A 229870-nucleotide genomic window follows, 5' to 3' on the forward strand; every position below is an offset into this window, starting at 1 on the left:
CCTCGGCCGCGCCGTCTCGGAGAAGACCGCGGGCCAGCTCACGGACATGATGAAGAGCGTCGTCGAGTCCGGGTCGGGTACGAGCGCCCAGATCCCCGGCGTCACCGTCGCCGGCAAGACCGGCACCGCCCAGCACGGCGACAACTCCCAGCCGCCGCACGTGTGGTTCACCGGCTTCGCGCCGGCGGAGGACCCGCAGGTCGCGGTCGCCGTCGTCGTCAAGAACGGCGGCGACCTCGGCGGCCAGGCCACCGGCGGCTCGGTCTCCGCGCCGATCGCCAAGGCCGTCATGGAAGCGGTGCTGAACGGATGAGGCCGGCCACGGGGCTCGCGCTCGGCGAGCGGTACCGCCTCACGCGCCGTATCGCCATCGGCGGCATGGGCGAGGTCTGGGTTGCCGACGACGGCTACCTGGGCCGCGAGGTCGCGGTGAAGGTGCTCCGCGAGGAGTACACCGGCAACGAGGACTTCCTGCGCCGCCTGCGCACGGAGGCGCGCAACAGCGCCGCCCTGTCGCACCCGAACATCGCGCAGATGTACGACTACGGCGAGCAGGACGGCGCCGGCTTCCTCGTCATGGAGCTGGTGCTGGGCGAGCCGCTGGCCGACCTGCTCGAGCGCGAGCCCGTCGTCGCGCCCCGCAAGCTGCTGCCGATCCTCGCCGCCACGGCGCGGGGGCTGCACCACGCGCACCTGGCCAAGGTCGTGCACCGCGACGTCAAGCCCGGCAACATCCTGCTGGAGCACGGCGGCAGCGTGAAGATCACCGACTTCGGCGTCTCGCTCGCCGCCAACCAGGCCCCCATGACGGCGACCGGCATGGTCATGGGCACGGCGCAGTACCTGTCGCCCGAGCAGGCGGTGGGGCAGCCCGCGACGGCGGCGTCCGACGTCTACGCGCTCGGGGTCGTCGCGTACGAGGCGACGGCGGGCAAGCGCCCGTTCACGGGCTCGACGCCGGTCGACATCGCCGTCGCGCACGTCAACGCGCCGGTCCCGCCGCTGCCCACGCACGTGCACCCTGGGCTCGCGGACGTCATCGGGCGCATGCTCGAGAAGGACCCGTCGCGTCGGCCCGAATCGGCCGCCGCCCTCGCGGGGGAGCTCGACTCGCTCGCCCGCGAGATCGCGGAGGACCCGCTCGGCGCCCGGTCCCGGTCCGCGCGGCGTGCCGCGGCGGCGCGCCAGGGCGCCCGCCCGGCGCGTGCCGTCCCCGCGCACGCCGCGCCCACGGCGCCACGACCCGCCGGACCTGCCGCTCCTGCCGGCCCTGGGAGCCCTTCCACCCCGCCGTCGGCCGCGATGCCGGTCGCGTGGACTGCGGTGACGCCGTCCGAGGACGAGCGTGCGACGCCCGCCGAGCCCGCGGCGGTCGTCCCCGGCGACGAGCCCACCCCGCAGACCCCGGTCGACGGCCTCGCCGCCGGACGTGCGTACCCGCGGCGCCGCGAGGTGCGCGCCGGCACCCACGACGCCCGCCGTCCCCCGGTGCGCAAGGCCCCGTCGACCGGCACCCGGAGCCGTTCGACGTCGCGCTCCGCGCCCGAGGCCAAGCCGGCGCGCCGCACGTCGACCTCGACGGGCCAGCGCTTCGGCCCGCTCGGACGCCTCTCCTGGCCGTTGATCGCGCTGCTCGGCCTCCTCGTCGTCCTGCTGCTCGCCACCCTCGTGCAGGCCATGGCGGCCGACGCCGAGGGCCACGCGGCGGCCCTCCTGGTGGGACCGGCCCTCGCGGTCTCCCGCCCCTCCCGCACGGGTGCGCGTCCCTCCTCTGGGATGATGCTCCGAGACACGCCGCGCGCCCCGCGCGCGGCCATGACCGAGAAGGACTTCTGAGTGGTGGACAACACGCCCCGGGTACTCGCCGGCCGCTACGAGGTCGGTGAGCTCATCGGCCGCGGCGGCATGGCCGAGGTGCACATCGGGCACGACACGCGCCTGGGTCGCACCGTCGCGATCAAGGTGCTGCGGTCCGACCTCGCCCGCGACCCGTCCTTCCTGGCGCGGTTCCGTCGCGAGGCCCAGTCTGCCGCCGCGCTGAACCACCCCGCCATCGTCGCCGTCTACGACACCGGCGAGGACACGCACACGGACACGCAGGGCGCGTCCGTGCACGTCCCGTTCATCGTCATGGAGTACGTCGAGGGGCACACGGTCCGCGACATCCTGCAGGACGGCGCGGCCGTGCCGATCGAGGAGGCCGTCGAGATCACGGCGGGCATCCTCAGCGCGCTGGAGTACTCGCACCAGGCCGGCATCGTGCACCGCGACATCAAGCCCGCGAACGTGATGATCACGCCCACGGGTGCGGTCAAGGTGATGGACTTCGGCATCGCCCGCGCGATGGCTGACTCCGCCGCGACGATGACGCAGACGCACGCCGTCATCGGCACGGCCCAGTACCTGTCGCCCGAGCAGGCCCGCGGCGAGACCGTGGACGCCCGCAGCGACCTGTACTCCACGGGCTGCGTGCTGTTCGAGCTGCTCACCGGGCGCCCGCCGTTCATGGGCGACTCCCCGGTCGCCGTGGCGTACCAGCACGTCGGGCAGGCGCCGCAGCGCCCCAGCGAGCTCGCCTCGGACGTGCCCGAGGTGCTCGACCGCATCGTGCTCAAGGCCCTCACGAAGGACCGGGACGCCCGCTACTCGACGGCGGCGGAGTTCCGCGCGGACCTCGAGACGGCGCTGCGCGGCGGCGACGTCACCGCGCCGCTCCTCGGTGCGGCCGCCGCCGGCGCCGCGGCGACGCAGGTCATGGGCCAGCCCCAGGGCACCCAGGTGATGGACCCCGCGAGCACGTCGCAGTGGGGCACCACCGGGGTGCAGGGCGCGAACGGCGAACCTGACGACGAGAAGAAGAGCCGCAAGGGGCTCATGTGGACGCTCATCGCGATCGGCGCCGTCGCGCTGGCCGCGATCATCACGTTCCTCGTCATGAACGGCGCCGAGGCCAAGACGACCGTGCCCGAGCTCCAGTCCAACGTCACCCCCGCCGAGGCGGAGCGCGCGATCACGGCCGCGGGGCTCGAGTACGAGCAGGCGACCGACACGGAGTCCACGGAGCCCGAGAACACGTTCCTCGACCAGAACCCGACCGGCGGCACGGAGGTGGACCGCGGCACCACCGTGACTGTGACGTTCTCCGCCGGCCCGGACACCGTCGCGGTGCCCGACCTCTCGGGCATGACGGAGGACGAGGCCTCCGACGAGCTCGAGAAGGCGAAGCTGACCCTCGGCGACGTCTCGCAGGAGAACAGCAAGAGCGTCGAGAAGGACCACGTCATCAAGTCCGACCCGGCCGAGGGCCAGGCGGTCAGCGAAGGATCGGCCGTCGACATCGTGGTCTCCACCGGTCAGGTCGACCTGCCGAACCTGCTGGGCATGACGGAGGACAAGGCCAAGGAGACCATCACCAACCTCGGGCTCAACTCCGAGACCAGCACGGAGGAGAGCGACGAGAAACCGGGCACGGTGATCCGCCAGAGCCCGCAGGCCGGCTCGGTGCCGCAGGGGAGCGGCGTCTCGATCGTCATCGCCAAGAAGAAGGCCCCGGAGATGACGACGGTGCCGAACGTGGTCGGGCAGACTGCTGCCGACGCCCAGGCCGCTATCAGCGGCGCGAGCCTGAACCCGCAGATCACCTTCGAGCCCTCGGACGACGTGCCGAACGGCACCGTGATCTCCCAGGACCCGGAGGGTGGCGAGGCCGAGGTCGGCTCGAACGTCGCCGTCGTGGTGTCCAGCGGGCCGGAGGCGGAGGAGACGCCCACGGGCGATCCGTCCGGCGACCCCACGGACGGCGCGACCGACGACGCGGGCGACCCGCTCGGCATCCTGGACGACTGAGCGAGACGCACGACGGAGCCCGCCGGAACCGTGGTCCCGGCGGGCTCCGTCGTGCGTGGTGGCGTCAGCCCTGGTGCACCAGCGGCGCCATGCCGGCGGACCGCTCCACCGCGCCGTCGTCTCCGCACACGGCGAGCCAGTTGGCGAGGAGCCGGTGCCCGCCCTCGGTGAGCACCGACTCGGGGTGGAACTGCACCCCGTGCAGCGGCAGCTCGCGGTGCTGCAGCCCCATGACGACGCCGCTCGCCGTCGCGCCCGTCACCTCGAGCTCGGCGGGCACGCTCTCCGGGAGCACCGCGAGCGAGTGATAGCGCGTCGCTGTGAACGGCGACGCCAGACCGTCGAGCACGCCCTCGCCGCCGTGCTCCACCAGGCTGGTCTTGCCGTGCATGAGCTCTGGCGCGTGCGCCACCGTGGCGCCGTACACCTCCGCGAGGGCCTGGTGGCCCAGGCAGACGCCGAGCATCGGCGTGCGGGAGCGCGCACACGCACGGATGACGTCCTCCGACGAGCCGGCCTCCTTCGGTGTGCCGGGGCCGGGGGAGACGAGGACGCCGTCGAAGGGCGCGCCGTCCGCGTCGTGGAAGACGCCGTCCGCGTCGGGCTCGGGCACCGCGTCGTTGCGCACGACGACGGTGCGCGCCCCGAGCTGGTCCAGGTAGCCGACGATCGTGTAGACGAACGAGTCGTAGTTGTCGACCACGAGGATGCGCGGGCCGGCTGTCGTGGGGGTGGGGCTGGTCATGGCTGTCTCGCTTCGGGGAAGTGGTCAGGCGGGCTGCGGGGCGGGACGGCGGCCACGCCATCGCCGGCCCGGCAGCGCGGAGCTCACGACGGTCGCGGCGCTCACGAGAACACGTCCGTGCCGGCGGGGACGGTCGCGTACTTCATCTCGGAGCTGCCGGTGTAGGCGGGGAGCTCGAGGGTGCCCGCGTCCTTGACCGACCACCCGAGGGCGACCCAGTCGACGTACTGCTGGTAGATCGCGACGCCCGGGTCCGCGTCCAGCGACGCCCGGAGCTGCTGGGGGTCGCCCACGGCCTCGATCACGTACGGCGGGGAGAAGACCTTGCCGTGCAGCAGCAGGATGTTGCCGGAGCAGCGGAACGCCGACGTCGCGGTGACGCGCTCGCCCTGCAGCGTCATCGCCTCGGCCCCGCCCGCCCACAGCGCGTTGATGACGTGCTGCACGTCCTGCTGGTGCACGACCAGGTCGTCCGGCCGCGCCCCGCTGATCGACTGGCTGGACGCGGGCGCGTCGTCGAGCGCCACCCGCAGCCCGGGCCCCGAGACCGGCGCGGCACCCGTGACGACCGACTCGTCGGCCACGAGGTCGGCGCTCCGCGTGGGCAGGTCCGTGCCGGCCTGCTTGCCGAGGTCGTCGATCTCGGCCTCGAGCTCGTTCATCCGGTCGGTGAGCCCCGCGACGCGGTCGGACTCCGTGGTGACGAGCTCGGCGAGGTCCTGCGGGTCGCGACCGTCCTTGGTGTCCGCGAGCTGCGCGCTGGCGGTGAAGAGGAGCCCGGACGCGGCGAGGACGCACGCGACGGTCGCGCTCTGGCGCAGTCGGCGGTTCATCGGCCCTCCGGTCGGTCGCGGCTGTCCTTCTCGAGCCTGCTGACGACTACGCTAGTCGACAGAATCGCCGACGGTGGCGGGCATCCGGCCCGCGGCCGCCGCCCACCCGTCCGGACAGGAGACCTCCCCGTGCCCGAGTCGAAGTCCCGCAAGAAGAAGAGCACGCCCGCCGAGCAGCCGGCGACGCCGAAGGCGAAGCCGCAGGGCAACCCGCGCTGGCTGGTGCCGACGATGCTCACGCTCATGCTGCTGGGCCTCGCATGGATCGTCCTGTACTACCTCACGGCGCAGGGGCTGGGCCTGCCGATCCCGGCGCTCGGCGCCTGGAACCTCGCCGTCGGGTTCGTGCTGATCATCGCGGGCTTCGGGCTCACCACCCGCTGGCGCTGACGCCGGGTCTTCCACCCGTGTAGTTCGTTCCACACCTGTGGACAACCCTGTGGGCGGCGCTCAGAGCATCCCCACCGAGGCGTACTTCCACAGGGTCGCGGCGACGAGGACGACGGCCACGCCCGCCGGGACCAGCCACCCCACGAGCGCCTGCCGCTCGCGGGGCGCGAAGGCGAACCCGGCACCCATCGCCAGACCGACCGCCAGGCCGCCCAGGTGCGCCTGCCACGCGATCCCGCCGACGAAGAACGGGATCGCCATGTTGATGGCGATGAGCACGACGATCTGCGCGGCGCTGCGCCCGGTGCGGCGCAGGACCGGGATGATCGCGCCGAACAGCCCGAAGACGGCCCCGGAGGCACCCACGACGGCGGTGATCCAGGAGTAGCTCGTCGGGTCGGCGAGCAGCAGGTAGCCCACGGACCCCGCGATCGCGGACAGCACGTAGAGCGCGATGAAGCGGCCGCGTCCGAACGCCTGCTCGAGGAACGGGCCGGTGAGCCACAGCGCGTACATGTTGAACAGGATGTGCAGCGGGCTGGTGGAGTGCAGGAACGCGGCGGTGAGGAACCGCCACGGCTCGTCGAGCCCCACCGAGGGGGCGAAGGCCCACCGCTGCGTCCACTCGCCGCCCGTGACGAGCTGCAGCACCCAGCTCACCACGCACAGGCCGACGATCGTCAGCGTGACGACCGGCCGCCCGCCACGGACCGTGCCGCCGAACATCGTCCGGGCGCTCGGCACCGCGCGCGACGCCTCCTTGACGCAGTCGACGCACTGGATCCCGACGGCGGCAGGTCGTTGGCACTCGGGGCACGTCGGCCGCCCGCAGCGCTGGCAGCGCACGTAGGACACACGGTCGGGGTGCCGCGGGCACACGGGAGGAGCCGTCGGCTGCGGACCGGGAGTTGGGGTCGAGATGGGTCAGCCCTCCGTGAGGCGAGAGAGAGGTCGGGGTCGAGAATCTCGTCGCAGTACGCTCTTTCCCGACGTGGCGCGCCCCCTGGGGCGCGTGAACGGGACTGCGTCGAGATTCTCGACCCCGACCGTGGCCTGGACCGGAGCTCAGTCCTCGATGGTCACGCTGTTGATGACGATGTCCTGGACGGGACGGTCGCCGGGGCGGGTCGGCGTGGTGCCGATCGCGTCGACGACGGCGCGCGACTCGTCGTCGGCCACCTTGCCGAAGATGCTGTGCTTGCCGTTCAGCCACGGCGTGGCGCCGGTGGTGATGAAGAACTGCGAGCCGTTGGTGCCCTCGACGGCGCCCGTGACGGGGTTGCGGCGCTTGCCGGCGTTCGCCATCGCGAGGATGTACTTGTCGTCGAACTGGAGCTCGGGGTGGATCTCGTCGTCGAAGGTGTAGCCGGGGCCACCGGTGCCGGTGCCCAGCGGGTCCCCGCCCTGGATCATGAAGTTGTCGATGACGCGGTGGAAGATCACGCCGTCGTACAGAGGGTCGTTGCGCTCGGCGCCCGTGGCCGGGTCCGTCCACGTCGTGGTGCCCTTGGCCAGCCCGACGAAGTTCGCGACGGTCTTGGGCGCGTGGTTCGGCAGCAGCTCGATGCGGATGTCACCGGCGGTGGTGTGGAGGGTTGCGAACATGCCCTCATCCTCTCACTCTCCCTTCCCTGGACTCTCACGACGCGGCCCGCGCGTAGCGCTGCAGGCCAGGGCACCTGGTGGCACAGTGGGTCCATGGTGCGAAAGAACGTGGGCGACAGCGTCAAGGATGCTGCCAAGGACCAGGCCGAGAAGCTCTCCTCGAAGGTCTCCGACAAGGTGAGCTCGACGATCAACGACATCGACACCGAGAAGCTCAAGGGCTCCGCGACCGAGGCGGCCGCCGTCCTGGTCGACGTCGGCGCCCGTGCCGCCGGTGGGGCGAAGGACGCCGCGAACCAGGCCAAGGACTGGGCCGAGCCGCGCGTCGACTCCTTCCTCGAGTGGCTCGTGCCACGCGCCGAGAAGGCGTGGCGCGAGAGCGTGCTCGCGGCGGCGCCGCGGGTCGAGAAGGCCGCCGACAAGGCGGGCCCGCTCGTGGACACCGCGCACGACAAGATCGTGGACGACTACCTGCCGCGGGTCGTCTCCGCGTTCAACGAGGCCGCGACGCGCGCCGGGGCGGCCGCGGGTGCGGCCGGTGTCCTGGCGGCGGACGCCGCGCGCGACGCCGCGGAGAAGGCCGGTCGTGCGGGCAAGAAGGCCGCGAAGAAGGCGGCCAAGGAGGCCGCCAAGGCCCAGGCCGCCGCCGAGAAGGCGGCGGAGAAGGCCGCCAAGGAGGCCGAGAAGTCCGGCAAGGGCAAGGGGCTGTTCTGGTTCCTCGCACTCGCCGGGGCGGCCGTGGCCGGCTACGCCTTCTGGCGCCGGGCCCAGCCGCAGAACGACCCGTGGGCCGAGCCGTGGGAGCAGCAGTCCGGACCCGACTACGACGGCGCGGCGCGAGACGCGCGGCACGCCGTCGCCGACGCGGCGGAGGCCGTCGGCGAGGCCGCGGGGCACGCCGTCGCGAAGGGTCGCGAGGCCGCCGAGCGCGCCTCCGAGAAGGCCGCCGAGCTCGGCGAGGAGGTCACCGAGGCCGTGGACAAGGCCAAGGACAAGGCGACCGACGCCGCCAAGAAGGCCACGAACCGTACGCGCTCCGCCGCCCGCAAGACGGAGGACGCCGCCGGGGACGTCGCCGACGCCGCGAAGGATGCGGGGGAGGGCGACAAGGCCTGACCAGCTCGCCGTCCCCGGGACGGCACCGCACCGATCACCGCAGGGCCTCGTCCACAGGGACGGGGCCCTGCGGCGTCCCCGGGCTCAGACCTGCGGCACGTCCTGGAAGGCGCGGACCTCGACCCGGCCGCCGAGCGCCTCGGCAGCCAGCGTGCCCCACGCGATGGCCGCTGCGTCGTCCGCCGCCTCGATCACCCAGAGGCCGCCGAGGTACTCCGGGGCCTCCACGAACGGACCGGGGGAGACGGTCGCCACCTCACCGGAACCGTCGATCGTCGTGGCCGTGCTCGGCGGGTGCAGCCCGCCGGCGAACCGGAGCGCGTCCGCGGCCTCCAGCGACTCGTTGAAGGCGCCCACCGCCGCGAGCGTCGCCTCCAGCTCCGCCGGGTCCATCGTCGCCATCGTGGGTTCGCTCTCGGAGTCGTGCGGCACGGACAGCAGGTAGAGCGTCATCGTGACCCTCTCGTCGTGACGGCCGGCCGATCGGCGGCCCACCATCCACCATGCGGGACCGGGCGCCTGAGCTCAACACCTCCGGGCGCGCTCGTCGCCGAACGACGAGACCCCGCACGCCGACGGGCGTACGGGGTCTTCGGTGGTGGAGCCAAGGGGACTCGAACCCCTAACCCCCTGCTTGCAAAGCAGGTGCGCTACCAATTGCGCCATGGCCCCTGGCGGCCTCGTCAGACGGGCCGGGCGTTCTCAGTCGATGGTGTCGGTGACCTCGGACCACAGGTCCCGGTCGGCCGAGTCCTCGTTGAGACGGCGCCAGACCAGGTATCCCGCGCCCAGCGCGAGCAGGAGGACGAACAGCTTCTTCATCTTCTGCCTCCTCGTCACGACCGTCGTCGTGCGTCTCGGGCCCGGGCCTGAGGTGGCCTGGAGTGGGGCTAGGAGGACTTGAACCTCCGACCTCTTCCTTATCAGGGAAGCGCTCTAACCGTCTGAGCTATAGCCCCGAGCGCGCCCCCACGAGGGAGCGCGTGCAGCACGGAACATTACCGTACGCGCGGGTCCGTTCCCAAACCGGGAGAGCCGTCACGCGGTGTGACGTCGGTCCCGGTCGGGACGGGGTTCATTCGTCCGTCAGCGTGAGGTGCACGCCGCCGACGAGTGCGGCCGTGATGTTGTACAGGATGGCCATGATCGTGGCGAGCGCGGTCAGCAGCACCACGTTGACGATGGCGATCAGCACCGACAACGAGACGACGCGGTCGAACTCGATGAACTGCATGAGGTTCACGGCCTGCGGGCCGATCGTCTCGCTCAGGAAGCCCTGGATCTTCGCGAACGTGCCCATGTCGTTGAGCACGTACCAGACCACCATCGTCGCGACGACGGTGATGAAGCCGATCGCGACGGACAGCAGGAACGCGAGCTTCATGATCGACCACGGGTCGACCCGGGAGACCGACAGCCGCACGCGGCGCGCGCCGGCACCGGGCTGGACGGCCCCGACCATCGGGCTCCCCACGGGAGCCGCGGCGGCGGGGGCTGCCGTCCCGTGCACGCCGCCGGCCGAGTAGTGCATCTCCGGGCGCGGCTCGGCGGGCTTCGCGGCGCTCTTGGTCGTGCCCGTGCCGCTCGTGCTGCCCGCGCCGTCCTGCCCCTTGCCCTGGGCGTCCGGCATGACCGACTGGACCTTCTTCGCCGCGCTCCGTGCGGCGGCGAGCGCGGCGGCGGCCGCCTTCACCGCGCCCTCCTTGACGGGCGACGCGCCCTGGACGGCGGTGCCGTCCGGGGCGACCGAGGGAGCGGGCGCCGGGGCGGCGACCGGTGGGGCAGGCGGGGCCGGCACCTCGCCGACGCGGACGACGCCGATCGGCGCCGCGCCCGCTGCCGGGCTGCGGCGGTGGGTCGACTCGTCGATCTCCGCCTCCCGCGTGGGAGGCGCCGACGCCCGGGTCGACGCGCTGTTCTCCGTCATCAGTCCTCGTCCCCGCTCGTGGTCTGCTCGTCGGCGGCATGCTCGTCCACGCTAACCGACTCGTCGCCGCTTGCCTCGTCGACGTCCCGACGTTCGACGTTGCGGGCGACGGCGATGATGCGGTCCCCGCGGTCGGGCTTGGCGAACGTCACGCCCTGCGTGGTGCGGCCGGTGAGGTTCACCTCCGCGACCGCCGAGCGCACGATCTTGCCACGCTCCATGATGACCAGCACCTCGTCGTCCGCCTCCGTGACCAAGGCCCCCACGAGGTCTCCACGAGCCTCGACCAGGTTGGCGACCTTGATGCCGTAGCCGGCGCGACCCTGGACGCGGTACTCCGTGATCGCGGTGCGCTTCGCGAAGCCGCCCTCGGTCACGACGAACAGGTCCGTCCCCGGCGTGACGACGTCCGCGTTGAGCAGCTCGTCCTCCTCGCGGAACTTCATGCCGGTGACGCCGGACGTCGCGCGGCCCATCGGGCGCAGCGTGTCGTCGTCGGCGGGGAAGCGGATCGACTGGCCCTTACGCGACACGAGGATGAGGTGGTCGTCCGCGTTCACGAGGCGCGCCGCGACGAGCTCGTCGGGATGCCCCTCGTCGTCCTCGCGCAGGTTGATCGCGATGAGGCCGCCCGAGCGCGGCGAGTTGTACTCGCCGAGGCGGGTCTTCTTCACGAGCCCGCGGCGCGTGGCGAGCACCAGGTAGTCCGCGGCCTCGTAGTCCGGCAGGTCGAGCACCTGCGCGATGTGCTCGCCGGGCTGGAACGCCAGCATGTTCGCCACGTGCTGGCCCTTGGCGTCGCGACCGCCCTCGGGCAGCTCGTAGCCCTTGGCGCGGTACACGCGGCCCAGGTTCGTGAAGAACAGCAGCCAGTGGTGCGTCGTCGTGACGAAGAAGTGCTCGACGATGTCGTCCTCGCGCAGCGCGGCGCCGCGCACGCCCTTGCCGCCGCGCCGCTGCGCCCGGTAGCTGTCCGAGCGCGTGCGCTTGGCGTACCCGCCGCGCGTGATCGTGACGACGACCTCCTCCTCGGGGATGAGGTCCTCGACCGACATGTCGCCGTCGAACGGCAGCACCGTGGTGCGCCGCTCGTCGCCGTAGCGGGCGACGATGTCGTCGAGCTCGTCCTGGACGATGGTCCGCTGGCGCTCCGGCTTCGCGAGGATGTCCTTGTAGTCCTCGATCTCGCGCTGCAGGCCGTCGTGCTCGTCGATGATCTTCTGCCGCTCGAGGGCCGCGAGTCGACGCAGCTGCAGGGCCAGGATCGCGTTGGCCTGCTGCTCGTCGACGTCGAGCAGCTCCATGAGGCCGGTGCGGGCCTCCTCGACGTCGGGGGAGCGGCGGATGAGTGCGATGACCTCGTCCAGCGCGTCGAGGGCCTTGAGGTAGCCGCGCAGGATGTGGATCTGACGCTCGGCCTCGGCCAGCAGGTACTCGGTGCGACGACGCACGACCTCGATCTGGTGCGTGGTCCAGTGCCGCACGAAGGCGTCGAGGCTGAGCGTGCGCGGCACGTCGTCGACGAGCGCCACCATGTTCGCGCCGAAGCTGAACTGCAGCGGCGTGTGCTTGTACAGGTTGTTCAGCACGACCTTGGCGATCGCGTCGCGCTTGAGCACGATGACGAGGCGCTGGCCGGTGCGGCCCGACGTCTCGTCGCGGATGTCCGCGATGCCGGCGAGCTTCCCGTCGTTGACGAGGTCCGCGATCTTGCTGGCAAGGTTGTCCGGGTTGACCTGGTAGGGCAGCTCGGTGATGACGAGGCAGATCCGGTTCTGGATCTCCTCGACGTTCACGACGGCACGCATCGTGATGGAACCGCGGCCGGTGCGGTACGCCTCCTCGATGCCCTTGGTGCCGAGGATCGTGGCGCCGGTCGGGAAGTCCGGTCCCTTGATCCGGAGCATCAGTGCGGCGAGGAGCTCCTCGCGCGACGCGTCCGGGTTGGCGAGGTGCCAGCGCACGCCCTCGGCGACCTCGCGCAGGTTGTGCGGCGGGATGTTGGTCGCCATGCCCACCGCGATGCCGGCGGAGCCGTTGACCAGGAGGTTCGGGAAGCGGGCGGGCAGGACGACGGGCTCCTGCGTGCGGCCGTCGTAGTTGTCCTGGAAGTCGACCGTGTTCTTCTCGATGTCCCGGACCATCTCCATGGCCAGCGGGGCCATGCGGCACTCGGTGTACCGGGGAGCGGCGGCCGGGTCGTTGCCGGGCGAGCCGAAGTTCCCCTGCCCGGCGACGAGCGGGTACCGCAGCACCCAGTCCTGCACCAGGCGCACGAGGGTGTCGTAGATCGCCGTGTCACCGTGCGGGTGGAACTTGCCCATGACGTCGCCCACGACGCGCGAGCACTTCGAGTACGCGCGGTCGGGGCGGTAGCCGCCGTCGTACATCGCGTAGAGCACGCGGCGGTGCACCGGCTTGAGGCCGTCCCGCACGTCGGGGAGCGCGCGACCGACGATGACGCTCATCGCGTAGTCGAGGTAGCTGCGCTGCATCTCCAGCTGCAGGTCCACCTGGTCGATGCGGCCGTGCTGCACCGTCACCGCACCGTCGGTCGTGTCGATCGCCTCGCCGTCCGGGGCGCCGTCCGTCATGTCGGGACCGGGGGTCTCGTCCGTCACCGTCTACCTTCTTCCTGTCCTGCGCCGCCGGGGCGCGGGTTCCGTCGTCCTCGAGATCATGCTCGGCTGGTGTACAACGACGTGCGTACGGGTTGTACGACGTCGTCGTCCGCCGCTAGATGTCGAGGAAACGGACGTCCTTGGCGTTGCGCTGGATGAAGCTGCGGCGGGACTCGACGTCCTCGCCCATGAGCACCGAGAAGATCTCGTCGGCCGCGGCCGCGTCGTCCATGGTCACCTGCAGCAACGTGCGGTGCTCCGGGTCCATGGTGGTGTCCCAGAGCTCGGTGTAGTCCATCTCGCCCAGGCCCTTGTAGCGCTGGATGCCGTTCTCCTTGGGGATCCGCTTGCCGGCCGCCAGGCCCTCCTTGAGGAACGCGTCCCGCTCACGGTCGGAGTACACGTAGTCGTGCGGCGCGTTCGACCACTTGAGCCGGTACAGGGGCGGCTGCGCCAGGTACACGTGGCCGTGCTCGATGAGCGGGCGCATGTAGCGGAACAGCAGGGTGAGCAGCAGCGTGCAGATGTGCTGGCCGTCGACGTCGGCATCGGCCATCAGCACGATCTTGTGGTACCGGAGCTTCGAGATGTCGAAGTCCTCCCCGATGCCCGTGCCGAACGCCGTGATGAGGGACTGGATCTCCTGGTTGGAGAGAGCCTTGTCCAGCCGGGCCCGCTCGACGTTGAGGATCTTGCCGCGCAGCGGCAGGATCGCCTGGTTGTGCGGGTTGCGACCACGGACGGCGGAGCCGCCGGCCGAGTCGCCCTCGACGATGTAGACCTCGCAGTCCTCGGCGCGGTTCGACTGGCAGTCCTTGAGCTTGCCGGGCATCCCGCCCGAGCTGAGGATCCCCTTGCGTCGCGTGGCCTCGCGCGCCTTGCGGGCCGCGATGCGGGCCTGCGACGCCTGGATGGCCTTGCGGATGATGTCGCGCGCCTCGGTCGGGTGGGCGTCGAACCAGTCCACGAGCTTCTCGCGCACCACGCGCTGCACGAACGTCTTCGCCTCGGTGTTGCCGAGCTTCGTCTTGGTCTGGCCCTCGAACTGGGGCTCGCCGAGCTTGACGGAGATGACGGCGGTGAGGCCCTCGCGGATGTCGTCGCCCGTGAGGTTGTCGTCCTTCTCCTTGATGATCTGCTTGTCGCGGGCGTAGCTGTTCACCAGGGTGGTGAGCGCCGCACGGAAGCCCTCCTCGTGCGTGCCGCCCTCGGTGGTCGAGATCGTGTTCGCGAACGTGTGCACCGACTCGCTGTACGCGCTGGTCCACTGCATCGCGATCTCGACCGAGATCTTCCGCTCCGTGTCCTCCGACTCCACGTCGATGATCTCGGGGTGGATGAGCTCGGACTTCTTGGCCGCGTTGATGTGCGCCACGTAGTCCGTGAGGCCGTTGTCGTAGCGGTACGTCACCGTACGGACGGGGTTCGCGTCCTCGACGTCGGCGCCACCGTCGGCGGCCGTGACGTCGGTGTCCGCGCCGTCCGGGGCCCGGCCCGCGACCTCGTCGTCCGCGACGGCGTGACCGGCGCGCTCGTCGCGCAGCGTGATCTTCAGGCCCTTGTTGAGGAAGGCGTACTGCTGGAAGCGCGAGCGCAGCGTCTCGAAGTCGTACTCCGTGGTCTCGAAGATCGAGTCGTCGGCCCAGAACGTCTGCGTGGTCCCGGTGGCCTCGCCCTCGGCCAGCGGCTCGAGCTTCTGCACCTCGGTGACGGGCTCGCCGCCGTCGCGGTACTCCTGCTGCCAGTGGAAGCCGTCGCGCTTCACCTGGGACACGAAGCGGGTGGACAGCGCGTTCACGACCGACATGCCCACGCCGTGCAGCCCGCCGGAGACGGCGTAGCCGCCGCCACCGAACTTGCCGCCCGCGTGCAGGATCGTCATGACGACCTCGAGCGTGGGCTTGCCCTCGGTGGGGTGCATCGCGACGGGGATGCCTCGGCCGTTGTCGCGGACCCGGACACCGCCGTCGGCGAGGAGGGTCACCTCGACGCTGTCGGCGTGACCCGCGAGGGCCTCGTCCACAGAGTTGTCCACAATCTCGTAGACCAGGTGGTGCAGGCCCCGCTCGCCCGTGGAGCCGATGTACATGCCCGGGCGCTTGCGGACGGCCTCGAGGCCCTCCAGGACGGTGATGTTGCCGGCGTCGTACCCGTTCCCCGGTCCGGCTGCTTCGTTGGCTCCGTTGGCGACAGTGTCGGGACGGGGGGTGTCGGTTCGGTCTGCCACAGGCGGAGCTGCTCCTCGGTCGTCGTGCACGCGCCGACGCTTCGTGCGGTGTGCAGGCGGCGCGGCTCTCAGGTTCCGGGCTGCGCTCGACCGAGCCGTGCGAGAGGTCGCAGCACGACCCGGAATGACCGTCCCAGTCTACCTGCCGGAGGCAAGGAAACGGCGGATTGACGCCGCTGGAGGGAAGTTCCGCACACGTTGTCCACAGGTCGTGGAAAGCGCGCTCTCCACAGCCTTGTCCACAGGTTTGTCCCCAAGGTTGTCCACAGTTGGGGGGTGATCGGAGCGGCTCTTCCGGAACGTCGGTTTTTTGTGCTCTGACCGTTATCAACGGCTCTCCCGATTTACTCCAAAAACTGGTGTACTACCCCACGACTCCCCGTTTCGCACGTCGACTGGCGCGCGCCCGTGCACCGGTCACCACCGAAGGGACAACCCCACAGTGAAGAGGACTCTGGCCGGCGTCGCCGCGACGACGCTCGCCGTCGGAGGGATGCTCGTCGCCACCGCGGCGCCGGCCTCCGCCCACACCCCCGGAGCGTCGGCCACTTGCGACACGCTCACCGTGAACCTGGCGGCATACGCCAACGGCCACGACGGCCGGACCAACACCGTGAAGGTGAAGGTCGACGACAAGACCGTGGTCGAGGAGTCCTTCGGGACCGGGTACCACAACGACAAGATCGACATCTCCGGCAGTTCCCGGTGGACCGTCGAGGTCGATGCATGGGACGGCCACAACGGCACCCAGTACGACTGGTCCTACGGCGAGAGCACCAAGGCGTGCCCGGCTCCGGAGGTCACCGACGTCCAGGTCGGCATCTACCTGTACCCGAAGCTCGACAAGGACAAGCCTGCCGCGTGGGAGAACTCCGGCGAGCAGCAGCTCCTCGGCACGACGCCGCTCACCGTTCCCGAGGACGAGCTCAAGAACGACCAGCACTGGTACACCGAGCTCCCGGAGACGGACGCGCTCGACGACATCGACCTGTGCACCGGGTGGGGCATCCAGCAGGACCTGGTGCGCGGCGGCGTGGACGAGTACACGATGCCGGAGACGATCACCTACCCCGACGGCTCGTCCATGGACGGGCACCTGGTCGACTGGCAGCACCAGGAGCTCAGCGACTTCGGCATCGAGCTGCCGTCCGCCGAGGACTGCGCCACCCCGACCGAGCCGGAGGTCCCGGTCGTCGAGGAGCCTCAGACCGTCGTTCCGCAGGCCCCGGACGCCCTCGACGTCTGCGGCGCGGTCGCGTCGGACGTCATCCTCCCCGCGGACACCGCGGACGTCACCTACCTGACCACCGAGCAGGGCGTGCTCGCGGTGCCGACCGAGGGACGCACGTTCGGCGACGACCTGGGCGGCTACACCCGCACCGAGGGTGGCGACGTGATCTTCCCGATCGAGCAGCTCGTCCCGTCGGAGGAGTCGTGCGCGCTGATCCCGGGTGACATCGGTGCCGTGTGCGTGGGCGACACGCCCTACCTCGACTACGGCGTCTCGCTGCCCGAGGGCATCGAGGTCGACGACGAGACCCCGCTGACCATCACGTTCATCCACCCGGAGGGTGGCGAGAACTACGTCGCCACCGACCAGCCGCTGGAGGGCCAGCTGCTGTGGCCGGGTGCCTCGGACACGGCGCCGAAGCAGTGGCCGGGCTGGGAGCAGCAGGACGACGGCTCCTACGCCGAGACGGACGGCAACTACGCCTGGACCCGTGAGGGCGTCGAGGTGCTCTTCGAGGTCAACCCCGAGTACTCGCAGCTCGTGAGCTACCCGGAGGCGAGCACCGAGTGCGCCAACCCGGTCGGCGCCGGCGGCGCGGACGTGGACGTCGTCGCGGACGACGCCGAGGTCCCGCCGGCCGCGGCGGAGACGGCCGACGAGCTCCCGCAGACGGGTGCGACGGTCGGCGTCTTCGCCGGGATCGCCGCGCTGCTGATCGTCGGCGGCGGCGTGCTGTTCTGGCTGCGTCGCCGCATCCAGCACTGACGTCCCGCGAGCACGACGACGGGGCCCGGCCGCACCAGCGGCCGGGCCCCGTCGTCATGTCCGCGCGGTCCCGAACCCTCAGCCGTACGTGTCGCGCGGTCCCGGGCCGCGCACCGTGCGTCGTCCGCGGCGGAAGCCCGGCCCGGCGGGCCCGAGCACGGTGACCTGCTCGACGACGCCCTCGCCGACCTCTTCCTCGAGCCGGCGGAGCAGGGTCGGCACCAGCAGCCTCACCTGCGTGGCCCAGGCGGTCGAGTCGGCCCGCACCACGAGCACCTTCTGCTCGAAGGTCTCCGGCTGACAGTGGTCGGCGACCTGGTCGCCCACCACCTCGCGCCAGCGCCCGATCACGCCGCCGACGGACACGTCCGCCGTCCACCCCTTGTCCCGCATGAGGCGCCCCAGCACCTCCGACAGGAGCTGCGGGTCGCGGGCGCCGGGTCCCTGCCCGGACAGACGTGGCTCTGCGAGGGGGGAGCGGCGCGCCGGCGAGCCGGGCCGGAGTCCCTTGGCCCGCGCCGCCGCCTTCGCGCGGTTGAGGGCCTCTCGCGCGACCGCCGACGGCGGCGTCAGCTCGGTGCGGTCCGTGACCGGGCGCGGGTCCTCGGCGCGGGACGACGGGCCGCCCGTGCTCCCGTCGTCCTCGGGGAGGTCGCCCTCGACGGTCGCGCCGTCGTCACGTCGCACGACGCACCTGGCCGGGGGTGACCTCGTACCGCGCACCGAGCAGCCCCGGCGGGACGTCGTCGGGCACGGCGGCCGTGACGAGCACCTGGCGAGCCGGCGCGACGAGCTCCGCCAGCCGCTCGCGACGTCGCACGTCGAGCTCGGCGAACACGTCGTCCAGGATCAGCACGGGGTCGGCGTCCGTGTCGAGGTCGGGGTCCCAGAACGCGGCGTCCGGCACGTGCTCCGGGTCGTCGCCGCCGCCGAGCAGCCGGTACGACGCGAGCCGCAGCGCCAGTGCGAACGACCACGACTCCCCGTGGCTCGCGTACCCCTTGGCCGGCAGCCCACCGAGGGTGAGGACCAGGTCGTCGCGGTGCGGCCCGACGAGGCTGACGCCGCGTTCCAGCTCCTGGGCACGCGCCTCCGCCATCGCCGCGAGGATCGCCTTCTCCAGGTCCTCCGCGGCGGGCGTCGCGCCGTCCGTGGCGCCGGGGACGCTCGAGCGGTACGCGAGCTGCGCGTCGCCGTCGGCGTCGCTGACCTGCTCGTACGCGGCCGCGACGTGCGGTCGCAGGGCCTCCACCAGCGCGAGGCGCATCGCAAGGATCTGCCCGCCGAGCTGCGCCGCCCGGGCGTCCCAGACCTCGAGGGTGCTGGTGTCCACAGCGCCTGCGCCGGACCGGCGCGCCCCGCGGAGCGACTTGAGCAGCGCCGACCGCTGCCGCACCACGCGCTCGTAGTCGCCCAGCAGGCCGGCAGCGCGGGGGAGGAGCTGCACGACCAGCTGGTCGAGGAAGCGGCGCCGGCCGTCGGGGTCGCCCTTGACGAGCGCGAGGTCCTCGGGCGCGAAGAGCACCGTCCGCAGGATGCCGAGCACGTCACGCGCCCGTCCGAGCTGCCCACGGTTCACGCGGGCCCGGTTCGCCTTGCCGGCGGTGATCTCCAGCTCGACGGTCGACGCCCGGTCCCCGCGCACGATCCGCGTCCGGACCACCGCCCGCTCCGCGCCCGCCTTGATGAGGGGGGTGTCGTTCGCGACCCGGTGGCTGCCGAGGGTCGCCACGTAGCCGATCGCCTCGACGAGGTTGGTCTTGCCCTGGCCGTTGCGCCCGACGAACGCGTTCGGGCCAGGCTCGAGCTCGACGTCGGCCGCGGCGTACGAGCGGAAGTCGAGGAGGGAGAGGTGGGAGACGTACATCTACCCTGCTCGGCGGCCTGCCACCGCCGGCCTCACTGCGCGGGCTTGACCGCGTGCCCGCCGAACTGCTGGCGCAGCGCGGCCACGGCCTTCATCGCCGGGGACTCGTCCTGCCGGGACGCGAAGCGCGCGAACAGCGCCGCGGAGATCACGGGCAGCGGCACCGCGTTGTCGATGGCCTCGTCGACCGTCCAGCGGCCCTCGCCCGAGTCGTCCACCCAGTCGTCGATCGCCGCCAGCGCCGGGTCCTCCTCGAGCGCCTTCACCATGAGGTCGAGCAGCCACGACCGCACGACCGTGCCGCGCATCCACGCCTTCATCGTGCCGTGCACGTCCGTGACGATGTCCTTGGCGGCGAGCAGCTCGTAGCCCTCCGCGTAGCTCTGCATGAGGCCGTACTCGATGCCGTTGTGGACCATCTTCGCGAAGTGCCCCGCGCCCACCTCGCCGGCGTGCACGAAACCCTCCTCGCGGGGGCCCTCGGGCCGCAGCGCGTCGAAGACGGGCATGAGCGTCTCGACGTGCGCGCGGTCGCCGCCGCACATCAGGCCGTACCCGTTCTCCAGACCCCACACGCCGCCGGAGACGCCCACGTCGACGTAGCCGATCCCGTGCTCGGCCAGCTCTGCCGCGCGCGCCTGGTCCTCGGGGTAGTGCGAGTTCCCGCCCTCGACGACGACGTCACCCTCGCCCAGCAGCGTGCCCAGCTCCTGCACCACGCCGCGCGTCGGGTCGCCGGCCGGCACCATCACCCACACGACGCGACGGTCCGCGGGCAGCGCGGCCACGAGATCCGCGAGCGACGCGACGTCCGACACCTCGGGCCGCGGGTCGTACCCGGTGACCTCGATGCCGCCGCGGCGCAGCCGCTCGCGCATGTTGTTGCCCATCTTGCCCAGACCGACGAGTCCGATGTGGCTGACCATGGGTTCCTCCGGGTGCGGTACGGGCGAGCGGGCAGGACGAGCTCAGCCGGCGAAGCGGATCGGCACGAGCAGGTAGCGGTACTCCGACGAGTCCTCGCCGTCGAGCGACTCCTGGCCGGTGAACTCCACAGGCTTGTTCGGGTGCGTGAACGACAGCCGGACGAAGTCGGTACCGAGCGCCCCGAGCCCGTCCAGCAGGAACTGCGGGTTGAACGCGACCTGGATGTCCTCGCCCACCAGCACCGCCTCGAGGGCCTCGGACGCCTGCGCGTCGTCGCCCTGCCCTGCGTCGAGCACGACCTGACCGTCCGTGAACGACAGCCGGATCGGCGTGTTGCGCTCCGCCACGAGGGACACGCGCTTGGAGGCCTCGATGAGCGGCGCGGTGGCCACGACGGCGTGGATCGGCGTCGCGTCCGGGAAGAGACGCCGCACGGGCGGGTAGTCGCCGTCGACGAGCTGCGACGTCGTGTGGCGGCCGCCGGCCTCGAAGCCGATGAGGTCGACGCCCTGGCCCGTGGACAGGCCCACGTTGACGAGGCCCCCGCCCCCACCGAGCGACTTCGCGACGTCGGTCAGGGTGCGGGCCCGCACGAGCGCGACGGCCGAGTAGCCCGGCGTGGCCGGCGTCCAGGTGAGCTCACGCAGTGCCAGGCGGTACCGGTCGGTGGCGATGAGGGTGATGCGCTCGCCCTCGATCTCCATCCTCACGCCGGTGAGCAGGGGGAGCGTGTCGTCGCGGCTCGCGGCCACGCTGACCTGGGCGACGGCGTGCGTGAGCGCGTCGCCGGTCACCGTGCCGCTCAGCTCGGGCATCTGCGGCAGCGTCGGGTAGTCCTCCACCGGCATGGTCAGCAGGGTGAAGCGCGAGGCGCCGCACGTCAGGACCACCTTCGTGCCCTCGAGGGTGACGTCCACAGGCTTGTGGGGCAGGGCCCGGGAGATCTCGGCCAGCAGCCGTCCTGAGACGAGCACCGTCCCCGGCTCGGAGACCTCGGCGGGGATCTCCGCCCGCGCGGACACCTCGTAGTCGAAGCTGGACAGCCAGATCGTGCCGGCCGTGTCGACCTCGATGCGTACGCCCGCGAGCACCGGTGCCGGAGGGCGCGTGGGGAGCGTGCGCGCCGTCCAGGTCACGGCCTCGGCCAGGACGTCACGCTCAACCCGGAACTTCATCCCACTCCTCGCGTTGTCGACCCTTGTCGATCGAAGCGGACGTGCGGGCGTGGGGCCGGTGGCCCGGGACCGGCCCGGACCGTCGTCATGACCCGACCTGCCTCGTCGTCCGAGCCAAACCCTACGCGAGACAGGGGCTCTTCGGCACGTGATCCTCAGGCTGAGGGGCGGGACCGCCCTGGATCGCCTCGCCGCCCTGATGAAGGTGTGGGGAATTTCTTGATGATCAAACGTTCGTCATCGTCATCGGGGTTGTGGAATCTGGGGATGACGGACGTTTGTGCAGGTCAGAGGGCTGTTCAGGGTGTGGAGGCCGTGGGGGCGCCGCTGTGGACAACACCTTGTGCCTGTGGGCGACGGAATCTGTACCCACAGCCGTCCACCGATCGGGGCGTCGTCGTCCACGGATCTGCCGCGGTGGTCCACACGCATCCACAGAGTTATCCACAGGTGTGAATCTCTCCCGTGTCCGTGCAGCGCCGCTTGTCCACGGTATTGCTCCACAGGCCTGGGGACAGATGCAGCGCAACCGGCCGTTTCCGGGCATCTCCCTGTGGGCAGGCATGTGGAGAGACGCCGACGGGCCCGGATCCACAGCCCTGTGGAGAGCGTGGTCGGGCCCGTGAGGCGGTTCGTCGTGCGGAAAGAGGTCAGCCGCGGTGCTGCTGCTTGATGCGGCTCGTGAGCTCGGTCACCTGGTTGTAGGTGGAACGACGCTCGGCCATCTGGCCCGCGATCTTCTTGTTCGCGTGCATCACGGTGGTGTGGTCACGGCCGCCGAACTGCTGGCCGATCTTCGGCAACGACAGGTCGGTGAGCTCCCGGCACAGGTACATGGCGATCTGACGGGCGGTGACGAGCACGCGCGAGCGGGAGGAACCGCACAGGTCGTCGATCGTGAGCCCGAAGTAGGCGGCCGTCTGGGCGATCACCATCGACGGGGTGATCTCCTGCGTGTCGTCGTCGGTGATGAGGTCCTTGAGGACGATCTCCGCGAGGGCCAGGTCCACGGCCTGGCGGTTGAGGTTCGCGAAGGCCGTGACGCGGATGAGCGCCCCCTCGAGCTCGCGGATGTTCGTGGAGATGCGCGAGCCGATGTAGCTGAGCACCTCGGCGGGGACGTCGAGCCGCTCGCTCGCGGCCTTCTTGCGCAGGATCGCGATGCGGGTCTCGAGGTCCGGCGGCTGGACGTCCGTGATGAGGCCCCACTCGAAGCGCGAGCGCAGCCGGTCCTCGAAGCCGTTCAGCTGCTTGGGCGGGACGTCGGAGGTGATCACCACCTGCTTGTCCGCGTTGTGGAGGGCGTTGAAGGTGTGGAAGAACTCCTCCATCGTCTGTTCCTTGCCCTCGAGGAACTGGATGTCGTCGATGAGGAGGACGTCGACGTCGCGGTAGCGGCGCTGGAAGGCCCCGGCGCGCCCCTCGCCGATGCTGTTGATGAAGTCGTTGGTGAACTCCTCCGAGTTCACGTACCGCACGCGCACATGGGGATAGAGGTTGTGGGCGTAGTGGCCGATGGCGTGGAGCAGGTGCGTCTTGCCGAGCCCGGAGTCGCCGTAGATGAACAGCGGGTTGTACGCCTTGGCCGGGGCCTCGGCGACGGCGACGGCGGCGGCGTGGGCGAACCGGTTGGACGATCCGATGACGAAGGTCTCGAAGATGTACTTCGGGTTGAGACGGGTCGGCTCGGCCGACTGCTTGGGGCTCGGCGGCAGCGGGGGCGCCTCCGGCTCGTCGGGGATGCCGGGCTCCGGGGGAGCCGTGTAGTCCTGCGACGGTCCGGTGAGGGTGTCGCTGCTCAGCTCCGGGTCCACGGTGATGCCGAAGCGGATGTCGCGCCCGAGCGTGGAGGCCATCGCGGACACGAGCTGGTCGCGCACGCTGGTCTCGAGGTAGGCGCGTGTCTGCTCGTGCGGCACCGCGATGAACACGGTGTCCTCGAGGATGGCCATCGGCTTCGCGAGCTTGATGAACGCGAGCTGCCGGGCGCTCATGTCCGGCCGTGCCTCGAGAGTGGCGAGCGTGTGTGCCCAGACGTCGGTGATGTTCTCGTCCGGCTGGGCCACGGGCGTCGTCCTTCGGGTCGTTCGGGATGGTCAGCGAGGTCGCGAGTCTGCCACGCCAGATCTCCGTCCACAGCGTTGTCCACATGCTGTGGAACCTGTGGACAATGCTGTGGGCGATGACCGGACCGGGCGAACGGCGCGCCATCGCGCCGAGGTGCGTGAGGTCCTCCACATCGTAGCCACCAGCCGGTCCGGGTCGCCCCCGGGCGGGTTTGACCTGAGGGGCCTCCACGGCGTAACGTCGGACAGCCGTTCCAGGTCCTTTCGCGCGCCCTTAACAGGGCTGCCGGTCCTCGGGTCGGCCCGGTCGGTGCTTCCACGTCTCGTACGCGAGCCCGACCTGCGACAAGACCTGCATCGTCGAGGAACTGACGGTGTGCCTCCCCGACGTTTCTTGGAGTACCTCGTGAGCAAGCGGACTTTCCAGCCGAACAACCGCCGTCGTGCCAAGACCCACGGCTTCCGGCTGCGCATGCGCACCCGCGCCGGCCGCGCCATCCTGGCGAACCGTCGGCGCAAGGGTCGCGCCGAGCTCTCTGCCTGACGGATGTTGCCCGCGGCGCACCGACTGCGCCGTTCCGTCGACTTCGAACGGACGGTGCGCCGTGGCACGCGTGCAGGTCGATCGACCGTGGTGGTGCATCTCCTCGTCGACCCCGACGCCGGCCTTGAGGCCGGCGTCGGTGCTGTCGCGGGCGATGCCCCGCCACAGGTCGGTCTTGTCGTATCCAAGGCCGTGGGGAACGCCGTGCACCGGAACCAGGTGAAGCGCCGCCTGCGGCACATCGCCGCGGCGCACCTTCCCGCCATCCCCCCTGGGTCCCGGATGGTCGTTCGCGCTCTGCCCGCCTCGAGCGGCGCCACCTATGCGGAGCTCGGCAAGGACCTCACGAGCAGCCTCGAGCGCGCCCTCGCGCGCGCCCGGAGGACGACGTGACCGCCTCGACGTTCGACCGCGGGCGCGACGCGCTGCGGAACCTCCCGGCGACCGTCCTCATCGGCGTCCTGCGCGTCTACCAGTCGGTGATCTCCCCGCTGACGGGGCCCACCTGCAAGTACTACCCGTCGTGCTCCCAGTACGCGATCATCGCGATCCGTACGCACGGGACGCTACGGGGAACCGGCCTCGCTCTGTGGCGGATCCTGCGGTGCAACCCGTGGAGCCTCGGCGGAGTCGACGACGTCCCACCCGCTCGTTCTCGCCATGTCGATGTCGACGCGGCAGGTCACGAGCACCGCGGCGCAGCACACCACTGACCCTCCCGGACCGCGCCGCCGGGGACGCAGACTTTCCGACAGAGGAGACAATTCGGGATGTTCGACACCATCCTCTACCCCATCGAGTGGGTCGTGGCCTGGATCATGTACGGGGCGCACGCCCTGTTCACGACCCTCGGGATGCAGGACGGCCCTGGCTGGGCATGGGTGTTCTCGATCGTCGCCCTGACGGTCGTCATCCGTATCGCACTGATCCCGCTCTTCTTCAAGCAGATCAAGGCCTCGCGCGGGATGCAGATGATGCAGCCCGAGCTGCAGGCGGTGCAGAAGAAGTACAAGGGCAAGACCGATCCCGCGTCCCGCGAGGCCATGGGCCGCGAGACCATGGAGCTCTACCGCAAGCACGGCACGAACCCCATGGCGTCGTGCCTGCCGATCCTTCTGCAGTCCCCGATCTTCTTCGCGCTGTTCCGGGTCCTCAACAACCTGCAGGGCATCGCAGAGGGTACGCACAAGGCCATCGGTCCGATCGACCAGCGGATCGCCGGCGACATCGAGTCGTCGAGCCTCTTCGGAGCGCAGCTCTCCGACGTCTTCCGGACGACCGACTCGATGACGTCGCGCGTCGTCGTCATCTGCCTCATCGTCCTGATGAGCGCCACGATGTTCTTCACCCAGCGTCAGCTCACGATGAAGAACATGCCCAAGGCTGCCCTCGAGGGGCCGATGGCGAGCACGCAGAAGATGATGCTCTACATCCTTCCGGTGATCTTCCTGATCTCGGGCATCAACTTCCCTGTCGGCGTGCTGATCTACTGGGTCATCTCGAACCTCTGGTCGATGGGCCAGCAGTTCTACACGATCAAGAAGATGCCGGCTCCCGGCTCGGAGGCGGAGCGTCTCCTGAAGGAGAAGCAGGCGCGGAAGGCAGCGGCCAAGGGCGCCATCGAGGCGGCCCCGGAGCCCGAGCCCGAGAAGCCCCGTGGGCAGCGTGAGCAGCCCAAGCGCAAGAACCGCCAGAAGCGCCGTTGAGCAGCGAGAGGAATCGAACACCGATGACGACGGACACTCCGGTGGAGCACGGTCCCGACCGTACGAAGCGCCTCGAGGAGGAGGGCGAGATCGCGGCGGACTACCTCGAAGAGCTGCTCGACATCGCCGACCTCGATGGGGACATCGACCTCGACATCCAGCACGACCGCGCCGCGGTCGAGGTCGTGGCGGACGAGGACGAGGACCTTTCTGCTCTGGTCGGGCGTGACGGTGAGGTGCTGGAGGCGCTGCAGGAGCTCACCCGCCTGGCCGTTCAGGCGCGGACGGGGGAGCGGAGCCGGCTGATGCTCGACATCGCCGGGTTCCGTGCGGCTCGGCGGCAGGAGCTCACGGCGCTGGCGGAGGACGCGATTCGCACCGTGCGCGAGTCCGGTCGCGAGGTCGAGCTCGACCCGCTCAACGCCTTCGAGCGCAAGGTCGTGCACGACGCCGTCGCGGCGGCGGGCCTGATCAGCGACTCGCGTGGCGTGGAGCCGGCACGGTACGTGGTGGTGCAGCCGGCCGCGGAGCAGGACGGCGCGTCGGAGTCCTGAAGGACGTCTCGAGAGCCCGTTGTTTCACGTGAAACGACGGGCTCTCGGCATGTGGTGGGAATGCAAGGGAGAGATCGTGAGCGACGAGACACAGGTCCCCACGGGCGATGACGAGGACGCGGAGCTCGGTCAGAGCGACGCCGTCCGCGAGTACTTCGGTGACCGCTACGAGCTGGTGGCTCGGTATGCCGCGAGCCTGAGGGACGAGGGCGAGCTGCGTGGCCTCATCGGACCGCGCGAGGTCGCGCGCCTGTGGGAACGCCACATCCTCAACTCGGCCGCCGTGACGCCCTACCTGGGCGACGTGCGTTCCGTGGCAGACATCGGCTCGGGTGCCGGTCTCCCCGGCCTCGTGCTGGCGATCCAGCGACCGGAGGTCGAGGTCCACCTCATCGAGCCGATGGAACGTCGGACGGCGTGGCTGCAGGAGTGCGTCGAGAACCTGGGCCTGGAGAACGTGCTGGTGAAGCGCGGGCGCGCGGAGGAGTACCACGGCGCCTTCGAGGTGGACGCCGTGACCTCGCGTGCGGTGGCGGCGTTGAGCAAGCTCGCGCGGATGAGCCTCCCGCTCGTACGCAAGGGCGGCGCGATGGTCGTGCTGAAGGGTCGCAACGTCGAGCGGGAGATCGAGCCGGCTCGCAAGGTGCTGCGGTCCTTCAAGACCGCTGAGCCGGAGATCCTTGAGGGACGCACGGTCGACAACGTCGAACCCACTACGATCCTCCGCGTGCGGCGTGCCTGACTGTCGCTAGCGCTCCGGCCCGTGGACGTTCTGCCTGTCCACGGGCCGGAGTTTTGACCCGTCACGACGCCGGTGAGGCCGTAGAGTGAGCGCGGAGCACCGGGCCGTGGCGTCGTACGTGCGGCGACTCGGGTGCACAGTCCCTGTGACGAACCGGAGGAGTGGCACGTGAGCACGAGTACGGAGCACGTCGACGACGTCCCGCAGAACGATGGGACCGCGACGGGTGATCCGCACGTTTCACGTGAAACCGCGCCAGCTTTGTCCTGGGCGCAGGGTGGGCTTCCTCCTGCCATCGACGGACACAGGGCTGCGCTCGTCGCGTCTGTCCCCGAGGCCGACGAGTCCACGCCTCTCGCCGCGCAGCTCGCGATCGACGCGCGGCGTCGGATCGAGCTGCAGGGACGGCAGTTCCCCCGCCCTGCCCGCACCCGCATCATCACGGTGGCGAACCAGAAGGGCGGCGTCGGGAAGACGACGACCACAGTGAACATCGCCGCCGGGCTGGCCCAGTCGGGCCTGAAGGTGCTGGTCATCGACAACGACCCGCAGGGGAACGCGTCCACGGCGCTCGGCTTGGAGCATCGTGCCGGGACGCCTTCGATCTACGAGGTCCTGGTCGAGGACGAGCCGCTCGCCAACACGGTCCAGGAGTGCCCGACCGTTCCAGGACTCTACGGTGTGCCCGCGACGATCGATCTCTCCGGTGCGGAGATCGAGCTCGTCTCGCTCGTTTCACGTGAAACACGTCTTCGGCGTGCGCTCGACGCCTATCTGGCCGAGAGAGAGGAGCGGGGAGAGGACCAGATCGACTACGTGCTTGTCGACTGTCCCCCCAGCCTCGGCCTGCTGACCGTGAACGCGTTCGTGGTGGGCCGCGAGGTGTTGATCCCGATCCAGTGCGAGTACTACGCGCTCGAGGGTCTCAGCCAGCTGCTCAAGTCGATCGAGCTGATCAAGGCGCACCTGAATCCTGTGCTTCGCGTCTCGACGATCCTCCTCACGATGTATGACGGCCGGACGAATCTCGCGCAGCAGGTCGCGGCGGAGGTGCGGGAGCACTTCCCAGATCAGACGCTCCGTACCACTGTCCCGCGCTCGGTCCGCATCTCCGAGGCTCCGAGCCACGCGCAGACCGTCCTGACCTACGACCCGAGCTCGACGGGATCTCTGGCCTACCTCGAGGCCGCCCGGGAGCTCGCCGAGCGCGCGCCGCAGCGCGCTGACCTGCGATGACGGTCGGGGGCGGCGTGCCGACAGGGCGATTGCGCGCGGCGGCGACGTGGAGCGCCCGGCACTGCGGCGGGGATGTGGAAGGTTCTCCGTCTGTATGGGGGCGGGGCGGTAACTTCAGCACGAACAGGGAAGCGCGGAGCCAGATGGTTCAGGAGGCTGGGGCATGAGTCAGAAGAAGCGTGGTCTGGGTCGCGGGCTCGGCGCGCTGATCCCTTCCGGGCCGGAAGGTGATCGTCCGGTCGACGTCTTCTTCCCTGCGGGTGAGGGTCGTGACACGACCGAGAGCGGCAGTGCTGCCGCTCTCGGCTATGCCGAGCGTTCGGCAGCTGAGAATGGAGAGGACGGCGGGCGCGCTTCGCGACGGTCTGCGTCGTGGGACTCGGCGATCGCGGGTGGTCGCCTGAGTATCCGGACGGGCGGCGAGCCGCAGGTGAGGGCGCCCGGACCCGCAGGGTCTGCCGCTTCGGCCTCGGTCCTCACCGACGAGCCCGATGCTCCGACCGACGCCGGTGGCCCAGGTGCGGAGCGTGTCGCGGAGGAGTCCCTCGGCGCCGACGGTCTCTCGCTAGGCCTGATCACCAGCATCGAGTTCCCGGATGTCGACGAACCCGCTGAATCAACGTCCGCACACGGAGAGTCGGAAGCCTCAGCGCCCGCTGTGGAGTCGGCCGCGTCGGAGGCTGCGACGTCCCTGGATGTCGGGTCTGCAGACGATGTTTCACGTGAAACGGAGCTCAAGCCGGTGCCTGGGGCCCGGTTCGCTGAGCTCCCTGTGGAGTCGATCCGTCCCAACACCTGGCAGCCGCGGACCGTCTTCGACGACGGCGATCTCGACGAGCTGGTGGCGTCGATCTCGGAGATCGGTGTGCTCCAGCCGATCGTGGTTCGACCCGACGCCTCCGATCCCGAGCACTACGAGCTCATCATGGGGGAGCGGCGGTGGCGCGCCAGCCAGACTGCAGGACTCGAGACGATCCCTGCGATCGTCCGCGAGACCGACGACAGCGACATGTTGCGGGACGCGCTCCTGGAGAACCTTCACCGTGCGGCGCTGAATCCCTTGGAGGAGGCCGCCGCCTACCGGCAGCTGCTGGACGATTTCGGGTGCACTCATGAGGAGCTTGCATCGCGGATCGCCCGGTCGCGCCCGCAGATCTCGAACACGCTGCGTCTCCTGAAGCTGCCCCCGTTGGTGCAGCGACGGGTCGCCGCAGGTGTGCTTTCGGCCGGTCATGCGCGAGCTCTCCTCTCGCTCAGTGACGGCGCGGAGATCGAGCGACTGGCGCAGCGGATCGTGTCCGAGGGTCTCTCTGTGCGGGCCACGGAGGAGATCGTCACGCTGCTGACCAGCGGCGACACCGATTCACCGACGCGCCGCGCGCCGCGCGCGGGTCAGCGCAGCGAGGCGATGGACGAGCTCGCGACTCGGCTTGCTGACCGGTTCGAGACCCGCGTGAAGGTGAGCATCGGGAAGACGAAGGGGCGGCTCACTGTGGAGTTCGCCTCGGTCGAGGACCTGAACAGGATTCTGGGCGTGATGGCACCCGAGGACCCTGGGCTCCTGCGTTCGGGACCCGCCTGACACCTGGCCGCCATGGACGGGCATTGCTCCTCGGAGGAGCGATGCCCGTTCTGCGTGCCAGCGACGACCCAGAACCGCCAGCGGCGGCGACATATCGCTCGGATGAGTACCCTGCGGGTCGTCTCGTCCCGCGCACGGCGCATCGTGAGGTTCGGCGGCCTGTCGTGGCTCGTCGTCGGAGCCCGCCGGGATTCATGTTTCACGTGAAACGTGTGGGCGTCCCGGAGTCGGACGAGACCGAGGGTGTGGTCGAGGCAGGGAGCCCCGCGAGGAGCCAAGGGTGTGGCCGCGCGACGACAAGGCCCGGGAGGCTCCCGGCGGGCGGGGCGCTCGAGGGAGCAGAGACGCAGCCGCGCACGTGAGGGCGAGGCGAGCGGTGTCGGGCCAAGAGCGGGGGGCGCTGGCGGGGTGGTGGAGGTACGGAAGTTCGGTCGCCGGACCTGCCTTGCCCACGGCAAGGGCACCGTGTGCTGTCTGGCGAAAGACAGGGCCAGAGTCAAGCGCACGTCTCCTACCTGTCGGAATCGGGTGGGCGGCACGCCGGTTGTCGACTCATCTGGCTGGGCGCCGGAGCGGGTCACTGAGCGGCGACACACGCGCTGTGCACGACGTGAGCGGGTGACGCCATTTCTGCCGGTCCCCGGCGCGCATGAGGCCGTCAATGGTCGGCGCGAAGGGAGATGCCGGTCGGTGTCGGCACCTTCGATCGACAGCGCAGCTCGATCTCGACGGCGGGGTCGAGCGTCAGGGTGAGGCGCGCGCGAGGTTCGCCAGGGGCGTTCCAGCGCGCGGAGCGTGAAGCGGCGGATGCACCGGGGTGCCTTGGCGGCGAGCCCATGGCACTTCGGTTCACGATCCGTTCCACGTGAAACATCGATCGGCACCGTACCCAGTGACCCCCGAGGCGACTCGACGCCCGTCACGCGAGAGCGGGCCGTCCCGTTTCACGTGAAACGGCGCGTGGTGTCGACGAGGCCACTTGCGGACGGCGTGTCCCAGATCCACATGGCGAGGGCGCGCCCGCCATCCACGACGGGGAGCGACCCAACGAGAGCGCAGGAGGACGACGCCCCGCGGCGCGCAACGGTCGCTGGCGCGGCCGGTACTGGATCGGGAGGCGAGGATGCGTCGTCCAGGGTAGCCAGGAGCCGCCATAGACCACGGCCACGGGGGCGGGGGAGGGGGGCGCCCGCCACCGAGCGCTGCCTGGTCCACACCAGAGACGGACGTGGCACCACCTCGATGGGGTGGCACCCTTGCTCGGGGTGGAGGGCAAGCCCGCCGCAGCATTGTGCCGAGGTGCCGAGGTAGCAGGGTCAGCGCTGAGGCACGCACTCTCGTCCCGTTGTCCCGGTGTCCCGGTGTCCCGGTGTCCCGGTGTCCCGGTGTCCGGTTCGCCGACTTTGGTGATCCCAGGGTCGCTGAGGACCGGACTGGTCGAACTCAATGTGGTCTCGGTGCGAGGGTGCGGCGACGTCGACGACGCGGGTATCGCGCTTCCGATGACGGCCAGGCCGAGGCCGGCATTGGTGCTGGGGGCACATCGCGGACTAGCTCGCCATCAGCCAGGCGCCTTGGATCGTGGCAGGTCACAGGCCTGTTGGCGCACTGAAGAGCGGACATACACGGTGATCGGCGGCCCGACGTTCGGGCGCCGGGGTCCGAGGAGCGGGGCGGCGCGGGGCCATCGGAGAAGAGCGGGGAAGGCTCGTTCGCCTTGACCGGTCGAGGCGTCGAACGGTCGGAGAATCTCGAGGTCCGGGGCCCCGGGTCGGGACGGCGACATTCCACGGCCACACCGCGTGGAGGGGAGCGTGGACGAGCCAGCCCACGTGAAGTCCGGGCTTCGGCACGTCGCGCACGGTCCGAGGGGTAGCGACACTGGATCGGCCGGCCTCGCTGGGTCGCCCTTGAAATCATGTGTGGTGGGCGGATCGAGAAGTCGTCGGGCGGGCGCGGACGCCCCGAGCGGCTCATCCCGACACGCTGCCGGGACGCGGGCCGGAGTCGATCGTCGCGCGACGTGCCGCCATCGCCCGCCACCGCCCCCGCGAGGGCGATGGCCGGGGCGTACCGCGCCATCCGCCACTCTCAGGAGAATCGGAGCGACACGGTCACATCCGGCAAACCAGAACGCGCTCGCTCGGTCGGGCGCAGTCGAGGACTGTCGAGAGTAGACCTGTGCGCTGAGTGGCACGTCAGGTCGCACCCGGATGAGGTGCCGTCATGGGCCCGGGGGCGAGTGACGGGGCCCTTGCCGCGGGTCGACCTCACGCTCGACCACGGTGCACGGCGCCGCGGGCCAACGGCACCGGTGACGAACGGGATGCTCACCGTGCCGAAGAGCGCAGTGCGACGGACTTCCGTGGCGTGACCCACGGGGCGACCTTGTCGTTCGGCACGGCGGAGGTGCGGAGGACCGAAGCCGGACCGGCGAGCCCTCCTGCGCGGTACCCGCGGGCTCTGTCAGCCGGGCATGACGAAGGCCGCTGGTGTTTCACGTGAAACACCAGCGGCCTTCGCGGAGGAGATCAGGCGCTCGGCGCGAGCACCGCTTCGATCTCCTCCTGCAGGGCGCGCTTCGGCCGGGCGCCGATCACGGACTTCACGAGCTCGCCGCCGGAGTAGACGTTGAGCGTCGGGATCGAGGTGATGCCGTAGGCCATCGTGGTGGCCTGGTTGGCGTCGGTGTCCAGCTTCACGATCTTGATCTTGCCCTCGTACTCGTCCGAGAGCTCCTCGAGGATCGGGGCCACCATGCGGCAGGGGCCGCACCAGGTCGCCCAGAAGTCGACGAGAACAGGGACGTCGGACTCGAGAACCTCGGCCTTGAACGTGTCGTCGGTGACGGCGACGGTAGCCATGTGTCGCTCCTTAGGGATCGGTGGAGAAAAGGTCAGCCGGCGAGCGCGGCGGGGAGCCCGTCCGGGTTGGGCGCGGCCGGGGTGCCGGCGAGGGACTGCTCGCCCTCGGCGTCGGCCACCTCGGTGAGGTACGACTGCGCGTCGAGCGCGGCGGCGCAGCCGGACCCGGCGGCGGTGATCGCCTGCCGGTAGGTGTGGTCCACCGCGTCGCCGCAGGCGAAGACGCCCGGCAGGTTGGTGCGGGTGGAACGGCCCTCGACGAGGATGTAGCCCTCGTCGTCCAGGTCGATCTGCCCCTTGACCAGGTCGGTACGGGGGTCGTGACCGATCGCGACGAACAGGCCGGTGGTGTCGAGCTCGCGCTCCTCACCGGTGACGGTGTCGCGCAGCGTCAGCCCGGTGACCTTGTCCTCACCGGAGATGCCGGCGACCTCGCTGTTCCAGGCGAATTCGATCTTCGGGTCGGCCTGGGCGCGGTCGGCCATGATCTTCGAGGCGCGGAGCGAGTCGCGGCGGTGCACGATCGTCACCTTGGACGCGAAGCGCGTGAGGAAGGTCGCCTCCTCCATCGCGGAGTCGCCACCGCCGACGACGGCGATGTGCTGGTCGCGGAAGAAGAACCCGTCGCAGGTGGCGCACCACGAGACGCCGCGGCCGGAGAGCTGCTTCTCCTCGGGCAGGCCGAGCTCGCGGTACGCGGAGCCGGTCGCGAGGATCACGGCACGGGCCTTGAAGGTCTCGCCGCCGCCGGTGACGACCGTCTTGATGTCGCCGGCGAGCTCGACCTGCTCGGCGTCGTCCCAGAGCACGCGCGCGCCGAACTTCTCGGCCTGCTCGCGCATCGCCTCCATGAGGTCAGGACCCTGGATGCCGGTGGGGAAGCCGGGGAAGTTCTCCACCTCGGTGGTGTTCATGAGCGCGCCACCCGCGGTGACGGAGCCCGCGATGACCACGGGCGCCAGACCAGCCCGCGCGGCGTAGACGGCCGCGGTGTAGCCCGCCGGGCCCGAACCCACGATGACGATGTCGTGCACGGTGGCCTCACCGGTGGTGTTGGTCGGCTGATCGGTCACGTTCTCTCCTGCTCGTCTGGTGGTCTTTCGCGTCCTGAGGCGCCATCGCCCTCAACATCCCGAGGGGGTGTGGTGTTCCCGGGCGACGGGTCGTCGCCCGGGAACGGTCACGAGAGGACGATCTCGTTGAGCTCCAGGTAGTACTTGTCCCGGGTCTGCGGGAGTTCGGTGACCCAGATGACGAAGGAGTCGGCGACGGTCTCCTCCTTGAGGTCGAGCGTCGTCTCCGAGCTGAACGACCCCTCGGCGAGCACCGGGCCGTCGGTCGGCTTGTCCCGCGAGGTCGCGCGGACCTCGACGTGGCCACCCTCGGAGTTGGTGTTCAGCGTGATCGACGTGACCGGTGCCGGCTCCTCGAGCTCGATGACGTAGCCGAGGCCGCTGCGCAGCCCGGCGAAGTCCGGACCGTTGAACCACTGGGTGTACCAGAACGTCGACGGGTCGCCGTCGTAGGCGAGGTCCACCGCCTCGGGGTGCTGGCCGTCGCCCTCGGGGTCGAGCTGGTCGCCCGACGAGATGACGGGCCGGACCTCGGGGGTCTCCGACGGTTCACTGGACTCGTCGTCCGTGGGCTCCTCGGCCGCGGCGCCGCCGCCCGCGTCCTCGCTGGCGACCGGGCTCTCCGCCACGGGCGGCGGCGACGGCGACATCACCTTGGAGACGGCCCACAGGGCGCCCGCGAGCACGAGCACGACGACGAGCCCGAGCACGATCGGCGTCGGGTTCACGCCGCGACGCTTGGGCGCCGGCGACGACGCGAAGCCGCCGGTGTCCGTACGGGGCTCGCCGCCCCCTGGCGGCGGAGGCACGGGGGCGTGCGCGGTCTGCTGCTGGACCGGGGCGCCCTGTGCGGTGGGGTAGGCCTGGCTGCCGTAGGCGGCCGCGGGGGCGGCGCCGTACGCCGCTGCGGGCTGCTGCGCGGGGGCGGGCTGCTGCTGGACGGGGGCCATCGCAGCCGTCGCCTGCACGGGCGGCACGGGCGCCTGAGCCGCGGTGGCCGCGGCCGGCGGGATCGCCTGCGTGGACTGCGGTGCCGCGACGCCGGCCGCCGCACCGGCGGCACCGCCGACGGCGGCGGAGCGGGCGATGCGACCGCTGGCCGGCCGGCGGACGGGCGGGGCGGGCGGCGGCGTCCCCGGCAGGGCGGCACCCGTCCCGACCGCGCCCATGACGGAGGAGCGCACCGGCGGCTCGGTCGACGGCTGCACGAACTGCGGGAGCGCCGCGACGACGGAGACCTCGCCCCACGGCGCCAGTGCGGCGACGACGTCGCCGGGCGTGGTGGGTGCGTCGGGGGAGTCGGAGCCGAAGGTCCGCCGCACCAGGGAGTCGAGCTCGGCGTCGACGTGCGGCACCAGCGTGGACACCGGGACGACGCCGCGCTCGTCGCGCTGCGCGGGCAGCGGGCGCACGGCGTCAGGGGCGATCCACGGCTCGTCGAGCGAGTCGCCCGGCCAGCGGGCGGTGAGCGCGTAATAGGCGAGGGCGACGAGGTCGCGGGCGTCCGCGGCGGCCGCGCCGGCGCCCGTGATGTGATCCCGCCCGCCGTCGACCCCGGCGAGCGCGGCGTCGATGCCGAGCCCGGTGACGACGACGCGGTGGCCGTCGATCCGTACGGCCTCGGGGCGCAGCGCCAGGTGGTGCACGCCTCGCTGCCCGGCGGCCTCGAGCGCCGCGGCGGCCTCGCCGACGACGGCACGCGCCTGCTGGGCGTCGACCAGGCCGCCGGAGACGACCTCCGTGAGGGACGACCCCCGGTACGGCTCGGAGATGATGTAGCTGCGCTGGCCCGTGCCGAGGTCGGTGCTGCCGACGTCGAGCACGCGGGAGAGCCGCGGGTCGGCGACGAGCGCGGCCCGGCGCGCGGCGTCGAGCGCTGCGGACGCGTACGGGCCGTCGACGAACGTCACCCGGACGGGACGGTCCAGGATCTGGTCGTGCGCTTCCCACGACTCGGCTGCGGCGAGGTCGGTGGCCGCGAGCTGCACGAGCCGATAGCGATCGACCATGACGGTCCCGGGATGGGCGGTGCTCACCTGTGCTCCTCGGTGGGGGTGCGGGGGGAGAGGGTCCTCCGGTCCATCGGACCATGGTACGGGCGGGCCGGTGCCCGCGAGGTCGCGCCTGGCGGGCGTGCCCGCAGGGCCCTCACGGAACCCCCGCGAGCCGGGCACGCGACCGTCGTCATCGCTTGAGCCGCCGAAGGACGGGGGCCAGCGCGTCGTCGAGCTCGCGCACGTGCAGGACCTTCAGCGCGAGCACGTAGCCGACCACCATCACGATGCCTGCGACGGCCGTGACCAGCACGGAGTGGCCCCACGACGTGACGTCATAGCCGTCGAGGAGGCGGACGGTCAGCCACCCCAGGAGGGCGGCGATCAGTGCGCCGACCAGGGCGCGGACATAGAGCTGGAGGACGCGCCGGCCGTCCATGCCCTGGAGCTTGCGGCGCATGCCGCGCACGCGCAGCAGCAGCGAGATCCACGTCGACAGCGCGTACGCCCCGCCGGCGGCGACGGCCCACCACTGGGGCGGCAGCAAGCGGGTCGCGCCCCACAGGACGACGACCATCGAGACGGTCGCGATGACCTGGATGCCGAAGATGCTGCGGCCGTCCTCGAACGCGAAGTACATGCGGCGGACCAGCACCGTCGCCCCGAGGGCGACGATGCCGATCGACATCGCCTGGATGATCGGCGCGACCGCGGCGATGGAGGCCTGGCCGAGCGACGGCAGCAGCGCGCCGGTCAGCGGCACTGCCAGGACGACGAGCACTGCGGTGGAGAACACCGAGAAAACCCCGGCCGAGCGCATGCCCAGCGACATGTCGCGCCGCACGCCGGGGATGTCGCCGGCCTGGACGGCCGCCGTCATGCGCGGGAAGAGCACCGTGACGATGGAGACGACGACGAGCGAGTGGGGCAGCAGGTAGATCGTCATCGCGTTGGTGTACGCGGCGTTACCGGCGATCACCACGTCGGGATCGATCGCGGAGCGGCCGGCTGCCCACAGGACGTTGGTGAGGAAGAGGACGCCCAGCTGCTCAAGGGCCACGGCCCCGATCGTCCAACCGACCACGGAGCCTGCCGCGCGGAGGCCGATGCCGCGCAGGCCGAACCGGAACCGCCACCGGAATCCGGAGCGGCGCAGAGCGCCGACGAGCACCAGGGCCTGGGCCGCGATGCCCAGGGTTGCCGTGCCGGCGAGCACCGCCGTCTGCGCCGTCGACCACTGGGACAGGTCGGAGATGCCCTGGTCCGGCGCCGCTCCCCACACCAGGAGGAATGCGCCGAACCCGAGCAGCGAGACGACGTTGTTCGCCACGGGGGCGACGCCGTAGGCGCCGAACTTCCCCTGAGCGTTGAGCACCTGGCCCAGCAGCATGTAGAGGCCGTAGAAGAAGACCTGGGGGATGCACCAGTAGGCGAACACGATCGCGAGGTGCCGTGCGTCGGGGTCGAGCGGTGCCGAGATCGTGGACAGCCAGACGATGAGGGGGGCCGCGACGACGAGGACGGCTGTCAGGAGCAGCAGGCCGAGCCCCGAGAGGCTGAGGAGCTTGTCGAGCCGCTCGCGGGCGTTGTGGGCGTTCATCGCCCGCAGGATCTGCGGGATGAGCACGGCCTGGAGCACGCCGGCCGAGATGAGCGCGAACAGCATGTTGGGCAGCTTGTTCGCGATGTCGAACGCGTCGGCGACGGTACCGGCCGTCCCGACGCACGCGACCAGCAGCATGGCGCGGATCAGCCCGGAGGCACGGGACGCGACGGTCCCCAGCGTCATCACGACCGAGCCGCGGCCGAGGCTGGTGCGCCGCACGCCACCGGCGGCGCCTTCGTCGGCGCTGCCGGCGCTGCCAGTGCCGTCGTCCTGACCGGCGCGGGCACCGCCGGGGTCGCCGACCGGGTGCCAGCTCGCCCCGGGTGCGCCGGTCGGGCTTGCGGGGTCGGTCGCGTCGCCCTCGCCGGGCAGGTCGGGCCGGCCGTCGTCAGGGAAGGCGGACGTCGAAGTCATGAGGGGTCGGTCTCCGTGGCCTGGGCGGGCGGCGTGCGGGCGGCAGGGATGCCGCCGCCGCCCGGGTCGGTCGGGTCGTCGTCGTGCGGGTCGCGTGGCGGACTGTCGTCGGGTGCGGCGGCGTCGGGGCCCTGGGGGTCGGCGGCGGCGTCCGCGACGCCCTCGTCGGTGGTCCGCGCCGAGGACCGCCCCCGACGCACCGTACGCCAGATGCCCCCGATGAAGAGGAGGGCGACCAGGGCGGCGACGACGGCGGTGCCCGCGGTCTCCCAGCCGGCGCGGACGCGGAGGGAGAAGCTCGTGGGCCCCGCGACGACCGTGCCGCTCGGTGCGAGCACCTCGACCTGCACGGTGACGTCGCCGGAGCCGATGGCGCGCACGGGGACGTGCACGTTGGACGACGTGCCGGCGGGCACGACGACGGTCGGCCGAGACTCGACGACCAGCCGGGACGCGTCGGGCCGGAGCACCACCGTGACCGTGGCGTCCACGGGCAGGTCGTTGGAGACGGTGACGGGCAGCCTGCCGGTGTCGCTGACGAGCGTGACGTTGGACCGGTCGGCGACGCCGATGCCCCGCTGGAGGGCGTCGGACTGCTCCACGGCGAGGTCGACGGCGTTGTCGCGGGCGTCGGGTTCGGTGCGGGCGGCGACGGCGAGGGGGGCGACGAGCGCCTGGTCGGTGTCGCCGCTCAGCTCGACGGGGTCGCTGGCCACGGTGGAGAACGCGGCGAGGTCGCGGTGGGAGTCGAGGAGCCGGCGGACGGAGGAGGGCGCCAGCTCGCCCTTGGACCGACCGGCCCGCTCGCCTCGTGCGGGGTCGGCGCGCGGCGCGCGGGAGGCGGGGGCGGCGACGGTCTCGGACAGCGGCACGACGTCGGCCCACGACGCGTCGTGGAGGTCGCCGAGCACCGTGCCCACCAGGGCCGGGTCGGGCGACCAGCTCCGCGGGAGCGCGGCGAGCAGGTGCAGGTCCTGCTGCCCGGAGTCCTGCTGCTGGAGCGCGACGAGCGCGGCGTCGGCGAGCACGCGGGCGGACGCCTCGGCGGCCGACGGGGCGTCGTCACCGTCGGTGAGGGCGGCGAACGCCGACGACAGTCCCTCGTCGGCGACCAGCGCGGACACCTTGCCCGACGGCGTCTCGACGGCGGTGCGGGCTGAGGCGGCGGCCCCGTCGGCGGGCGCGAGCCCGTCGGCCACCACCACCTGGTCGACGGGCGCTTCGCGTCCGGCGGCGAGGGTGGCGGCGTCGGGCCGACCCTCCGGCCAGGCGACGGTGAGGTCCCAGCCCTCGGGCCGCTGCCAGGCCGCCCCGAGCGCGGCCTCCCCGCCGGTCGCGGCCGCGACGTCCGCCCGGGACGGGTCGGCGTGCGCGACCGCCGCGAGGTCGGGGTCGTAGCCGGGCAGGACGGCGACGTCGGCGGGCTCGCCGGTCGCCGCGGCGCCGGCGGTGCCTGCGGTGCCTGCGGTGCCTGCGGTGCTCGCCAGGCTCGCCGAGGTGCCCGCGTCGGTGGTGTCGGTGGCGTCGGCGTCGCCCGTGACCGGCGCACCCGTGAGCCGGGTCGCCCACGCCTGGGCGTCGTCGTCGTCCGCCCCGGCCGCGGCCGACACGAGGGCCGGGTCGACGGCGAGCGACATGCCGGGAGACGTGCCGGTGACCGACGCGGCGTCGAGCAGGCGGTTCAGCCGACCACCGGTCGCGGTCGCCGTGCCGAGCTCCAGGTCGTAGCCGTCCGGGTCCAGCGGGTCGACGGCCGGGCCTGTGACAGGGGCGGCGACGCTCACCGAGACCGGGTCCGGCGCGTCGCCCTCCGGCGCGAACAGGAGGAAGGTGTGGACGACGTCGAGCGTGGACCCGCCGCGGGTGAGCGCGACGGACATCTCCCGCGGCCCCCAGGGGTTCTCCGCGCTGAGGCCGAGGGTGTCGACGTCGAGCTCCATCGTGACCTGCGCGCTGTCCCCGGGCCCGAGGCGGTCGACGGGCTCGGCATCCTGGCGCAGCCCTGCGGTGCTGGTGCCGTCGTCGTCGGCCCAGGCAGCCAGGTCCTCGCGCGAGGTGACCGGGCGCCACGAGACGCCGAGGTCGAGCTGGGTGCCGTCGAGCGCCGCGTCGGTGCCGTTGGTGACCCGGAGGACGAGCGTCACGGTGGAGCCCGGGGAGGCGAGCGTGGGCGCGGAGCTCACGAGCTCGACCGTCGCCTTCCCGTCGCGGGCGGCGGGCAGGAGGGACGGCGAGGTGACGGCCGACGCCGACGCGCCGGGCAGCGCGACGAGCGCACCTGTCAGGAGCAGCCCGGCGAGCAGCGTCAGCGCCGTGACGAGGCGGGCCGCCCGGGCGGGCGGGGGCGCGGGTGCGGCTCCGGCACCCGAGGGTCGGGACGTGGTCACGCGGCGGGCCTCACTCGACCGCTCCGAGACCGGGGTGCCCGAGCACCTCGGGCGTGCGGCGCAGCACCTGCTGCGCGACGACGGCGAGCCGCTGCTCGTTGGGGTAGGAGAGCCGCTCCGTCAGCTGCTCGACCGGGACCCAGAGGGCGTCCTCCGCCTCGCCGTCGGGGTCGCCCTCCGCGGTGATGGTGCCGCCCTCCGCGCGCAGGAGGAAGTGGTGCACCACCTTGTGGACGCGGTGGTCCTCTCCGCTGAACCAGTAGTCGATGACGCCCAGGCGGGTGCGGATCGTGCCGAGGATGCCCGTCTCCTCGTGGATCTCGCGGACGGCCGCCTGCTCCGGCGTCTCCTCGCCCTCGAGGTGCCCCTTGGGCAGGCACCACTCGAGGCGCCCGCCGCGGTTGCGCCGCACGATGACGGCGGCCTCGGGACCGGCGGCGGCGACCTGGACGACGAGCCCGCCCGCCGACGTCTCCTCGTTGACCGGCAGGTGCGTCGTCGTGCCCGACGGGGCGACGCCCACGACGGCGGGCGTCGCGGTGCCGCGCGGCCCGGCGAGGCGCGCGGGGTCGACCTTGAGGGGGTGTCCTCCCGGTGGCACGGGGACCGGCGCGGCCGGGCGCCGGCGCCGCGGGCCGGGAACCGGGGCCGGGGATGACATGCGCCCACCCTACCGAGTGGAGACACCCCGCCGGCCCAGCCGCCGGGGCGCCGACGCGCGGGATCTGGGAGGATGGGACGCCGTGTCGACCCCTGAACCCCAGGCCCCTGCCGCGCTGCTGCGCCGCGCCCTCGCCGTGCTGACCGAGATGGCCCCCGCGGCCGTCGAGCTGGGCGAGGTGTTCCGCGCCGCCGGGCACGAGCTCGCGCTGGTCGGCGGGCCCGTCCGGGACGCCTTCCTCGGCCGCGCCAGCAACGACCTGGACTTCGCGACGTCGGCCTCGCCCGACGAGACGCAGGCCCTGCTGGCCCGTTGGGGCGACGCCCACTGGGACATCGGCAAGGAGTTCGGCACGATCGGCGCGCGGCGGTTCGCGCGCACCGGGGGCGGGTCGGGCCCCGGGACCGCGGCCGCGACGGGCGACGTCGTCGTCGAGGTCACCACGTACCGCAGCGACGAGTACGACCCCGCCTCGCGCAAGCCCGTCGTCGCCTTCGGGGACACGCTCGACGGCGACCTGTCGCGGCGCGACTTCACGGTGAACGCGATGGCGGTGCGGCTGCCGGACCTCACGTTCGTCGACCCGTTCGACGGGCTGTCCGACCTGGCCCGCGGCGTGCTGCGCACCCCCATCGCGCCGGAGCGGTCGTTCGACGACGACCCGCTGCGCATGATGCGCGCGGCGCGGTTCGCCGGCCAGCTCGGCTTCGACGTCGAGCCCGCGACCCGGCAGGCGATCGTCGACATGGCGGGCCGGATCGACATCGTCTCCGCCGAGCGGGTGCAGGCGGAGATCTCCAAGTTGCTGCTGAGCGACCGGCCCCGCGCCGGCCTCGAGGTGCTGGTCGACACCGGCCTGGCCGACCACGTGCTGCCCGAGCTGCCCGCGCTGCGGCTGGAGATCGACGAGCACCACCGCCACAAGGACGTCTACCAGCACTCGCTCACGGTGCTGGAGCAGGCGATCGCGCAGGAGACCGGGCCGGACGGCCCCGTGCCCGCGCCCGACCTGGTGCTGCGGCTCGCCTCGCTGCTCCACGACGTCGGCAAGCCGGCCACGCGACGCTTCGAGCCGGGCGGGGGCGTGAGCTTCCACCACCACGAGGTCGTCGGCGCCAAGCTGGTGGCCAAGCGGCTGCGCGCCCTGAAGTACGAGAAGCAGGTGGTCAAGGACGTCGCCCGCCTGGTGGAGCTGCACCTGCGCTTCCACGGCTACGGCGAGGGGCAGTGGACGGACTCGGCGGTGCGTCGCTACGTCACCGACGCCGGCCCGCTGCTGGAGCGGCTGCACCGGCTCACGCGCGCCGACTCCACCACGAGGAACAAGCGCAAGGCGCAGCGACTCGCCGACTCGTACACCGACCTCGAGCACCGCATCGCCGCCCTGCGCGAGCAGGAGGAGATCGACGCGATCCGCCCGGACCTGGACGGCTCGCAGATCATGGCGATCCTCGGCATCGCGCCCGGGCCCGCCGTCGGGCAGGCGTACAAGCACCTGCTCGCGCTGCGGATGGAGCACGGCCCGCTCGGCGCGGAGCGCGCGGAGCAGGAGCTGCGCGCCTGGTGGGCGGCCCGCGAGGCCTGACCGATCCTCCCTCGGGGGACGGCCGCGGGTCTATCCTCACGCTTGCGCGCGGGCCCGACGGCGAGCCCCGGAGCGCGACGAGCGGAGGCTGGGCATGAGCGGTTCCGGTATGACGGCGGGTGGTGCGCCGGGCGGGACGGCCGGTGGCGTGAGCGGAGCGGGCGGCGACGCGGGGGCGCGCGACCGGCGGGCGCGCCTCGTGGTGACGGCGTTCTACCTGGTGCAGGGCATGTGCTTCGCCGGACTGCTCGCGCAGGTGCCGACGCTGCAGCACGACCTGGGCATCTCGGACGGCACGCTGACGCTGATCCTGCTGCTGGTGCCGGTCGTGGCCGGCGTCGGCAGCGTGCTCGCCGGTGCGCTCGCCCCGCGGGTCGGCAGCGCCCGCCTGCTGCACGTGTGCGGGCCGCTCGTGGCGCTCGCCGTCCTGGGTGCGGGCCTGGCGCCGACCGTCACGATCCTCTACCCCGTGGTCGCGGCGGTGGGGCTGCTGCTCGGCCTGGTCGACGCGAGCATGAACATGCAGGGCGTGGAGGTGGAGCAGCGGTACGGCCGCAGCCTGCTCAACTCCTTCCACGGCGCGTGGAGCGTGGGCGGCATCCTCGGGTCCCTGGCCGCCGTGCTGGCGCACTCGCTGGGCTGGTCGCTCGCCGCCGGGCTGGGGCTCGTCGCCGCCGTGGGCGTCGCCGTCGACCTCGTGGCGACGGCCGCGGCGTCCGAGGACGGCGCGCCGCGCCCGGACGCGCGGGAGGCGGTACCAGGCGTGGTGACGGCGGAACCCCCGCTGCGCACGGTGACCGGCGTGCCCGAGCCGGCGGGGCCGGCGGGCCGGGAGCGGGCCGACGCCGGCGCGTCGCGCGCCGCCCGCCCGCCGTGGGGCCCGCTGGTCCTCGTCGGGCTCGCCGTGACGATCGTGTACGTCGCGGACTCGGCGACGTCGAACTGGTCCACCAAGTACATCCAGGACGCGCTGGGCGCGGCGGCGAACGTCGCGCCGCTGGGGCTTGCCGCCTACCTCGGGTGCCAGCTCCTGGGGCGGCTCGCGGCGGACCGGCAGGTCAACCGGTACGGGCCGGTGGCGCCCGTGGCCGTCGGCGGGATCGTGGGGGCGGCCGGCCTCGCCGCCGTGACGCTCGCCCCCGGGCCGTGGGTCGCCGTCGTCGGCTTCGGGCTCACCGGGCTCGGGCTGAGCGTCGTGGTGCCGCTGGCGTTCTCGGTGGCGGGCCGGCTCGACCCCGAGGGGACGGGTGTCGCGGTCGCGCGAGTGAACCTCTTCAACTACGTGGGGTTCGTCGTGGGGGCGGGCCTGATCGGTGGCGTCGCCGAGCTGCTGAGCCTGCGGCTCGCCTTCGCGGTCCCCGCGCTGCTGGCACTCGGCGTGATCGCACTGGCGCCCGCCTTCAAGGTCGCGGCCCGCGACGGCGTCGCCTCTCCTGCCGTCGCGCCCTGACGTCGGGGATGACGACGGGCGGTCACCGTCGTGCGACGGTGACCGCCCGTGGCGGCGCCCCCGGCCCGTGACGGGGCCGACCGGTCAGTGCGCCGCCGGCACGCCCTCGCCCTCGGGGGAGGCGGGCACGCGCCGCAGCAGGAGCGACAGCCCCACCGCGACGAGCATGATCGCCGCGCCCCAGACGAACGCGTCGCCGACGCCCTCCGCCAGCGCGACCTGCGCCGTCGCGCCGTCCTCCAGGAGGGCGACGGACCGCGTCGTCATCACCGCGACGAACATCGCGGTGCCGGCCGCGCCGGCGAGCTGCTGCACCGTGCCGATCGCGGCCGACCCGTGCGAGTACAGGGGCGGGGTGAGCGACGACAGCGCCGAGGTGAACAGCGGCGTGAACATGAACGCGAGGCCGAGGCTGAGCGTCACGTGCAGCGCCAGGATGTACCAGGGCGACGAGTCCGCGTGCACCTGCGTGAACAGGGCCAGCGCGATCGTCACGACGACCAGGCCCGGCGTGACCAGCGGGCGCGGGCCCACCCGGTCGTACAGGCGGCCGACCGTCGGGCCGAGCAGGCCCATGAGCAGGCCGCCCGGGAGCACGATGAGGCCGGTGGCCAGCGGCTCGAGGCCCATCGCGTCCTGCAGGAACAGCGGCAGCAGGATCAGCGAGCCGAACATCGCGAGCATGCCGACCGCCATGATGGCGAGGCCGACCGAGAACCCGCGGAACCGGAACACGCTCAGGTCGAGCAGCGCGCGGTCGTCGCGGGCCAGGAGGAGCTGGCGCCACGCGAAGAGGCCGAGCACCGCGACACCGACGACGATCGGGATCCACGGCGCGACGGGCGGGGCGTGCCGCGCGGCCTCGCCGATGCTGGACAGGCCGTACACGAGTCCGCCGAACGCCACGGCCGCGAGGAACAGCGACAGCGGGTCGAGGCGCGAGTGTGTACGGTCGGCGACGTCCCGGACGTACAAGAAACCCATGACCAGTGCGAGCAGGGCGATGGGGAGCACGATGCCGAAGACCCAGCGCCAGCTCAGCGCGTCGAGGATGATGCCCGAGATGGCCGGGCCGAGCGCCGGAGCGGCGGCCATGACGATGGAGATGTTGCCCATCACCTTGCCGCGGATCGCCGGCGGCACGACCGTCATGATCGTGGTCATGAGCAGCGGCATCATGATCGCGGTGCCCGACGCCTGCACGATGCGGCCGCCCAGCAGCCACCCGAAGCCGGGGGAGAGCGCCGCGAGGAGAGTGCCCGCGCTGAACAGCGACATCGCGAGCAGGTAGGCGCCGCGGGTGCCGAGCCGCTGCAGCAGGAACCCGGTGGCCGGGATGATGACCGACATCGTGAGCATGAACGCGGTGGTCAGCCACTGGCCGGTGCTCGCCGTGATGCCGAGGTCGGTCATGAGCGGGGCCAGGGCCACGCTCATCGTCGTCTCGTTGAGGATGACGACGAACGCGGAGCCCAGCAGCAGCGCGATGACGGTGAACTGCTGGCGCGTGAGGCGCTGGGGCACCGCCTCGTCGATGACGATGCCGCGGGCGGGCAGCGTCGTGTCGGCCGTGCCGGGAGATGCGGTGGCGGGAGTCGTCAGGGTGGCCTCCGGGGTCTGCGCGTCGGGTGTGACGGTGGTGTCTGTCGGTCGGGGGGCTGGCACTCTGTGCTCCGCTCGCGTCGTGCCGGGGAACCCGGCGGAGGGCAGGGGAGGGCCGACGCCGGTGGGCGCGGCACGTCGTCGTGGTCGGTCGTGGTCCCGGAGGTCACCCCGGTGCGATCATCGTGCGGTCACCGGACGGGCGAGACCGTACTGTGTACGACCACGAACCATCCTGCGATATTCCCGCTTCCCGTGACGACCTGATTTTCGGTCGGAACTCGTCGGTCGTCGCGAGAGCGGGTCAGGACGAGCGCGGGACCTCAGCCTGCGGCTCGGGCAGGGGCCGGAACAACGACCGGTCCGGGAACGGTCGTGAACCGTCGGTTCACGATCCGCGCGGGCGTCAGGCGCGCGCGGCGGCGTCCCCGGTGCCCCCGGCCCGGCGGACGCGGGCCGGCACGTCGACGGGCGTGCGAGCCCCCCGCGTCGCCATCAGCAGCGCGGCGAGCACGTAGGCGACGGCGAGGCCGACGAAGACGCCGCGGGACCAGCCGGTGTCCGGCAGGGTGAAGGCGGCGAGGGCGGCGGCGCCGACGAACGCGGCGTTGTAGAGCACGTCGTAGAAGGCGAAGGCGCGGCCGCGAAACTCGTCCTCGGCGTCGCGCTGCACGATCGTGTCCACGGCGATCTTGGTGCCCTGCGCGGCCAGGCCGAGGAGCGCGGCCCCGGTGTAGACGACGGCGCGTTCCGGCGTCGTGACGAGGAGCAGCTGGCTCGCGGCCGCGAGCAGCAGCATGGCGGCGATCCAGCCCTGCGGGCCGGTGCGACGCGAGAGCGTCGGCGTCAGCACCATGGCGAGCGCGCCGCCGGCGCCGGTCAGGCCGATGACGACGGCGAAGGTCGCCATCCCGGCGCTCTGGCTGCCGGGGTCGAGCAGGTTCCGCGAGATGAGGATCGACGCGATGAACACCACGCCGTAGAGGAAGCGGTGCACGGCCATCGCGAGCAGCGCCTGGCCCGGCGTGCGCCGCGCGACGAGGTAGCGGGCGCCGTCGGCCAGCCCGCGGGCGACCTTGGCGATCTCCCCGCGCAGGTCGGCCTCCGCCGGCTGCTCGGGGCCGAGCTGGGTGCGCCGCAGGCGCGTGGCGAGCAGCGACGCGACGCCGAAGACGAGCGCGGCGCACACGAGCGCGGACGAGTCCTTGACCCGGCCGGGCTCGAACGCCAGGCCGAGGACGAAGCCGATGCCGCCGCCCACGAACGCGGCGCCCGCGCCGAGCGTGGGGGACAGCGAGTTGGCGGTGAGCAGCAGCGGCCCGTCGACGACACGCGGCAGGCCGGCGGACAGCCCGGCGAGAAGGAAGCGGTTGACGGACAGGGCCGCGAGGCCGATGGCGTAGATGGCCCAGCCGACGCCGCCGGCGAGCATGACGCCAGCCATCGCGAGCGTGAGCACCAGGCGTACGGCGTTGCCCCACACCAGCACCTGGCGGCGCTGCCACCGGTCGAGCAGCACGCCCGCGAAGGGGCCGACGATCGTGAACGGCGCGAGCATGACGGCGAAAGCGCCGGCGATCGCGGCCGCGGTGCCCTGCGACTCGGGGGAGAAGAACAGCAGGGAGGCCAGGCCCACCTGGAACATGCCGTCGCCGGCCTGCGAGACCAGCCGGACGGTGAAGAGCTTGCGGAAGCCCTCCAGCCGCAGCAGCGCGCGCAGCTCGTGCCAGGTCTCGCCGAAGGCTCCCACGTGCCCTACCTTCCCATGCCCGGTTCGTCCCAGGCAGAGAGGCCTTCCCCCGCCGTGACGGGGGGAAGGCCTCTCTGTCGCCGTGTCGGTGGTGGCGTCGTCAGCGCTCGACGTCGCCGCGGATGAACGCCTCGAGCTGGGCGCGGCCCGCGGTGTCCTCCATCTGCACGGGCGGGGACTTCATGAAGTACGTCGACGCCGAGAGGATCGGGCCGCCGATGCCGCGGTCCAGCGCGATCTTCGCGGCGCGGACGGCGTCGATGATGATGCCGGCGGAGTTGGGGGAGTCCCACACCTCGAGCTTGTACTCCAGGTTCAGGGGCACCTCGCCGAACGCGCGGCCCTCGAGGCGGACGTACGCCCACTTGCGGTCGTCGAGCCACGCGACGTAGTCCGACGGGCCGATGTGGACGTTGCGGTCCTCCTTCTTGCCGCCGAGCGGGCCCGCGAGGTTCGAGGTCACCGCCTGCGTCTTGGAGACCTTCTTCGACTCGAGCCGGTCGCGCTGCAGCATGTTCTTGAAGTCCATGTTGCCGCCGACGTTGAGCTGGTACGTGCGGTCGAGCACGACGCCGCGGTCCTCGAACAGCTTGGCGAGCACGCGGTGCGTGATCGTGGCGCCGACCTGCGACTTGATGTCGTCGCCGACGATCGGCACGCCGGCGTCCTCGAACTTCTTCGCCCACTCGGGGTCGGAGGCGATGAAGACGGGCAGCGCGTTGACGAAGGCGACCTTCGCGTCGATCGCGGCCTGCGCGTAGAACTTGTCCGCCGCCTCGGAACCGACGGGCAGGTAGGAGACGAGGACGTCGACCTTCGCGTCCTTCAGCGCCTGCACGACGTCGACCGGCGCGGCGTCCGACTCGTCGATCGTGGCGGAGTAGTAGTCGCCGAGACCGTCGAGGGTGTGGCCGCGCTGGACGGTGACGCCGGTGGGCGGCACGTCGGCGAACTTGATCGTGTTGTTCTCGGAGGCGTGGATCGCCTCGGCGAGGTCGAAGCCGACCTTCTTCGCGTCGACGTCGAACGCCGCGACGAACTCCAGGTCACTCACGTGGTAGTCGCCGAGCTGCACGTGCATGAGGCCGGGGACGGTGTCGGTCGGGGCGGCGTCGCGGTAGTAGTGCACGCCCTGGATCAGGGACGATGCACAGTTTCCGACACCGACGATGGCAACGCGGACGGAGGTCATCCTCGCTCCTTGTTTCTCTGGGCCGGGGCGTCCTGCACCCCGGCGCTGTGGTCGCGGGCGCGGCCGAGAGCACGGTCGCGTTCCGTGGTGATGAGTCCGTCGAGCCAGCGCACCTCGCGCTCGACCTGTTCGAGCCCGTGGCGCTGCAGCTCGAGGGTGTACTCGTCGAGCCGCTCGCGGGTGCGTGCGGCAGACTCTCGGACCGCCTCCAGCCGCTCGGTGAGCCGGGTTCGCCGGCCTTCGAGGATACGGATGCGGGTCTCGGCGTCCGTCTGCGCGAAGAACGCGAAGCGGACGTCGAAGTTCTCGTCCTCCCAGGCGGCCGGGCCGGACGACGCGAGGACGGTCTGGAGGTGCTCCTTCCCGTCCGCGGTCAGCCGATACACGATCCGCCCGCGCCGGCCCGACAGCGGTGCCTTGCCCGAGGACCTGGCCCCGGCCTGCCGGGATCCCGACGCCCGCGTCGCGGGGGCCGGAGCCTCGCGCTCCGTGGTCTCGATGAGACCGCGCGCCACGAGGGACTTGAGTGCCGGGTAGAGGGTGCCGTAGGAGAACGCGCGGAACGAGCCGAGCAGCAGGTTGAGCCGCTTGCGCAGCTCGTACCCGTGCAGCGGGGCGGAGTTGAGCAGGCCGAGGATGGCCGTCTCGAGCACCACAGACCTGCTGCGCACGAGGGTTCCCCTTCCCGTCCTGTCCCGATGTCGCTGCCGACCCGTCGTCACGACGTATCGAGTCGATACATCGTGAGAATAGGACTCGCCGACATGGTCGTGCAACGGGAAGCGCCCGGCGCGGGCGTCCGGGGAGTTGTGAAGGTTCCGCGGAGCGCAGGCCAGAGGGCTGCGGACGCCTGGGGGCGAACCGTCGCCCGGGGCGCCCGAGGCTCCCGTCGGCCCTGCGGCATCGCCTAGTGTTCCCTGTGGTCCGCAGGCCGGCGCACTCTACGAGCACGACGCCGGTCCCGCACGACGAAAGGCTTGACGTGGCGAGGAGACGTCGCTTCTGGAACTACCCGCGCCCGCACAAGGGCCCGGTGCAGCGCTGGCTGCCGTCCTGGCGCATCGTCGTCGGCACCCTGCTCACCGGGACGGCGCTGGGCGCCGGTCTGTTCGTGGCCGCGTGGAGCACGACGACGATCCCCAAGAACCTCGACGAGGTGAACAACCAGGCCACGACCGTCTACTGGTCGAGCGGCAAGCCGATCGGTCAGTTCGCCGAGCAGAAGCGGGAGCTCGTCAAGCTCGACGACCTGCCGGCGTACGTCGGGAACGCGGTCGTCGCCTCCGAGGACGACACGTTCTGGACCAACAACGGCATCGACCTCAAGGGCATCGCGCGCGCGGCCTACAACAACGTCAAGGGCGGCGGCCGGCAGGGAGCGTCCACGCTGACGCAGCAGTACGTCGAGCGGTACTACCTCAACACCGAGGACTCGTACGCGGGCAAGGCCCGCGAGGCGATCATCGCGCTCAAGGTGGCGCAGACCCAGCCCAAGGAGCAGGTGCTCGAGAGCTATCTCAACACCATCTACTGGGGCCGCAACACCTACGGCATCCAGGCCGCGTCGCAGGAGTTCTTCGGCAAGGACGCCAAGGACCTCACGCCGTCCGAGGCCGCGATGCTGTCGGGGATCATCCCGTCGCCCAACAACTGGGACCCGTCGGTCGACCCGGACCAGGCCAAGGAGCGCTGGAAGCGCAGCATCAACCGGATGTACGAGCAGGGGTACATCACCAAGGACGAGCGGGCGAAGGCGGAGTTCCCGAAGTTCAAGAAGAAGAAGGAAGCCACCAACACCTGGGGCGGCCAGAAGGGCTACCTCATGGCCCAGGTGCGCAAGGAGCTCGTCAGGTCGGACAGCAACCCGGACGGCCCGCTCGAGTCCGAGCAGGAGCTGGAGACGCGCGGCCTCAAGATCACCACGACGATCGACCAGAAGCTGCAGAAGGCGGCCGTCGAGGTCGAGAAGACGCTGCACGAGGACGGCCAGTACGGCAAGGCGAACAAGAACGTCCGCATGTCGCTGGTGTCGATGGACCCGAAGACCGGCGCGGTGAAGGCGCTCTACGGCGGGCCCGACTACGTGAAGCAGTCGCTCAACACCGCCACGCAGGACGTGGTCCAGGCCGGCTCGACGTTCAAGCCGTTCACGCTCATGGCAGCCCTCGAGAACGACCACACGCTCGAGGAGAAGCTCGACGGGAACTCCGGAAAGGTGTTCCCCGACGCGAACAACGGCGAGGACTGGAGGGTCCCCAACTTCGGCGGTGCCAACTACGGCGGCAGCATCGACCTCACCACGGCGACCGCGCACTCGGTCAACACCGCGTACGTGCAGCTCAACGAGGAGGTCGGGCCCGAGAAGACCCGCGAGGTGGCCGAGCGCGCGGGTATCCGCAAGGACGAGAACTACCCGCTGACGGCAGGACTGTCGAACGTGCTCGGCGTCGACTCCGTGCGACCGGTCGACCTCGCGCGGGCCTATTCCACGATCGCGGCGGGCGGCTACCGCACGACGCCGCACATCGTGTCGAAGGTCGAGACGCTCGACGGCACGGTGCTCTACGAGGCCCCGCAGGAGCAGGAGAAGGAGTTCGACGCGGACGTCACCACGGCGGCCACCTATGCGATGACGAAGGTCGTCGAGGACCCGACCGGCTCCGGCCGGGTCGCGCAGGAGCTGGGCCGCCCCGTGGCCGGCAAGACCGGTACCTCGAACGACAACAAGTCGGCGTGGTTCGCGGGCTTCGTGCCGCAGCTCACGACCGTCGTCGGCCTGCGCCAGTACAAGACGCTCGACCTCGAGGCGGGCAAGATCGCCGGGCAGGACGACATCGACGGCTTCGGCGAGTGGCCGGAGATCACCGGCGGTACGTGGCCGGTGCGCGCGTGGACCGACTTCATGCAGGTCGCGACCGAGGGCATGGACGTCGAGGAGTTCCCCGAGTACGTGCCGGCCCAGCCGACCTTCACCCCGTCGCCGACGCCGAGCGAGACCGAGGAGGAGAAGGTCACCGTGCCGGACCTCGCCGGCCAGGACGTGGCGAAGGCGACCCAGGAGCTGCAGGGGCTGCAGCTCGTGGTGCGGACGCAGGCGCGGGACAGCGACGAGCGCAAGGGCCAGGTGCTGGAGATGTCCGGCGTGGGCCAGGAGGTGCCCGTGGGCACCACCGTGACCCTCGTCGTCTCGACCGGGCAGCCGGACAAGCCGGAGCAGGTGGCTGTGCCGAACGTCGCCGGGCTGAGCCTCGAGGACGCACGGAACCAGCTGTACGGCGACACGCTGAACCCGTCTCCCCAGGCGAAGGAGGAGTTCAGCGACTCGGTCCCGGAGGGCACGGTCATCGGGACCGACCCCGGCGCCGGCCAGCCCGTCGACCCCGGGTCGAACGTGACGATCATCGTGTCCAAGGGCCCCAAGAACCAGGAGCCCGACCCGACCGACTCCCCGACCGACGACGGCGGCAACGGGAACGGCAACGGCAACGGCAATGACGACGACCCGCTCGGCATCATGGGCACCGACAACTGACCGATTTCCGGGACGGCCGCAACGGCGGGTATCCTGGTCGACTGGCTGTGCCCACCACCCCGGACCGTTCCGGGGTGGCGCGCGGCCGACGCACGCAAGAACCCTCCTGTCACGGAACGACCGTGACCGCTGAGACCAGAGGAGGTGGGTTGAACACATGCGTCAGTACGAGCTGATGGTGATCCTGGACCCGGAGGTCGAGGAGCGCACCGTGGCCCCGTCGCTGGACAAGTACCTGACGGTCATCTCGACCGAGGGTGGGTCCGTCGACAAGGTCGACATCTGGGGTCGTCGCCGCATGGCGTACGACATCAACAAGCGTTCCGAGGGCATCTACGCCGTCGTCGACTTCACCTCGACGCCGGCCACCGCGAAGGAGCTGGACCGCCAGCTCGGCCTGAACGAGGCCGTGCTGCGCACCAAGATCCTGCGCACCGACGCCCGCTGAGACCTGAACCGAAACTCTGCCCCCGTCGCGGGCGGCGTCCCGGGCCAGCCTGTGGACGCAGACATCGTGAATGTCACAGCCCCGTGATGGGATCCCCTCACGACTCTCGGACGAACGAAGGAGCATGGCATGGCTGGTGAGACCGTCATCACGGTCGTCGGAAACCTGGTCGCGGACCCGGAGCTGCGCTTCACCCCGTCAGGGGCTGCCGTCGCCAACTTCCGCATCGCGTCCACGCCGCGCACGTTCGACCGCCAGACCAACGAGTGGAAGGACGGCGAGGCGCTGTTCCTCGCCTGCTCGGTCTGGCGCGAGGCCGCGGAGAACGTGGCCGAGTCGCTGACGAAGGGCATGCGCGTCGTCGTGCAGGGCCGTCTGACTCAGCGCTCCTACGAGACCCGCGAGGGGGAGAAGCGCACCGTCGTGGAGCTGCAGGTCGACGAGGTCGGCCCGTCGCTGAGGTACGCCTCGGCGAAGGTCACCCGCGCCCAGCGCTCCGGTGGTGGCGGCGGCTTCGGCGGTGGCGGCGGCAACCAGGGGGGCGGCTACGGCGGCCCCCAGGGTGGCGGCGGCCAGCCCGGCGGAGGCTTCGGTTCTTCCGGCGGCGGTCAGAGCAACGACCCGTGGGCCACGGCCGGTCCCGCCTCCTCCGGTGGCGGGTTCTCGGACGAGCCCCCGTTCTGATCGGCGCCAGTCCCCAGATCACCCGTCCTCCGACGCCGGCCCCGGCCGGTGCCTCGTGAGGACAGCACCTGTGAAGGAGCAACACCATGGCGAAGCCTGTGGTGCGCAAGCCCAAGAAGAAGGCCAACCCGCTCAAGACGGCCAAGATCGAGTCCGTCGACTACAAGGACACCGCGCTGCTGCGCAAGTTCATCTCCGACCGCGGCAAGATCCGCGCGCGTCGCGTGACCGGCGTCTCCGTCCAGGAGCAGCGCCAGATCGCCCGTGCGGTGAAGAACGCCCGTGAGATGGCGCTGCTGCCGTACTCGTCCTCGGCCCGCTGACCGGAAGGATCACTGAATCATGTCGAAGCTGATCCTGACCCACGAGGTCACCGGTCTCGGTGAGCCTGGCGACGTCGTCGAGGTGAAGGACGGGTACGCCCGGAACTTCCTCATCCCGCGCCGTCTGGCCACCCCCTGGACCAAGGGCGCCGAGTCCCAGGTCTCCGCGATCCGCAAGGCCCGCAAGGCCCGCGAGATCGCCACGCTGGACGAGGCCAAGGCGGTGGCCGACTCGCTCGCCGCCAAGACGGTCGTCGTCACGGCGAACGCCGGCGAGTCCGGCCGCCTGTTCGGTGCCGTCACCACCGGTGACATCGCCGACGCGGTCGTGGCCGCCGAGGGCCCGCAGGTCGACAAGCGCAAGATCGAGATCGGCCAGCCGATCAAGACGACCGGTGAGTACACCGTGTCGGTGCGCCTGCACCCCGAGGTCTCCGCGAAGATCGCCGTCAAGGTCGTCGCCGGCTGAACGCCTGACGCCTGACGGTCGAAGGCCCCGGCCCCCGCGAGGGGGTCGGGGCCTTCGTCGTTCGTCCTGTCAGGCGATCAGGGCAGCGGCTTCAGGTCGACGTCGTAGACCGAGGTCTGCCCGGCGACGATCTGGGCGGTGCGGACGGCCGGGACGAACCCGTTCGCCGCGACGACCAGCTGGAGCGGCCCGTTGGCCTTGGGCATCCAGTACCCGTACGTGCCGTCGGCCCCCGTGACGAGGGTCTTGTCGGACGCCTTGCCGTCCAGGTGCACGACGGCGCCGTCGAGCGGCCCGCCGTCACCGGTCACCGTGCCGGTGACCTTGCCCCACCCGGTGGGTGCCTTCACCGTCATCAGTGCTGCGACGGTGGGCGCCTCGTACGGGGTGTCCCCGGCCGCGGTGATCGTGGCCGAGTACGCCCCGGGCTGCTCGACCGCGGCGGTGAGGGTCACCGCGGCCTGCACGGACGCCCCCGGCGCGAGGGAGAGCTCCGGCGGCTGGACGTCCAGCCACTCCAGGCCGCCCCCGCCTGCCGCCTCGCCCGAGACGTTCATGACGATGTGCATCCCGGCGTACCCGATGTCCGCCGTGTCGGTGGGCTCCGGGAGGTCGCAGGCCTCCGACCGCAGGTACGACGGCGCCGTCTGGCCGGCGTCGTTGGACCCGATGAAGAACCAGCCGCCGGCCGGCACGTCGATCTCGACGACCAGGGTGCCGTCGTTCGGCACCTCGCCCTCGACAGGCACCGAGACGACCGTGCCGCCGGCGCTGGTGCCGACCGTCGCCTCCGCGCTGCCGATCTTCGTCATGTTGGCGTAGGTCAGCGCCCCGTCCAACGTGTACAGGTTCACGGTCAGCGGCTGCGCGACCTGGGCGGCCTCCACGGCGAACGACACGCTCTTCACGTCGAACGTGCCGTCGATGCCGAAGTCGCTCAGCGTGAACGTGCGCAGGTAGCCGTTGTCCTGGGTGGTCACCTGGTTGGTGCACGCCACCGAGTTGTTGGCCACGACGTCCTGCGACGCCGAGTGGGTCAGGGTCGTCTCGTCGAGGGGGACGGCCGACAGGTCGGGGGAGACGGTGCCCGCCTTCGCCCCGGACGTCGCCAGGCCGCCCTGCTTGCCGTCTGACGTGCCCAGCCCGGGGCCGGCGGGTGTCGTCGACCTCGGCACGGTGGCGTCGTCCGTGACGTGGTTGATCACGGCGCCCTCGGTCCCCTTGACCCCGAGCATCTCGAAGCCGCCGCCGCCCGTGTTCAGCGAGACGTCCACCGGCTCGGTGCCGGTGTTGGTCACCCGGAACGCGCGGCTGGCGGTGGCGCCCATCCCGATCGAGGCGGAGACGCTCTCCTTGTTGACCACGAGCCGGCCGGCGCCGAGCGCGACGTTCCGCGTCACGACCTGGCCGTCCTCCGTGAGCGCCGCGTTGCGGGTGGCGCTCGCGTACGCGTCCTTCGCGTAGGTGAGGCCGTACCGCTCCAGGGGGAGCCGGGCGGCGTAGGTGCCGTCCGCGCCGGTGGTCACGACCGCCTCGTCGCCGTCGTCCTTCGACGTGATGGTGACGGTGGCGCCCTCCAGCGGCTCGTTCGTGTTGCCGTCGCGTACCGTGCCGGCCACGGACCCCATGCCGGCCAGGTCGTAGGTGACGGACAGGCCCTCGGCCACGGCCGGGGTGTTGTACGAGAACTGCGACGCGACCGCGCCCGCCGCGTCCTCGATGCCGATCGTGGCGGAGTCGCCGCGCGCGGTGGTGGTGTCGGTGACGGGGCCGTAGCCGAGGGTGACCCGGCCGTCGGCGAGGAGGGTGGCGGAGAAGTTGACCCGGTCGGTCTCGGGCCGGTACTTGCGCACGTTGCGCCACTCGACGACGAACGCGTCGACGCCGTCCACCGTCGTCGTGCCGGTGTAGACGGCGGACTCCGCGTCCACGTTGAGGTCGTCCCAGAAGGGGTAGACCGCGGCGTTGGGCGCGGCCGCGCTCGGGAGCGCGCCGTTCGTCAGGCTCGTCGACGAGGCGAGGAAGTTCAGGAACCCGTTGGTCGACACGTACGCGGTGTCGTACGTCTCGCCGTAGAACGGGAAGCCGAACGGCAGGTCGACCGACGCCGCCTTGTCGTCGCCGGTGAGGGCCAGCAGCGTGTCGCCGGTCGCGACGCCGGCGGTCCCGGTGGAGCAGTAGTACCCGTAGGCGTCGATCAGCCGCTTGAGGGCGGCGTCGACGGACTCGTCGCCGTCCACCACGACCTCCGTGCTGAACGGCTCCGCGCACGTGCCCGCCGAGACGGTCAGGGTGTACGTGCCGTCGGGCACGCCGGGGATGGCGTAGGTGCCGTCCGTGCCGGTCGTGACCGGGTCCAGCGGGCCGGAGAGGGCGACGACGGCGCCCGGGGTGGGCGACCCGTCCTTCTCCGTGACCGTGCCGGAGACGGTGCGCGTGGGAGCCCGCTCCAGCGTGATCGGCAGGGTGACGGTCTCGTCCACGATGACGGCGACGTCGGCCGGCGCGGAGGCGAGGAAGCCGAAGGCCTGGGCGCTCACCGCGTAGTCGCCGACGGCGAGCTCGGCCGTGAAGGCGCCGTCGTCGCCCGCGGTGACGGTGCGGTCGCGGTCGCCGTCGAACGTCATCTGGGCGCCGGCGACGGGGGTGCCGTCGGTGGCCGTCACGGTGCCGGTGACGATCCCGGTGTCGCCCACGGGTGCGGCGTCGAGCAGGGCCATGACGTCGAGCTTGCCCTCGCCCCACACGTTGTTGTCGTCCGCGGTGCCGCCGCACGTCGTGTCGTCGACGTCGACCGCGGCGCCGTCGAGCAGCGCCTGCGTCTCCTCGATCTGGCCGACGAGGCTCGGCGCCGCGCTCCACAGCAGCGCGATCGCGCCCGCGAGGTGCGGGGCGGCCATCGACGTGCCGTTGTAGGACGCGTAGCCGTCGCCCGGGACGGACGAGCGCACGTTGACGCCGGGGGCGGAGATGTTCGGCTTGGTCCCGCCGTTCTCCCCGGTGCCGCGCGACGAGAACGACGCGATCGCGCCGGAGGAGTCGAACGCGCCGACCGCGTAGGTGGCCTCGTTCGCGCCGGGCGACGACGTGGACCGGCAGCCCGGCCCCTCGTTGCCCGCCGACCAGGTGCCGAAGATGCCGGCGGCCTCCCACGCCGCGATCTCCTCGGCCATGAAGTCGTCGATGGCGCCCGACGCGTTCAGTCCCCAGGAGTTGTTCACCACCTGGGGACGCTTGCTCGGGTCGGGGTCGCTGCCGTCGGTCCGGGTGGGCGCGAGGACCCACTGCCCGGACTCGAGCAGGTCCGCGTCGGAGCAGGTGGAGCAGCCGTTGGCCGCGATCCAGTCCGCGCCCGGCGCGACACCGATCTGGTTGCCGGCGCCGTCGTCGCCCACCATGGTGCCCATCGTGTGGCTGCCGTGGCCGTCGGTGTCACAGGGGGAGCCACCGGCGCAGGCGTTCGACGAGTCGAACCAGTTGTAGTCGTTCACCACGCTGCCGTCGGCCTGCAGGCCGCGGTAGTGCGGCGCGAGCGCGGGGTGGTCGCCCTGCACGCCCGAGTCGATGTTGGCGACGGTCACGCCCTCGCCCGTGTACCCGAGGGCCCACGCCTCGTCGGCGTTGATGGCCTGGAGCCCCCACTCGACGGACTGCGTGCCGCGGCCGGGGGACTTGGTGCGCTCGACCGGCTCGACCAGGTCGAACGTCTGCGGCGCGGAGATCGCCTCGACCTCGGGGGACGCCGCGAGCGAGGTCGCGAGGGCGGCGTCGCCGTCGCGCACCAGGATGCGGTTGGAGATCCAGAAGGACTCGTGGGCGACGCCGGCGGCGTCGAGCTCCTTCAGGAGGTCGGCCTGCGCGTCGTCGGCGACGGCGGTGAGGGTGTCGTAGACGTACCGCCCGCGGTCGTCCCAGTCGGCGATGTCCTTCGCCGCGCGCAGGTCGGCCGTGTCGGCGAGGTCGAGCCAGAAGTCGGCGGGGCCGGCGTCGAGGTCCTTCTCGACGGCGGCCCCGATCTTGTCCGCGGGGTCGGGCACGTCGGCGGACGGGGCGAGCGGCGGGCCGTCGTCGGCGAACGCCGGCGCGACCCCGACCGCGGACGTGGCGAGGAGGGCGACGGCCGCGCTCGTCGCGACCCACCCCCTCCTGGTACCGGTCGATGTCCCGTTCGACTTGGTTCGCATCGATCTCGTGCGGATCGGTGAGTGCACGCTTCCTCCAGGTGAGGGAGCCCCCGGGTCCGGGGGCGTCGTGACGGGCGCCCGGTCGGGGCCCACCCTCCAGCCCATCCGGCGTTCCTCCGGCGGACAAGGACGGTCGGCGGCCAGTTTCCGGTCAACCCGGGGGCAGGCCCGGGTCGGTTCCGGGCGTCGTCGGCGGGCGGTTCCGCCTGAACTCTGATAGGCACCTGGGTAAACGATGTCCGCTCAACGATGTCCGCGAACCTGCCCGGAGCGCGTCGGACGGAGGACGGCTATGCCCCCCAAGAACGTGGTCGAGCCGGTCGGCGGTTACGTGCTCTGCATCGGGCTGCCGCTGCAACGGGTGGGCGAGGTGGCCCGCCTGCTGCGCGGCCGGGCGGCCGTGATCGCGACCGCCGACACCGACGGCGCGCGCACGCTCCTCGGCCCGCCCCCGCCCGCGGTGCTGCCCGACGACGAGGGACCGCACACGCTCGAGGTGCACGCCCGCGCCCCCGCCCCGCTGTCCGGCGAGGTCCCGGTCGTCGCCGTCGCGCCGGACCGCGACCCGGCGCGGCGGATCGTGCTCGGCGCGCTCGAGGTCGACCTCGCGGCGCGGGAGGTCATCGCGGGTGGCGTGCCCGTGCACCTGTCGATCCGGGAGTTCGACCTGCTGGTCGTGCTCGCGTCCGCGCCGGACCGCGTGTGGTCGTTCGCGGAGCTCACCAGCACCGTGTGGCGGACCGGCTACCTGGGTGACCCGGACCCGGTGGTGTCCGCCGTGAAGCGGCTGCGCAAGCGGCTGCGCGTGCTGCCCGAGCTGCGCGTCTCGTCCGTGCGCGGCATCGGCTACCGGCTCGTGGTGCCCTCGTGACGGCGTCGCGTCACACGGCGTTCACCGGACGGGCCGGCGGCGTCACGCGCCCGTGACCATCCAGCGGTCGCCGCGGGCGCGCAGGCCGGTCGTGAGGGCGCGGGCGAGCATGAACACGCCCGCGAACGCGCCCCACAGCCACGCCAGCCCGAGCGCGCCGTCGGGCGCCCAGGCCCGGACCGCGAGGGCGAACGGGACGTAGACCACGAGGGTCAGCATCCCGGCCCAGGCGAGGAAGCGGCCGTCGCCGGCGCCGATGAGGACGCCGTCGAGCACGAACACCCAGCCCGCCATCGGCATGAGCACGCCCGTGACGACGAGGCCGGCGGTGATCGCGAGGCGCACGTCGTGGTCGGACGTGAACAGCGGGGCGATCCACCAGCCGGAGACGGCGAACACGACGCCGATGACGACGCCGGCGCCGACGCCCCACTGCAGCGAGCGGCGCAGGACGGCGCGTACCCGCCCCACGTCGCCGGCCCCGAGACCGTGGCCCACCAGCGCCTGGCCGGCGATGGCGAGCGCGTCGAGGGCGAACGCGGCGAGTCCCCACAGGCTGTTGACGACCTGGTAGCCGGCCAGCGCCGTCGCGCCCAGGCTGGTCGCGACCGCGACGGTGAGCAGGATGGCGAGGCGCAGCGACGCCGTCCGGACGAACAGCGGCGCGCCCGCCCGGGCGTTGGCCCAGATACCCGCGTGGTGCGGCCGCAGCGACGCGTGGTGGCGGCGGGCGCCGCGGACCACGACGACGGTGAGGACCGCACCCATGCCGAGCTGGGTGGCCGCGGTGCCGATGGCGGAGCCCGCGATCCCCAGGCCCGCGCCGTACACCAGGACGACCGACAGGATCGCGTTGACCACGGCGCCCGTCGACGCCACCCACAGGGGCGTGCGCGTGTCCTGCAGGCCGCGCAGCACGCCGGTGGACGCCAGGACGACGAGCATCCCGGGCAGGCCGATCACCGACCAGCGCAGGTAGGTGGCGGCGTAGCCCGCGACGTCCGCGTCGGCGCCCATCGCCCCGACCGCCCAGTGCGCCCCGACGGCGAGCACCGCGGCCAGCACGACGCCCAGGCCGAGGGCGAGCCACATGCCGTCGATGCCGGACTGCAGTGCGTCGCGGGTGCGGCCGGCGCCGACGAGGCGCGCGACGGCGGCCGTGGTGGCGTAGGCGAGGAACACGCACAGGCCGACGAGCGTGACGAGCAGCGTGGACGCGACGGACAGGCCGGCGAGCTGCGCGGTGCCGAGGTGGCCGACGACGGCGCTGTCGACGAGCACGAACAGCGGCTCGGCGACGAGGGCGCCCAGCGCGGGCAGCGCGAGGGCGAGGATGTCGCGGTCGATGCGGCGTCGGTCACCCCTGTGGTCGCCCCTGTGGACAACCTTGTGGGCGGAGTCGGCGGGCGGGTGACCCTCCGGCGGCGTCGGTGAAGGAGGGGTGGCGCCGGGGTGTCCGGCGTCTGGATCCGGGGTGCGGTGCACCTCACCCAACTTTCTTCTCCTCCACAGCCTGAGGGTAACGTCGTCGCAGGTCAGGGACCTGCCGAAAGTTGTACACAGCCGATATCCCCAGTTGTGCACATGCCTGTCCACCGCCCGTGCACAGCCTGAGGCGCATATCCACAGGCCCGTCCACACCTGTGTCCACACCGTCGATTGCGCACGGTCGCGGGCGCGCCTAGCGTCGTCCGCGGTGTCAGAGGGCCACGGTAGAACGTGGACCTGACAGCGGGAGTCGATGTCCGGTGACGGACCGGACGCCGGCGACGGCGGGGGAGCGGGGTGAGCATGTCGATCGAGGAGCTCGAGGCGGGCTATCAGGGGGCGCCCGGCGCCACCTTCGACCGCACACCTCCTCAGGACGTCGCCGCCGAGATGAGCGTGCTCGGCGGCATGCTGCTCTCCAAGGACGCCATCGCCGACGTCGTCGAGCAGATCCGCGGCAACGACTTCTACCGCCCCGCGCACGAGGCGGTCTACGACGCCATCATCGACCTGTACGGCCGCGGCGAGCCGGCCGACGCCATCACCGTCGTCGCCGAGCTCACCAAGCGCGGCGAGCTCGCCCGCGTCGGCGGCGCCCCGTACATCCACGACCTCATGGCCGGCGTCCCCACCGCCGCCAACGCCGGCTACTACGCCCGCATCGTCCAGGAGCGGGCCGTGCTGCGCCGCCTCGTCGAGGCCGGCACCAAGATCGTGCAGCTCGGCTACGCCACCGACGGCGGCGACGTCGAGGGCATCGTCAACACCGCGCAGGCCGAGATCTACGCCGTCACCGAGCGCAAGACCTCCGAGGACTACCTGCCGCTCGCCGAGATCATCGGCGGGACGATGGACGAGATCGAGGCCGCCGGCAACCGCGGCGAGGGCATGGTCGGCGTCCCCACCGGCTTCGCCGACCTCGACCGGCTGACCAACGGCCTGCACCCCGGGCAGATGATCGTCATCGCCGCGCGACCGGCCATGGGTAAGGCGCTCGCGCTCGACACCCCGCTGCCCACGCCCTCGGGCTGGACGACGATGGGGGACGTCGCGGTGGGCGACGAGCTGATCGCCGCCGACGGCACGCCCACGCGTGTCGTCCGGGCGACCGAGGTGATGACCGGGCGGCCGTGCTACGAGGTCGTCTTCGACGACGGCACCACGATCGTCGCCGACGCGCAGCACGAGTGGTCGACGAGCACCCGCGCCCAGCGGCGGAAGGTGCACCACGGGCAGGCGCCTGAGTCCGAGATCCGGACGACGGAGGAGATCGCCGGATCATTGCTCTGCGCGACGGCGGATCGTCGGGCGAACCACTCGATCGCGACGGCAAAGGCTCTCGATCTTCCCGACGCTGACCTTCCGCTCCACCCGTACGTGCTCGGTGTGTGGCTCGGTGACGGACACTCGTCGTCCGCACGATTCACGTCAGCAGACCCCGAGATCCCGATGCGGATCGAAGGACTCGGCTACGTCGTCGGCGAGCGCACCTCAGTTCCAGGTGCGGCCAAGCTGTACCAGCTGCAGCTGCCCGGTGACGGCCCGGTCTCCACACGACGCTGCGTCGTCTGTGGCACCGAGTTCGTGCCCAAGCTCGCCCATGTCAAGACGTGCGGACGTTCCTGCGGAGGCAAGTCGTCTGCAGTGTCGCCTCGATCTGCTGCGCCGACCTGCTCGGACTGTGGTGGGCCGAGCTCGGGTCATCGCCGGTGCATGGAATGCCACGAGCATCACGGCAGCGTCTCTGCGATCCTGCGGACCCTCGGAGTGCTGGGCGACAAGCACATCCCCGACGCGTACCTCCGAGCCAGCGAGTCGCAGCGGCGCGAGCTGCTGGCCGGGCTGCTCGACACTGACGGCACCGTGAACCGAACCGGGAGCCCGCAGTTCACCGTGACCAGCCGGAGGCTCGCCGAAGGGTTCCGCGAGCTGGTCCACAGCCTGGGCTACCGCACCGGCTGGTGGGAGAAGACGGTTCGCGGCAGGAGCGCCGGGTCGTCGGTCGCCTACACGATCACCTTCACCACCGACGACGAGGTCTTCGGACTCGAGCGCAAGCGCCTCGTGCACAAGGAGCGCCGTAGGCCTTCGACGGCGAAGCTCACGTCGCGGTTCGTCGTCGAGGTGAGGCGTATCGACTCGGTGCCTGTGCGCTGCGTGGAGATCGAGCACTCCTCGCACCTGTACCTCGCGAGCCGGTCGATGGTCCCGACGCACAACTCGACGCTGGCCATCGACATCGCGCGGGCCGCGTCGATCAAGCACGGGCAATCGTCAGTCGTCTTCTCGCTGGAGATGAGCCGCAACGAGATCACGATGCGTCTGCTGTCCGCGGAGGCGCGCGTCCACCTGCAGAAGCTGCGCAACGGCTCCATGGGCGAGGACGACTGGCAGAAGGTCGCCAAGGTGATGGGCCGGGTCTCCGAGGCGCCGATGTTCATCGACGACTCACCGAACATGTCGCTCACCGAGATCCGCGCCAAGTGCCGGCGGCTCAAGCAGAAGCACGACCTCAAGCTCGTCGTCATCGACTACCTGCAGCTCATGACCTCCGGCAAGAAGGTCGAGTCGCGACAGCAGGAGGTCTCCGAGTTCTCCCGTGCGCTCAAGCTTCTGGCGAAGGAGATCGGCGTCCCCGTCATCGCGCTGTCGCAGCTGAACCGAGGTCCCGAGCAGCGGCAGGACAAGAAGCCTGCGATGTCGGACCTTCGTGAGTCGGGATCGATCGAGCAGGACGCCGACATGGTGATCCTGCTGCACCGCGAGGACGCGTACGAGAAGGAATCGCCCCGTGCTGGCGAGGCCGACCTGATCGTCGCCAAGCACCGTAACGGCCCCACCGACACCATCACCGTCGCGTTCCAGGGCCACTACTCGCGGTTCGTCGATATGCAGTCCTGACGGGCTGTCGGTGTCGAGATGCAACCTAGATTGAGCGATCCTCCGGCTAGTTAAACTGACCGGTTCTTGACTTCGACCGACCCAAGCCTTGCTCGCGGGCAGGGTGGCGGCTTAGGGGCATCGCTCGAGGGAATGCGGCGTGCTCGGCGTCTCCCGCCGCATGCACAAGAACGTCGTGAGACGTACCCAGTCTCCGTGTTCCGCGCCAAGTCGTGGAGCCCCGCGGGACGGGTGAACGCAAGCTCGAGGTGCGTCCCGTGCGGGAACGTCTCGAGCCCGCGCCCACCAGGTGCTGAGTCCCGCTGTCAACTAACGCTGTTCTTCAGCGGCCAGACGTCGACCTGGCTGAATGTGGTCTCCCCGCCGCCGGAGTGCAGGAGGATTCCTGTGCTCAGGGCGGTTTCTCCGTCCTTGCGGGTAGGGTAGATGCGGTTGGAGAACGCCGCGGCGTCGTTGATGAAGACGTCGATGACCGAGTGGTCGACGAACACGTGGAACGTCGAGGGCTTGCCGAAGGCGGCCTCGTCGTAAGGGGCGCGCAGGAGCACGGCCTCCTCGTTGTCGAAGCCGGTGCTCGAGCTGGTCTTGTCGATGACCAGGTCGCCGTCGTCGTAGTAGATCCGGGTGATCTCCTGGTTGTCGGGTGATGCTCCGACGCCGATGCCGTAGGTCGTGCCGGTGCTGGCCGGGTCGACCTGGGCGAGGATCTCGACCTGATTGCCCTTCGCGGCCAGCCGGTGGTCACCGCTGACGACGATGTCGTTGTCGGTCGTGACGGTGCCGCGCAGGCTCTGTAGGTCCGGCAGGGCGCGCTGGCCGAGGGTCTTTCCGTCGGCGAGCAAGCGCCATTCGCGCGGCAGGCTGTAGGTGTGCGCCCAGCCGAGGTCGAGCTGCATCCTCGAGCTGGACCGTTCGTCGACGATGCCGATCCCGACGAGGTTGCCGTCCGCGTCGCGCGCGACAGCGGGTGACAGGTGCCCATGGATCACGTCCAGGGGCTTGGGCTTGGCCTCGAAGGGGGTGAACTGCATCCCGTCCCAGGTGCCGGTCCAGTAGACGCCGCGGGTGTACGGCTCGGTCAGCTTGGACACCGAGCCGCCGATGGGGTTGGCCAGGAGGATGTAGACGTCGCTGCCGTCGTGGGTGCCGAGCTTCTCGAAGACTGGCATCTCCCAGATGACCGAGCCGATGTCCATCGATCCGAACCCCACGGTGGAGAACGACGTCTGCGACCGGGTCCACTGCCCGCCGACACTCGAGGCGGTGTAGTGCGCGAGGCCTCCGCCGGTGTCCACGGCGGCACCGATGATCATGTGCCAGGTGTCGCCGTCCTGGAACAGGTACGGGTCCCGCATGTCGTTGACGCCGGTCCTGTCGAACAACCCCGCGGAGTCCTTCTTCCACGTGGCCAGGTCCGGATCGCTGCTGGTGGCCCGGGTGACTCCCGGGTCGAACGGGCCGCCGTAGTTCACCGTGGTGAAGAACGCGTACGCGGTCCCGTCGACGGACACGACGTCGCCCGACCAGATGCCCTTGGACCCCTGGCCGGTGAGGCCAGCGCCGGCGACCGCCCCGAGTTGCGCTTCACGGTCGTTGAGCTCCGGTAGGAGGGCGTCGTGCTGGTTCTTCCACGTCACTAGGTCCGCGCTGGACATGTGGCCCCAGTGCATCTGCGACTTGAACGGGCCGTTCGGGGTGCGCTGGTAGAACAGGTGGTACTTGCCGCCGTGCTCGACCAGCCCGTGGGGTTCGTTGGTCCAGTTCGCCGGCGGCATCCCGTGGAAGCGGGGCCGCAGGATGTCGTCGGCGAACCGCAGCGCCGTGACCTGCAGGGCCTCGTCCGCGGTCCCGGCGCCCTCGATGGCGGTCGCGTACTCAGCGGCAATGGTGGCCTTGTCCCGCGCGACGGTGTAGATCTTCGTGTCGTCGTACGCCGCGTCCAGGGCGTTGACGAGGAAGATGTCCATCATCTCGTCCTTGGCGGCCTTCCCGATGACCAGCGGCGTCCCGGTGGCCTGGTCGAAGGTCGACCCGACCGGGATCTCCAGGCGCGCCTCACGCGTGCCGGCGCTGCTGTCCATCTGCAGCCGCAGCTCGCCCGCCTCACCATCGACGACCGCTGCGACGTGCACCCACTCGTACAACGGAAACAACCAGGGCGCCTTGAGCGTGCGCGCCTGCCCGTCGATCGTGGCGGTGAACCACCACTCGCCGTAAGTGTTGATCCCGATGTCGAAGCCGGCGCTGTCGGTCTTCTGGTGGATGATCGAGGAGGAAGACAGCTCCTCGTAGGGCTTCTCGGTGCCGGAGGGGTAGCTCTCCAGGGCGATCCAGGTCTGCACCGTCAGCTGGGAGGTGATCGGCGCGGCGAACTCACCCGTGACCCACGTCGAGAACCCGTCGGTGCGGAAGGCGTTCCCCTGCACGCCCGGCACGCGCTCGGCCGGGTTCTTGGCCACGTGGGCGCTGAACGTCCGCTGGCCCGCGGCGTCGAGGAACTCGGTGGCACCGTTCGCCTCGTCATAGGTCAGGTGCAGCACGGGATCCGCGGCGCTGACTGCGCCGGCCGCGATCGGTCGCGGCACCCCCACGGCCGCCACCGCTGCCGCCAGCGTCGCACCGCGCAGAAATGTCCTGCGCCCCAGCACGGGCCCCGTGTCCCGGTTTGTCGGTCGCTGTTCCGTCATCGCAACAAGCTCCTTCTCATGTCGGGCTCTACTACTCGGTCATTTCAGAGCTCCGCCAGGTGTGGCGGGTTCGCCCCCGCGCGGCTCACCGTGACGGCGGCCACTCGGGACGCGAAGTCAAGGACGGCCTCGAGGGCCGTGGCGTCGGCGCGGCGCAGCGCGTCGCGTTGGTCGGACCCGGTCAGGCCGTGGCCCCGCAGCGCGGCGAGCAGACCGCTCATGAACGCGTCGCCCGCGCCCACGGTGTCGACGACGGCCACCGGCCGCGCCGGTACCTCGAGGTCCCGGCCGAGGGGGCGGACGGCGGTGGACCCGCGCCCGCCGTGGGTCACAACGACGAGGGCGCACCCCAGGTCGTTCGCCCATGCGGAGGCGACGTCGAGCGGCTCGGCCTCCGGGTGCAGCCAGCCGAGGTCCTCCTCGCTCACCTTCACGACGTCGGCGGCGGCGACGAGCGTCTCGACACGCACTCGGACGGCATCGACGTCGCCCATGATCGACGGGCGCAGGTTGGGGTCGTACGTGATCGTCGCGAACCGCCGTACATCGTGGATCATCTGCACGAGGGTGTCTGCCGACACAGTGTCGGCCACCGCGGCGATCGAGCCGGTGTGTAGGACGCTCATGTTTCTCGCCGGCGCGGTCGTCGCGAGATGCCACTCCAGGTCGAACTCGTAGGTCGCGCCACCGTCGGCGTCGAGGCACGCGACGGCGGTCGAGGTGCGCGACGCCCCCAGCGACGCGGGCAGTATGGCGACTCCGGAGGCCTCGAGGCGGTCGACCACACCCGCGCCGGCCTGGTCACGCGCGAGCCAGGTCAGCAGCTCGACCGACCCGCCCAGCCGGGCCAGGCCGAGCGCGACGTTGGCCGGGCTTCCGCCAGGGTGGTGCGTCCGTGCGCCGCTGCCGTCCTCGACGATGTCGACGAGAGCCTCGCCCACGACCATGAACTCGCTCACGCTGTGGCGATCTCGCGCACCGTCACCTGCGTGAGCGGCGCGCTCGGGAACACCAGCTGGGTGAGCGTGGCGAGCCCGTCGCAGGCGTAGACCTCGAGAACGCACCCGTCGACGACGACAGTTAGGTCAACGGTCGCTCCCACGTCGCGCAGCGGCGCCGTGTCGACGGAGGGGAACGCCGGATGGAAGTCCGTGTCTCCGCTGCGGCGGCGGTCGCTCATAAGGGTCCGGTCAGAGGCGTCCACGGTAAGGAGGACGGTGTCGGGCCCGTCGCCGTGCAGCAGGATCTCGTGCCGCCGCCCGCTATCGGCCGGGATCTCGAGCTGGTGCACCACGAGTCCGTCGCGAGGTTCCGTCGGCAGTACGGGCCGTTGGGCGACACGGTCCCGCCCGTCCGCGGTCCGCACGAGCTCCATCTCGCGGGCCAGCGACATCGTCGACCGCCACGGGGAGGTGGGGGTGTCGTTCGCGTAGTCCCAGTTGCTCGCCCACCCGACGGTGACACGCCTGCCGTCCGTGACGCCGTTGAACGAGACGGGGGCGTAGTAGTCGCGCCCGTGGTCGAGCCAGTCGGCGTCCGACGGCCCGTCGCCCGGTCGGTCGGGGGTGAAGACGGCACCGTCGAACTCGCCGACGAAGTACTGGACGCCGGAGCCGCCGGCGACGCCGCCCGGGTTGAGGCTGACGATCATGACCCAGCGTGTGCGGTCGGTCCCGCGGACGGTCAGGGGGAACAGGTCGGGGCACTCCCAGACGCCACCGGTGGCGCGCGCGGGTCCGAACGTGGACAGGTGGTGCCACCGCTTGAGGTCGTCGGACCGGTACAGCACGACCTGGCGGTCGACGGCCTCGACGGCGATCATCACCCAGTAGCCGTCGCCGTCTGCGCCGTCGTACCAGAACACCTTGGGGTCGCGAAAGTCGGCGCTTGCCCGGTCGAGCACGGGGTTGCCCTCGTAGCGGGTCCAGGTGTGCCCATCGTCGAGGCTGTAGGCGAGGGACTGCGCCTGCCGGCCGGCGAGAGCCGGGTGCGCAGGTCGATACGCGCTCGTGTAGACCGCCACCAGCGCGGTCTGTCCGGGTCCGGCGAAGCCCGCGGTGTTCTTCTCGTCGACGACGGCGCTCCCGGAGAAGATCTCCTCGGTGTCGGTGTGCCGGATCGCGACGGGCTGCTCGGTCCAGGTCACGAGGTCGCCGGACGTCGCGTGGCCCCAGGACATGTTGCCGTGCGTGTCACCGTGCGGGTTGTTCTGGAAGAACAGGTGCCAGGTGCCGTCGTGGAACACCAGGCCGTTGGGGTCGTTCAGCCAGGTGTCGCGGGCGGTGAAGTGCGCGACCGGGCGCAGGTGCGTGGTGGCGCGATCCTGCGCCCGGTCGACGGTGGTGTCTGTCACTGATCGGTCTCCATGAAGCGGTCGTAGGCCTGCTGGTAGGTCGCGGTGACCTCGTCCACCCCGAGGCTCTGGAGCTGGGAGACGTACCCCTCCCATTCGCCGTCGATCGTGCCGTCGACGATCCAGGCGGCGAACTTCTCCTTGACGAGGGTCTTGATGTCGGTCTCTGGGTAGGAGACCTGGTCCAGCTCGTCGTTCGAGAGCAGGACCGGCGGGTACTTCTCGTTTGCCGCGAACGGCTCGTAGTACTCCTTGACGAGCTTCTGGCGGTCAGCGGCGCGGGGCTCCGGGGCGACGACGGTCTCGAAGTCCTCAGCAGTGGTGATCCGCGGTCCCATCGGCGCGACCTGCTGACGACGCTCTCCCTCTGAGGTCCCCTCCGGGGCGGGAATCTGTACCAGGAGACCGGACTCCGGGTCCTTCTCGAGGGTCACGCCGATCGGCCCCCACGCGGTTTCGGCCGACATGACGGGGTCGTAGAGCCGGTCCGCCCACCGCATCGTGGCCACCGGATACTTGTTGGCTCGCGTGATGGCCATGGCCCCGCGGCTGATCTCCTGGTTGTTGGTCACCGACGCGCGCTGCTGGCCGTCGACGCCTTGGAGGACACCCACGATCGCGTAGTCGTCCAGGCGGTCGGTACCGACCATCTCCTCGAGCTCCCACCAGAAGAACGAGCCGAGGACCGGGGTGTCGGCCTTGCCCTTGGCCAAGTAGGCGACGTCGTCCTGGGAGAAGGACTCGGGGTCGATGAGCCCGTCGGCGTACCACTCACCGAGGCCCTTGACCCCGGCGCGGTACTCGTCGGTGTTCGCGGTAAATTCGACCTTCCCGCCACGCACGATCCGGTGGTCGTTGTTCTCGGGCTGCCCGCCGAGCGCAGTGATGAGGTCCCAGGGATTGGCGGCGAACGAGTCGGGGCGGAAGCTCAGGGGGATCTCGTCCGCCTTGCCGTTGCCGTTGGGGTCCTGGGTGGCGAATGCCTCGAGCGCCTGGTGGTACTCCTCGATCGTGCGCGGCATCTCCAACCCGAGCTTGTCCAGCCAGGTCTTGTTGATGAACAGGAAGTTCGGGTACGGCAGGATGCCCAGCTCCTCCACCGACGGCAGTGTGTAGATGTGCCCGTCGGAGGCGGTGATCGCCGCCCTGATGTCGGGGCGCTCGTCGAGGATCTTCTTGAGAGTCGGGGCGTGCTCGTCGATGAGGTCTTCCAACGGCAGGAGCGTGCCGTTGGTGCCGTTGTCCACGACCTCGGCGTCGGTCAGACCCGAGTTGAACAGCACGTCCGGCAGGTCACCGGAGGCCAGCATGAGGTTCTTCTTCTCCTGGTAGACCTGGTCGGGCAGGTTCTCCCACGTGATCGCGATGTTCGTGTCCTCCTCCCACTGCTGGACGAGCTCCATCTCGGAGTAGTCCGGAGCAAGGGCGGACTTCGACCCGCCAAAGCTCAGGGTGAGGGTCTTGTCGACGATCGGGAGCCCTTCGGCGTTGAGCCCGTAGTCGGCGGACGCGTCCTCGATCTCGGTGGCCTGCTCCGAACCGCCGCTGCAGGCGGCCAGGGCCAGCAGGGTGACGGTCGTGACGGCAGGGATGACAAAACGGCGGTGTCTCATCGGTTCGCTCCTCGCGATTGCCATGGTGAATAAACGGAATGTCAGCTCTTGACGGCGCCGAGCAGGGCGCCCTTGGTGAAGTGTTTCTGCATGAAGGGCAGCGCGACGAGCAACGGAATCGTGGAGATGACGATCATTCCGTACTTCATCAGCTCGCCCATGCGCTGTGCTGCCGCATAGGAATCGACGGCTCCCGCCCCTCCGGAAGCGGAGACCTCCGACTGGATCAAGATGTTCCGCAGCACGAGCTGCAGCGGGTACTTGTTCTCGTCGTCGAGGAAGATCAGCGCGTCGAAGAACGCGTTCCAGTTCGCCACGAGGTGGATCATGACCATCAGGGCGATCAACGGCTTCGACAGCGGCAGGACGATCCGCCAGAAGAAACGGAAGTCGTTCGCGCCGTCGAGCTGGGCGGCGTCACGTAGTTCGTCGGGGACGTTGCTCTCGAAGAATGTGCGGGCGATGATCAGGTTCCACACGCCTACCGCGCCCGGTAGGACGACGGCCCACATGGTGTTGAGCATCCCCAGTTCCTGCACCACTAGGTACCGGGCGATGAGGCCTCCGTCGATGAACATCGTGATGACGAACAGCAGCATGAAGAACGTGCGGCCGAAAAGGTCGCGGCGGGAGAGCGCGTAGGCGCCGCAGAGGATCGTGGCGACGCTGATCGCCGTCCCGACCACCGTGTAGAGCACGGAGTTGGCGAAGCCGCGCAGGATGCCCGGGTCGGACAGAATCCGGGCGTAGCCCTCGAAGGTGAGCCCTCGGGGCCACAGCCACACGTCGCCGTTGAGGATCGCGGACGGCTCGCTGACCGACGCGACGACGACGAAGTACAGCGGGTAGAGGATCACGAGGATCGCGCACAGCAGCGTGACGGTCACGACGATCGTGAAGGCTCGGTCGGCACCGGACTCGCGTTGCCGGCGGTGCCGGGTGCGCGGTGTGCTCGCGGCCGCGGCCGGCTCCGTCTCCTCGATGGGGGGATGGATGGTTGTCATGGCGTCATCACCACAGGCTCGTCTTGTTGGCCCGCCGCGCGACCCAGTTGAAGGTCAGCAGGAGGGCGAGGTTGATGAGGGAGTTGAAGAGCCCGATCGCGGCGGAGTAGCTGAACTGGGCGCCCTGCAGACCGGTCTTGTACACGTAGGTCTGGATGACTTCGGATGTCGGGAGGTTGAGGTCGGTCTGCATCAGCAGGACCTTTTCGAATCCGAGGTTGAAGAGATTTCCGATGGCCAAGATGAACAGGATCGTAATCACGGGCAGGATGCCGGGGATGTCGATGTGCCACATCCGCTGCCATTTGTTCGCCCCGTCGACCCGCGCGGCCTCGTGCAGCGCCGGGTCGATCGCCGTCAGTGCAGCCAGGTAGACGATCATCGAGAACCCGGCGTTCTGCCAGATGTCCGACCCGATGTAGAGAGGGCGGAACCATTCGGGTGATCCCATGAAGAAGACCGGGTCGCCGCCGAACGCGGTGATCGCGTTGTTGACGATCCCTGACCGCGGTGAGAAGAGCAGGTAGATCATGCCCACGACCACGACGACGGAGATGAACGACGGCGCGTAGAGCACGGTCTGCGTGAACTTCTTGAACCGATCGCTCGCCAGCTGGTTCACGATCAGCGCGAGGATGATCGGCACGGGAAAGGCGATGAGCAGGCCGAGTGCGTTCACGGTCAGGGTGTTCACCATGAGGCGCTCGAACTGGAACGACTCGATGAAGCGGGTGAAGTGTTCCAGCCCGACCCACGGGCTGCCCGTGAATCCGTCCACCGGGTTGTAGTCCCGGAAGGCGATCTGTGCGCCGAACATCGGCCAGTACTTGAAGACCAGGACGTAGGCGACGGCGGGGGCAAGTAGTACGTATAACTGCCAGGACCTCAGCGCGCGCCGCCACCAGGCCGTGCGGCGCGCGACGGGCCTCGCCGAGGCCTCTGCTTGAGCTGTCATTCGTGCACCTTCGCACTCGCCACCGATCCCCGAGGGACCAGTGAGCACTCGATGGGATGGTTGTTCGTCTTCCCGGAGGGCGCTCCGAGAAGGGTTTCCAGGGCGCTGCGCGCCATCTGCTCGAACGGCAGCGCGACGGTCGTCAGCCCCGGGTCCAGGTAGGGCGCGAGCGTCTCCTGGTCGTCGAAGCCGACGATCGAGCAGTCGTCGGGAACTTGTAGCCCGAGGGCCTCGAGGGCGCGGTAGGCCCCCCAGGCGGTCCGGTCGTTGCCGCAGAAGATCGCGGTCGGCACGACGGGACCCTCCATGAGATCGCGAGTGAGGGCGAGGCCGTCCTCGACTACGCCGCCCCCGTACCGGACGAACCGTTCGTCGAACTCCACGCCGGCCTCGTCCAGCGCCCTGCGGTACCCGGCCATTCGGCCGATACCGGCGGGCAGGTCGCTTTCGGGGGGCTGGATGTTGATCATCGCGATCCGGGTGTGACCGGCGTCGAGCAGGTGCTGCGTGGCGGTGTAGCCGCCGCGCTCCTCGTCAGGGAAGAAGCTCGGCACCGCGCCGTCCGACTCCCTCGCGTTGAGGACGACCGCCGGGATGTCCTGCAGGGCGGCGGGAAGCTGCACCACCCGGTGGTACATCGATCCGTACACGACGCCACGCACGCGGTAGGAGCGCATCATGTCGATCGCCGCCTTCTCGAGCGCGTCGTCGCCGAAGGAGTCGACGCTCAAGATCACGTGCCCGGTCTCCCAGGCCAGTTCCTGAGCCCCCTTCAGAAGGCGGCCCGCGAACGGCGCGCTGGCGACCTCGTCCGAGATGAAGCCGATCAGGCCGGACTCCCCGCTACGCAGCGACTTGGCGAACGCGTTGGTGCGGTAGTCCAGGTCGCGCACCGCGTCCATGATCCGTTTCCGAGTAGCGTCTGATACTCGCCCTCGCCCGCCGCCGTTGAGGACCAGGGACACGGACGCCTGCGAGACGCCGGCACGGCTGGCGACGTCCCACATGGTCGGCTGCTTGGAAGAACCGTTCACGCTGCGCGGCATCGCCATCACCTCCTCGTGTGCGGGCACCGATCCCGGGGGTCATGCGTATAACCTTCGGCGCTGCCCGGAACAGTAGGAGCGTGGCACGGGTCGTGTCAACACCCGTTCTCTGCATCCCGCCCATCGCGCGCGTGTTCGGCGCCCCACAGGGGAAGGCACGAGGCCCTGGTCTCCACCGCGCACGCGGAGCCAACGGCTTGACGGCACTCGAAGATCGATGGCATCTTGTGCCAAAACGTTCTGCCAGAACGTTTTGGCACCTGCTTCGTCTGCACACCTCGGAGGAGAACGGCGATGACGCCCATCAACCACAGGCGGAGGAGAGCCCTGCGCGTGGCGCCGACGGCCGCGGCCGCGGTGCTTGCGCTCGGTCTGGGCGGGTGCGGCGCCGGAAGCGTGGCGAGCTCCTCCGGCGACACGCTGACGGTTCTGGTCGAGGGCGGCGGCAAGGCCGTCCTCATGCCCATCGCGAAGGAGTTCGAGGCAGAGACCGGTACGTCCGTCACCTTCGTGGAACTGCCCTACGACTCGCTCTACGAGCGCCTCAACACCGAGCTCTCCGCCGACCAGGTCAGCTTCGACGTGGCCGCTCTCGACGCTCCCTGGCTCAGTTACTTCAGCCCGGGGTTGCTTCCGCTCGACGACATGTTCACCGACGACGTCAAGGGCGACCTCTTCCCGTCCCTCGTCCAGGAGGCCCAGGTGGGCGGGCACTTCGTCGGGATGCCGGCCTGGACCAATGCCGAGATCCTCTACTACCGCACGGACCTCTTCTCGGATCCGCAGCAGCGGAGGGCGTTCAAGGCCGAGTACGGGCGCGAGCTTGCTCCCCCCACCACGTGGGACGAGTACCGCGAGGTCGCCGAGTTCTTCACGCAGGACACCGACGGGGATGGCGCCGTCGACCTTCACGGTACGGACGTCAAGGGAGCGGTCGAGACCGAGTGGCTGTCCCTCGTCCTGCAGGCGGGTGCGAAGAACGTGGTCCTCGACGACGACGGCCGCATCGTCATCGACGACGCATTTCACAAGGCCGCGCTCGACGCCTACGTCGCCCCCATCGAGGACGGGTCCGCGCCGGCCGGGGCCTCGCAGTTCGACTGGGCGACGTCGCAGAACCTCTTCAACCAGGGGCAGCTCGCCATGTCCCGGTTCTGGGCGCACGCTTACACGCAGGTCCCCGAGGACTCACCGGTGCACGGCCACGTCGGCGTCACGACCATGCCCGCCGGCCCGGGAGGGGCGGCTGCGTTCCCCGGGGCCTGGTACCTGTCCGTGCCCCGGGCGGCGGCGCACCAGGAGGCCGCCCAAGAGTTCGTGCAGTTCGCGTTCGACCACAACGAGCTCGGACTGGATTCCGACCTCGGCCTCGCGGCCACGATCCCGGCACTCGAGGCGGGCGCGGCGGAGGGCCGCGAGAACCTCAGTGCCCTGACCAGCGCACTGGACGAACCTGGCAGCGCCCCGCGCCCGGCTACCGACCACTGGCAGGAGATCGTCGACTCCGTCCTGATCCCGATGCTGCAGGAAGCAACGACCCAGGCGAAGTCCGGGACCGTCAACACCCAGGCGCTGCTCGACCGCGCCGCGAAGCAGATCGAGACGATCGTCGGCTGACGCCGGCCGTACTCACCGAAAGGTTTCGCTGTGCGACTGACAGACCGCCGCTACGCCCTGCTGCTCGCGGCGCCCGCTGCTCTCTTCCTCCTCGCTTTCGTCGCCTGGCCGCTCGTGCGGCTGGTGTACGACAGCCTCTTCGACATCCAGCCGATCGCCGGGGCCCGCGAGTTCATCGGCCTCGACAACTACGCGCGGATCTTCGTCAGCCCGGACTTCCTCGGCGCTGCCGGACGAACCGCCGCCTACACCGTCATCGTGGTCGTCTTCGAGTTCGTGTTGGGCTTCGCGGTCGCCCTGCTCTTCACCGCGCTCGGGAAGCGCTCGGCCCTCTTCCGCACGATCTTCCTCTACCCGCTGATGATCGCTCCGGTGGTCGCGGGTCTGCTCTGGCGGTTCCTGCTGATGGACAACATCGGCATCGTCAACGACCTGCTGTACCGCGTCGGGCTGCTCTCCTCGCCGGGAGACATCGGGTGGCTGTCGGATCCGGACATCGTCCTGTGGTCAGTCGCCATCCCGGACATCTGGCTGACCACGTCCTTCATGACCCTCGTCCTGTTCGCCGGGCTGCAGAACGTCCCGGGCGATGTCCTGGAGGCCGCCCGCCTCGACGGCGCCAGGTTCCCCACCCTGCTCGCGCGGATCATCATCCCCCTGCTCCGCCCGGTCATCGCCGTCGCTCTGATCGTGCGGGGCATCGACGCCGCGAAGGCGTTCGACATCATCCTCATCCAGACCGGAGGCGGACCGCAGAACGCCTCCCAGACCCTGTCCCTGCTGATCCACCAGACGATGGTCCGCTACGGGGACCCCGGCCAGGCGTCCGCGATGGGCACCGTGTATCTCCTCGCGATGATGCTCGTCGCCGGCCTCGCCGTCTGGTTCATCTGGCGACCTGGAGCTCAGTCATGACCGGCCTCACCGCCCGCCGCCCCGCCACCCGGGCCCTGCTGTGGATCCTGCTGGCCGTCACGGTGGTGCTCTACGCGTTCCCGTTCCTCTACCTGCTGCTGACCAGCTTCAAGAATCCGTTCGAGACGCTGGCCGTCCCGCCGCGGATCCTGCCGTCCGACTGGACCGTCGACAACTACGTCACGGCCCTGGAGCGCACCGGTGTCGTCGCGTCGTTCGTCAACAGCACGACGACGGCGGTGGTGTCGACGGCGCTGTGCCTGCTGCTCGCGGTCCCCGCGGCGTACGCCATCACTCGGTTCCGGACCCGCAGCGGGCAGCTCCTGTCGATGACGTCGCTGGTGACCCGCATGGTGCCGCCGGTCGCGGTCGGCGTGCCCCTGACGTCGATGATCGCGGCGATGCACCTAACGGACACGCCGACCGGGCTGGCGATCGCCCACACGACCGTGTCCCTCCCGCTGTCCATCCTGCTGATGGCGAGCTTCTTCGAGGCCGTGCCCGTGGAGATCGAGGAGGCGGCGAAGGTCGACGGCTGCGGTCGCCTGCGCGTCCTGTGGTCCGTTGTACTGCCCGTGGTCTCCGGAGGCGTGGCCGTCGCGGCGATCTTCGCGTTCCTCGCGTCGTGGAATGAGTTTCTCTTTGCGACGCTGCTCACCTCGGTCCGGGCGCAGACGACGCCGATCATGATCGCCAACTTCCAGACCCAGTTCGGGCTCGACTGGGGTCCGATGACGGCGCTGGCGACGCTCTACTCGGTCCCGGTGATCATCCTGACCATCTTCCTGCAGCGACGTATCGTCGCAGGCCTGACCCTCGGTGCCGTCAAGGGCTGAGCAGGGCCGCACCGGACGCGCACGAGAGAGACGACACATGAACAGCACCAACCGCTACGACGTCACGACGTGGCCCGTCGGGAACCCGTACGAGGACCTCGGCGAGGTCATCAACAGCATCATCGGCGACGTCAAGAGCCGGCAGACCGCGACGGACGTGCGCGACGGCGGGAAGCCGGGAGCCGTGATCTCCATCCCTCCCGGCGACTACCGCCTGCGCACGCAGGTGGTCATTGACCTCAGCTACCTGAGGATCGAGGGCTCCGGGCACGGCTTCACGTCGTCGAGCATCCGCTTCAACGTGCCGGAGGACGAATGGTCCGGCCTGCACGAGCTGTGGCCCGGGGGCAGCCGCGTCCTCGTCGACATCCCGCTCGACGAGGAGGCCACCGAGGCCGACGGCGCCGCCTTCTACGTGGAGCGGGCGGGAGACCCCCGGATCAGCTCGGTTGAGTTCGCCAACTTCTGCATCGACGGTCTGCACTTCGAGCCGGACGGCTCCGGGATGCACCCCGAGAACACGTACCGGAACGGCAAGACCGGCATCTACGTGGCGAGCGCGAACGACTCCTTCCGCGTCACCGGCATGGGGCTCGTCTACCTCGAGCACGGACTGACCATCTGTCACGCCGACGCGCTCTCCGTCCACGACAACTTCGTCGCGGAGTGCGGCAGCTGCATCGAGCTGCGGGGATGGGGCCAGGCCTCCAAGGTCACCGACAACCTGGTCGGCGCAGGCGCCAAGGGACGTTCGATCTTCGCCGAGAACCACGGCGGCCTCCTGGTCACCGCGAACAACGTCTTCCCTCGAGGTGCGAGCAGCGTCGAGCTCCACGGGGTCACGCGGTCGAGCGTCACCAACAACCGGCTGCACTCGTTCTACCCGGGAATGGTGGTCCTCGACGCCGGCTGCTCGGAGAACCTCGTGGCCTCGAACCACGTCCTGCGCGACCACGAGCCCTGGGCTCCGTTCCTCGGCGTCGACAACGGCCTGGACGACACCTACGGCCTCGTCCGCATCGATGGCGAGGACAACTCCGTTATCGGCAACCACTTCTCGGAGATCGTCGACTCCCGGAAGATCGTGCCATCGGGCGCGACACCCGTCGTCGTCCGTCTCGTGTCGGGCGGCGGCAACCACGTCGCCAACAACCACGTCGTGGCCAAGGACGTCCGTGCCGCGACGGGTGACTCGGCGTTCTCCGCACAGGTGGACGCGCTGCTGACGATCGAGGCGGCACGGCGGCTCCCGGTCACGACCGTCCAGGTCGACAGTGGGTCCGTCCGCAACACGGTCCTCGACTCCGGGGACGAGGCGCAGGTCGTGATGGACCGGTCGGTCAACGCCTTCCGGCCCACGCCGACGGTCGCCGGCTAGCTCCCCGTCCAGCCACGAGAGGAGGCGAAGAGATGAAGCAGCGCCGAGTGACGATCAAGCAGGTCGCGGCAGAAGCCGGCGTGTCCATCACGACCGTCTCGCACATCCTCAACGACGTGCCGGGCGTGCGGGCCAAGGAGGCGACCCGTCAGCGGGTCCAGGAGACCGCCGCGCGGCTGGGGTACGTGCCCAACCGGCTCGCGCAGTCCCTGCGCACCCAGCGGTCCAACACCATCGGCCTGATCGGGGACGAGATCGCGACCACGCCGTTCGCCGGCAAGCTGATCCTCGGCGCGCAGGATGTCGCCCTCTCGCGGGAGGCCGTCGTGCTCGTGGTGTCCACCGGGTACCAGCGTGACGTGGAGAACCGGGAGATCGAGGAGCTGCTCCGCCGTCAGGTGGACGGGATCCTCTACGCCTCGATGTTCCACCGCCGGGTCGAGCTGCCCCCGCAGCTCGCCTCCGTCCCCACGGTGTTCGTGAACGCCGAGTGCACCACCCCCGGCGTGCCGTGGGTCGTGCCCGACGAGGTGGCCGGCGGCCGGGACGCCGCCGAGGTGCTCCTCGACGCCGGTCACCGGCGGCTGGCCTTCATCAACAACATCGACGACATCCCTGCGTCGGCCGGGCGTCTCGACGGGTTCCGGGCGCGCCTCGCGGACGGGGGAGTACCCGACGACGACGTGGCGGTCGTGGCCGCGGAGTCCGACGCGACCGGCGGGTACGAGGCCGCCAGCGCCCTCCTGGCCCGCGAGCGGCGGCCCACGGCGATCTTCTGCTTCAACGACCGCGTCGCGATGGGCGCGTACCGGGCGGCCGCCGAGCGGGGGCTCCGCATCCCCGAGGACGTGTCGGTCGTCGGGTTCGACAACCAGGAGTACGTCGCCGACGGCATCCACCCGGGACTCACGACCGTCGAGCTGCCGCACTTCGACATGGGCGTCTGGGCCGCCGAGCGCCTGTTCGACCGGATCGACGGCGCGAGCGGGGACGCTCCGTCCGCACAGCTGCGCGGGCCCGTCGTCCGCCGCGGATCGGTCGCCCCACCCTCCGACTGACGCTCACATCCGTGACGCGCCGACCCTGAAAGGCTTCACATCGATGTCGCACGCCCTGTCCGATGCCTGGACCTGGGACATGTGGTTCGCCGACGACGGTGACTGTTACCACGCCTTCTACCTCAAGGCCTCCCGCGCGCTCGGCGACCCTGATCGGCGTCACTTCTATGTCACCGTGGGCCATGCCGTCTCGTCCGACCTCCACACCTGGCACGAGGTAGCCGACGCGCTGATCGCCTCGGACCAGCCGGCCTTCGACGACTTCACCACCTGGACGGGATCCGTCGTCAAGGATCCGGATGGCGTCTGGCGGATGTTCTACACCGGCACGACCCGGTCCGAGAACGCGACCGTCCAGCGCATCGGCGTCGCGACCTCGAGCGACCTCTACACCTGGACCAAGGCGGGCGCCGACGCGCTGTGCGAGGCTGACCCGCGGTGGTATGAGAAGTATGACGGCGTGAGCTGGCCCGACGAGGCATGGCGTGACCCGTGGGTGTTCTCCGACGGGGACGAGTGGCACATGCTGATCACGGCGCGCGCGAGGGAGGGCGACACGGACGACCGAGGGGTCATTGGGCACGCGACTTCCCCCGATCTCACGACATGGACGGTGCAGGCGCCGCTCTCGAAGCCTGGAGCCGGGTTCGGACACCTCGAGGTGCCGCAGCTCGCGACCGTCGACGGACGTCAGGTGCTCGTCTTCTCCTCGCTGCACGGGGAGCTGACGCGCGCGAGGCGAGACGCAGGAGAGCGTGGTGGTGTGTGGTCCGTCCCTGTCGACAGCGCGACCGGCCCCTACGACATCGCCGCCGCGACCCGCCTGACCGACGAGTCGCTATATGCCGGCCGACTGCTGCAGGACCGCGACGGTGCCTGGTGGCTCTTCGCGTTCCACCACGTCGACGCCGATGGGGCGTTCGTCGGGTCGTTGTCCGATCCCATGCCCGTGGGGTGGGCGGCGAATGGAGGGCTCCATGTGACCGACGGGCGCTTCGATCATCTCGCATGACATGTCTCTGGCGTGTCAGCCCGGTGATTTCTTTGGACCGCTTGTCGCACACTGGCACGTCATCGCACGTTGCGTATCCTCCGCCACCTCCGCTCAGGCCGGTCAAAGGACCGCGCCCATGCGCGCGCCACTTGCCCCAGGCAATGACGCGCTGAGCTTCGGGGTACGTCGTCCCGTCGTCCGCCGTGCACCGGCAGGGTCCGGGGGTATGCCAGTGCGATGATGGCGAAGAAGTCCTCCAGATTCATGTGGGTGTCGACGGTGCTGGAGACGCCGATGGGACTGCTGCACGGATAGGTGACACCTGACCTGTGGTGCCTGCGGGTGCTGCTGGAAGGATGTGTCCCGTGCCCAGACCCCATCCCAAGGAGTTCCGCGACGACGTCGTGGCGATCGCCCGCCAGGGAGAGACCCCGATCAAGCAGGTCGCGAAGGACTTCGGAATCAGCGAGTCGTGCCTGCGCAACTGGCTGCACCGCGCTGATGTCGAAGGCGGCGCCAAGCCCGGTGTGACCGCGTCGGAGTCGGCCGAGCTGCGCGAGGCGCGTAAGCGGGTGCGCCTGCTGGAGCAGGAGAACGAGGTGCTGCGCCGTGCGGCGGCATACTTCGCGCAGGCACACCTGCCGGGAAAATGACCTATCCGCTCGTGAGTGAGCTCGCCGCAGCTCTCGCCGGCGCCCAGGACGAGCAGGGCTCTTGACGGCCAGACGTTATCCACGATTTGGTCAGCACACTGCTGACCAAATCCGAGGCCTGGAGCGAAGGACCCAGCTTCGCAGGGATCCAGTGACATTGGTGTCCACCACTCTATGTGCACCGAGCTCGTGTAGTTGACCGGTACCCTCCCAAGCGTAGGCGCGATCCGGACTTCGGGAGGTATGAGTTGGCATCATCGGCAGATGACTCCGCCGCAGAAGGTCGGGAGTCCTCCCGTCTGAGGCGGCGGCAGTCGCGCAAGCTCCAGGATCTGGAGACCGGCATCTCAGACGAGGTCGCAAGAGCTTACGAACTTGTACCGGCGATCGGCAAAGGGCGCCGGTGGTACGACATTCCGTACCGCGCTCTCTCCTGGCTTTCTAGTGGGTGGCGACGGCGCATACTCCCGCGGCGAGCACTGCTCGCATTAAACTATGGGATCAACTATCTTATACCCTATAACGAACATGACCGGGATTTCGTGCGGTCGCGCGATAGCTGGATGCACAATGTATTCGTTCCCGAGGATTACCACGTAACGTCTGCCGGTATCTGGGTAATCGAACTCTTTCCTCCCTCGCAGCTGCCGGCGTTCGAGGCAGCTTTGGTTAAGAATGGATGGAAACGTCCGAAGCGGTGGGCTCCGGCTAAAGAAGACAACCCTTCGATGTTGCAGAGGGCTCGCTCTGGCCGCGGCGCTATTTGGTGGCCCGTGGTTGACGTCGTAAGGAAAGGCTCGAAATGGTGGGTGCCGGACGGAATACGGGCGGACTTGCCTCCTCACTACGAATGGATAGGCCTACGCGCGATGCAGGTGGGCGCTGGCCTGACCGCGGTAATCGCCCGCTTCACCCTTACTGAACTCGCGGCATCGTCGCTTGATAGCGAGTGGCATCGAGATCACGAGCCCATCCTGATCCGAGGGTCCCGCGGTGAACGCCCTCGAAATCTTGATCGACACTGGGCAACTTTTCAAAACACTCAGAGCGCCCGCAAAAGTCTCCATGACTCCGCCCGAGAGTGGATGAAGGAGCAAGTGCCAGGGTTCTTCGCTGCGAGTAACACTCCACAGTTGCTCCTAGATCTTCTGCTCCTCGAGGGCCATGACCCAACCTTGGAGCCTTATGTGGAGACGGCCCGCGAGGATGAGATCAAGCGAAGTGACGCCCTAAGGGCGCTTGGGCTACCCGATCGCGAGTCTCATCATATTGTCTCGACGTCGTTGAAGAAACTTGTCCTTTCGCCGCCAGACCCCGTGATGCACCCTGGCCTGGGGGACGGGCCGACGTGGACCCTCTGGGGGAACCGCGACGCGATCATCGAGGCATGGGGAAACGACGCTTTCGCTGGCTTCAGTGACAGCACTAATCGCGGGATCGCCTATCGCGTCGAGTCGACATATCCTCTCCTTACCATGCTTGCCGTCTCAAACTTTCTAGAGATCGGCGCTCAGCGATACGCGGAAATTCGCGACAGGGCAACGACACGGCACGGCAAGTTTCGGCCCGGCGCCTTGCGAGAGCTTCGCCAGTTCTTCCTGACGCTTAGCCTGGATCTGACTACTGTGCGACGCGAGGCGGCGTCGTTCTGGGAAAATGATCGATACTGGCGGTGGGAAGCGGGTGATGATTTCGTATTTCAACCCACGCCGAGCACATTAGCGCGATATGGGCAGGGTGAACGTTACGAGAAGGAGTCGCGCAATTTCAATATGTCCGTGCGTAAGCGTCAGGATGAGCAGTTTGAATTGCTAATTGCCGCTGATCGGGACTATCGCGATATTCTGTCGACGGTGGCATCAATCGGGGCATCCGTCGACGCGTTCAAGATCGGCAGATGGGCGTTGTGGGTCGCCCTCGCCTCCTTGGCAGTTGCAGTCGCCACGATCATCCTGGCCGACGTGGGATGCGACAGCGTCATTCATCAGTTCGTCGGGTGGCCTTCGAGCGAGACTTGCGAGCAGTGAACGGTCTTGGATCTCGGAGCGTCGATGGCCCCGCCGGCGCAAATTCAGAGTTAGGGACACATCAGGGTCATGTCTGGTGATCTCCTCGTCGGAGGTTCCACAGTTCCCAGGCGTTACTTAGGAGGTCCAGCGGAATCTGCCAGACTCGTACGACCTGGTTCGCGGGGAGGTCGTCCTCGAGCCCTGTGTCCCAGGACCAGCTCCTGGCGTGTGCATTCCCTGAACTGACATTCCAGAGCTCACCGATCCTGGTCTGCGGGTCGTTGAGGCTGTCTTCGAGGTGCGCCGCTGCTGCCGTCAGAAGTTCGATCTCGGAGATCTTGCTGTCTGACTTGCGCCCCAGCCGTACCAGCTCCTCTTGGGTCTTGGCGGTCAACGAATCTGCTTCCTGGCGCAGCGCTGACGTCAGGGTTTCGACCATCGGAGGTGTTGCGTCCTCCCAGTTCTTCACCAGTCGGTGAACGTCTTGGGCTTCCGTGCGGAGCAGGAGGAACGCTCGTATGATGCGGGTTTCCGCATCGTCTGGTTCTAGCAAGTACAGGGCCTTTGCGGCACCAAGCATCGTGGTTCTCGCCACCGTCAGAGACGCCTTAGTGCGTACCCCCCATTCGCTGCCCGCCCTCATGAAGTAACCAGAAGCGGAATGCTCGCCTTCGGTCGCCATCGCGCGCCAGACGATCTGAGCAAGTGTCCGTCCACCGGGTAGCTGTTGGTCTTGGTGGAGCAGGAGGTCGCAGCCCGGTCGCATCCAGATGGACGCGGGGTCTTGCACTCGAGCGTCCCAGGCGACGGCCGCCTCGTCGATGTGCCATGCCAGCTCATTTGGCTGCATGGAGAGACCCTAGCGACGCCCCCCGGACTGTTGCGGCCACGCTGCCGCCGTACTGCACGCGGTGATGCCGCAGCGCCCTGACCGGGGACGAAGCAACCCATATTGCGCGGCACCCGCGACACGCCCGAGATCGTGCAAGGTAGGGCGGCGTGTTCGTGCAATCTGCGTTGCATGTCGACATGTCGGTCTGCGGGTAGGCAAGGCGTGGCGCGAGCGAGGACGGCCATGCCCGTGGTTCCGGGGAGCGTGATGCGGCTCGGGCCGCAGGCTCGACAGGTCGCGGGCGAAACCGATCACGACGGACTTTCGACGCTCCTCCTCCCGGCGCCCGGGGCATGATGCCCCCGTGGACTTCTCGCAGCCGCCGGTGGTCCGGGTCGTGCCGGACGCCGAGCACCCGCTGCCCGCGGGCGTGTGGCCGCGGACCGTCCCCGCCGTCGAGCAGCTGCTGCGCGACGGGCTGGAGCTCGCGCCGGGCGTGACGTTCCTGGTGGGGGAGAACGGCAGCGGCAAGTCCACGCTCGTGGAGGCGGTGGCGGTGGCCTACGGGCTGTCCCCCGAGGGCGGGACGGCGCACGGTCGGCACTCGACCCGCGAGACGGAGTCGCCGCTGCACCGCGCCGTCCGGCTGCAGCGGGGCGTCGGGTCGGGGCGGTGGGGCTTCTTCCTGCGCGCGGAGACGATGCACGGCTGGTACACGTTCCTCGAGGAGCATCCGGGGCCGAGGGACCCGGTGTTCCACGAGATGAGCCACGGCGAGTCGTTCCTCGCGGTCCTCGAGTCCCGCTTCGACGGGCCGGGCCTGTACTGCCTCGACGAGCCGGAGGCGGCGCTGAGCTTCTCCTCCACTCTTAGCCTCATGAGCGTGCTCGAGGACCTCGCCGGACGCGGCGGCCAGATCCTCTGCGCCACGCACTCGCCCGTGCTGGCGGCGCTGCCTGGCGCGACGATCCTGGAGGTCGGGCCGTGGGGCCTGCGCCCGACGACGTGGGACGACCTCGAGCTGGTGCAGCACTGGCGTGCCTTCCTCGACGCGCCGGGCCGCTACCTGCGCCACCTGCTCGGCTGAGCGTGGGGACGCCGCCCGGGGCCCCGGGCGGCGTCCGGGCGGGCGTCCGTCAGACGCGCGGGGCGTCGGACAGCGGCACGGGCGCGGGTCGCTCGCAGGTGCTGGCGACGGAGAGGGACGTCCCCTTCTCGGCGGCGGTGAGCAGCGACGTCATGACGTCGAGCACGTGGTACGCCAGGTCGCCGTTCGCCCGGGCGGTGGCGCCGGGCGGGGTGGCGGCCAGGTCCGCGAGGCCGTAGCCGCGGCCGGCGTCGCGGTACCCGGAGCTCACGGGGAGCTCCTCCCACCCGCCGCCGAGCCGGTGCAGCTCGACGGTGCCGTCGAAGCCGTTGGGGTCCGGCACGACGAGCGAGCCCCGGTCCCCGTGCACCTCGATGCACGACGCGTGCGTCGCGACGGCGTCGAAGCTCATGACGAGCGTCGACAGGGCGCCGGACTCGTGCCGCAGCACGCCCGTGACGTGGGTGTCGACGTCGACCGGCACCTGCTCGCCCGCGCGGGGCCCGGAGCCGATGGTGCGGGTGGCGCGCGCACGGCTGGCGCTGCCGACCACGGACTCCACCGGGCCGAGCAGCGTGACCAGCGCGGTCACGTAGTACGGGCCCATGTCCAGCAGCGGTCCGCCGCCGGGCTGGTAGTAGAAGTCCGGGTTCGGGTGCCAGCGCTCGTGGCCGGGGGTCACCATCGTCGCCGTCGCGGCGACGGGCGTGCCGACCAGGCCGTCGTCGACCGCCTTTCGCGCCGTCTGCACCCCCGTGCCCAGCACGGTGTCCGGCGCGCAGCCCACGCGCACGCCCGCGGCGCGGCCGGCCTCGACGATCGCGCGCGCGTCGTCGGTCGTGGCGGCGAGCGGCTTCTCGCCGTACACGTCCTTGCCCGCCGCGATCGCCTTGAGGGCGACGTCGGCGTGCGCGGCGGGGATCGTCAGGTTGAGCACGGCGTCGACCTCGGCGTCGGTGACGAGCTCGTCGACGGTGAGGGCGCGGACGCCCTGCTCGGCGGCGACGGCGGCCGCGCGCTCGGCGTCGAGGTCCGCGACGGCGACGAGCCGCACCGCACCGCTCCCCAGTGTCCCGAGCCTCTCGAACGTGCTCAGGTACTGGCCGGAGATCGCCCCGACCCCGACGATGCCGATCCTCAGCGGCTGGCCCACAGGATGCCCCTCTCGATGATGGTGCGGACGTTCGGGTCGTTCACGACGTCCAGGTTGTGCCCGGGCGTCGAGACGAAGACGCGGCCGTCGCCCCACTGCCGGGTCCACACGGCCGGGCAGGTCACGGGCCGGTGCCACGGGTGGTAGTCGGGCGCGGCGATCGTGGTGGTCGCCAGGACGTCGTTGTACTCGTCGGTGAGCACCCAGTACTGCTCGGTGGTGAGCTCGAAGTCGGAGATCCCCGCGACGATCGGGTGGTCGGCCTTCTCGGGCACGATGTCCACCGTGTAGCGCACGAAGCAGTCGGTGCCGTCGCCCGGCAGCTCCTCGCGCGGCGCCTTGGCCGGGTGGGTGGCGAACTGCCCGCCGATCAGGTGCAGGTAGTCCGAGCTGCTGCGGTACGAGTCGGCGATCCCGCCGTGCCAGCCCGCGAGGCCGGTGCCCGCCCGGACGGCGGCGGTGAGGCCGCGCAGCTCGTCGTCGGCGATGGTGCTCATCGTGACGGTCTGCACGACGACGTCCACACCGGCCATGTAGTCGGCGTCGGCGTACACGGTGGTCTCGTCCTCGACGTGCACCTCGTACCCGTTCTCGGTGAGGAACGGGACGAACGAGTCGGTGGTCTCCACCGGCTGGTGCCCGTCCCACCCGCCCCTCACGACCAACGCCCGTCGCTGTCTGCGGTCTGTCATCTGCAACTCCCATTGTTGCGCAACTGCATGATGCTTCTCGGATGTGCCCGACAAGTCTTCCACGGGCCAACTTCGGCCTTCAAGGGGCGAGGGGCGATCCGAGGCGGCCAAATAGTTGCGCAACTTTGAGGGGCGTCGCTAGGGTCCGGGTGTGCCCGCCGACCGTCCCACCACGCTCGCCGACGTCGCCGTCGCCGCCGGGACCACCGTCCCCACGGTCTCCAAGGTGCTGCGCGGCCGCTCCGACGTCTCCGCCGCGACGCGCGCCCGCGTGATGGCCGCGGTCGACGACCTCGGCTACCGGGGCCGGGCGGGACGTGGCGTCGCCCCGCGGGGAGAGCGGCCGCCGCTGGTGGACCTCGTGCTCAGCGGCGTCGACGGCACGTGGGCCAACCGCGCCCTGAGCGGCGTGGAGCAGGCGGCCACCGCGGCCGGCCTCGACATCGTCGTCACGGTGGCCCGGCAGCCCGACGACGCGTGGCTCACGCGCCTGCTCGCGCGGCACTCCCGCGGGGCCGTCGTCGCGCTCGTCGACACGACCCGCGAGCAGCTCGCCACGCTCACCGCGGCGCGCGTCCCCGTCGTCCTGCTCGACCCGGTGACCCAGCCGCCGCGGACCGTCGCGAGCGTCGGCGCCACCAACTGGGCCGGGGGCCGGACGGCCGCCGAGCACCTGCTGGGCCTCGGCCACCGGCGGCTCGCGGTCCTGGCGGGCCGGCGCCGGCACCTGTACAGCCAGGCCCGCGTGGACGGCTTCCGCTCCGCGGCCGCCGAGGCGGGAGCCGACCTGCCCGACGACCGCGTCGCGCACGGTGACTGGACGCGGGCCGGCGGCGCCGCGCTCGCCGCCCGGCTGCTCGCCGGCCCGGACCGCCCGAGCGCCGTCTTCGCCTGCTCGGACACGATGGCGCTCGGGGTGTACGACGCCGCGGCCGCCGCCGGGCTCCGGGTGCCGGACGACCTCGCCGTCGTCGGCTTCGACGACCTGCCCGAGGGGGAGTGGGTCCACCCCGGCCTGACGACCGTGCGCCAGCCCATCGCCCAGATGGGCGCCGCCGCGCTCAGGATGCTGCTGCGTCTCGGCGACGATGCCGGGCCGGGGACGCGAGCCGATCCCCGTGCCGAGCTGCGCGCGGAGGCGCCCCGCGAGGAGCTCGCCACCACGCTCGTCGTGCGCGGCTCGACGGCGCCCCCGGGCCCGACCGCGTAGAACAGTTCGGCAGAACGGGTCGCTAGAAGAGGTCGCCGTACCCCATCGCGACGAGGTTGTCGTGGGAGGTGCGCAGGCACTCCAACGCGGTGCGGCCGTAGAACTCGTCCTGCTCCACGAGCAGGTACTCGGCCCCGACGGCCAGGCTGGTCTCGACGATCGACGGGAAGTCGAGGTTCCCCTCGCCCACCTCGGCGAACTGCACCACGTGCGGCCACTCCTCCTGCCACAGACCGTGGTCGCCGGCGTCGAGCGCCTCGATCGCGGCGGGAGAGGGGTGGCCGATCCGGTAGTCCTTGAGGTGCACCATCGCCACGCGCCCGGCGTACCGGCGCAGCGTGCGCACGGGGTCCAGGCCGCCGCGCTGCACCCAGTGCACGTCGATCTCGAAGCCGACGAGCGGCGAGCGCTCGGCGACGACGTCGAGCAGGTGGCGCCCGTCGTACCTCGCGAAGTCGACGTGGCCGTGGGCGGATGTCGAGAACCCGCCCGCGGCTCCGTCCCCGGGGTGAGTGCCGACGGACGGCACCCGACGAGACCGACGGAGACACCATGACGCAGCAGACCAGCCGTACCGTGGCCGCGAACCTCAGCCTCAGCCTCGACGGCCGGTACCACGGCCCCGGGGGGCCGGCCGACTTCGGCGCGTTCCTGCCGTACGTCGCCACCGACACGGCTCGCGACCACCTGGTCCGCCTGTGCGCCGGCGCGACGACGGCCGTGCTCGGCCGGGGCAACGCCGAGGGCTTCCTGGGCTACTGGTCGCCCGTGGCGGGCGACGACGCTGCCGACCCGCGCGACCGCGCGTACGCGCGGTGGCTGGTCGACACCCCGAAGGTGGTCCTCTCGCGCACGCTGGGGACGGCGCCGTGGCCCCGAGCCCGCGTGGTGGACGCGCCCGCGGCCGACGTCGTGCGGGGCCTGCGGGACGCCGGCCAGGGCGACGTCCTGGTCAACAGCAGCCCGAGCGTCATCAAGCCGCTGCTCGCCGCGGACCTGATCGACCGGCTGTACCTCCTGATCGCCCCGGTGATCGTGGGCGGCGGGGAGCGCCTGTTCGACGACGGCCTGCCCGGCACCACCTGGACCCTGTCGTCACAGGTCGTGGGGGCGCAGGGCGAAGTTGCCGCGGTCTACGACCGGGTCCGGTGACCGGCACGGCGCCCCGCGCCTCGAGCTGACGCGCGGACCCGCGCCCGCCGACGGTCCGTCCGCCACTACGCTGCCCCGGTGCTCGAACCCGCCCCGCTGATCGCCGGCCTGCCGTGGACCGGGTGGGCCGTCGTCGTCCTCGTCGCGCTGCTCGTCGGCTTCTCGAAGACGGCGCTGGGCGGCCTCGGCATGATCGCGGCGGCGCTGATGGCGCTCGTCGTCCCGGCCAAGGAGTCCACCGGCGCGGTGCTGCTCCTCCTCATCACGGGCGACCTGGTCGCGATCTGGGCGTACCGCAAGCACGCCGACTTCCGGGTGATCGGACGCCTGCTCGCGCCGGTGCTGGCGGGCGTGGCGCTCGGCGCGGCGTTCCTCACGTGGGTCAGCGACGACGTCATGCGCCGCACGATCGGCGGCATCCTGCTGGCGCTGCTGGTGCTCAACCTGTGGCGCGACCGGCTGCGCGTGGACACGCGCGCCGCGACTCTCGGGTACGGCGGCCTCGCCGGCTTCACGACGATGGTCGCGAACGCCGGCGGCCCGCCGATGAGCCTCTACCTGCTGGCCGCGCGCTACGAGAAGTGGCGCTTCCTCGGCACGACGGCGTGGTTCTTCTTCACGGTGAACATCATCAAGCTGCCGGTGGCCGTCGGCGTCGGGATCGTGGGTGCCGACACGGTGGGGCTGTGGGCCGTCCTGGCGCCCGTCGTGCTGGTCGGGACCTGGATCGGCCGGCGCGTCATCGGGCACGTGGACCAGCAGCTCTTCGAGCGGCTCGTCACCGTGCTCGTGGCGCTCGCAGCCCTCAACCTGCTGCTGCTCTGAGGCTGCACCGCGGCTGCGTCACGTGGCGCGCAGGCCCCACCATGCGGGCGCCATCGTGTAGATCTGCCGGTACAGCGCCGTGCCGACGAGCACGCCGAGCGCGATGGCGACGATGGACCCCGCGATGGTCGGCAGGCTCGTGGAACTGACGGCGTCGCCGCTCGCCGTCTGGGTGAGCCCGATCAGACCGGTGGCGCCGGGTACGAGCAGCCAGAACGCGGGGAGGAAGCAGACGACGGCGGGCGGCGCGCCCCTGACGGTCTGCACGAGGTAGGCGCACAGCGTCAGCGCCGCCGCGCCGAGGAAGCCGCTGTAGACGCCGTTCGTGACGGTCGCGCCGACGACCTGCCCGCCGTACGCCACCAGCAGGACGACGGTGAGGAAGAAGAGCGACCGGGGCGGCCCGCAGTGGTACAGGAAGATGCCGAGCGAGAAGAGCAGCACCCCGATCCACGGCTGGAAGGCGCCGAGCGTCGCGGCGGAGGAGGCGAGCGCGTCCGCGCTGGGCACGTCGGTGATCGCCAGGGCCGCGAGGATCCCGAACGCGAGGAACAGCAGCTGCGCCAGGCCCGACACGAGCCGGCTGGACCCGGCGACCATGTCGCCGGCGGCGAGCTCCTGGACGCCGGTGGTGAGCGCGGCGCCGGGCAGCAGCGTGACCAGGGGAGGCACCAGCACCTGCAGCGGCTCGCTCACGACCGTGGTGTCCGCGAGCCCGAACACGAGCAGCGCCAGCACGAACGCGGTGACGACGGGCAGCAGGGTCGCGGCGTACGTCCCGGGCCGCACGGTGAGCTTGACGGCCCCGACGAGCACGCCGAGCACCAGCGCGTACAGCAGGCTGAGGGGGTTGCCGCCGAGCAGCACCAGCCCGAGACCCGCCGCGGCCAGCCCGTGCCCGGCCGTGCGCACCCAGGCCGGGAACCGGGGGTGCGCATCCCGGACATCTTGCAGCCGCTCGGCCCCCTCCGACGCGTCGATCCGGCCCGCGACGGCGTCGTCCACGACGGCGTAGACCTGCGCGGCACGGTCGAAGCGGACCTCGCCGCCGGCCGACTCCGCGACGTCGAACCGCGTCTCGGTGTCGCCGGGCATCTTGATGAGGATCAGCGTCGGGAAGACGAAGAGGGTGGTCTGCGGCGACCCGAGCGCGACGGCGACGCGCTTGAGCGTGTGCTGGATGTCCGTGGCGGCCGTCCCGACGGTGAGGAGCGCGCCGCCGAGCAGCACCAGGAACTCCTGCAGCCGCTCCGACGCGGCGTCGACCACCGGCTCGGCGTCCAGCGACCGGCGGTGCAGCGTGAACCGCGGCACCCTCAGGCGCAGCAGCCGATGCCGGGCGCTGGTGCTGTCGCTCTCGGTCACCGTCCACCGCCCTCCGCCGCGTGCACGCCGTGGATCGCTCGCCAGGCTAGGGCCGCCTCCCGGCGTCGGCGACCGCTGCGGGCGCCTTGACCCGGAATTTACAGCGCTGTATGTTCGCTGCGGCCCGTCGCGGAGACGGCGCCGATCGTGGTCGAAGGAGACGTCGCGTGAGATCGAAGTCGATGGCCGGCCCGCCGAGCGCGGTGAGCCGACGCTCGTTCCTGGCGGGAGCCGCCGGGGTGCTGGCGGCCGTCCCGCTGGCGGCGTGCGCCGCACCCGGAGGCGGCGGGGGGCGTACCCAGATCACCTTCTACGAGCAGAAGCAGGAGGTCATCGCCTACTTCGACGAGCTCCTGCGGCAGTTCGAGGGCGAGCACCCCGGGATCCGCGTGGTGCACGACTCGACGACGGCCATCGCGCCGCAGTTCGTCCGGGGCGAGCCGGGCGACGTCGGGTGCTTCAACGACAACCTCGAGCTCGCCCGCTACGTCTCCCGCGGGCAGATGAGCGACCTGTCGGGGCTCCCGTCGGCGTCGACCGTCCGCACCGACATCAGCGAGCTCACCGACCAGTACGCCACCTTCGCGGGGCGCACCAGCGTGCTGCCGTACTCGCTGGCCGCCGCGGGGGTGATCTACAACAAGGGGATCTTCGCCGAGCACGACCTGCCGGTGCCGACCACGTGGACCGAGTTCGTCGACGTCTGCACGGAGCTGCAGAAGGCCGGCGTCACGCCGATCTACGCCACCGACCGGGACACCTGGACCCTGTGGCAGGGGCTGTTCGACTACTCCGTCGGCAGCCTGGTGGACCCGGGCGAGTTCTTCGGCCGCATGAAGGAGCTCGGGACCGAGGTCGGGCCCGACTCGGACGTCTCCTTCGCGAAGACCCTCGCCGTCCCGATGGAACGCGCCAAGACCATCTCGTCGTTCTTCAACCCCGACCACGCCGTGCGCGGATACGCCGACGGGAACCTGGCGTTCGGCCAGGGCAGGGCGGCGATGTACCTCCAAGGCCCCTGGGCGCTGAGCCAGATCGCCCTCGTGGACCCGGACCTGGAGGTCGGCACGTTCGCGCTGCCGGTGAGCGACGACCCCGACGAGCGCCAGGCCCGGGTCAACATCGACCTCTGCCTGTACATCCCCGCCGCCACCGCGCACCGCGAGGAGGCCGTGGAGCTCGTCGAGTTCCTCATGCGCCCCGAGATCCTCAACGCGTACAACGCCGACAACCTGGCGTACTCGACGCTCAAGGACGGCCCGCCGCAGCAGGACGAGCGGCTTGCCGGCCTGCAGCGGTACGTCGACTCGGCGGCCTTCTACCAGGGCGCCGGCACCTTCGTCCCGACCTCGATCCCGCTGGGCAACTACCTCCAGGAAGCGATCCGGTCGGGCAACTTCGACGCGATGCTCGACCAGCTCGACGCCGACTGGCGTCGCCTGGCCGGCCGGGAGGCGACGGTATGACCGCCACGACGACCCCCTCGACGGCGACGCGCGTCCCGGCGCCGGCGCCGGACGGCGCGACCGCACGTCGGCGCCGTCACGGCCGCCCGGAACCGATCGCGTACGTGTTCCTGGTCCCGGCCCTGTTGGTGTTCACCGTGTTCGTGGTGATCCCCGCGTTGGTCGGGATCTTCTACAGCTTCACCGACTACGTCGGGTTCGGCGGCTGGAGCTTCCTGGGCCTGCGCAACTACGTCGCGCTCCTCGGCGACCCCGGCATCCGCGAGGCCTACGGGTTCACCCTCGGCTTCGCTGTCGTGACGGTGGTCGTGGCGCAGGTGATCGCGCTGACCCTCGCGATCGGCCTGTCGAAGCGGATCCGCTTCGCGGCGGGGCTGCGGGCGATCTTCGTGATCCCGATGGTGGTCTCCGGGATCGTCGTCGCCTACGTCTTCAACTTCCTCTTCTCCAACACGCTGCCGGCGTTCGCGTCGGCGGTGGGTCTCGACCCGTTGTCCCAGAGCATCCTCGGCAACCCGGACCTGGCGTGGCTCGCCATCGTCGTCGTGTCCGCCTGGCAGACCATCCCGGGCGCCCTGCTCGTCTACACGGCCGGGCTCACGTCGATCCCGGGCGACCTGTACGAGGCGAGCTCGCTGGACGGTGCCGGGCCGTGGCGGCAGTTCCGCTCCATCACCCTGCCGCTCATCGCCGGATTCGTGCTCATCAACACGATCCTGGGGATCAAGGGGTACCTCGGCGTCTACGACGTCATCGTCGGTCTGACCGGCGGAGGGCCAGGCAACGCGACCAGCAGCGTCGCGATGACGATCTTCGGCGGCTTCACGGGTGGCGACTACGCCTACCAGATGGCCAACGCGACGGTCTTCTTCGTGATCACGGTGCTCATCTCGGTGCTCCAGCTCGTCGTCTCCCGTGGAAGGAACATCCGCCTGTGACCGCCACCGCCCCCGCCCTCGCCGGGCGTGCTCCGGGCCGCGAACTCCGCCGGCCGTCCCGCGGCGGCCGCACGAGCTGGCCGCTCACCGTCGCGCTCGCGCTGTGCTCCCTCACGGTGCTCGCCCCCCTGTACGTCACCGTCACGATGGCGTTCAAGACCAGCGAGCAGTCCGTGGACGGCAACGCCTTCGCGCTGCCGGCGCCGTTCAACCCCGCGAGCTTCGCCGAGGCGTGGCAGCTGACCCGCTTCCCGGTGTCGTTCGGCATCTCGGTGGGCGTCGCGGCGCTCACCGTGGCCCTGACGCTGCTGCTGAGCTCGCTCGCGTCGTACGCCATCGTGCGCTACTGGTCGCACCGGTTCTTCCGCTGGTCGTTCGTGTACCTGCTCGCGTCGATGTTCCTGCCGTTCCCGGTGATCGCGCTGACGGAGATCAAGCTCACCGCGCTCACGGGCCTCGACAACCCGCTGGGCGTCGCCATCCTGCACGCCATGTTCCAGCTCGCGTTCAGCGTGCTGCTGTTCTCGGCGTACCTGCGCTCGATCCCCGTCGAGCTCGAGGAGAGTGCCCGCATCGACGGCGCGACGACGTGGCAGGTGTTCTGGCGCATCATCCTGCCGCTGCTGGCCCCGATGATCGCCACGGTCGGCATCTTCGCCTTCCTCGCGTCGTGGAACGACTTCATGCTGCCGTCGATGATCGTGTCCGACCCGACGCTCCAGGTGCTGCCCGTCGTGCAGAACATCTTCCAGAGCCAGTTCGGCACCAACTACAACGTGGCGTTCGCGTCGTACCTCATGGCGATGGCGCCCACCATCGTCGTGTACCTCATCGCTCAGCGGTGGGTCATCAGCGGCATCACCCAGGGCGCCGTCAAGAGCTGAGCCGTCACGCCCCGGCACCACGCACCACACGCACCACGCACCGCACGCACCACCCGAGGAGTCCCCGTGACCGACACCGTCGACACGACGCTGCCCGTCGTCCGCCCGCTGCCCGGCGCGGCGCCGCAGGCCCGCCCCGAGCAGGCGGTGCAGGGCGACGGCTGGCGCGTCACCGTGCTGACCGACTGCCTGTTCCGCGTCGAGTGGTCGCCGGACGGTGGGTTCGAGGACCGGGCGTCCACGTTCGCGGTGCGTCGCGACCTCGGCACGACCGAGTTCGCCGCCCGGTCGGTCGGCGGCGGGATCGAGATCGCGACGTCCCGGGCACGGCTGCGGTACGACGGGCAGGAGCCGTCCGCGCACGGCCTGGTCGTCGAGCTGATCGGCGCCGACCCGGGACGCTGGCGCTACGGGGAGCCCACGCACGACCTCGGCGGCACCGCGCGCACGCTGGACGAGGTCGACGGCCGCGTGGAACTCGAGCCGGGCGTGGTGTCGCCCGACGGGATCGGCGTGGTCGACGACACCGACTCGTTCCTGTTCGCCGACGACGGCTGGATCGGCACGCGCGAGCAGGGCCGGCGCGACCTGTACGTCTTCGCCCACGGGCGGGACTACGCCCGGGCGATCCGGGAGCTGTACGCCGTGTCCGGGGCGCCCACGCGCCTGCCGCGCTGGGCGCTGGGCAACTGGTGGAGCCGGTACCACCCGTACTCCGCCGAGTCGTACCTGGAGCTCATGGACCGGTTCGACGAGGAGGGGCTGCCGTTCTCGGTGGCCGTCATCGACATGGACTGGCACCGCGTCGAGACCGTGCCGGCGCAGTACGGCAACGGCTGGACCGGGTACTCGTGGGAGCGGTCGCTGTTCCCCGACCCCGAGGCGTTCCTCGCCGCGCTGCACGAGCGCGGCATGCGCACCACCCTCAACCTGCACCCGGCCGACGGCGTGCGCGCGTTCGAGGACGCATACCCGCGGGTGGCTGCGGCGATGGGCGTCGACCCGGCGTCCGAGACCCCGGTGTCGTTCGACCTCACCGACCCGGAGTTCGTGCGCGCCTACTTCGAGCTGCTGCACCACCCGCTCGAGGAGCAGGGCGTGGACTTCTGGTGGATCGACTGGCAGCAGGGCGGCACCTCCAACCTGCGCGGCGTCGACCCGCTGTGGCTGCTCAACCACTTCCACCATCTCGACGCCGCCCGCGACGGCGGCCCGGGGATGACGTTCTCGCGGTACGCGGGCCCCGGCAGCCACCGGTACGCCGTCGGCTTCTCCGGCGACTCCGTCGTCTCGTGGGACTCGTTGGCCTTCCAGCCCGAGTTCACCGCCACGGCGTCGAACATCGGCTACTGCTGGTGGAGCCACGATGTCGGCGGGCACACCACCGGCGTGCGCGACGACGAGCTCGCCACCCGGTGGGTCCAGCTCGGCGTCCTGTCCCCGATCAACCGCCTGCACTCGGCGGCGAACCCGTTCATCCGCAAGGAGCCGTGGCTGTTCCCGGCGGAGCACCGGCAGGCGATGGGCGACGCGCTGCGGTTCCGGCACCGCCTGGTGCCGTACCTGCACACGATGAACCACCTCGCCGCCGCCGGCACGCCGCTCGTGCGCCCGATGTACCACCTCGAGCCACGTCGCCGCGAGGCGTACGGCGTGCCGAACCAGTTCGCCTTCGGCACGGAGCTGCTGGTGGCGCCCGTCGTCACCCCCCGCAGCACCACGTCGCTGCACAGCCGCACCCGCGCCTGGCTCCCCGCCGGGCGGTGGACGGACGTGTTCACCGGCGCCGTGTACCGCGGCGACCGGCACGTCGAGCTGCACCGGCCGCTCGAGTCCGTGCCCGTGCTGCTGCGCGACGGCGGGATTCTGCCGCTCGCCGCGGAGTCCGAGCGCGACGCCACGCGCAACCCGGCGGCGTTCGACGTGCTGGTGGCACCGGGGGCGTCGGGCCGGTTCGACCTCGCGGAGGACGCCGAGGACGACCACGAGGCCGAGGCCGGACCCGCCGCGACGACCTCGCTGCGCTGGGACCGCGAGGACCGCGAGCTGCGCGTCGGCGCCGTCGCCGGCCGGGCCGACGTCGTGCCCGCACGGCGCGAGTGGACGGTCACGTTCCTCGCCCAGCTGCCGGGCGGGGAGGTCACCGTGGACGGCGTCCCCACGGCCGTGACCGGCCGCGACGGCCGGTGGAGCGTCACGTTCACGGCCGCGTCCGACGTCGGCGCGACGGTGCGGGTCGAGGGGGCGCCGCTGCGCCTCGGCGGCGACCCGCGGCCGGCCGTGCTGCATCTGCTCGAGCGCGCGCAGATGCGCAACCCCCAGAAGCTCGCCGCCTGGGAGGTCCTGGACAGTGCGCGCGACGCGGTCGAGCGCCTCGCCGGCCTGGACAGCGTCGACCTGCCCGAGGACGTGCGCGGCGCGGTGGTCGAGCTCCTCGCGACCGTCGTCGACGAGCCGGCCTGACGGCCCGGACGCCTCGGCCGCTGGGGCGGTGCGCCTACCCCGCGGCCGAGGGCCGTGCTCACGGCTCGGGGGCGCTCTCGCGGACGAGCACGTCGTGCCCGACCGTCACGTGACGGCCGGGAGCGTCGAGACCGTCGATGCGCTCGAGGAGCAGGTCGAGCGCGCGGGAGGCGAGCTCGACCGTGTCCGGGGCGACGCTGGTGATGCTCGGGACGGTGCTCGCCGTGAGCACCGTGGCGTCCCACCCGACGACGGCGACGTCGCCGGGCACGTGCAGCCCGCGCACGAGCAGCGCGCGCAGCGCCCCGATCGCCGCGAGGTCGTCGCGACACAGCAGGCCGTCGATCTCGAGCCCGTCGTCGAGCGCGGCGCCCAGCGCGGCCTCCGCCCCGAGCGCGTCGCCCTCGGCCCGCGCGACGAGGAGCGACTCGTCGAACCGGTGCCCGGCGCGCTCGAGTCCCGCCCGGTAGCCGTCCAGCCGCAGCGTCGACGTGAACGACCAGGGCCCGGTCTCGTGGCCGAGGAACCCGATGCGACGCCGGCCGAGGCGCACCAGGTGGGTCACGGCCTGCTCCGCTGCGGCGACGTTGTCGATGGCGACCTGGTCGGCACCGGACGGTTGCGGGTCCTCGCCGAGGAAGACGAGCGGGGTGTCCTCGCGGTACGCCTCCAGGTCGGTCGCCCGCAGCGCCTGCGGGTGCAGGACGACGCCGTCGACGATCCCGGCCTCGCGGTCGCGCAGCACGGCACGCTCGCCGTCGGGCGTCCCACCGGTCTCCTCCAGCAGCAGGCGGTAGCCGCGCGCCGCGGAGACCCGGGCGAAGACGTGCGCCAGCTCGGCGAAGTACGGCCGGCGCAGGTCGGGGAACGCCAGGGCCAGCATGTTCGACCGGCCCGTCGCGAGGCTGCGGCCGCGCAGGTTGGGCCGGTAGCCGAGCTCCGCGACGGCGGCCTGCACGCGTTCGCGCATCGCCGGGCTGACGTGCGGGTAGTCCCGGACCACGTTGGACACCGTCTTCATCGACACGCCCGCGTGCGTCGCCACGTCCTGGAGCGTCACTCTCTTCACGGGGATCACCGTAGCGCCCGTAGATCTCGGATTTACAGCGCTGTATAGTCGCGCCGTGACCACGACGACCCGCGCCGCCGCCGAAGCCGGCCCCGCGCTCGACCGCCTCCCGCTCGCCTCCCGCCAGGACGGCACGTACCCACGGCCGCAGCGGCTGCGCGAGCGGTGGGCCTCCCTCGACGGGACGTGGCAGTTCCGGCACGACGACACCGACGCCGGGCTCGCCGCCGGCTGGACGACCGGGCTCGGGGAGAGTCGCCCGATCACCGTGCCGTTCCCTCCGGAGTCCCTGGCGTCCGGGATCGGAGAGCCCGGGTTCCACCCCGTCGTCTGGTACGCGCGCACGATCGGTCCGGCCGACCTCGCGGCCGCCGGCGTGTCCGAGGCCGCGCCCCGGGTGCTGCTGCACTTCGGCGCCGTCGACTACCGCGCCACCGTCTGGGTTGACGGCGTCCTCGCCGGCGAGCACGAGGGCGGCCACACCCCCTTCACGGTCGACGTGACCGCGCACCTGGCCGCGGGCACCACGGGCGAGGACGCCGAGCACCTGCTGGTCGTCCGCGCCGAGGACGACCCCCACGACCTCACCCAGCCGCGCGGCAAGCAGGACTGGCACGAGGACGCGCACGCGATCTGGTACCGCCGGACCACCGGGATCTGGCAGACCGTGTGGCTCGAGGCCGTCCCCGTCACCAGCGTCGACCACCTGCGCTGGCTCCCCGCCGGACCGTCGGCCGTCGAGCTCACCGTGCGGTTCCGCGGCCCGTTGGCGCCCGGGTCCCGGGTGCGGGTCGCCCTGCGCTTCGACGAGCGCGACGAGGACCTCGGCACCGTCGAAGTCACGACCGTCCGCAGCACGCCGGCGGTTGATCTCACCGTGCCGATCGCCCGGCAGCGCAACGGGCAGGCCGAGGACGAGCTCACGTGGTCGCCCGAGAGGCCGCGCCTCGTGGACGCCGTCGTCTCGCTGCACGACGCCGACGGCGCGCTCGTCGACGCCGTCTCCTCCTACCTCGGTGTGCGCAGCCTCGGCGTGGGCGACGGCGCGTTCCTGCTCAACGGGTATCCCTACGACGTGCGGTCCGTGCTCAACCAGGGCTACTGGCCCGACAGCCACCTCACGGCCCCGACGGCCGACGCGCTGCGCCGCGAGGCCGAGCTCGTCAAGGAGCTCGGCTTCAACGCGTGCCGCATCCACCAGAAGATCGAGGACCCGCGCTTCCTGTACTGGGCCGACCGCCTCGGCATCCTCGTGTGGGGCGAGGCCCCGGGCGCCTACGAGTTCTCACCGGTGGCGGTGCAGCGCCTGACGCGCGAGTGGATCGACGCGGTCGACCGCGACGTCTCGCACCCGTCGATCGTCACGTGGGTGCCGTTCAACGAGTCGTGGGGGATCCAGCACGTCGTCGACGACCCGACCCATCAGGCGTACTCGCGCGCGCTCACCGACCTCACGCGCGCGCTCGACCCGTCGCGTCCCGTGATCTCCAACGACGGCTGGGAGCAGCAGAACACCGACATCATCACCGTGCACGACTACGAGGGTGACGGCGCAGTGCTCGCCCGGCGCTACGCCGACGACGCCGCGCGCGAGCGGGTGGTCGGCGGCATCGCGCCGTCCGGGCGCCGGCAGATGGTCGGGGGCTGGGCCGACTCCGGCCAACCGGTGATGCTCACGGAGTTCGGCGGGGTGAACTATCAGCCGGGCGACGAGCGCGCCGACGGCTGGGGCTACACCGCCGCGCAGGACGGCGACGACTGGGTCGCGCGGATCACCGCGCTCTACGACGCCGTCCGCGCGAGCCGCTTCCTCGCCGGATCGTGCTGGACGCAGCTCACCGACACGATGCAGGAGACCAACGGTCTGCTCACCGCCGGCCGTGAGCCGAAGGTCCCGATCGAGCGCATCCGCCGTGCCGTGACGGGGCAGCGTTGACCGTCACCGACCTCGACCGCGAGATCTGCGCCGCGGCGTGGTCCGGGCCGGGGAACGAGACGGGGGCGGTCGCGCCGCCCGTGTTCCAGACGAGCCTCTTCACCAAGCCCACGTTCGCGGAGTTCGCCCGGCAGCAGGCGGCCGAGCACGAGAACTTCGTCTACAGCCGCGGCACGAACCCGACGGTCGCGTTCCTCGAGCGGCAGCTCGCGCTCCTGGAACGCGGCGAGGCCGCCAAGTGCTTCGCCTCAGGGATGGGCGCGATCGCGGCCGTGCTCGGTGGCCTTCTGCGCCGCGGCGACCACGTGCTCTTCGTGAACAACGTGTACGGCCCGACCCTGGAGCTGGCGCGTCACCTGGAGCGCTTCGGCGTGGAGCACACGGTCGTGACCGACCCGGGTGCGGACGTCGAGAGCCACCTGCGGGAGAACACGGCGCTCGTGTACGTGGAGAGCCCCGGCACGATGCTCATGCGCCTCGTGGACCTGCGGGCGCTGACGGCGGCCGCGCGGAGCCGGGGCGTGCTCACCGCGATCGACAACACGTGGGCCACGCCGCTGTTCCAGAAGCCGCTCGAGCTGGGCGTGGACCTCGTGATCCACTCGCTCACCAAGTACGTGGGCGGGCACAGCGACGTGATCGGCGGCGCGGTGATCGGCTCGGCCGAGCTGCTCCGCGAGGTCTTCTACCGCGGGCACCAGCTCTTCGGCGCGGTGATGTCCGCGATGGAGGCGTCGCTGGTCCTGCGCGGGCTGCGCACGCTGCCGGTGCGGATGGAGCAGCACCAGGCGAACGCGCTGCGGGTCGTCGACCATCTGCTGGCCCATCCCGCGGTCGCGGCGGTTCACCACCCGTACGCCGCCTCCGACCGGGACGCGGACCTCGTCCGGTCTCAGCTCAGCGGGTTCTCCGGGCTGCTGAGCCTCGAGCTGCGCGACGGATCCTTCGAGGCCGTGTCCCGGTTCGTCGACGCCCTGCGCGTGTTCCGGATCGGGGTGAGCTGGGGCGGCTACGAGAGTCTCGTGAGCTCCCCGGTCCGGGCGGACAACGCCGACACGCTGAGGGCGGACGGCATCCCGCCGGGCCTCGTCAGGCTGTCCGTCGGCCTCGAGGGTTCCCGTCTCCAGATCGACGACCTCGACCGCGCGCTCACCGGTGTCGGAGGCCGGTCGGCCGGGTGACCCTCACGGGCCGCTGACGGCGGCGCGTCAGCGCCCGAGGAGCGTCAGTGCCCGAGGAAGACGGCGATGGCGTAGGCGACGACGGCCGACGCCGCCGTCAGCAGGGCCAGGCCGGTCCAGCCGACGACGTGTCGTGCGCGCCCGGTGTGCGGTGCCGGCTCGGTCATCCGGTCCGGTCCTCCAGGAAGTCGATCGTGGCGTCGAAGGACCGGGCGGCCTGCGGGCGGTCGAAGTGGAACTGGTACTCGTGGGGGAGGCCTTCGCCGTCGTCCCAGAACAGGGTCTCGGTCGGGACGCCTTGGTCCTGGAGCGCGGCCGCGAGCTCGCGCCCCTGGCTCTCGAACGGGTCCGCGTCGCCGACCGTGAGGTACGTGGGCGGGTAGTCCGCCGTCGCCTGCTTCGTGGTGGAGAGCTGGTCGGCGAACGGGGCGTCCGCCCAGTCGCGGTGCCCCGTGTACGCCCGGAGGAACGTGCGCAACCCCGGGAAGCCCGTGGCGCCCAGGGTGTCCAGGTCGTACGCGCCGCAGTACAGGACGACGGCGCGGAGGCGGTCGCGCGGCGCGCCCGGGGTGAGGTCGAGGTCGGCCGCGAGCCCGGGGTTGGTCTGGACGGCGGCCAGCTGGCTCGCGATCTGCGCGCCCGCGGAGTCGCCGCCCAGGACGACGCGCGCGGGGTCGCCGCCGAAGTCCGCGATCCGCTCCTGGACGACGTCGAGCGCGGCATTGCCCTGCCGCACCGGCACGGGGTACCGGGCCTCCGGCGCCAGGGTGTAGTCCAGGCTGACGACCGTGTAGCCGCGGCTCGCGAGCAGGACGGAGAAGTCCTCGACGGTGGCGGGCGAGCCCGAGACGTAGCCGCCGCCGTGCACCCACACCACCACCGGGTGCGGCCCCTCGGCGCGCGGCGCGTACACGACGGCGCTCGCGTCGGGGGCGTCCGGGGTCGGGATCGGCACGGTGCGCGGGTCCTCGATCTTCGCCCGCGCATCCTCGATGTCCAGGGGCGGCGTGACGCCGGGCCCTGAGTCGAACAGCGTCTGCAGCATCGTCGCTCCCGGCTGCACGGACACCTGGTACCAGCCCAGCGCGAGAAGCACCCCGAGCACGACGGCGATCATCGCCCGGAGCGTGCGCCGCAGCCACGGGCGGCCGGCGCGCGCCGACGTCCCGGGCGCCTCGTCGGTGGCCACGACGGGTCAGCGCCGCGTCAGGCGGAGCACGGGCGGTTCGCGGTCGGTGCGCTCCCCGTACCGCGCGTGCCCCGGGGGTGGGTGAAGGTCATCGGGTCCTCCGCCGTCGTCCACGTCGTCGCTGGTCAGGGTGGTCCGCGATCGACTGTACGCCCGGGTGGGCGACGCGGGCCGAAGCGCTCCGGGTGCGCGCGTCGTCGTCGGGTGGGAGCGTCGCGGGAGTCCCCGACGAGCACCCGGAGGTGTCTCCCGACGGCGTGGACGTGCTCGACGCGGTGCGCCGGCTCGCGGGTCCGGTCAGTAGCCGCCCATCTGCGTGACGCCCGCGGTGTACTCCCAGTGCCACGGCTCGTACTTGGAGCCGCCGGGCCGGGCCCAGTCGGGGTTGTCCCAGCCGTAGGCCGGGGCGTTCGCGGCGAGCCAGTTCCACCGGGAGCCGGAGTACGTCTCGGGGCAGATGTCGACGGCGAGGCCCCAGCCGTGGTTCGACGTGCCCGGCGCGGCCGCGAGATACCCCTTGGCGGCCTTCGTCGCGACCTGCTGCGCGTAGCTGCGGAAGCCGTCCGTGATGCACATCGACTCGCCCCACGCGGCCTTGTACGCCTCGTTCAGCTCGGCGAGCTTCACGGCGGCGTCGGCGCGGACCTGCGTGCGCCCGTCCCACAGCGTGCACAGCTCGCTGGAGGGGATCTGCCCGTTGGTCCCGGTCCCGGCGGCCACGCCCTCGCACCCCGGCAGCACCGGGGGCGGGCCCTCGATCTCGCCGCGGTCGAGCGTCTCGACCGACATCTTCGCCTTGTCCGACACCGTGACGGTCGCGCCGCCCGCGGTCTGCTTCACGGTCGAGGCCTGCGCGACACCCGCGCGGGCGCCGCTGCGCGAGGCGGCGCCGTCACGGTCATCGACGGCGGCGGCCGCCGCGGCGGTGATCGCCTCGAGCGAGCCGGTCGTCGGCTGGTCGTCGGGCTCCGGGGCCGCGGCCTGCGGTGCGATGCCGGTGAGCGTCGCGGTGGTCGCGACGGCGACGGTCAGCCCGACGCCCAGGCCCGCGAGGCGGCCGGGGACGCGCTTGCGCGCCGACTTGCGCACCGGACGGTGCTCGGAGCGGGTCGTCTCGCCGCGGGAGGTCTCGACACGCGGGGTCTCGCGGCCCGCCGCCGGGCGGACGGGGTCGAACACGTGCGCGTGCACGACGGTGGGCGTGGCGGTCGCCGGAGCGTGGACGTGCACGGGCGGCGCGGGCGCGACGGGGGGTGCGGTGCGGACGGGGGCGGCAGGCGCGGCCGGGACAGCGGCTCGGGGCGGGGCGGTCTCGCGGACGGGCTCCGGGACGTGCCGGACGGCGGTGACGGGACGGCTGCGCCCGCCGCGTCCGGGGTCGCGTCGGCTCGGGTAGGTGCGGGTGGCGGGGGCCGGTGCGGGCTGCGTCTGCGTCATCGCGCGGCCTGCGCCGAGGCGTCGGACGGAGCGGGTGCGCCGCGGTGCGCGGTGCTCCTGTGAACGTGGGTTGTCATGCGACCTCTCCTGCTGCCTGAACCACCGGCCCGGAGGAACGTACCGCACCGGCGGGTGGAATGTCACGAAACGATCACGAGCTGGTCGGGGAGCGGTGACCCGGGCCGCCCGGGCCCGGGTCACCGGCGCGTCAGCGGGACGCCAGGAGGTCCCGCATCTGCTGGATCTCGGCCGTCTGGGTGTCGACGACCGACTGCGCCATCTCGACGGCGCCGGCGTGCTCGCCGCCGGACACCTCGGCCTGCGCCATCTCCACCGCGCCCTCGTGGTGGGCGACCATCTGCTCGAGGAACAGGCGCTCGGCGTCGGCCCCCGTCGCGTCCTCGAGGGCCTGCATGTCCTCGGTCGACATCATGCCGGCCATGCCGTGGTCGTCGTGGCCCGTGCCGGCGCCGGCCTCCGGGTCGGCGCCCCAGTCGCGCAGCCAGGCGGTGAGGGTGTCGATCTCGGGACCCTGGGCGGCCTTGATCTGCTCCGCCAGGTCGACGAGCTCGGGGCTGATGCCGTCCTTGGCGAGCAGGGCGTCGGACATCTCGATCGCCTGCTCGTGGTGCGGGAGCATCATCTGGGCGAACATCACGTCCGCGGCGTCGTACGGGGCGTCCGTCGCGGTGTCCGACGGCGCGTCGGGCGACGACGAGGCGCCGCCCGTGTCGGCCATGTCGTGGTCGGCGCCGTCGTCCGCGCCGCACGCGGCGAGCGTCAGGGCGACGGCGAGGGCGAGCGCGGGCACGCGGGCACGCGCCAGGAAGGTGTGCGTCATGAGGGGTGGGCCTTTCTCGGGGTCTCTCGTGGGATCCGCGGTGGGCCTCCGCCCCGGTCCGGGGGGCGGGCCCGGGCGGTCCTACGTCCGAGAGATCCCGAGGGCGTGCAGGCTGGGGCCGGCCGCCGGGCGGGCCTCGACCGGGAGCGGGACCCGTGCCACGAGGCGCGGGCCCTCGGCGCGCAGCAGGGCGCGCGGCACGGGGCCGACGAGCGTGAGCAGCACCGCCAGGATCATGAGGCACATGGCCGTGACCATCTCGTGCCCGCTGCAGCCGCCGGTACCGCAGCCGGAGGGGGCGCCGGCGTCCTGGACGACCGGCGCACCGGCGTGCGCACTGTCTGCGGGGGCGGCCGCCGTCGTGCCCGGCGTCGTGTGCGCCTGAACCACCACGGCGGCAGGGGCGTGGTGGGCGGCGTGCCGGGTCGAAGAGCCGCTCATGGCGTGCATGAGGACGACGCCCACGACGAGGGCGAGCACCAGCAGCACCCCGGCCAGGCGCCCGCGACGGCTCGTCAGCAGGGGGCGCACGGTGCGGATCATGCGTCCTCCTTCGAGCGGGGCGTCGTGGCAGGTACCGGCGGGCGACCCTGGCACTGTAACCAACGCGCGGCCGGCGTCGGGCGGCGCCCCGTGCGGGACGGCCCGGCCCGGCCTAGCGTCGGGGGATGAGCGAGGACAACGACGTGATCCGGACCGAGAAGTCGGGCAGCAAGGCGGCGAAGATCCTGTACCGGCCGGTGGGCATCGTGAGCTCGATCGTCGGCGGCATCGTGGCGGGGCAGGTCTTCAAGCAGGTCTACAAGCGGGTTGCGCCCGGGCACCCCGACGACGCGCCCACGCCGCTGCAGTCCGAGTACCGGATGCGGGAGATCCTGCTCGCGTCGCTGCTGCAGGGCGCGATCTTCTCCGTCGTGAAGGCGGCCATCGACCGCGGCGGCGCCCGCGCGTTCGAGCGTTGGACGGGGGAGTGGCCGGGCGACTGACCGGTGTCAGGCCCGCTCTCACCAGTCCGCGGGCCGCGAGTCCTTGCCGTCGAGCCACAGCCGGTCGCTCGCGTCGCGGTGCGAGCCGGCGGTCCCGACGTGCTTGGTGCCGATCCGGTCGCCCTTGACGATCACGTGCGCCATGGCCTGCGCGTGCCCGTGCCCGATCCCGTACGTCTCCTTGAGCCAGGCGACGACGGCCATGGTCTTGCTCTCGGGGCCGAGGCCCTGCGCGGCGGCGGCGTCCACGATCTGGCGCGGCGTGAGCCCGGTCTTCGTCTCGACGGTGTCGAGGTAGGCCTGGAACGACATCAGCGGTGCTCCTCGCTCTTGTTCTCCTGGATCATGGTGGCGGAGGCGTGGATGCACATCATGCGCAGCACGCCGGTGCCGGTGTTCGTGAAGCCGTGCCAGACGTCGGGCCCGACGACGGCGGTGTCCCCGGCGCGGGCGACGACGGTCTCGGCGCCGATGCGGATGGTCGCCTCGCCCTCCAGCACCGACCACGTCTCCGTGTAGGGGTGGCGGTGCAGGTCCGGGCCCTTGCCGGGGTCGTTCGTGACGAGGAAGAACGACACGCCGGAGCCATGATCGCCTCCCTCGAAGCGCAGCGTGCGCGAGCCCGGGATGCGGATGGTGTCGGCGGGGACGACGGCGGCCATGGTGGCTCTCCCTCGAGGTGCGGTGTGCGCCCCGGGCGGCTGCCCGCGGCGTGTCCCCAGCCTCGGGCTCCCCGCGCCGGGCCACGAGCGTTTCGACCGACGTCGAAAGGAAGACCCGCTAGGTCGAGGGTCAGCGGGCCGCGGCGAGCTGGGCGGCCAGCGTGCGCCCTGCGGAACGCATCGGCTCCGGGTCGCGGGTGGTGCGGGCGAGCAGGAACGCGCCCTCGACCCACGCGGCGAAGACGTCCGCGTCACCGGACGCCACGAGGTCGCGGGCCGCGGAGTCGAACGCGTGCACGACGGCGTCCACCGGGTCGTCGCGCTCCTCGAGGAGGGCGAGCACCAGCGCGGGAGTTTTCGGCATTTCATTGACACGGTGAAGGAATAGGCGTCAGGCTCGGGGCGTGCAGCGCCGCGCAGACGTTCCCCGCCTCGGCTCCCTGGAGCCCTCCGCCCGAGCGGTCGTGCGCGCCCTGCTCCTGGCCGGGCCGCTCTCCCGGGCGGAGCTCGCGCGGCGCCTCGAGCGCTCCCCGGCGAGCATCACCAAGACCACGCAGCCGCTGCTGGCCGCCGGGCTGGTCGCTGAGGATGCGGGCCGGATCGCCGAGGAACCGGCGGTCCCGGGCGAGAGCCGGGGGCGCCCGGGCGTCCCGCTGGTCCTGCTGGCCGGGCGCCACCTGTTCATCGGCGTCAAGGTGACGTCGGACGAGGTGTTCGCGGTCCGCACGGACGCCGCCGGCCTCGTGCAGGCGTCCGGGCACCGCGACCTCGCCGACGTCGAGCAGGAGACCGTCGTCGCGCAGATCCTTGAACTGGTGAACGAACTGCGCGAGCCGGGGGAGATCCAGGCGCTCGGCGTCGGGCTGGCCGGCCGGATGTCCCGGTTCGACGACACCGTGCGCCACAACCCCTTCCTCGGCTGGGACGAGGTGCCCCTCGCGGGCATCCTCGAGCGGGCGACGGGGATCCCCACCGTGCTCAGCGAGGATGCCCGGGCCCTGACGGCCGGGGTCCAGTGGTCCGGCCCCGGCCGCGGCATGAGCGACCTCGCCGTGCTGACCGTCGGCGTCGGCGTCGGGCTGGGCATCGTCATCGAGGACCGGGTGCTCGCCGGTCCGTCGGGCAGGGTCGGCCGGATCGGGCACATGCGGGTCGCGGACTCCGGGCCGGTGTGCGAGCGCGGGCACCGCGGCTGCGCGTCGGCGTTCCTCACCACGGCGGCCATCACCCAGGGCATCGGGGTGCCGCGCGGGCGGGCCGACCTGGACCTGGACGCCGCCCTCGCGCTGGCGGACGACGGCGACGCGGTCGCGCTGCGCGTCTTCGCCGACGCCGGGCGCGCCCTGGGGGTGCTGATCGCCCAGCTCGCGAACACGCTCGGCCTGCCCGCCGTGATCCTCGCCGGCGACGGCCTCGGCATGCTCGCCCACGCCCGTCCGTCCCTCGACGCCGCGCTCGCCGACCACCTCGACCCCCACGCCACCCGCCCCACCGTGGTGACGTTCTCCTCCGGCTTCGACGAGTGGGCCCGCGGCGCGGCGGTCGTCGCGTGCCAGTGGATGCTCGTCGACCCGCCGCCGTACCGCACCGACCTGGCCTGACCCGACACACCAGCAGGAGGCACCGTTGTCCGCACTTCCCCTCGACCCGACCGCCCCGCTCGCAGAGGATGCCGGCTCGATCAGCATCGGCATCGTCGGCGCGGGCCAGTTCTCACGCAGCTTCGCGACGCTCTGGGACCTGCACCCGAACGTCGACCGGCTCACGATCACCGACCTGGTGCCGGAGCGGGCCAAGTCGCTGGCCGACCGCTACGACCGCGCCACCGTCGTCGACAGCTTCGAGGAGATGCTCGACTCGGACGTCGACGCCGTCGCCATCTTCACCCAGCGCTGGACCCACGCGCCGCTGGTGCTGGCGGCGCTGGAGGCCGGCAAGCACGTCTACTCGGCCGTGCCGATGGCCACCGAGATCACCGACATCGAGGCGATCATCGCCGCCGTCGAGCGCACCGGGCTCACCTACATGATGGGCGAGACGAGCTATTACAACCCGGCCACCGTCTTCGTCCGGGAGAAGGTCCGCGAGGGCGCGCTCGGCCAGGTCTTCTACGCCGAGGGCGACTACGTGCACGACATGGACCTCGGCTTCTACGCCGCGTACCAGTACAGCGGCGGCGAGAACTGGAAGGCCACCGCGAGCTACCCGCCCATGCTCTACCCGACGCACGCGATCGGCGGCGTCCTCGGTGCGCTGCCCACCCGCGCGGTGAGCGTGAGCTGCATCGGCGTGGAGGACCGCCGGGGCGACGGCGTCTTCGACCGGGAGGTCAGCCAGTTCGGGAACAGCTTCTCCAACGCCACGGCGCTGTTCGAGCTGGCCGACGGCGGCGCGATGCGCACCAACGAGATGCGCCGGGTGGGCTACCCCTCGCACATCCGCGAGTCGCGGTTCCGCTTCTTCGGCACCGAGGCCAGCTTCGAGCAGCTCGCCCACCAGAGCGTGTGGAACGACAAGGAGACGTCCACGGACGTGTCCGCCGACTTCGTCCCGGTCCGGGGCGGGGGCGACGACGCGGACCTCGCCGACGTCGACCCTGCGCTGCGCGAGGCGTTCACCTCGGGTTCCGCGCCGGTGCACGACCGGACGCGGCTGCCCGCCACCTACGCCGACGCGCCGAACGGGCACGAGGGCTCGCACCACTTCCTCGCCGACGACTTCGTGCGCGCCGTGGTCACGGGCGAGCACGCGCCCGTGGACGCCTGGCTCTCCGCGAAGTTCACGGCCCCCGGCATCGTGGCGCACGCGTCGGCGCTGGCCGGTGGCGAGCGCCTGCCGATCCCGGACTTCGGGAGCCGCCCCGCGCGCGACTGAGCACCACCCGCGGCCCGGCGTCGTCCCCGACGCCGGGCCGCACCGCACTGTCCGAGCACTGCTTGCAACGACGCAAGGAGGAACCTGATGGCTGCACCGACCGCGCCACCCGTACCGACCGTCCGACGGTCGGGCCGCCGGGACGACACCCGGCTCGCCCTGCTCTTCATCCTGCCGGCCAGCATCGGCCTGCTGGTCTTCTACTTCTGGCCGCTGGTCCGCGGCATCTGGCTGAGCTTCACGTCGTGGGACCTGCTCAGCCCGGCCCAGTTCGTGGGCCTCGACAACTACCGCGAGATGGTCGCGGACCCGGTGTTCTGGAACGCCGTCCGCGTGACGCTGCTCTACGTGGTCATCAACATCGGGCTGCAGACGGTCGTGGCCCTGGTGATCGCCGTGCTGATGCAGCGGCTCAGCCGCTCCACGCTGCTGCGCTCGCTGGTGCTCGCCCCGTACCTGGTCTCCAACGTGGTCGCCGCCCTGGTGTTCCTGTGGATCCTCGACTACCAGCTCGGCATCGGGAACCAGCTGCTGGAGTGGGTCGGGCTCGACCGCATCGGGTTCTTCACCGACGAGACCTGGGCCATCCCGACCATCGCCGCGGTGAACGTCTGGCGGCACATGGGCTACACCGCGCTGCTGATCTTCGCCGGCCTGCAGACCATCCCGCCCACCATGTACGAGGCGGCCCGGGTCGACGGCGCGTCCGAGCTGCGGATGTTCTTCCGCATCACGGTGCCGCTGCTGCGTCCGATCCTCGGGCTGGTGCTGATCATCTCCGTGATCGGGTCGTTCCAGGTGTTCGACACCGTGGCGGTCACCACCAACGGCGGTCCGGTGGACGCCAGCCGGGTGCTGCAGCTCTACATCTACGACAAGGCGTTCGCCCAGTTCGACTTCGGGTACGCGTCCGCACTGAGCGTGGCCATGCTGCTGATCCTGGTGGTGGTCACCTTCTTCCAGTACCGCGTGACGCGGGCCGGCCAGACGGACCTGAACTAGGAGGGCGGAGACCATGACCGGGACCACGACGGCGCCAGCCGAACCGACGACCACCGGGGTGTCCGCCCCGCCGCCCCCGGCGGCCGTGCGCCGCCGACGCCGCCCACCCAGCGTCGGCCGGGTGCTGGCCTGGGTGGTGATGATCCTGCTGCTGCTCATCACGCTGTTCCCTTTCTACTGGATCCTGCGCACGGCGCTGTCCAGCAACGGGGCCCTGTACGCCAACTCCACGTCCCTGCTGCCCGCCGACTTCAGCTGGGGCGGGTTCGAGCGGGTCTTCGGCCTCCAGACCACCGAGGAGGCCATCGCGCAGGGCGGCTCCGGCGCGTCCATCGACTTCTGGCTCTACCTGCGCAACTCGGTGATCGTGGCCACGGTGGTCACCGTCTGCCAGGTGTTCTTCTCCGCGATGGCCGCGTACGCGTTCTCCCGGCTGCATTGGCGGGGCCGCAACGTCGTCTTCGGCGTCTTCCTGCTGTCGCTGATGGTGCCGGTGATCTTCACCCTGCTGCCGAACTTCATCCTGATCCGGGACCTGGGCCTGATCGACACACTGCTCGGCATCATGCTCCCCGGGCTGTTCATGACGCCGTTCGCGATCTTCTTCCTGCGGCAGTTCTTCATGAACGTCTCCACCGAGGTGGAGGAGGCCGCGCTCATCGACGGCGCCAGCAAGGTGCGGGTGTTCTTCGCGCTCATCATCCCGATGTCGGTGGGGCCCATCGCGACGATCTCGATCCTGACCTACATCGGGTCGTGGAACGACTACTTCTGGCCGCTGATGGTCTCGTACACCGACGAGTCCCGGGTGCTCACCGTGGCGCTGGGCAACTTCACCGCGCAGACCCCGCAGACGGGGCCGGACTGGGCCGGGCTGATGGCCGCGACCCTGGTGGCGGCGCTGCCGATGATCCTGCTCTTCCTCGCGTTCGCGAAGCGGATCGTCAACTCCATCGGCTTCAGCGGGATCAAGTGAGGGGCAGACCATGAATCACGCACGTCGGACGACGGCCACCCTGACCGCGGCGCTCACCGCCGGCACCCTCGTCCTGGCCGGGTGCGCGAGCCCCGCCGAACCGGGCGCCGCCGAGGGCTCGGTCACCCTGGACTACTGGCTGTGGGACGCGAACCAGCTGCCCGCCTACCAGCGCTGCGCGGACGCCTTCGAGGAGGAGAACCCCGACCTGCAGGTGCGGATCAGCCAGTACGGGTACGACGACTACTGGCGCAAGCTCACCGCGGCGTTCGTGGCCGGGGCGGGTCCGGACGTCTTCACCGACCACCTCACCCAGTACCCGGGCTTCGCCCAGAAGGGCCTGCTCCGCGACCTGAACACCCTGGACGCCACGGCCGACGTCGACTACGGCGAGTTCCAGGAGGGGCTCCCGGACCTGTGGGTGGGGCAGGACGGTGGGCAGTACGGCATGCCGAAGGACTTCGACACCGTCGCGCTGTTCTACGACACGAACGTGATCGAGGAGGCCGGGTTGCGCCCGGAGGACCTGGAGGGCCTCGACTGGGACCCCCAGGACGGCGGCAGCTTCGAGAAGGTGCTCGCCCACCTCACCGTGGACGAGAACGGGGTCCGCGGCGACGAGGAGGGCTTCGACCCCGACAACGTCGCCGTCTACGGTCTGGCCTCGAACGGAGCGGGCGGCACCGCCGGGCAGACCACCTGGTCCTGGCTGGCGGGCGCGACCGGCTGGAAGTTCACCGACAAGGACGTGTGGGGCACGGAGTACCACTTCGACGACCCGCGGGTGCAGGACTCCCTGGAGTGGCTGTTCGGCCTGGTGGAGAAGGGGTACATGGCGCCGTTCGAGGAGGTCGGCACGGAGCCCAACCCGCAGCAGGCGCTCGGCTCGGGCCGGGCGGCGATCTCCGCGAACGGGTCCTGGATGCTCGGCACCTACGCCAACCTGGAGGGCGTGGACCTGGGGATCGCCTCCCTGCCGAGCGGCCCGGTGGGCCACCCGGTGTCGATGTACAACGGGCTCGCCGACTCGATCAGCGCCCAGTCCGAGGACCCCGAGGAGGCCGCCCGGTGGGTGGAGTTCCTCGGGTCCGACGACTGCCAGCGCATCGTGGGGGAGGCGGGCGTGGTCTTCCCGGCGCGGCCCGCCGGCACCGAGGCCGCGGTCGAGGCGTTCGCCGAGCGAGGCCTCGACGTCTCCGTGTTCACGGACCTCGTGGAGGACGGGAACACCCTGTACTTCCCGGTGACGGACTCGTTCGGCTCCATCGAGGCGATCGTCCAGCCGATCATGGACGAGATCTACATCGGCGACCGCGACGTCTCCACGCTCACGGAGGTGAACGACCGGATCAACGGGCTGCTGAGATGAGTCCGCCCGGGTGGTACGACGTCGTCGCGGCAGGGTCGTCGGGCACGACGACGATCAGCTCCGCGTCCGCGTGCAGGATCGCCAGGTACGGCGGGACCCGCTCGAGGAGGCCGCCGTCCCACCACGGTCCGCCGACGCTACGGTGTGGCCGTGGACAGCCGCTCGCGCAGGAACGTCGTGGAGTTCCGCCTCGCGCCCGACGACGTCTCGGCGATCCGGTTCGGCGTCTCGCCCGGCCACGAGCTGGCGCACGCGGTGCGCGTGCTGGCCCAGCCCGCGTACCACCCGCTGCAGTGGGGGTGGCTCCGCACGGCGCGGGGCCGCGCCCCGGCGCGCCCCCTCGCGCTGCTGACCCTGCTGGTCGGCGCCGACGGGTACCTGCCGGACTTCCTCACCTCCACGCCCGGCTGGGACCTCGGCCCCGACGAGGAGCTCGAACGCCTCCGGGAGGCCGACCTCGGCCCGCTGCGGGTCGACCTGCTCAAGCGCGTCGACCGCACCGACGGCGCGGACCGGCGGCTGCTGCAGGCCCTCGCCGACGACCCGGCGCACGCCCGCGGCCTCGCCGTCGACGCCTGGCGGCAGGTGTGGGACGCGGTGCTCGCGCCGTCGTGGCGGCAGCTCGAGCGGATCCTGCGCGCGGACATCGGCGCCCGCTCCCGCCGTGTGACGACGCACGGGCTGGGCACGATGGTCGAGACCCTGCACGAGGCCGTGGCCTGGGCCCCCGACGCGGTGCACGTGCGACTGCGGCTGCACGGCGAGGTGCTCGACTGCGCGGGCAGCGGCCTGGTGCTGGTGCCGTCCGTGATGGCGCCGCGCTGCTCGGTGGTCACCGAGCCGCCCGCGCAGCCGACGCTCTTCTATCCGGCGCTGGGGGTCTCCGAGCGGTGGTCCGACGGCGCCCCGGACCAGTCCGGGGCGCTCGCGGACCTGCTCGGGGCGGGACGGGCGGGCGTGCTGCTCGCGCTGCGCGGCCCGCTGTCCACGAGCGAGGTCGCCGCCGCCGGCGGGCTCGCCGTGTCGACGGCGTCGCACCACCTGGGGCTGCTGCGCGCCGCGCGGCTGGTCGACTCGCGCCGCGACGGCCCGCGGGTCCTGCACGAGCGCACGCCGCTGGGGGAGGCGCTGGTCGGGGGCTGACCGCCCGGCGGCGCGGCGTGGACCGCGCGATAGGTTCGCCCGATGCGTCGTCCCGCCCCTCAGCCCTCGTCGTCCGTCGCGCGCGTGCCGGGGTTCCGGCCGTTGCTCGCGATGTCGGCGCTGGGCTTCTCGGGGTACGCGCTGCTGCTGCCGGCGGCGCCGCTGTGGGCGGTGCACGGCGGCGCGGGCGAGGGCGGCGCCGGGCTCGTCAACGCGGTGCTCATGCTCGCCACCGTGCTCACGCAGACCACGGTGCCGTGGCTGCTGCGCCGGGTGGGCTGGCGGCTCACGATGACGGCGGGCGTGGTGCTGCTCGGCGCGCCGTCGTTGCTGTTCATGGCCACGGACCAGCTCGGGTGGCTGCTCGGGCTCTCGGCGGTGCGCGGCATGGGGTTCGCCGTGCTGACCGTCTGCGGGTCGAGCGCCGTGGCCGCCCTGGTGGACGGGCCGCGGCACGGCCGCGCGATCGGGCTGTACGGGCTGTCGATCGCGTTCCCGCAGCTGGTGCTGGTCCCCAGCGCCGCGTGGATCGCCGAGACGCTCGACTTCCGCGTGGTCTTCGCGCTCGGCGCGCTGCCCGTGCTCGCCGTGCCGTTCGCCGTCCTGCTCGGCCGGTGCCTCGACGGCGACGCCGCGCGCGCCGGGCGGCCCGTCGACGACGGCGGGCCGGGGCGCGGTCGCGTCCTTCTCGCGCTGGTCATGCCGTCGCTCGTGCTGCTCGCGGTGACGACGCCCGGCGGCGCGCTGCTGACGTTCGCGCCGCAGTTCGCCGGGGGAGCGGGCGCGGCGGTGGCGGGGCTGCTCGGCTTCACGGCCGCGACGGCGCTGTCCCGCTGGGGCGTGGGCGGCCTCGCCGACCGGTTCGGCCCGCGCGTCTTCCTCGCGCCGCTGCTCGCGTTCTGCGCCGCCGGGCTGGGGGTGTGCGCGGGGGCGATCGCCGACGGCGGCCCCCGCCCGGTGCTCCTCGTGCTGGGGATGACCATGGTCGGCGTCTCCTACGGCAGCCTGCAGAACCTCACCCTCGTCGCCGCGTTCGCGGCCGTGCCCGCGCGCCGGCACAGCACCGCCAGCGCCGTGTGGAACATCGGGTTCGACGCCGGCACGGGGCTCGGGTCGCTCGTCGTCGGGTTCATCGCGGCGGGCACGTCGTTCTCCGTGGGGCTGCTGACCACGGTCGTCGTGTGCGTCGTGGCCGCCGCCGCCGTCGTGGTCACCCGGCCCGCCCGCTGACCCGGGACGTGCACCTGGTGCACGATGGGTGGGGACACCGACAGCCGACGAGCGGAGGCCGAGATGGGCACGAAGCAGGAGATCCAGCACGGGAAGCCGGGGCGCGGCCGGAAGCGGGGGCCGGGGCTGTTCCAGCTGATCATGGTCGGCCTGGTCGTCGCGGCGGTCACCAAGGAGCTGCAGAAGGACAAGGAGGACCGCACCTGGCACGGCACCGTCGCCGGGTTCGTCCCCTACGAGTTCCGCGTCCCGACGGTCGAGCGTGTCCGCGAGCGCGTCTGGGACCCGCAGGGCGAGCACATCCTCAGCCCGCACGTCTTCGGCGTGGGCTGGACGGTCAACATCGGGCGCATCGTCGAGCTCGTGCGGCGCAAGGTCGACGACGCCCGCGAGGACGCCCCGGCCTGACGGCTCGCGATCCGCGGTCACGGTCGCCGACGTCGCCTGACGGCGTGTCACGCGGCGTGTCGTCGACCGGCGGACGTTGGCGTTTTCCGTGATGTCGGCGGAACGGGATCGACGCCTGCTCGCGTGCACCGGATTCGGCTGGGCGCGACGCGCGTGCTCAGCGGGAACGGCGCCCGCTCAGCGGTCGCGACTCCGGATCGGCTGACAGCGCCCGATGAGACAACCTGGTCGCCGCGACGACACGCCGCGCGGCCGCGGTGTGCCCTAGGTCAGTGCGTCGCCTCCAGCCACGACCGGCCGACCAGCGCGGTGCAGGACCCGGGCAGGCGGACGTCGCGGCCGTCGGCGAGCCGGCGGCACGCCCGCATGGCGTCGTCGAAGTCCCACGCCGTGCCGGTGCCTCCGTCCATGCTGCCGCCGTCGGGGTGCCAGGTCGCCGTCCAGCGGGGCGCCGTCAGCATGGCGAACGGCCCGGCGACCACGCTGAGGATCTGGTCGTCGATGTTCTCGAGCAGGTCGTTCGAGCCGAGGTCGCAGGCGTCGCACCCGCAGTCCGGGTGGCCGTAGTCGAGAAGGTGGGCGGTGTCCTGGACGGCGACGTGGAGCGAGTCCACGCCGTCCCCGTGCTCCGTGGGGCCGGCGTCCTGCTCCAGCAGCACGACCGGCAGCGTGCCCGGCACGGGAGAGGCGATCCGTACGCCGCGCGTGAACGCGCGCCGCTCCGCGGTGACGGGACCGAGGCGCTCGACGACGACGCCCGGCAGCGCGCCGAGCACCTCGGTCCACGCTCCGGCACGGCCGTGCACCACCCGGTACTTGTGCAGGTCGGAGACCCGCGAGTACTCCTCGTCGCGGGGTTCCACACCCTCGGGCCGGGGCGGGGGCCAGGACGGCAGACCGAGACGGTCGTAGGCGGCGGCCACCCGCGCCCGCAGGACGTCGGGGGTCACGGCGCGTCGAAGGCCCGGACCACGAGCCCCTGCGCGAGGGCGCCGAACGCGCCGCGCTCGTCGTGCAGCACGCTGGACGTGAGGCCGGCGCCCGTCGCGCCGAAGACGACGGTCGTGTCGAGGCCCAGCCACCCGCCCTCGGGCGCACGGTGCAGGTGCGCCGAGAGGTCGACGTTGGGGAAGGCGACGCGGCGCGGGTCGGCCCGCACCGTCATCCCGTTCGCGAGGTCGAACAGCCCGACGGTGCGGGCGAGGGCGCTCACGTCCTCGTCCTCGACGAGCGCGTGCCCGGTGCGGACCCAGACGTGCCCGCGGCCCGGCCCGGCCAGGGCGCGGCGCGCCTCGATCGACTCGACGAAGCCGCCCGGCCAGTCCGTCCCCGGGTCCCACGCGGGGGTCGCGTCGGGCCCCGGCAGCGCCGCGGGCGCGCCGCCCTCGAGCGCCGTCGTGTCGCCGACTGCGGTGAGCCAGGCCCGCAGCGTCACGACCGTGCGGCCGGCGCAGGCCACCGACGCCTCGACCAGCTCGACGCCGCGCCCCGGCCGCAGCACGCGTACGTCGGCGGTCATCTCCTCCAGGCGGTACGGGCCCCAGATGTCGAACGTCAGCCGGGTGGCGGCCAGGTCCTCGCGGCCTCGCTTCTCCCGGTCCGCCTCGACCAGGTGGGTGAGCAGCCCGAGCGTGGGGGCCACGTGCTGCTCGTCGGTCTTCCAGGCGCCGCCGACGTGCTCGGTGGGCTGGAACGTCGTCGCGCCGGTGCGGTGGAAGTAGGCCATGGGTGTCCGTCCTTCGTGGGGAGTGCCGGCCATCCTGCCAGGCCAGAACGGCGGGGACCCGCACCCGAGAGATGCCGACGGTGTTGCACCTGGCCAATCAAGGTGGGGTACTGCGCGAGCAAGTGCGCTTCGCGTCGTGGAGGACCCCCGGCACGCGTGACCTGCGCTCACGATCCGGGCCTCAGATGACCCTGCCCGCCGCGACGCCCCGGGCATCCTCGTCGGCCCCCCACGACGCCAGCAGCCGCAGCCGCTCGGCGGACGGCGAGCCGGGCTCCGCGGTGTACACGAGCAGCACCTGGCCGGGCTCGGCGGTGATGGCGAGCTCCTCGAAGGCGAGGGTCAGCTCGCCGACCACGGGGTGGCGGAAGCGCTTGGTGCCGGTGCCGTGGATGCGGACGTCGTGCGCGGCCCAGAGCGTGCGGAACGTCTCGCTGCGGGTGGACAGCTCGCCCACCAGGTCCTGGAAGGCCTTGTCGTGCGGGTTCCGACCCGCCTCCGCGCGCATCACCCCGACGCACATCTGCGCGAACAGGTCCCAGTCGGGGTAGAAGTCGCGGGCCGCGGGGTCCAGGAACTGGAAGCGGGCGAGGTTGGGCGTGCGCCCGCCGTCGCCGATGACGGGGGCGTAGAACGCGCGGCCCAGCGCGTTGGTCGCGAGCAGGTTCTGCCGCGGGTCACGGACGAACGCGACGGCATCGGTGATCGCCTCCAGCGCCCACTGCAGGCTGGGCCGCGGCTCCGCGGGCCGGGTGGTGCGGCCGCGCGGGCGCCCCGACGTCGGGATGCCGTCGGCCGCCCGCGCGAGGTCCAGGAGGTGCGCGCGCTCGGCGTCGTCGAGGTCCAGCGCGCGCGCCACGGCGTCGAGCACCGACGCGCTCGCGCCGGCGATCGCGCCGCGCTCGAGCTTCGCGTAGTACTCGACGCTCACCCCGGCCAGCATCGCGACCTCGCTGCGGCGCAGCCCGGGCACCCTGCGGTTCGAGCCCCCGGGCAGGCCCGCCTCGTCGGGGGTGACCTTGGCGCGGCGCGACATGAGGAACTCGCGCACCTCGGCTCGGTTGTCCATGCCGTCCAGGCTAGGCACGCAGGCGGTGCCGCGGCGGCCGTGAAGGGTGTACTGCCGGTACACGGTTCGTCAGGGACTCCCGCCGCGTCGCCGAGGGACGGACGCTGGGTGCCATGCCCGCTCCCGCCCTGCCTGCCACGGTCGTGCCCGCGCCGCACCGGTTCGCCCGGGTGCTGCCGGCGCTGCTGCTCCTGCTCACCGTCTTCGGCCCGATCTCGATGGACCTGTACCTCCCGGCGCTGCCCGCGCTCACCACGGACCTCGGGGCGGCGACGTCGGTCGCCCAGCTCACGGTGACCGCCTGCCTCGTGGGGCTCGCCCTCGGACAGTTGGTGGCGGGCCCGCTGTCCGACCAGTACGGGCGGCGCGGCGTCCTGCTGGTCGGCGTCGTCGCGTACGTCGCGACGTCGACGCTGTGCGCGGTCAGCCCCACCGTGGAGCTGCTGATCGGCGCGCGCTTCGTGCAGGGCCTCGCGGGCGGCGTCGGCATCGTCATCGCGCAGGCCGCGGGCCGCGACGTGTACGACGGCGGCGCCCTGGTCCGCTTCTACGGCCGCCTCACCGTGGTCGGCGGGCTCGCGGCGATCGTCGGCCCGCTGCTGGGCGGGCAGCTGAACACCGTCACCGACTGGCGCGGCCTCTTCGTGTTCCTCGCGGCCGCGGGCGCCGGCATCCTCGTCGTGGCGCTCGTCGCCTTCCCGGAGACGCTGTCCGCCGACGGCCGCACCGCCGGCGGCTTCGTCCAGATCGGTCGGGACTTCCGCGTGCTGCTGTCCGACCGGGTCTTCGTCGGCGCCGTCCTGCACCAGGGGTTCATGTACGCGGCCCTGTTCGCGTACCTGTCCGGCGCGACGTTCGTGCTGCAGGGCATCTACGGCCTGTCCCCGCAGGGGTACGCGCTCGCGTTCGGCCTCAACTCCGCTGGCTTCATGGCCTGCGGGTTCCTCGCGGGCCGGGCCGCGGAGCGCTGGAGCGTGCCCGGCACCCTCGCCGTCGGCACCGGGCTCGCTGGCCTCGGCGCGCTCGGGCTGCTGGTGTCGGGCCTGACGACGACGCCGCTGTGGGTCATCGTCGTGTCGCTGCTGGCCCTCGCGAGCGGCGTGGCCACGACCTCCCCGCCCGCGACGACGCTCGCTCTCGTCGGCTACCCGCGGCTCGCGGGCACGGCGTCGTCCCTGCTCGGCATGGTCCGCTTCGGCTTCGGCGGCATGGCCGCCCCGCTGGTCGGGCTCGCCGGCGCCGCGACGATCCTGCCCCTGGGCCTCGTCACCGTCGTCGCCGTGGCGCTCGCCGCGGCCGTCGCCACCTCCGCCGCCACCTCCGCCGCCCGCCGGCGTACCCCGATCCGCTACTGAGTCACACCAACGAACGGAGCACCACCATGCGTGGAGTCGTCCTGCACGCCCCCGGCGACGTGCGCGTCATCGAGCGCGAGGACCCTCGGATCATCCAGCCCACCGACGCGATCATCCGCGTCACCGCCACCTGCATCTGCGGGTCCGACCTCTGGCCCTACCGCGGCGTCGAGGACGTCCACGACGCCGTCATGGGCCACGAGTACGTGGGCGTCGTCGAGGAGATCGGCGCCGACGTGCGGACCGTCAAGGTCGGCGACTTCGTCGTCGGCTCCTTCTGGGCGTCGGACAACACCTGCGAGATCTGCGAGTCCGGCTACCAGGCCTACTGCGTGCACCGCGTGCTCATGGGCACCCTCGGCACCCAGTCGGAGCGGGCGCGCATCCCCCTGGCGGACGGCACGCTGGTCGCGACGCCCGGCATGCCCGACGACGATCTCGTGCCGTCGCTGCTCGCCGCCTCCGACGTCCTGGGCACGGGCTGGTTCGCGGCCGTCGCCGCCGAGGCAGGCCCCGGCAAGACGGTCGCCGTCGTGGGCGACGGAGCGGTCGGGCTGCTCGGCGTCCTCGCCGCGAAGCAGCTCGGCGCCGAGCGCATCATCGCGATGTCCCGGCACGCCGACCGGCAGGCGCTGGCCCGCCGCTTCGGCGCCACCGACATCGTGGAGGAGCGCGGCGACGCGGGCGTGGCCCGCATCAAGGAGCTGACCGGCGGGCTGGGCGCGCACTCGGTGATCGAGGCCGTCGGCACGCAGGAGTCGATGATGCAGGCCGTGCGCTCGACCCGCCCCGGCGGCCACATGGGCTTCGTGGGCGTCTCCCACGACGTCGCGCTGCCCGGCGACGACATGTTCATGGCCGGCATCCACCTGCACGGCGGGCCCGCGCCCGTGCGCCGCTTCCTGCCCGAGCTGATCCGCCTGATCTGGGACCGCGAGATCGACCCGGGCCAGGTCTTCGACCTCACGCTGCCCCTCGAGAGGGCGGCGGAGGGCTACGCGGCCATGGACGAGCGCCGCGCCACCAAGGTGCTGCTCACCGTCTGAGCCGGCCGGCGCTCAGGCCTTCGCGGGCGTGAGCACCAGCGTGCCGGCGAGGCCGAGCATCATCCCGCCGCCGGTGGCGCGGACGGCGGACAGCCGGCGCGGCGACCGCGCGAACCACGCGCGCGCCGTGCCGGCCAGCACCGCCCAGGTGCCGTCGAGCACCAGCGCGATGAGCGTGAACACCAGGCCCAGCACGAGCATCTGCAACGGCACGGCGCCGGCGTGGAAGTCGACGAACTGGGGGAGCGCGGCGACGAAGAACACGATCGTCTTGGGGTTGGTCGCGCCGACGACGAAGCCCTGCCGCAGGGTGGTCCACGACGACGCGGGACGCACCCGCGGGTCGACCGCGACGTCGGCGCCCTCGCGGCGGTGCCGGATCGCCTGGACCCCGAGGTACCCCAGGTAGGCGGCGCCGAGCAGCTTGACCACCGTGAACACGGCGACCGACTGCGCCACGACCGAGCCGACGCCGAGCGCCACCAGGGTGATCGGCACCAGCGACCCGAGCTCGTTGCCGACCACGCTCAGCAGCCCGCCCCGTCGACCGAGCGACAGCGACCTGCCGATCACGAACAGCACGCTCGGCCCCGGGATCGCGACGAGCACGACCGAGGCGAGCGCGAAGGCGAGGAGCGACTCGACGGGCGGCACGGGCTCAACCTAGCCCCGCACCGGGCCCGGAGGAACCCGGGCGCCGCGGTGCGGGGCGGGGGGTCGGCAGGGCGGTGGGCTGGATGCCAGGAACGAGGCGGTCCATCATCCGCAGCAGGCTCGGGGCCTGGTAGACCTCCGAGCGCCGGAACCGGCCGCCGGACGGTTCCAGGATCTGGGCGTCGAGCAGGTTGTCGATCACCTTCCGGGCCGTGACCCCGGATGTTCCGAGGGCCCGCTGGAGGTAGCGGGCGGTGACGACCGGTTGTTCGGCAAGGATGCGCAGGGCGTCGTGCACCTTCGAGTCGGAGCGGAATCGGGACACCTGCCCGGCCCAGTCGTGCTGCACCTCGGCAGCCTCGGTCAGGATGCGCTCGGTCTCGTCGCAGGCATCGGCCAGGATGTCGGCGAAGTAGGCGACGAACTGGCTCACCGCCTCGGACCTGTCGGCAGGGTCTCCGTGCCGGAAGTCCGTGAGGCGGCGGACGTACTCGTCGGTGTCCCGGCGCAGCACGACGGACAGAGGGAGCACGCCCCGCTCGAGCACGGCGGCGCGGGCGAGGTAGCCGTGCACGAGCACGCGCCCGGTGCGTCCGTTGCCGTCCTCGTACGGGTGGATCGTCTCGAACTGGGCATGGATCAGCGCTGCCTTGACCAGCGGACTGTCCGGGCTGCGGTTGGCGTAGTCCAGCAGGTCGCCCATGAGCGGCGGCACGCGCTCGGCCGTCGGCGCGACGTAGGAAGCGGTCAGCTTCGACGAACCGCCGATCTGGACGTCGACCTCGCGGTACCCACCCTTGTGCACGTGCGGCGCGATGGCACGGTGGATGTCGTGCACCGACACGTCGTCCCACGGGTCGCGGAGAGATTCCACGCCGTCGCGCACGGAGTTCAGGTTGCCGAGGATGGCGTGGGCGGTGTCGAGCCGGTCGAACTGATGGCCCTCCAGGCCGGGATCCAGGTCCTTGAGCTGGGCGACCATGACGTTCCGAGGAGTCTCGCGCAGCCCTTCCACCCACGAGGAGGAGATGGACTCGGAGCGCACCAGCGTCGCGTAGAGGATCGGCTGAGGTCGAGCGCGGAGCCGCTCGGCGGTGCGGGCGATGCCGGCGGAGACGTCGGTGATGGCCTCCAGAGCGTCGGCGTCCAGCAACGGCGCCATCCGCAGGTCCAACCCGACCGGGAAGTAGCGCCGGTACGCGCCGCCACGCCGGTCGGCCGACCGCATGGCACCGAGGTCAGGTTCCTGAACCTCTCGCACCCACAACGTGCGTTCGTCGGCGGACACGTCAACCCTTCCCTTCACCGAGCCACAGTTAAGCCTAGCGCGCTAGCCTTAACTGTGGCTTGGTGACAGGGTGAAGATCGGGGAACGACCCGTGCCCGAAGAGGATCCGCCGGGCGGCGGCGCGACCGGGCGGGGTGCGCAGCGCGGCGACGCCCGCGGCGGCGACGGCGGGCGTACGCACCAGCGACAGCCCGCGGCGCATCGTGAGCCGCCCGCGGAACCGGGCGCGCAGCGCCGCGCCGTCGTACCGCGAGAGCTCGCGCCGGTCGCCGGTGCGCAGGGCACGGTCGAGGACGTCGGCCGCGTGCGCGGACAGCCGCAGGCACGGGTCGAGGCCGCCCGCCGTGAGGGGCGAGACGGCGCCCGCGGCGTCGCCCACGAGCAGGCCGCGCGGCCCGGCGATCCGGCGCAGCAGCCCGCCCACGGGGATAGGGCCGGCGCGCCGCTCGACGGCGTCGGGCACCGGCGCGCCCGCGAGGCCGGGCGCCGTGGCGGCGAAGCGGCGCAGCGCGTCGCGCAGGCCGTGCGGGTACCGGTCGGGATACCCGGCGACACCCACGTGCGCGTGCTGGCCGTCGTCGAGCACCCACGCGAGGTACCCGGGCGCGAGGCGGGGGTCGAGCACGCAGTGGAAGGCGGGCACGACGCCGGCCCGGTGCGGAACGGAGAAGACCTCCTCCGCCCCGACCAGCAGCTCGCGGTTGCGGTCGAGGCCCAGCTCCCGCGCGACGGCGGACCGGGCGCCGTCGGCCCCGACGACGAACGTCGCGCGCGCCTCGACCGGGCCGCCAGGACCGTGCAGCAGGTGCACGTCGCCGCGCGAGCCGAGGTAGCGGGTGCCGAGCTCGATCCGCACGCCCGCGACGGCGGCCCGCGCGGCCAGCTCCAGGTACAGCGCGGCCATGTCGCCCACGCGGAACTCGTCGTGCCTGCTGTCGAGGGTGACGGGGTCCCGGTGCGACGGCGGGTAGAGCACCATCCGCCGGACCGGCGGCCCGAGGTGCTCGGGCGGCAGGTCGAAGTCCTCCAGCGTGCGGCGCACGAAGATGCCGGTGGTGCGCACGGTGGTGTCGAGGCGGGTACGCCGGTCCGCGAGGACGACGTCGTGCCCGTGCCGCGCGAGCTCCGTCGCCGTCCACAGCCCGGCGAGCCCTGCCCCGACCACGAGCACGTCAGCCCGCATCGTGCGCACCCCCGTCGGGCTCGTCGTCGACCCACTCCAGCAGGTCTCCCGGCTGGCAGCCGAGCACACGGCACATGGCCTCGAGGGTGGCGAAGCGGACGGCCTTGGCCCGCCCGTTCTTGAGGACGGCGACGTTGGCGGGCGTGAGCCCCACGCGTTCGGCGAACTCGCCGACGCTCAGCTTGCGCCGGGCGAGCTCCACGTCGAGGCGGACGACGATCGGCATCAGATCACCCCGTCGAGGTCGGTGCGCAGCTCGGTGGCCTGGCGCAGGAGCGCGCGCAGCACCACCATCAGCAGCCCGACGGCGGCGCCCACGAGCAGCACCCCGAGCAGCAGCGCTGCCAGCCCCGCCAGCCCTTCCGCGGCGACGAGCAGCGCGAAGGCCACCAGCACGAGCAGCCACGCCCCGGCCACGGCGGCCACGATGCCGTTGACCCAGACCATCGCGTGGTCGGAGAAGATCCGGTCGTCGCGCACCATCGTCAGCAGCCGCCACGTGCACACGATGACCGCCTCGACGCAGGCGAGGCCGACGACGGCGAGCACGAGGAGCGGCCAGCGCAGGGGAGCGAGGTCGGGGGACTCGTCGGCCATCCGCGCGAACGCGGCGGGCAGCACGGCGACCTGGGTGGCGACGAGGGCGGCGAAGACGGCGACGAGCAGGCCGCGGAGCGGTCCGACGAGGCGCTGGGTGCGGGACATGGCGACGAGAGTGCCGCCCTACCTATCGAAAGTCAATAGGTATCGATCGCTTCGCAGTGTCTCCGCAGGATCTCCCCGCGGTCAGTCGTCGCCCTCGAACAGCCCGCCGTCGAGCAGCCAGTGGTAGCGCAGGCGCAGCGCGCGCTCGGTGCTCGCCAGGATCGTCGCGACCAGGAGCGCGACGTTGAGGCCCGCGGGCAGCCGGACCGGCGAGGTGAACGCGCCGAACCGCTCGGCGACGGGCGGGACCTGCGAGATCTGCTCGACGATCTGCGGGACGCCGAGCACCAGCGCGACCGCGAGGACGACCCAGGCGACCGCCCCGATGCCGCGGCTCAGGCCGGGGCGGTCGCGCTCCAGGCGGGCGCGGCGCCCCTCGGCGGAGGCGGGGTCGGGCGCGAGCTGGCGCTCGCGGCCGTCGGGGGTCACGTAGTGGCAGCGGCGGAGCCCGTAGCTGCTGGTGGCCACCTGGACGACGCCGCCGGTGACGGGGAGCTCGGCGGGGAGCCGCGACGTGGCGGCGTGCACGCCGTCGCGGTAGAGCCGGGCCCGCACGTCGCCGTCGTCGGAGTCGCCCCAGAGCCGCACGTCGACCGACCACCGCTCGGGCACGCCGCCGTCGCCCACGAGGTCCAGGTGGAAGAGGGCGCGGGACAGCGGCTGCCACCACCGGAAGCGCTGCAGGGCGTGCCCGTCCCCGGGCCTGATCCGGCGCGCGGCGCGCCGACGTCTGCGGTCCGAGAACATCCCCGGCAGCGTAGCCGGGCCCGCGACCCGTGGCCCGTCGGGCACGACGGGTGCACGATGGCTCGCGTGAGCACGCCCGAGACGCCGCCGCGGTCCCGCCTGGTACGCATGGCCGCCCGCGACCCGCACGAGCCGGGCCGCACCGCGAGCCCGCTGGAGCTGTTCTTCGACCTGGTCTTCGTGGTCGCGGTGAGCGTCGCGTCCGTCCAGCTGCACCACGCCCTCACGGAGGGGCACGTCGGGAGCGGGCTGCTGTCGTACGGGATGGTGTTCTTCGCGATCTGGTGGGCGTGGATGAACTTCACCTGGTTCGCCACGTCGTTCGACACCGACGACTGGCTCTACCGCGTGCTGACGATCGTGCAGATGTCGGGCGTGCTCGTGCTCGCCGCGGGGATCGAGAGCGTGTTCGTCGACGGCGACTTCACCGTCGTCGTCGCCGGGTACGTCCTCATGCGCATGGCGATGATCGCGCAGTGGCTGCGCGCGTCCGGCACGGACGGACCCACCCGCGCCGCGACGCGCGCCTATGCCGCGGGCATCGCCGTCGTCCAGCTCTGCTGGCTGGCCTTCCTCGCGCTGCCCCCGGGCTGGCAGGGCGCGGCGTGGGTCGTGCTCGCCGCGGCCGAGCTGGCCGTCCCGGTGGTCGCCGAGCGCCGCGGCCGCACCCCTTGGCACCCGCACCACATCACGGAGCGGTACGGCCTGTTCACCCTGATCCTGCTCGGCGAGAGCCTGCTCGCGTCGTCCAACGCGATCATCGAGGCGCTGCACGACGAGCAGGACCTCGGGTCCCTGATCTCGATCGCCGTGCTGACCGTCGTCGTGACGGCCGCGCTGTGGTGGATCTACTTCTGGCCGCCGCACCACCGCGCGCTGGGGGAGGACGCCCGCCTGTCGCGGTCGCTGCGCTACGGCTACGTGCACTACTTCGTCTTCGCCGCCGCGGGCGCGTTCTCCGCCGGCATCGAGGTGGAGATCGACGCGCTCACCGGGCACACCGCGCTGTCCGACGTCGGGGCGTCGTTCACGGTCACGATCCCCATCGCCGTGTTCGTGCTGGGCGTCTGGTGGCTCGCCATCCGTGACAACGCCGACCGTGTCGTCAACACGGTGGTCCCGGTGGGCGCGCTGCTGGTGCTGTGCGACCCCGTGATCCCTGTGCCCGTCACCCTCACCGCCCTGATCATGGTGGTGATCGTCGTGGTGCTGGTGCTGCACCCGCCGCTCAGCGCGACGCGACCTCCGCGAGCAGGTCGGCGGCAGGGGCCGGGTGCACCAGCCATCCCAGGTGGCTCGAGCTGAGGTCGCGCACGTCGTACGGGTTGTCGGGGGTCAGCGCGTCGCCCTCGCGGATCATCCGGTCCTGCATGGCGAGCGGCATGCTCGCGTCGTGGGTGAGCCGCACGAAGGTGCGCGGCAGGGTGCCCCACGTGGCGGCCTGCGCCCGGTCGTCCGAGGTGCCGACGTCGAGGTTCTCGTCAGGCTGGAAGCTGTTGAGGAAGGTGCGGAACTCGTCGTCGGTGCCGTCGGCGAGGAACGCGGCCTTGAGGCCGGCGAGCACGTCCGGGTCGGCGGTGCGGAAGTTGCAGCGCAGCAGGCCGACGTCGGCGGGGTTCGCCGCCGCGGCGCCGGCGACCGCCGCCGGGTCGAAGGACGCCATCTCCGGCTCGGCGTAGTAGTCGCCCACGTCGAGGTCCACCGGTGCCCACGCCGACACGTACACGAGCCGGTCGACGAGGTCGGGGCGGGCGTTCGCGACCGCGGTCACGGTGACGCCGCCACGGCTGTGCCCGACGAGGACCACCGGCCCGTGCTCGCGCACCCGCTCGAGCACCCCGATCACGTGCGCGGCGTTGTCCGCGAGGGTCACGCCCTTGATCGCGCCGGGCGCCGTCGCGAGCCCCGCGAGGTCCTGCGGCGCCTGGTACTCCACGGGATACGTGGCGGCGAACCCGTGGCCGGGGAGGTCGACGGCGAGGGAGCGGAGGCCCCGCAGGGCGAGCTTCGCCTGCAGCGGCGCGAACGAGAAGGAGTTGGCGAAGGCGCCGTGGACCAGCACGAGAGTCGGATTCACGAAAGAGACGATAGCGACTTCCCGGTCGGCGGCCACCGGTGTCGGGCGGGCCGGGAGCACTGTGTACGATCGTACGCATGACGACCGACCACTTCGCCGGTGACTCGCGCACGAACCACGAGCGCATGATCGCCGGTGACCTGTACATCGCGGACGACCCGGAGATCGAACGACGCGCCCAGCGCGCCGCCCGGCTCCAGGACGAGTACGCCCGGACCGCGCCGGGCGACCCGGCGGCCGCCGGGTCGATCCTCGCCGACCTGCTCGGCACACTGGGGGAGGGGGCGGTGGTCCGGCCGCCGCTGTTCGTGGACTACGGGGAGAACCTCCACGTCGGCGCGCGCACGTTCGTCAACTACCACCTCACCGCGCTGGACGTGGCGCCGATCGTCATCGGCGAGGACTGCCAGATCGGCCCCAACGTGCAGCTCCTGACCCCGACGCACCCCGTCGAGCCCACGCCGCGCCGCGACAAGCTGGAGGCCGCGAAGCCCATCACGCTGGGCGACAACGTGTGGCTCGGTGGTGGTGTCATCGTCTGCCCGGGCGTCACCATCGGCGACAACTCGGTGATCGGAGCGGGCTCCGTCGTCACGCGTGACGTCCCGGCGAACGTGGTCGCGGTGGGCAACCCTGCGCGCGTGGTCCGCAGCATCGAGGAGGACGCCCCGCGTGGCTGAGCGCCGCGCACGCCGGACCGACCCTGGGCGGCGCGACCGGATCATCGACGCCTGCCTCGACGTCGTCGTCGCCGCGGGCGTAAGCGGGACGTCGCACCGCCGGGTCGCCCAGGCGGCGGACGTGCCGCTCGGCTCCATGACCTACCACTTCACCGGCATGGACGAGCTGTTGCGCGAGGCGTTCACCCGGTTCGCGCACGCGGGGAGCGACGAGTTCGAGCGACGACTCGCGGGCGCCACCAGCCCCGACGAGGCGCGGGCGGCGGTGGTCGGCCTCGTCACCGACCTGTCCACCACCCGCCGCGACCTCGTGCTCACCCACGAGCTGTACACGCTCGCGGCGCGCGAGCCGTCGTTCCGCGACATCACGAACGCATGGATGGCGCGGTCGCGCCGTGCGCTCGAACGACACTTCGACCCGACGACGGCCCGCCTGCTCGATGCACTCGTCGAGGGCCTCGTCCTGCACCGCGCCCTCGACCGTCCAGACGAGCGGGGCGACGGGGGGCCGCACGACGCCGGCCTGGTGGCCGACGCCGTCGAGAGGATCACCCGTGCCTGACCCGAACCGCCGCCGCCTGTCGCTGTTCTCGCTGACGCTGCTCGTCGGGCTCGGCATGTCGTCCTGGATCACGCGCACGCCCGACGTCCGGGACGGGCTCGGCGCCTCCACGGCGGGGATGGGGCTGGTCCTCTTCGGGCTGTCCGTCGGCTCGATGACGGGCGTGCTGTCGGCGGGGCCCGTCGTGCGCCGCCGGGGCGCCCGCCCGGTGATCCTCGTCGGCTCCCTGCTGGTGGTGGCCGGCGTCGTGGTCATCGGCCTGGCCGCCGCCGCGGGCCTCGCGGCGGGGGCGTTCGCCGGCCTGCTGCTCGTGGGCCTGGGCGGCGGGCTCGGCGAGATCGGCCTCAACATCGAGGGCGCGGCCCTCGAGGTCGAGTCCGGGCGGCCGGTGCTGCCCGCCCTGCACGGCAGCTTCAGCCTCGGCACCGTGGTCGGCGCCCTCGTGGGCATCGCGCTCACGGCGCTGGACTTCCCCGTGGTGTGGCACCTGCTCGCGATGGCGGCGGTCATGGCCGCGCTCGTGGCCTGGGCGATGCCGGGCATCCCGGCGGGCACGGGGCGCGAGGAGGTCCGGGAGGCGGGGGAGAGCGCCCCACGCGAGCGCCGCCCCAGCGTGTGGCGCGACGGGCGCCTGGTGCTCATCGGCGTCGTCGTGCTCGCGATGGCGTTCGCGGAGGGTGCCGCCAACGACTGGCTGCCCCTGCTCATGGTCGACGGCCACGGGATGTCGGCCACGCACGGGTCGCTGGTCTATGCCGGCTTCGCCGCGGCGATGACGGTGGGCCGGTTCGCGGGCGGGCCGGTGGTCGAGCGGTTCGGCCGCGCCGCGGTGCTGTCCGTGAGCGCCGTGTGCGCGATCGCCGGCATCCTCGCCGTGGTGTTCGCGCCGAGCCCGGTGGTGGCGGGCGTCGCGGTGGCGCTGTGGGGCCTCGGGGCCTCGCTCGGGTTCCCGGTCGCGATCTCCGCGGCGGGCGACGACCCGGAGCGCGGCGCCGAGCGCGTCAGCGCCGTCGCCACCAGCGGCTACCTCGCGTTCCTCGTGGGCCCGCCGCTGCTCGGCTTCCTCGGCGAGCACCTGGGGCTGCGGCTCGCGATGCTCGCCGTCGTCGTGCTGCTCGTCGTGGCGGCCTTCGCCGCCCGCGCCGCCGCGCCGCGCCCCCGGGTCACGCCTCCCGGGCCGCCAGCACCGCGGCCCGCTCGGGCTCGCTGAGCAGGATGCAGAACTCGTTGCCCTCCGGGTCGGCGAGCACCACCCAGCCGCCCTGGCCCTCGGGGCTGCGACGGTCCGCCACCTGCGTGGCGCCGAGGGCGAGCAGGCGCTCCACCTCCTCGGCCTGCGTGCGGTCGGTGGGACGCAGGTCGAGGTGGCCGCGGTTCTTCACCGTCTTGGGCTCCGGCACCTCGATGAACAGCAGGCGCCCGTGGCTCTCGGCGGGCGCGTCGTGGCCGGCGGGCGGCACGATCATGCACTCCTCGTGGCCGGGCAGGTTGGGGTCGCCCGGCACGTCGACGTAGCCGAGCACCTGCTTCCACCACTCGGACTGGGCGTAGGCGTCGCGGCAGTCGAACGTCGTGTGCGAGATGCGTGAGGTCATCCCCGCATCCGACCACGACGCGCCACGCGCACCCAGGCTTTATCGCGGCCGGTCCGCCCTATCCTGCGGACGTGAGTGCCGAGGTCAACGCCACCGTCTGGTCCGTCGTCGTCTCGGCGGTGATCTGCGGCCTGTGGGTCGCCTGGCTGGTGCACTCGCTGCGGGTGGACCGGCGCCGCCTGCGCAACGGGTTCCTCGCCCTCGCCGTCGTCTACACGGGCGTGGGGCTGCTGGGGCAGCTCGTCGCGCTGGTGCCCGGCGGCACCACGGCCATGGGATGGCTCAGCCTCCTCCTGTTCGGCGTCCTCGGCCTGGGGCTGCTGGTGCTGCCCGTCTTCCTGGTGGCCAACGGGCTGACGATGGTGCGCCGCGAGCGCCGCAGCCTCGGCAACCTCCTGTCGCTGCTGGTCGGGGTGGCCATGCTGGCCGCGCCGTTCGTCGCCGCCGCGCCGTTCCTGCTGCGGGTGCCCTGGACCATCGGGCTGGTCGTGGGGCTGGCGATGGGTACGGCGTGGCTCGGGTTCGTGTTCCTGGGGTTCGTGACCCAGACGCTGCTGTACCGCCGGTACGCGGCCCGTGTGCCCGCCCGCGGCGTCATCGTGCTGGGCTCCAAGGTGGTGGGCGGCCGGGTGCCGCCGCTGCTCGCGGCCCGCCTCACGGCCGGTCGGGACGCCGCGGACCGGCTGGGGTCCGACAGCGTCCCGGTGCCGATCGTCCCCTCCGGCGGGCAGGGCGCGGACGAGGACCGGCCGGAGGGCGTCGCGATGGGGGAGTGGCTCGTCGACCGCGGCGTCCCCGCCGACCGCGTGCTCGTCGAGGACCGGGCGCGGACCACCCGCGAGAACCTCACCCTCGGCGTCACCGTCCTGCGCGAGCACGGCACGGAGGGCCCGTACCTCCTCGCGACGAACAACTACCACGCGCCGCGCGCCGCCATGGAGGCGATGGACCTCGGCCTCGACGTGCACGCGGTGGGGGCGCCGACGGCGGGCTACTTCTTCCCCAGCGCCTACCTGCGCGAGTTCGTCGCGGTGCTGCGCCGCCGCCCCGCGGTGCACGTCGTGGCGGCGGCGGGCATCGCCGTCGTGGTGGTCCTGGTGACCGTCGTGGCGGTCGCCGGGGCCTAGGGCCCGTCTCCCCGAGGGGTGGTGCGGCGGGCGTCAGGGGTTCAGGAGCTGCCGGGTGCGGTCGTCGGCAGGCAGGAAGGTCTCAAGGTGGAGACCGTGGAGGGTGACGTCGGAGGCGCCCTCGATCTGGCTGGCCACGCTGAACATCCGGAGCACCTCCCCACCGGCCTCGATCTCCAGCGGGACGACCGGGTCGCCCGACGGTCGGGTGGGGGGCTCGCCGTCGTCGCAGGGGTAGCCGATGACGTCTTCTCGGAGCGCGACCAGGTCGTGGTCGCCGCCGGTGCGGGCGATGCGCTGCTCGAGCTGGTGAAGCAGGTGCTCGCGCCAGGTGGGCAGGTTGCGGATGCGTGGAGCGAGCCCCTGCGGATGCAGGCAGAGTCGGATCACGTTCAGCGGGGGCTCGAGCAGCCTCGGGTCACAGCCGGCGACCAGCGCATCGACGGGTCGATTGGCATCGACCACGTCCCAACGGTCGTCGAGGAGCAACGCCGGGTACGGCGCGTGGGCGTCCAGCAAGGACCGCAACCCGGCCATCACCGGCGCGAGCGCCTCGTCGTCGGTCGCACGGTGCGGGTAACGGGGAGCAAAGCCCCCCGCGAGCAGAAGGCGGTTCTGCTCGCCCATGGGTACCCGCATCACCTCGGCCAGCCGGACGATCATCTCCGGGGTCGGCCGGGATCTTCCGTTCTCGATGAAGCTCACGTGCCGGGTGCTCACCTGCGCCTGGTTGGCGAGCGCGAGCTGGCTCAAGGATCGCAGCTCACGCCAGCGGCGCAGCTCGTTGCCGACCGAGGGAGCCATCACCGTCGAGGTCATGAGAGGAGCGTAGGCAGCACCCGTCGAAGGGCACCATGACCTCAGAGGTCATCGACCGGACGTCCGACGAGCGGCGAACCTTCGGGTGCAACGTCATTCGAGAAGGGAAGACGCCATGAACGAGATCGTGACCCGCTACCTCGACACCTGGAACGCCACCGACACGTCGGCCCGCGCCGAGCTCCTCACCAGCCACTGGGCCGAGGACTGCGCCTACGTCGACCCGCTCGCCGAGGCGCAGGGCCGCGAAGCGGTCGAGACGACCATCCAGGCCGTCCAGGCTCAGTTCCCCGGGTTCGTGTTCACCCCCGTGGGCGACATCGATGCTCACCATCAGCAGGTCCGCTTCCGGTGGGGCCTCGGACCGGCGGGCGAAGAGCCGGTCGTGATCGGCTTCGACGTGCTCGTGGTCGACGCGGACCGGCGCATCCGCGACGTCCGCGGCTTCCTCGACAAGGTTCCCGCCTGACCCCCTCGCCCGACCGATGCCGACAAGGTCCGGTCCCCGGCGCGAGGTCGAGGACCGGACACCTCGGTCGGGTGGCACGGCCGGGGCGTGCGTGGCGCCCTCGCGGCTCAGCCCACCAGGGCGGGCTCGTCGTCGGCGTCGGGGACGGCGGCCAGGTGTCGACCCTCCTCCTGCCCGCTGCGCTGCCGCGGGATGCACAGCACGATCGCCGCGCCGACGGCCGCCGCGACGGCGCCGATGACGAAGCAGAGCTGGAACGCGCCGCCGGTGGGGATGGGTGGCGTGCCCGGCGCCAGCACCGTGGTCCGGCTCGTGAGCACGATCGCCATGACGGCGCCCGCCACGGTGGTGCCGATGGAGCGCATGAGGCTGTTCAGCCCCACGCTCGCGGCCGACTCGGCGGCCGGCACGTTGGTGAGGATGAGCGTGGGCATCGCGGCGTACCCGATCCCGACACCCGCGGACGCCACGCACGAGGCGAGCATGAGCTGCCACGGCGCGTCCATGAGGAAGACGGCGACGACGTAGCCGAGCGCGAGCACGCCCGCGCCGATCGCCATGGTGCTGCGGCCGCCGAGCCGGGTGAGCAGCCGGGACGAGACCGGCGTGAAGAGCATCATCATGAGGCCCGCCGGGGCCATCCACAGGCCCGCCTCGAGGATCGTCTGACCCAGGCCGTAGCCGGTGGCCTCCGGCATCTCGAGGAGCTGCGGCACGACGATGGACTGCGCCATCATGCCGAACCCGATGAGGACGGCGGCGAGGTTGGTCAGCAGCACGGGACGGCGGGCGGTGGTGCGCAGGTCGACCAGCGGGTCGTCGTGGCGCAGCTCGTACCAGCCCCACAGCAGCAGGACGGCGACGCCGCCCACGACCATGCCGAGGGTGCTCGCGGCGCCCCAGCCCCAGTCGTTCCCCTTGGAGACGCCGACGAGGACGCCCACGAGGCCGATCGCCAGCCCGATCGCGCCGACCACGTCGAGGCGGCCGGGGTGGGCGTCGCGCACGTGCGGCACGACCGTCGCGGTGAGGGCCGTCATGACGACGGCGAGGACGACGGAGACCCAGAACAGCATGTGCCAGTCGAAGTCCTGGGCGATCCACGCGGCCAGGGGCAGGCCGAGCGCGCCGCCGACGCCGAGCGTGGCGCTGACGCCCGCGACGGCGGTGTTGCGCAGGTGCGGCGGCGCGATCTCGCGGACCATGCTGATCGCGACGGGGATGTACCCCATCGCGACGCCCTGCAGCACCCGGCCGACCAGCACGGGGCCCACGGAGTCGGAGACGGCGCAGACCAGCGAGCCGACCACCAGCACGGCGGCCGAGACGACGAGCACCGGCTTCTTGCCGTAGAGGTCGGCGAGCCGGCCGGTCACCGGCATCGCGACGCCGCCGCCGAGGAGCGTGGCCGTGACCACCCACGACGCCGTGCTGGCCGACGTCGACAGCAGCTCGGGCAGCTCGCTCTGGATCGGGATGACGAGCGACTGCATGAGCGCGGCGCAGAGGCTGCTGAAGCAGACGACCACGACGACGGCGACGGCCCGCCGATCGGTGCGCGGCGGCGCGTCGGGGGCGGGGGACGGGGAAGAGCTCACGGCACACCTCAAATGTGTAACTTACATAAGACCGTGTGTATGCTACCTGCATATCGACCAGCGTCAACCCTCCGAAGGGATCCCGATGCCGACCGTGACACCGTCGTCCGCGCCGTCGCCCTCGTCGTCCGACCCTGCCGGGCTGACCGACGACCGCCGGGTCGCGGGCCTGCTCTTCCGGCTCGACCTCCACCGCCGCCTCGCGGAGCACCGCAGCCCGCTCGGCACCGCCGACGGTCGCCTCCTGTGGCTGCTCTCCGACGGCCGGCCCCGCACGCTGCGGGAGATCGCCGAGGCGCTGCGGCTCGAGCAGTCCACGGTCAACCGTCAGGTCAACGGGGCGCTCGCGGCCGGGCTGCTGCGGCGGTTCACCGCGCCCGGCCGGTCGGCCCGCCTCCTCGAGCCGACCGAGGAGGGTCTCGCCCGGTTCGAGGAGGCGACCGGTCAGGCGCTCGGCGCGTACGCCGACGGTCTCGCCGTGCTCGGCGCCGACGTGGGCGCCTTCCTCGACCAGCTGGAGCGGTTCGCGGACGCTTACGGGGACGCCGTCCGGGAGGCGTGACGCGCGACCCGGGTGTGACCCAGGTCACCGCGAGCGGGCGGGCGCCGTCCTACCGTGGAGGCATCGATTGGATCACCGCGGGGCCGCCGACGGCCCGGCGCTGACGCCCGCCGACCCTCCTCGACCGGCGCCCGCAGGGCAGGCCGTGACCCGTGGGGAAGGAGGAGTGCGATGAACTGCTACGAGTGCGCCATGCGCGACCGTCGGGAGACGGTGGCGGTGGCGAGCTGCTCCACGTGCGGTGCCGCGGCCTGCGTGGAGCACGTCCGGGTCGGGGCCGCCGTCGTGCACGAGCACTCGCCCGGCAACCCGGCCGACTACCGGCTGCCGGGGCGGAGGCTGTACGACGTGACCTGCGCGCCGCCGGGGTCGGTCACGCCGCAGGAGGCCATGGAGGGCACGGTGCCGGCGAGCTGACGCCGTGACGTCCGTGGCCCTCGGATCAGATCCTGCCCGATTTCGGGCAGGATCTGGCATGTCGGGGCGGCGGGGCGCATGATGTCCCGGTGACCGACGTCGATCTCGTCGCCCGCATCGCGACCTCCACGGGGCTCTCCCCGGCCGAGGCGGAGCGCGTCGTCGAGGACGTCCTCGCCTGGTACCGCGAACCGGTGGAGGAGTACGTCCGGCGTCGGCACGCGTCGCTGCGTACCTATGGGCGCCGCAACGAGGAGATCTACGCGCAGATCGCCGCCGAGCTCCGCGACCGCCTGGTCGCGGCGCCGGAGCTCAGCGAGCGCCAGGTCCGTCGCACCATCTACGGCTGAACACCTACGGCTAGGAGCACCCAGACCCATGTGTGGAATCGTCGGCTACGTCGGCCCCCAGCAGGCAGCACCCGTCCTCGTCGAGGGCCTCACGCGGCTGGAGTACCGCGGCTACGACTCGGCCGGCATCGCCGTGCTCAACCCGCGCTCCAGCGCGCACCCGTCGCGCGTCGTGCGCGCCAAGGGTCGCGTGCGCGACCTCGAGGCCGCCCTGCCCGCGCGCCTCGCCGGCACCGTCGGCATCGGCCACACCCGCTGGGCGACGCACGGCGAGCCGAGCGAGCGCAACGCCCACCCGCACACCTCGTTCGACGGCCGCGTGCACGTGGTGCACAACGGCATCATCGACAACTTCCACGCGCTGCGCTCGCGCCTCACCGCCGACGGCGTCGAGCTCACCTCCGACACGGACACCGAGGTCATCGCGCACCTCGTGGCGCGCGAGCTCGCGGCCGGGCTGGGCTTCGAGGACGCCGTGCGCGCCGCCGTCGCGCAGATCGACGGCACCTACGCCCTCGCGGTGGCCGACGTGCAGAACCCGGACCGCGTCGTCGTCGCGCGCAACGGCTCGCCGCTGCTGCTCGGCGTCGGCGACGGCGAGATGTTCGTGGCCTCGGACGCCGCGGCGATCGTGCGCCACACCAGCCAGGTCGTGCTGCTCGACGACGGCGACTTCGCCTCCGTGACGGCCGACGGGTTCCGCACCTTCACCAACGACGAGGAGCACACGGCGCGCGACGCCGTCACGATCGACCTCACCGTCGAGGAGCTGGAGCTGGGCGGCCACGCCCACTTCATGCACAAGGAGATCCACGAGCAGCCGGAGACGGTGGAGCGGATGCTGTCCGGCCGCCTCGACGACCGGTTCGGCACCGCCAAGCTCGACGGCCTCAACCTGGACCCGCGCGAGATGCGCCGGTTCGCCCGCGTGAAGATCCTCGGCTGCGGCTCCGCGTACTACGTGGGCCAGCTCGGGGCGTCCATGATCGAGGACCTGGCGCGCATCCCGGCCGACGCCGAGCCCGCGAGCGAGTTCCGCTACCGCAACCCGATCATCGAGCCCAGCACCCTGTACGTCGTGGTCAGCCAGTCCGGCGAGACCGCCGACACCCTCTTCGCCGTCCGCGAGGTGCAGCGCAAGGGCGGCACCGTCGTCGGGCTCGTCAACGCCGTCGGGTCCTCCATCGCCCGCGAGGTGGACGGCGGCATCTACCTGCACGCCGGGCCCGAGGTGGCGGTCGCGTCGACCAAGGCGCTCACGCACATGGGCGTCGGGTTCGCGCTGCTCGCGCTGGCGCTGGGCCGCGTGCGCGACCTGTCGTTCGCGGACGGCAAGCGCATCATCGCCGGCCTGCGGGCGATCCCCGGGCAGATCGCGCAGATCCTGGGCGACGAGGAGGACCTGTCCGCCGCGGCGAAGGAGCTCTCCGAGGCGCCGAGCCTGTTCTTCATCGGCCGCGTGCGGGGCTACCCGGTGGCGCGCGAGGGCGCGCAGAAGTTCAAGGAGATCACCTACCGGCACGCCGAGGCGTACCCGACGAGCGAGCTCAAGCACGGGCCGCTCGCGCTCATCAGCCCGGAGCTGCCGACGGTCGCGATCATGCCCGCCGACGACCTGCTCGAGCGCAACATCACCGCCGCGCAGGAGATCCGCGCCCGCGGCGGCGCCGTCGTCGCGATCACGCACCCGGGCGTCGAGCTCGGCGACGCCGCGACGGCGCGCATCGAGGTGCCGCGCAACGAGGTGGAGCTCGACCCGATCCTGCTGACGATCCCCACCCAGCTGCTCGGCTACCACGCGGCCGTCGCCCTCGGCGAGGACGTGGACCGGCCGCGCAACCTCGCGAAGTCCGTCACCGTCGAGTGACGACGACGGCGGGGGTGGTGCGGTGGCTCGCCGTGGAGGTCAGCCGCCGACCTCGTCGAGGAGCTGCCGCACCCCCTCGCCGTCCATCAGGCCGATGACGTTGCCCGCCGGGTCGGTGAACCAGGCGCCGTCGCCGCCCTCCATGAAGCCTCGGGCGACGCCCTTCTCGTCCTGGTCGAAGCCCTCGTAGCGCTCCAGGCTCACGCCCTTCGCGACGAGGTCGTCCACCACCGGGTCGACGTCGTCCACGGCCAGGTGGAAGACGGTGAACGCCGCCGGGGTGTGGTCCTCCTTGGGGTACACGAACACCGGGGAGCTCGTGTCGAGGTGGAGCACCAGGCCCATGCCCTCGTCCAGGGTCGTGACGCGGAGCCCGAGGGTGTCCGCGTAGAAGCTGCGTGCCGCGTCGAGGTCGTCCACCGAGAAGCTGGAGAACCCGCGTCGAGTCGTGACCATCGCCGTTCCACTCCCTTGTGACCGCCGGTCCCCGGGCGTGGGGAGCCGCCACGAGGGTGCCGGACCTCTCCAGGATCCGTCCGTCGTCCCGTCCACGCCGCTGCCCGGACGACCGGGGGCGGGTGAACTTCGGCCGGCCCGTGGCGTCGTCCCGGTCACGCCGGGTCGGGCTGGTCCTCGATCTGCACGGCCTTGAGCTCCGGGGTGAACGCGAACAGGGCCCCGTCCTTCGCGCCCACCCACCAGCGGCCGCACTGGAGCGAGGCGTCCTGCTCCTGGCCGGCGGTCCACCAGTCCGCCTCGAGCGTCGAGCCGGTCCGGTAGTCGTCGGCGGTGAGGGTGCCGCGCGCGGGCTTCGCGACGAGCGGGTGGTCGGCGTCGACGGACGTGCAGTCGGTCGGCAGGGACGTCACCTCGGCGTCCATCGTGAGGATCATCTCGTCGCCGGTGGTGCGGAAGACGCCGCGGACGTCGGAGGCGTCGTCGGGCACCCAGGAGGGCAGCCCCTCGTCGGCCTTGCCGTCCGCGCCGCTGTCGTACGTGAACGCCTTGGTGTGGCCGGAGCTCCGGTCCTGCAGCGCCTCCGAGATGGCGCCGCACGCCGTCGTCGTGACGGCGACGACGGAGGCGAGCGCCAGCACGCCGACGCCGCGGTAGCGGCGCACGGGCGACGTGGTGACGGTCGAGACGTCGGCGCGGTGGGTGCTGCGGTGGTCGTGGTGGTTCTCGTGCTGCGTCATGCCCTCGACGCTACGAACGCGCAGGTGGCGGCGTCGTCGGCCTCGGAGCGGAACCTCGCGGTCGGCGCGTACGACCCGGGGAGGACGCCAGGCTCAGGGCCGGCTCAGGGGTTCGCCGGAGGGATCACCCGAGGAACTCGCGCACCAGCGGCGTCGCGACGGCCTCCCCCTCGTGGAAGTACGCGTGCCGCAGGCCGGGCAGCACCTCGACGTGCGCGCCGGGGATCCGCCGCCCGAGCAGGTCAGCGTTCACCGCGGGGGCGAGCACGTCGTCCGCCCCGTGCAGCACGAGGGTGGGCGCCAGCACCCGCGGCAGGGCGTCCCACGCGTCGTGGCCGTCGCTGGCGCGCAGGTGGTCGCGCCGCGCCGGCGGCGTCATCGACGGGTCGCCCTCGACCGTCGTCGGGCCGGGGTGCGCGGCCAGCCACGCCGGCGTGTACATGAGGTCAAGCAGGGCGCGCCGGGCGGCGCGGCGGTCGGGCTGCACCATGGCGCGGCGCACCTCGAGCGAGCGCTCGACGGCGTGCGCGCCGCCCGGCGTCGTGCAGCCCAGCACGAGCCGCCCGAGCCGGTGCGGATGGTCGACGGCGAACCACTGGGCGACGCGGCCGCCCATCGACGTGCCGTAGACGTCGGCGCGCTCGACGCGTAGGTCGTCGAGGACGGCGGCGACGTCGCCCGCGAGGCGACGCGTGGTGAGCTCGCGGTCCGTGGGGCCGGACGCTCCGGTGCCGCGCCAGTCCAGGGTGATCGTGCGGCGCCCGGCGCCGAGCCCGTCGCGCACCGGGTCCCACCAGTGGTGGGAGTTCGCCTGCCCGGCCAGCAGCACGAGCGGCGGCCCGTCGCCCCGCACCTGGTAGGCGATCTCGGCGGAGTCGTCGGCGATCGCGTGCGGCACGGTCACAGCGTAGGGCGGCGGTCGAGGCGCGCGGCGACCGCGGCGGCGGTGACGGCGATGGCGGTGGTGGTGGTCGCCGTCACGACCACGCCCGCCCAGCCGGCGTCCTCCCAGACGTGCGTCGCGACCGCGCCCATCACGGCGCTGCCCACGTAGTACGCGAAGAGGTAGGCGCTCGACGCCTGCGCGGTGCCGCGCCCCTGCCGGTGCGCGCGGTCCACGGCCCAGCCGCTGACCAGGGAGTGCGCGCAGAAGAAGCCGACGGTGAGGAGGCCGAGCCCGGCGACGACGGCCACGACGGAGGGCGGCACGGTCACCGCGACCCCGGCGGCGAGCAGCACCAGGCCCGCGACGACGGCCGGGCCGCGCCCGCGCCGTCGGGCCAGGAGCTGCGCGACGGACGGCGTGACGATGCCGACCGGGTACGCCAGGTACACGAGCGTCACCGCGTGCCCGAGGGAGAACGGTGGCGCCTCGAGCCGGAACGCGACCGCGTTGTACACGCCGACGAACGTGCCCATGCTCGCGAAGCCGACGGCGCACAGCAGCGCCACGACCGGGTCGCGGAAGGCCGACGCCGTCCCGGTCAGCACGCTGCCGAGCCGCAGCGGCCGCGGCGTGAACCGTGCCGAGCGGGGTACCAGCGCCCACAGGGCGACGGCGGCGAGGAGCGTCGTGACGCTCAGCACCTCGGTGGCCAGCGGCCACCCGCCGAGGGCGGCGAGCGGGCCGGGCACGAGCCGCCCGACCGCGCCGCCCACCGCGGTGCCCGCGATGTAGGCCGCATTGGCGCGGGCGTGCGCGCCCGGGTGCATCTCCTCGCGCAGGTACGCGAGCGCGACGGCGGGCAGGCCGGCCAGCGCCACCCCGGCCAGCCCGCGCAGCACCAGCAGGCTGCCCCAGGTGGGGGCGAAGGCGCTCGCGAGCCCCAGCACGCCCGAGGCGAGCAGCGACCAGCGCATCACCTCGACCCGCCCGAACCGGTCGGCGACCGGGCCGACGGCCAGCAGCGCGACCGCCATCGCCGCCGTCGTCACCGACAGCACCTGCGCGGACGCGCCCGCCGAGACGTCGTAGTGCGCCGCGACCTGGGGCAGCAGCGGCTGCACGTAGTAGAGCAGCGAGAAGTTCGCGAGCCCGCCCGCGGCGAGCCCCAGCAGCGTGCGGCGGTACGCCCGCGACCCGGGGCGGTGGCCCGCGGGCGCGGTGGTGTCGCGCGTCGAGGCGGGCGCGGGCGGAGCGGTGGTCACCGGACCACGATGCGCCCGGCGCTTCGATGCGCCAAATGATCCGGACGCCGGTCGTGATGCCAGAATTGCATCTGTCGGGCCGAGGAAGGGGTGAGATGGACGAGCAGACCCTGCGGGTGTTCCTGTCGCTGTGCGAGACGGAGAGCACCCGCGACACGGCGGCGCTGCTGCGCGTGGACCAGTCGACGGTCTCCCGCGCGCTCGCCCGCCTCGAGGCGGGGCTCGGCGTCGAGCTGTTCCGCCGGCACGGTCGCCGCATCGCGCTCAACCGTGCCGGCGTGAGCTTTCGCGGCGACGCCGCCCGTGTGCTCGACGAGATCGAGGTGGCGCGCCGGCACGTGCGCCAGGAGGTGCTCGGCGCGCGTACCGTGCGGCTCGGCTTCCTGCAGTCCGTGGCGCGGTGGCTGGTGCCGCGCGTCGTGACCGAGCTGCGTCGTGAAGACCCGGACCGTCGCTTCGAGCTGCGCCAGGGCTTCGCGCAGGACCTGTTCGGCTGGCTCGACGACGACGTGCTCGACCTCGCGCTCGTCACGCCCCCGCCGCCCACCCGCACCACGGGCTGGCGGCTGCTGCACGAGCAGGTGCTGTGCGTCGCCGTCCCGCCGGGGCACCGGCTGGCCGGGCGCACGGGCGTAGGCGTGGACGACCTGGCGGGGGAGCGGTTCGTCGCCTTCTCGCGCACCACCGAGCTGCGCGGCGTCGTCGAGGGCATGCTCGGTACGGCCGGCGTCGAGGTGGAGGTCGCGTTCGAGTCCAGCGAGGTCGACACCATCCGCGGCCTCGTCGCCGCGGGGATGGGCGTGGCCGTGCTGCCCCGGCCCGAGCGGCCCGACGCCGCCGATCCCGTCTACGTGCCGCTGGAGCCGCGCACCACCCGGCGGCTCGGCATCGCGTGGGCCGACGTCGCGCGCCCACCGGACGCCGTCACCGTCGTCCGACCGTCGCCGACCGTGGAGCCGCGTCCGTCCTGAGCCCCCAGAAGGTGCGCCACCGCATGGTCGGCGTGGGTGGGCGGCTACCCTGCCGATGGCCCGTCCGCCGACCCTGGAGGTACCCGGTGCTGCCCTCGCCCGACGACTTGCGCACGCTGCAGCGCCGCACGCTGACCGTCGTCGTCGCGAGCCAGGTGCTCGGCGGCGCGGGGCTGGCCGCGGGCGTCACGGTCGGGGCGCTCCTCGCGCAGGAGATGCTCGGCACGGACCGCCTCGCCGGCGTGCCGACCATGCTGTTCACGCTGGGCTCGGCGCTCGCGGCGTTCCTCGTCGGGCGGGTCACGCAGCGGGCGGGCCGCCGGGTGGGCCTGGGGCTGGGCTTCGCCGCCGGCGGCCTGGGCGCGATCGGTGTGGTGGTGGCCGCGGCCCTCGGCGTCGTCCCGCTGCTGCTCGTGTCGCTGTTCGTCTACGGCGCGGGCACGTCCACGAACCTGCAGGCCCGGTACGCGGGTACCGACCTCGCCGCCCCGGACCGCCGCGCGACGGCGGCCAGCGTCGCGATGGTGTCCACCACGCTCGGGGCCGTGGCGGGGCCGAACCTCGTGGAGCCGCTCGGCGTCCTCGCGACGTCGTTCGGGCTGCCCGCGCTCGCGGGCCCGTTCCTGCTCGCGGCCGTCGCCTTCCTCGCCGCCGGCGGCACGCTGTTCGCCTTCCTGCGGCCCGACCCCTTCCTCGTCGCGAAGGAGCTGGCCGGCGCCGCGGACGGCGCGGACGACGGCGCGCCGGCGGGGACGGGCGGCGCTCCGGACGGCGCACGGCGCACCGTGCCTGCGGGCGTCGTCGTCGGCGCGACGGTGATGGTGCTGACGCAGATCGCGATGGTCGCGATCATGACGATGACGCCCGTGCACATGCGCGGCCACGGCCACGACCTGGGCGACGTCGGCCTCGTCATCGGCATCCACGTGGCGGCGATGTTCCTGCCGTCCCTGGTGACGGGCGTCCTGGTCGACAAGGTCGGACGGGTGCCGATGGCGGTCGCGTCGGGGGTGACGCTGCTGCTCGCGGGGATCACCGGCGCCGTCGCGCCGGGCGACTCGATGGTCCTGCTCGTGCTGTCGCTCGCGCTGCTCGGGCTCGGGTGGAACTTCGGCCTCATCGCGGGCACGGCGCTCATCGTCGACGCGACGACGCCCGCCACCCGCGCACGCACCCAGGGCACGGTCGACGTGCTCATCGCGCTCGCCGGCGCAGGCGGGGGCGCGATGTCCGGCGTCGTGATGGCCGGGTCGGGCTACGCCACCCTGGCCCTCGGCGGCGGGGTCCTGTCGCTGCTGCTGATCCCGGTGCTGTTCCTCACGCGGAGGCCGTCGCGGGCGACGGCGTGAGCGAGGAGAGGGAGCGGGCGAGGTCGGCGACGGCGCCCGGCACGGCGCGGTAGTACGCCCAGCGCCCGCGCTGCTCGCGCTCGAGCAGACCCGCCTCGACGAGGATCTTGAGGTGGTGGCTGACGGTCGGCTGCGCCAGGCCGACCGGCTCGGTGAGGTCGCAGACGCACGCCTCGTGGCCCTCGTGCGCGGTGACGATCGACAGGAGCTGCACGCGCGTCGGGTCGGCGAGCGCCTTGAACGTGCGGGCGAGGGCGCGCGCCTCGGTGACGTCCACCGGGGGAGCGGCCGTGCCGCAGCAGCCGCCGTCGGTGGCCACGGGCGCGAGCGGCAGGTCGATCGTCGTCATGCGTCCATCTTGCCACGCATCGAAGAATGTGGATACGTTGTTCCCCGTTCAGTCATCGAAGTTCATCGATACGAGGGAGTGCGAGATGGTCGAGACGGTGCGGGCCGAGCTGCCGGTGGTCGTGATCGGCGCGGGCCCGGTGGGCCTCGCGGCCGCGGCGCACCTGCTGGAGCGCGGCCTGGAGCCCCTGGTGCTGGAGGCCGGCGAGAGCGTCGGCGCGGCCGTCGCGGCGTGGGGGCACGTGCGGCTCTTCTCGCCATGGCGGTACGACGTCGACGCCGCGGCCCGCCGCCTGCTCGAGCCGGCCGGGTGGACGTCGCCCGACGGCGACGCCCTGCCGACCGGCGGCGAGCTCGTCGAGGGCTACCTGGCGCCGCTCGCCGCGACGCCCGAGATCGCGTCCCGGCTGCGCACCGGCACCCGCGTGCTCGCGGTCGCCCGGGACGGGGCGGACAAGACGCGCTCGCTCGGTCGTGAGCGCGCCGGCTACCGGGTGCGGACCGTGGACGCCACGGGCCGCGTCGCCGACGTCCTCGCACGCGCCGTCGTCGACGCCTCCGGCACTTTCTCGACGTCGAACCCGCTCGGCGTCAGCGGCCTGCCCGCGGCCGGAGAGGCCGAGGCCGCGCCGTTCGTCACCGGGCCGCTGCCCGACGTCCTCGGAGCGGACCGGGGCCGGTTCGCCGGCCGGCACACCCTGGTGGTCGGCATGGGCCACTCCGCCGCGAACACCCTGCTGAGCCTGGCGGAGCTGTCGGAGTCGACACCGGGCACCACGGTCACGTGGGCGATCCGCGGCGGCTCCGCGCGCCGCCTGTTCGGCGGCGGCACCGACGACGAGCTCCCCGCGCGGGGGCTGCTCGGCACCCGGCTGCGCGAGGCTGTCGACGCCGGCCGCCTGCGCCTGCTGACCCGCGTCTCGATCGAGCAGCTCGTGCCGAGCGCCGGGTCGGTGCGGGTGCTCGGCACCGCCGAGCACGAGCCGCTGACCCTGGACGTGCACGCGATCGTCAACGCGACCGGGTTCCGCCCCGACCTCGACATGGTGCGCGAGGTGCGCCTCGACCTCGACCCCGTCGTCGAGGCGCCGAGCGCGCTCGCGCCGCTCATCGACCCGAACCAGCACTCCTGCGGCACGGTGCCGCCGCACGGCGAGCAGGTGCTGCGCCACCCGGACGACGGCTTCTACCTCGTCGGCATGAAGTCGTACGGCCGAGCGCCGACGTTCCTGCTGGCCACCGGGTACGAGCAGGTGCGCTCGGTCGCCGCCGCGCTGGCGGGGGACCGTGTGGCCGCCGACGCCGTCGAGCTGGACCTGCCCGCCACCGGCGTGTGCTCCAGCGACCTGGCCCTGGCCGCCGACGGCGAGTCGTCGGCCGGGTCCTGCTGCGGAACCGCGCCGGCCGAGCCGCAGCTCGTCACGCTCGGCGTCGGCGCGCCGGACGGGGTCGGCTTCGCCACCGGCGTCGCCCACGGCCGCTCCGGCGACGACGACAACGCCTGACCAGACACCTGTCGCCACCGCCCCCTTCGAGCAAGGGATCCGTATCGCCAAACGTGCTCTTGGCGGTACGGATCCCTTGCTCGAAGGGGGCGTCGGGGGTCAGTGCGCGACGGGGTCGACGCCGAGGGACGCGAGCAGCGCGAGCACCCGGCGCCGGATCTCGTCGCGGATGGGGCGGACGGCGTCGATGCCCTGGCCGGCGGGGTCGTCGAGCTGCCAGTCCTCGTAGCGCTTGCCGGGGAAGATCGGGCAGGCGTCGCCGCAGCCCATCGTGATCACGACGTCCGACGCCTGCACGGCCTCGGTCGTGAGCACCTTGGGCTGCTCGGCGGTGATGTCGATGCCGGCCTCGGCCATGGCCTCGACGGCGACGGGGTTGATGCGGTCGGCGGGCATCGACCCCGCGGAGCGGACCTCGACCGCGCCGCCGGACAGCGCGCGCAGGAAGCCGGCGGCCATCTGGGAGCGGCCGGCGTTGTGCACGCAGACGAACAGGGCGGACGGCCGGGCGCCGTCGTCGGGGAGGGCGGACATGCCCTCATATTGATCGACGTCGATGCGCGATGCAAGACTCTGGCGCTGGTCCTCAGGACTCCGGCTCCACCGGCCCGTCCTCGCCCACGACCGCCTCGCCGCAGCTGGTCTCCTGCGCGGTGACCACCACGGGATCGTCGGGGCCGGCGTCGTCCGCGACGGTCGCCTCGTCGCCGTTCGACGCGTTCAGCGCCGCGTCGTCCAGGTCCACGAACGTGCGCGTGACCGTGAAGGAGCTGCCGTCGGGCGACGTCGCGTCCAGGCCCGCGAGGCGCAGGGCGCCGTCGACCTCGGTGCACCCGACGCCCGTGCCCTGGCCGGTGAAGCCCTTGTCGAACGTGTAGGGCGCGCCGGCGAGGTTCTGCGTCGCGGCGAGATCGCAGTCGGCGGCGGAGAAGAGCAGCACCTCGCGGCCCGTGTCGACGAGGGCGATCGGGGCAGTGCTGTCCCCGGCCGCCACGACGTTCACGACGGCGGACGCGCGCTGCGGGCTCGCCGAGTCGATCGCGGTCGAGAACGTGGCGCCCGACGCCGTCGTGATCCCGAACCGGCGCTCGGCGCCGCCGGTGAGCCACGCGGTGTCGGCCTCGCCGTCGCCGTCCACGTCGACGACCTCGTGCGTGTCCGCGCCCTCCGGGGTGCCGTCGTCGGTCTCGGCGCAGCCGGCCTCGCCCGTCGTCGTGGGCGAGGCGGACGGGTCGGGGGACGCGGAGGGGGCCTCCGTCGCGGTCGCTGTCGCGGTGGGCGACGGCGACGCGGCGGTCGCGCCGTCGCCGCCGTCGTCCCGCACGACCAGCCACACGACGGCGGCGGCCACCAGGACGACGGCGAGCACGATCGCGCGCCACGTCCACGGGCTGCGGGCGGAGGCCGGACCGGGGGTGGGGGAGTCGCTCATGTTCCCCAGGCAAACACCGTCAGGCGGGGTCGCGCACGCCGTGCAGGCGGGCGTGCAGGCCGCGCACCTCGTCGGCGAGCCCCAGGGCCGGCCCGCGGGTGGGGACGCCGGGCGCGACGTCGCCCACGGGCAGCGGGGTCACCGGCCCGGGCGCCACGCCCCATTCCTGCAGCCACGCGGTGAGCTGGGCGGTGCTCGAGGCGTAGACGATCGGGCCGAGCCCCACCCAGGCGTGCGCCGCGCTGCACATCGCGCAGTGCTCGCCCGACGTGTACGCGGTGGCGCCCGCCCGCTCCTCGGGCGTGAGGTGCACGGCCGCCCAGCGGGCGATCTCCAGCTCGGGGTGGCGGGTCCGGTCGCCGCCGGCGACCCGGTTGCGGTCCTCGAACACGACGGTGCCGCTCGCGTCGACGAGCAGCGAGCCGAAGGGCTCGTCGCCGTCGTCCAGCGCCTCGCGCGCGAGGTCCACGCACCGGCGCAGGTACGGCAGGTCGGCGTCCGTCACGGGCTCCGGTTGGTATCCCATATCCCCATCCTCTCGCACCCGACGACCGGGCGCGGCGGGCCCCGTCGGCCTCGATCTCAGGAACGGCGGCGCAGCGCCGGGTCGTCCTCGTTCGCCTCGAGCGCCGCGATGAGCGTGCGCGCGTCGTGGGGGCCGCGGTGCCGGACGCCGTCGAGGAAGAACGTCGGCGTGCCGCGGGCGCCGGACGCCGCGGCGCTCGCCTCGTCCGCGCGGACCCGGGCGTGCAGGGCCTCGTCCGCCAGGTCGGCGTCGAACCGCTCGAGGTCCAGGCCGAGCGTGGCGGCGTACCCCCGCAGGTCGTCCGGCTCCAGCCGGGACTGGTGGGCGAACAGCTCGTCGTGCATCTCCCAGAACCGGCCCTGCCGGTGCGCGGCCTCGGCGGCGACGGCCGCGAGGTAGGCGTGCGGGTGCACGTCCCGCAGCGGGAGATGCCGCACGACGTACCGCACGCGGTCGCCGAAGTGCTCGCGCAGCTCGGCCCCCATCCCGGTCGCGCGGGCGCAGAACGGGCACTCGAAGTCGAGGTACTCGACGACGGTGTGCGCGGCGTCGACGTCGCCTTTCGCGTGGTCGCGGTCGGGGTCGACGGCGGGGGACAGCGTGACCGGCAGGTCCGCGCTCGCCTCGCCGTACCGCACGCGGGCGACGGTGAAGATCGTCCACCCCAGCAGGGTGGACAGCACCATCGCGATGAGGATGCCGACCGTCGCGGCCTGCCCCGCGGGCGTGCCGTCGAACGCAAGGTCCACCACCAGCAGCGACACGGTGAAGCCGATGCCGGACAGGGCCGCGCCGCCGAGCACGCTGCCCGGGCCCACGCCGTCGGGCAGCCGCCCGAGCCCGGCGCGGACCGCGCCCCACGTGCCGAGGCCGATGCCCACGAGCTTGCCCACGACCAGGCCCGCCACGACCCCCCACGTGATCACCGACCCGAGCGCCGCGCCCAGCGCGCCGCCGCGGAGGTCGATCCCCGCGTTGGCCAGCGCGAACAGCGGCACGACGACGAGCGAGACGGGCCCGCGGAGGACGTCGTGGAGACGGTGGTTGACCGAGATGGACCGGGCCAGCCCGACGCGGGCGTTGCGCGCCACGCTGGCGCTGGGCGACTGCCAGTAGTCGCGGAACAGGCTCTTGGCCTGCAGCACGTCGTCGCGCCGGGTGGCGACGGCGGGCACGAGCAGCCCCGCGAGCATGCCCGCGATCGAGGGGTGGACGCCCGCCTGCACGGTCGCGCCCCAGAGCACCACGACGACGAGCACGTACGGCGAGCTGCGCCACTCGCGCATCCGGCCCAGCAGCCACAGCACGGCGAGCGCGGCGACGGCGACGAGGAGCGGCGCGAGGCGGACCTCCTCGGAGTAGACGACGCCGATGATGCCGACGGCGAGGAAGTCGTCCACCACGGACAGCGTGAGCAGGAAGACGCGCAGCTGGCTCGACATCGCCGGCCCGACCAGCGCGAGCACGCCCAGCAGGAACGCCGTGTCCGTGCCGACGACGACGCCCCAGCCGTGCGGGTCGGCGTGGCCGGCGACGGCGAGGAAGACGAGCGCGGGCACGATCACCCCGAGCGTGCCCGCCACGAGCGGCACGAGGCGCGAGCTGCGCTGCCGCAGCGACCCGATCGCCAGCTCCTGGCGCACCTCGAGGCCGACGACGAAGAAGAACAGCACCATGAGCCCGTCGTTGACCCAGTGGTGCAGGTCCATGTCGAAGCGCAGGTCGCCGACGTCGACGTGGATCGGCAGCTCCCACAGGTGCTCGTACCAGCCGGACAGCGGCGAGTTCGCCCACACGAGCGCCAGCAGCGTCACGCCCACGAGCAGCAGCGCGGCCCCGGACTCGGTGCGCAGCCGTTCGGCGAGCGCGCGTGCGGCCATGCGGGTGCCTCCCGTCCGTCGTGGGTGCGGGTCCGCGAGGAGCCTATGACGACCCCGCGCTCCGGTCGCGGGGACCGGCACGTGGCCCGCGCGGGGAGGAACAGCGCTCAGGCGGTCCGTGTTCCCAGCCAGGGCGCCAGGACGTCCTCGCGACCGAGCCAGCGCAGGCCGCCGTCCGCCACCTCGGCGCCGGTGGCCAGGGCCTCGCCGAAGGCGTCGAGGATGCGGTCGTGCACCTCTCTGGCGTCGCGCGGCTCGCCCGCCCCCACCACGAGGATGCGCGTGACGGGCGGGTGCCCGGCCGCGACCTCGTCCCAGGTGCCGAGGTCCGCGACGCACAGGGCGCCGCCCGCGCCGTCCCACAGGCACGCGGAGTCGGGCCGGTTCGGCACGTGGAAGACGCCCCGGCTGCGCACCGGCCCGGTGCCGAGGTCCTCGACGTGCGCCAGCAGCCGCTCCGGGTGGAAGGGGCGGTCGCTGCGCAGCAGCAGGCTCCAGCTCCGGTCGCGCGGGTCCTTGGCGCGCCGGCGGGCGCCGCGCGCGCCGAGCGGGTGGGCGCGGCGCTCGGCCGCGGCGGGGGCGTGCGAACGGGCGGAGAGCGCGACGGGGTCGAGGTCGTGCAGGCCCTCGACGCGGTGGCTGTCGACGGCGCGCAGCCGGTCGACGAGGCCGCCGCCCGTGGCCGAGGCGCCGGTCGTGACGACCACGTCCACCTGCTCGAGCTGCGCGGCCAGCGCCTCACCGACGGGCCGCTGGTCGTCGTCGGTGAGCGCGAGCCCGCGCTCGTCGACCAGGTCGTCGCCGAGGAGGTCGGACTCCAGGGCGTCGAGGTCGACGACGCCGACCGTCGCGGCGAGCCGGAGGGTCTCGAGCGCCCCGCCCGGCTCGGCCTGCGCCGCCAGGGAGCGCGCCACGGGCAGCGGCTCGGCGGTGACCGGCAGGGCGAGCACGAGGTGGGCCCAGCGACCGTCGTCGGCGAGGCGGGCGAGGGCAGGCACGGCGTCCTCGCGCACGCTGCACGACACGCACGCGTGCTCGAGCGCCACCGTCTCGTCCTCCAGGACGCCGGTCGCGTCGACGACGACGCGGCGCAGCGCGCCGTCGTCCGGGAGCAGGTCGTGGCGCACCACGACGACGTCGGGAGCGCCCAGGGTCAGGCTCGCCGCGGCGGCGTCGCGCAGCACGGGGTCGACGGCGACGAGCACGCTCAGCGCCGGTGCGGCGGGCGTGGCAGGCGCGTGCGGGCGGTCGGGAATCACGAGCACCTCCGGTGGGTTGGGGATGACGGTACTTGAGAACAGTTCTCAAGTCTGTCACTGTAGCGCCCTGATGAGAACCGTTCTCATAATGGAGGTATCGATGTCCGCCCGCTGCCAGGTGCTCGGCACGGTCCCGGGGTTCGGCCACGCGATCTCGCACTCGCACGTGCGGACGAAGCGCCGCTGGGACCCGAACGTCCAGAAGAAGCGCTACTGGGTGCCCTCGCTCGGCCGCACCGTCACGCTGCGGGTGAGCGCCCGGGGCATCAAGACCATCGACCGTGACGGCATCGACGTCGTGGTCGCCAGGATCCAGGCACGAGGAGAGAAGGTCTGATGGCCACCCGCACCGACCTGCGCCCGATCGTCAAGCTCCGCTCGACGGCGGGCACGGGCTTCACGTACGTCACCCGCAAGAACCGCCGCAACGACCCCGACCGGGTCGTGCTGCGCAAGTACGACCCCGTCGTGCGCCGGCACGTCGACTTCCGCGAGGAGCGCTGATGGCCAAGACGTCCAAGATCGCCGCCGACGCGCGCCGCCGCGACGTCGTCGAGCGGTACGCCGCCCGGCGGGCCGAGCTCAAGCGCGTCGTCGCGTCGCCGTCGTCCGCGGCGGAGGAGCGGGCCACGGCCGTCATGGAGCTGCAGCGCCAGCCCCGCGACGCGAGCCGCACCCGCCTGCGCCACCGCGACGTCGTCGACGGCCGCCCACGCGGCTACCTGCGCCGCTTCGGTCTGTCCCGCATCCGTCTGCGCCAGCTGGCGCTGCGGGGCGAGCTGCCCGGCGTCACCAAGTCCAGCTGGTGAGAGGAGACACCACCATGAAGCAGAGCATCCACCCCACCTACGGCCCCGTCGTCTTCCGCGACACCAGCGCCGGCACCGCGTTCCTCACGCGCTCCACGCTGGCGGGGGACGCCGCCTCCGGGCCCGGCCGCCCCGCGCGCACAATCGAGTGGGAGGACGGGAACGCCTACCCCGTGGTCGACGTCGAGATCTCGAGCGCCAGCCACCCGTTCTGGACCGGGGCTGCGCGCGTCGTCGACACCGCGGGCCGCGTCGAGAAGTTCCGTCGGCGCTACGGGCAGGGCGCCCGATGAAGGTCCGGGCCTCGCTGCGGTCGCTGAAGCGCCTGCCGGGCGCCAAGGTCGTCCGCCGCCGCGGCAGGACGTTCGTGATCAACAAGCAGAACCCCCGGTTCAAGGCCCGCCAGGGCTGAGCCGGGGGTTCCCCCAGATCGACCCGACGAGAGGAGCGGCCGTGGCCGTCCCCCAGCGCAAGACCTCCCGCTCGCGCACCCGCAGCCGGCGCGCGCGGTGGAAGGCCGACCCGCCGGCGCTCGTCCCCGTGGTCGTGGCCGGCCGCACGGTGCAGGTCCCGCCCCGGCTGCTGCGGGCGGTGCGGCGAGGCGACGTGGACCCGGGCTGACGGGGCCGGGACCCGAGGGCGAGCCCGCGGCGCGACGCGCCGCGGGCTTCGTCGTGCCCGCTCTGGTCACCCGCCGTCGACGCTGGTATGTTCCCGCCTATTCGATATATCCAAACGATGGAGTGCGTGGTGACGGACCAGATGCTCGACGAGCGCGTGCTGCGCGAGGTGACCGACCGCGTCGCCGCGGCGTTCGACGCCCCGACGGCCGCCGTCTTCGCCGAGGCGATGCGGCGCACCCTGCGCGACGCCGTCGTGCTCGAGCCCGACGGCACCGCCTTCGTGCTCACCGGCGACATCCCGGCGATGTGGCTGCGCGACTGCGCGGCACAGATGCGCCCGTACCTCGCCCTGCTCGACCTCGAACCGGGGATCGGCGACGTCGTCGCGGCCCTGGTCCGGCGCCAGAGCACCCAGATCCTGCACGACCCGTACGCCAACGCCTTCAACCGGACGCCGGACGGCGCCGGGCACCAGGCCGACCGCACGGCGATGACGCCCGGCGTCTGGGAGCGCAAGTACGAGGTCGACTCGCTCGCGTTCCCCCTCCAGCTCGCGCACCAGCTGTGGCTCGCCACCGGGCGCACGGACCACCTCGACGACACGTTCCGCAAGGCCGCGGAGCTGGTCGTCGCCACGGTCCGGACCGAGCAGGACCACGACGCGCGGTCCGACTACCGGTTCGAGCGCGACGGCTGCCCGCCGACCGACACGCTCGTCCGCGACGGCCAGGGGTCGCCCGTCGCCGTCACGGGCATGACCTGGAGCGCGTTCCGCCCCAGCGACGACGCGTGCGTCTACCACTACAACGTGCCCGGCAACCTGTTCGCCGCCGCGTCGCTGCGCGACCTCGCGGAGCTCGCCCTCGGCCCTCTCGCCGACCCGGGCCTGGCCGCGCGGGCCGAGGAGCTCGCCGCCGAGCTCGATGCCGCCACCCGCCGGCACGGCGTCGTGGACCACCCCGAGCACGGGCGGATCTTCGCCTACGAGGTGGACGGCCTCGGCCACCGGCTGCTCATGGACGACTCGAACATGCCGAGCCTGCTCTCCCTGCCGCTCACCGGCGGCGTGGCGCTCGACGACCCGCTCTACGTCGCGACGCGCCGCTTCGCCCTCAGCGACGACAACCCCACCTACGTGCGCGGCACGACCGGTGACGGTCTCGGCAGCCCGCACACGCCGCCGCGCTACGTCTGGCCCATCTCGGCCGCCGTCCGGGGCCTGACCTCGACGGACCCGGCGGAGAAGCGCGCTCTCGTCGCGTCGATGCTCGCGGCCAACGCGGCACGCGGGCGGATGTGCGAGTCGTACCACGTGGACCGCCCCGAGGAGTTCACGAGGGAGTGGTTCAGCTGGGCGGACTCGATGTTCTGCGAGCTCGTGCTCGACGTCGTCGGGTACCACGTCCCCGGGGCACCCGGGGCGGAAGTGTTCAGGCACGACGCATAGGCGGACGTGCGGATCGGCGAAGGAGGCGATCTGAACCATGACGGTGACGACGGCGGCGACGGCGCCGCCGGGCAGGGCTGCGGAGCCCGCGCCCCCGGCCCAGGCACCACGCAGACCCTCACGGCAGTGGAGGATCCAGGAGAGGTGGGCGTGGCTCTTCGTGGCCCTCCCGATCGCCCTGTTCGCGATCTTCGTGGTCATCCCGGCGGGCATGGCGCTCGTCATGAGCTTCACGAGCTATTCGGTCATCGGCGACTCGGGCTGGGTAGGTCTCGACAACTACCGCCGGCTCTTCCTCGACCCGTACTTCTTCATCGCCCTGCGGAACACCGCGTACTACACGGTGCTGTTCGTGCCGCTCGGGATCGTGGTCGCGCTGGCGACGGCACTGCTGCTGCACCGCAACGTGCGGGTCTCGACGCTCTTCCGCACCTTCTTCTACGTCCCCGTGGTCTCGTCGACCGTGGCGACCGCGACGATCTGGCTGTGGCTGCTCAACCCGCAGTTCGGCATGGTCAACGTCGCGCTCGGCTGGTTCGGCATCGACGGCCCGGCCTGGCTGTACGACTCGAACTGGGCCATGCCGGCGATCGTCATCATGAGCGTCTGGGCCGGCTTCGGCACCAACATGATGATCTACCTCGGCGGCCTGCAGGGGATCCCGCCGCAGCTCTACGAGGCCGCCCGCATCGACGGGGCGGGCTGGTGGCAGCAGCTGCGCTACGTCGTCATGCCGAGCCTGTCGCGCACCACGTTCCTCGTCTCGACCCTCCTGGTGATCGGCGCGTTCCAGGTGTTCGACCAGGCCTACGTGCTCACCAAGGGTGGCCCGGGCAACTCGACGATCACGCTCGTCTACTACATCTACACGCAGGGCTTCGGGAACCTCGAGATGGGCTACGCGTCGGCGATCTCGTTCGTGCTCTTCGCGATCATCGCGATCTTCGCGGTCATCAACGCCCGCGTCACGGGGAGGGACAACACATGAGCGCGCAGACCGCACCCGGCCTGTCCGTCGCGGCCACCGCCACCCTTGCCGGCGGGGCCTCCCGGCCGGCCGTGCTGCACACCAAGCGCCGGACCCCGGCGCAGCGCGTGGGCGCCGTCGCCTGGTGGATCGCCGTCGTCGCGGTGGCGGTCCTCACCGTCTTCCCCCTGTTCTGGACGCTGGTCACGTCGCTCAAGCCGGCCGGCGACATCCTGTCCGGTGCGCTGGACCTGATCCCGCGCACCGTCACGCTCGAGAACTACGACCGCGTGCTCACGGAGGTGCCGTTCGGCCGCTACTTCGCCAACTCCATGCTGCTCGCCGTCGCCGGGGTCGTGCTGAACCTGTTCTTCGGCTCCCTCGCCGGGTACGCGTTCGCCAAGCTGAAGTTCCGCGGCAAGCGGGCGCTCTTCGTCACCCTGCTGGGGTCGCTCATGGTGCCCGGCATCGTGACGATGGTGCCCTCGTTCCTGGTGCTGCGCGCCATCCCGTTCGCCGGCGGCAACAACGTCGTCGGGCAGGGCGGCGTCGGCCTGCTCAACACCTGGTGGGCGATCATCCTGCCCGGGGCCGCCGGGGCGTTCGCCGTGTTCTTCATGCGGCAGTTCTTCTCCTCCATCCCGGACGAGCTGGGCGAGGCCGCGCGGATCGACGGCGCGTCCGAGTTCCGGATCTTCGCGCAGGTCTACCTGCCGCTCGCGAAGGCGGGCGCTGCCGTGCTCGCGATCCTCACGTTCCAGGCGGGCTGGAACTCCTTCATGTGGCCGCTGATCGTCCTCAACGTCCAGGAGATGTGGACGGTGCAGGTGGGGCTGGCGTCGTTCGTCACCGACTACGCCACCGACTACGGCCCGCTCATGGCCGGGACCGTGATCACCAGCCTGCCGGTGCTGCTGCTGTTCGTCTTCGCCCAGCGCTACATCATCGAGGGGGTCTCCCATGTCAACGCCCGTTAGCCGCCGCGCGATCCTGCGGGCGCTCGGCCTGGGCGCCGGCGCCGCCGTCCTGTCCTCCTGCGCCGCGCCGAACCAGCCCCGCTACACGGACGCGGGCGCCCGTCGCCTGACCATGTGGGGCAGCTGGGCGGGCGACCAGGCCGCGCAGATCACGACGCAGCTCGACGCGTTCAACGCGGCGCAGTCCGAGTACGAGTTCCGATACGTGCCGCAGGGCGTGCTCGAGGAGAAGATGCTCACCGGCATCGCGTCGGGCAACGTGCCCGACCTGGTGCTGTGGGACCGGTGGCAGACGGCCAAGTACGGCCGCCGCGGTGCGCTGCAGGCGATCGACTCCTGGGCGGCGCGCGACGGCGTGGACCTGGGGTCCTTCTACGCGGAGTCGGTGCGGGAGATGAGCGTCGGCGACGAGACCTTCGGCCTGCCGCTCATCGTCGACACGCGGGCGCTCTTCTACAACAAGGCGCACCTCGACGAGGCCGGCATCCGCCCGCCGACGACGTGGGCGGAGCTGGCCGACGCCGCCGAGGCGCTGACGGTCCGCGAGGGCGGGCGGCTCACGCGGGCGGGCTTCGAGATCCAGGACGTCGGGCTGTTCAGCATGTGGCTCAAGCAGGCGGGCGGCGAGCTCCTCGACCCGACGGAGCGCCACACGGCCTTCGACTCCCCGCAGGGCCTCGAGGTCCTCGACTTCTGGGACGAGCTGCTGCACGAGCGGCGGGTGTACGAGCTGGGCTTCTCCGACGGCATCGACGCCTTCGCCCAGGGTGCGGTGTCGATCAAGTACGACGGGCCCTGGAACCTCCCCACCTGGGACGCCGTCGACGGCCTCGAGTACGGCGTCGTCCCGGCCGTCGTGGGGCCGCGGGGCGACTCCGGCGCCTCCATGGGCGGCTTCGGCCTCGTCGTCCCCGCCGACGCACCCTGCCCCGAGGGTGCGTGGGAGCTCATGAAGTGGTGGGCGGCGGACCAGGAGAACAGCCTCGCGTTCGCCGAGATCAGCAAGAACATCCCGGCGAACGTCGAGGCGTCGCGACGCGCGGTGGGCACGGTCGACGACCGCTTCGCCCCGATGGTCGAGACCATCGAGGTCGCCTCCGTCCGCCCGCCCGTCCCCGGGTACTCGGACGTCGAGACCCTCGCCCTCATCCCCGCCCTGCAGGAGGTGATGTCGGGATCCCTGGACGGCCCCGCCGCCCTCGCCGACGCCGCCGCGCAGGGCGACCGCATCCTGGAGGCCAACCGATGACGACCACGACCGACGACGCCGCGCGCGCGCTGACCTGGACGGGGCGCGCCGACGTCGCGCAGCACAGCATCGACCTGCTCTACGGGGCCGCCACGCCGCAGCTGCTGCACAACGGGCACCCCGAGCCCGCCGACGCCACGTTCAACTACTGGTGGCTGGCGCACGTCGTCGACTGCCGGCTCGACGCCTTCGCCCGGACCGGCGACGGCACGTGCCTCGACGCGGCGCGGGCGACCGCGGCGAACATCCGCGAGCGCAACGGCGGCAGCCTGTTCAACGACTACTTCGACGACATGCTCTGGTACGCCCTCGCCCTGCTGCGGCTGGCCGAGGCGACGCCGGACGACGGCGAGCGCGCGGCCCTCGAGGCGGACGTCGTCGCGCTGTGGGAGCACGTGGTGTCGCTCGGGTGGAACGACGTCCACGGGCCGTCGTTGTCGTGGCGCAAGCAGCAGCCCGACTACAAGAACACCCCGGCCAACGGCCCCCTGGCGATCCTCGGCGCGCGGCTGGCGCGGCGCACCGGCGACGGCGCCTACCTCGACCGTGCGCTGCGCACGGTGGCATGGCTCGAGGAGCACCTGGTCGGGCCGGACGGGTTCGTCGAGGACGGGCTCGGCCGCGAGGGCGGCACGGACGTCGACACGCACTGGCGCTTCACCTACAACCAGGGCTTGTACATCGGGGCCTGCGTCGAGCTGTACAGGTGCACGGGGGACCCCGGCTGGCTGGACGCCGCCGAGCGGACGGCCCTCACGTCGGTGCGCGAGCTCGCCACGGGCGGCGTCTTCCGGCGCGAGGGAGACCTGGTCGACGACGACGTGCCCGACACGGCGGGCGGCGACGTCGGCCTGTTCAAGGGCGTCTGGTACCGGTACGCGGCGCTGCTGCTCGAGGAGCGGTCCGTCCCCGCGGTCGAGGACCTGGTGCGCACCAGCACCGACGCCCTGTGGGAACACGGCCTGGTGCCGTACGGCGGCGCGCGCCCGGCGGACGGTGCGCCGATGGCCGCGGTCGAGAGCCTGCGGCACGCGGGCGTGGTGCTGCGGCCGGGGGACGACTGGACCCGGCCGGCACCGACGCAGGTGGGGTACTCGACCGTGCTGAGCGCCGTGATGGCGCTCGAGGTCCGGGCGGCGCGGGGATGACGGGCAGCGCGCGGCCCGAGCCGGGCCGCGCGCTACCGGGCCGGGGCCGGTCCCGTCGACCCGCCCGCGAGGATCCGTACGGGCACGGTGTCCTGCGAGACGTCGCCCCGCTCGGCGAGCTGCCGCTCGAGCAGCTCGAAGGCGCGCGCCCCGAGCGCGTGCTGGTCCTGCTCCACGTGGGTGAGGGGGACCGCGGCGTCCACGTACTCCGGCGGGGCGTCGAAGCAGACCACGGAGAGGTCGCCCGGCACGGCACGGCCCAGCCGCTGCGCGGCCTGCAGCACGAGGCGCGCGGAGTGGTACTCCGTGACCACGCACGCGGTGAGGTCGGGGTGGGCCTCGAGGAACCCGACCAGGCCGTCGACGTCGTCCTCGGGCGTGACGTCCGAGCCCGGCACCACGGACCGGACGCCGGAGTACACCTGGGACTCCTCGAGGCGTACCTGGTGCGCGGCGTGCGCGGCCACCACCCCGCGCCGCCGCTCGTCGAGGGTCGACACGGCGTTGGGGGACTGGACCAGCGCGATCCGGGTGTGCCCGAGCTCGAAGAGGTACTCCGCCGCCAGCCGTCCGCCGGTGACGTTGTCGGACGTCACGGTGCTGACGGGCACGCCCGTCAGGGTGCGGTCGACGATGACGAGGGGGAAGCCGCGGCCGACGAGCGCCGCGACGCTCTGCGGGATGGCCTGCGACGACGTGGGCAGCAGCACCAGCCCGTCGAGGCCGCGGTCGAGCTGCTCCTCGATGAGGCGCTCCTCCAGCTCGGAGTCGCCGCGCGACATCCCCACCACGACGTGCGCCCGCTCGCTGGACGCGTCGAGGAGCCCTCCGAGCAGGTGCGACCCGAAGGCGTCGTCGAACCCCGGCACGACGTAGCCGACCAGCGGCAGGCGGCTCCCCCCGTCCGGGCGCGCGCCGCCGGCGGGCGTCGTGGAGACGACGATCGTGCCGATGCGCGGACGCCGGGTCACGAAGCCCTCGTCCCGCAGCATGTCCAGCGCGCGCTTGATCGTGATCGCGCTGACCGAGAACTCCTCGACGAGCTCCGCCTGCGCCGGCAGCCGGTCCCCGACGGCGAGGTCGCCGCCGACGATGCGTGCCCGCAGCGCCTCGTGCACCTGGGCGTACAGCGCCTCGGTCAAGCTCGCTCCCGTCCTCGGACCGTATGAACAGTCGAATGAATATGATCTCCGCTCCTGGTCCATTGTGGGGCACCCCGCGTCCAGGACGCTCGAAGATCCCGACGGCGGGTCCGTCCCGCGAGGAGGCGCGACGATGCGCATCGACCGGCTCGTGGCCGAGTACGGCGCCCCGGAGGTGGGGATCGGCTCCGCCGCCCCCCGGCTGTCCTGGACGCGGACCGGGGGCGGGGTGCAGCGCGCGTACGAGGTGCGGCTGCGCACCGCCGACGGCGCCGCGGCGGAGCGGCGGGAGACGGGGCCCGAGCAGGCGCTCGTGCCCTGGCCGTTCCGCGACCTGCGCTCGCGCGAGCGGGTCGAGGTCCAGGTGCGGATCGAGTCCGACGACGGGTGGTCGCCCTGGAGCGAGCGCCTCGCGATCGAGGCCGGGCTGCTGAGGCCGGAGGACGTCGAGGCGCGGTTCGTCAGCCCCCGGCACGTCGGAGGGCTGGACGGCAGCGCCGTGGTGCTCGCCCGCGACCTGGACCTCGGCGGCCCGGTGGCGTCCGCTCGCCTGTACGTCACCGCGCACGGGGTCTACGACGCGTGGATCGGCGGCCGCCGCGTGGGCGACCACCTCCTCGACCCGGGCTGGACGGCGTACGACGCTCGCCTGCGCTACCAGACCTTCGACGTCACCGAGCACCTGCGCGCGCCCGGGGCGGACCGCCTCGTGGTGGGCCTCGGCAACGGCTGGTACCGGGGGCAGCTCACGTGGACCCACCAGCGCGACTCCTACGGCGACCGGCTGGCGCTGCTCGCCCAGCTGGAGATCACGCTCGAGGACGGTCGCCGTCAGACGGTGGTCACCGACGAGGCCTGGCGTGCCGGGACGACGGGGGTCCTCGCCGACGACCTGTACGACGGCCAGACGACCGACCTGCGGCTGCCGCTCGCCCCGGACGCCGTCGCGGACGGCCCCGTCGACGTGCTCGATGCCGACACCGCGACCGACATCGCGCGGCTGGTCGCGCCGACGGGACCGCCGGTGCGCGAGGTCGCGACCGTCCCCGCACGGGAGGTCCGCACGTCGCCGACCGGCAGGCAGATCGTCGACTTCGGCCAGAACGTCGTCGGATGGGTGCGCCTGCGCGTGGCGGGGGAGCGCGGGGACACCGTCACGGTGCGGCACGCGGAGGTGCTCGAGGACGGCGAGCTGGGCGTGCGGCCGCTGCGCGCGGCGAAGGCGACGGACACCTATGTCCTCGCCGGCGGCACCCAGGTGCTGGAGCCCGCGTACACGTTCCACGGGTTCCGCTACGCGGAGGTGACGGGGGCCGAGGTCCGTGCCGGCGACGCCCAGGCCGTGGTGGTGAGCTCCGACCTGCGCCGCACGGGGTGGTTCGAGTGCTCGGAGCCGGACGTGAACCTGCTGCACGAGAACGTCGTGTGGGGCATGCGCGGCAACTTCCTCGACGTACCCACAGACTGTCCGCAGCGGGACGAGCGGCTCGGGTGGACGGGCGACATCCAGGTGTTCGCCCCGACGGCGAGCTTCCTGTTCGACGTGGGCGGGTTCCTCGGCTCGTGGCTGCAGGACCTCGCGGCGGAGCAGCGTCCCGACGGGGGCGTCCCGTACGTGGTGCCCGACGTCGTGCGCGAGCTGCGCGGACCCGGGCCGGACGGCGGGAAGCACACGCCGGCCGCCGGCTGGGCGGACGCGGCGGTGCACGTGCCGTGGACCCTGTACGAGCGCTACGGCGACGTCGGCGTCCTGGAGCGTCAGTACGACTCGATGCGGGCCTGGGTGGACCGGGCCCGCGCCCTGGCGGGCGACACCCTGCTGTGGGACACCGGCTTCCAGTTCGGCGACTGGCTGGACCCGGACGCGCCGCCGGACGACTCGGCGGCGGTGAAGGCCGACCCCGCGGTCGTCGCGACGGCCTACCTGGCGCGCAGCGCCCACCTGCTGGCCCGCGCGGCCGAGGTGCTCGGGCACGAGGCGGACGCCCGGCGGTACGCACGGTTCTCGGCCGACGTCGCGGCCGCGTTCCGCGGCGCGTACGTCGCGGCCGACGGGACGGTGCGCAGCGACTGCCAGACCGTCTACGCGCTGGCGATCGTCTGGGGCCTGCTCGACACCGACGCTCAGCGCCGCCGCGCGGAGGACCGGCTGGTGGCGCTGGTGCGCGAGGCGGACTTCCACGTGAGCACGGGGTTCCTCGGCACCCCGCTGATCCTGGACGCCCTGTGCGACGCCGGCCACCCCGAGCTGGCGCACGCGATGCTGCTGACCCGCACCCGTCCGTCCTGGCTCTACCCGGTGGGCATGGGCGCCACGACGGTCTGGGAGCGATGGGACTCGCTGCTGCCCGACGGCTCGATCCACCCCAGCGAGATGACGTCGTTCAACCACTACGCGTACGGGGCGGTCGCCGACTGGCTGCACCGCTCGGTCGCCGGTCTGGCGCCGGCGGCACCCGGCTACCGCGAGGTGCTGGTGCGCCCGCTGGTGACCGGCCAGCTCGACCGGGCGTCCGCCCGGCTGGACAGCCCGTACGGGCCGATCGAGGTCTCGTGGCGGCTGGCGGCCGGGCGGTTCGAGCTCGACCTCGAGGTGCCGCCGGGGGTCACCGCCCACCTGGACCTCCCGCTCGACGAGCCGGGGCGCACGGTCGGCCCGGGCGTGCACCACGTGGCCGGCGGGTGGGCGCCCGTGGGGCACCCGCTCCGCGGCGGGACGACCGGCGCGACGACCGGCGGGTCGCCCGCGCGGACCGCCCGGGACTGACAGGATCGGCGGACGACGAGAGAGAAGGTGGACGATGGCGATCACCCTGTGCGTGCTGCTGTGGGCGGCCGACGGCGAGGCCCCGGCGCTGGCGGACTACGAGACCGAGGTGCTGGCGCTGGTGCCACGGCACGGCGGACGGGTGCTGCACCGCGTGACGAACGTGGCGCACACCGACGACGCGGCGCACGGCGCCGTCCAGCCCACCGAGGTGCAGCTCATCGAGATGCCCGACGAGGAGGCGCTCGCGGCGTTCATGGCCGACCCCGACCGTGAGGCGCGGCTCGGCGTGCGCGACCGCGCGATCGCGCGCACCGAGATCCTGCGCGTGCGCCCCGTGGGATGAGCGCGCCCGGGGCGGGGCTGGCCCGGCAGTCTGCGATCTACCGCGCGGGTGTGCTGGGCCGGCGCCCCCGGGTCCCGACCAGCGCCGCGGGCCTCGAGCGGGCCGCCCGCCGCGCCAGCAGCGCGCGGGCCTGGGCGTACGTCGCCGGCGGCGCGGGCGAGGGGCGCACGATGCGGCGCAACCGGGAGGCGTTCGACCGGTGGGCGGTCGTGCCGCGCATGGCGGCCGGCGCCGTCGAGCGCGACCCGTCGGTCGAGCTGTTCGGCACCCGGCACGCGAGCCCGCTGCTCCTCGCGCCCGTGGGCGCGGCGGCCCTCCTGGGCGCCGACGCCGACCTCGCCGTCGCGCGCGCGGCCGCCGCGACCGGCGTCCCGTTCGTGCTGTCCAACCAGGCGTGCCATCCCATGGAGGCCTGCGCGGCCGAGATGGGCGCCGCGGCCCGCTGGTTCCAGCTCTACTGGAGCACCGACGAGGACCTCGTCGACTCGCTGATCGCCCGGGCCGAGGCTGCGGGCGCGGGGGCGCTCGTCGTCACGCTCGACACGACGGTGCTGGGCTGGCGCCCGCAAGATCTCGACCTCGGCTCGCTGCCGTTCGCCCGCGGCCTCGGGATCGCGCAGTACACGAGCGACCCGCGCTTCGGCGAGCTGGTCCGCGAGCGGGTCGCGCGGGCCGCGGCGTCCGGGGCGCGCGACGCCGTGCAGGTCACCGCCGGCGCGGTGCGCTCGCTCCTCGCGATGACGCGCGCCTACCCCGGGCGGTTCCGCGACAACCTGCGCTCGCCCGAGCCGCGCGCGGCCGTCGAGACGTTCCTCGACGTGTACTCCAACCCGGGCCTGTCGTGGGAGCACCTGGCCACCCTGCGCGACCGCACCCGGCTGCCGGTCGTGCTCAAGGGGATCCTGCACCCCGACGACGCGCGCCGGGCCCTCGACCTCGGCGTCGACGGGATCGTGGTCTCCAACCACGGGGGGCGGCAGGTGGACAACGCCGTCGCGTCGCTCGACGCCCTCGTCGCCGTGCGCGACGCCGTCGGGCCCGGCCCCACGGTGCTGCTCGACAGCGGGGTGCGGACCGGGGCCGACGTGCTGGTCGCCCTCGCCCTGGGGGCCGACGCCGTCCTGCTCGGGCGGCCGTACCTCTACGGGTACGCCGTGGCCGGGCAGGACGGCGTCGAGGAGGTGATCCGCAACGTGCTCGCGGAGCTGGACCTCACCATGGCGCTCGTCGGCGCGCACGACGTCGCGGCGATCACGCGCGACCTGGTGAGCCCCGCCCCGGCGCCGCGAGGGGCGTGAGGCGCCGGGGCGGTCCGCCCGGCCGGGGTCACCTCGGGGCCGTCGGTCCCGGTGCCGTCTCCCGGCCGCCGAAGACGACGTCGACGAGTCGCTGCAGCGCGCTCTGGAAAGCAGCGCCGAGGGACTGGTCGGCGTCGTCCACGTAGTTGATCCCCGCGGTGAGGGTGGTGCTGCCGTCGGGGGTGGAGTACATGAGCGCGCCGTGGCCGCCCATGCCTCCGTTGTGCGTGATGAGGGTGCCGTGAGCGGTGTCCTGGACGAAGACCCCGAGCCCGTACCCGGCGGGCGGGTGCGGCGCGAGCATCTCGGCGAGCAGAGGAGCGGGCAGGAGGCGGCCGCCCGTCAGACCGGAGACGAACAGGTGGAGGTCGCGGGTGGTGGAGACCATGTCGCCGCCGCTCGAGATCCAGGACGGGTCCTGGGCCGTGACGTCGACCGTCGTCTCCTGGCCGTCCTCCTCGTACCGGTAGTACGCGTGGGCGTGGGGTACGGGCAACGTCGACGTGTCGGGCACCGAGGTCTGGGTGAGCCCCAGGGGGGACAGCACCAGGCGGTCCATCTCGTCGGCGAGCGAGCGTCCGCTCACCCCCTCGACGATCAGCCGGGCCAGCGCGTAGTTGGAGTTGGAGTAGCTCCAGTCGGTGCCCGGCTCGAACCGGGCCGGGCGGGAGAGCGCCAGGCGGGCGAGCTCCTCGGTCGGGTAGTGCCGGAACCGCGCGTCGACCCACTCCTTGCCCTGCCAGGGGATGCCGCGCACCATCGTCAGCCCGTTCCAGGGCACCCCGCCCTCGACGGCAGCGTCGGGACCGTAGATCTCGCCGGTGAAGTTGAAGATCCCGCTGGTGTGCTGCAGCAGCATCCGCACGGTGATCCGGGGATCGACGGCCAGGTCTGGCAGGTAGTCGGCTGCCGCGCGGTCGAGATCGACCGCACCCTCGGCGACCAGCTGCAGGACCGTGGCCGCGACGAAGGTCTTGGTGTTGGAGCCGATGCGGATGTGTCCGTCGGTCGACGGCGCGCCGGGCTCGCCGAGCACGCTCGAGCCCGCGGCACCGCTCCAGGTGCCGCGGGAGTCGTCGACGCGGAGCTGGATACCGGTGAAGCCGGAGTCGACGACGTCCTGGAGCGCTCGGCGCAGTTCGGGGCGGTCGTGCGCGGTGTCGTCCTGAGGTCCGCGCCGGGCAAGGTCCTGGTGGGTCATGAGGGAGCTCCTTACGGTGGTGGTGAAGGGGTCGCTAGGCCACGTCGGGCCGGGTCATCAGCGGGGACTGGAGATGGCGGAGGAGGTCGGGGCCCGTCAGCGGCACGACGTTCCACGTCACGGACGCGGCGCCGGTGCGGGTGTCGACCACCGTCCGCAGGCGGTGCGGAGTGGTGATGACGTACAGGTCGGCGACGAAGACGTCCCCCTGCCACGCGCCGGCCGCCACCACGGGGCGGCCGAGCGGCTCGCTCTCGCGCCAGTCGTCGTGGCCGACCTCGATATCGACGTGGACGCCGGGGGAGGCAGTGAACCGCACGAGCCACCCGCGCTCGGCGGGGTCGACGGTCACCGGGGTCCCGTCGGGCAGGGCCGGGCCGGCGGCGGACGCCACGACCCGCGCGCCGGTCGGGTGCCGGGGTCCGAGCGTGCCGCTCGGGCGGGCGAGCGCCAGGCCTCGCAGGCGGTCGGCGAGCTGCGCGTCGTCCGCGGCGTCGTCGGGGCGGTCCAGCCCGGGCAGCAGGCACTCCCAGATCGGCTCCAGGAGCGTCTCACCACCCCCGCTGAGCGCGCTCGTCGCGACGACGACGAGATCGTGCGAGGGAACGACCGCGCACAGCTGGCCGAACGAGCCCTCGCCGCGATAGCCGTGGCGTGACATCCAGAACTGGTACCCGTACCCGCACCGCGTGTCGGGGTTGTCCGACCAGCCGTCGACCTGGTGCGTCGCGACGCGGCGCCCCGTCGCGACCTCGACCCACGAGGGCGGGACGAGCCGGCGGTCGCCCCAGCGGCCGCGGCGGAGCAGCAGCTCGCCGAAGGCGGCCACGGCCTCGGTCGTCAGGTGCAGGCCGTGGAACCCGAACGCGGCACCGTCGCCGACGCGGTCCCACTCGGCCTCGGTGATGCCCATGGGCGTGAAGAGGCGCTCGGCGAGCAGCTCGGGCAGGCCGCTCCCGGTCGCGCGCTCGACCATGCGAGCGAGCACGTAGGTCGTGGCGTTGTCGTAGGCGTGCCGGGTGCCCTCGCGGTGGGGGAAGGGCACGCGCAGGAAGCCCCGGGTCAGGTCGCGGGGCTCCAGCTCCCACGCCTCGGCGAGGCTGTCCGTGTCGTGACCGGTCGTCATGGACAGAAGGTGGTGCACGGTGAGGCGACGTCCCTGGTCGGAGACGTCGTCCGGGACGTGGTCGGGCAGGACGTCCACGATCCGGTCGTCGAGCGAGAGCAGCCCGTCCTCGATGGCGAGCCCGACCGCGATGGCCGTGAACGACTTGGTGAGCGAGTACAGCAGGTGCGGTCGCTGCGCCGTGAAGGGCGCCCACCACCCCTCGGCCACCACGTGCCCGCGCCGCACGACCATGAGCGAGTGGCACTCGACCGAGTCACCGGCGAGCCGGTCGAGCAGGGCGAGCACGGCCCGCGACGACACCCCGACGGCGGCCGGCGCCGATCGCGGGAGCGTTTCTGGCCGGAGCGGCACGGCGGGCCGTGGGCGCTGACTCGTCACGATGAGCTCCTGAAGGTCGAAAGGCGTCGAGGAAGAAACGACACGATGCGTTTCGTCTTGAGAAGTGTGCTCGGACGCGTGGTGGGTGTCAATACGCTCCGTACCGTTTCCTTTAAGATCGGTGTCATGCCCGATCCGAGCGCCTCACCTGCCGCCCCCCACCGGCCTCGGAGCGAGGCGAGCCGACGCGCCATCCTGGACGCGAGCCTGGACCTGTGCGGGGAGCACGGGTACGGCGCGGTGACGGTCGAGGCGATCGCCGCGCGCGCGGGCGTCAGCAAGAAGACCATCTACCGCTGGTGGCCCTCCAAGGGCGCGGTCGTCCTCGAGGCGCTGGACGACGCGGCGAACCCGTCGGCCGACTTCCCGCACACCGACGACCTGCGGGCCGACCTCGTCGAGCAGATGGAGGGTCTGCTGCGCGGGCTGTTGGCCGACCGCCGGTTCGGCCGGGCACTGGTCGGCCTGATCGCCGACACGCAGCACGACCCGCAGCTCGCCCGGGGCCTCGTCGACGACCTGTACCGCCCGCGCGTCGAGGACGCCAGGCAGCGTCTGGCCGTGGCCCGCGACGCCGGCCAGCTTCGCGCCGACGCCGACCTCGACCTGGTGATCGAGCTGCTGTACGGGCCCGTGTACTACCGGCTGCTGCTCCACCAGGGCGAGCTGCAGACCACCGACGAGCTGCGGACGCTCGTCGACCACGTCCTCCGGTCCGCCGCGGCGGCTTCCTGACCGCGGACGTCCGCGTTCACGAGGGGTGTCTCGTCATGACCGCCACGGTAGAAGTGTGAGCGCGCTCCAAGGCAAGGCTGTGCGCCCGACGGCGGTCCGGGAACAGGCCAGCAGGTCGGACGCGGCACCCGGGTCAGGCGGTCGCGGGCATGTCTCGGCCCGAGATGAGGAGCTCCTCCGGGAAGCAGTAGCCCCAGTGCTCGCCAGGCTCGAGGGATCGCATCACCGGGTGGTCGGTGGCGTGGAAGTGCGCCGTCGCGTGCTTCGCCGGCGACGAGTCGCAGCACCCGACGTGGCCGCACTCCAGGCAGGCCCGCAGGTGCACCCAGGTGCCGCCGGCGGCCACGCACTCGGGGCACGTGCCGAGCGCCTCGGGCGCGACGGGGACGATCCGGTCCAGGTGCGTGCACGTGCTCGTCATGATCACTCCCTCGCCGGCGGCTCCGGACGCCGCCCTCGGCGAGTCTAGGGACGTGTCACGTGCGCTGCGTCCTGGACGACGTCCCGCTAGCGTGTCGTCATGCTGGCCGGACCCCGCCCCTCGAGCGGCGACGCCCCCTCGAGCGGCGACGCCTACGAGCGCACCGCCGTCGTCGTGGAGGACGACCCTGACGTCCGCGACCTGCTCCACGCGGTGCTGACGCAGGCGGGTTTCGTCACGCGCACCGCGGCGTCGGGCCGCGAGGGCGTGGAGCTGGTGCGCAGCTTCGACCCGCTCGTCACGACCCTCGACGTGGGGCTCCCCGACATCGACGGCTTCGAGGTGTGCCGCCGGATCCGCGCGGTGTCCGACACGTACGTCGTGATGCTGACGGCCCGCACGGACGAGATCGACGCGCTCATGGGGCTGGACGCCGGCGCCGACGACTACCAGACCAAACCGTTCCGCCCCCGGGAGCTGCGGGCCAGGATCGAGGCGATGCTCCGCCGCCCTCGCCGGGAGGCGCCGCCGGCGGCCCCGGCGACCGCCGTCCCGTCCTTCGACGGGCTCGTCGTGAACGTGGCGGCGCGCACCGTCGACGTCGACGGCGCGGAGGTGCACCTCACGCGCAGCGAGTTCGACCTCCTCGCCGCGCTCGCGGGCGCCCCGGGGCGCGCGATCCCCAAGGACGACCTGGTCCGGGTGCTGTGGGCCGGCGAGTACGACACCGGCACCCTGGTCACGGACCAGGACCGGCGCAGCGTGGAGGTGCACGTGACCAACCTGCGCCGCAAGCTCCGCGACGACGCGGCGTCGCCCCGCTGGATCCGCACGGTGCGCGGTGTGGGCTACAGGTTCGACCACCCCTCCTGAGCGAGGGCGCTCGCGACGACGATCGCGGCGGTCCGGGCCTCGTCGGTGATCCGGTCGGTGTGCCGCTGTGCGCCGTCCACCCCGTCCTCCTCGAGGGCGTCGAGCCCCTGCGACGCGGCGTCCGCGAGCCGGTCCATCCCGAGCATGTCCGCCGTGCAGGCGAGCGTCAGGAGCACGTCGCGGGCGCCGTCGGCGTCGGTCCGCGCGAGGGCTCCCAGGAGCGCGCCGGTGCGGTGCGGCAGGAGGCCGGCCCAGGAGCCCGCAAAGCCGGCGACCGCGGCCCGGTCGCCGTCGAGGTCGTCGACGAGAGACTGCCACGCGGCCGCCGTGCCCGGGGGCAGGGCGGGCGTCATCGGGGCTCGCCGGGGTGTTCCTCCCGGAGCACCACGCGTCTCGCCGGCCGCGGGACCCGCCCGCGCGCCCAGGGGGAGGTGCGCGCGGCGGCCCCGAGGGGACCGGTCGACGAGGCGGACATGGTGCTCCGGGAGGTGATCAGGGGCTGAACGGACTCGATCCTGCGCTGCGGACCTCGGGGCGACCTCCGCGGCAGGACAAGATCGCCTCAAGATCTGCTCAGGGTTGCGGTGCCGCCTACCCTGACCGCATGCCCGAGCGTCCGGAAGCGCGTCCCGTGATCCTGCTCGTCGCCGACGCGCACGCGTCCGAGGTGGAGCAGGAGTTCCGCGCCCGGTACGACCGGGACTACCGGGTCGAGCTCGTCGGGACCGCCGACGCGGCGCTGGAGCGGCTGCGCGACCTGGTGGCCGCGCGGGAGCCGGTCGCGATGATCGCGGCGGAGCGGCGGCTGCCGGACGCCGCAGGGGTCGAGCTGCTGCACCAGGTGCCGGCGGTCGTCTCGACGGCGCGACGGGTGGCGCTGATCTCCGGCGACGAGTACGCCGACGCCCTGGACGAGATGCGGGCCGCGCTGCTGCGCCGCGACATGGACACGTTCGTCGGCATCCCGCGCGGCGCCCGCGACGAGGAGTTCCACACCGCCCTGGTCGAGCTGCTGTCGGAGTGGGGCTGGTCGGTGGCCCGCCCCACCGTGACGTCCACGGAGATCGTCGCGGCCCCCGGCGACCGCGACGCGGCCGCCGTCCGCGACCTGCTCGAACGGCTCGGCGTCCCGAACCGCGTGCTCGCACCCGACGCCGCAGACGCCCGCGACATCCTCCTGGCGGCGGGCCCGGGCGCCGTCCTGCCCGTGGTGCGCACGTTCGCCGGGCGGGTGCTGTCGGGCGCGACGGCGTCGGCCGTGGCGGAGGCGATGTACGGCGGCTACGACTCCATCCCGCCGGGCGAGATCGCCGACGTCGCCGTGGTCGGGGCGGGGCCGGCCGGGCTGGCGGCCGCCGTGTACGCGGCGTCCGAGGGGCTGTCGACGGTGGTGCTGGAGCGCGACGCGATCGGCGGCCAGGCCGGGTCGAGCTCGATGATCCGCAACTACCTCGGGTTCCCGCGCGGCATCTCGGGGATGCGGCTGGCGCTGCGCTCACGCATCCAGGCGGGGCGGTTCGGCGCCCGCTTCTACACCGGGCGCCCGGTGGCGCGCATCGAGCCCGGCCCGGCGGACGAGCCGGAGCACCACCACGTGCACGTCGAGGGCGCACAGCTGTGCGCGCGCACCGTCGTGCTCGCGACCGGCGTCTCCTACCGCCGACTCGGCGTGCCGGGCGTCGACGAGCACGTCGGCACCGGCGTCCACTACGGCGCCGCGAGCTCGATGGCGCGCGAGATGACGGACCGCGACGTCGTCGTGGTGGGCGGCGGCAACTCCGCCGGCCAGGCCGCCGTGCACCTGGCGAAGTTCGCCGGCTCGGTGACGATCCTCGTGCGGCGGGGGAGCATCGCCGAGACGATGTCGGACTACCTGGTGCGCGAGATCGCGGCGACGCCCACCATCGCCGTCCGCCCGCGCACGGTGATCACGGACGGCGGCGGGGACGGGCGCCTGCAGTGGCTGATCACCGAGGACCTGGACACCGGCGAGCGGACGAAGACGCACGCCGACGGCCTGTTCTGCCTGCTCGGCGCGGAGCCGGACTGCGGCTGGCTGCCCGACGGCCTCGCGCGCGACGACCACGGCTTCGTCCTCACCGGCCGCGACGTGCCGCAGGAGCGCTGGGTGGACGGGCGCCCGCCCGCCAGCCTGGAGACGACGCTGCGCGGCGTGTTCGCCGTCGGCGACGTGCGGGCCGGCTCGATGAAGCGCGTCGCGTCGGCCAGCGGCGAGGGCGCGTCCGTGCTGCCGCTGGTGCACACCCACCTCGCCTGGCTGCGGGCGCAGGAGTTCGGGGGAGGGAGCCCGGCATGACCGACGGCCCGCACGAGCCGCGGACGTTCCGGCGCAGCCGGTCCCGCGACGTGGGCGACGCGGTGATCGGCGTGCTCGTCCGGCTCGGGCTCGTCCCGGACACCTTCCTGCTGACCACGCGGGGCCGGCGCTCCGGGCTGCCCCGCACGAACCCCGCGACCCTCGTCACCCTCGGCGGGCGACGCTGGCTGGTGGCCCCCTACGGCGTGGTGTCGTGGGTGCACAACGTGCGCGCCGACCCGCGCGTGCTGCTGCGCCGGGGGTTCTCGCGGCACGTCTTCGTGGTACGGGCAGCCTCGGCCCAGGAGGCCGGGCCGGTGCTGCGGCAGTACGTGCGCCGGTCCCGGCCCACCCGGCCGTACTTCGCGGCCACCGTCGACTCCCCGGTGGAGGCCTTCGTCGCCGAGGCGGACCGGCACCCGGTGTTCGAGCTGGTGCCGTACGACACAGGTCGCTGACCCGCCGCGCGGCACGGGACGAACCGCGGTCGAATGGGCGGCATGGGATCTGCGCAGGACGTCGCCACGGACGCGAGCCCCTGGTCACGACCGCCCGCCGAGGTGCTCGCGGCGCTCCGCACGGACGACGGCGGGCTGAGCGCCGCCGACGCGACGGCGCGGCTCGCGGAGGTCGGTCCCAACCGGCTGCCGCCGCCGGAGAAGGACCCGCTGTGGAAGCGGGTCCTCGTGCACTTCGACGACGTGCTCATCTACATCCTGCTGGTCTCCGCGGTGCTCAAGGCGATCCTCGGCGACTGGGTCGACTTCACCGTGATCCTGCTGGTCGCGGTGGTGAACGCGGCGATCGGCTTCATCCAGGAGGGACGCGCCGAGAGCGCGCTGAACGGCATCCGGCAGATGCTGTCCGTGCACGCCGAGGCCCGCCGCGACGGCGCGTGGGCCAAGATCGACGCCGACGACGTCGTGCCGGGAGACGTGGTGCGCGTGCGCTCCGGCGACCGGGTGCCCGCCGACGTGCGCCTGCTGCAGGCCACCAACCTGCGCGTCGAGGAGTCGGCGCTCACGGGGGAGTCGGTCGCGGCGAGCAAGCGGGTCGACGCCGTGGACCCCGACGCCGGGGTGGGCGACCGCACCAGCATGCTGTTCTCCGGCACGCTCGTGGCCGCGGGTCAGGGCGTCGGGGTGGTCACCGCCACCGGCGAGCGCACCGAGATCGGCCGCATCCAGACGATGATCTCCGAGGTCACGAGCCTGGAGACGCCGCTGACCAAGCAGCTCGACCGGTTCGGCAAGCTGCTCGCGGTGCTCATCCTCGGCATGGCCGTGGTGATGGTCGTCGTCGGGCGCGTGGTGCACGACTTCTCCGTGCCGGAGCTGGTCTCGGCGTCCATCGGGTTCGCCGTCGCCGCGGTCCCCGAGGGTCTGCCCGCGCTGGTGACGATCACCCTGGCGCTCGGCGTGCAGCAGATGGCGCGCCGCCGCGCCATCACGCGCAAGCTGCCCGCCGTCGAGACGCTCGGCTCCGTCACGACGATCTGCTCGGACAAGACGGGCACGCTGACCAAGAACGAGATGACGGCGCGGACGGTGCGCACCGCCGGCCGGTCGTTCGACGTCGCGGGCGCGGGCTACGCACCCGTCGGCGAGCTCACGCTCGCGGGCGAGGGGTCGCGGCACGCCGACCTCGTCGACGACCGGGACCTCACCGCCGTCGTCGCCGCGATGATGCTGTGCAACGACGCGCGCGTGGTGCCGGGGGAGCCCGGCGGGCAGGGCGAGGACTGGCGGCTGGTCGGCGAGCCGACGGAGGGCGCGCTGCGCAGCCTCGGCATGAAGGCCGGCTTCGAGACGACGGGCTGGTCGCGGCGGGACCTGGTGCCGTTCGAGTCCGAGAACAAGTACATGGCGACCCTCGACCGGGCGCCCGACGGCGCGGAGGTCGTGCACCTCAAGGGCGCGCCCGACCGGGTGCTCGACCGGTGCACCACGCAGACCGCGCCGGACGGCACGGCGCAGCCGATCGACCGCGCGTTCTGGGAGGCGCAGATCGACGAGATCGGCGGCCGGGGGCTGCGGGTGCTCGCGGCGGCCCGTCGCGGAGCGCCGGCCGGGGAGCTCGCCGACTCGCTCACCGGCCTCGAGCTGTGCGGCCTGGTCGGCATCGTCGACCCGCCGCGACCCGAGGCGATCGAAGCCATCGCCCAGTGCCGCGACGCCGGCATCGCCGTCACGATGATCACCGGCGACCACGCCGGCACCGCCGTGGCGATCGGCCGCGAGATGGGCATCGTCCACGACGAGGTCGGCCCGGACGGCACGGGCCCCGCCGTCCTCACCGGCGCGGAGCTGGAGGCGATGAGCACCGAGCAGCTGCGCGGCGTCGTGCAGGACGTGCACGTGTACGCCCGCACGAGCCCGGAGCACAAGATCCGCATCGTGTCGGCGCTGCAGGCGCACGGCGAGGTGGTCGCGATGACGGGCGACGGCGTCAACGACGCCCCCGCGCTCACGCAGGCCGACGTCGGCGTCGCGATGGGCATCAAGGGCACGGAGGCCACGAAGGACGCGGCCGAGGTGGTGCTCGCCGACGACAACTTCGCCACCATCGAGCGGGCCGTGGAGGAGGGGCGGCGGATCTACGACAACATCCGCAAGTCCGTGCTCTTCCTGCTGCCCACCAACGGCGCGCAGTCGCTGGTCATCCTCGTGGCCGTGCTGTTCGGCCTGGTGCTGCCGCTCGCGCCCGTGCAGGTGCTGTGGATCAACATGATCACGGCCGTCACGCTGTCCCTCGGGCTCGCGTACGAGAAGGCCGAGCCGGGCGTGATGTCCCGGCCGCCCCGCGACCCGAAGGCCTCGATCCTCGACGCCGCGTTCGTGCGGCGCATCCTCATCGTGTCCCTGCTCATCGGCGGCGCCACGCTGCTCGTCTTCTACGCCGAGCGGGCGCAGGGCGCGCCGCTCGCCGAGGCGCAGACCACGGCCGTGACGATGCTGGCGCTCGGCCAGCTCGCGTACCTGTTCAACTGCCGGTTCCTGGACCGGTCGAGCCTCACCCTCGACGTCCTGCGCGGCAACCGCGTCATCTGGATCTCGGCCGTCGCGCTCCTCGCCCTGCAGTGCGTGTTCGTCTACACGCCGTTCATGCACGACTGTTTCGACTCTTCCCCCATCGGCGTCGAGGAGTGGGGCAAGACGCTCGGCCTGGCCGTCGTCGTCTTCCTGCTCGTCGAGGTGGTCAAGGCGGTGGGCAGGGCGCGGCAGCGCCGCGCCCGGGCCTGATCAGCCGCGCCGCACGCGCACCTCGTGCTCCCCATGTCCGACGACGGCGGGCGCGGCGCCCGGCACGTCCAGCTCGGCGGTGGTGCCGACCGGCACCACGCACCGCACCACCAGCTCCGTTCCGTCCGCACGGTCCTCGATCCGCCACGCGACCTCGGCGGTGCCGTACGGCGTGACGTGCCGGGCCGAGGCGTGGGTCAGCCCGCCGCCGGGGCGCGGGGCGACGCGGAAGGTGCGGTACCCCGGGTCGAGCGGCGCGAGGCCGGCGACCACCCGGTGCAGCCAGTCGGCCACCGAGCCCAGCGCGTAGTGGTTGAACGACGTCATCTCGCCGGGGTTCACCGTGCCGTCCGTGAGCATGCTGTCCCAGCGCTCCCAGATGGTCGTGGCGCCCAGGTCCACCATCGCCAGCCACGACGGCGACGCGTGGCTGAGCAGCAGCGCGTACGCGGCGTCGAGCTGCCCGGTGCTGCTCAGGGCGTCGGCGACCAGCGGCGTGCCGGCGAACCCGGTGCCCACGGTGTTCCCGCCGTCGCCCACCAGCGCCGCGAGCCGCTCGCCCGCGCGGCGGCGCGCGTCGTCGCCGTCGAGGAGGTCGAAGACGATCGACAGCGCGTGCGCGGTCTGGGTGTCGTGCATCGCGTCGCCGCTGTCGACGTAGCGCTTGCGGTACGCGGCGGCGACCTCGTCGGCGAGCTCCCCGTAGCGGGCGTCATCGTCGTCGCGGCCGAGCGTCCGGGCCATGTCCGCGACGGCCCGCGCCGAGCGGGCGAGGTAGGCCGTGGCCACGAGGTGCGGGTCGGTCTGCGCGCGCAGCGGGTCCTCGGGCGGGGCCGTCGGGTCGAGCCAGTCGCCGAGCTGCATCCCGGTGTCCCACAGCCGGTCGGGCCCGGCGAGGCCGGCCACCTTGTCGACCCAGGTGACGGCGCTCGCGTACTGCCGCTCGAGCAGGCCGACGTCGGCGGAGTCGCGGTGCAGCGCCTCGGGCACGAGGGTCGCGGCGTCGCCCCACCCGGCGATGTCCTGCGTCGGCTGCCAGTACGTGCCGCCGGGGATCCACGGCACGTACACGGGCACGGTGCCGTCGAACCGCCGCTGCTCCGCGGACAGCGACCGCAGCCAGTCGGCGAGCATCCCGTGCACGTCGTAGAGGAACGCGGCGGTGGGCCCGAACGCCTGGATGTCGCCGGTCCAGCCGAGGCGCTCGTCGCGCTGCGGGCAGTCGGTGGGGATGTCGACGAAGTTGGAGCGCAGGCTCCAGACGACGTTCTCGTGCAGCCGGTCGAGCGCCGGGTCGCTGCTGGCGAACCAGCCCGTGCGGGCCATGTCGCTGTGCAGCACGCGGGAGACGATCGCCGGGGCGTCCGCGCCGGGCCAGCCGGTGACGTGCGCGTACCGGTACCCGTGCACGGTGAACCGCGGCTCCCAGGTGATCCCCGTGCCGTCCGTCACGACCTCGTCGGTGGCGGCCGCCTCGCGCAGCGTGCGCGTGTACAGGGTGCCGTCTTGCAGCACCTCCGCGTGCCGCACGCGCACCACGGTCCCGGCGGGGGCCGCGGGCACGACGAGGCGCGGGCGGCCGGAGTGGTTCTGCCCGAAGTCGACGAGCCAGCCGTCCTCGCCGTCCGGGCCCGGCGCGCGCGTCACGCTCACGGGCGCGAGCTCGCCCGTGCAGCGCACCGGCGGGCCGTCGGGGGCCGCGAGCACGGACCGGTCCAGGGGGTGCACGACGACGGGCGACCAGGCGGCGTCGTCGAAGCCGGGCTCCGACCAGCCCGCGGGGAGCAGGCGCGCGTCGAACGTCTCGCCGTCGTACAGCGAGGCGCGGGTGAGCGGGCCGGGGGCGCTGCGCCACGCGGCGTCGCCGCCCACCACCACGGTCCCGGCGTCGGTGACCACCTCGAGCTGGGCGAGCACGCCCACGTGGTCGCCGTACAGGTTGCGGTGACCGCCCTCGAAGCCGTACCGGCCGCGGAACCAGCCGTCGGCGAGCCAGGTGCCGAGCGCGTTCGCGCCCGGGCGCACCAGGTCGGTGACGTCGTAGGCGTACACGCGCAGGCGGTCGTCGTAGGGGGTCCAGCCGGGCACGAGCACGTCGGCGCCGACGCGCCGCCCGTTGAGCTCCGCCTCGACCAGGCCGTGCGCGGTGAGGTGCAGGCGCGCGGACCGCACCGCGTTCCCGGGGACGTCGAACCCGCGGCGCAGCAGCGGGGCGCGGCGCGTCTCGACCGGTCCCTCGTCGTACCCGGGGCCGACCAGGTCGGCCGTCCAGTCGGCCGCGGTCAGCCCGCGCTCGACGACGGCGGGCTCGCTCCACGGGCCCCAGCCGCCGTCGTCCGCGGTCCCGTCCGCGCCGCCGTCCCGGGTGCGCACGCGCACCTCGGCGCGCGCACGCGGGGCGAGGGGCGCGCCCGGCCATGGCACGAGGACCTGCGCGTCGCCGTCGACGACGGCGGCCGCGTCCTCGAGGACGGTGCCGTCGGGCGCCGTCGTGCGCCAGGCGACCTCGTACGCCCCCTGCCGGTAGGCCGGGTGCGCGGCGTCGAGGTGCCAGGACAGCCGCGGCCGGTCCTCGCCGGCGCCGAGGGCGGGCTGTGCGTGGTGCTCGACGCGCAGTGCGGGGGCGGGGACGGTCATCGGGCTCCTTCGTCGGTGCGGACGGCGGTGGTGGACGGCGCCGGCGCGGCGGGCTCGTCGTCCGCGACGCGCGGGTACCGGGTGATCCAGAAGCACCCGATCACGCCACCCACGGCGATGCACACCGCCACGAACACGAACAGCACGTTCGGGCTGGCCGCGAGCAGGGTGGGCGTCCACAGGGCGACGACGGCGGCGACCACGCGGGTGAACGCGATCATCACGCCCTGCGCGGTGCTGCGGTAGGTGGTGGGGATGAGCTCCTGCGCCCACACCTTGAACATCGGCTCGCCCGCGACGGCCCCCGCGATGGAGCCGACGACGCCCATGGTCACCAGCGTCCAGACCTCGACGCCGAAGACCACCGGGACCAGGTAGCCCAGCGTGTAGAAGACCGCCATGACGGCGAACCAGCGCATGCGGTGCGCGCCGTCCACGATCCGCATCAGGCCGTAGGTCGCCGCGAACGCGATGGCGAAGGTGACGAACCCGACCGTGGAGGCGAACCGCACGGTGGAGCCCGCCATCTCCGTGTACATGAGCGTGGAGAACTGGCCGCCGGTGTTCGCGCCCACGTTGACCAGGGCGTAGAAGAGCGCGACGGCGACCATCGGCATGAGGTACGGGCCGCGCAGCAGCCGCTTGAGGGTGCCGAGGTCGACGGCCTCGGCACCGGCGCCCGCGGTGCCCGCGTGCGCCGCCTGCCAGCGCGACGACTCCGGCATCCCGGCCCGCAGCACCAGCACGACGAGGGCGAGCACCAGCAGCTGCCCGTACATGATCCGACCGCCGGTCATGCCCATGCCGCCGACGACGATGCCGAACAGCTGCGCGGCGATGATGCCGACGAGCCACAGGATGTGGGAGAACGAGATGAGCTTGCCGCGGTGCTCGGGCGGCGCCTCCTCGGCGATCATCGCGAGCGACGCGGGAAGGTCCGCGCCGACGGCGAGGCCGAGCAGCACGACGCCGGCGTAGAGCGCCCCGGTGCCGGGCGCGGCCACGAGGACCGCGGCGCCCGCGACGTACACCGCCATCGTGGTGAGGAAGACCCGTTTGCGGCCGAACAGGTCGGCCAGCCGGCCGCCCACGAGCGCGCCCGCCGCGATCATGAACGTCAGCAGGGCCGAGTACTGGCCGAACTGCGCGTCGCTGATGCCCAGGGGCTCCTTGTACAGCACCAGCGCCGTGCCCGTCGTGATGATCGCGCCGGCGTCGAGGTACGACGCCATGCCTGCCACCGTGGTGCGGTACCAGGTCCTGCCCGGGATCTTTCCCGGTGCCGTCGAGGTCGTCATCGTTCTCCCACTTCTACTTTGAAGCGCTTCAAATTGAGTCGTTTCACGAGGATGCCGGGACCTCGCCCGCATGTCAACAGCCGACCACGTGCCTACGGTGCACGCATGAGCCGAAGGTCCGACAGCCGCGAGCGCCGCCGGCGTCGTCGCGACCAGCTCACGCCGGACCAGCGCGCCGACCGGCTCAAGGAGCGCGTGTACGTCACGTTCGCGGCGCTGGCCGTGGTGCTGGCGCTCCGGGGCCACGTCGAGGGCCTCGTGCCTGGTCGGGCCGCGACCACGCTGGTCATCACCGTCGTCGGCACGCTCCTCGCCGTCTTCCTCGCCGACCTCGTGTCGCACGTCGTCGTGCACAACCACCTCCCGACGCGCGCCGAGAGCCGCCACATGGTGGGCGTGGTCTCGAGTGCCGGCGGCGTCGTCGTGCTGCCGCTCGTGTTCCTGGGGGCGGCCGCGAGCGGGGCGTGGACGACGGCGGGCGCGCTCACCGCCTCGACCTACGCGCTCGTCGCGAGCCTCGGCCTCGTCGGGTACGTGGCCGTGCGGCGCGCGGCGATCCCCACGTGGCAGAAGTGGCTCCTCCTGCTGGCCGAGGTGGTGCTCGGGGTGGCGGTCGTGGGCCTCGAGGTGCTCGCGCACGGCTGAGCGAGCCGTGGCGCCGCGCGCCCGGCCGACGCGCGGACCAGGCGCGACGGTGGAACGATCGGCCGCAGCACCCGGTAGGCCCGACCTCAGGAGGACACGAGTCATGGCGCCTCAGGACACCGCGACGTCGACGGGCAGCGCGACCACGAAGGTGTCGCTCCTGACCCTCACCGCGATGGTCGTCGGGTCGATGGTAGGGGCCGGGGTGTTCTCGCTGCCGCGCCGGTTCGCGCAGGAGACGGGCGTCATGGGCGCCCTCATCGCGTGGGTCGTCGCGGGCGCGGGCATGCTGATGCTCGCGTTCGTGTTCCAGCGGCTCGCGATGCGCAAGCCCGACCTCGACGCCGGCGTCTACGCGTACGCGAAGGCGGGCTTCGGCGAGTACACGGGCTTCTTCGCGGCCGCCGGCTACTGGGCCAGCGCGTGCGTCGGGAACGTCACCTACTGGGTGCTCATCATGTCGACGCTGGGCCAGTGGGTCCCCGCCCTCGGCGCCGGGGACACGGTGCTCGCGCTCGCGCTGTCCACCGTCGGCCTGTGGCTGTTCTTCCTGCTGGTGCGGCGCGGCATCAAGGAGGCGACGGCGATCAACCGGATCGTCACCGTCGCCAAGGTCATCCCCATCATCGTCTTCGTCCTGCTGGCGCTGTTCGTCTTCGACCCCAGCGCGTTCGCGGAGAACTGGGGCGGCGCCGACTACGCGGGCTCCCTGTTCGACCAGGTGCGCGGCACCATGCTGGTGACGGTCTTCGTGTTCCTCGGCGTCGAGGGGGCGAGCGTCTACTCCCGGCACGCACGCCGGCGCGAGGACGTCGGCCGGGCCACGATCCTCGGCTTCGTGAGCGTGTTCGCCATCTTCGCGTCGGTGACGATCGTGTCGTACGGCATCATGCCGATGGCCGAGATCGCGGAGCTGCGGCAGCCGTCGATGGCGGGGGTGCTCGAGGCGGCGGTCGGCGAGTGGGGCAGCGTCTTCGTCGGCGTCGGCCTCATCATCTCCGTGCTCGGGGCGTACCTGGCGTGGACGCTCATGGCGGCGGAGGTGCTGTTCGTCGCCGCCAAGGACCGCGACATGCCGCGCTTCCTCACCCGGTCGACCGACCGCGACGTGCCCGTCAACGCGCTGCTGCTGAGCACGTCGCTGTCGCAGGTCGTGCTGATCCTCACGTACTTCTCCGAGGACGCGTTCGACTTCGCGCTCGACATGACCGCGGTCATGACGCTCATCCCGTTCCTGCTCGCCGCGCTCTACGCGGTGAAGCTGCGCGCCACGCGCGAGACCTACGACGGCGCGCCGCCGTCGACCCTGCGCGGGGACCTGGTGGTCACGGTCCTGGCGACGGTCTACACGGCCTTCCTCGTCTTCGCCGCGGGCCTGAGCCTCGTGCTGGTCTCGTTCCTCTTCTACGCGCCCGCGACGATCCTGTTCGTCATGACGCGGCGCGAGCAGGGGCGCAAGGTGTTCGCCCCCGCCGAGCTGGTGCTGTTCGTCGTCGTGGTCGCGATCGCCGTCCTCGCGGTGGTCGGCCTCGCCGCCGGCTGGATCTCGATCTGACCGTCCCCGACCTCACCGTCCGTCCGACCGAAAGGTTCTCCCCATGACCACCGCACCGTCCGCGCAGCCCGCCGCCCCGGCCCACGGCGTCCACTCGGAGGTCGGCCGGCTGCGCAAGGTGCTGGTCTGCTCGCCCGGGCTCGCCCACGAGCGGCTCACCCCCACGAACTCCGACGACCTGCTGTTCGACGACGTCATGTGGGTGGAGTCCGCGCAGCGTGACCACCTGGACTTCGTCAACAAGCTCACCAACCGGGGCGTCGAGGTGGTCGAGCTGCACGACCTGCTGGCGCAGACGATGGCGATCCCGCAGGCGCGGGACTGGCTGCTGGACCGCAAGGTGGTGCCGAACCAGGTGGGCCTCGGCCTGGTGGAGGGCACGCGGGCGTACCTCGAGTCGCTCACCGAACGGGAGCTGTCGCGCTTCCTCATCGGCGGGCTGTCGACGCACGACCTGCCCGCCGACTTCCGCAGCGACTACGTGAACCTGGCCCGCGAGTCCACCGGCACCCCCGAGTACCTGCTGCCGCCGCTGCCCAACACCCTGTACACGCGCGACACGACCTGCTGGATCTACGGCGGGCTCACGCTCAACCCGCTGTACTGGCCGGCGCGCAAGGAGGAGACGCTGCTGATGAAGGCGGTCTACTCCTTCCACCCCGAGTACGTCGGCTCGCGGGTGTGGTGGGGCGACCCGGAGCAGGAGTGGGCGCAGGCCACGATCGAGGGCGGCGACGTCATGCCCGTCGGCAACGGCACGGTGCTCGTGGGCATGAGCGAGCGGACGTCGCGGCAGGGCATCACCCAGTTCGCCAAGGCGCTGTTCGAGGGCGGCGACGTCGAGCAGGTCGTCGTCGCGGGGATGCCGCGGCTGCGCGCGGCGATGCACCTTGACACCGTGTTCACGTTCGCCGACCGCGACCTCGTCACCGTCCACCCGACGATCGTCGACGGCATCCACGCCTTCACGCTCCGGCCGTCGGACGCGGAACCCGGCGTGGAGGTCACCGACGAGGGCGACACCCCGTTCGTCGACGTCGTCGCCCGGTCGCTCGGGCTGCCGAAGCTGCGCGTCGTGGAGACGGCGGGCGACGTGTACGCCTCCGAGCGCCAGCAGTGGGACTCCGGGAACAACGCCGTCGCCCTCGAGCCCGGCGTCGTCTTCACCTATGACCGCAACACCCTGACCAACGCGGCGCTGCGCCGTGCGGGCGTCGAGGTGATCACCATCGTCGGGGCCGAGCTGGGCCGTGGGCGCGGCGGCGGGCACTGCATGACCTGCCCCATCTCGCGCGACCCGATCGATTGGTGACCGACTGACCTGCGCCCGTGCGGAATACGCGTGGCCCAGGTCACTGTTCGACCCGTCGTGACCCTCCTGACGCGCGCCGCCGCCTTCCTCCACGAGCTCGACGTCCTCGAGGCCCTCGAGGCCGCGACCGCCGTGCAGGTGGTCCTCGCGCGCGAACCCGGCCGGCCGTGGCGCGGCTGGGTGGTGCAGCTGGGTCACGACCTGTACGTGCGTGCCGCGCCGGGCGCTGCCCTGGGCACCGCCGGTCGTGCTCACCTCCAGGTCGACGACACCCGGCAGCCCGTGGTGCTCGCCGAGGTGGCCCCGGAGCTGCACGGGTTGCTCGACGACGCCTACCTGGCGAAGTACGGCCGGTGCGCGCCGGAGAAGGTCGGCGCGGTCACGTCCGACGTCGCCGCCGCCAGCACGTTCCGCGTCCGGCTCCGGCGCGCGACCTGGGGCGAGCGGATCGCCCAGGCCGTCGACGCCGGACGCCTCGCCCGGCGCGCGCGGCGTGCGCCGGAGCCCTGCCCGAGCTGCTAGGCGGGCTCGGCGACGCGTTCGAGGCGGGCGTCGAGCATCCGGACCGTGGTGTCGACGGTGGCGAGGGTCGACGCGTCGTGCGACACCAGCAGCGTCGCCGCACCGGTCTCACGGGCGAGGCCGGTGATGAGCTCCACCACCCGGGTGCCGCGTTCGTGGTCGAGCGCCGACGTCGGCTCGTCGACCAGCAGCACCTCGGGTCGGCCGACGAGGGCGCGCGCGATCGCGACGCGCTGCCGCTGACCGCCGGACAGCTGAGCGGGCCGCTTGCCCGCGTGGTCGGCCACGCCGACGGCGTCGAGCAGCTCCAGGGCCCGCGCCCGCACGCTCGACGGGCGGCGGCCCCGCAGGTGCGCATGCAGCTCCAGCTGCTCCAGCGCGGTGAGCGAGCCCAGCAGCTGCGGCGACTGGAACACCATGCCGATGCGGTCCAGGCGTGCCCGGGTCGCGTCCGCGACGCTCGTGGTGGGCGTGAAGACGACGTCGTCGCCGATGCGGACCGCGCCGCGGGTGGGGTTCGTCAGCCCGGCGGCCACGGCCAGCAGGCTGGACTTGCCCGCCCCCGACGGGCCGAGCAGGGCTGTCGTCGTGCCGGCCGGGACGGCGAGGTCGACGTCGTCCACGGCGGTGAGCGTGCCGTCGCCGTCGGGGTAGACGAGGGTGATGCGGTCGAGGTGCAGGTCCATCGGGATCCTCCTGTGTGCTGTCTGTGCGAGCGATGTCAGCGCGCCGCGAGCGCGGCGTGCGGGTCGATGCGGGTGATGCGGGCGATCGAGACGGCGGCGCCCGCCAGGCCGAGCAGCACCAGGGCGGCGGCCGGCACCAGCGTCGTCGCGGCCGTCACGACCACCGGGACGACGTCCGGCAGCAGCGACGCCCCCGCGACCGTGAGGCCGGTGCCCACCGCCACGCCGCCGACCAGCAGCACCGCCGCCTGCCCGAGCGCGTCGCGCAGCAGGTAGCGGGTCGAGGCCCCGAGCGCCTTGAGCACCGCGACGTCGCCCGAGCGGCCGATCGTCCAGACGGTGAAGAACGCGCCCACCACCAGCGCGGAGATGACCAGCAGGAAAGCCTGCATCGTCGACAGCGACGTGTTCTCGCCGGCGAACGACGCCACCGCCGAGCGTGCGTCCGACGTCGTGACCGTCGTCGTGCCGAGCGTGGCGTCCGCGCCGGCCAGGTCGGCGTCGGCCACTCCGTCGTCGGCCGTGGTGAGTGCGACGACGGTCGCGACGTCGTCGTCGCCGGTCGCGCCGCGCGCGCCGACCGCCTGCCAGTCGTCGAGCGTGGTCCACACGACCGGCGTGTGCGAGAACGACTCGTCGGCGTCGACCGTCGCGGCGACCGTGAGCTTGGCGCCGCCGAGCGTGACCGTGTCGCCGGTGCTCGCGTCGAGCGCGTCCGCCGCTCCGGGCGTGAGCACCACCGTGCCGGGGTCGACGTCGACCCCGCCCGGCACGAGGCCCGAGCCGTCCGTCACGCCCAGCGCGGTGACGGACGCCGTCGTGCTGTCCGAGCCGGCGCGCGTCGTCGCGAGGCCCAGCGGCTCGGCCGACTCCACGCCGGGCACGTCGGCCCAGCCCTCCCACTGGTCGCTCGTCACGCGGGACGCCGTGAACTCGGGCGAGTCGCCGGCGGTGGGCATCGAGAACGCGAGGTGGTCGGCGGGCAGGTCGGTGACCGCCGACGTCGACTCGCGGGCCAGGCCCGCCGTCAGGGACGCGAGGAACGTGACCAGGAAGGTGATCAGCACGATCACCACGGACATGAGGACGAAGCGGCCACGAGCGTGGCGCAGGTCGCGCAGGGCGACGAACACGGGAGGACCTCCGAGGTCGAGGGGACGGGGTTGACTCCAGCCTCTGTGGCACGCCGCCCGCGATCATCGGGACCCGGGGTGATCCTGCGGCGTCGAAGGGTGGCCCCCGCGCTCCACCTTTCGGACGATGCGCCGGCGCGCCGCGCGGCTACCGTGGATCGGGTGATCCACCGCCCCCAGCCGTCGGCGACGCGCGCCCTGATCCTGGGGCTCGACGTCCTGCTCGCGGCGCTCGCCGTGGTCGCCGTCGTGCAGGCCCCGCCCGGGCGGACGTGGCCGTCTGTCGTGGTGGCCACGGTGCTCGTCGCCGTGTACGTCGCGGGGCGCCGGGCGGTGCGGGTGCACGACCGGGCCGTCGACACCCCGCGCGGCGCCTGGTGGCCGGACTCCGCGTGGATCGCCGCCCTCGTGGTCCCGTGGGTGGTGCTGCTGTGGCTCTCGCCCGCCGCCCTCTGGCTCGCCTTCCCTCTGATGATCCTGCAGATGCACGTGCTCGGGCCGCACCGCGGCGTCCTCGCCGTGGGTGTCACGACGGCGCTCGCCGTCGCCGAGGGCCTCCTGGTGCAGGCCGACGCCGACGACCCGTGGACCGGGTTCGTGCTCGGCCCCGTGCTGGGTGCCGCCGTGGCGGTGGGCGTCGTGCTGGGCATCGAGGCGTTCGTGCGCGAGTCGCAGACGCGGCAGCGGACCGTGGACGAGCTGACCCAGGTGCGCCAGCACCTCGCCCAGGCCGAGCGGGAGCGGGCCGTCACCGAGGAGCGGGCCCGCCTGGCGCGCGACATCCACGACACCCTCGCCCAGTCGCTGTCCGCGATCGAGCTGCTCCTGCGGGCCGCAGACGACGCCGTCGGCACCGACGACGCGAGGGCCCGAGACCTCGTCGGCCAGGCCCGCGGCGCCGCCCGCGACAGCCTCGCCGAGGCGCGCCGCGTCGTGCAGGACCTCACGCCGCCCGACCTCGACCGCACCACCCTCGTCGCCGCGCTGCGCCGTGTGGCGGCGCGGCAGCCGCTGGACGTGTCCGTGCGCACCGCCGGCGACGTCCGGCCCCTGCCCGTGCCCGTCGAGACGGCGCTGCTGCGCGTCGCCCAGTCCGCGCTCGCCAACGTGGCGCAGCACTCGGGTGCAGGTCGTGCCCGGCTCACGCTCACCTACGAGCGGGACACCGTCACCCTCGACGTCGTGGACGACGGTCGCGGCTTCGACCCGGAGGCCGTCGCGCGTGCCGCGGGGGCCACCGGGCGCGGCTTCGGGCTGCCGTCAGTCCGGTCGCGGGCGCAGGAGCTGGGTGGCAGCGTCGCGCTCGAGACGTCGCCGGGCGCGGGCACCGCCCTGGCGGTCACGCTGCCGGTGGAGGTGCCATGATCGACGTCGTGCTCGCGGACGACCACCCCGTGGTGCGCGCCGGGCTGCGGGCCGTGGTGGACGGGCAGCCGGACATGCGCGTCGTGCACGAGACCGGCACCGCCGAGGACCTCCTCGCCTGGCTCGACGACGGCGGGCGGGCCGACGTCGTCCTGCTCGACCTGCGGTTCGGCGACGCCGGCCCGGGCGGGACCCGGCTCGGCGGCGCCGAGGCGACCGGCACCGTGGTGCACCGGCACGCGACGCCGGTGCTCGTCGTCACCACCTACGGCACGGACGCCGACATCCTCGCCGCCGTCGAGGCGGGGGCCACCGGCTACCTGCTCAAGGACGCGCCCACGGAGGAGCTGGCCCGCGCCATCCGCTCCGCCGCGGCGGGCGAGGTCACCCTCGGGGCCGACGTGCAGCGACGGCTCCTCGGCCGCATGCGGTCGCCGGGCGAGGCGCTCAGTGCCCGCGAGCTCGAGGTGCTGCGCCTCGTCACGGCCGGCCGCTCCAACGACGCCATCGCGCGCGAGCTCTTCGTCTCCGTCGCGACCGTGAAGTCCCACCTGGCGCACATCAACACCAAGCTGGGCACCCAGTCGCGCACCGAGGCCGCCGCCGTCGCCCGCGAGCGCGGGATGCTCTAGCGGCGCGTGCCGCGAGCGACTGCCAACAGCGGAATCCCGTTGCCCGGCGTCACCCGGCTCGGGCAGAGTCCGGCCATGACGATCCGCTACCCGCGCCCCCTCCGTCCCGGCGACACGATCGGCGTCACCGCGCCGTCTGCCGGCGTCGTCCCCGCCCTCCAGGAGCGGCTGCTGCACGCCGCCGACGTCGTGCGCGCGAAGGGCTACGACGTGCGGCTCGGCGAGACGCCCACCGGCGAGGGGATCGTCAGCGCGCCGGCGGAGGTGCGCGCGGCCGAGGTCACCGCGATGCTCACGGACCCGGCGGTGCGCGCCGTCGTGCCGCCGTGGGGCGGGGAGCTGGCGACGGACCTGCTGGGCCGCCTCGACTGGGACGTCCTCGGCGCGGACCCGACGTGGCTGGTCGGGTTCTCGGACGTCTCGACCCTCATGCTGCCGTTGACGCTGCGCACCGGCGTCGCGACGCTGCACGGTCAGAACCTCATGGACACCCCCTACGACGTGCCGGAGGGCATCGTCGGCTGGTGGGACGTCGCCGCGTCGGCGCAGGACGGCGGGGCGCTGGCGCAGCGCTCGCCGCGCCGGTTCCGCTCGTCGGGCTGGGACGACTACGAGAACGAGCCGGAGGTGTCGACGTGGACGCTCGACGCCGCCGGCTCCTGGCTGCGGCTCGACGGGGAGGACCCGGGCGCGCCGGTCGACGTCCAGGGGCGGCTGATCGGCGGCTGCCTGGAGACCGTCTCGCTGCTCGCGGGCACGCCGTACGGCGACGTGGCCCGGTTCGCGGCGGAGCACGCGCCGGAGGGCCTGGTCGTGTACCTGGACATCCTCGAGTGGGAGGCGCTCGAGGTCGGCCGGGCCCTGTGGGCGATGCGGCACGCGGGCTGGTTCGACGCGGCGCGCGCGGTGCTGGTGAGCCGCACGCACGCGCCGGACTCGGACGGCTTCACCCAGCGCGACGCCGTCCGGGACGCGCTGGGCGACCTGGGGATCCCGCTGCTCGCGGACGTCGAGTGCGGGCACGTGCCGCCGTACCTCGCGCTGGTGAACGGTGCGCTCGCGCGCGTGCAGCACGGGCCCGAGGAGTCGGTGATCACCCAGCGGCTCGTGCCATGACCCTCACGCTGCTCGGCGACCACCGCGACCACCCCAGCCACCGGAGCTCGACGCCCTCGTGCCGCGCCTCGCGGACGAGCTCGGCATCGAGGCCGAGCGGGTGCCCACCGACGCGCCGTTCGACGTGCGCGCCTACGACGGGATCTGGCTCGTCCCCGGCCCGCTCGTGAGCCCGTCGCCCTGGGGAGACGATCGGATCGACGGTGCGACGGGGGAGGGCAGGATGGGCGGCGATGACGAGCCCGGCGCGTCGGCGGCGTTCGCGGCGCTGCTGCGCGACTGGGGTGCCGCGATCGTGGCCAACGACGCGCCTGCGATCGACCGGTTCCTCGACCCGGGCTGGACCCTCGTCGGGACGGACGGCGCGGTGCAGGACCGTGCCGGCTTCCTCGGCCTCGTGGCATCGGGGGAGCTGGTGCACACCCGGATGTCGGCGGAGCTGGTGTCGGTGCGCGTGCACGACGGCGTCGCGGTCACGCTGGCCCGCGGGGTCTCCGCGGGCGCGTGGTGCGGGGCGCCGTTCCGGGACGAGGAGTGGTCGGTGGACACGTTCGTGCGGCAGGGCTCCGGGTGGCGCTGCGTCCATACCGTCGTGGTGCCGGCGTCTCGGTAGGGGCCGGGGGCGCCGTCAGGTTCAGGTCGCGAGCGAGCCGCGGACCACCGAGTCGCTGGAGTGCGCGGGGTCGCCGTCGAGGGGCTCCTCCGAGACGTCCACCACGGAGTATGCGGCGAGGTCGAGCCCCTCCGGGACGTCGAACCGTCCTTCGCCGCTCTCGAGCACACCGAGGCTCACCAGACCGCTGACGTCGGGCGTGAGCAGCCACACCTCCCGGTACGTCCCCTCGGGCGCGGGGGCGTCGACCGAGACGACGATCTCGCGGCGCCCGTCCGCCGTGGTGCGCAGCACCGCCTCGCCCGAGGACCCCGCCCAGTCGGGCAGCGGGTCGAGCGTCGCGCTGGCGACCGTCGTCTCCGCCGGCTCGAGGGTGCGCCGTTCCCACAGGACGCCGCCGACGAGCCCGAGGACCAGGGCCGTGCACGCCGCGACGAGAGCGGGCACCCAGGAGCGTCGCGCCCGCCGGGCCGCGAGCTGGTCGGTCACCGGGGCGGGGGCCTGGTCCGGGGGCTGGCTCGCGGGCACGTCCCTGAGCCCCAGCTCCGCGTGGACGCGCGCCCAGACCTCCGGGCCCGGGGGGACCAGCTCGGGCGCGGTGCCCGGGGCGCGCATGCGGGCGGACACCCGCTCCAGGTCCCGCACCGTCGCGGCGCAGGCAGGGCAGCCGGCGAGGTGGTCGCGCTGCGCCGGGTCGAGCACGTCCTCGCCGAGCGCGCAGAGCGCGAGCGTCTCGTCATCGATGTGCGGCACCGTCCACCTCCAATCGGTCGCGCAGCCGGATCAGGCTTCGTCGGACGTGACTCTTGACGGTACCGAGCGGCAGGTCGAGCTCCTGGGCGATCTGGACGTGGGTCAGGCCCCGGAAGAACGCGAGGCGCAGGATGGTCCCGGCGGGGTCGCCGAGCATCCGGAGCTCGTCGTCGAGGACGATCCTGTCGGCCACCTCGTCGACCGGTGACTCGGCGGGCGGTCCGCCCGGCGCGGCCTGGCGGACGGCGTCCTGGGACCGCCGCGCCCGGGCACGGGCCTCGTGGGCGTCCGCGACGGCGTGCCGGGTGATCCCGACCAGCCACGCCGGGAGCCTGGACCGCTCGGGGTCGTAGCGGTGCCGTCCGCGCCACGCCGAGACGAAGACCTGCTGCGTGACGTCCTCCGCGTCGGCGCGCGAGCCCAGCGACCGGAGCGCGATCGTGTGCACCAGCGCCGACCACTGCCGGAAGGCCTCCGCGAGCGCGGCCTCGTCGCCGTCGGCGAACCGTCGCCCCAGGCGCTGCACGTCGAGACCCGCGTCGTCGAGCTCGGCGTCGTCGCGCTTCAGGGCGTGTCCTCGAAGTGGGTCAGCGGCCGCGGCAGACGGTCGACCGCGGTGGGGCACGGCCGATCGTACGGCCGCCGGGGTGGGCGGGCCACCGGGTCGGGGAGCGCTGCGAGGCGCCCTCATCCCCGGAGGACCGCGGTCACCACGACGTTCTCCGTGTACGACCGGGCGCGGGCGTCCCACGCGCCGCCGCACGTCACCAGGACGAGGCGGGGTGGACCCGCCCGGTCGAAGACGTCGTCCGGGACGAGCGTGGCCTTCGCCGTGGCCTCGGTCCGTTCCACTGTGTAGGTGTAGGTGCCGCCGTCCGCCGTGCGTACGCGGGCGGTGGCACCGGGTTCGGCGGCCGCGAGGCGGGCGAAGGGGCCCACCTTCTCGGCGTCGTCGACGTGCGCGGCGACGACCGTCGCGCCACCGTCGCTGGCGGGCGCCGCCCCGAACCGGTACCAGCCGGCGACGTCGGCGGAGCCCGGTAGGTCCATCCGGCCCCGGTCGTCCACGCCGACGGCGCGGACGCGGACGTCGATGCCCAGCGCGGGAACCTCGACACGGGTCGGCGCCGGCGGGGCCGGCGGGGGGACGTCGCGCGCCGGCCGGACGGGCGCGAGGGCGACGGCCGGGGTGGGCGGGACCTCGGGCACCGCCGCCGTCGTGTCGGCCGCCTGCGGGGGTGCGTCCGGCGTTGCGGCCGGCCGGTACGCGCTGGGGCCCGGGGCACAGGCGGACAGGGCGAGCGCGAGCGCGACCGCCGTGGTGCGGGCGGCGGCGGTGCCGACCGCCCGCACCACGGCGGAGCGTGCGTGCGACGTCATCGGCGGGTCGAGCCCGGCCGGTGAGCGTGCTCGCGCGCGTGCAGCCGTGCCGCCCGGACGAGCTCGTATCCCGCGATCGCGAGGAACATGACCACCAGCGCGCTGCCGACCAGGAGGGCGGCGGTGCTGAACCCGCTGCTGGGGGCCTCGAACCCGGACGTGGCGTCGGCCGCGAGACCGGACATCCCGGCGGGCACGCCGTCGGGAGAGGAGTGGAGCCCGTCCACCGTCTGCGTGGCCAGCGCGAGGGTGCCGTCGTCCAGGCTGCCCCAGGCGTACGCGATGGTGTTGACCCCCTCTGCGACCTCGACGTCCGTCGGCCCGAGCACCGGTTCCGTGGTGCCGGCCGCGGCCACGGCGGCAGAGACCGTTCCCGCCGGGAGGTCGAGGCTCTGCTCGTCGGGGTTCTCCAGCCCGCTGATCACCGGCTCGCCGCCGGCGAGGACGTCCACGGCCGGCGCCGCGGCGACGTGCCGGACGGTGAGGCGGCCCTCGCCGGCCGCCGTCGCCGACATGTCGTTGGTGAAGAGCGTGGCGGTCGGGCCGCCGTCGGCGTCCAGGTGGGCGACCGCGGTGTAGTTGCCGCCCGCCTCGAGCTCCAGGTCGACCGGCCCGATCACGGGGTCGCTCGTGTCCTCGGCGTCGGGCGCGGTGATCGCGACGGTGTACGTCCCCGCGGGCAGGTCGAGCGGTCCCGCCATGTCGCCGGGCTCGAAGTCGTCGACGGTGAGCTCGTCGTCGACCCACACGTCGACGGGGGTGTCGGGGACGCCGTGCATCACCGACAGCACCGCGCCGTCCTCGGCCGCGGCGGCGGCCGGGACGAGCCCGACCGCGGAGAGTCCCAGTGCTGCGAAGGCGGTCACCCCGACGAGTGCGGCGCTGCGCCGTGCGGTGCGTTCCATGGTGCCTCCCGGTGTCGTGGCCCTCGGGCCGTGTCCGTGCTGACACCTCTTGTTCCGGCTCGGAGCCGTCCGCGGATGCAATCTTGTTGAGATTTGTATTTCTAGCCTTGCTAGCAGATGTGCGGACAAGCGCGAGGGCCCCGCCGGCATCCCGGCGAGGCCCTCGGCGCTCGCGGTCAGAGGTCCAGCGGCCGGAGCACCGCGCTGATGCCGTGGGCGATCTGCACGTTGCCCTTGTTGAGGTCGAGCTTGCTCCGGACGAGGAACGGGTCGACGTCGTTGCGGTCCCGGTCGATGAGCCGCACCAGCGGCACCCACCGGCTCAGGACGTCGACCCGGAACGTCGCACCCTGCGCGGTCGTCAGGCGGGCCCCGTCGGAGCGCAGCGCCTGCCGGGCGTCGATCGTGGCGCCGGGCACGACGTGGTAGAGCAGCACCTGCTCGACGGCGTCGACCCCTGCCGCGGCCACGACCCGGCGCAGCACGCCCTCCTCCGTGCGCTCCCAGCGGTGGGTGAGGTCGAACGCCAGGAGCTGGAACGCACGGTCGTTCGGCAGGAACGCCGTGAGGGGGACCGTGCCGTCGGCCAGCACGGCGACAGGGCTGTCCGGCTTGGCCTCCAGCACCGCCGCGACCGCCTGGTCGACCACGTCGAAGTCGTACCAGTTGCGGTCGAAGGTGTCGCCGTCGGAAGCCAGCACCGCGGCCAGGCTGGTCGTCCCCGCGGGCGGGGCCGCCGTGGCGGTGGTCGCGGCTGCGGTGCCCAGCAGGCCCAGGGCGGCCACGCACACGGCACCCCAGGCGGTCCGGGTAGCGGTTCGAAGCTTCATCGTCATCGACTCCTTCGGGTCCACAGGGCGCGGCCTCGGGCGGCCGCGAGGTACGGGTGCACCTGCCTGCTCTTCGCCCGTCGGCGCGGCCCCGGATGCACCCTCCTGCGGACGGCGCCCCCGGCCCTGCTCAGGAGCGGAACGCCGCACCCATGACGTCGCGCACCGGCCCCGTGCGGTCGAGGAAGCCGACGCCGCCGGCCTGGAGCTCGCGGGCGGCGTCGACCAGGGCGGACAGGGCGTTCCACGCGAACGTGCCGCCGACGGAGATGCGTGCGATCCCGGCGTCGGCCAGCTCGGCGGGCGTGGGACCGCCCGCGACGAGCAGCGCGTTGACGGGCCGGTCGACCTCGCGGCAGACGGTGGCGATCGCGGCGGCGTCGCGCAGCCCCGGCGCGTACAGCACGTGGGCGCCGGCCTCCTGGTAGGCCTGCAGCCGCGCGATCGTGTCGGCGAGGTCGTCCCGCCCGTACAGGTGGTTCTCGCAGCGGGCCGTGAGCACCAGGTCGCCGGCAGCCTCGGCCGCGGCGGCCACGCGCTCGACGGCGAGGCCCCGGTCGTACACCGGCTCGTCGTCCCGGCCGGTGGCGTCCTCGACGGAGGCGCCGGCCACTCCGGCGTCGCGGGCGTCCGCGACGGTGCGGGCGACGTCGGCGGGGGAGTCGGCGAAGCCGTTCTCCAGGTCCGCGCTCACGGGCACGTCGACGGCGGCCGCGAGCGCGGCGGCGTGCGCGAGCGCCTCGTCCCGGGTGACGGCGCCGTCGGGCCGGCCGAGCGTCGCGGCGAACCCGCTGCTCGTCGTCGCGACGGCGGTGAAGCCGAGGGCGGCGAGGATCCGCGCGGACCCGGCGTCCCACGCGTTCGGCAGCAGGAGCGGGTCGCCGGGGCGGTGCAGGGCGAGGAAGTCGGCGCGCATGCCGGGCACGCTACCGACGGGCGCCGACACGGTGGTGAGGTCGGAACGCGGTATCAGCGCAGATCGCGCGCTCTCTCCACGGGTAGGACGACGCGCGGCACCGCGGAGTCCTCTGACCGCGACGACGCGGCCCGGTTCTTCCGGGAGGGCGAGATGAGACGAGGTCTGGGCGCTCTGGCAGTCCTGCTGGTCCTGGCGACGACCGCGTGCGGGGACGGCGGAGAGCTGCCCGACGCGGACGCGGGCGCCACGGAGCCGCCCGCGACGACGTCCGAGGCCGCGCGGCCCGGCGACGAGGGCGACGGCGGCAGCAGGGACGACGACGGCGACGGGAACGATGCGGGCGAGGACCTCGAGGAACCGCTGCCGCAGGCGGGCGGCGCCGCCCAGGCCGACCTCCCCGGCCTCCTCATGGGCGGTCAGGACTTCGTGCTCGTCGGCGACGCGTGGTGCGGTCTCGCCTCGATCCAGACGAACGGGGTGCCCGAGGGCGTGACCGTGGAGATCGAGCGGGTGTCGGTCCTGACCGCGGGCGCTGCGCTGGCGAGCTCGGACTGCGGTGAGCCGCCCTGCGTCGGCGAGCCGCTCGCGCCGGGCACCCTCTCGTGCTGGGTCGCCGTGCGGCCGCCCGACCCCGGGACGGAGCTGGTCGACGTCTCGTTCGCCGCGAGCGCCACCTGCCCCACCCAGCGGCAGTGCGACGAGTTCAAGGCGGCGATGACGCTCCACACCGTCTGGTCGATGTGCCACCCGCCCGACGACGTCGTGTACGACTGCGACCCGGCGAGCGACGAGTCCTCCGAGGCACCGACGGAGGAGTCCGGCGAGCCGGAGACCGGGGAGCCGAGCGAGGCGCCGGAGAACGAGGTGACCGAGACGCCGGAGGAGGTCACGCAGGAACCGGCCGACGAGCCGGCCGACGAGCCCGCCGACGAGCCCACCGAGGAACAGGTCCTTCCGTGACCCAGCAGCCGTCACCGCCGGCGCACGAACCGAGCGTCCTGGCGCGCGTCTGGTCGGTGCTGGGCACGGTGGTCGCCCCGGCGACGTTCGTCACGGCGATCCTGTTCTACTTCGGCTACGTCACGACCCGCGCGCAGTACCTGTACTTCGGCGTGGACGTCGACCTGCTCGGGTACAGCACGCAGGAGTTCGTCATGCGCAGCCCGCAGCCGCTCCTGGTGCCGATGCTCGCGGTGCTGCTCGTGGGGGCGGGGCTGGTGCTCGCGGACGCGGCGCTGCGGCGGAGGCTCGCCGGCGCCCCGGCTCCGGTGGCGCACCGCTGGACGCTCGGGCTGACGGTCGGCGGCGCCGTCGTGCTGGCGGTCGGCGTGACGCTGGTCGTGGCCTATCCGGCGCTCGCGGCCTGGGTCCCGTACCCGTTGGTGACCCCGCTGGTGATCGGCGTCGGGTCGGCGGGCCTCGCGTACGGCCTCACCTGGTCCCACCGCAGGCGGGGCACGGGACCGGACGCCGGGCCGACGGCGGGCACCGACCCCGCACGGACGGCCGTCCTGCTGCTGGTCCTCACGGTGGTCGCCGCGCTCTTCTGGGCCACCGGCACGGTGGCCGAGTGGACGGGACGCGGTCAGGCCAAGGCGCTCGCCCGCGACCTGGGCAGCCTGCCCGCCGTCGTCGTCGACACCCCGCAGCAGCTGCAGGTGGGCGACCCGGCAGTGGTGGAGGAGGGTCTCGCGGCCGGGGACGGCGAGTACCGGTACCGCTACCGCGGCCTGCGGCTGCTGGTCGAGGGCGGAGACGCCCTCTTCCTCGTCCCCGACAGGTGGTCGCCGCACGGGTCGACGCTGGTGGTGCCGCTCGACGACGTCCGCGTGAAGCTCCGGTTCGTCAACGACCCGCCCTGAGCGCTCCCGCTCCTCCTGCGGGAGGATGTCGGCAGCACCCGCAGAGATGAAGGAGGCACGTCGACGTGAGCCGCGAGCGTTTCCCACGCTGGGTCTACGAGAGGGGCTCGGAGCCCGACCCGCGGTTCTCGCTGGCCAACGAGCGCACCATCCTCGCGTGGCTCCGGACGGCCCTGGGGCTGATCGCCGGCGGCACGGCGCTCGAGGCGCTGGACCTGCCGATGGAGCCGCACCTGCGCCTCACGTCTGCGATCGTGCTGCTCGTGGCGGGCGCCGTCGTGCCGGTCGCGGGGGCGGTCGAGTGGGCCCGCTCCGAGCGCGCCATGCGGGAGCACGGCCCGCTGCCGGGCGCGATCACCGGGTTCGTGCTGGTCGTGACCATCACCGTCGTGGGCATCCTCGTGCTGCTCGCCCTGCTGCTGCACTGACGGGACGGCGCCGACATGACCGACCGCCCCGACCCGCCGCTCGTCGGCCCCGAGCGCGACCGCGGCCTCCAGGCCGAGCGGACGGCGCTCGCGTGGCGACGCACGCTGCTCTCCTTCACCGCGGCGTGCGCGGTGGCGTGGCAGACGCTGCCGGGCGTGGACGGTGCGACGTCGTTCCTCCTCGCCGCCGCCGTCGGGCTGGTGCTCACGCCTCCGCTGTGGTGGTTCGCCCAGCGGCACGCCCGCCACACCCACCGGCATCTCGACACGGCCGAGCCGCGCCTCCGCCACGGGCGGCGGATCGTGCTGATGTGCGCGGGCACGGCCCTGCTCGGCCTCGCCGGGCTGGTGGCGGTCGTCGTCTTCTGACGGCGGGCGGGCGCGCGGAGTCTGCTTCACTACCGCCATGTTCGTGCTCGTGGGCCTGTTCCGGCTCGTCGTCGTCGCGCTCGGTCTCGTCGGCACGCGCGCCATCTGGCGCGACGGCGACGTCGAGGGCTTCGTCTACTTCACCAACCTCACCAGCTTCCTAGCGGTGGCGGTCTTCGGCTGGGCCGCCGTCACGACGCTGCGGCGCCGCGAGCCACCGCCGGTCGGGGCGAAGGGACTGGTCACGCTCGCCGCGGCCATCACCGGGCTGGTCGCGTGGCTGGTCCTCGCGCCGGAGGATCCGGACGCCCCGGCCGTCTTCCTCGGGCTCACGGACGGGCAGGTCGAGCACCGGGCCCTGCCGATCGCCGTCGTGCTGGACTTCCTCCTGTTCGACCCGCACCGCCGCGCCCGCCTGCGCGACGCGGGCCTGTGGATGCTGTTCCCCGTGCTGTACTTCGGCGCGATCCTGCTGCGCGGTCAGCTCAGCCCGGGCAGCGAGTACCCCTACGGGTTCATCGACCTGGACGCCCTCGGGTGGGGCGGGCTGGGGCTCAACCTGGTGCTCTACGGCGGCGCGTTCTACGCCCTCGGGCTGCTCGTCGTCGCCGTCGACCGGGTGCTCCCCGCCCGCCCCCTCGGGGGGAACGTCAGGGAGTGACGATCGAGAAGTTCTTGTCGCCCGGGTCGAGGACGGCGGTCAGGCGGCCGAGCGCGGAGGCGTCGCCCGTGACCTGGATGCCCGCGGCCGCAAGGGCGTCGGGATTACCGGCGGCGAGGGCCGGCAGGGCAGCTCGCGTCGAGGTGATGGTCGCATCCGCGTCGCCCTGCTGGGGGGCGGCGCTGTACGACAGGACGCCGTTCTTGAGCCAGACGCGGTACCGCCGGTCCGTGTCGGTGACGACGACGTCGATGGTGACCTTGACGTCCCAGGCGGCCGGGCCGTTCACCTGGATGGCCACGGCGTCGAACAGCATCTCGGGGGAGAGGTTGGCGATGACGTCGGGCGCATTCGTCTCGGTCGGGGTGCCGAACTGGCCGTCGCGCAGCTCGGTGGCGCCCGAGAGGTAGAAGTCGCGCCAGGTGCCGTTCTCGGAGCCGTAGCCGAGCTGCTCGTACGTGTCGGCCAGGAGCTCGCGTGCGGCGGCGTGGTCGGGCTCGGCGAACACGGCGTGGTTGGCGGCCTCCGCGGCCCAGCGGTAGTCGCCGGCATCGAACGCCTCGCGTGCGTTCGCGACGAGCGCGTCGACGCCGCCGGCGAGCTTCGCGTACCGCTTGGCCCGCTCGACCGGGGTGTGCTCCCACAGGTGCGCCGGGTTGCCGTCGAACCAGCCCAGGTAGCGCTGGTAGATCGCCTTGACGTTGTGGCTGACGGAGCCGTAGTAGCCGCGAGCGTTCCACGCGTTCTCCAGCGCCGGAGGCAGCGTGATCTCCTCCGCGATCTCCGGGCCGGTGAGGCCCTTGTTGAGGAGGCGCAGGGTCTGGTCGTGCAGGTAGGCGTAGATGTCGCGCTGGTCCTGCAGGAACTTCACGACGCGGTCGTGGCCCCAGGTGGGCCAGTGGTGCGACGCGAAGACGACTTCGACGTCGCCGAAGAGGTCGACCGTCTCGGTGAGGTACTTCGACCAGGCGTGCGGGTCGCGTACGACGGCGCCACGCAGCGTCAGGAGATTGTGCAGCGTGTGGGTGGCGTCTTCGGCCGAGCAGAGAGCCTTGTGGTCGGGCAGGTAGATGAGCATCTCCGACGGCGCCTCGGTGCCGGGCGCCATCTGGAAGACGAAGCGGACACCGTCGATGATCTCCTCGTGGCCCGTCGTCGAGATGGTGTCCGTCGGGGGCACGAACGTGACCTCGCCCGTGGAGATGGTCTGACCGAGACCGGCACCGACGCCGCCCTGGGGCCCTCGAGCGAGGGCGGCGCCGTACATGTAGGCCGCGCGGCGGTTCATCGCGACGCCCGCGTACACGTTCTCCGAGACGGCGTGCTCCACGAAGCCCTCGGGTGCGTAGATCCGGACCTTGCCTGAGTCGACGTCCTCCTGGGACACGAACCCCTTGGTGCCGCCGAAGTGGTCGGCGTGCGAGTGCGTGTAGATGACCGCTGTCACGGGACGGTCGCCGCGGTGCTCGCGGTAGAGCGCGAGCGCGGCCTCGCCGGTCTCCTTCGTGAGCAGGGTGTCGATGATGATGACGCCCTCGTCGCCCTCGATGATCGATGTGTTCGACAGGTCCATGCCGCGCACCTGGTAGATGCCGGGGGTCACCTCGAACAGTCCTTCGACGGCATTGAGCTGCGACTGCCGCCACAGGCTCGGGTTCACGGTGTCCGGGGCGTCACCCTGGAGGAAGGCGTAGGAGTCGTTGTCCCACACGACGTCACCCGCCGCGTTCGTCACGGCGTTCGGGGTGCGTCGGCCGATCAGACCGCGCGTCGCGTCCTCGAAGTCCTGGCGATCGGAGAACGGTAGGCCGTTCAGCATCGACTGCTGCTGGGCGGCGATCGTGGGCGTGGCTGGCTTCGGTGCGGTAGGCATGGCGCCACGATGGCACCGCTCGCGCGGGGGCGCGCGGCGAGGGTTCAGCCGTCGGCGGACGCCGCCCGGCGGGTGCGTCGACGCTCCGCGAGGTCGTACGCCTCGCGCACCGATCCCAGGAGGGTGTCGCCGCTCGGGACGACGGAGTCGCGCAGGCGTCCGCTGACGCCGCCGGTCTCGAAACGCTTCCGCAGGTCCTCCGGCACACCGCACACCACGACCTCGACGCCGTGCTCGTGCCAGCGGTCCAGCAGCCGGTCGAGCGACTTGAGGAACGTGGTCGACGGGATGCCCGCGGAGCCGCGCAGCGAGATGACGAGGGCGGCGTCTTGCGTGTGCGCGGTGTGCGGCCACTCCTCCTCGAGGCGGTTCACCTCGGCGAAGAACCCGGTGCCCACGTAGTGCAGCACGGTGGTCTGGCCGCTGGGCAGGTCGGCGGGGGCGTCCTCGACGCGGAAGTCCCCGTCGCCCGTCGGCACGAACCGGACCAGCCGCCCGCGCTTGGCCGCCTGCACGGCGAACAGGACGATCGAGAGGCCCGCCCCGAGGAAGATGGCCTGCTGCAGCGGCAGCTGCGTGGTGGCCGCGAAAGTCACGACCAGCGCCGCCGCGGACAGCCACGACGTGCGGAAGACGAGCACGATGTCGGCCCACCGCCCGACGATGAGCTCGCCGCCGATGACGAGCAGCAGGCCCCCGATGACCGCCATCGGGATCTCGCCGGCCAGCGGGCCGAGCAGCAGCACCAGCACGATGAGCCACACGCCCGCGAAGATGCCGGCCCAGCGCGTCTGCGCGCCGCCGCTGGTCGCGACGCCGGTGCGCGAGAGGGACCCGCCGGTGGGCAGCGCGCCGAAGAACCCTCCCGCCACGTTGGCGAGGCCCTGCGCCGTGAAGTCCTTCGAGACGTCGGTGCGGGAGCCGTCCGGGTTGGGCACCGCCGCGCCGATCCCCGCCGCCTGCGCGAGCGCGATGAGCGCGATGGCGAGGCCGCCGGACACGAGCTCCGGCATCGCGCCGACGTCCGGCAGCGTGAACGGCGGCAGCGAGCGGGGGATGGCGGCGATGTCGCTCACCCGCTCCACGTCGGTGCCCAGCAGCGCGACGACCACGGTGACGACGACGAGCGAGACCAGCGTCGCCGTCTTGCGCAGCGGCTTCACGAGCTGGAGCCCCGCCCACACGGCCACCGTCGCGACCGCGACGAGCACGGTCGCGCCGTCCCACTCCCCGACGTGCAGCACGCCCTCGACCAGCTTGCCCACCGTGTTGTGCGCCTCAGGGGTGTAGCCGGTGGCGTCCTTGACCACGCCGGCCACGATCTGCACGGCGATGCCCGCCGTGAACCCGGTCATCACCGCCGTCGACACGAACGACATCACCGAGCCGAGCTTGAGCACCCCCAGCAGCAGCATCCACAGCCCGACCATCACGGTCAGCGCGGCGACGGAGCCGAGGTCGCCGGGGTCGAGGCCCGCGCCGACGAGGATGCTCTGCGCCGACAGCGCGATCGCGCTCGTGAGCGTGGTGACCATGAGGACCGTGCGGCTGAAGATCGAGCCGATCACCGTGGGCACGGCGCCCGACCACAGGCCCATCGGCGCGGAGAACCCGCCGACCGTCGCGTACGCCATGCCCTCGGGGATGGAGAACAGGCCCGTCACGAAGCCGGAGACGACGTCGCGGGGGGTGGGCCTGGCCAGCTTCCGGGCCTTCCCGGCCTGGGGGGCCGGCGTCGCGTCGCTCGCCTCGCTCACAGGGTGCCCTCCTCGGTGGCCGCCGATGCACCAAGCACCCTGCCCCACCAGGAGGGACGCCGCGACCGCAGCGTCCGCTGGACCTCAGCCGCAGTCCAGGTCCTGGCCCACGGACGCCGTGGCGTCGACGACGCCCTGCGCCTCTTCCTTGAGGGAGTCGGCCGCCTCGGCGAGCGTGGCGTCGTCGTCGACCTGACCGAACGCCGTGACGAGGGCGTCCCACGAGCGGGCGATGTCGTCCGTGCGGTCGTCGCTCACCTCGGAGATGCTCTCCTCCAGCGTTTCCTGGGCCTCCTGCGCCTGATCGCGCGCCGCCTGCACCTCCGCGACCGTCGCGTCGGGGCCCAGGGTGCCCGCGAGGTTCCGCAGGGCGTCCGTGTACGCGGAGAGGTCCTGGCAGGTCTGGGTCGTGTGGTCCCCCATGGCGTCGGTGCTGGCCTCGCCGCACCCCGCCAGCAGCAGCGCCGTCGCGCCCAGCGCCGCCGTCGTGCCCGGCACCGTACGCCCGTGTCGTGTCCTCGCCCGGCCCATGTCGACTCCTTCGTCGCGCTCCGACGCTCTCACCTCGACTGTCGCCGTCCTGAGGTGCGCTCGCGAGCGGACCGGCGAGGGGGGTGATCCGGGCGTTCCCGACCATGCGGATGAACCGTCGTTCGCCGAGCCAAGTCACCCGATGTCTGGCACCGTCGGTGGTGATGCTCGCGCACAGCGTCGCGCGCGGGCGGTTTGCACCGATGTGTGGAGGGGCACTGATGGTGGATCGTCGTAGTTCAACGGGTCGAGGTGTGGCCCGTCACTCCGGCAAGCACAGCGTCGCGCACGCAGGGGGCAGGCTCCGGCGCGGCTGGTCCGTGCTCGGCGTGCTCGCGCTCGGGCTCGCGGGGGCGATCATCCCGGCGACCTCGGCGTCTGCTGCGACGTGGGGCATCCAGAAGCAGGAGCTCAGCACCGGCCCGTACGAGCCGGGCGAACAGGTGCAGTGGGGCATCCAGATCTCGTGCTCCGACCCCAACGCCGACCCCTGCGTCCCGACGACGATGACCGACGCGCTGCCCGACAATCTCGAGCTCGTCAGCGCGTCGGTCCAGAGCGACGGCGGGACGAACAGCGCACTCGACGTCGACACGGACACCGACACGGTGACCTACACCGCCGACAGCGTGCCCAACGGCGGCCAGGTGCAGCTCCTCATCACGGCCCAGGTCTCCGACGACATCCCGTACAGCGCGAGCGGCGTGCCCATCACCAACACGGCGACCGTCGTGTCCGACAACGCTCCGGAGGCATCGGCGTCGGACGACATCGAGCCGTTGGTGCCGCTGAACCTCGACTCGGAGACCACCAAGTCGATCGAACCCGAGGGTGCGCTGGCGTCTCCCGGCACGCCCGCGACGGTGACGATCGGCTCGACCAACACCTCCAACGACACCGTCGACACGATGGTGATCTCGGAGCCCGTGGACCCGACGGCGGACCCGAACCCCTTCACCTACCTGGAGTTCACCGGCTTCGGGGACGTCGCGTGGCCGGACGGCGCCGACGCCGCGAGCGTGACGTTCACCTGCGCCGACGGCACGACGCCGACGGTCGAGGCCACGGCCCCTGACACACTCCCCGACCCGCCCGCAGGCTGCGTGGTCGAAGGCTTCGAGGTGACGTTCAGCGGCGCGATCGAGCAGGGCGCTTCCGCGTCGATCCCCTTCGACGTCGAGCAGAGCGACGCCGTCACGGATCTCACGGACGTCACCACGGTCACGAACGACACATCGTCGTTCGTGACTCACCCGGACGGTGAGTCGGACCCGACGACGGACGAGGACACGTACGTCATCACGCCGCCGAACAACAGCGTCGAGGCGAACAAGAGCTTCGACCCCGCGACGGTCAGCGCCGGCGACCCGACCACCGTGACGATCGGCGGCACCAACACCGGTACCGCCGTCGACACCATGACGATCACCGAGCCCGCGCCGGGCACGCCGAGCCCGTTCGAGGGCGACGACCCGCTCACGTTCACGGGCTGGGGCACGGACGGCGCCGGCGCGGGGGTCGCCTGGCCCGCGGACGCCGACGCCGCCAGCGTGACGTTCACGTGCGCGGACGGGGACACCCCGACGGTCGACGCCACCGCCCCGGACACGCTGCCCGACCCGCCCGCCGGCTGTGACGTCGTCGGGTTCTCGATCACGTACACCGGGAACATCGTCACCGGCGGCACGGCGACGATCCCCTTCACCGCTGACACCGACCCTGACCAGGTCGAGGACGACGTCACGCACCCGAACGAGATCCAGGCCGACGTCCCCAACGCGACGGACCCCGCCGACGCCGACCTCGTGACGCTGAACGACCGACTCGCGACGGAGACGGACAAGCTGATCTCCCCGTCCACGTTCCCTGCCGTGCCGGGCCAGGCCGTGATCGTGCAGCTCCCGACCCAGGTGCTGCCGTTCGGCCCGGACGGGTCGACGACGAACGCGGACCAGATCGTCATCTCGGACCCGACGGACCCCACGACGGCGAACGAGTGGCAGGAGAACTTCGCCCCGACGGCCGTCCGGTCGACGGACGTCCCGGCGGACTCGACGCTGACGATCAACTACTGGAACGGGTCGGAGTGGGTCCCGGCTCCCGGCTGTGGTCCCTACACGGGCCCGGACACGGTGAGCTGTGACCTGCCGGCCGACGCCGAGGGCGTGCAGTTCGTCTACGACTCGACGGGCGACGGGTTCCCGCCGGGGACGAGCTTCCAGCCGAACTTCGTCGCCGAGTACATCGGGCCGGCCGGCGCGGACGACCCGATCACCAACTGCGGCGCGTCGAGCGCGTCGTCGGGCACCGTCACCCCGACGGAGCCGGCGGAAGGGTGCGCGGACGTCGACCCGTTCCCGGTGGACCCGGACCCGGGCACCCTGGACTTCATCGACAAGACGTTCCTCGGTGAGGAGCCCGTCACGGTGCTGGCGCGGTCCGACGACCAGGCGACGGCGCAGATCACGTGGTCGACCAACGGTTTCTCCGGCGTCGACCCCTTGGTCATCTCGGACATCGCCGACCCGGAGACGACGGCGATCGCCGACTCGTTCTACGACGCGTTCAACCTGGTGAGCATCCCGGCGATCGACAGCACCGTGGACCCGCTGATCCAGTACGACGCGATCGTCGGCGTCGAGCTGTACAACGGCACCGACTGGGTACAGGCGTCCGGGTCGACCTGTACCGCGGCCACGCCGTGCGACGGCGGGATGCCGGAGGTGGCCCTCACGGCGGACGAGCAGGAGTCGACGGTGTCGGTGCGGGTCGTCTACACGGAGTCGCCGTCGCGCAGCACGACGCCGTCGGACCCGACGGCGCCCGCGGCCGGTGACGGCGTCGCCCGGTCCACGCAGGCCGACGGCCGCCACCTCGACCTGACGTTCCAGGTGCGGGACTACAAGCGCAGCGACGGCTCGCCGGTGCTCGGCTCGACGAACGGAACCCTGTACAACACGGGAGACCCTGGCCTGGTCAACGACACCGCGCGCGCGACGGGCACGTTCGACGGTGACGAGTACACCGACACCGACGACGACGACGTCCTGATCATCGACCAGCCCCTCAACGTCACGGTGACGAAGGACTGGGACGGCGGCCCGATCTCGGTGCCCCCGCCGGACACGCCGGCGCAGTTCTACCCGAGCACCACGGTCACCGTCACGGGCACGAACGCGTCGGCCGCCAAGGTGGAGCAGCTCCGGCTGGTGGACCCGGCCGACGAGGGCTCGGGCGCCGTCCAGACGGCGGAGGGCACGCACCCCTTCGACACGTTCAACCTCGCCGGGATCTCGCTGACCCCGCCGGACGGCGCGACCTCCGCGACGGTGACGCTGACCGCCGAGGGTGGTGGGACCACCGTGTACACGGAGGACCCCCTGGGCACGTGGACGCCGTCCGACCCGCAGGAGCTCACCGCGGCGGAGCTGGCCGACGTCGTCGGCATCGAGGTCGCCTACGACGGTCTGGTCGAGCCGGGGGCCACCGGATCGATGGACCTCACGCTCCAGCTCCGGGAGACCGACCGGTACACGGGTGACCCGGTGTACGCCGAGGACGGCACGATCGACGTCGACGAGAACCCCGTGCCCAACGGTGCGGCGGCGACCATCGCCGACCCGGGCGGCGTCACGGGCCAGGACGACCGCCTCGCGAACGCCGGCGACGACATGACTCTTCAGGTGGCGAGCATCGAGCTGGCGGTGGGCAAGTCGTTCGACCCGGACACCGTGATCGAGCCGTTCCACGGCGCGAACCAGTCGGAGACGCCTGTCGTCATGACGCTCACAGGGCAGCCCCTGGGCCCGTCGCGTGCGGTCGAGATGGTGCTCACCGACGACGACCCGCAGTTCTGGAACCAGTACGACTTCGTCGGCTTCGACCCGAGCGCCGCTCTGGTGACGCCGATCCAGCAGGTCCAGGTGGACGCGTTCGTGGGCGGCACGTTCACGGGCGACGCGGGCTCCCCGGACCCGGTGGAGCGGACCGGCGGCGACTGGGTGACCGGCACGCCGGGCGCGACCTTCGCCCTGCCGGCGGGCGTCGCCCCGGAGGACGTCCAGGGTTTGCGCTTCACCTTCAGCCGTACGGACGGGTCGATCTGGGAGAACCCGGCGACCCCGACGCAGCCGGTGCCGATCCAGATCCTGCGTCGTGACGACCTGCGTTCAGGGGGCCCGGTGCTGCCGGACCTCGACGCGAACGACCCGGCGCCGGGCGAGCCCGACCCGGGTGTGGCGAGCAACTCCGTCCAGGGCACGGTCACGGGCGCGGACCTCGTCATCGACCCGGACACCGGCGAGACGGTCCCGGTGTCCGACGACGACGAGGCCGAGTCGTCGATCCTTTACCAGCACGCCACCAACGCGGTCGAGATCGTCAAGGACTTCGACGGCGTCGTCACCGGGGGTACCGAGGCCCCGGACGCCGTGGTGCCGATGAACATCACGGTCACGAACACGGGCGACCGGCCGATCGTCGACCCGGTGATCGACGACGACCCGATGCCCGCGGACGCCGACGGCCCCCAGCTGCGGCTCGCCGACGTGGACGACCCCTTCTCCTACGCCCTCGACGGCGCGGCGCCCGACCCGGTCAACGGGACGCCCATGCCCACCGACCCGGACGACGTGACCGTCGACCAGGACGGCAATCTCGCCGGCCTGACCTTCACGTTCCCCGAGGGCACCGTGCTCGAGGTGGGCCAGACCTACACCATCACCGTGTTGGTGCAGTTCCGCGTCACCCTCCCTGCGAACACCACGGTGAACAACACCGTCGGTGTGACCGACGACAGGCCCTGGGACGAGTGCGAGGGCCGCCTGAACGACGAGACGGGGGCGTGCGAGGCCGACGCGGACGTCACCACCGTCCCGTCCGCGGCGATCTCACAGTCCAAGTTCGTCAAGGCGACGAACGACGAGTACCCGCTCGGCCTCATCGTCGACCCGGACCAGCCGGGGACGGTGGACCCCGCGGACTGCACGGCCGATGCGGACGGCTTCTACTCCTACCCGTGCACCCCGATCGTCCCGCCGGGCCAGAACGAGACCTGGCGCGTCCGCGTGGACAACGTCGGCAACCTGCCGCTGAACAAGGTCGTCATCTACGACCGCTTCCCGGCGATCGGCGACACCGGCTCGTTCGCGGACTCGGCCCGCGGGTCCGCCTGGGGTCCGCTCTTCACCGACGACCCGCTGCCCGAGGTGGTCAACGCTCCGGACGGCAGCACGGTGGAGTACTTCTACACCACGGTCGACGACTACTGCATGGACGACCTCACCGACCCGCTGAACGAGCCGACCTGCCCGGACGACCCGGAGACCGGATGGGCGCCGCTCACGACGGACACGCCGGACGACGTGCTGCAGTCGATCACCGCGATCAAGAACGTCGTCACCTTCCCGGAGGGGCAGCCCTTCCAGCCGGGGCAGTTCATCGCGCTCGAGGCGACGTCGACCACCCCGCCGGAGGCGCCCGAGGCCGGCGACCGCTCGATCGCGTGGAACTCGGCGGCAGCCTCGGGCGTGGCCGTCACCCCGGGCGGCACCCAGATCAACATGCTCCCCACCGAGGGAACCAAGGTGGGCGTCGCGACCGCGACGGGCCCGCTGAGCGTGACCAAGCTGGTCACGGGCGACGGTGCGCAGTACGCGCCCGACGAGTTCCAGCTCAACGTCCAGTGCACCTCTGCGGTGGGCACGTGGGTGGAGGAGGAGCTCGACCCGATACCCATCACCGTCACACCGGGGACGCCCACCGTGGTGCCCAACCTCCCGTACGGTGCCGAGTGCACGATCACCGAGGACGACGGCGTCAACGGTGAGTCGGAGCTCATCGTCGGCACGGTCACGATCGACACCGAAGACCCGGACAGCCCGAGCGAGATCACGGCGATCAACCGGTACGACCTGTCGAGCATCGTCATCGACAAGGAGGTCGTCAGTGACGCGGTCGACCAGGACGGCGCCCCGATCGTGTTCGGCCCGTTCGACGGCACGGTCGAGTGCACGTTCCTCGGCGAACCGGTCTACGCCGAGGGCTACGGTCCTGACGACCCGATGACGTTCGAGCTGAACGACGGCGACTCCGTGGAGTTCACGGGCCTGCCGGTCGGCTCCGCCTGCACGGTGACCGAGACGGGCACGGGCAACGCTTCGTCGACCACGATCACGGTGCGGCACGGGCCGTTGGACGACGGAACGACGACCGACGGGCCGTCCGCCGACCTCGACCTGGTCGGCGACGTGGTGGACATCCCGCGCAACGCGGTCACGCTGACGAACACGTTCGACGTCGGATCGCTGCACCTGGTCAAGGAGGTCACGGGCGACGGTGCCGACGAGTTCGGGGCCGGGCCGTTCGACTTCGACATCGTCTGCACCTACGACGACGACGGCGACGGGCCGGGCGAGCCCCGCACGGTGTACGAGGACAGCGTGACGCTGGACCCGGACGGCGAGGTCACGATCGACAACCTGGTGGCCGGCTCGGAGTGCACCATCACCGAGACGGACGACGCCGGCGCGACGTCGTCCGACGTGACGCCCAACCCCGTGACCATCACCTCGGGCGAGACGGCCGAGGTCACCGCGACCAACGTGTTCGACATCGGCTCCGTCACGGTGGAGAAGGTCGTGGACGGCGCCGGCGCCGAGCTGTGGGGCGCAGGACCGTTCACCGTCGAGATCGCCTGCACCTACCAGGGCGACGACGTCACGCCCGACCCGGCGTCGCAGACGTTCGTCGGCGGCGAGAGCGTGACGTTCGCCGGCATGCCGATCGGCTCGGAGTGCGAGATCACCGAGACCGACGACGGGGGCGCGACGTCGAGCGACGTGTCGCCCGCAACCGTCACGGTCGGCGGCGCCGACGGCACGACCGACCCGGTCGACGTGACGGCGACCAACACGTTCGACGTCGGTTCGGTCGTGGTGGACAAGGTCGTGGACGGCGACGGCGCGCAGTACGGCACCGGCCCGTTCGAGGTCACCCTGGCCTGCACCTACGAGGGCGAAGACATTCCCGCTGGGGACATCCCGGGCGGGGCGACCCGCGAGATCACGCCGGGCACCCCGGTGTCGTTCGACGACCTGCCGATCGGTGCCGAGTGCACCGTGACGGAGCCGACGGACGGCGGCGCGACCTCGGTGGACATCGCGCCGGAGTCCGTCACCGTCGGCGGGGACGACGGCACGGAGACCGAGGTCGGTGTCACCGTGACGAACACCTACGACCTCGGGTCGCTCCAGGTCGAGAAGGACCTGGCCGGGCTGGGGGCGCTGTACGGCCCCGGGCCGTTCGACGTCGCGCTCACCTGCACGTTCGAGGGCGAGCCGATCGACATCCCGGGCGGGGCGGACCGCGAGATCGCCGGTGGCGAGACGGTCACCTACGACGACCTCCCGGTCGGCGCGGAGTGCACCGTCCAGGAGACGGATGCCTTCGGGGCCAGCTCGGTCGCGATGGACCCACCCGGTGAGGACGACGCGACCAGCGGCACGGTCGTCGTCGGTGGGGACGACGAGGAGCCGGTCCTCGTCACCGTGACGAACACGTTCCTCACGTCGCCGGTGGTCGTCCGCAAGGTGGTCGACGGCGACGGGGCCGAGTTCGCCCCGCCGATGCCGGACTTCGAGCCGTTCCCCGGCCTCCCCGACCCGCTGCCCACCACGCCCGAGGACATCCTGGCGGCGCTCCAGGACGTCCAGGAGTGGCTGGCACAGGTGCCGTTCGACGAGTTCCCCTACCAGGTGTCGATGGAGTGCACGACGAGCGAGGGCGAGGAGGTCACGATCCCGGGCGGCGAGACCCGCCGGTTCGGGCCGGGCTTCCCGGGCCTGTACTTCGGCATCCCCGACGGGGCGACCTGCACCGTGACGGAGACGGACGAGGGCGGTGCCACCTCGGTGGCGGTCGCGCCCGACGACGTCGTGGTGGACGGCTCGGCGCCGATCACGGAGCCGCAGGCGTTCACGGTCACCAACACCTACGACGTCGGCGAGTTCACCGTCGAGAAGGCGGTGGACGGCGACGGCGCCGAGGCGTACGGCGACGGGCCGTTCGAGGTGACCGCGGTGTGCACGTTCGAGGGCAACGACATCGAGGTCCCGGGTGGTGCCACGCGCGCCGTGTCGCCGGACGAGCCGGCGGTCTACTCCGGTCTGCCGGTGGGCGCCGACTGCGTCGTCAGCGAGTCCGACGACGGCGGGGCGACGTCGTCGACGATCACCACCGCCGTCGAGGACGGTGACCCGGGCGAGGTCGTCGTGCCCGCGTCCGACGCCGAGCAGGTCTCGCTGCTGCTGACCAACACCTTCGACCTGGGCGAGCTCACGGTCGACAAGGTGGTGGACGGGGACGGGGCGGAGGCCTGGGGGTCGGGCCCGTTCGAGGTCACGCTGTCCTGCACGTTCGACGGCGAGGACATCGAGATCCCGGGCGGGGCGACCCAGACGATCACGGGCGGCGAGTCGGTGACGTACACCGACCTGCCGGTCGGGGCCGAGTGCGTGGTCACCGAGTCGGAGGCCGCGGGCGCCACCACGACGACCATCTCCACGACGGTCGACGGCGGCGACCCGGGCCAGGTCGTGGTGCCGGGCGCGGACGCCGACCCGGCGGTGGTCACCGTGACCAACACGTTCGACGTCGGCTCGCTGGCGGTGGACAAGGTGGTCGACTTCGAGGGTGACGCGTACGACGTCGGGCCGTTCGAGGTGACCCTCGCCTGCACGTTCCAGGGCGAGGACATCGAGATCCCGGGCGGCGCGGCGCGCGAGATCGCGGCGGGCGACACCGTCACCTACGCCGGGCTCCCGATCGGCGCGGAGTGCGTCGTGACGGAGACGGACGACGGCGGCGCGGCGTCGTCCACGGTCTCGACCGTGGGCGACGGCGACCCGGGCGCGGTGACCATCGCGGCCGACCCGGCGTCGTTGACGGTGACGAACACGTTCGACCCGCCCCCACCGCCCCCGGGCGGCGACGGCGACACCGGCGGGGGCGGCTGGCTCCCGACCACCGGTGCGGACATCGCCCTGTGGGTCGGCCTCGCCGTCCTGCTGGTCGCGGGCGGGGCGATCCTCGTCGGGATCCGGCGCCGACAGCAGCACTGACGCCCGCCCACGACGGCGCCGGCCCTGGTCACAGGGTCGGCGCCGTCGGCGTTCGGGGGGCGAGCAGCGGGGGTCCGCCGTACCTTCGTTGCGGGCGCGACCTGCGCCGTCGTCGAGGAGGGAGCACCACCGTGACCATCTCGGGCATCATCACCGCGATCATCATCGGCGCCATCATCGGCGCCCTGGGCCGGCTGTTCGTCCGGGGGAGGCAGAACATCTCGATCCTCGTGACGATCGTCATCGGGATCGTCGCCGCCCTGCTGGGCACGTGGATCGCGAGCCTGTTCGACGTCAAGGACACGGGCGGCATCGACTGGATCGAGCTGCTCTTCCAGATCGTCCTGGCCGTGATCGGCGTCTCGATCGTCGCCGGGATGGGTGGTCGCAAGCAGACGACCCCCTGACACGCGCCGGGCGTCAGCCCGTCGTGAGGTCGGTGACGTCCTCGGCCGCGTCCGTCCTGCGGGCGTGGCCGAGGACGTCGCGCACGATGACGGTCACGGGCGCGGACAGCATCGCGCCCAGCAGGCCGGCGAGCACGGCGCCGACGATGGTCGAGCCGAGGTTGACGATCGGGTGCAGCCGCAGCTGGTCGGAGGAGAGCTTGGTGAGCATCAGCGTCTGCACGACGTTCTGCACCACGAGGATGACGGCGAGCAGGATCAGCGCCGACGTCGGGCCCTGCGAGCCCAGTGCGATGAGCACGGCGAAGGCGCCGGAGAAGATCGCGCCCAGGTACGGGATGTACGAGGTCACGAAGGTGACGAGCGCGATCGAGAACGCCAGCGGCACGTCGAGCAGGACCGCGCCCAGCCCGATGAGCACCGCGGTGACGAGGCTCGACGTCGTGAGCGCGCCGAAGTAGCGGCGCAGCGTGGCCGTGGCCTCGTCGACGACGACGCGGCCGGGCGTGCCGCGGACGGACGAGTGGCGCGCCGCGAACTCCTCGATGCGGGGCCAGTCCGCCATCACGTAGAAGAGGAAGAAGACGGCGACGAACGTGCCGACGACGAACGCCGCGGCGCTGGAGAACACGCTCCCGAACAGGCTGGCGACGCCGCCTGCCAGGGAGCTCGTCGTCTCGCTCAGGTCGACGCCGGACAGGTCGAGCGTCGTGCCCGCGAGCTGCTGCTGGAGGGTGTCGAGGCCGCTGCCCAGCCGGTCGGTGATCTCCGCTCCCTGGTCGACGACGCCGTCGGCCGTGACCCAGACGGCGACCCCGAGGACCGCGCCCAGCGCGACCAGCACGGCGAGGGAGCCGAGGCCGCGCCGCAGCCCCAGCCGCTCCAGGCGGTCGACCAGGGGGTGCAGCAGCACGCCGAGCACGGCGGCGACGACGAGGGGGACGGCGAGCCCGCTGATCGCCGACACGGCGGCGTAGACCACCACCGCGGCCGCGGCGATGCCGACGACCGCCCACCCGATCCGTCCGAGCCGAAGCACGCCGTCGCCGGAGGGCCGCGCCGTCTCCGTGGCGGGTTCGGGGTCATGGTGGTGCACGGTTCTCCTCGGGTCGGTCCCGAGCATCATCCCGCGCGGGCGCCGCCGTGCCACCGGGAACGCGAACGGGCCGGCCGTCGGGGGACGGCCGGCCCGCTCGCGAACGGTCTATCGCTTACGCGCCTTGACGGTGGTCTCGGCAGTTCTCTCGCGCTTCTGCGCCCGCTTCTCCTTGAGGGAGAGCGCCGGCTGCTTCTTCGAGTTCTTGGCCACGGGAGTTCACCTCCACTCGCCTCCAGGTGGGTCGATGAACCGGCCACCATAGCAACGTCCCGCCGGGGCCGGGCGAGGCCGGTCGGCGGGACGTCGAGGTGTCGTGGGAGGCGCGGGGGCGCAGGTCAGGCGGCCGTGCCGAAGTCCTTCCGCCGGCGTTCGCCGTGCGCCGTCTCGCCGTCGGGGACGATCGCGTCGGGCGGCACGACGACGCCGGACGGGACGCGGCTGTCGGTGCCGAGGCGGGTGCCGGAACCGACCCGGGCGTCGTCGCCGACGACGCCACGGACGCCGACGTGCACGTTCTCGTCGACGCGGGCTCCGCGTCCGACGACGGCGTCGACGTCGACCCAGCTGAACCGGCCCACCTTGGCGTGCGCGCCCACGCGGGCGCCGGCCTCGACGTACGCGCCGGGCCTGATGGTGGCGTCGGGGTGGACGCTCGCGTGCGGCGAGACGAAGCCCTCGCCGTTGTCGTGCCGGAGGTACCGGGTGAACTTCCCCGGCTCGTGCTCGACCTCGACCTTTCGGGGGATGCGTCGCAAGAGTGCTCCTCATGGTGCGGGTGAATCTTGTGACATAACGCGCAAGCGGCGCCTGGTGTTCCCGGACGCGGCCCCGGCGGTCGGACGGCTGCGCGTTCCCGTGTGCAGTACGGTCGGGTCCTCAGCGGGAACGCTTCCAGGTGGTGCGTGGACGAAAAGGAGCGCTGGCGTGCGCAGACATCGTGCGAGGCTGGCGGACGTGGCCGAGGCCGCAGGGGTGTCGATGTCGACGGCGTCGAAGGCCATCAACGGTCGCGGCAGGATCTCCGCCGCCACCCGACGGCGCATCCTGGACAGCGCGCGCGAGCTCGGCTTCGTCGCCAGCAGCGGGCCCGGGCGGCAGCCGGTCACGTCGGTGGGGGTGCTGGCCGCCGACCTCGAGTCGCGGTTCTCGCTGCCCATCCTCGACGGGCTCGAGGACGGCCTGAGCTCGTACTCCTCGTTCGTGCATCTCTGCAACGCCCGGGATGACCGGCTGCGCGAGCGGCACCAGCTCAACGCCCTGCTGGACCGCCGGGTCGACGGGCTGATCGTGGTGGGCGGGCGCACCGAGGAGCGCGACCCGGTCGGCGAGGACCTTCCCGTCCCGGTCGTCTACGTGCACAGCCGGTCCCGGGACCCGCGGGACACCTCGCTGGTCGTGGACGACGCCCAGGGCGGCCGCCTCCAGGTCGAGCACCTCGCGGGGCTCGGGCGGACCCGCATCGCGCACGTCAGCGGCCGGCCGCAGTACCGGGTGGCCGCCGACCGCAGGACCGGCGTCGCCGAGGCGATGGAGGCCCGGGGGCTGCGGCTCGTCGCCGACCTGGCCGACGGCCCGCGGACCGCCCTGTGGGGGCGGGCGGCGATGCTCCGCATCCTCGAGGACGTCGGGGCCGGCGCCGTCGACGCGGTCGTGTGCGACTCCGACGCCATCGCGCTGGGCGTCATCGACCGTCTGCGGCGGGAGTCCGTGCGGGTCCCCGAGGACGTGGCGGTCGTGGGCTACGAGAGCTTCGGCCCGCTGGTGTGGAACTCCGACCCGAGCACCACGAGCGTCGACATGAAGCTCGAGGAGATGGGCCGCGAGGCGGCGCGGCTCCTGCACGGTGCGCTCGCGGGCGGCGGCCTCGAGCCCGGGGTCGTCGCCATGCCGTGCGAGCTCGTGCCACGCGGTTCGACGACGTCCGGTCTCTGACCCGCACGCCCTCCCACCCTTTCCTCACCCCTCGTCGTTCCTGTTGACGTGCACGGACGTCGGCGCTACGTCCAGGAAACCGCATTCCCACAATGTTGCGCACGTACAGAGAGGTACGGACGATGAGGGCACGACGGTCAGCAGCACGATCCGCGGTGGCGGCCGCCGCCGGACTGGCGGCGGCCCTGGCCGTCCTGGTCCCCGCGGCACCGGCGTCGGCGGGCGACGACGCCCTCCCGGCGTTCCCCGGCGCGGAGGGGTTCGGGTACGCCGCGACGGGAGGACGTGGCGGCGAGGTCTACCACGTGACGAGCAAGGAGCTGACGGGCCCGGGCACCTTCCACGACGCGCTCACCACCGCGGGCGACGTGCCGCGGACGATCGTCTTCGACGTCGCGGGGGACGTGACGATCCCGCAGATCGTCGCGCGCGACAAGCACGGGATCACGATCGCCGGCCAGACGGCGCCCGGCGACGGCGTGACCATCAAGGGGAACACCGTCCGGTTCGTCGAGTGCAGCGACGTCGTCATCCGGAACATGCGGTTCCGGCTCGGCTCGGCCTCGACGGACGACGCGATGTACATCGAGGACTCGCAGGACGTCATCGTCGACCACTCGTCGTTCTCCTGGGCGGGCGACGAGGTCCTCTCGATCAAGAGCAAGGACTACGACGCTCCGCGGTCGAAGAACATCACGGTGCAGTGGTCGATCATGTCGGAGGGCCGGCTGACCCACTCCATGGGCGGGCTCGTCGAGATGAACACCATCTCGATGCACCACAACCTCTACGCCCACAACAACGACCGGAACCCGAAGACCAAGGGCGTCATGGACTTCGTGAACAACGTCGTCTACAACTGGGGCGACTTCCCCTACGTGGCCGGCGGCGAGTCGGGCACCAAGGGGTACGGCAACGTGGTGGGCAACTACTTCGTCGCCGGCGTGAACTCCGCGAACCCCACCGCGGCGGTCGTGCGGGGCAACGAGAACTACCAGGTGTTCCTCGACGACAACCGGATCGACAGCAACCGGGACGGGGTCCTGAACGGCCGGGACACCGGCTCGGGGATGATCGAGGCCGCCCGCCCGGCCGTCCGGGTGCCCGAGCGCTTCGAGTACCCGCCGGTGCACACCCAGAGCCCCCGCCGCGCGCTCGACCTGACGCTCGACCACGCGGGCGCCTCGGTCGCGCGCGACGCGGTGGACGCGCGCGTCGTCGACGAGGTGCGGCACCAGACCGGCGCCATCATCGGGGACGAGTCGGACGTCGGCGGGTACCCGGAGCTCGACGAGGGCACCCCGGCGACGGACGCCGACCGGGACGGCATGGCCGACGACTGGGAGCTCGCGCGGGGACTCGACCCGGCGGACCCGGAGGACCGCAACGGCGACGACGACGGCGACGGGTACACGAACCTCGAGGAGTACCTGAACGAGCTCGCGGCGCCGGGCTTCCCGAAGGGCTACCCGCTGACCCCGGTGGAATGGTCCGGCGACGCCTTCGAGCCGCCGGCGCCGGAGGCCCCGGAGGCCGCGCCGGCCGCGCCGCTGGAGGGCGACGCGATCCGCAGCGCCGTCGTCACGGACTCGAGCACCAACGGGGCCGCCAACGCCGCGCTGTGGTCGATCCAGCAGGACCTCCAGGTGGGCGACTTCGTCGCCGGGGACCGGATGACCGGCAGCAAGGCCTACCGGTTCACGTCGGTGCCGGCGGAGATCCAGGGCCTCGAGTGGGTCCGGTCGGCGGTCGAGTCGCGCGCCGCCACGAACGACGACCTGCTCTCCTTCTTCCTGCCCGTGGACGCGGACGTCTGGGTCGCGCACGACACGCGCATCTCCCCGCGCCCCGCCTGGCTGACCGACCGCTACGAGGCCACGGACCTCACCGTCGCCGACGACCACGGCGGGTCGTGGAAGCTCTTCAAGGCGCGGTTCCCCGCCGGGTCGCACGTGGTCACCGGGGCCAACGCGGGCGGCACCGTCCTCAACTACGTCGTCGCCGTGGACCCCGTGCCGGGCGCGGACGAGCCCGTGAGCACCGCCCCGGCGGACCTCGGCGCCGAGTCGTCGGGGGCCGCGGGAGGCCTCGGGGTCGACCTCTCCTGGACCGGCTCCGCCAGCGCGACCGCCTACCTGGTCGCCCGGGCGTCGTCGTCCGAGCCGGCGATGCGGGTGGTCGGGACCACCGCGGACACCTCGTTCCGTGACGCCGACGTCGAGGCCGGGGTCCCGTACCGGTACCAGGTGACGGCCGTCGGACCCGGCGGGGCCTCGGACGCGTCGGCCGCGGTGAGCGCGCTGGTGACCTCGGGGTCCACGACGGCGCCCGCGCCGGGCGACCTCGCCGTCGGTGCCGCCCGGAGCTACTCCGTCGACCTGGGCTGGTCCGCCGTCGACGGCGCCACCGCGTACGGCGTCTACCGCGCGCCGGCCGAGGGCGGCGAGCTCGAGCTGCTCGGCCACGTGGCGGACCCGTCGTACACCGACGACACGGCCGAGCCGTCGTCGTCGTACCGCTACGCCGTGACGACGGTCTCCCCGGGCGGGGAGTCGGAGCCGTCCTCTGCCGTCTCGGCCGCGACGTCGGGCCCGCTGGACCCGGTGGTGGCCCCGGGAGGGCTGCAGGCCACCGAGGTGTCGGCCGCGGCGTTCGCCCTGGGCTGGGAGCCCGTGCCGGGCGCCGAGACGTACCAGGTGTACCGCCGTGACGGCGGGGGCGCGTTCGCCCTGGTCGGCACGACCACCGAGCCGGCGTACGAGGACGACACCATCGGCGCCTCCGTGGCGTCCTACGACTACGCCGTCACGGCGGTCAACGAGCTGGGCGAGTCGGAGCGGAGCGCGAGCCTCACCGTGCCGCTGCCCGTGCCCGCGCCGCCCACCGACCTGCGCGTGGGGCTCCAGGGCGCCACGTCCACGGGCCTGGTCTGGACCTCGGGCGGGGGCGCGACGGAGTACCGCGTGCTGCGGTCCGAGGCCGGCGGCGATCCGCAGGAGGTCGGCGTCGCGAAGGTGCACACCACCTACGACCGCGACCTCGAGCCCGGCACCGCGTACACCTACCGGGTGGTGGCCGTGAACGCGGCCGGCACGTCGGAGCCGTCGGCCCCGCTGCGGGCCGTCACCCTGCCCGGCTCGCCGTGAGGCGCCGCCCGGGCCGGCGGTGACCGGCGTCAGACCGTGGCGGGGAACCCCTCCAGCTGGACGTCCCAGCCGGCGGGGAACCCCGCCCCGCCGTCGAGGTGGGTGCGCGCCATGAGCGCGACGGCGGCGAGCAGGCCGCCGTTGCCCGGCAGGTACAGGGGCAGCGAGTCCGTCTGGTGGTTGTGCCCGTTCGGCAGCACGACGTTCTTGCCCGCCGCGTCCATGAGCGCGTCGACGGCCCAGCCGGGCTCGCCGAGGCGCGTCGCCGTCATCGCCATCATGGGGTAGTCCCAGCCCCAGGTGGACGTCCAGTCCCAGTCGCGCAGCACGTCCAGGTAGGTGGCGCGCATGACGTCGGCGTCGATCAGCCCGACGTCGGGGACGATGCCCAGCGCGCCGAGCATCGAGGGGTGGTCGGTCCGGATCGTGTACGGCTCGACGTCGACGCCGGTGTAGACGCCGTCGCGCACGTGCGGCGCCATCATGCCCTCCGCGACCTCGGCCCACCGCTCCTCGACCGGCAGGCCCAGCCGCTCGCGCCACGCGTTGGCGGTGCGCAGCGCCCAGCGCCAGTACGCCAGCTCGAACGGCGGGTTCGACAGGCGGGCTCGCTCTGCCGCGTAGCTCTCCTGCGCGGGCACGACCGGCGGGCCGAGCGTGAACCCGTCCGTCCCCCTCTGGGCGAAGTCGGCCATGAACTCCGCCGACGCGAAGACGACCTCGGCCTGCTCGCGCAGGAACGCGTCGTCGCCGGTGACCCGGTGGACGAGCTCGGAGAGGTAGACGACGTGCGGTTGCTGCCACACGAGGTGGACGCCGATGGAGCTCGGCGTCTCGCGCAGCACGGAGCCGAGCTGCTTGGGCCAGCGAGCCCCGGCGTAGCCCTGGGCGTGCGCGGTGTCCCGGGCCAGCGGCAGGGCGTGCCGGTACCAGCCGAGGCTCGGCTCGAGGAGCTCGGGGCGGCCCCACATCGGGAAGTGCGCGGCGTGCCACCAGTGCATCTCGAGGTGGAACTTGCCGCGCCACGAGTTGCACACCAGCCCGGTCTCCTGCGGCGGGAGGGACCCTGCGCTGTTCACGGCCGTGACGTACTGCGACAGCACGACGCGCCGCTCGAGCTCCCGGGCGCGCGGGTCGTCGGTCCCCGCGAGCTGCAGGGCCGCGCCGGACTCCCAGAAGTCCCGCCAGTGCGCGGCCGCGGCGCGGTGCACCTCCTGGGCGTCGCCTGCGGCAGCCGCGGTGTCCGCGTGCCCGGCCCGGGAGGGCAGCAGCACCATGTCGCCCTGCCCGTCGGTGGTGAGCTCGACGGCCACGTCGACGTCGTCGGCCGTGGGCCGCAGGACGACGCGGTGCGGCGCGACGTGCGTCAGCTCTGCGCCGGCGGCGGCGACGTGCACCCGGTAGGTCGAGTCGTCGAGCCGCCGCTCCACGAGCCACCCGCCGGGCACGGCCGTCACGGACGTGGAGTGGGCGTCGGGGGAGTCCCAGTCGGCGGCGTTGTGCCAGTCCGACGAGCCGTAGGGGAAGTCGACGGCGATGGCGAGCCCGGCGGCCCGGGCGGACGCGACGGTGACGCCGATCCGATCGCGGGTCGGGTGGACGGAGGTCCGCACCCGCACCGGCACGCCGCGGTGGGAGAACGCGCTGTCCACCGTCCCCGACCACAGGTCGAGGACCTGGCGGGTGCCCGTGAGGTCAGCCGGGCGCAGCGCGACGAGGGGCTCGCCGTCGTCCTCGTCCCTGGTGACCGCGACGAAGCCGATGCGGCCGAGGTCGAGGCGGTGCGGGTTGGCCCGGAACCACCGGGTGGCGTCGTACCCCGGCGTGTCCCGGCGGCTCTCCTCGACGTACGGCACGAGCCGGCCGTCGACCTCGTACCGCCGGGTGGTCTCCTCCAGCGCGTACTCCCGATCGCCCGCGATCGAGTGCCAGGCCCACTGGGTCTGGGTGCCGAGGAGCGTGCCCGGGTCGTCGCGGTCGGGCTCGTGGCCCCGCTTGTGCACCGGGTACTCGCCGGGCATCGACTGCAGGCCGGTGAGGTCCACGGTGAAGCCGAGCTCGCCGTTCCCGACGGTCACGGGGCTGCGCGGGTCCAGGGCGGTCTGCACGACGTCGTGCCGGCGCACGAGCGCGCGCCGGTCGATGGGCTGGGAGTGCACGGTGGGGCCCCTTCAGGCGGGTCGGGCGGCGAGCGGTGCGGGCGCGAGGTCGCGCGCCAGGGTGTCGGCGGCGAGCCGCGCGACGTGGTCGTCGTCGAGGACGCCGTCGGCGACGAGCACGCGGACGCGCCGGCGCAGGGGCTCGTCGACCGGCGCGGTGGTGCGGCGGTCCCACGCGAGCGCGAGCCCGACGCCGGGGTAGCCGGCGGAGCGGACGAACCACGGGTCCGTGTCGTCGTCGTGCGCGGCGACGACGACGAGCGTGGCGGGCCCCGAGTCGAACGTGGCGGTCCAGGCCAACCACGGAGACGTGGTGCCGTGCACGGCCTGCTCGCCGTCGGCGTCCGCGGTCCGCACATGGACGTCGGTGCAGGGCGCGATGCGCCAGAAGAAGCCGCCGTAGCCGCCGCCGGCCCGGCCGTTGCTGCCGGGGCCGCCGAGCGGGACCGGGGAGCCGGTCGCGCTGCGGAGCTCGGTCCGCAGGTCGAGCCACCAGCCGTCGGGGGAGGGGGACGCCTCCCACCGGCGGTGCTCCGTCAGCAGGGCGGCGCCCGCGGGGTCGCACCAGGTCAGCGACTGCTCGGCGACGCCGCCGTGGCGGGCGTGCCGGTCGAGGCGCACGTGCCCGTGGTCGGCCCGCCAGACGTACTCGCGGTCCTCCGCCGTGAACGTGCGGCCGCCCCAGAGGTTGGTGCCGCTCACGTCCTGGATCGCCAGGCCGGCGCCGAGGTGCCAGGCGTGGTCGGCCGGCAGGTGGTCGGTCACGACGACGCCGTCGAGGGTGGAGACCGGGTGCAGGTAGGGCCGCGGGGAGAGGATCGGCGCCACGTCGGCGCCGTCGCGGAGCTCGGCGACCGGCACGCCGCCCACGTCGAGCACGTCGAGGGCGGGTCGCCTCCGCGCCCACGGCACGCCCAGCTCGGCGAGCGTCGCCTGCGCGACGACCGCCCGCGCGAGGATCGCGTCGACGTCGTGCACGACCGGTCGCCGGTCGCGGCCCGAGCCCGTCCAGGTCACGGCCTCCGGGGGGATCTGGCGGGGCGCATCGGCCACCCGCACCGCCTCGAGCACGCGCATGAACGCGCCGGAGTCGGCCAGGGGGCTGAGCAGGTCCGCGCCCGTCGCGCGGTGCACGAGCAGGTCGTCGAGCAGGTGCGCGCGGCCCGCGGTGAGGGTGCGCCGTCCGGCGACGCCGTCCACCGTGAGCTCGTCGGTGGTGTAGCTCAGCTCGATCGTGCCGCGGGTGCCGCGCACGCGGATCACCGGGGCCGTCTGCTCCTGCGCGCACAGCGTCAGGGCGAGCGTCACGGCGACGCCGCTGGCCGTGCGGACGCGGACGACGGACGTGTCGTCGGCGTCGATCGCGTGCGCGCGGTAGAGGTCGGCGTCGACGTCGAGCACGTCGTCCGCGCGCCGGGCGCCGGCCAGGCGCAGCGCCGTCACGACGGCGTGCGCGAGCGGGTTGGTCGACACGCCGTCCACCACGTCGACGCCGTCGAGGACGCGCCTGCCCGCCCACGGGGACCGGTCGTAGTAGCCGACCGTGCGCGACCACGTCCCGACGGCGCCGACGGCCAGCACGTCGCCGATCTCGCCGGCGCGGAGCGCGTCCTCGATGATCCCCAGGGCCTCGGACCCCAGGCTCTGGAACCCGACCTGCACGACGCGGCCGGCGTCGCGCGCGGCCCGCTCGAGCTCGACGTACTGCGCCCACGACGCGACCGGCGGCTTCTCCACGTAGACGTCCGCTCCGGCCGCGATCGCCCGCAGCGCGAGGGGCGCATGGGTGTGCGGCGGCGTCGAGATCACCACCACGTCGGGCTCGACGCCGGCGTCCAGCAGGTCGGCGAGCGAGTCGAACCAGGGGACGCCGCCGGCGTCGTCCTCGGGCGGGCGAGGGTCCGCGACGCCGAGCAGCCGGGCCCGGCCGGAGCGCTCGGCGCCCCGCAGGTGCTCCAGGTGGCGGGTCGCGTAGCCGTGGCCGCCGACGAGGGCGACGCCGGGGGCGGTCACTTCAGCGAGCCTTCGACCTCGGAGATGAACTGCTCGGCGGCGTCGTCCGGCGTCGTCCGCTCGAAGAGCACGTCCTGCATCAGCCGGGTGAAGATGTCCCCGGTGCTGCTGGCGCCCTCGGGGGCGGGCATCCGCGCGCCGGCGTCGGACGCGGCGATCTCGTCGATGAGGTCGACCTCCTTCTGCTGCACGGTGCTGAGGCTCTCGCGCAGGTGGTCGCGCACCTCCGCGTTCGCCGGGACCCCGCGGTCCGTGCCGACCGCGTCGACCACGCGCGGGTCGTTGATGAGGTAGTCGAGCAGCATCGCCGCGGCCTCGGGGTGCGCGGTCTTCGAGGTGATGGCGTACTCCATCGTGGAGCCGACGCGGTTGCCGACCGCCTCGGCCTCGCCGGGGAGGTTCGCCTCGACGACGGAGTCGCCGAGCGCGTCCGCCTTGAAGTTGCTCCACGCGAAGGCGATCCCCTGCTTGCCGGTGCCGAACAGCGACTGCTCGGGCACGGCCGTCGAGTCCTCCACGAAGATGCTGGCCTCGGGGGTGGCGCCGTTCTTCTGGGCGTCCAACCAGAGCTGGAACCAGGCGGACACGGTCTCGGGGCTCACGCCCACGGTGCCGTCCTCGGCGAAGATGGCCTCGCCGTGCTGGTGGGCCCAGGCGTCGAGCAGCGAGGAGTTGGCGAACGGCACGGTGCCGTAGGTGCCCTTCGGGCTCTGGTCGGACAGCTGCTGCGTGATCGCGGCGAAGTCGTCCCACGTCCACGTCGACGTGTCCGGGAGCTCGACCCCGGCCTCCTCGAAGACGGCCGGGTTGAGGAAGGCCGCCAGCGCGTTGACGCCGGACGGGACGGTGTACTGCGTGCCCTCGATCTCGCCGATCTTGAGCGTGTCCGCCGGCACCTTGGAGGTGTCGAGGTAGTCGGACACCGTGCCGAGGTCCAGCAGCGCGCCGCGGCCGGCGTACTCGCTCGGGTAGGAGCCGCCCATCGTGATCAGGTCGGGGGCGTCGCCGCCGGCGACCTGCGTCGCGAGCATGTCCCAGTAGCTGCCGAAGTCGCTGCTCTGCGTCTCGACGGTGATGTTCGGGTGATCCTCCTCGAACCCCTTGATCGCCTCCTTCGTGATCTGGTTGCGCTCCTCCCCGCCCCACCATGCGAAGGTGATCGTCACCTCCTCGTCGGGGTCGTAGGGGGCGGCGTCGGCGCCGGGCTGGTCGACGGCGCAGCCCGCGGCGGTCGTCAGCACGACGAGGCCGGCGGTGGCCGTCGCGACGGTCGTCCTGAAGTTGAGTCTCTGCATGGGGTCGTACCTCCCTGTACGAGCAGCCCGTCCCCTGGAAGGCTCGCGACGGTCGGCGTCGGCGAGCGGGAAGGCGCTTCCCAGACTACGAAGAGTTCGATACTGTGGTCAACGGTTACCCCAAAAGTTGCGCGCTGGTGCGCAGCGCTCCGTGGTCGAGGAGGTCCACGCGATGAATCGTTCCACAGCGCAGACGGGCTCGTCCGGATGAGCGCGATCACCGAGCTCTCGAAGCTGAAGCGAGGCGGTCGCCCCCTGGACCCGCGTGAGCGGAAGGCGGCGCGACGGGACAACAAGGCGGCCCTGGTCTTCCTGCTCCCGTGGCTCCTGGGGCTGGTGGTCATCACGGCAGGCCCGATGATCGCGTCGTTCTACCTGTCGTTCACCGACTACAACCTGCTCGAGGACCCGAACTGGGTCGGCCTGGAGAACTACCTCCGGATGCTGACCGACGACCGCCTCCACCAGTCGCTCCGGGTGACCCTCACCTACGTCGTCGTGGGAGTGCCCCTCCAGCTCGCCGTGGCGCTCTTCATCGCGGTGGCGCTCAACCGGGGCATGCGCGGGTTGTCCTTCTACCGCTCGGTCTTCTACCTGCCGTCGCTGCTGGGCGGGTCGGTGGCCATCGCCATCCTGTGGCGCCAGATCTTCGGCACGACCGGCCTGGTCAACCAGGTGCTCGGCCTCTTCGGCATCGAGGGTATGGGCTGGATCTCCAGCCCGGACACGGCGCTCGGCACGATCATCCTGCTGCACGTGTGGACGTTCGGGTCGCCGATGATCATCTTCCTCGCCGGGCTGCGGCAGATCCCGACCATGTACTACGAGGCGGCCGCCGTCGACGGGGCCACCAAGGCCAAGCAGTTCTGGCGCATCACCATGCCGATGCTCACCCCGATCATCTTCTTCAACATCGTGCTGCAGACGATCGGGGCGTTCCAGTCGTTCACCCAGGCGTTCATCATCTCGGGCGGGATCGGCGGCCCGTCCGACTCGACGCTCTTCTACACGATGTACCTCTACAACACGGGGTTCAAGGACTTCGAGATGGGCTACGCCTCCGCGATGGCGTGGCTGCTGGTCCTCATCGTGGGCGCCCTCACCGCCGTCAACTTCATCGCCTCGAAGTATTGGGTCTACTACGATGACTGACACCATCCAGCGGGACGTCGAGACGGCCCCGGCCCCCCAGGAACCCGCGCCGGTCGCCGCGCGACGTCGGCGCTCCTCCCACCCCGTGCGGAGCGTCCTCAAGCACCTCGTGCTGATCGTCACGGGCGCCGTGATGATCTACCCGCTGCTGTGGATGGTGGTCTCGTCCCTGCGGCCGGACGACCTCATCTTCAGCCAGCCCGGCCTGTGGCTGAGCGACGTCGACCTGTCGCACTACCCGGACGGGTGGAACGCGCTCAGCCACCCCTTCGGCCGTTACATGCTCAACTCGGCGGTCGTGGTGCTCGGGTCCGTGCTCGGCACGCTCGTCTCGTGCTCGATGGCGGCCTACGCGTTCGCGCGGATGCGGTTCTCCGCCAAGACGCTGCTCTTCGCGATCATGCTCATCACGATCATGCTGCCGGGGCACGTCACGCTGGTGCCGCAGTACGTGCTGTTCTCCCAGCTCGGCATGGTGAACACGTTCTGGCCGTTGGTCGGGCCGAACATGCTCGCGACCGACTCGTTCTTCATCTTCCTCATGGTCCAGTTCATCCGGGGGCTGCCCAAGGAGCTGGACGAGGCCGCCCGGATCGACGGCGCCGGCCATGCGCGGATCTTCCTGCGCATCATCCTGCCGCTGATGACGCCGGCCCTCGCGACGACGGCGATCTTCACGTTCATCGGCACCTGGAACCAGTTCTTCAGCGCCCTCATCTACCTCACCGACACGGACATGATGACCGTGCCGGTCGCGCTGCGGCTGTTCGTCGACTCGCAGGGGGAGAGCAACTGGGGAGCCATGTTCGCGATGTCCATCGTGTCGCTGCTGCCCGTGTTCTTCGTGTTCCTCTTCGGTCAGAGGTTCCTGGTCCGCGGCATCGCCACCACGGGCATCAAGTGACGGGCGACGCCGTGCGCCGCGCGCTCAGCGGCGGGACGACCGGGCGGCCGCGACCAGCTCGCGCGCGTGCACGTCGGGCAGGTAGCACCGCACGAGGGCGAGTCCCACCAGGGGGAGGGTCGCGGGCTCGGTCACCACGAGGTAGAGCGGAGCGTTCCGTGGCTGGAACTTCATCTTGAAGCGGTGCAGGGACTCGAACCCGTAGAGGGGCTCGAGGCGCTCCGCGAGGCGGTCGAGGACGGCGTCGAGGCCCCCGGGAGAGGGGAGGTCGCCGTGGGCGAGCGGGCTGCCGGACAGCGATGCCTCCAGGGCGCCCTCGTCCCGGAACGTCGTGAGGGCGGACGCGATGAGCAGCTCCATCGTGTAGCGGAACGAGTCCGGTGCGCGCCGCATGACGTCGAGCGTCCACCCGACGACCTGCCCGTCCGGTGCGTGCACGGGCAGCCAGCTCGTCACGCCGTGCACCCGACCCTCGCCGTCCACCGCGAGCCCCACGCGCACCTCCGGGTCGAGGGCCTCGCGCACCCCGCCCAGCGTGAAGGCCATCTCCGGCAGGTCGCTGTCGCCGAGCCACGCCTCGGAGATCGCCCGCACCTGCGCGAGCGTCTCGGGCGGCTCGTCGACCAGTCGCACCAGCCGGTGCTCCATGCCCTGCTTCGCGGCCTGGTTGAGCGCCGTGCGCACGTCCTGCCACTTCTTGCCCCGGAACTCCAGGCCCGGCAGGTCGATCACGGCCTCCTGGGCCACCGGCACGAGGGTCCAGCCTCGCGATCGCCCGATCTCCGCGACCTCCTCGCTCGCGGAGAAGAAGCACGACCCCGCGCCCGCCGTCGACGCCGCCCCCACGAAGGCGTCCACCAGCTCCGCACGGCCGTCCGGCCCGTCGCCGACCGGGTCCGTGAGGACGACGACGACGCCGGCGTGCGCCTGGTAGGCGACGTACCCGTCCTGCCCCTCGGGCGTCCACCGCTCGAGCCCGTCCCAGGTCGTCATCCAGGCCAGCCGCTGGCCCGCCCCGAGGCGGCGGAGCGTCGCGCGCGCGTCGTCCTGGTCCAGCCGGGCCCCCGCCGACGGCCGCGCGTGCCGGCGGGCGCGGAACGACGACCGCCGGACGACCAGCAGCGCCAGCGCACCCAGGTCCAGCAGGAGCATGAGCAGCACGAGCGGCAGCTCCTCGGGCAGCGCGAGGGACGCGGCCAGCGCGAAGAGCGCCTCGCCGAGCACCCCGAGCAGCGTGAGCGCCACGGCCAGCCGCCACCACGACCTCCTGCCCCGGAGCAGGCCGACGGCGAGGACCAGGTCGACCGCGACGGCGAGGACACCCGTCGGCCAGCCGCTGCTGGCGACCTCGCCCAGCGGTCCTTCGCTGGGCCCGGCGGCGAAGCTCGTGAGCACCACGATCAGGGCCGAGATCGCGAAGTAGCCGGCGGCCGTCGCCCGGTCGCGCTGCAGGCGCCCGGCGCGTGTGCCGCGCCCCAGCCTCGCTCCCAGCACCGGGCGGGCGACGACGAGCCCGGCCACCCAGCCGACGACGTGCTCGACGTCCGCGATCCCGCCCCAGATCACGAGGGCGGCCAGGACGTAGATCGCGATCAGGGCGCTCGCCCGGAACCGCCACGGCGGTGCCAGGCTCAACGCCGTCACGGTCACCGCCCCGACGACCCCCGCGCTGAAGCCGACGTCGAGCACCTGCGCCAGACGTTCCGCCCAGTCCCAGCCCGTCCGGGCCAGGAGGGCGAGACCGCCGGCGGTCCCGACGACGCCGACGAGCTGGCAGGTCACCGCCGTGACGACCGCGCGCCGGGTCCCGAGGCGGAGCTCCGTCCAGCCGACGAGCAGGAGGAAGACCCCGGCGACAGCCACGTACTCCCACGGTTCGAGGGCGAACAGCGAGCCCGTGACGGGCGTCCACCACCGTCCGTCGGCGAACGCCGGGGCGCCGAACGCGACGTTCGCGAACCACGGGTGGTCCTCGAACGGCGACCACAGGGCGCCGGTGACGACGCCGAGCACGAGCATCAGCGCGACGATCCCGAGCGTGAACGGGGCACGCCTCGCCGTGCGGAGCAGCCGCAGCGCCGGGGAGGTGGTCGACGGCGGCGCCGCAGCCTGGTCGGTGGCGTCGGTCATGCGTCTCCTCACCTCGGATGAGGGCATCATTCCGCGGGCCGCGTCGCGGCGCGCGCCGTCCGACCGGCCCGGTGGTGGCCCGGCGTGGGCGTGATCGGGGATCATCAGCGGGATGAGCGGCGAGCGAGCAGGGCGAGGTCGGGGTCGGCGTGCGCTGGCGGTCGCCGTCGGGGCCGTCGTCGTGCTGCTGGGCGTACTGGCGCTGCTGGTGTGGAACGGGGTGCTCTGGCCCAACCGCCTGGCTGCCGACCGGTACGCCGTGCGCGGCGTCGACGTGTCCGCCTACCAGGGCGAGATCGACTGGCCCGTGCTCGCGGACCAGGACCTGGACTTCGCGTTCATCAAGGCCACCGAGGGCTCCGCCCACGAGGACGAGCGGTTCGCGGCGAGCTGGGAGGGAGCCCGCGCCACCGACCTGCTCGTCGGCGCCTACCACTTCCTCTCCTTCGAGAGCCCCGGCGCCGACCAGGCGGCGCACATGATCGACGTCGTGCCCGCCGAGAGCGGCACCCTGCCGCCCGTCGTCGACGTCGAGTACTACGGCGACTTCGCGGCCGACCCGCCGACGGTCGACGAGCTCCGGGGCATCCTCGACCCGATGCTCGACGCGCTCGAGGAGCACTACGGCGTGCCGCCGATCCTCTACACGACGCAGCAGATCCGGGCGGACTACCTGGGTGACGACTACGACCGGTACCCGCTGTGGATCCGGTCCGTCGCCTCCACCCCCGACCTGCCGCGCCGCGACTGGGAGTTCTGGCAGTACTCCGACCGCGACACGCTCCCCGGCTACGCCGGCGAGGAGGAGCACATCGACATGAACGTGTTCGACGGCACGATCGGCGATCTGAGCGCGCTGACCCAGCCGTAGCCGCCTACCGTCGGCGGCGTGATCGATCGATGGACATGGCCGGCCGCGGTGGGCGTCGGCCTCGGGGTGCTGGTGTTCCTCGGGGTGCTGATCCCCGTGCTGCTGGTGCAGCAGCGACGATACGGGCGGCTCGACGCGCGGCGGGTGCTCGGCGCCGCGGCGCTCGCGGTGTACGTCGTGACGCTGCTCGCGTACACGCTGCTGCCGCTGCCGTCGGGGGACCTGGCCGCGTGGTGCGCGGCGCACGGGGTCCCCGGCGCGTAGCTGGTGCCCCTGCACTCGCTGGACGACGTCCGCCGGGAGACGGCGGGCCTCGGGCTGCTGGCCACGCTGCGCAGCGCCGCGGTGCTGCAGGTGGCGTTCAACGTGCTGCTCTTCGTGCCGTGGGGCGTGCTGGCGCGGCGATTCCTCGGGTGGGGCGTGGCCGGGTCCACCCTGAGCGCGTTCGTCGCGTCGGTCGCGATCGAGACGGTGCAGTACACCGGGATCCTCGGGATCATCCCGTGCTCCTACCGCGTGGCCGATGTGGACGACGTCCTCACCAACACGCTCGGCGGCCTGCTCGGCGCGCTCGTCGCACCCGTCGTGCTGCGCTGGATGCCGCAGGCGCGCGAGCTCGCCGCCGCGCGCCTGGAGCCGCGGCCGGTGACGTTCTGGCGGCGCGTCCTGGGGATGGTCACCGACCTGCTCGCCGCGTTCGCGCTGGGGGCGGCGCTGCAGCTCGCCTACCGGGTGGGGGTGCTGGCGACCGGCCGGGACGTCTCGTCGGCGACGACGGGGCCCGACGTGCTGCTCGGCACGGTGGTGCCCGCCGTCGTGGTCTTCCTCCTGCCGCCGTGGGTCAGCTCGGGCGCGTCGCTGGGGCAGCGGGCGGTGTGGCTGGAGCCGCGATGGCCCGACGGCGCGGGGGCGCTGCGACGGGGTCCGCTCGCGCGGCGCCTCGCCCGCGGGTACCTCGTGCTCGGCCTGTACGGGGTGCTGGGGATCGTGGAGGCGGTGCCGCCCGGCGACGCGTCGAACGCGTGGGCCGGGGCGCTGCAGAACGTGGTGGCGCTCGCGGCCCTGGTCGGCGTCGTCGCGACCGGCGACCGGCGCGGCCTCGCCTGCGTCCTCACGGGCGCGCGGATGGTCGACGCGCGGACGGGGCACCGGCCGCGGTGACGGCAGTCCGCGCTCATCTGTGACTATCGCAGTGCTCGTTTGCTACGTTGGTCCTTCCCGTACCCGACGGAGCAAGGACGCACCATGACCGCACTCAGCGCCGAGACCGTGGAGTCGCTCGCGAGCGACGACCTGGCTGTCCCGCAGTACGACCGCAGCCGCCTGCGCGCCGGCATCGTGCACCTGGGCGTCGGCGGGTTCCACCGCGCGCACCAGGCGATGTACCTCGACCGGCTGATGAACGCCGGCCAGGCGCTCGACTGGGCGATCTGCGGCGTCGGCGTGCTGCCGCACGACGCCCGCATGCGCGACGCGCTCGCCGCGCAGGACGGGATGTACACGCTGGTGCTCAAGCACCCCGACGGCACGCTCGAGGGCCGCGTCATCGGCTCGATCGTGGACTTCCTGCTCGCGCCGGACGACCCGGAGGCGGTGCTTTCGACGATGGCCTCCCCGGAGATCCGCATCGTGTCGCTGACCGTCACGGAGGGCGGCTACAACGTCAACCCGGTGACGGGCGAGTTCGACGCCGACGACCCGGCCGTGCGTGCGGACCTCGAGCCCGGCGCCGTGCCCGCCACGACGTTCGGGCTGGTCACGGAGGCGTTGCGCCGCCGCCGGGACCGCGGCGTCCCGCCGTTCACCGTGCAGAGCTGCGACAACATCCAGGGCAACGGCGACGTCGCGCACCGCATGTTCGCCGCGTTCGCCCGGCTCAAGGACCCGGAGCTCGCCGGGTGGATCGAGGAGCACGTCCCGTTCCCCAACTCGATGGTCGACCGCATCACTCCCGTCACCACGGACGACGACCGCACCATGGTGGCCGAGCGGTTCGGGGTCGACGACGCGTGGCCGGTCGTGGCGGAGCCGTTCACGCAGTGGGTCGTCGAGGACCGGTTCGCGGACGGGCGCCCGCCGTACGAGGAGGTCGGCGCGCAGCTCGTCGACGACGTCGAGCCGTACGAGCTGATGAAGCTGCGCCTGCTCAACGCCAGCCACCAGGCCCTGTGCTACCTGGGCTACCTGGCCGGGTACCGGTACGCGCACGAGGTCTGCGCCGATGAGACGTTCGTGCGCTTCCTGCGCGACTACATGGCGCGCGAGGGCGCCCCGACGCTGCTGCCCGTGCCGGGCGTGGACCTCGAGGAGTACGAGGCCACGCTGATCGAGCGGTTCGCCAACCCGCACGTGCGCGACACGCTCGCCCGCCTGTGCGCCGAGTCCTCCGACCGCATCCCGAAGTGGCTCGTCCCGGTGATCCGGGCGAACCTCGCCTCCGGCGGCGACGTGCACCGGTCCGCGGCCGTCGTCGCCGCGTGGGCGCGTTACGACGAGGCCGTGGACGAGCAGGGCGAGCCCATCGAGATCGTCGACCGCCTCGCCGACCGCCTGAAGGCCGCGGCGGCGAGGAACCGGGAGGACCCGCTGGTGTTCGTCCGCGACGAGGAGCTCTTCGGCGACCTGGCGTCGGAGCCGCGGTTCGTCGAGGCGTACACCGCCGCGCTGGAGTCGCTGCACACGCTCGGCGCCCGCGCGACGGTCGAGGGCCTCGTCGCGGGCTGAGCCCCGGAGGCGTCCGTCAGCCGGCCGCGCTCGGTCGGCTGCGCTCGGTCGGCCGCGCTCAGTCCGCCGCGCGGTCGCGGGCGGCGGCCTCGCGGACCGCGCGGTCCTCGGCGACGGCGTCGCGCCGCTTGCCGGCCTTCTTGTCGCTGGCCTTGGTGTCGCGCGGCGGGAGCTGGATGTTCTCCTCGGCGGCGATGCCGTCGTTGAGCTCGCGGCTGCGCTCCACCTCGGCGTCGAGCTCGGCGCCGAACAGCAGCACGAGGTTGACGATCCACAGCCACAGCAGCAGCACGATGAACGTGGCGAGGATGCCGTACGAGCCGTAGTTGGAGAAGCTGCTGCCGACGTACCAGCCGAACGCCGCGGACGCGATCGCGGTGACGACGATGGCGACGACAGCGCCGACGCTCAGCCAGCGGAACCGCGGCCGCTTCACGTTCGGGGTGAAGTGGTACAGCATCGCCACGGCGACGACGACGAGCAGGAGCGCCACCGGCCACTTCGCGATGCCCCACACGGTGAGGGCGACGTCCCCCAGGCCGATCGCCTCGCCCACGGACCGGGCGATCGGCCCGGAGAGCACCAGGCTCGCGACCACGACGGCGGCGATGATCAGCACCACCAGGGTCAGCGCGAACATCGCCGGGCGCAGCTTCCAGACCGGGCGCCCCTCCTCGACGTCGTAGATCCGGTTCATCGCGCGGCCGAACGCCCCGACGTACCCCGACGCCGACCAGAGCGCGAGCACGAGACCGACGACGAGGGCGATCCCCGCGCCCGTGTTGCCGACCGCGTTCTCGATGAGGGGCTCGACGATCTTGATCATGTCCTCGGGCAGGAACTCCGAGACCGTGTTCATCACGGAGTCGAGAGCCTTCTCGGCGTCCCCGACGAACCCCAGCAGCGACACCAGCGCCAGCAGCGCGGGCGCGGACGCCAGGACGGCGTAGTACGTCAGCCCGGCGGCGAGGTCGGTGCACTGGTCGGCCCCGAACTCACGGACCGTGCCCTTGAGGGCCCGGCCCCAGGACGGCTTCGGCGCGTCGGACGGCGCGCGCGGGGTGTCGGGGACGTCGTGCGTGGCGTCGTCGTCCGCCCGTGCGCGACGCTCGGGCTGGTGCTCGCCGGACTCGGTCATGGTGGCCTCCTCGGTCACCCCCAGGCTCGACGGCGCAGGTCATGCCCGCAATCGGGACAGCGGCGGCGCTACCCGGCGGACGCGTCCACCAGCTCCTCGAGCGCGCCCGCGGCGGCGTCGTCGCACACGACGGTGGTGGCGATGCCGCCCGCGACGGCGGCGCGCAGGCCGGGCGCGGCCTCGCGCCCGTAGCCGGCGGTGACGACCTCGGGGGTGCGGACGAGCTGGTCGAAGGTCACGCCCACCACGCGGGCGTCGAGCGGCGTGACGACGCGGCGGCCCTCGGCGTCGAAGAGCCGTCCGGAGCACTCGGCGACGGTCCCCGCGGCGGTGGCGGCGCGCCGCTCGTCCCCCGTGACCTGGGGGAACACGGTGGATCCGGTGGCCGTCCACGCCCCGATCGCGACGACGGCGACGTCGAGGCCGTCGGCGCGGTCGAGGGCGGCGGCGATCTCGGGCTGCCGGCGCATGCCGGCGGCCGTGCCGGGGTCGGCCACGAGCAGCGGCGACCAGACCGGCCAGGTGCGCACGCCCGGCATCCGGCGGAAGCCCTGGATCATGTCGAGCGAGTCGCCCGACCCGTCCACCGGCAGCGCGCCGACCAGCTGCACGACGTCGCACGCGGGCAGGGGATCGAGGTGGCGCACCGCGATCTCGATCGTGCGGGACCAGGAGACGCCGAGGGTCGCGCCCTCGCGCACGTGCGCGGAGACGACGCCGGCGAGCGCACGGGCGACCGATTCGCGCGTCGCGCCGGGGGTGCCGGCCGCGCCGGCGATCACGACCTCGCGCGCGCCGAGGCGCTCGGCCAGGCGCCGGGCGCGGCCGGCGTCCAGGTGGGCGGGCGGCGAGATCTCGATCCGTACGACGCCGCTCTCGCGCGCCTCGGCGAGCAGCCGGGCCACCTGGAAGCGGGAGATGCCGCGGGCGGACGCGATGTCGACCTTGGAGCGGTTGTCGAGGTAGTAGTCGCGGCTGACCTCCACGAGGAGGCGGGCGTGCTCGGCGTCGGTCACGGGATCATCCTCCTCGCAGGTCGGGCCGCCGCGCCACTCTGAGCGCTCGGTCCTTGCTCACGTGAGCATCACGAACTACTGTCCATACAGATGAGCGCAGCGCAGCATCTCATCTGTGCGCGCCGGAGCTCGTCGAGACACACCGACAGGACCGACGACGTGAGGACAGCGATGTTCCGACCACGAACCCGGAGGCTCGCCGCCGCGGCCGGCGCCGCCGTCCTCGGGCTCTCCCTGGCCGCCTGCGCGGGGGCGGGCGCCGTCGGCGGGGGAGACGGCGAGCAGATCGTCGTGGCGATCGTCTCGAACCCGCAGATGCAGGACGCGATCTCCCTCCAGGACGAGTTCCGCAAGGAGCACCCCGGCATCGACGTGCGCTTCGTGTCCCTGCCGGAGAACGAGGCCCGCGCCAAGATCACCGCGTCCGTCGCCACCGGCGGCGGGGAGTTCGACGTCGTGATGATCTCCAACTACGAGACGCCGATGTGGGCCGAGAACGGCTGGATCGAGAACCTGCAGCCGTACGCCGACGCCACCGAGGGCTACGACCCGGACGACTTCGTGCCCAGCGTGCGGGAGGCGCTGTCGGTGGACGGCGACCTCTACTCGGTGCCGTTCTACGGCGAGTCGTCGTTCCTCGCCTACCGCAAGGACCTCTTCCAGCAGGCGGGCCTCACCATGCCGGACCGTCCCACCTGGGACGACGTCCGCGAGCTGGCCGCCGAGCTCCACG

The 229870-nt window shown here is 72.5% G+C and carries 204 protein-coding genes and 2 tRNA genes (2 of these 206 only partly in view); 108 read left to right on the forward strand and 98 right to left on the reverse strand.

Going from position 1 to position 229870, the window contains the following annotated elements; all coding sequences use genetic code 11:
• The 3 genes in view from ACQP6G_RS03370 to pknB are tightly spaced (each overlapping or abutting the next) and all read left to right on the forward strand, a layout consistent with a single transcriptional unit that may run on beyond the window.
• Nucleotides 1-313, forward strand: the 3' end of a protein-coding gene (locus ACQP6G_RS03370) for a peptidoglycan D,D-transpeptidase FtsI family protein (protein WP_429762792.1). It extends 1151 nt beyond the left edge of the window; 313 of the gene's 1464 nt are visible here — the last part of the coding sequence; its start codon lies off the left edge, out of view; it ends in the stop codon at nucleotides 311-313.
• Nucleotides 310-1836 (forward strand): serine/threonine-protein kinase, encoded by a 1527-nt coding sequence (locus ACQP6G_RS03375; RefSeq protein WP_429762793.1) that lies wholly within the window; start codon nucleotides 310-312, stop codon nucleotides 1834-1836. The genes ACQP6G_RS03370 and ACQP6G_RS03375 overlap by 4 nt, the downstream gene beginning before the upstream one ends.
• Complete coding sequence (gene pknB, locus ACQP6G_RS03380; protein ID WP_429762794.1) at nucleotides 1837-3846, forward strand: Stk1 family PASTA domain-containing Ser/Thr kinase; 2010 nt, start codon at nucleotides 1837-1839, stop codon at nucleotides 3844-3846.
• 64 nt (nucleotides 3847-3910) lie between these two features.
• Here the strand turns inward: pknB and ACQP6G_RS03385 are convergent, their stop codons facing one another.
• A complete protein-coding gene (locus tag ACQP6G_RS03385; protein ID WP_429762795.1) occupies nucleotides 3911-4591 on the reverse strand; it encodes an aminodeoxychorismate/anthranilate synthase component II in 681 nt (226 codons plus the stop codon).
• Nucleotides 4592-4692: 101 nt separating this feature from the next.
• Nucleotides 4693-5424: a DUF881 domain-containing protein gene (locus ACQP6G_RS03390; protein ID WP_429762796.1), complete on the reverse strand. Its 732-nt coding sequence runs from the start codon at nucleotides 5422-5424 to the stop codon at nucleotides 4693-4695.
• Between the two features lie 129 nt (nucleotides 5425-5553).
• Between ACQP6G_RS03390 and ACQP6G_RS03395 the strand changes: the two genes are divergently transcribed.
• Nucleotides 5554-5814, forward strand: a complete 261-nt coding sequence (locus ACQP6G_RS03395; protein ID WP_429762797.1) for a cell division protein CrgA — start codon at nucleotides 5554-5556, stop codon at nucleotides 5812-5814.
• Between the two features lie 60 nt (nucleotides 5815-5874).
• Here the strand turns inward: ACQP6G_RS03395 and ACQP6G_RS03400 are convergent, their stop codons facing one another.
• Both ACQP6G_RS03400 and ACQP6G_RS03405 read right to left on the reverse strand, forming a co-directional pair.
• The gene (locus ACQP6G_RS03400) at nucleotides 5875-6558 is read right to left on the reverse strand and encodes a rhomboid family intramembrane serine protease (protein WP_429762798.1); all 684 of its coding nucleotides are present in this window, start codon (nucleotides 6556-6558) and stop codon (nucleotides 5875-5877) included.
• Nucleotides 6559-6879: 321 nt separating this feature from the next.
• A complete protein-coding gene (locus tag ACQP6G_RS03405; protein WP_429762799.1) occupies nucleotides 6880-7419 on the reverse strand; it encodes a peptidylprolyl isomerase in 540 nt (179 codons plus the stop codon).
• 93 nt (nucleotides 7420-7512) lie between these two features.
• On the opposite strand from ACQP6G_RS03405, the gene ACQP6G_RS03410 reads away from it, so the two are divergent.
• A complete protein-coding gene (locus ACQP6G_RS03410; RefSeq protein ID WP_429762800.1) occupies nucleotides 7513-8535 on the forward strand; it encodes a hypothetical protein in 1023 nt (340 codons plus the stop codon).
• Between the two features lie 84 nt (nucleotides 8536-8619).
• On the opposite strand, the gene ACQP6G_RS03415 is transcribed toward ACQP6G_RS03410, so the two are convergent.
• From ACQP6G_RS03415 to gyrB, 7 genes are all read right to left on the reverse strand, one after another.
• Entirely contained in the window at nucleotides 8620-8988 is a 369-nt protein-coding gene (locus ACQP6G_RS03415) for a YciI family protein (protein ID WP_429762801.1), read from the reverse strand.
• A gap of 143 nt (nucleotides 8989-9131) precedes the next feature.
• A tRNA-Ala gene (locus ACQP6G_RS03420) sits at nucleotides 9132-9207 on the reverse strand.
• 30 nt (nucleotides 9208-9237) lie between these two features.
• Nucleotides 9238-9357, reverse strand: a complete 120-nt coding sequence (locus ACQP6G_RS03425) for a DLW-39 family protein (RefSeq protein ID WP_217700772.1) — start codon at nucleotides 9355-9357, stop codon at nucleotides 9238-9240.
• A gap of 63 nt (nucleotides 9358-9420) precedes the next feature.
• Nucleotides 9421-9494: transfer RNA gene (locus tag ACQP6G_RS03430), tRNA-Ile, on the reverse strand.
• Between the two features lie 116 nt (nucleotides 9495-9610).
• Nucleotides 9611-10462, reverse strand: coding sequence for a DUF3566 domain-containing protein (locus ACQP6G_RS03435; RefSeq protein ID WP_429762802.1), 852 nt, complete (start codon nucleotides 10460-10462; stop codon nucleotides 9611-9613).
• The gene (gene gyrA, locus ACQP6G_RS03440) at nucleotides 10462-13083 is read right to left on the reverse strand and encodes a DNA gyrase subunit A (RefSeq protein WP_429762803.1); all 2622 of its coding nucleotides are present in this window, start codon (nucleotides 13081-13083) and stop codon (nucleotides 10462-10464) included. The genes ACQP6G_RS03435 and gyrA overlap by 1 nt, the downstream gene beginning before the upstream one ends.
• A gap of 115 nt (nucleotides 13084-13198) precedes the next feature.
• Nucleotides 13199-15310, reverse strand: coding sequence for a DNA topoisomerase (ATP-hydrolyzing) subunit B (gyrB, locus tag ACQP6G_RS03445; protein ID WP_429762804.1), 2112 nt, complete (start codon nucleotides 15308-15310; stop codon nucleotides 13199-13201).
• A 442-nt stretch (nucleotides 15311-15752) separates the two neighbouring features.
• On the opposite strand from gyrB, the gene ACQP6G_RS03450 reads away from it, so the two are divergent.
• Entirely contained in the window at nucleotides 15753-17306 is a 1554-nt protein-coding gene (locus ACQP6G_RS03450) for an LPXTG cell wall anchor domain-containing protein (protein WP_429762805.1), read from the forward strand.
• 78 nt (nucleotides 17307-17384) lie between these two features.
• Here ACQP6G_RS03450 and ACQP6G_RS03455 read toward each other — a convergent pair whose 3' ends face one another.
• The 5 genes from ACQP6G_RS03455 to dnaA all read right to left on the reverse strand — a co-directional run bounded on the left by ACQP6G_RS03455 (nucleotide 17385) and on the right by dnaA (nucleotide 23341).
• A complete protein-coding gene (locus tag ACQP6G_RS03455; RefSeq protein ID WP_429763208.1) occupies nucleotides 17385-17879 on the reverse strand; it encodes a DciA family protein in 495 nt (164 codons plus the stop codon).
• A 103-nt stretch (nucleotides 17880-17982) separates the two neighbouring features.
• On the reverse strand, nucleotides 17983-19173 hold the full coding sequence (recF, locus tag ACQP6G_RS03460) for a DNA replication/repair protein RecF (protein ID WP_429762806.1): 1191 nt from the start codon (nucleotides 19171-19173) through the stop codon (nucleotides 17983-17985).
• Between the two features lie 32 nt (nucleotides 19174-19205).
• On the reverse strand, nucleotides 19206-20099 hold the full coding sequence (gene gnd / locus ACQP6G_RS03465) for a phosphogluconate dehydrogenase (NAD(+)-dependent, decarboxylating) (protein ID WP_429762807.1): 894 nt from the start codon (nucleotides 20097-20099) through the stop codon (nucleotides 19206-19208).
• A 42-nt stretch (nucleotides 20100-20141) separates the two neighbouring features.
• Nucleotides 20142-21275 (reverse strand): DNA polymerase III subunit beta, encoded by a 1134-nt coding sequence (dnaN, locus tag ACQP6G_RS03470; protein WP_429762808.1) that lies wholly within the window; start codon nucleotides 21273-21275, stop codon nucleotides 20142-20144.
• Nucleotides 21276-21925: 650 nt separating this feature from the next.
• Nucleotides 21926-23341, reverse strand: a complete 1416-nt coding sequence (dnaA, locus tag ACQP6G_RS03475) for a chromosomal replication initiator protein DnaA (RefSeq protein ID WP_429762809.1) — start codon at nucleotides 23339-23341, stop codon at nucleotides 21926-21928.
• A 406-nt stretch (nucleotides 23342-23747) separates the two neighbouring features.
• Here dnaA and rpmH point away from each other — a divergent pair, with 406 nt between their 5' ends.
• The 8 genes from rpmH to ACQP6G_RS03515 all read left to right on the forward strand — a co-directional run bounded on the left by rpmH (nucleotide 23748) and on the right by ACQP6G_RS03515 (nucleotide 29705).
• The gene (rpmH, locus tag ACQP6G_RS03480; RefSeq protein ID WP_013840089.1) at nucleotides 23748-23885 is read left to right on the forward strand and encodes a 50S ribosomal protein L34; all 138 of its coding nucleotides are present in this window, start codon (nucleotides 23748-23750) and stop codon (nucleotides 23883-23885) included.
• A 3-nt stretch (nucleotides 23886-23888) separates the two neighbouring features.
• Entirely contained in the window at nucleotides 23889-24278 is a 390-nt protein-coding gene (gene rnpA, locus ACQP6G_RS03485) for a ribonuclease P protein component (RefSeq protein WP_429762811.1), read from the forward strand.
• The gene (yidD, locus tag ACQP6G_RS03490) at nucleotides 24275-24598 is read left to right on the forward strand and encodes a membrane protein insertion efficiency factor YidD (protein WP_429762812.1); all 324 of its coding nucleotides are present in this window, start codon (nucleotides 24275-24277) and stop codon (nucleotides 24596-24598) included. Before rnpA ends, yidD begins: the two co-directional genes overlap by 4 nt.
• 57 nt (nucleotides 24599-24655) lie before the next feature.
• Nucleotides 24656-25591, forward strand: a complete 936-nt coding sequence (gene yidC, locus ACQP6G_RS03495) for a membrane protein insertase YidC (RefSeq protein WP_429762813.1) — start codon at nucleotides 24656-24658, stop codon at nucleotides 25589-25591.
• Nucleotides 25592-25614: 23 nt separating this feature from the next.
• Entirely contained in the window at nucleotides 25615-26145 is a 531-nt protein-coding gene (locus ACQP6G_RS03500; RefSeq protein ID WP_429762814.1) for a Jag family protein, read from the forward strand.
• A 76-nt stretch (nucleotides 26146-26221) separates the two neighbouring features.
• Nucleotides 26222-26887, forward strand: coding sequence for a 16S rRNA (guanine(527)-N(7))-methyltransferase RsmG (rsmG, locus tag ACQP6G_RS03505; RefSeq protein ID WP_429762815.1), 666 nt, complete (start codon nucleotides 26222-26224; stop codon nucleotides 26885-26887).
• A 294-nt stretch (nucleotides 26888-27181) separates the two neighbouring features.
• Nucleotides 27182-28123, forward strand: coding sequence for a ParA family protein (locus tag ACQP6G_RS03510; protein WP_429763209.1), 942 nt, complete (start codon nucleotides 27182-27184; stop codon nucleotides 28121-28123).
• A 163-nt stretch (nucleotides 28124-28286) separates the two neighbouring features.
• Nucleotides 28287-29705 carry a ParB/RepB/Spo0J family partition protein gene (locus ACQP6G_RS03515; protein WP_429762816.1) on the forward strand — a complete coding sequence of 473 codons (1419 nt, stop codon included), beginning with the start codon at nucleotides 28287-28289 and terminating at the stop codon, nucleotides 29703-29705.
• 2531 nt (nucleotides 29706-32236) lie between these two features.
• On the opposite strand, the gene trxA is transcribed toward ACQP6G_RS03515, so the two are convergent.
• From trxA to ACQP6G_RS03545, 6 genes are all read right to left on the reverse strand, one after another.
• Entirely contained in the window at nucleotides 32237-32569 is a 333-nt protein-coding gene (gene trxA, locus ACQP6G_RS03520) for a thioredoxin (protein WP_429762817.1), read from the reverse strand.
• A 32-nt stretch (nucleotides 32570-32601) separates the two neighbouring features.
• On the reverse strand, nucleotides 32602-33642 hold the full coding sequence (gene trxB, locus ACQP6G_RS03525; protein WP_429762818.1) for a thioredoxin-disulfide reductase: 1041 nt from the start codon (nucleotides 33640-33642) through the stop codon (nucleotides 32602-32604).
• A gap of 107 nt (nucleotides 33643-33749) precedes the next feature.
• Nucleotides 33750-35678 (reverse strand): protein kinase family protein, encoded by a 1929-nt coding sequence (locus ACQP6G_RS03530; RefSeq protein ID WP_429762819.1) that lies wholly within the window; start codon nucleotides 35676-35678, stop codon nucleotides 33750-33752.
• Between the two features lie 148 nt (nucleotides 35679-35826).
• Nucleotides 35827-37656 (reverse strand): murein biosynthesis integral membrane protein MurJ, encoded by a 1830-nt coding sequence (gene murJ, locus ACQP6G_RS03535; protein ID WP_429762820.1) that lies wholly within the window; start codon nucleotides 37654-37656, stop codon nucleotides 35827-35829.
• Nucleotides 37653-40043, reverse strand: a complete 2391-nt coding sequence (locus ACQP6G_RS03540; protein ID WP_429762821.1) for a DUF6049 family protein — start codon at nucleotides 40041-40043, stop codon at nucleotides 37653-37655. Before ACQP6G_RS03540 ends, murJ begins: the two co-directional genes overlap by 4 nt.
• Nucleotides 40044-40053: 10 nt before the next feature.
• Complete coding sequence (locus ACQP6G_RS03545) at nucleotides 40054-40704, reverse strand: NUDIX hydrolase (protein WP_429762822.1); 651 nt, start codon at nucleotides 40702-40704, stop codon at nucleotides 40054-40056.
• Nucleotides 40705-40786: 82 nt separating this feature from the next.
• Between ACQP6G_RS03545 and ACQP6G_RS03550 the strand changes: the two genes are divergently transcribed.
• Nucleotides 40787-42289, forward strand: coding sequence for a CCA tRNA nucleotidyltransferase (locus tag ACQP6G_RS03550; protein WP_429762823.1), 1503 nt, complete (start codon nucleotides 40787-40789; stop codon nucleotides 42287-42289).
• 94 nt (nucleotides 42290-42383) lie between these two features.
• Nucleotides 42384-43739, forward strand: a complete 1356-nt coding sequence (locus tag ACQP6G_RS03555) for an MFS transporter (RefSeq protein ID WP_429762824.1) — start codon at nucleotides 42384-42386, stop codon at nucleotides 43737-43739.
• A gap of 84 nt (nucleotides 43740-43823) precedes the next feature.
• On the opposite strand, the gene ACQP6G_RS03560 is transcribed toward ACQP6G_RS03555, so the two are convergent.
• The 4 genes from ACQP6G_RS03560 to ACQP6G_RS03575 form a co-directional block, all read right to left on the reverse strand.
• Nucleotides 43824-45296 (reverse strand): MDR family MFS transporter, encoded by a 1473-nt coding sequence (locus tag ACQP6G_RS03560; protein ID WP_429763210.1) that lies wholly within the window; start codon nucleotides 45294-45296, stop codon nucleotides 43824-43826.
• A gap of 451 nt (nucleotides 45297-45747) precedes the next feature.
• Complete coding sequence (locus tag ACQP6G_RS03565) at nucleotides 45748-47091, reverse strand: MFS transporter (protein ID WP_429762825.1); 1344 nt, start codon at nucleotides 47089-47091, stop codon at nucleotides 45748-45750.
• 100 nt (nucleotides 47092-47191) lie between these two features.
• A complete protein-coding gene (locus ACQP6G_RS03570; RefSeq protein ID WP_429762826.1) occupies nucleotides 47192-48283 on the reverse strand; it encodes an inositol-3-phosphate synthase in 1092 nt (363 codons plus the stop codon).
• Entirely contained in the window at nucleotides 48280-48954 is a 675-nt protein-coding gene (locus ACQP6G_RS03575; protein WP_429762827.1) for a PadR family transcriptional regulator, read from the reverse strand. The genes ACQP6G_RS03570 and ACQP6G_RS03575 overlap by 4 nt, the downstream gene beginning before the upstream one ends.
• Before the next feature lie 311 nt (nucleotides 48955-49265).
• Between ACQP6G_RS03575 and ACQP6G_RS03580 the strand changes: the two genes are divergently transcribed.
• The 5 genes from ACQP6G_RS03580 (at nucleotide 49266) to rplI (ending at nucleotide 53739) form a co-directional block, all read left to right on the forward strand.
• Nucleotides 49266-51815 (forward strand): transglycosylase domain-containing protein, encoded by a 2550-nt coding sequence (locus ACQP6G_RS03580; protein WP_429762828.1) that lies wholly within the window; start codon nucleotides 49266-49268, stop codon nucleotides 51813-51815.
• Between the two features lie 157 nt (nucleotides 51816-51972).
• Nucleotides 51973-52263: a 30S ribosomal protein S6 gene (gene rpsF, locus ACQP6G_RS03585; RefSeq protein ID WP_429762829.1), complete on the forward strand. Its 291-nt coding sequence runs from the start codon at nucleotides 51973-51975 to the stop codon at nucleotides 52261-52263.
• Nucleotides 52264-52392: 129 nt separating this feature from the next.
• The gene (locus tag ACQP6G_RS03590; protein WP_429762830.1) at nucleotides 52393-52947 is read left to right on the forward strand and encodes a single-stranded DNA-binding protein; all 555 of its coding nucleotides are present in this window, start codon (nucleotides 52393-52395) and stop codon (nucleotides 52945-52947) included.
• A gap of 86 nt (nucleotides 52948-53033) precedes the next feature.
• Nucleotides 53034-53270 (forward strand): 30S ribosomal protein S18, encoded by a 237-nt coding sequence (gene rpsR / locus ACQP6G_RS03595; protein WP_100422261.1) that lies wholly within the window; start codon nucleotides 53034-53036, stop codon nucleotides 53268-53270.
• A 19-nt stretch (nucleotides 53271-53289) separates the two neighbouring features.
• Entirely contained in the window at nucleotides 53290-53739 is a 450-nt protein-coding gene (gene rplI / locus ACQP6G_RS03600; protein WP_429762831.1) for a 50S ribosomal protein L9, read from the forward strand.
• A 77-nt stretch (nucleotides 53740-53816) separates the two neighbouring features.
• Here the strand turns inward: rplI and ACQP6G_RS03605 are convergent, their stop codons facing one another.
• The gene (locus ACQP6G_RS03605; RefSeq protein ID WP_429762832.1) at nucleotides 53817-57923 is read right to left on the reverse strand and encodes a carboxypeptidase regulatory-like domain-containing protein; all 4107 of its coding nucleotides are present in this window, start codon (nucleotides 57921-57923) and stop codon (nucleotides 53817-53819) included.
• 292 nt (nucleotides 57924-58215) lie between these two features.
• Between ACQP6G_RS03605 and ACQP6G_RS03610 the strand changes: the two genes are divergently transcribed.
• The gene (locus ACQP6G_RS03610; RefSeq protein ID WP_429762833.1) at nucleotides 58216-58794 is read left to right on the forward strand and encodes a winged helix-turn-helix domain-containing protein; all 579 of its coding nucleotides are present in this window, start codon (nucleotides 58216-58218) and stop codon (nucleotides 58792-58794) included.
• A gap of 42 nt (nucleotides 58795-58836) precedes the next feature.
• On the opposite strand, the gene ACQP6G_RS03615 is transcribed toward ACQP6G_RS03610, so the two are convergent.
• Complete coding sequence (locus ACQP6G_RS03615) at nucleotides 58837-60141, reverse strand: MATE family efflux transporter (RefSeq protein WP_429763211.1); 1305 nt, start codon at nucleotides 60139-60141, stop codon at nucleotides 58837-58839.
• A gap of 444 nt (nucleotides 60142-60585) precedes the next feature.
• Here ACQP6G_RS03615 and dnaB point away from each other — a divergent pair, with 444 nt between their 5' ends.
• Nucleotides 60586-63183, forward strand: a complete 2598-nt coding sequence (gene dnaB, locus ACQP6G_RS03620; RefSeq protein WP_429763212.1) for a replicative DNA helicase — start codon at nucleotides 60586-60588, stop codon at nucleotides 63181-63183.
• A 305-nt stretch (nucleotides 63184-63488) separates the two neighbouring features.
• On the opposite strand, the gene ACQP6G_RS03625 is transcribed toward dnaB, so the two are convergent.
• The 7 genes from ACQP6G_RS03625 to ACQP6G_RS03655 form a co-directional block, all read right to left on the reverse strand.
• On the reverse strand, nucleotides 63489-65870 hold the full coding sequence (locus ACQP6G_RS03625; protein ID WP_429762834.1) for a glycoside hydrolase family 32 protein: 2382 nt from the start codon (nucleotides 65868-65870) through the stop codon (nucleotides 63489-63491).
• Between the two features lie 44 nt (nucleotides 65871-65914).
• Entirely contained in the window at nucleotides 65915-66829 is a 915-nt protein-coding gene (locus tag ACQP6G_RS03630) for a carbohydrate kinase family protein (protein WP_429762835.1), read from the reverse strand.
• Nucleotides 66826-68223, reverse strand: a complete 1398-nt coding sequence (locus ACQP6G_RS03635; protein ID WP_429762836.1) for a glycoside hydrolase family 32 protein — start codon at nucleotides 68221-68223, stop codon at nucleotides 66826-66828. The genes ACQP6G_RS03630 and ACQP6G_RS03635 overlap by 4 nt, the downstream gene beginning before the upstream one ends.
• Complete coding sequence (locus ACQP6G_RS03640) at nucleotides 68220-69836, reverse strand: ABC transporter substrate-binding protein (RefSeq protein WP_429762837.1); 1617 nt, start codon at nucleotides 69834-69836, stop codon at nucleotides 68220-68222. The genes ACQP6G_RS03635 and ACQP6G_RS03640 overlap by 4 nt, the downstream gene beginning before the upstream one ends.
• Before the next feature lie 41 nt (nucleotides 69837-69877).
• A complete protein-coding gene (locus ACQP6G_RS03645) occupies nucleotides 69878-70723 on the reverse strand; it encodes a carbohydrate ABC transporter permease (RefSeq protein WP_429762838.1) in 846 nt (281 codons plus the stop codon).
• A 124-nt stretch (nucleotides 70724-70847) separates the two neighbouring features.
• Nucleotides 70848-71795 carry an ABC transporter permease gene (locus tag ACQP6G_RS03650; RefSeq protein ID WP_429762839.1) on the reverse strand — a complete coding sequence of 316 codons (948 nt, stop codon included), beginning with the start codon at nucleotides 71793-71795 and terminating at the stop codon, nucleotides 70848-70850.
• On the reverse strand, nucleotides 71792-72841 hold the full coding sequence (locus ACQP6G_RS03655) for a LacI family DNA-binding transcriptional regulator (protein WP_429762840.1): 1050 nt from the start codon (nucleotides 72839-72841) through the stop codon (nucleotides 71792-71794). Before ACQP6G_RS03655 ends, ACQP6G_RS03650 begins: the two co-directional genes overlap by 4 nt.
• Before the next feature lie 294 nt (nucleotides 72842-73135).
• Between ACQP6G_RS03655 and ACQP6G_RS03660 the strand changes: the two genes are divergently transcribed.
• From ACQP6G_RS03660 to ACQP6G_RS03700, 8 genes are all read left to right on the forward strand, one after another.
• Nucleotides 73136-74458 (forward strand): extracellular solute-binding protein, encoded by a 1323-nt coding sequence (locus ACQP6G_RS03660; RefSeq protein ID WP_429762841.1) that lies wholly within the window; start codon nucleotides 73136-73138, stop codon nucleotides 74456-74458.
• A 30-nt stretch (nucleotides 74459-74488) separates the two neighbouring features.
• A complete protein-coding gene (locus ACQP6G_RS03665; RefSeq protein ID WP_429762842.1) occupies nucleotides 74489-75373 on the forward strand; it encodes a carbohydrate ABC transporter permease in 885 nt (294 codons plus the stop codon).
• Nucleotides 75370-76209 (forward strand): carbohydrate ABC transporter permease, encoded by an 840-nt coding sequence (locus tag ACQP6G_RS03670; protein WP_429762843.1) that lies wholly within the window; start codon nucleotides 75370-75372, stop codon nucleotides 76207-76209. Before ACQP6G_RS03665 ends, ACQP6G_RS03670 begins: the two co-directional genes overlap by 4 nt.
• Nucleotides 76210-76246: 37 nt before the next feature.
• Nucleotides 76247-77587, forward strand: coding sequence for a NosD domain-containing protein (locus tag ACQP6G_RS03675; protein WP_429762845.1), 1341 nt, complete (start codon nucleotides 76247-76249; stop codon nucleotides 77585-77587).
• A gap of 32 nt (nucleotides 77588-77619) precedes the next feature.
• Nucleotides 77620-78645 (forward strand): LacI family DNA-binding transcriptional regulator, encoded by a 1026-nt coding sequence (locus ACQP6G_RS03680; RefSeq protein WP_429762846.1) that lies wholly within the window; start codon nucleotides 77620-77622, stop codon nucleotides 78643-78645.
• A gap of 43 nt (nucleotides 78646-78688) precedes the next feature.
• Nucleotides 78689-79657 (forward strand): glycoside hydrolase family protein, encoded by a 969-nt coding sequence (locus tag ACQP6G_RS03685; protein WP_429762847.1) that lies wholly within the window; start codon nucleotides 78689-78691, stop codon nucleotides 79655-79657.
• Nucleotides 79658-80004: 347 nt separating this feature from the next.
• Nucleotides 80005-80292 (forward strand): transposase, encoded by a 288-nt coding sequence (locus tag ACQP6G_RS03695; RefSeq protein WP_429762850.1) that lies wholly within the window; start codon nucleotides 80005-80007, stop codon nucleotides 80290-80292.
• A gap of 1187 nt (nucleotides 80293-81479) precedes the next feature.
• A complete protein-coding gene (locus tag ACQP6G_RS03700; RefSeq protein WP_429762851.1) occupies nucleotides 81480-82319 on the forward strand; it encodes a hypothetical protein in 840 nt (279 codons plus the stop codon).
• A gap of 67 nt (nucleotides 82320-82386) precedes the next feature.
• Here ACQP6G_RS03700 and ACQP6G_RS03705 read toward each other — a convergent pair whose 3' ends face one another.
• Nucleotides 82387-83151, reverse strand: a complete 765-nt coding sequence (locus ACQP6G_RS03705; protein WP_429762852.1) for a hypothetical protein — start codon at nucleotides 83149-83151, stop codon at nucleotides 82387-82389.
• Between the two features lie 346 nt (nucleotides 83152-83497).
• Between ACQP6G_RS03705 and ACQP6G_RS03710 the strand changes: the two genes are divergently transcribed.
• The gene (locus ACQP6G_RS03710; RefSeq protein ID WP_429762853.1) at nucleotides 83498-84220 is read left to right on the forward strand and encodes an AAA family ATPase; all 723 of its coding nucleotides are present in this window, start codon (nucleotides 83498-83500) and stop codon (nucleotides 84218-84220) included.
• A gap of 49 nt (nucleotides 84221-84269) precedes the next feature.
• On the opposite strand, the gene ACQP6G_RS03715 is transcribed toward ACQP6G_RS03710, so the two are convergent.
• Both ACQP6G_RS03715 and ACQP6G_RS03720 read right to left on the reverse strand, forming a co-directional pair.
• Entirely contained in the window at nucleotides 84270-85373 is a 1104-nt protein-coding gene (locus ACQP6G_RS03715; protein WP_429762854.1) for a Gfo/Idh/MocA family protein, read from the reverse strand.
• A complete protein-coding gene (locus ACQP6G_RS03720; RefSeq protein WP_429762855.1) occupies nucleotides 85358-86065 on the reverse strand; it encodes a ThuA domain-containing protein in 708 nt (235 codons plus the stop codon). Before ACQP6G_RS03720 ends, ACQP6G_RS03715 begins: the two co-directional genes overlap by 16 nt.
• 151 nt (nucleotides 86066-86216) lie before the next feature.
• On the opposite strand from ACQP6G_RS03720, the gene ACQP6G_RS03725 reads away from it, so the two are divergent.
• On the forward strand, nucleotides 86217-87275 hold the full coding sequence (locus tag ACQP6G_RS03725; RefSeq protein ID WP_429762856.1) for a LacI family DNA-binding transcriptional regulator: 1059 nt from the start codon (nucleotides 86217-86219) through the stop codon (nucleotides 87273-87275).
• A 22-nt stretch (nucleotides 87276-87297) separates the two neighbouring features.
• On the opposite strand, the gene ACQP6G_RS03730 is transcribed toward ACQP6G_RS03725, so the two are convergent.
• A complete protein-coding gene (locus ACQP6G_RS03730) occupies nucleotides 87298-87804 on the reverse strand; it encodes a sugar phosphate isomerase/epimerase family protein (protein WP_429762857.1) in 507 nt (168 codons plus the stop codon).
• Between the two features lie 23 nt (nucleotides 87805-87827).
• Here ACQP6G_RS03730 and ACQP6G_RS03735 point away from each other — a divergent pair, with 23 nt between their 5' ends.
• Complete coding sequence (locus ACQP6G_RS03735) at nucleotides 87828-88427, forward strand: dihydrofolate reductase family protein (protein WP_429762858.1); 600 nt, start codon at nucleotides 87828-87830, stop codon at nucleotides 88425-88427.
• A 78-nt stretch (nucleotides 88428-88505) separates the two neighbouring features.
• Nucleotides 88506-89252, forward strand: coding sequence for a sulfite exporter TauE/SafE family protein (locus ACQP6G_RS03740; protein WP_429762859.1), 747 nt, complete (start codon nucleotides 88506-88508; stop codon nucleotides 89250-89252).
• An 18-nt stretch (nucleotides 89253-89270) separates the two neighbouring features.
• Here the strand turns inward: ACQP6G_RS03740 and ACQP6G_RS03745 are convergent, their stop codons facing one another.
• Entirely contained in the window at nucleotides 89271-90617 is a 1347-nt protein-coding gene (locus tag ACQP6G_RS03745) for a threonine/serine exporter family protein (RefSeq protein ID WP_429762860.1), read from the reverse strand.
• A gap of 167 nt (nucleotides 90618-90784) precedes the next feature.
• Here ACQP6G_RS03745 and ACQP6G_RS03750 point away from each other — a divergent pair, with 167 nt between their 5' ends.
• From ACQP6G_RS03750 to ACQP6G_RS03765, 4 genes are all read left to right on the forward strand, one after another.
• Nucleotides 90785-92083 carry an ABC transporter substrate-binding protein gene (locus ACQP6G_RS03750; protein ID WP_429762861.1) on the forward strand — a complete coding sequence of 433 codons (1299 nt, stop codon included), beginning with the start codon at nucleotides 90785-90787 and terminating at the stop codon, nucleotides 92081-92083.
• Nucleotides 92080-93021, forward strand: coding sequence for a carbohydrate ABC transporter permease (locus tag ACQP6G_RS03755; protein ID WP_429762862.1), 942 nt, complete (start codon nucleotides 92080-92082; stop codon nucleotides 93019-93021). Before ACQP6G_RS03750 ends, ACQP6G_RS03755 begins: the two co-directional genes overlap by 4 nt.
• Complete coding sequence (locus ACQP6G_RS03760; RefSeq protein ID WP_429762863.1) at nucleotides 93018-93905, forward strand: carbohydrate ABC transporter permease; 888 nt, start codon at nucleotides 93018-93020, stop codon at nucleotides 93903-93905. The genes ACQP6G_RS03755 and ACQP6G_RS03760 overlap by 4 nt, the downstream gene beginning before the upstream one ends.
• 66 nt (nucleotides 93906-93971) lie before the next feature.
• Nucleotides 93972-96368, forward strand: coding sequence for a glycoside hydrolase family 31 protein (locus tag ACQP6G_RS03765; protein ID WP_429762864.1), 2397 nt, complete (start codon nucleotides 93972-93974; stop codon nucleotides 96366-96368).
• 58 nt (nucleotides 96369-96426) lie between these two features.
• On the opposite strand, the gene ACQP6G_RS03770 is transcribed toward ACQP6G_RS03765, so the two are convergent.
• Complete coding sequence (locus ACQP6G_RS03770) at nucleotides 96427-97437, reverse strand: LacI family DNA-binding transcriptional regulator (RefSeq protein WP_429762865.1); 1011 nt, start codon at nucleotides 97435-97437, stop codon at nucleotides 96427-96429.
• Between the two features lie 55 nt (nucleotides 97438-97492).
• On the opposite strand from ACQP6G_RS03770, the gene ACQP6G_RS03775 reads away from it, so the two are divergent.
• Together ACQP6G_RS03775 and ACQP6G_RS03780 are read left to right on the forward strand one after the other, a co-directional pair.
• The gene (locus ACQP6G_RS03775; protein WP_429762866.1) at nucleotides 97493-99373 is read left to right on the forward strand and encodes a glycoside hydrolase family 2 protein; all 1881 of its coding nucleotides are present in this window, start codon (nucleotides 97493-97495) and stop codon (nucleotides 99371-99373) included.
• The gene (locus ACQP6G_RS03780) at nucleotides 99370-100554 is read left to right on the forward strand and encodes a trans-sulfuration enzyme family protein (protein WP_429762867.1); all 1185 of its coding nucleotides are present in this window, start codon (nucleotides 99370-99372) and stop codon (nucleotides 100552-100554) included. The genes ACQP6G_RS03775 and ACQP6G_RS03780 overlap by 4 nt, the downstream gene beginning before the upstream one ends.
• A 44-nt stretch (nucleotides 100555-100598) precedes the next feature.
• Here the strand turns inward: ACQP6G_RS03780 and ACQP6G_RS03785 are convergent, their stop codons facing one another.
• The 5 genes from ACQP6G_RS03785 to ACQP6G_RS03805 all read right to left on the reverse strand — a co-directional run bounded on the left by ACQP6G_RS03785 (nucleotide 100599) and on the right by ACQP6G_RS03805 (nucleotide 104564).
• On the reverse strand, nucleotides 100599-100721 hold the full coding sequence (locus tag ACQP6G_RS03785) for a hypothetical protein (protein WP_429762868.1): 123 nt from the start codon (nucleotides 100719-100721) through the stop codon (nucleotides 100599-100601).
• Nucleotides 100718-101743, reverse strand: a complete 1026-nt coding sequence (locus tag ACQP6G_RS03790) for an alpha/beta hydrolase (protein ID WP_429762869.1) — start codon at nucleotides 101741-101743, stop codon at nucleotides 100718-100720. The genes ACQP6G_RS03785 and ACQP6G_RS03790 overlap by 4 nt, the downstream gene beginning before the upstream one ends.
• A gap of 297 nt (nucleotides 101744-102040) precedes the next feature.
• Complete coding sequence (locus ACQP6G_RS03795) at nucleotides 102041-103180, reverse strand: M15 family metallopeptidase (protein WP_429762870.1); 1140 nt, start codon at nucleotides 103178-103180, stop codon at nucleotides 102041-102043.
• Between the two features lie 208 nt (nucleotides 103181-103388).
• Nucleotides 103389-104021 carry a DUF305 domain-containing protein gene (locus ACQP6G_RS03800; RefSeq protein WP_429762871.1) on the reverse strand — a complete coding sequence of 211 codons (633 nt, stop codon included), beginning with the start codon at nucleotides 104019-104021 and terminating at the stop codon, nucleotides 103389-103391.
• An 81-nt stretch (nucleotides 104022-104102) separates the two neighbouring features.
• Entirely contained in the window at nucleotides 104103-104564 is a 462-nt protein-coding gene (locus ACQP6G_RS03805) for a hypothetical protein (protein ID WP_429762872.1), read from the reverse strand.
• A 125-nt stretch (nucleotides 104565-104689) separates the two neighbouring features.
• Between ACQP6G_RS03805 and ACQP6G_RS03810 the strand changes: the two genes are divergently transcribed.
• Nucleotides 104690-105007, forward strand: coding sequence for a DUF4235 domain-containing protein (locus ACQP6G_RS03810; RefSeq protein ID WP_429762873.1), 318 nt, complete (start codon nucleotides 104690-104692; stop codon nucleotides 105005-105007).
• An 18-nt stretch (nucleotides 105008-105025) separates the two neighbouring features.
• On the opposite strand, the gene ACQP6G_RS03815 is transcribed toward ACQP6G_RS03810, so the two are convergent.
• The 3 genes from ACQP6G_RS03815 to ACQP6G_RS03825 form a co-directional block, all read right to left on the reverse strand.
• Nucleotides 105026-105319 (reverse strand): DUF4287 domain-containing protein, encoded by a 294-nt coding sequence (locus ACQP6G_RS03815; RefSeq protein WP_429762875.1) that lies wholly within the window; start codon nucleotides 105317-105319, stop codon nucleotides 105026-105028.
• Nucleotides 105319-105669: a cupin domain-containing protein gene (locus ACQP6G_RS03820; protein ID WP_429762876.1), complete on the reverse strand. Its 351-nt coding sequence runs from the start codon at nucleotides 105667-105669 to the stop codon at nucleotides 105319-105321. Before ACQP6G_RS03820 ends, ACQP6G_RS03815 begins: the two co-directional genes overlap by 1 nt.
• Before the next feature lie 130 nt (nucleotides 105670-105799).
• Nucleotides 105800-106033: a hypothetical protein gene (locus tag ACQP6G_RS03825; protein WP_429762877.1), complete on the reverse strand. Its 234-nt coding sequence runs from the start codon at nucleotides 106031-106033 to the stop codon at nucleotides 105800-105802.
• 40 nt (nucleotides 106034-106073) lie between these two features.
• Between ACQP6G_RS03825 and ACQP6G_RS03830 the strand changes: the two genes are divergently transcribed.
• From ACQP6G_RS03830 to ACQP6G_RS03865, 8 genes are all read left to right on the forward strand, one after another.
• On the forward strand, nucleotides 106074-107270 hold the full coding sequence (locus tag ACQP6G_RS03830; RefSeq protein ID WP_429762878.1) for an ROK family protein: 1197 nt from the start codon (nucleotides 106074-106076) through the stop codon (nucleotides 107268-107270).
• Nucleotides 107271-107295: 25 nt separating this feature from the next.
• Nucleotides 107296-108543: a Gfo/Idh/MocA family protein gene (locus tag ACQP6G_RS03835; protein WP_429762879.1), complete on the forward strand. Its 1248-nt coding sequence runs from the start codon at nucleotides 107296-107298 to the stop codon at nucleotides 108541-108543.
• Nucleotides 108544-108630: 87 nt separating this feature from the next.
• The gene (locus ACQP6G_RS03840) at nucleotides 108631-109545 is read left to right on the forward strand and encodes a carbohydrate ABC transporter permease (protein ID WP_429762880.1); all 915 of its coding nucleotides are present in this window, start codon (nucleotides 108631-108633) and stop codon (nucleotides 109543-109545) included.
• 13 nt (nucleotides 109546-109558) lie between these two features.
• Nucleotides 109559-110521, forward strand: a complete 963-nt coding sequence (locus tag ACQP6G_RS03845) for a carbohydrate ABC transporter permease (protein ID WP_429762881.1) — start codon at nucleotides 109559-109561, stop codon at nucleotides 110519-110521.
• 10 nt (nucleotides 110522-110531) lie between these two features.
• Complete coding sequence (locus ACQP6G_RS03850; protein ID WP_429762882.1) at nucleotides 110532-111890, forward strand: ABC transporter substrate-binding protein; 1359 nt, start codon at nucleotides 110532-110534, stop codon at nucleotides 111888-111890.
• 150 nt (nucleotides 111891-112040) lie between these two features.
• Nucleotides 112041-113033, forward strand: a complete 993-nt coding sequence (locus ACQP6G_RS03855) for an ArsR/SmtB family transcription factor (protein ID WP_429762883.1) — start codon at nucleotides 112041-112043, stop codon at nucleotides 113031-113033.
• 42 nt (nucleotides 113034-113075) lie between these two features.
• A complete protein-coding gene (locus tag ACQP6G_RS03860) occupies nucleotides 113076-114263 on the forward strand; it encodes an MFS transporter (protein ID WP_429762884.1) in 1188 nt (395 codons plus the stop codon).
• Between the two features lie 63 nt (nucleotides 114264-114326).
• Complete coding sequence (locus tag ACQP6G_RS03865) at nucleotides 114327-114671, forward strand: DUF5808 domain-containing protein (protein WP_429762885.1); 345 nt, start codon at nucleotides 114327-114329, stop codon at nucleotides 114669-114671.
• Between the two features lie 269 nt (nucleotides 114672-114940).
• Here the strand turns inward: ACQP6G_RS03865 and ACQP6G_RS03870 are convergent, their stop codons facing one another.
• The 3 genes from ACQP6G_RS03870 to ACQP6G_RS03880 all read right to left on the reverse strand — a co-directional run bounded on the left by ACQP6G_RS03870 (nucleotide 114941) and on the right by ACQP6G_RS03880 (nucleotide 117466).
• A complete protein-coding gene (locus tag ACQP6G_RS03870; protein ID WP_429762886.1) occupies nucleotides 114941-115621 on the reverse strand; it encodes a DUF6226 family protein in 681 nt (226 codons plus the stop codon).
• On the reverse strand, nucleotides 115618-116397 hold the full coding sequence (locus ACQP6G_RS03875; RefSeq protein ID WP_429762887.1) for a thioesterase family protein: 780 nt from the start codon (nucleotides 116395-116397) through the stop codon (nucleotides 115618-115620). The genes ACQP6G_RS03870 and ACQP6G_RS03875 overlap by 4 nt, the downstream gene beginning before the upstream one ends.
• A gap of 181 nt (nucleotides 116398-116578) precedes the next feature.
• Nucleotides 116579-117466, reverse strand: coding sequence for a helix-turn-helix domain-containing protein (locus ACQP6G_RS03880; RefSeq protein WP_429762888.1), 888 nt, complete (start codon nucleotides 117464-117466; stop codon nucleotides 116579-116581).
• A gap of 113 nt (nucleotides 117467-117579) precedes the next feature.
• On the opposite strand from ACQP6G_RS03880, the gene ACQP6G_RS03885 reads away from it, so the two are divergent.
• Nucleotides 117580-118821, forward strand: coding sequence for a multidrug effflux MFS transporter (locus tag ACQP6G_RS03885; protein WP_429762889.1), 1242 nt, complete (start codon nucleotides 117580-117582; stop codon nucleotides 118819-118821).
• Between the two features lie 26 nt (nucleotides 118822-118847).
• The gene (locus ACQP6G_RS03890) at nucleotides 118848-119867 is read left to right on the forward strand and encodes a zinc-dependent alcohol dehydrogenase family protein (protein ID WP_429762890.1); all 1020 of its coding nucleotides are present in this window, start codon (nucleotides 118848-118850) and stop codon (nucleotides 119865-119867) included.
• Nucleotides 119868-119879: 12 nt separating this feature from the next.
• Here the strand turns inward: ACQP6G_RS03890 and ACQP6G_RS03895 are convergent, their stop codons facing one another.
• The 6 genes from ACQP6G_RS03895 to ACQP6G_RS03920 all read right to left on the reverse strand — a co-directional run bounded on the left by ACQP6G_RS03895 (nucleotide 119880) and on the right by ACQP6G_RS03920 (nucleotide 124444).
• Nucleotides 119880-120521 (reverse strand): LysE family translocator, encoded by a 642-nt coding sequence (locus tag ACQP6G_RS03895; protein WP_429762891.1) that lies wholly within the window; start codon nucleotides 120519-120521, stop codon nucleotides 119880-119882.
• A 4-nt stretch (nucleotides 120522-120525) separates the two neighbouring features.
• Complete coding sequence (locus ACQP6G_RS03900) at nucleotides 120526-121749, reverse strand: Fic family protein (protein WP_429762892.1); 1224 nt, start codon at nucleotides 121747-121749, stop codon at nucleotides 120526-120528.
• A gap of 94 nt (nucleotides 121750-121843) precedes the next feature.
• Complete coding sequence (locus ACQP6G_RS03905; protein ID WP_429762893.1) at nucleotides 121844-122992, reverse strand: FAD-dependent oxidoreductase; 1149 nt, start codon at nucleotides 122990-122992, stop codon at nucleotides 121844-121846.
• On the reverse strand, nucleotides 122982-123218 hold the full coding sequence (locus tag ACQP6G_RS03910) for a helix-turn-helix domain-containing protein (protein ID WP_429762894.1): 237 nt from the start codon (nucleotides 123216-123218) through the stop codon (nucleotides 122982-122984). Before ACQP6G_RS03910 ends, ACQP6G_RS03905 begins: the two co-directional genes overlap by 11 nt.
• Nucleotides 123218-123697: a DUF2975 domain-containing protein gene (locus ACQP6G_RS03915; RefSeq protein WP_429762895.1), complete on the reverse strand. Its 480-nt coding sequence runs from the start codon at nucleotides 123695-123697 to the stop codon at nucleotides 123218-123220. The genes ACQP6G_RS03910 and ACQP6G_RS03915 overlap by 1 nt, the downstream gene beginning before the upstream one ends.
• A gap of 81 nt (nucleotides 123698-123778) precedes the next feature.
• Nucleotides 123779-124444, reverse strand: coding sequence for a hypothetical protein (locus ACQP6G_RS03920; RefSeq protein WP_429762896.1), 666 nt, complete (start codon nucleotides 124442-124444; stop codon nucleotides 123779-123781).
• 57 nt (nucleotides 124445-124501) lie between these two features.
• On the opposite strand from ACQP6G_RS03920, the gene ACQP6G_RS03925 reads away from it, so the two are divergent.
• The gene (locus tag ACQP6G_RS03925; protein WP_429762897.1) at nucleotides 124502-125749 is read left to right on the forward strand and encodes a low temperature requirement protein A; all 1248 of its coding nucleotides are present in this window, start codon (nucleotides 124502-124504) and stop codon (nucleotides 125747-125749) included.
• Here ACQP6G_RS03925 and ACQP6G_RS03930 read toward each other — a convergent pair.
• Nucleotides 125673-126521 (reverse strand): alpha/beta hydrolase, encoded by an 849-nt coding sequence (locus ACQP6G_RS03930; protein ID WP_429762898.1) that lies wholly within the window; start codon nucleotides 126519-126521, stop codon nucleotides 125673-125675. The two genes, ACQP6G_RS03925 and ACQP6G_RS03930, sit on opposite strands and share 77 nt — an antisense overlap.
• 77 nt (nucleotides 126522-126598) lie before the next feature.
• Between ACQP6G_RS03930 and ACQP6G_RS03935 the strand changes: the two genes are divergently transcribed.
• Genes ACQP6G_RS03935 through ACQP6G_RS03945 form a run of 3 tightly spaced genes read left to right on the forward strand, consistent with a single transcriptional unit; the run spans nucleotide 126599 to nucleotide 128973 of the window.
• On the forward strand, nucleotides 126599-127201 hold the full coding sequence (locus ACQP6G_RS03935) for a sugar O-acetyltransferase (RefSeq protein WP_429762899.1): 603 nt from the start codon (nucleotides 126599-126601) through the stop codon (nucleotides 127199-127201).
• On the forward strand, nucleotides 127194-127763 hold the full coding sequence (locus tag ACQP6G_RS03940; protein WP_429762900.1) for a TetR/AcrR family transcriptional regulator: 570 nt from the start codon (nucleotides 127194-127196) through the stop codon (nucleotides 127761-127763). Before ACQP6G_RS03935 ends, ACQP6G_RS03940 begins: the two co-directional genes overlap by 8 nt.
• The gene (locus tag ACQP6G_RS03945; protein ID WP_429762901.1) at nucleotides 127756-128973 is read left to right on the forward strand and encodes an MFS transporter; all 1218 of its coding nucleotides are present in this window, start codon (nucleotides 127756-127758) and stop codon (nucleotides 128971-128973) included. The genes ACQP6G_RS03940 and ACQP6G_RS03945 overlap by 8 nt, the downstream gene beginning before the upstream one ends.
• Here the strand turns inward: ACQP6G_RS03945 and ACQP6G_RS03950 are convergent.
• Nucleotides 128927-129358: a VOC family protein gene (locus ACQP6G_RS03950; protein ID WP_429730887.1), complete on the reverse strand. Its 432-nt coding sequence runs from the start codon at nucleotides 129356-129358 to the stop codon at nucleotides 128927-128929. The genes ACQP6G_RS03945 and ACQP6G_RS03950 overlap by 47 nt on opposite strands.
• 71 nt (nucleotides 129359-129429) lie before the next feature.
• On the opposite strand from ACQP6G_RS03950, the gene ACQP6G_RS03955 reads away from it, so the two are divergent.
• Nucleotides 129430-130485 (forward strand): YdcF family protein, encoded by a 1056-nt coding sequence (locus tag ACQP6G_RS03955; RefSeq protein ID WP_429762902.1) that lies wholly within the window; start codon nucleotides 129430-129432, stop codon nucleotides 130483-130485.
• Nucleotides 130486-130518: 33 nt separating this feature from the next.
• Here the strand turns inward: ACQP6G_RS03955 and ACQP6G_RS03960 are convergent, their stop codons facing one another.
• The gene (locus ACQP6G_RS03960; protein ID WP_429762903.1) at nucleotides 130519-131304 is read right to left on the reverse strand and encodes an MmyB family transcriptional regulator; all 786 of its coding nucleotides are present in this window, start codon (nucleotides 131302-131304) and stop codon (nucleotides 130519-130521) included.
• Nucleotides 131305-131419: 115 nt separating this feature from the next.
• On the opposite strand from ACQP6G_RS03960, the gene ACQP6G_RS03965 reads away from it, so the two are divergent.
• Nucleotides 131420-131773, forward strand: coding sequence for a nuclear transport factor 2 family protein (locus tag ACQP6G_RS03965; RefSeq protein WP_429762904.1), 354 nt, complete (start codon nucleotides 131420-131422; stop codon nucleotides 131771-131773).
• A gap of 107 nt (nucleotides 131774-131880) precedes the next feature.
• Here ACQP6G_RS03965 and ACQP6G_RS03970 read toward each other — a convergent pair whose 3' ends face one another.
• Nucleotides 131881-133371 (reverse strand): MFS transporter, encoded by a 1491-nt coding sequence (locus ACQP6G_RS03970; protein WP_429762905.1) that lies wholly within the window; start codon nucleotides 133369-133371, stop codon nucleotides 131881-131883.
• An 85-nt stretch (nucleotides 133372-133456) separates the two neighbouring features.
• Between ACQP6G_RS03970 and ACQP6G_RS03975 the strand changes: the two genes are divergently transcribed.
• The 4 genes from ACQP6G_RS03975 to glmS all read left to right on the forward strand — a co-directional run bounded on the left by ACQP6G_RS03975 (nucleotide 133457) and on the right by glmS (nucleotide 136567).
• Nucleotides 133457-133933, forward strand: a complete 477-nt coding sequence (locus ACQP6G_RS03975) for a MarR family winged helix-turn-helix transcriptional regulator (RefSeq protein ID WP_429762906.1) — start codon at nucleotides 133457-133459, stop codon at nucleotides 133931-133933.
• 171 nt (nucleotides 133934-134104) lie between these two features.
• Nucleotides 134105-134350 (forward strand): DUF2180 family protein, encoded by a 246-nt coding sequence (locus ACQP6G_RS03980; protein WP_429762907.1) that lies wholly within the window; start codon nucleotides 134105-134107, stop codon nucleotides 134348-134350.
• Between the two features lie 89 nt (nucleotides 134351-134439).
• Nucleotides 134440-134700 carry a hypothetical protein gene (locus tag ACQP6G_RS03985; RefSeq protein WP_429762908.1) on the forward strand — a complete coding sequence of 87 codons (261 nt, stop codon included), beginning with the start codon at nucleotides 134440-134442 and terminating at the stop codon, nucleotides 134698-134700.
• A gap of 28 nt (nucleotides 134701-134728) precedes the next feature.
• On the forward strand, nucleotides 134729-136567 hold the full coding sequence (gene glmS, locus ACQP6G_RS03990; RefSeq protein WP_429762909.1) for a glutamine--fructose-6-phosphate transaminase (isomerizing): 1839 nt from the start codon (nucleotides 134729-134731) through the stop codon (nucleotides 136565-136567).
• Nucleotides 136568-136606: 39 nt separating this feature from the next.
• Here glmS and ACQP6G_RS03995 read toward each other — a convergent pair whose 3' ends face one another.
• From ACQP6G_RS03995 to ACQP6G_RS04010, 4 genes are all read right to left on the reverse strand, one after another.
• Complete coding sequence (locus ACQP6G_RS03995; protein WP_429762910.1) at nucleotides 136607-137023, reverse strand: VOC family protein; 417 nt, start codon at nucleotides 137021-137023, stop codon at nucleotides 136607-136609.
• A gap of 155 nt (nucleotides 137024-137178) precedes the next feature.
• The gene (locus tag ACQP6G_RS04000; protein ID WP_429762911.1) at nucleotides 137179-137763 is read right to left on the reverse strand and encodes a hypothetical protein; all 585 of its coding nucleotides are present in this window, start codon (nucleotides 137761-137763) and stop codon (nucleotides 137179-137181) included.
• 124 nt (nucleotides 137764-137887) lie between these two features.
• Entirely contained in the window at nucleotides 137888-138661 is a 774-nt protein-coding gene (locus ACQP6G_RS04005) for an alpha/beta fold hydrolase (RefSeq protein ID WP_429762912.1), read from the reverse strand.
• Nucleotides 138662-138663: 2 nt separating this feature from the next.
• Nucleotides 138664-139911 (reverse strand): MFS transporter, encoded by a 1248-nt coding sequence (locus tag ACQP6G_RS04010; protein ID WP_429762913.1) that lies wholly within the window; start codon nucleotides 139909-139911, stop codon nucleotides 138664-138666.
• A 95-nt stretch (nucleotides 139912-140006) separates the two neighbouring features.
• On the opposite strand from ACQP6G_RS04010, the gene ACQP6G_RS04015 reads away from it, so the two are divergent.
• Nucleotides 140007-140882, forward strand: coding sequence for a LysR substrate-binding domain-containing protein (locus ACQP6G_RS04015; RefSeq protein ID WP_429762914.1), 876 nt, complete (start codon nucleotides 140007-140009; stop codon nucleotides 140880-140882).
• 86 nt (nucleotides 140883-140968) lie between these two features.
• Nucleotides 140969-142231, forward strand: a complete 1263-nt coding sequence (locus tag ACQP6G_RS04020; RefSeq protein ID WP_429762915.1) for an MFS transporter — start codon at nucleotides 140969-140971, stop codon at nucleotides 142229-142231.
• Here the strand turns inward: ACQP6G_RS04020 and ACQP6G_RS04025 are convergent.
• Nucleotides 142200-142580, reverse strand: coding sequence for an ArsR/SmtB family transcription factor (locus ACQP6G_RS04025; RefSeq protein ID WP_429762916.1), 381 nt, complete (start codon nucleotides 142578-142580; stop codon nucleotides 142200-142202). The genes ACQP6G_RS04020 and ACQP6G_RS04025 overlap by 32 nt on opposite strands.
• Before the next feature lie 85 nt (nucleotides 142581-142665).
• Between ACQP6G_RS04025 and ACQP6G_RS04030 the strand changes: the two genes are divergently transcribed.
• Nucleotides 142666-144084 (forward strand): FAD-dependent oxidoreductase, encoded by a 1419-nt coding sequence (locus tag ACQP6G_RS04030; protein ID WP_429762917.1) that lies wholly within the window; start codon nucleotides 142666-142668, stop codon nucleotides 144082-144084.
• A 99-nt stretch (nucleotides 144085-144183) separates the two neighbouring features.
• Here ACQP6G_RS04030 and ACQP6G_RS04035 read toward each other — a convergent pair whose 3' ends face one another.
• From ACQP6G_RS04035 to ACQP6G_RS04055, 5 genes are all read right to left on the reverse strand, one after another.
• Complete coding sequence (locus ACQP6G_RS04035; protein WP_429762918.1) at nucleotides 144184-144618, reverse strand: arsenate reductase ArsC; 435 nt, start codon at nucleotides 144616-144618, stop codon at nucleotides 144184-144186.
• Between the two features lie 52 nt (nucleotides 144619-144670).
• A complete protein-coding gene (locus tag ACQP6G_RS04040; protein ID WP_429762919.1) occupies nucleotides 144671-145516 on the reverse strand; it encodes a hypothetical protein in 846 nt (281 codons plus the stop codon).
• Nucleotides 145517-145535: 19 nt separating this feature from the next.
• A complete protein-coding gene (locus tag ACQP6G_RS04045; protein ID WP_429762920.1) occupies nucleotides 145536-146042 on the reverse strand; it encodes a nucleoside deaminase in 507 nt (168 codons plus the stop codon).
• Nucleotides 146043-146098: 56 nt separating this feature from the next.
• Nucleotides 146099-147922, reverse strand: coding sequence for a Na+/H+ antiporter NhaA (gene nhaA, locus ACQP6G_RS04050; protein ID WP_429762921.1), 1824 nt, complete (start codon nucleotides 147920-147922; stop codon nucleotides 146099-146101).
• Between the two features lie 107 nt (nucleotides 147923-148029).
• Nucleotides 148030-149181 (reverse strand): GTP-binding protein, encoded by a 1152-nt coding sequence (locus ACQP6G_RS04055; protein ID WP_429762922.1) that lies wholly within the window; start codon nucleotides 149179-149181, stop codon nucleotides 148030-148032.
• Between the two features lie 100 nt (nucleotides 149182-149281).
• Between ACQP6G_RS04055 and rpmB the strand changes: the two genes are divergently transcribed.
• From rpmB to ACQP6G_RS04110, 11 genes are all read left to right on the forward strand, one after another.
• Nucleotides 149282-149518, forward strand: coding sequence for a 50S ribosomal protein L28 (rpmB, locus tag ACQP6G_RS04060; RefSeq protein WP_429730821.1), 237 nt, complete (start codon nucleotides 149282-149284; stop codon nucleotides 149516-149518).
• Complete coding sequence (gene rpmG / locus ACQP6G_RS04065) at nucleotides 149518-149685, forward strand: 50S ribosomal protein L33 (RefSeq protein WP_079573907.1); 168 nt, start codon at nucleotides 149518-149520, stop codon at nucleotides 149683-149685. Before rpmB ends, rpmG begins: the two co-directional genes overlap by 1 nt.
• Nucleotides 149685-149990 carry a 30S ribosomal protein S14 gene (gene rpsN, locus ACQP6G_RS04070; RefSeq protein ID WP_429762923.1) on the forward strand — a complete coding sequence of 102 codons (306 nt, stop codon included), beginning with the start codon at nucleotides 149685-149687 and terminating at the stop codon, nucleotides 149988-149990. Before rpmG ends, rpsN begins: the two co-directional genes overlap by 1 nt.
• A 14-nt stretch (nucleotides 149991-150004) precedes the next feature.
• Complete coding sequence (locus ACQP6G_RS04075) at nucleotides 150005-150283, forward strand: type B 50S ribosomal protein L31 (RefSeq protein WP_429762924.1); 279 nt, start codon at nucleotides 150005-150007, stop codon at nucleotides 150281-150283.
• Nucleotides 150280-150402: a type B 50S ribosomal protein L36 gene (ykgO, locus tag ACQP6G_RS04080; protein ID WP_079573901.1), complete on the forward strand. Its 123-nt coding sequence runs from the start codon at nucleotides 150280-150282 to the stop codon at nucleotides 150400-150402. The genes ACQP6G_RS04075 and ykgO overlap by 4 nt, the downstream gene beginning before the upstream one ends.
• Before the next feature lie 41 nt (nucleotides 150403-150443).
• Nucleotides 150444-150611 carry a 50S ribosomal protein L32 gene (gene rpmF / locus ACQP6G_RS04085; RefSeq protein WP_429762925.1) on the forward strand — a complete coding sequence of 56 codons (168 nt, stop codon included), beginning with the start codon at nucleotides 150444-150446 and terminating at the stop codon, nucleotides 150609-150611.
• A 129-nt stretch (nucleotides 150612-150740) separates the two neighbouring features.
• Complete coding sequence (locus ACQP6G_RS04090) at nucleotides 150741-152060, forward strand: glycoside hydrolase family 125 protein (RefSeq protein ID WP_429762926.1); 1320 nt, start codon at nucleotides 150741-150743, stop codon at nucleotides 152058-152060.
• Between the two features lie 160 nt (nucleotides 152061-152220).
• The gene (locus ACQP6G_RS04095; protein WP_429762927.1) at nucleotides 152221-153048 is read left to right on the forward strand and encodes a carbohydrate ABC transporter permease; all 828 of its coding nucleotides are present in this window, start codon (nucleotides 152221-152223) and stop codon (nucleotides 153046-153048) included.
• Nucleotides 153045-154004 carry a carbohydrate ABC transporter permease gene (locus ACQP6G_RS04100; protein WP_429762928.1) on the forward strand — a complete coding sequence of 320 codons (960 nt, stop codon included), beginning with the start codon at nucleotides 153045-153047 and terminating at the stop codon, nucleotides 154002-154004. Before ACQP6G_RS04095 ends, ACQP6G_RS04100 begins: the two co-directional genes overlap by 4 nt.
• Nucleotides 153988-155253, forward strand: a complete 1266-nt coding sequence (locus ACQP6G_RS04105; RefSeq protein WP_429762929.1) for an ABC transporter substrate-binding protein — start codon at nucleotides 153988-153990, stop codon at nucleotides 155251-155253. Before ACQP6G_RS04100 ends, ACQP6G_RS04105 begins: the two co-directional genes overlap by 17 nt.
• Nucleotides 155250-156401, forward strand: a complete 1152-nt coding sequence (locus ACQP6G_RS04110; RefSeq protein ID WP_429762930.1) for a glycoside hydrolase family 76 protein — start codon at nucleotides 155250-155252, stop codon at nucleotides 156399-156401. Before ACQP6G_RS04105 ends, ACQP6G_RS04110 begins: the two co-directional genes overlap by 4 nt.
• A gap of 32 nt (nucleotides 156402-156433) precedes the next feature.
• Here the strand turns inward: ACQP6G_RS04110 and ACQP6G_RS04115 are convergent, their stop codons facing one another.
• Nucleotides 156434-157543 (reverse strand): GntR family transcriptional regulator, encoded by a 1110-nt coding sequence (locus ACQP6G_RS04115; protein ID WP_429762931.1) that lies wholly within the window; start codon nucleotides 157541-157543, stop codon nucleotides 156434-156436.
• A gap of 133 nt (nucleotides 157544-157676) precedes the next feature.
• Here ACQP6G_RS04115 and ACQP6G_RS04120 point away from each other — a divergent pair, with 133 nt between their 5' ends.
• Genes ACQP6G_RS04120 through ACQP6G_RS04130 form a run of 3 tightly spaced genes read left to right on the forward strand, consistent with a single transcriptional unit; the run spans nucleotide 157677 to nucleotide 161954 of the window.
• Nucleotides 157677-160310, forward strand: coding sequence for a family 78 glycoside hydrolase catalytic domain (locus ACQP6G_RS04120; protein ID WP_429762932.1), 2634 nt, complete (start codon nucleotides 157677-157679; stop codon nucleotides 160308-160310).
• A gap of 34 nt (nucleotides 160311-160344) precedes the next feature.
• Entirely contained in the window at nucleotides 160345-160656 is a 312-nt protein-coding gene (locus ACQP6G_RS04125; protein ID WP_429762933.1) for a DUF1330 domain-containing protein, read from the forward strand.
• Entirely contained in the window at nucleotides 160653-161954 is a 1302-nt protein-coding gene (locus tag ACQP6G_RS04130; protein WP_429762934.1) for an alpha-hydroxy-acid oxidizing protein, read from the forward strand. The genes ACQP6G_RS04125 and ACQP6G_RS04130 overlap by 4 nt, the downstream gene beginning before the upstream one ends.
• Before the next feature lie 28 nt (nucleotides 161955-161982).
• Here the strand turns inward: ACQP6G_RS04130 and ACQP6G_RS04135 are convergent, their stop codons facing one another.
• A complete protein-coding gene (locus ACQP6G_RS04135) occupies nucleotides 161983-163155 on the reverse strand; it encodes a serine hydrolase domain-containing protein (protein ID WP_429762935.1) in 1173 nt (390 codons plus the stop codon).
• Nucleotides 163156-163189: 34 nt separating this feature from the next.
• Nucleotides 163190-164662 (reverse strand): serine hydrolase domain-containing protein, encoded by a 1473-nt coding sequence (locus ACQP6G_RS04140; RefSeq protein ID WP_429762936.1) that lies wholly within the window; start codon nucleotides 164660-164662, stop codon nucleotides 163190-163192.
• A 126-nt stretch (nucleotides 164663-164788) separates the two neighbouring features.
• Here ACQP6G_RS04140 and ACQP6G_RS04145 point away from each other — a divergent pair, with 126 nt between their 5' ends.
• Nucleotides 164789-165397: a TetR/AcrR family transcriptional regulator gene (locus ACQP6G_RS04145; protein WP_429762937.1), complete on the forward strand. Its 609-nt coding sequence runs from the start codon at nucleotides 164789-164791 to the stop codon at nucleotides 165395-165397.
• Nucleotides 165398-165530: 133 nt separating this feature from the next.
• Here the strand turns inward: ACQP6G_RS04145 and ACQP6G_RS04150 are convergent, their stop codons facing one another.
• Nucleotides 165531-165818, reverse strand: a complete 288-nt coding sequence (locus tag ACQP6G_RS04150) for a UBP-type zinc finger domain-containing protein (RefSeq protein ID WP_429762938.1) — start codon at nucleotides 165816-165818, stop codon at nucleotides 165531-165533.
• A gap of 99 nt (nucleotides 165819-165917) precedes the next feature.
• Here ACQP6G_RS04150 and ACQP6G_RS04155 point away from each other — a divergent pair, with 99 nt between their 5' ends.
• Complete coding sequence (locus ACQP6G_RS04155) at nucleotides 165918-166691, forward strand: response regulator transcription factor (protein ID WP_429762940.1); 774 nt, start codon at nucleotides 165918-165920, stop codon at nucleotides 166689-166691.
• On the opposite strand, the gene ACQP6G_RS04160 is transcribed toward ACQP6G_RS04155, so the two are convergent.
• On the reverse strand, nucleotides 166667-167044 hold the full coding sequence (locus ACQP6G_RS04160; protein WP_429762941.1) for a hypothetical protein: 378 nt from the start codon (nucleotides 167042-167044) through the stop codon (nucleotides 166667-166669). The genes ACQP6G_RS04155 and ACQP6G_RS04160 overlap by 25 nt on opposite strands.
• A 251-nt stretch (nucleotides 167045-167295) precedes the next feature.
• Between ACQP6G_RS04160 and ACQP6G_RS04165 the strand changes: the two genes are divergently transcribed.
• From ACQP6G_RS04165 to ACQP6G_RS04175, 3 genes are read left to right on the forward strand one after another with little or no spacing between them, the layout of a single operon-like run.
• The gene (locus ACQP6G_RS04165; RefSeq protein ID WP_429762942.1) at nucleotides 167296-169008 is read left to right on the forward strand and encodes an NAD(P)/FAD-dependent oxidoreductase; all 1713 of its coding nucleotides are present in this window, start codon (nucleotides 167296-167298) and stop codon (nucleotides 169006-169008) included.
• On the forward strand, nucleotides 169005-169466 hold the full coding sequence (locus ACQP6G_RS04170; protein WP_429762943.1) for a nitroreductase family deazaflavin-dependent oxidoreductase: 462 nt from the start codon (nucleotides 169005-169007) through the stop codon (nucleotides 169464-169466). The genes ACQP6G_RS04165 and ACQP6G_RS04170 overlap by 4 nt, the downstream gene beginning before the upstream one ends.
• Before the next feature lie 42 nt (nucleotides 169467-169508).
• Nucleotides 169509-172250, forward strand: a complete 2742-nt coding sequence (locus ACQP6G_RS04175; protein ID WP_429762944.1) for an HAD-IC family P-type ATPase — start codon at nucleotides 169509-169511, stop codon at nucleotides 172248-172250.
• Here ACQP6G_RS04175 and ACQP6G_RS04180 read toward each other — a convergent pair whose 3' ends face one another.
• Together ACQP6G_RS04180 and ACQP6G_RS04185 are read right to left on the reverse strand one after the other, a co-directional pair.
• Nucleotides 172251-174887, reverse strand: a complete 2637-nt coding sequence (locus ACQP6G_RS04180; RefSeq protein WP_429762945.1) for a glycoside hydrolase family 78 protein — start codon at nucleotides 174885-174887, stop codon at nucleotides 172251-172253.
• Nucleotides 174884-176185: an MFS transporter gene (locus ACQP6G_RS04185; protein WP_429762946.1), complete on the reverse strand. Its 1302-nt coding sequence runs from the start codon at nucleotides 176183-176185 to the stop codon at nucleotides 174884-174886. The genes ACQP6G_RS04180 and ACQP6G_RS04185 overlap by 4 nt, the downstream gene beginning before the upstream one ends.
• A 105-nt stretch (nucleotides 176186-176290) precedes the next feature.
• On the opposite strand from ACQP6G_RS04185, the gene ACQP6G_RS04190 reads away from it, so the two are divergent.
• The 4 genes from ACQP6G_RS04190 (at nucleotide 176291) to ACQP6G_RS04205 (ending at nucleotide 180219) form a co-directional block, all read left to right on the forward strand.
• Nucleotides 176291-176830: a hypothetical protein gene (locus ACQP6G_RS04190; protein WP_429762947.1), complete on the forward strand. Its 540-nt coding sequence runs from the start codon at nucleotides 176291-176293 to the stop codon at nucleotides 176828-176830.
• 103 nt (nucleotides 176831-176933) lie between these two features.
• Nucleotides 176934-178385, forward strand: a complete 1452-nt coding sequence (locus tag ACQP6G_RS04195) for a basic amino acid/polyamine antiporter (protein ID WP_429762948.1) — start codon at nucleotides 176934-176936, stop codon at nucleotides 178383-178385.
• Nucleotides 178386-178428: 43 nt separating this feature from the next.
• Nucleotides 178429-179697 carry an arginine deiminase gene (locus ACQP6G_RS04200; RefSeq protein WP_429762949.1) on the forward strand — a complete coding sequence of 423 codons (1269 nt, stop codon included), beginning with the start codon at nucleotides 178429-178431 and terminating at the stop codon, nucleotides 179695-179697.
• Between the two features lie 57 nt (nucleotides 179698-179754).
• Entirely contained in the window at nucleotides 179755-180219 is a 465-nt protein-coding gene (locus tag ACQP6G_RS04205; RefSeq protein ID WP_429762950.1) for a DUF2255 family protein, read from the forward strand.
• Here ACQP6G_RS04205 and ACQP6G_RS04210 read toward each other — a convergent pair.
• Together ACQP6G_RS04210 and ACQP6G_RS04215 are read right to left on the reverse strand one after the other, a co-directional pair.
• Nucleotides 180216-180905 (reverse strand): ABC transporter ATP-binding protein, encoded by a 690-nt coding sequence (locus ACQP6G_RS04210; protein ID WP_429762951.1) that lies wholly within the window; start codon nucleotides 180903-180905, stop codon nucleotides 180216-180218. The two genes, ACQP6G_RS04205 and ACQP6G_RS04210, sit on opposite strands and share 4 nt — an antisense overlap.
• 35 nt (nucleotides 180906-180940) lie before the next feature.
• A complete protein-coding gene (locus ACQP6G_RS04215) occupies nucleotides 180941-182038 on the reverse strand; it encodes an ABC transporter permease (protein WP_429762953.1) in 1098 nt (365 codons plus the stop codon).
• Nucleotides 182039-182200: 162 nt separating this feature from the next.
• Between ACQP6G_RS04215 and ACQP6G_RS04220 the strand changes: the two genes are divergently transcribed.
• The 4 genes from ACQP6G_RS04220 to ACQP6G_RS04235 all read left to right on the forward strand — a co-directional run bounded on the left by ACQP6G_RS04220 (nucleotide 182201) and on the right by ACQP6G_RS04235 (nucleotide 185764).
• Nucleotides 182201-183403, forward strand: coding sequence for a sensor histidine kinase (locus tag ACQP6G_RS04220; protein ID WP_429762954.1), 1203 nt, complete (start codon nucleotides 182201-182203; stop codon nucleotides 183401-183403).
• Entirely contained in the window at nucleotides 183400-184035 is a 636-nt protein-coding gene (locus tag ACQP6G_RS04225; RefSeq protein WP_429762955.1) for a LuxR C-terminal-related transcriptional regulator, read from the forward strand. Before ACQP6G_RS04220 ends, ACQP6G_RS04225 begins: the two co-directional genes overlap by 4 nt.
• A gap of 75 nt (nucleotides 184036-184110) precedes the next feature.
• Nucleotides 184111-185151, forward strand: a complete 1041-nt coding sequence (locus tag ACQP6G_RS04230) for a S66 family peptidase (RefSeq protein ID WP_429762956.1) — start codon at nucleotides 184111-184113, stop codon at nucleotides 185149-185151.
• 58 nt (nucleotides 185152-185209) lie between these two features.
• Nucleotides 185210-185764 (forward strand): nuclear transport factor 2 family protein, encoded by a 555-nt coding sequence (locus ACQP6G_RS04235; protein ID WP_429762957.1) that lies wholly within the window; start codon nucleotides 185210-185212, stop codon nucleotides 185762-185764.
• A gap of 21 nt (nucleotides 185765-185785) precedes the next feature.
• Here the strand turns inward: ACQP6G_RS04235 and ACQP6G_RS04240 are convergent, their stop codons facing one another.
• From ACQP6G_RS04240 to ACQP6G_RS04265, 6 genes are all read right to left on the reverse strand, one after another.
• Nucleotides 185786-186517: an anti-sigma factor domain-containing protein gene (locus ACQP6G_RS04240; RefSeq protein WP_429762958.1), complete on the reverse strand. Its 732-nt coding sequence runs from the start codon at nucleotides 186515-186517 to the stop codon at nucleotides 185786-185788.
• Nucleotides 186501-187142 carry an RNA polymerase sigma factor gene (locus ACQP6G_RS04245; protein ID WP_429762959.1) on the reverse strand — a complete coding sequence of 214 codons (642 nt, stop codon included), beginning with the start codon at nucleotides 187140-187142 and terminating at the stop codon, nucleotides 186501-186503. Before ACQP6G_RS04245 ends, ACQP6G_RS04240 begins: the two co-directional genes overlap by 17 nt.
• Before the next feature lie 62 nt (nucleotides 187143-187204).
• Nucleotides 187205-187897: a class F sortase gene (locus tag ACQP6G_RS04250; RefSeq protein WP_429762960.1), complete on the reverse strand. Its 693-nt coding sequence runs from the start codon at nucleotides 187895-187897 to the stop codon at nucleotides 187205-187207.
• Entirely contained in the window at nucleotides 187894-188802 is a 909-nt protein-coding gene (locus ACQP6G_RS04255; protein ID WP_429762961.1) for a DUF4397 domain-containing protein, read from the reverse strand. Before ACQP6G_RS04255 ends, ACQP6G_RS04250 begins: the two co-directional genes overlap by 4 nt.
• 176 nt (nucleotides 188803-188978) lie before the next feature.
• Complete coding sequence (locus tag ACQP6G_RS04260) at nucleotides 188979-189632, reverse strand: fasciclin domain-containing protein (protein WP_429762962.1); 654 nt, start codon at nucleotides 189630-189632, stop codon at nucleotides 188979-188981.
• A gap of 130 nt (nucleotides 189633-189762) precedes the next feature.
• Complete coding sequence (locus ACQP6G_RS04265; protein WP_429762964.1) at nucleotides 189763-190548, reverse strand: isocitrate lyase/PEP mutase family protein; 786 nt, start codon at nucleotides 190546-190548, stop codon at nucleotides 189763-189765.
• Between the two features lie 153 nt (nucleotides 190549-190701).
• Between ACQP6G_RS04265 and ACQP6G_RS04270 the strand changes: the two genes are divergently transcribed.
• The 5 genes from ACQP6G_RS04270 to ACQP6G_RS04290 all read left to right on the forward strand — a co-directional run bounded on the left by ACQP6G_RS04270 (nucleotide 190702) and on the right by ACQP6G_RS04290 (nucleotide 193871).
• Complete coding sequence (locus ACQP6G_RS04270; protein WP_429762965.1) at nucleotides 190702-191511, forward strand: prolipoprotein diacylglyceryl transferase; 810 nt, start codon at nucleotides 190702-190704, stop codon at nucleotides 191509-191511.
• Entirely contained in the window at nucleotides 191508-192413 is a 906-nt protein-coding gene (locus tag ACQP6G_RS04275; protein WP_429762966.1) for a hypothetical protein, read from the forward strand. Before ACQP6G_RS04270 ends, ACQP6G_RS04275 begins: the two co-directional genes overlap by 4 nt.
• A gap of 65 nt (nucleotides 192414-192478) precedes the next feature.
• Entirely contained in the window at nucleotides 192479-192841 is a 363-nt protein-coding gene (locus ACQP6G_RS04280; protein ID WP_429762967.1) for a YidH family protein, read from the forward strand.
• A gap of 15 nt (nucleotides 192842-192856) precedes the next feature.
• Nucleotides 192857-193210 carry a DUF202 domain-containing protein gene (locus ACQP6G_RS04285; protein ID WP_429762968.1) on the forward strand — a complete coding sequence of 118 codons (354 nt, stop codon included), beginning with the start codon at nucleotides 192857-192859 and terminating at the stop codon, nucleotides 193208-193210.
• A 37-nt stretch (nucleotides 193211-193247) separates the two neighbouring features.
• The gene (locus ACQP6G_RS04290; RefSeq protein WP_429762969.1) at nucleotides 193248-193871 is read left to right on the forward strand and encodes a Pr6Pr family membrane protein; all 624 of its coding nucleotides are present in this window, start codon (nucleotides 193248-193250) and stop codon (nucleotides 193869-193871) included.
• Here ACQP6G_RS04290 and ACQP6G_RS04295 read toward each other — a convergent pair.
• From ACQP6G_RS04295 to ACQP6G_RS04305, 3 genes are all read right to left on the reverse strand, one after another.
• Nucleotides 193861-195744: an alkyl/aryl-sulfatase gene (locus ACQP6G_RS04295; RefSeq protein WP_429762971.1), complete on the reverse strand. Its 1884-nt coding sequence runs from the start codon at nucleotides 195742-195744 to the stop codon at nucleotides 193861-193863. The genes ACQP6G_RS04290 and ACQP6G_RS04295 overlap by 11 nt on opposite strands.
• Nucleotides 195745-195788: 44 nt before the next feature.
• On the reverse strand, nucleotides 195789-197501 hold the full coding sequence (locus tag ACQP6G_RS04300; protein ID WP_429762972.1) for a SulP family inorganic anion transporter: 1713 nt from the start codon (nucleotides 197499-197501) through the stop codon (nucleotides 195789-195791).
• Between the two features lie 84 nt (nucleotides 197502-197585).
• Nucleotides 197586-197999 (reverse strand): hypothetical protein, encoded by a 414-nt coding sequence (locus ACQP6G_RS04305; RefSeq protein ID WP_429762973.1) that lies wholly within the window; start codon nucleotides 197997-197999, stop codon nucleotides 197586-197588.
• Nucleotides 198000-198286: 287 nt separating this feature from the next.
• Here ACQP6G_RS04305 and ACQP6G_RS04310 point away from each other — a divergent pair, with 287 nt between their 5' ends.
• Nucleotides 198287-207151 (forward strand): DUF5979 domain-containing protein, encoded by an 8865-nt coding sequence (locus tag ACQP6G_RS04310; protein WP_429762974.1) that lies wholly within the window; start codon nucleotides 198287-198289, stop codon nucleotides 207149-207151.
• A 131-nt stretch (nucleotides 207152-207282) separates the two neighbouring features.
• On the forward strand, nucleotides 207283-207558 hold the full coding sequence (locus tag ACQP6G_RS04315; protein ID WP_429762975.1) for a GlsB/YeaQ/YmgE family stress response membrane protein: 276 nt from the start codon (nucleotides 207283-207285) through the stop codon (nucleotides 207556-207558).
• 13 nt (nucleotides 207559-207571) lie between these two features.
• Here the strand turns inward: ACQP6G_RS04315 and ACQP6G_RS04320 are convergent, their stop codons facing one another.
• Entirely contained in the window at nucleotides 207572-208654 is a 1083-nt protein-coding gene (locus ACQP6G_RS04320; protein WP_429762976.1) for an AI-2E family transporter, read from the reverse strand.
• Between the two features lie 338 nt (nucleotides 208655-208992).
• Nucleotides 208993-209412: a transferase gene (locus ACQP6G_RS04325; protein WP_429762977.1), complete on the reverse strand. Its 420-nt coding sequence runs from the start codon at nucleotides 209410-209412 to the stop codon at nucleotides 208993-208995.
• Between the two features lie 169 nt (nucleotides 209413-209581).
• Here ACQP6G_RS04325 and ACQP6G_RS04330 point away from each other — a divergent pair, with 169 nt between their 5' ends.
• Nucleotides 209582-210589, forward strand: a complete 1008-nt coding sequence (locus ACQP6G_RS04330; protein ID WP_429762978.1) for a LacI family DNA-binding transcriptional regulator — start codon at nucleotides 209582-209584, stop codon at nucleotides 210587-210589.
• A gap of 155 nt (nucleotides 210590-210744) precedes the next feature.
• A complete protein-coding gene (locus ACQP6G_RS04335) occupies nucleotides 210745-213735 on the forward strand; it encodes a fibronectin type III domain-containing protein (protein WP_429762979.1) in 2991 nt (996 codons plus the stop codon).
• Between the two features lie 29 nt (nucleotides 213736-213764).
• On the opposite strand, the gene ACQP6G_RS04340 is transcribed toward ACQP6G_RS04335, so the two are convergent.
• Genes ACQP6G_RS04340 through ACQP6G_RS04350 form a run of 3 tightly spaced genes read right to left on the reverse strand, consistent with a single transcriptional unit; the run spans nucleotide 213765 to nucleotide 219202 of the window.
• Entirely contained in the window at nucleotides 213765-215894 is a 2130-nt protein-coding gene (locus ACQP6G_RS04340; protein WP_429762980.1) for a hypothetical protein, read from the reverse strand.
• 12 nt (nucleotides 215895-215906) lie between these two features.
• Entirely contained in the window at nucleotides 215907-217907 is a 2001-nt protein-coding gene (locus ACQP6G_RS04345; protein ID WP_429762981.1) for a DUF6807 family protein, read from the reverse strand.
• Nucleotides 217904-219202: an ABC transporter substrate-binding protein gene (locus ACQP6G_RS04350; protein ID WP_429762982.1), complete on the reverse strand. Its 1299-nt coding sequence runs from the start codon at nucleotides 219200-219202 to the stop codon at nucleotides 217904-217906. The genes ACQP6G_RS04345 and ACQP6G_RS04350 overlap by 4 nt, the downstream gene beginning before the upstream one ends.
• Nucleotides 219203-219409: 207 nt before the next feature.
• Between ACQP6G_RS04350 and ACQP6G_RS04355 the strand changes: the two genes are divergently transcribed.
• Together ACQP6G_RS04355 and ACQP6G_RS04360 are read left to right on the forward strand one after the other, a co-directional pair.
• Nucleotides 219410-220354 carry a carbohydrate ABC transporter permease gene (locus ACQP6G_RS04355; protein ID WP_429762983.1) on the forward strand — a complete coding sequence of 315 codons (945 nt, stop codon included), beginning with the start codon at nucleotides 219410-219412 and terminating at the stop codon, nucleotides 220352-220354.
• A gap of 133 nt (nucleotides 220355-220487) precedes the next feature.
• Nucleotides 220488-221258: a carbohydrate ABC transporter permease gene (locus tag ACQP6G_RS04360; protein ID WP_429763213.1), complete on the forward strand. Its 771-nt coding sequence runs from the start codon at nucleotides 220488-220490 to the stop codon at nucleotides 221256-221258.
• A gap of 24 nt (nucleotides 221259-221282) precedes the next feature.
• Here ACQP6G_RS04360 and ACQP6G_RS04365 read toward each other — a convergent pair whose 3' ends face one another.
• A complete protein-coding gene (locus ACQP6G_RS04365; protein ID WP_429762984.1) occupies nucleotides 221283-223388 on the reverse strand; it encodes a bifunctional lysylphosphatidylglycerol flippase/synthetase MprF in 2106 nt (701 codons plus the stop codon).
• 112 nt (nucleotides 223389-223500) lie between these two features.
• Here ACQP6G_RS04365 and ACQP6G_RS04370 point away from each other — a divergent pair, with 112 nt between their 5' ends.
• The 4 genes from ACQP6G_RS04370 to ACQP6G_RS04385 all read left to right on the forward strand — a co-directional run bounded on the left by ACQP6G_RS04370 (nucleotide 223501) and on the right by ACQP6G_RS04385 (nucleotide 226983).
• Nucleotides 223501-224259 carry a GH25 family lysozyme gene (locus tag ACQP6G_RS04370; protein WP_429762985.1) on the forward strand — a complete coding sequence of 253 codons (759 nt, stop codon included), beginning with the start codon at nucleotides 223501-223503 and terminating at the stop codon, nucleotides 224257-224259.
• 18 nt (nucleotides 224260-224277) lie between these two features.
• Nucleotides 224278-224523, forward strand: coding sequence for a hypothetical protein (locus tag ACQP6G_RS04375; RefSeq protein WP_429762986.1), 246 nt, complete (start codon nucleotides 224278-224280; stop codon nucleotides 224521-224523).
• A gap of 3 nt (nucleotides 224524-224526) precedes the next feature.
• The gene (locus ACQP6G_RS04380) at nucleotides 224527-225420 is read left to right on the forward strand and encodes a VanZ family protein (RefSeq protein ID WP_429762987.1); all 894 of its coding nucleotides are present in this window, start codon (nucleotides 224527-224529) and stop codon (nucleotides 225418-225420) included.
• Between the two features lie 84 nt (nucleotides 225421-225504).
• Entirely contained in the window at nucleotides 225505-226983 is a 1479-nt protein-coding gene (locus tag ACQP6G_RS04385; protein ID WP_429762988.1) for a mannitol dehydrogenase family protein, read from the forward strand.
• Nucleotides 226984-227041: 58 nt separating this feature from the next.
• Here ACQP6G_RS04385 and ACQP6G_RS04390 read toward each other — a convergent pair whose 3' ends face one another.
• Nucleotides 227042-228121: a YihY/virulence factor BrkB family protein gene (locus tag ACQP6G_RS04390; RefSeq protein WP_429762989.1), complete on the reverse strand. Its 1080-nt coding sequence runs from the start codon at nucleotides 228119-228121 to the stop codon at nucleotides 227042-227044.
• Between the two features lie 68 nt (nucleotides 228122-228189).
• Entirely contained in the window at nucleotides 228190-229137 is a 948-nt protein-coding gene (locus ACQP6G_RS04395; RefSeq protein ID WP_429762990.1) for a sugar-binding transcriptional regulator, read from the reverse strand.
• Nucleotides 229138-229308: 171 nt separating this feature from the next.
• On the opposite strand from ACQP6G_RS04395, the gene ACQP6G_RS04400 reads away from it, so the two are divergent.
• A protein-coding gene (locus tag ACQP6G_RS04400) for an ABC transporter substrate-binding protein (protein WP_429762991.1) crosses the window boundary here: on the forward strand, nucleotides 229309-229870 show its 5' end (the start). Its footprint extends 806 nt past the window's final position; only the first 562 of its 1368 coding nucleotides appear in the window; its start codon is at nucleotides 229309-229311; its stop codon lies off the right edge, out of view.

Origin of the sequence: Isoptericola nanjingensis, assembly GCF_050311635.1 — a bacterium.
Taxonomy (GTDB): Bacteria; Actinomycetota; Actinomycetes; order Actinomycetales; family Cellulomonadaceae; genus Isoptericola; species Isoptericola nanjingensis.

Coding starts and splice junctions, on each gene's coding strand:
- ACQP6G_RS04365 (WP_429762984.1), bottom strand. CDS start 223,388: ATGACCGACGCCACCGACCAGGCTGCGGCGCCGCCGTCGACCACCTCC.
- ACQP6G_RS03655 (WP_429762840.1), bottom strand. CDS start 72,841: ATGCCGCGCAGCGTGAACGGTTCTTCCAAGCAGCCGACCATGTGGGAC.
- ACQP6G_RS04040 (WP_429762919.1), bottom strand. CDS start 145,516: ATGAGCGACTCCCCCACCCCCGGTCCGGCCTCCGCCCGCAGCCCGTGG.
- trxA (WP_429762817.1), bottom strand. CDS start 32,569: ATGGCTACCGTCGCCGTCACCGACGACACGTTCAAGGCCGAGGTTCTC.
- ACQP6G_RS03860 (WP_429762884.1), top strand. CDS start 113,076: ATGCGTCGTCCCGCCCCTCAGCCCTCGTCGTCCGTCGCGCGCGTGCCG.
- ACQP6G_RS03680 (WP_429762846.1), top strand. CDS start 77,620: ATGAAGCAGCGCCGAGTGACGATCAAGCAGGTCGCGGCAGAAGCCGGC.
- rplI (WP_429762831.1), top strand. CDS start 53,290: ATGTCGAAGCTGATCCTGACCCACGAGGTCACCGGTCTCGGTGAGCCT.
- ACQP6G_RS04120 (WP_429762932.1), top strand. CDS start 157,677: ATGCGCATCGACCGGCTCGTGGCCGAGTACGGCGCCCCGGAGGTGGGG.
- ACQP6G_RS04000 (WP_429762911.1), bottom strand. CDS start 137,763: ATGACGCAGCACGAGAACCACCACGACCACCGCAGCACCCACCGCGCC.
- ACQP6G_RS03405 (WP_429762799.1), bottom strand. CDS start 7,419: ATGTTCGCAACCCTCCACACCACCGCCGGTGACATCCGCATCGAGCTG.
- ACQP6G_RS03890 (WP_429762890.1), top strand. CDS start 118,848: ATGCGTGGAGTCGTCCTGCACGCCCCCGGCGACGTGCGCGTCATCGAG.
- gnd (WP_429762807.1), bottom strand. CDS start 20,099: ATGGTCAGCCACATCGGACTCGTCGGTCTGGGCAAGATGGGCAACAAC.
- ACQP6G_RS04210 (WP_429762951.1), bottom strand. CDS start 180,905: ATGGACCTGCACCTCGACCGCATCACCCTCGTCTACCCCGACGGCGAC.
- ACQP6G_RS03920 (WP_429762896.1), bottom strand. CDS start 124,444: ATGTTCTCGGACCGCAGACGTCGGCGCGCCGCGCGCCGGATCAGGCCC.
- ACQP6G_RS04190 (WP_429762947.1), top strand. CDS start 176,291: ATGAGCCGAAGGTCCGACAGCCGCGAGCGCCGCCGGCGTCGTCGCGAC.
- ACQP6G_RS03650 (WP_429762839.1), bottom strand. CDS start 71,795: ATGACAGCTCAAGCAGAGGCCTCGGCGAGGCCCGTCGCGCGCCGCACG.
- ACQP6G_RS03590 (WP_429762830.1), top strand. CDS start 52,393: ATGGCTGGTGAGACCGTCATCACGGTCGTCGGAAACCTGGTCGCGGAC.
- ACQP6G_RS04015 (WP_429762914.1), top strand. CDS start 140,007: ATGGACGAGCAGACCCTGCGGGTGTTCCTGTCGCTGTGCGAGACGGAG.
- ACQP6G_RS03805 (WP_429762872.1), bottom strand. CDS start 104,564: ATGATCCGCACCGTGCGCCCCCTGCTGACGAGCCGTCGCGGGCGCCTG.
- ACQP6G_RS03865 (WP_429762885.1), top strand. CDS start 114,327: ATGGGCACGAAGCAGGAGATCCAGCACGGGAAGCCGGGGCGCGGCCGG.
- ACQP6G_RS04295 (WP_429762971.1), bottom strand. CDS start 195,744: ATGCCTACCGCACCGAAGCCAGCCACGCCCACGATCGCCGCCCAGCAG.
- ACQP6G_RS04270 (WP_429762965.1), top strand. CDS start 190,702: ATGAGACGAGGTCTGGGCGCTCTGGCAGTCCTGCTGGTCCTGGCGACG.
- ACQP6G_RS04025 (WP_429762916.1), bottom strand. CDS start 142,580: ATGACGACGATCGACCTGCCGCTCGCGCCCGTGGCCACCGACGGCGGC.
- ACQP6G_RS04170 (WP_429762943.1), top strand. CDS start 169,005: ATGACCGACGGCCCGCACGAGCCGCGGACGTTCCGGCGCAGCCGGTCC.
- ACQP6G_RS03880 (WP_429762888.1), bottom strand. CDS start 117,466: ATGGACAACCGAGCCGAGGTGCGCGAGTTCCTCATGTCGCGCCGCGCC.
- ACQP6G_RS04125 (WP_429762933.1), top strand. CDS start 160,345: ATGGCGATCACCCTGTGCGTGCTGCTGTGGGCGGCCGACGGCGAGGCC.
- ACQP6G_RS04260 (WP_429762962.1), bottom strand. CDS start 189,632: ATGAAGCTTCGAACCGCTACCCGGACCGCCTGGGGTGCCGTGTGCGTG.
- ACQP6G_RS04165 (WP_429762942.1), top strand. CDS start 167,296: ATGCCCGAGCGTCCGGAAGCGCGTCCCGTGATCCTGCTCGTCGCCGAC.
- ACQP6G_RS03995 (WP_429762910.1), bottom strand. CDS start 137,023: ATGGTCACGACTCGACGCGGGTTCTCCAGCTTCTCGGTGGACGACCTC.
- ACQP6G_RS04230 (WP_429762956.1), top strand. CDS start 184,111: ATGACGATCCGCTACCCGCGCCCCCTCCGTCCCGGCGACACGATCGGC.
- ACQP6G_RS03900 (WP_429762892.1), bottom strand. CDS start 121,749: ATGCGGTCGGCCGACCGGCGTGGCGGCGCGTACCGGCGCTACTTCCCG.
- ACQP6G_RS03425 (WP_217700772.1), bottom strand. CDS start 9,357: ATGAAGAAGCTGTTCGTCCTCCTGCTCGCGCTGGGCGCGGGATACCTG.
- ACQP6G_RS03905 (WP_429762893.1), bottom strand. CDS start 122,992: ATGCGGGCTGACGTGCTCGTGGTCGGGGCAGGGCTCGCCGGGCTGTGG.
- ACQP6G_RS03815 (WP_429762875.1), bottom strand. CDS start 105,319: ATGTCGTTCCAGGCCTACCTCGACACCGTCGAGACGAAGACCGGGCTC.
- ACQP6G_RS04035 (WP_429762918.1), bottom strand. CDS start 144,618: ATGTCCGCCCTCCCCGACGACGGCGCCCGGCCGTCCGCCCTGTTCGTC.
- ACQP6G_RS04225 (WP_429762955.1), top strand. CDS start 183,400: ATGATCGACGTCGTGCTCGCGGACGACCACCCCGTGGTGCGCGCCGGG.
- ACQP6G_RS03800 (WP_429762871.1), bottom strand. CDS start 104,021: ATGACGCACACCTTCCTGGCGCGTGCCCGCGTGCCCGCGCTCGCCCTC.
- ACQP6G_RS03885 (WP_429762889.1), top strand. CDS start 117,580: ATGCCCGCTCCCGCCCTGCCTGCCACGGTCGTGCCCGCGCCGCACCGG.
- dnaB (WP_429763212.1), top strand. CDS start 60,586: ATGTCGATCGAGGAGCTCGAGGCGGGCTATCAGGGGGCGCCCGGCGCC.
- ACQP6G_RS03735 (WP_429762858.1), top strand. CDS start 87,828: ATGACGCAGCAGACCAGCCGTACCGTGGCCGCGAACCTCAGCCTCAGC.
- ACQP6G_RS04195 (WP_429762948.1), top strand. CDS start 176,934: ATGGCGCCTCAGGACACCGCGACGTCGACGGGCAGCGCGACCACGAAG.
- ACQP6G_RS03555 (WP_429762824.1), top strand. CDS start 42,384: ATGAGCGGTTCCGGTATGACGGCGGGTGGTGCGCCGGGCGGGACGGCC.
- ACQP6G_RS03625 (WP_429762834.1), bottom strand. CDS start 65,870: ATGACGGAACAGCGACCGACAAACCGGGACACGGGGCCCGTGCTGGGG.
- ACQP6G_RS03795 (WP_429762870.1), bottom strand. CDS start 103,180: ATGACGCAGACGCAGCCCGCACCGGCCCCCGCCACCCGCACCTACCCG.
- ACQP6G_RS04185 (WP_429762946.1), bottom strand. CDS start 176,185: ATGACGACCTCGACGGCACCGGGAAAGATCCCGGGCAGGACCTGGTAC.
- ACQP6G_RS04105 (WP_429762929.1), top strand. CDS start 153,988: ATGTCAACGCCCGTTAGCCGCCGCGCGATCCTGCGGGCGCTCGGCCTG.
- ACQP6G_RS03950 (WP_429730887.1), bottom strand. CDS start 129,358: ATGACCTCACGCATCTCGCACACGACGTTCGACTGCCGCGACGCCTAC.
- ACQP6G_RS03660 (WP_429762841.1), top strand. CDS start 73,136: ATGACGCCCATCAACCACAGGCGGAGGAGAGCCCTGCGCGTGGCGCCG.
- ACQP6G_RS03965 (WP_429762904.1), top strand. CDS start 131,420: ATGAACGAGATCGTGACCCGCTACCTCGACACCTGGAACGCCACCGAC.
- ACQP6G_RS03500 (WP_429762814.1), top strand. CDS start 25,615: ATGACGACGGACACTCCGGTGGAGCACGGTCCCGACCGTACGAAGCGC.
- ACQP6G_RS04030 (WP_429762917.1), top strand. CDS start 142,666: ATGGTCGAGACGGTGCGGGCCGAGCTGCCGGTGGTCGTGATCGGCGCG.
- rnpA (WP_429762811.1), top strand. CDS start 23,889: ATGTTGCCCGCGGCGCACCGACTGCGCCGTTCCGTCGACTTCGAACGG.
- ACQP6G_RS03910 (WP_429762894.1), bottom strand. CDS start 123,218: ATGCCGATCGTCGTCCGCCTCGACGTGGAGCTCGCCCGGCGCAAGCTG.
- ACQP6G_RS03670 (WP_429762843.1), top strand. CDS start 75,370: ATGACCGGCCTCACCGCCCGCCGCCCCGCCACCCGGGCCCTGCTGTGG.
- ACQP6G_RS03410 (WP_429762800.1), top strand. CDS start 7,513: ATGGTGCGAAAGAACGTGGGCGACAGCGTCAAGGATGCTGCCAAGGAC.
- ACQP6G_RS04360 (WP_429763213.1), top strand. CDS start 220,488: ATGATCTACCCGCTGCTGTGGATGGTGGTCTCGTCCCTGCGGCCGGAC.
- glmS (WP_429762909.1), top strand. CDS start 134,729: ATGTGTGGAATCGTCGGCTACGTCGGCCCCCAGCAGGCAGCACCCGTC.
- ACQP6G_RS04250 (WP_429762960.1), bottom strand. CDS start 187,897: ATGACGTCGCACGCACGCTCCGCCGTGGTGCGGGCGGTCGGCACCGCC.
- ACQP6G_RS03820 (WP_429762876.1), bottom strand. CDS start 105,669: ATGGCCGCCGTCGTCCCCGCCGACACCATCCGCATCCCGGGCTCGCGC.
- ACQP6G_RS03720 (WP_429762855.1), bottom strand. CDS start 86,065: ATGACAGACCGCAGACAGCGACGGGCGTTGGTCGTGAGGGGCGGGTGG.
- ACQP6G_RS04290 (WP_429762969.1), top strand. CDS start 193,248: ATGTTCGTGCTCGTGGGCCTGTTCCGGCTCGTCGTCGTCGCGCTCGGT.
- ACQP6G_RS03675 (WP_429762845.1), top strand. CDS start 76,247: ATGAACAGCACCAACCGCTACGACGTCACGACGTGGCCCGTCGGGAAC.
- dnaN (WP_429762808.1), bottom strand. CDS start 21,275: ATGAAGTTCCGGGTTGAGCGTGACGTCCTGGCCGAGGCCGTGACCTGG.
- ACQP6G_RS03960 (WP_429762903.1), bottom strand. CDS start 131,304: ATGACCTCGACGGTGATGGCTCCCTCGGTCGGCAACGAGCTGCGCCGC.
- ACQP6G_RS04045 (WP_429762920.1), bottom strand. CDS start 146,042: ATGGGATACCAACCGGAGCCCGTGACGGACGCCGACCTGCCGTACCTG.
- ACQP6G_RS04255 (WP_429762961.1), bottom strand. CDS start 188,802: ATGGAACGCACCGCACGGCGCAGCGCCGCACTCGTCGGGGTGACCGCC.
- ACQP6G_RS03810 (WP_429762873.1), top strand. CDS start 104,690: ATGAGCGAGGACAACGACGTGATCCGGACCGAGAAGTCGGGCAGCAAG.
- yidC (WP_429762813.1), top strand. CDS start 24,656: ATGTTCGACACCATCCTCTACCCCATCGAGTGGGTCGTGGCCTGGATC.
- ACQP6G_RS03925 (WP_429762897.1), top strand. CDS start 124,502: ATGGCTCGCGTGAGCACGCCCGAGACGCCGCCGCGGTCCCGCCTGGTA.
- ACQP6G_RS04075 (WP_429762924.1), top strand. CDS start 150,005: ATGAAGCAGAGCATCCACCCCACCTACGGCCCCGTCGTCTTCCGCGAC.
- rpmB (WP_429730821.1), top strand. CDS start 149,282: ATGTCCGCCCGCTGCCAGGTGCTCGGCACGGTCCCGGGGTTCGGCCAC.
- ACQP6G_RS04180 (WP_429762945.1), bottom strand. CDS start 174,887: ATGACCGTCCCCGCCCCCGCACTGCGCGTCGAGCACCACGCACAGCCC.
- ACQP6G_RS04355 (WP_429762983.1), top strand. CDS start 219,410: ATGAGCGCGATCACCGAGCTCTCGAAGCTGAAGCGAGGCGGTCGCCCC.
- ACQP6G_RS03640 (WP_429762837.1), bottom strand. CDS start 69,836: ATGAGACACCGCCGTTTTGTCATCCCTGCCGTCACGACCGTCACCCTG.
- ACQP6G_RS03415 (WP_429762801.1), bottom strand. CDS start 8,988: ATGACGCTCTACCTGCTGTCCGTGCCGCACGACTCCGAGAGCGAACCC.
- ACQP6G_RS04385 (WP_429762988.1), top strand. CDS start 225,505: ATGACCGCACTCAGCGCCGAGACCGTGGAGTCGCTCGCGAGCGACGAC.
- ACQP6G_RS04110 (WP_429762930.1), top strand. CDS start 155,250: ATGACGACCACGACCGACGACGCCGCGCGCGCGCTGACCTGGACGGGG.
- ACQP6G_RS03915 (WP_429762895.1), bottom strand. CDS start 123,697: ATGTCCCGCACCCAGCGCCTCGTCGGACCGCTCCGCGGCCTGCTCGTC.
- rpsN (WP_429762923.1), top strand. CDS start 149,685: ATGGCCAAGACGTCCAAGATCGCCGCCGACGCGCGCCGCCGCGACGTC.
- ACQP6G_RS03845 (WP_429762881.1), top strand. CDS start 109,559: ATGACCGGGACCACGACGGCGCCAGCCGAACCGACGACCACCGGGGTG.
- ACQP6G_RS04350 (WP_429762982.1), bottom strand. CDS start 219,202: ATGCAGAGACTCAACTTCAGGACGACCGTCGCGACGGCCACCGCCGGC.
- murJ (WP_429762820.1), bottom strand. CDS start 37,656: ATGACTTCGACGTCCGCCTTCCCTGACGACGGCCGGCCCGACCTGCCC.
- ACQP6G_RS03785 (WP_429762868.1), bottom strand. CDS start 100,721: ATGACCGAGCCGGCACCGCACACCGGGCGCGCACGACACGTCGTCGGC.
- ACQP6G_RS03385 (WP_429762795.1), bottom strand. CDS start 4,591: ATGACCAGCCCCACCCCCACGACAGCCGGCCCGCGCATCCTCGTGGTC.
- ACQP6G_RS04145 (WP_429762937.1), top strand. CDS start 164,789: ATGCCCGATCCGAGCGCCTCACCTGCCGCCCCCCACCGGCCTCGGAGC.
- ACQP6G_RS03705 (WP_429762852.1), bottom strand. CDS start 83,151: ATGCAGCCAAATGAGCTGGCATGGCACATCGACGAGGCGGCCGTCGCC.
- ACQP6G_RS04135 (WP_429762935.1), bottom strand. CDS start 163,155: ATGACCCACCAGGACCTTGCCCGGCGCGGACCTCAGGACGACACCGCG.
- ACQP6G_RS03975 (WP_429762906.1), top strand. CDS start 133,457: ATGCCGACCGTGACACCGTCGTCCGCGCCGTCGCCCTCGTCGTCCGAC.
- ACQP6G_RS04285 (WP_429762968.1), top strand. CDS start 192,857: ATGACCGACCGCCCCGACCCGCCGCTCGTCGGCCCCGAGCGCGACCGC.
- ACQP6G_RS03610 (WP_429762833.1), top strand. CDS start 58,216: ATGCCCCCCAAGAACGTGGTCGAGCCGGTCGGCGGTTACGTGCTCTGC.
- ACQP6G_RS04100 (WP_429762928.1), top strand. CDS start 153,045: ATGAGCGCGCAGACCGCACCCGGCCTGTCCGTCGCGGCCACCGCCACC.
- ACQP6G_RS03755 (WP_429762862.1), top strand. CDS start 92,080: ATGACCGCCACGACGACCCCCTCGACGGCGACGCGCGTCCCGGCGCCG.
- ACQP6G_RS04160 (WP_429762941.1), bottom strand. CDS start 167,044: ATGACGCCCGCCCTGCCCCCGGGCACGGCGGCCGCGTGGCAGTCTCTC.
- ACQP6G_RS04155 (WP_429762940.1), top strand. CDS start 165,918: ATGCTGGCCGGACCCCGCCCCTCGAGCGGCGACGCCCCCTCGAGCGGC.
- ACQP6G_RS03685 (WP_429762847.1), top strand. CDS start 78,689: ATGTCGCACGCCCTGTCCGATGCCTGGACCTGGGACATGTGGTTCGCC.
- ACQP6G_RS03935 (WP_429762899.1), top strand. CDS start 126,599: ATGACGACCGACCACTTCGCCGGTGACTCGCGCACGAACCACGAGCGC.
- ACQP6G_RS03390 (WP_429762796.1), bottom strand. CDS start 5,424: ATGAACCGCCGACTGCGCCAGAGCGCGACCGTCGCGTGCGTCCTCGCC.
- ykgO (WP_079573901.1), top strand. CDS start 150,280: ATGAAGGTCCGGGCCTCGCTGCGGTCGCTGAAGCGCCTGCCGGGCGCC.
- nhaA (WP_429762921.1), bottom strand. CDS start 147,922: ATGGCCGCACGCGCGCTCGCCGAACGGCTGCGCACCGAGTCCGGGGCC.
- rpsF (WP_429762829.1), top strand. CDS start 51,973: ATGCGTCAGTACGAGCTGATGGTGATCCTGGACCCGGAGGTCGAGGAG.
- ACQP6G_RS03980 (WP_429762907.1), top strand. CDS start 134,105: ATGAACTGCTACGAGTGCGCCATGCGCGACCGTCGGGAGACGGTGGCG.
- ACQP6G_RS04200 (WP_429762949.1), top strand. CDS start 178,429: ATGACCACCGCACCGTCCGCGCAGCCCGCCGCCCCGGCCCACGGCGTC.
- rpmG (WP_079573907.1), top strand. CDS start 149,518: ATGGCCACCCGCACCGACCTGCGCCCGATCGTCAAGCTCCGCTCGACG.
- recF (WP_429762806.1), bottom strand. CDS start 19,173: ATGTACGTCTCCCACCTCTCCCTCCTCGACTTCCGCTCGTACGCCGCG.
- ACQP6G_RS04150 (WP_429762938.1), bottom strand. CDS start 165,818: ATGACGAGCACGTGCACGCACCTGGACCGGATCGTCCCCGTCGCGCCC.
- ACQP6G_RS03515 (WP_429762816.1), top strand. CDS start 28,287: ATGAGTCAGAAGAAGCGTGGTCTGGGTCGCGGGCTCGGCGCGCTGATC.
- ACQP6G_RS03605 (WP_429762832.1), bottom strand. CDS start 57,923: ATGCGAACCAAGTCGAACGGGACATCGACCGGTACCAGGAGGGGGTGG.
- ACQP6G_RS04370 (WP_429762985.1), top strand. CDS start 223,501: ATGAGCGGCGAGCGAGCAGGGCGAGGTCGGGGTCGGCGTGCGCTGGCG.
- ACQP6G_RS04265 (WP_429762964.1), bottom strand. CDS start 190,548: ATGCGCGCCGACTTCCTCGCCCTGCACCGCCCCGGCGACCCGCTCCTG.
- ACQP6G_RS03545 (WP_429762822.1), bottom strand. CDS start 40,704: ATGTCATCCCCGGCCCCGGTTCCCGGCCCGCGGCGCCGGCGCCCGGCC.
- ACQP6G_RS04130 (WP_429762934.1), top strand. CDS start 160,653: ATGAGCGCGCCCGGGGCGGGGCTGGCCCGGCAGTCTGCGATCTACCGC.
- ACQP6G_RS03840 (WP_429762880.1), top strand. CDS start 108,631: ATGGCTGCACCGACCGCGCCACCCGTACCGACCGTCCGACGGTCGGGC.
- ACQP6G_RS04390 (WP_429762989.1), bottom strand. CDS start 228,121: ATGACCGAGTCCGGCGAGCACCAGCCCGAGCGTCGCGCACGGGCGGAC.
- ACQP6G_RS04175 (WP_429762944.1), top strand. CDS start 169,509: ATGGGATCTGCGCAGGACGTCGCCACGGACGCGAGCCCCTGGTCACGA.
- ACQP6G_RS03570 (WP_429762826.1), bottom strand. CDS start 48,283: ATGACCTCCGTCCGCGTTGCCATCGTCGGTGTCGGAAACTGTGCATCG.
- ACQP6G_RS03875 (WP_429762887.1), bottom strand. CDS start 116,397: ATGGCCTACTTCCACCGCACCGGCGCGACGACGTTCCAGCCCACCGAG.
- ACQP6G_RS03825 (WP_429762877.1), bottom strand. CDS start 106,033: ATGCCGAAAACTCCCGCGCTGGTGCTCGCCCTCCTCGAGGAGCGCGAC.
- rpsR (WP_100422261.1), top strand. CDS start 53,034: ATGGCGAAGCCTGTGGTGCGCAAGCCCAAGAAGAAGGCCAACCCGCTC.
- ACQP6G_RS03435 (WP_429762802.1), bottom strand. CDS start 10,462: ATGACGGAGAACAGCGCGTCGACCCGGGCGTCGGCGCCTCCCACGCGG.
- ACQP6G_RS03850 (WP_429762882.1), top strand. CDS start 110,532: ATGAATCACGCACGTCGGACGACGGCCACCCTGACCGCGGCGCTCACC.
- ACQP6G_RS03375 (WP_429762793.1), top strand. CDS start 310: ATGAGGCCGGCCACGGGGCTCGCGCTCGGCGAGCGGTACCGCCTCACG.